194 protein-coding genes, 3 tRNA genes, 1 pseudogene and 2 riboswitches are annotated in these 205,645 nt (G+C 76.3%); of the genes and pseudogenes, 106 read left to right on the top strand and 92 right to left on the bottom strand.

Going from position 1 to position 205,645, the window contains the following annotated elements; genetic code table 11:
• Positions 1–58: 58 nt before the first annotated feature.
• Genes ACI796_RS06970 through ACI796_RS06955 form a run of 4 tightly spaced genes read right to left on the bottom strand, consistent with a single transcriptional unit; the run spans position 59 to position 3,857 of the window.
• Positions 59–817 carry an iron ABC transporter ATP-binding protein gene (locus ACI796_RS06970; RefSeq protein ID WP_456940502.1) on the bottom strand — a complete coding sequence of 253 codons (759 nt, stop codon included), beginning with the start codon at positions 815–817 and terminating at the stop codon, positions 59–61.
• Positions 814–1,821 carry an iron chelate uptake ABC transporter family permease subunit gene (locus ACI796_RS06965; RefSeq protein WP_456940501.1) on the bottom strand — a complete coding sequence of 336 codons (1,008 nt, stop codon included), beginning with the start codon at positions 1,819–1,821 and terminating at the stop codon, positions 814–816. Before ACI796_RS06965 ends, ACI796_RS06970 begins: the two co-directional genes overlap by 4 nt.
• The gene (locus tag ACI796_RS06960; protein WP_456940500.1) at positions 1,811–2,830 is read right to left on the bottom strand and encodes an ABC transporter permease; all 1,020 of its coding nucleotides are present in this window, start codon (positions 2,828–2,830) and stop codon (positions 1,811–1,813) included. The genes ACI796_RS06965 and ACI796_RS06960 overlap by 11 nt, the downstream gene beginning before the upstream one ends.
• Positions 2,831–2,846: 16 nt before the next feature.
• Positions 2,847–3,857 carry a siderophore ABC transporter substrate-binding protein gene (locus ACI796_RS06955; protein ID WP_456940499.1) on the bottom strand — a complete coding sequence of 337 codons (1,011 nt, stop codon included), beginning with the start codon at positions 3,855–3,857 and terminating at the stop codon, positions 2,847–2,849.
• Between the two features lie 134 nt (positions 3,858–3,991).
• Between ACI796_RS06955 and ACI796_RS06950 the strand changes: the two genes are divergently transcribed.
• Positions 3,992–4,984: an aldo/keto reductase gene (locus ACI796_RS06950; protein WP_456940498.1), complete on the top strand. Its 993-nt coding sequence runs from the start codon at positions 3,992–3,994 to the stop codon at positions 4,982–4,984.
• A 26-nt stretch (positions 4,985–5,010) separates the two neighbouring features.
• On the opposite strand, the gene ACI796_RS06945 is transcribed toward ACI796_RS06950, so the two are convergent.
• Entirely contained in the window at positions 5,011–5,820 is an 810-nt protein-coding gene (locus tag ACI796_RS06945; protein ID WP_456940497.1) for a PaaX family transcriptional regulator C-terminal domain-containing protein, read from the bottom strand.
• A gap of 62 nt (positions 5,821–5,882) precedes the next feature.
• Between ACI796_RS06945 and ACI796_RS06940 the strand changes: the two genes are divergently transcribed.
• On the top strand, positions 5,883–6,248 hold the full coding sequence (locus ACI796_RS06940; RefSeq protein WP_456940496.1) for a hypothetical protein: 366 nt from the start codon (positions 5,883–5,885) through the stop codon (positions 6,246–6,248).
• Positions 6,241–6,723: a hypothetical protein gene (locus tag ACI796_RS06935; protein ID WP_456940495.1), complete on the top strand. Its 483-nt coding sequence runs from the start codon at positions 6,241–6,243 to the stop codon at positions 6,721–6,723. Before ACI796_RS06940 ends, ACI796_RS06935 begins: the two co-directional genes overlap by 8 nt.
• Before the next feature lie 4 nt (positions 6,724–6,727).
• On the opposite strand, the gene ACI796_RS06930 is transcribed toward ACI796_RS06935, so the two are convergent.
• The gene (locus ACI796_RS06930; protein ID WP_456940494.1) at positions 6,728–7,549 is read right to left on the bottom strand and encodes a hypothetical protein; all 822 of its coding nucleotides are present in this window, start codon (positions 7,547–7,549) and stop codon (positions 6,728–6,730) included.
• Between the two features lie 121 nt (positions 7,550–7,670).
• Between ACI796_RS06930 and ACI796_RS06925 the strand changes: the two genes are divergently transcribed.
• Entirely contained in the window at positions 7,671–10,070 is a 2,400-nt protein-coding gene (locus tag ACI796_RS06925) for a SpoIIE family protein phosphatase (RefSeq protein WP_456940493.1), read from the top strand.
• A gap of 13 nt (positions 10,071–10,083) precedes the next feature.
• Here the strand turns inward: ACI796_RS06925 and ACI796_RS06920 are convergent, their stop codons facing one another.
• Both ACI796_RS06920 and ACI796_RS06915 read right to left on the bottom strand, forming a co-directional pair.
• The gene (locus tag ACI796_RS06920) at positions 10,084–10,584 is read right to left on the bottom strand and encodes a flavin reductase family protein (protein WP_456940492.1); all 501 of its coding nucleotides are present in this window, start codon (positions 10,582–10,584) and stop codon (positions 10,084–10,086) included.
• Positions 10,581–11,525 (bottom strand): hydroxymethylglutaryl-CoA lyase, encoded by a 945-nt coding sequence (locus tag ACI796_RS06915; RefSeq protein WP_456940491.1) that lies wholly within the window; start codon positions 11,523–11,525, stop codon positions 10,581–10,583. Before ACI796_RS06915 ends, ACI796_RS06920 begins: the two co-directional genes overlap by 4 nt.
• A 129-nt stretch (positions 11,526–11,654) precedes the next feature.
• On the opposite strand from ACI796_RS06915, the gene ACI796_RS06910 reads away from it, so the two are divergent.
• A complete protein-coding gene (locus ACI796_RS06910) occupies positions 11,655–12,545 on the top strand; it encodes a diguanylate cyclase domain-containing protein (RefSeq protein WP_456940490.1) in 891 nt (296 codons plus the stop codon).
• 6 nt (positions 12,546–12,551) lie between these two features.
• Here ACI796_RS06910 and ACI796_RS06905 read toward each other — a convergent pair whose 3' ends face one another.
• Entirely contained in the window at positions 12,552–13,181 is a 630-nt protein-coding gene (locus ACI796_RS06905) for a hypothetical protein (RefSeq protein WP_456940489.1), read from the bottom strand.
• Between the two features lie 294 nt (positions 13,182–13,475).
• Here ACI796_RS06905 and ACI796_RS06900 point away from each other — a divergent pair, with 294 nt between their 5' ends.
• Positions 13,476–14,315: an endonuclease domain-containing protein gene (locus tag ACI796_RS06900; RefSeq protein WP_456940505.1), complete on the top strand. Its 840-nt coding sequence runs from the start codon at positions 13,476–13,478 to the stop codon at positions 14,313–14,315.
• Here the strand turns inward: ACI796_RS06900 and pgm are convergent.
• The 4 genes from pgm to ACI796_RS06880 all read right to left on the bottom strand — a co-directional run bounded on the left by pgm (position 14,228) and on the right by ACI796_RS06880 (position 19,032).
• Positions 14,228–15,862 carry a phosphoglucomutase (alpha-D-glucose-1,6-bisphosphate-dependent) gene (gene pgm, locus ACI796_RS06895; protein WP_456940488.1) on the bottom strand — a complete coding sequence of 545 codons (1,635 nt, stop codon included), beginning with the start codon at positions 15,860–15,862 and terminating at the stop codon, positions 14,228–14,230. The two genes, ACI796_RS06900 and pgm, sit on opposite strands and share 88 nt — an antisense overlap.
• A 44-nt stretch (positions 15,863–15,906) precedes the next feature.
• The gene (bluB, locus tag ACI796_RS06890) at positions 15,907–17,619 is read right to left on the bottom strand and encodes a 5,6-dimethylbenzimidazole synthase (RefSeq protein ID WP_456940487.1); all 1,713 of its coding nucleotides are present in this window, start codon (positions 17,617–17,619) and stop codon (positions 15,907–15,909) included.
• Positions 17,616–17,933 (bottom strand): hypothetical protein, encoded by a 318-nt coding sequence (locus ACI796_RS06885; protein ID WP_456940486.1) that lies wholly within the window; start codon positions 17,931–17,933, stop codon positions 17,616–17,618. The genes bluB and ACI796_RS06885 overlap by 4 nt, the downstream gene beginning before the upstream one ends.
• A gap of 256 nt (positions 17,934–18,189) precedes the next feature.
• The gene (locus ACI796_RS06880; protein WP_456940485.1) at positions 18,190–19,032 is read right to left on the bottom strand and encodes an alpha/beta fold hydrolase; all 843 of its coding nucleotides are present in this window, start codon (positions 19,030–19,032) and stop codon (positions 18,190–18,192) included.
• A 69-nt stretch (positions 19,033–19,101) separates the two neighbouring features.
• Here ACI796_RS06880 and ACI796_RS06875 point away from each other — a divergent pair, with 69 nt between their 5' ends.
• On the top strand, positions 19,102–20,805 hold the full coding sequence (locus ACI796_RS06875) for a helicase (protein WP_456940484.1): 1,704 nt from the start codon (positions 19,102–19,104) through the stop codon (positions 20,803–20,805).
• Positions 20,806–20,843: 38 nt separating this feature from the next.
• Positions 20,844–21,212: a hypothetical protein gene (locus tag ACI796_RS06870; protein ID WP_456940504.1), complete on the top strand. Its 369-nt coding sequence runs from the start codon at positions 20,844–20,846 to the stop codon at positions 21,210–21,212.
• 469 nt (positions 21,213–21,681) lie between these two features.
• On the opposite strand, the gene ACI796_RS06865 is transcribed toward ACI796_RS06870, so the two are convergent.
• Positions 21,682–22,113: a DUF6220 domain-containing protein gene (locus tag ACI796_RS06865; RefSeq protein WP_456940483.1), complete on the bottom strand. Its 432-nt coding sequence runs from the start codon at positions 22,111–22,113 to the stop codon at positions 21,682–21,684.
• 91 nt (positions 22,114–22,204) lie between these two features.
• Between ACI796_RS06865 and ACI796_RS06860 the strand changes: the two genes are divergently transcribed.
• Both ACI796_RS06860 and ACI796_RS06855 read left to right on the top strand, forming a co-directional pair.
• Positions 22,205–23,557, top strand: a complete 1,353-nt coding sequence (locus ACI796_RS06860; protein WP_456940482.1) for a DNA polymerase IV — start codon at positions 22,205–22,207, stop codon at positions 23,555–23,557.
• On the top strand, positions 23,554–24,141 hold the full coding sequence (locus ACI796_RS06855) for a class I SAM-dependent methyltransferase (protein ID WP_456940481.1): 588 nt from the start codon (positions 23,554–23,556) through the stop codon (positions 24,139–24,141). Before ACI796_RS06860 ends, ACI796_RS06855 begins: the two co-directional genes overlap by 4 nt.
• On the opposite strand, the gene ACI796_RS06850 is transcribed toward ACI796_RS06855, so the two are convergent.
• The gene (locus ACI796_RS06850) at positions 24,134–24,397 is read right to left on the bottom strand and encodes a hypothetical protein (protein ID WP_456940480.1); all 264 of its coding nucleotides are present in this window, start codon (positions 24,395–24,397) and stop codon (positions 24,134–24,136) included. The two genes, ACI796_RS06855 and ACI796_RS06850, sit on opposite strands and share 8 nt — an antisense overlap.
• 105 nt (positions 24,398–24,502) lie before the next feature.
• Complete coding sequence (locus ACI796_RS06845; protein WP_456940479.1) at positions 24,503–25,675, bottom strand: PucR family transcriptional regulator; 1,173 nt, start codon at positions 25,673–25,675, stop codon at positions 24,503–24,505.
• A 103-nt stretch (positions 25,676–25,778) separates the two neighbouring features.
• On the opposite strand from ACI796_RS06845, the gene ACI796_RS06840 reads away from it, so the two are divergent.
• Positions 25,779–26,879 carry a ferredoxin reductase gene (locus ACI796_RS06840; RefSeq protein WP_456940478.1) on the top strand — a complete coding sequence of 367 codons (1,101 nt, stop codon included), beginning with the start codon at positions 25,779–25,781 and terminating at the stop codon, positions 26,877–26,879.
• A 28-nt stretch (positions 26,880–26,907) separates the two neighbouring features.
• Entirely contained in the window at positions 26,908–28,122 is a 1,215-nt protein-coding gene (locus ACI796_RS06835) for a fatty acid desaturase family protein (RefSeq protein WP_456940477.1), read from the top strand.
• A gap of 67 nt (positions 28,123–28,189) precedes the next feature.
• Here the strand turns inward: ACI796_RS06835 and ACI796_RS06830 are convergent, their stop codons facing one another.
• The 9 genes from ACI796_RS06830 to ACI796_RS06790 form a co-directional block, all read right to left on the bottom strand.
• Positions 28,190–30,070 (bottom strand): Ig-like domain-containing protein, encoded by a 1,881-nt coding sequence (locus tag ACI796_RS06830; protein WP_456940476.1) that lies wholly within the window; start codon positions 30,068–30,070, stop codon positions 28,190–28,192.
• Between the two features lie 145 nt (positions 30,071–30,215).
• A complete protein-coding gene (locus ACI796_RS06825) occupies positions 30,216–30,671 on the bottom strand; it encodes a (2Fe-2S)-binding protein (RefSeq protein WP_456940475.1) in 456 nt (151 codons plus the stop codon).
• 10 nt (positions 30,672–30,681) lie between these two features.
• Positions 30,682–32,925: a molybdopterin cofactor-binding domain-containing protein gene (locus tag ACI796_RS06820; protein ID WP_456940474.1), complete on the bottom strand. Its 2,244-nt coding sequence runs from the start codon at positions 32,923–32,925 to the stop codon at positions 30,682–30,684.
• A gap of 251 nt (positions 32,926–33,176) precedes the next feature.
• The gene (gene dnaB, locus ACI796_RS06815; protein WP_456940473.1) at positions 33,177–34,541 is read right to left on the bottom strand and encodes a replicative DNA helicase; all 1,365 of its coding nucleotides are present in this window, start codon (positions 34,539–34,541) and stop codon (positions 33,177–33,179) included.
• Positions 34,542–35,131: 590 nt separating this feature from the next.
• Positions 35,132–35,578, bottom strand: a complete 447-nt coding sequence (gene rplI, locus ACI796_RS06810; protein WP_456940472.1) for a 50S ribosomal protein L9 — start codon at positions 35,576–35,578, stop codon at positions 35,132–35,134.
• An 11-nt stretch (positions 35,579–35,589) separates the two neighbouring features.
• Positions 35,590–35,826: a 30S ribosomal protein S18 gene (rpsR, locus tag ACI796_RS06805; RefSeq protein WP_073422051.1), complete on the bottom strand. Its 237-nt coding sequence runs from the start codon at positions 35,824–35,826 to the stop codon at positions 35,590–35,592.
• Between the two features lie 102 nt (positions 35,827–35,928).
• Positions 35,929–36,411 (bottom strand): single-stranded DNA-binding protein, encoded by a 483-nt coding sequence (locus ACI796_RS06800; RefSeq protein WP_456940471.1) that lies wholly within the window; start codon positions 36,409–36,411, stop codon positions 35,929–35,931.
• Between the two features lie 2 nt (positions 36,412–36,413).
• Positions 36,414–36,701: a 30S ribosomal protein S6 gene (gene rpsF, locus ACI796_RS06795; protein WP_456940470.1), complete on the bottom strand. Its 288-nt coding sequence runs from the start codon at positions 36,699–36,701 to the stop codon at positions 36,414–36,416.
• 147 nt (positions 36,702–36,848) lie between these two features.
• Positions 36,849–37,937, bottom strand: a complete 1,089-nt coding sequence (locus ACI796_RS06790; protein WP_456940469.1) for a hypothetical protein — start codon at positions 37,935–37,937, stop codon at positions 36,849–36,851.
• 141 nt (positions 37,938–38,078) lie between these two features.
• Between ACI796_RS06790 and ACI796_RS06785 the strand changes: the two genes are divergently transcribed.
• Positions 38,079–38,897, top strand: coding sequence for a deoxyribonuclease IV (locus ACI796_RS06785; protein ID WP_456940468.1), 819 nt, complete (start codon positions 38,079–38,081; stop codon positions 38,895–38,897).
• 45 nt (positions 38,898–38,942) lie between these two features.
• Here the strand turns inward: ACI796_RS06785 and ACI796_RS06780 are convergent, their stop codons facing one another.
• The 3 genes from ACI796_RS06780 to ACI796_RS06770 all read right to left on the bottom strand — a co-directional run bounded on the left by ACI796_RS06780 (position 38,943) and on the right by ACI796_RS06770 (position 43,484).
• Positions 38,943–40,346, bottom strand: coding sequence for a glycosyltransferase family 87 protein (locus tag ACI796_RS06780; RefSeq protein WP_456940467.1), 1,404 nt, complete (start codon positions 40,344–40,346; stop codon positions 38,943–38,945).
• Positions 40,347–40,484: 138 nt separating this feature from the next.
• Positions 40,485–42,917, bottom strand: a complete 2,433-nt coding sequence (locus tag ACI796_RS06775; RefSeq protein ID WP_456940466.1) for a transglycosylase domain-containing protein — start codon at positions 42,915–42,917, stop codon at positions 40,485–40,487.
• Between the two features lie 156 nt (positions 42,918–43,073).
• A complete protein-coding gene (locus ACI796_RS06770; RefSeq protein WP_456940465.1) occupies positions 43,074–43,484 on the bottom strand; it encodes a DUF5318 family protein in 411 nt (136 codons plus the stop codon).
• Between the two features lie 155 nt (positions 43,485–43,639).
• Here ACI796_RS06770 and ACI796_RS06765 point away from each other — a divergent pair, with 155 nt between their 5' ends.
• From ACI796_RS06765 to ACI796_RS06755, 3 genes are all read left to right on the top strand, one after another.
• Complete coding sequence (locus ACI796_RS06765; protein WP_456940464.1) at positions 43,640–44,236, top strand: PadR family transcriptional regulator; 597 nt, start codon at positions 43,640–43,642, stop codon at positions 44,234–44,236.
• A gap of 137 nt (positions 44,237–44,373) precedes the next feature.
• Complete coding sequence (locus ACI796_RS06760) at positions 44,374–45,453, top strand: inositol-3-phosphate synthase (protein ID WP_456940463.1); 1,080 nt, start codon at positions 44,374–44,376, stop codon at positions 45,451–45,453.
• A 106-nt stretch (positions 45,454–45,559) separates the two neighbouring features.
• Positions 45,560–46,318, top strand: coding sequence for a hypothetical protein (locus tag ACI796_RS06755; RefSeq protein ID WP_456940462.1), 759 nt, complete (start codon positions 45,560–45,562; stop codon positions 46,316–46,318).
• Positions 46,319–46,525: 207 nt separating this feature from the next.
• Here the strand turns inward: ACI796_RS06755 and ACI796_RS06750 are convergent, their stop codons facing one another.
• Positions 46,526–47,188: a YqgE/AlgH family protein gene (locus tag ACI796_RS06750; RefSeq protein ID WP_456940461.1), complete on the bottom strand. Its 663-nt coding sequence runs from the start codon at positions 47,186–47,188 to the stop codon at positions 46,526–46,528.
• 63 nt (positions 47,189–47,251) lie between these two features.
• Here ACI796_RS06750 and ACI796_RS06745 point away from each other — a divergent pair, with 63 nt between their 5' ends.
• Positions 47,252–48,538, top strand: a complete 1,287-nt coding sequence (locus tag ACI796_RS06745) for an MFS transporter (RefSeq protein ID WP_456940460.1) — start codon at positions 47,252–47,254, stop codon at positions 48,536–48,538.
• Here ACI796_RS06745 and ACI796_RS06740 read toward each other — a convergent pair.
• Both ACI796_RS06740 and ACI796_RS06735 read right to left on the bottom strand, forming a co-directional pair.
• Positions 48,535–49,521, bottom strand: coding sequence for a matrixin family metalloprotease (locus ACI796_RS06740; protein ID WP_456940459.1), 987 nt, complete (start codon positions 49,519–49,521; stop codon positions 48,535–48,537). The two genes, ACI796_RS06745 and ACI796_RS06740, sit on opposite strands and share 4 nt — an antisense overlap.
• A 106-nt stretch (positions 49,522–49,627) precedes the next feature.
• Entirely contained in the window at positions 49,628–51,130 is a 1,503-nt protein-coding gene (locus ACI796_RS06735) for a CCA tRNA nucleotidyltransferase (RefSeq protein ID WP_456940458.1), read from the bottom strand.
• 42 nt (positions 51,131–51,172) lie between these two features.
• Here ACI796_RS06735 and ACI796_RS06730 point away from each other — a divergent pair, with 42 nt between their 5' ends.
• The 9 genes from ACI796_RS06730 to ACI796_RS06690 all read left to right on the top strand — a co-directional run bounded on the left by ACI796_RS06730 (position 51,173) and on the right by ACI796_RS06690 (position 63,172).
• Positions 51,173–51,649, top strand: a complete 477-nt coding sequence (locus tag ACI796_RS06730) for an NUDIX hydrolase (protein ID WP_387988621.1) — start codon at positions 51,173–51,175, stop codon at positions 51,647–51,649.
• A gap of 67 nt (positions 51,650–51,716) precedes the next feature.
• Positions 51,717–53,963 carry a DUF6049 family protein gene (locus ACI796_RS06725; RefSeq protein ID WP_456940457.1) on the top strand — a complete coding sequence of 749 codons (2,247 nt, stop codon included), beginning with the start codon at positions 51,717–51,719 and terminating at the stop codon, positions 53,961–53,963.
• The gene (gene murJ / locus ACI796_RS06720; RefSeq protein ID WP_456940456.1) at positions 53,960–56,089 is read left to right on the top strand and encodes a murein biosynthesis integral membrane protein MurJ; all 2,130 of its coding nucleotides are present in this window, start codon (positions 53,960–53,962) and stop codon (positions 56,087–56,089) included. Before ACI796_RS06725 ends, murJ begins: the two co-directional genes overlap by 4 nt.
• A 79-nt stretch (positions 56,090–56,168) precedes the next feature.
• Complete coding sequence (locus tag ACI796_RS06715) at positions 56,169–57,785, top strand: hypothetical protein (RefSeq protein WP_456940455.1); 1,617 nt, start codon at positions 56,169–56,171, stop codon at positions 57,783–57,785.
• 117 nt (positions 57,786–57,902) lie between these two features.
• Positions 57,903–58,856 (top strand): thioredoxin-disulfide reductase, encoded by a 954-nt coding sequence (gene trxB / locus ACI796_RS06710; protein ID WP_456940454.1) that lies wholly within the window; start codon positions 57,903–57,905, stop codon positions 58,854–58,856.
• A 156-nt stretch (positions 58,857–59,012) separates the two neighbouring features.
• Entirely contained in the window at positions 59,013–59,339 is a 327-nt protein-coding gene (gene trxA, locus ACI796_RS06705) for a thioredoxin (protein ID WP_387988625.1), read from the top strand.
• Between the two features lie 179 nt (positions 59,340–59,518).
• Positions 59,519–60,661 carry an N-acetylmuramoyl-L-alanine amidase gene (locus ACI796_RS06700; RefSeq protein WP_456940453.1) on the top strand — a complete coding sequence of 381 codons (1,143 nt, stop codon included), beginning with the start codon at positions 59,519–59,521 and terminating at the stop codon, positions 60,659–60,661.
• 104 nt (positions 60,662–60,765) lie between these two features.
• Positions 60,766–62,169 carry an aminotransferase-like domain-containing protein gene (locus ACI796_RS06695; RefSeq protein WP_456940452.1) on the top strand — a complete coding sequence of 468 codons (1,404 nt, stop codon included), beginning with the start codon at positions 60,766–60,768 and terminating at the stop codon, positions 62,167–62,169.
• A 1-nt stretch (position 62,170) separates the two neighbouring features.
• A complete protein-coding gene (locus ACI796_RS06690; protein ID WP_456940451.1) occupies positions 62,171–63,172 on the top strand; it encodes a D-alanine--D-alanine ligase family protein in 1,002 nt (333 codons plus the stop codon).
• 62 nt (positions 63,173–63,234) lie between these two features.
• On the opposite strand, the gene ACI796_RS06685 is transcribed toward ACI796_RS06690, so the two are convergent.
• The 8 genes from ACI796_RS06685 to rpmH all read right to left on the bottom strand — a co-directional run bounded on the left by ACI796_RS06685 (position 63,235) and on the right by rpmH (position 69,045).
• Positions 63,235–64,296, bottom strand: coding sequence for a ParB/RepB/Spo0J family partition protein (locus ACI796_RS06685; protein ID WP_456940450.1), 1,062 nt, complete (start codon positions 64,294–64,296; stop codon positions 63,235–63,237).
• Positions 64,293–65,405 carry a ParA family protein gene (locus ACI796_RS06680; protein WP_456940449.1) on the bottom strand — a complete coding sequence of 371 codons (1,113 nt, stop codon included), beginning with the start codon at positions 65,403–65,405 and terminating at the stop codon, positions 64,293–64,295. The genes ACI796_RS06685 and ACI796_RS06680 overlap by 4 nt, the downstream gene beginning before the upstream one ends.
• A 91-nt stretch (positions 65,406–65,496) precedes the next feature.
• Positions 65,497–66,099 (bottom strand): 16S rRNA (guanine(527)-N(7))-methyltransferase RsmG, encoded by a 603-nt coding sequence (gene rsmG / locus ACI796_RS06675; protein ID WP_456940448.1) that lies wholly within the window; start codon positions 66,097–66,099, stop codon positions 65,497–65,499.
• 50 nt (positions 66,100–66,149) lie between these two features.
• Entirely contained in the window at positions 66,150–66,752 is a 603-nt protein-coding gene (locus ACI796_RS06670; protein WP_456940447.1) for a Jag family protein, read from the bottom strand.
• A gap of 132 nt (positions 66,753–66,884) precedes the next feature.
• Positions 66,885–68,081, bottom strand: coding sequence for a membrane protein insertase YidC (gene yidC, locus ACI796_RS06665; RefSeq protein WP_456940446.1), 1,197 nt, complete (start codon positions 68,079–68,081; stop codon positions 66,885–66,887).
• Complete coding sequence (gene yidD / locus ACI796_RS06660; protein WP_456940445.1) at positions 68,074–68,490, bottom strand: membrane protein insertion efficiency factor YidD; 417 nt, start codon at positions 68,488–68,490, stop codon at positions 68,074–68,076. Before yidD ends, yidC begins: the two co-directional genes overlap by 8 nt.
• A complete protein-coding gene (gene rnpA, locus ACI796_RS06655) occupies positions 68,487–68,906 on the bottom strand; it encodes a ribonuclease P protein component (RefSeq protein ID WP_456940444.1) in 420 nt (139 codons plus the stop codon). Before rnpA ends, yidD begins: the two co-directional genes overlap by 4 nt.
• A gap of 1 nt (position 68,907) precedes the next feature.
• Positions 68,908–69,045 carry a 50S ribosomal protein L34 gene (rpmH, locus tag ACI796_RS06650; protein ID WP_040338882.1) on the bottom strand — a complete coding sequence of 46 codons (138 nt, stop codon included), beginning with the start codon at positions 69,043–69,045 and terminating at the stop codon, positions 68,908–68,910.
• A 726-nt stretch (positions 69,046–69,771) separates the two neighbouring features.
• On the opposite strand from rpmH, the gene dnaA reads away from it, so the two are divergent.
• From dnaA to ACI796_RS06615, 7 genes are all read left to right on the top strand, one after another.
• A complete protein-coding gene (gene dnaA / locus ACI796_RS06645; RefSeq protein WP_456940443.1) occupies positions 69,772–71,634 on the top strand; it encodes a chromosomal replication initiator protein DnaA in 1,863 nt (620 codons plus the stop codon).
• Positions 71,635–72,451: 817 nt separating this feature from the next.
• Positions 72,452–73,639, top strand: coding sequence for a DNA polymerase III subunit beta (gene dnaN, locus ACI796_RS06640; RefSeq protein WP_456940442.1), 1,188 nt, complete (start codon positions 72,452–72,454; stop codon positions 73,637–73,639).
• Between the two features lie 109 nt (positions 73,640–73,748).
• Complete coding sequence (gene gnd, locus ACI796_RS06635; RefSeq protein ID WP_456940441.1) at positions 73,749–74,681, top strand: phosphogluconate dehydrogenase (NAD(+)-dependent, decarboxylating); 933 nt, start codon at positions 73,749–73,751, stop codon at positions 74,679–74,681.
• 93 nt (positions 74,682–74,774) lie between these two features.
• Positions 74,775–75,953, top strand: coding sequence for a DNA replication/repair protein RecF (gene recF, locus ACI796_RS06630; RefSeq protein WP_456940440.1), 1,179 nt, complete (start codon positions 74,775–74,777; stop codon positions 75,951–75,953).
• Positions 75,946–76,446, top strand: coding sequence for a DUF721 domain-containing protein (locus tag ACI796_RS06625; protein WP_456940439.1), 501 nt, complete (start codon positions 75,946–75,948; stop codon positions 76,444–76,446). The genes recF and ACI796_RS06625 overlap by 8 nt, the downstream gene beginning before the upstream one ends.
• A gap of 13 nt (positions 76,447–76,459) precedes the next feature.
• Positions 76,460–77,236, top strand: coding sequence for a hypothetical protein (locus ACI796_RS06620; RefSeq protein WP_456940438.1), 777 nt, complete (start codon positions 76,460–76,462; stop codon positions 77,234–77,236).
• Between the two features lie 17 nt (positions 77,237–77,253).
• Positions 77,254–79,008, top strand: coding sequence for an ABC transporter ATP-binding protein (locus tag ACI796_RS06615; RefSeq protein ID WP_456940437.1), 1,755 nt, complete (start codon positions 77,254–77,256; stop codon positions 79,006–79,008).
• A gap of 193 nt (positions 79,009–79,201) precedes the next feature.
• On the opposite strand, the gene ACI796_RS06610 is transcribed toward ACI796_RS06615, so the two are convergent.
• Positions 79,202–80,716 carry an SDR family oxidoreductase gene (locus tag ACI796_RS06610; protein ID WP_456940436.1) on the bottom strand — a complete coding sequence of 505 codons (1,515 nt, stop codon included), beginning with the start codon at positions 80,714–80,716 and terminating at the stop codon, positions 79,202–79,204.
• A 283-nt stretch (positions 80,717–80,999) separates the two neighbouring features.
• Between ACI796_RS06610 and gyrB the strand changes: the two genes are divergently transcribed.
• From gyrB to ACI796_RS06580, 6 genes are all read left to right on the top strand, one after another.
• Complete coding sequence (gene gyrB, locus ACI796_RS06605; protein ID WP_456940435.1) at positions 81,000–83,033, top strand: DNA topoisomerase (ATP-hydrolyzing) subunit B; 2,034 nt, start codon at positions 81,000–81,002, stop codon at positions 83,031–83,033.
• Between the two features lie 117 nt (positions 83,034–83,150).
• Positions 83,151–85,619: a DNA gyrase subunit A gene (gyrA, locus tag ACI796_RS06600; RefSeq protein WP_456940434.1), complete on the top strand. Its 2,469-nt coding sequence runs from the start codon at positions 83,151–83,153 to the stop codon at positions 85,617–85,619.
• Between the two features lie 155 nt (positions 85,620–85,774).
• Positions 85,775–86,524 (top strand): DUF3566 domain-containing protein, encoded by a 750-nt coding sequence (locus ACI796_RS06595; RefSeq protein WP_456940433.1) that lies wholly within the window; start codon positions 85,775–85,777, stop codon positions 86,522–86,524.
• Between the two features lie 57 nt (positions 86,525–86,581).
• Positions 86,582–86,655, top strand: a tRNA-Ile gene (locus ACI796_RS06590).
• 74 nt (positions 86,656–86,729) lie between these two features.
• Complete coding sequence (locus ACI796_RS06585; RefSeq protein ID WP_456940432.1) at positions 86,730–86,879, top strand: DLW-39 family protein; 150 nt, start codon at positions 86,730–86,732, stop codon at positions 86,877–86,879.
• 40 nt (positions 86,880–86,919) lie between these two features.
• Positions 86,920–86,992: transfer RNA gene (locus ACI796_RS06580), tRNA-Ala, on the top strand.
• Positions 86,993–87,018: 26 nt separating this feature from the next.
• Here the strand turns inward: ACI796_RS06580 and ACI796_RS06575 are convergent.
• Complete coding sequence (locus tag ACI796_RS06575; protein WP_456940431.1) at positions 87,019–88,935, bottom strand: winged helix-turn-helix domain-containing protein; 1,917 nt, start codon at positions 88,933–88,935, stop codon at positions 87,019–87,021.
• 69 nt (positions 88,936–89,004) lie between these two features.
• Complete coding sequence (locus ACI796_RS06570) at positions 89,005–89,727, bottom strand: hypothetical protein (protein ID WP_456940430.1); 723 nt, start codon at positions 89,725–89,727, stop codon at positions 89,005–89,007.
• A gap of 132 nt (positions 89,728–89,859) precedes the next feature.
• Between ACI796_RS06570 and ACI796_RS06565 the strand changes: the two genes are divergently transcribed.
• Together ACI796_RS06565 and ACI796_RS06560 are read left to right on the top strand one after the other, a co-directional pair.
• Positions 89,860–90,393 (top strand): peptidylprolyl isomerase, encoded by a 534-nt coding sequence (locus ACI796_RS06565; protein ID WP_456940429.1) that lies wholly within the window; start codon positions 89,860–89,862, stop codon positions 90,391–90,393.
• Between the two features lie 128 nt (positions 90,394–90,521).
• Entirely contained in the window at positions 90,522–91,289 is a 768-nt protein-coding gene (locus ACI796_RS06560) for a rhomboid family intramembrane serine protease (protein WP_456940428.1), read from the top strand.
• Between the two features lie 16 nt (positions 91,290–91,305).
• On the opposite strand, the gene ACI796_RS06555 is transcribed toward ACI796_RS06560, so the two are convergent.
• Together ACI796_RS06555 and crgA are read right to left on the bottom strand one after the other, a co-directional pair.
• On the bottom strand, positions 91,306–91,713 hold the full coding sequence (locus tag ACI796_RS06555) for a PH domain-containing protein (protein ID WP_456940427.1): 408 nt from the start codon (positions 91,711–91,713) through the stop codon (positions 91,306–91,308).
• A gap of 520 nt (positions 91,714–92,233) precedes the next feature.
• The gene (crgA, locus tag ACI796_RS06550) at positions 92,234–92,506 is read right to left on the bottom strand and encodes a cell division protein CrgA (protein WP_456940426.1); all 273 of its coding nucleotides are present in this window, start codon (positions 92,504–92,506) and stop codon (positions 92,234–92,236) included.
• A gap of 139 nt (positions 92,507–92,645) precedes the next feature.
• On the opposite strand from crgA, the gene ACI796_RS06545 reads away from it, so the two are divergent.
• Positions 92,646–93,410: a DUF881 domain-containing protein gene (locus tag ACI796_RS06545; protein ID WP_456940425.1), complete on the top strand. Its 765-nt coding sequence runs from the start codon at positions 92,646–92,648 to the stop codon at positions 93,408–93,410.
• Positions 93,411–93,435: 25 nt separating this feature from the next.
• The gene (locus ACI796_RS06540; RefSeq protein WP_456940424.1) at positions 93,436–94,086 is read left to right on the top strand and encodes an aminodeoxychorismate/anthranilate synthase component II; all 651 of its coding nucleotides are present in this window, start codon (positions 93,436–93,438) and stop codon (positions 94,084–94,086) included.
• A gap of 63 nt (positions 94,087–94,149) precedes the next feature.
• Here the strand turns inward: ACI796_RS06540 and pknB are convergent, their stop codons facing one another.
• From pknB to ACI796_RS06505, 7 genes are all read right to left on the bottom strand, one after another.
• Entirely contained in the window at positions 94,150–96,111 is a 1,962-nt protein-coding gene (gene pknB / locus ACI796_RS06535) for a Stk1 family PASTA domain-containing Ser/Thr kinase (RefSeq protein ID WP_456940423.1), read from the bottom strand.
• Between the two features lie 136 nt (positions 96,112–96,247).
• On the bottom strand, positions 96,248–98,074 hold the full coding sequence (locus ACI796_RS06530; protein ID WP_456940422.1) for a protein kinase domain-containing protein: 1,827 nt from the start codon (positions 98,072–98,074) through the stop codon (positions 96,248–96,250).
• A complete protein-coding gene (locus tag ACI796_RS06525; protein ID WP_456940421.1) occupies positions 98,074–99,516 on the bottom strand; it encodes a peptidoglycan D,D-transpeptidase FtsI family protein in 1,443 nt (480 codons plus the stop codon). The genes ACI796_RS06530 and ACI796_RS06525 overlap by 1 nt, the downstream gene beginning before the upstream one ends.
• A complete protein-coding gene (locus tag ACI796_RS06520; RefSeq protein ID WP_456940420.1) occupies positions 99,513–100,925 on the bottom strand; it encodes an FtsW/RodA/SpoVE family cell cycle protein in 1,413 nt (470 codons plus the stop codon). The genes ACI796_RS06525 and ACI796_RS06520 overlap by 4 nt, the downstream gene beginning before the upstream one ends.
• Positions 100,925–102,346, bottom strand: a complete 1,422-nt coding sequence (locus ACI796_RS06515) for a protein phosphatase 2C domain-containing protein (protein ID WP_456940419.1) — start codon at positions 102,344–102,346, stop codon at positions 100,925–100,927. Before ACI796_RS06515 ends, ACI796_RS06520 begins: the two co-directional genes overlap by 1 nt.
• Before the next feature lie 64 nt (positions 102,347–102,410).
• Positions 102,411–102,872 (bottom strand): FHA domain-containing protein FhaB/FipA, encoded by a 462-nt coding sequence (locus tag ACI796_RS06510; RefSeq protein WP_387988658.1) that lies wholly within the window; start codon positions 102,870–102,872, stop codon positions 102,411–102,413.
• Between the two features lie 13 nt (positions 102,873–102,885).
• Positions 102,886–103,704, bottom strand: coding sequence for an FhaA domain-containing protein (locus tag ACI796_RS06505; protein WP_456940418.1), 819 nt, complete (start codon positions 103,702–103,704; stop codon positions 102,886–102,888).
• A 175-nt stretch (positions 103,705–103,879) separates the two neighbouring features.
• Here ACI796_RS06505 and ACI796_RS06500 point away from each other — a divergent pair.
• Both ACI796_RS06500 and ACI796_RS06495 read left to right on the top strand, forming a co-directional pair.
• A tRNA-Leu gene (locus tag ACI796_RS06500) sits at positions 103,880–103,962 on the top strand.
• 250 nt (positions 103,963–104,212) lie between these two features.
• Positions 104,213–105,508 (top strand): NAD(P)/FAD-dependent oxidoreductase, encoded by a 1,296-nt coding sequence (locus tag ACI796_RS06495; RefSeq protein ID WP_456940417.1) that lies wholly within the window; start codon positions 104,213–104,215, stop codon positions 105,506–105,508.
• Position 105,509: 1 nt separating this feature from the next.
• Here ACI796_RS06495 and ACI796_RS06490 read toward each other — a convergent pair whose 3' ends face one another.
• From ACI796_RS06490 to ACI796_RS06480, 3 genes are all read right to left on the bottom strand, one after another.
• On the bottom strand, positions 105,510–105,905 hold the full coding sequence (locus ACI796_RS06490; RefSeq protein WP_456940416.1) for a nuclear transport factor 2 family protein: 396 nt from the start codon (positions 105,903–105,905) through the stop codon (positions 105,510–105,512).
• 72 nt (positions 105,906–105,977) lie between these two features.
• Entirely contained in the window at positions 105,978–106,415 is a 438-nt protein-coding gene (locus ACI796_RS06485; RefSeq protein ID WP_456940415.1) for a DUF1707 SHOCT-like domain-containing protein, read from the bottom strand.
• 96 nt (positions 106,416–106,511) lie between these two features.
• Positions 106,512–107,675, bottom strand: coding sequence for an acyl-CoA dehydrogenase family protein (locus ACI796_RS06480; protein ID WP_456940414.1), 1,164 nt, complete (start codon positions 107,673–107,675; stop codon positions 106,512–106,514).
• Positions 107,676–107,772: 97 nt separating this feature from the next.
• Here ACI796_RS06480 and ACI796_RS06475 point away from each other — a divergent pair, with 97 nt between their 5' ends.
• From ACI796_RS06475 to ACI796_RS06460, 4 genes are read left to right on the top strand one after another with little or no spacing between them, the layout of a single operon-like run.
• The gene (locus ACI796_RS06475; protein WP_456940413.1) at positions 107,773–108,360 is read left to right on the top strand and encodes a TetR/AcrR family transcriptional regulator; all 588 of its coding nucleotides are present in this window, start codon (positions 107,773–107,775) and stop codon (positions 108,358–108,360) included.
• Entirely contained in the window at positions 108,357–108,830 is a 474-nt protein-coding gene (locus ACI796_RS06470) for a GNAT family N-acetyltransferase (protein WP_456940412.1), read from the top strand. The genes ACI796_RS06475 and ACI796_RS06470 overlap by 4 nt, the downstream gene beginning before the upstream one ends.
• 31 nt (positions 108,831–108,861) lie before the next feature.
• Positions 108,862–109,554: an RNA polymerase sigma factor gene (locus ACI796_RS06465; RefSeq protein WP_456940411.1), complete on the top strand. Its 693-nt coding sequence runs from the start codon at positions 108,862–108,864 to the stop codon at positions 109,552–109,554.
• Positions 109,551–110,642, top strand: coding sequence for a hypothetical protein (locus ACI796_RS06460; RefSeq protein ID WP_456940410.1), 1,092 nt, complete (start codon positions 109,551–109,553; stop codon positions 110,640–110,642). Before ACI796_RS06465 ends, ACI796_RS06460 begins: the two co-directional genes overlap by 4 nt.
• Positions 110,643–110,702: 60 nt before the next feature.
• Here the strand turns inward: ACI796_RS06460 and ACI796_RS06455 are convergent, their stop codons facing one another.
• Positions 110,703–111,881 carry a DUF222 domain-containing protein gene (locus ACI796_RS06455; protein ID WP_456940409.1) on the bottom strand — a complete coding sequence of 393 codons (1,179 nt, stop codon included), beginning with the start codon at positions 111,879–111,881 and terminating at the stop codon, positions 110,703–110,705.
• A gap of 237 nt (positions 111,882–112,118) precedes the next feature.
• Between ACI796_RS06455 and ACI796_RS06450 the strand changes: the two genes are divergently transcribed.
• From ACI796_RS06450 to ACI796_RS06425, 6 genes are read left to right on the top strand one after another with little or no spacing between them, the layout of a single operon-like run.
• Entirely contained in the window at positions 112,119–113,042 is a 924-nt protein-coding gene (locus ACI796_RS06450) for an aldose 1-epimerase family protein (protein ID WP_456940408.1), read from the top strand.
• A gap of 1 nt (position 113,043) precedes the next feature.
• Positions 113,044–113,754, top strand: a complete 711-nt coding sequence (locus ACI796_RS06445; RefSeq protein ID WP_456940407.1) for an MOSC domain-containing protein — start codon at positions 113,044–113,046, stop codon at positions 113,752–113,754.
• A gap of 16 nt (positions 113,755–113,770) precedes the next feature.
• Positions 113,771–113,986: an RNA-binding S4 domain-containing protein gene (locus tag ACI796_RS06440; RefSeq protein WP_456940406.1), complete on the top strand. Its 216-nt coding sequence runs from the start codon at positions 113,771–113,773 to the stop codon at positions 113,984–113,986.
• Complete coding sequence (locus tag ACI796_RS06435; protein ID WP_456940405.1) at positions 113,983–115,437, top strand: RNB domain-containing ribonuclease; 1,455 nt, start codon at positions 113,983–113,985, stop codon at positions 115,435–115,437. The genes ACI796_RS06440 and ACI796_RS06435 overlap by 4 nt, the downstream gene beginning before the upstream one ends.
• Positions 115,434–116,630: a pyridoxal phosphate-dependent aminotransferase gene (locus ACI796_RS06430; RefSeq protein ID WP_456940404.1), complete on the top strand. Its 1,197-nt coding sequence runs from the start codon at positions 115,434–115,436 to the stop codon at positions 116,628–116,630. Before ACI796_RS06435 ends, ACI796_RS06430 begins: the two co-directional genes overlap by 4 nt.
• Before the next feature lie 22 nt (positions 116,631–116,652).
• On the top strand, positions 116,653–117,438 hold the full coding sequence (locus ACI796_RS06425; RefSeq protein WP_456940403.1) for a nitrilase-related carbon-nitrogen hydrolase: 786 nt from the start codon (positions 116,653–116,655) through the stop codon (positions 117,436–117,438).
• Here the strand turns inward: ACI796_RS06425 and ACI796_RS06420 are convergent.
• Entirely contained in the window at positions 117,435–118,433 is a 999-nt protein-coding gene (locus tag ACI796_RS06420; RefSeq protein WP_456940402.1) for a PRC and DUF2382 domain-containing protein, read from the bottom strand. The two genes, ACI796_RS06425 and ACI796_RS06420, sit on opposite strands and share 4 nt — an antisense overlap.
• Positions 118,434–118,556: 123 nt before the next feature.
• On the opposite strand from ACI796_RS06420, the gene ACI796_RS06415 reads away from it, so the two are divergent.
• The 6 genes and pseudogenes from ACI796_RS06415 (at position 118,557) to ACI796_RS06390 (ending at position 123,950) form a co-directional block, all read left to right on the top strand.
• Entirely contained in the window at positions 118,557–120,176 is a 1,620-nt protein-coding gene (locus tag ACI796_RS06415; RefSeq protein WP_456940401.1) for a CYTH and CHAD domain-containing protein, read from the top strand.
• A 175-nt stretch (positions 120,177–120,351) separates the two neighbouring features.
• Complete coding sequence (locus ACI796_RS06410; RefSeq protein WP_456940400.1) at positions 120,352–121,545, top strand: metallophosphoesterase; 1,194 nt, start codon at positions 120,352–120,354, stop codon at positions 121,543–121,545.
• Between the two features lie 79 nt (positions 121,546–121,624).
• Entirely contained in the window at positions 121,625–122,365 is a 741-nt protein-coding gene (locus ACI796_RS06405; RefSeq protein WP_387988678.1) for a GntR family transcriptional regulator, read from the top strand.
• A 43-nt stretch (positions 122,366–122,408) separates the two neighbouring features.
• Positions 122,409–122,558 carry a sigma factor gene (locus ACI796_RS06400; protein WP_456940399.1) on the top strand — a complete coding sequence of 50 codons (150 nt, stop codon included), beginning with the start codon at positions 122,409–122,411 and terminating at the stop codon, positions 122,556–122,558.
• Positions 122,555–122,881: pseudogene (locus tag ACI796_RS06395) on the top strand (sigma factor-like helix-turn-helix DNA-binding protein); the annotation flags it as partial. The gene ACI796_RS06400 and the pseudogene ACI796_RS06395, both read left to right, overlap by 4 nt.
• 457 nt (positions 122,882–123,338) lie before the next feature.
• Positions 123,339–123,950 (top strand): SDR family oxidoreductase, encoded by a 612-nt coding sequence (locus ACI796_RS06390; RefSeq protein ID WP_456940503.1) that lies wholly within the window; start codon positions 123,339–123,341, stop codon positions 123,948–123,950.
• A 160-nt stretch (positions 123,951–124,110) separates the two neighbouring features.
• Here ACI796_RS06390 and ACI796_RS06385 read toward each other — a convergent pair whose 3' ends face one another.
• Positions 124,111–125,244 carry a hypothetical protein gene (locus ACI796_RS06385; protein WP_456940398.1) on the bottom strand — a complete coding sequence of 378 codons (1,134 nt, stop codon included), beginning with the start codon at positions 125,242–125,244 and terminating at the stop codon, positions 124,111–124,113.
• A gap of 143 nt (positions 125,245–125,387) precedes the next feature.
• Between ACI796_RS06385 and ACI796_RS06380 the strand changes: the two genes are divergently transcribed.
• The 3 genes from ACI796_RS06380 to ACI796_RS06370 all read left to right on the top strand — a co-directional run bounded on the left by ACI796_RS06380 (position 125,388) and on the right by ACI796_RS06370 (position 126,725).
• On the top strand, positions 125,388–125,828 hold the full coding sequence (locus ACI796_RS06380; protein ID WP_456940397.1) for a MarR family winged helix-turn-helix transcriptional regulator: 441 nt from the start codon (positions 125,388–125,390) through the stop codon (positions 125,826–125,828).
• 19 nt (positions 125,829–125,847) lie between these two features.
• The gene (locus tag ACI796_RS06375) at positions 125,848–126,315 is read left to right on the top strand and encodes an SRPBCC family protein (RefSeq protein ID WP_456940396.1); all 468 of its coding nucleotides are present in this window, start codon (positions 125,848–125,850) and stop codon (positions 126,313–126,315) included.
• A 134-nt stretch (positions 126,316–126,449) separates the two neighbouring features.
• Complete coding sequence (locus tag ACI796_RS06370; protein WP_456940395.1) at positions 126,450–126,725, top strand: GlsB/YeaQ/YmgE family stress response membrane protein; 276 nt, start codon at positions 126,450–126,452, stop codon at positions 126,723–126,725.
• A gap of 39 nt (positions 126,726–126,764) precedes the next feature.
• Here ACI796_RS06370 and ACI796_RS06365 read toward each other — a convergent pair whose 3' ends face one another.
• Positions 126,765–127,403: an MBL fold metallo-hydrolase gene (locus ACI796_RS06365; protein ID WP_456940394.1), complete on the bottom strand. Its 639-nt coding sequence runs from the start codon at positions 127,401–127,403 to the stop codon at positions 126,765–126,767.
• A 105-nt stretch (positions 127,404–127,508) separates the two neighbouring features.
• Here ACI796_RS06365 and ACI796_RS06360 point away from each other — a divergent pair, with 105 nt between their 5' ends.
• Positions 127,509–127,766 (top strand): hypothetical protein, encoded by a 258-nt coding sequence (locus ACI796_RS06360; RefSeq protein ID WP_456940393.1) that lies wholly within the window; start codon positions 127,509–127,511, stop codon positions 127,764–127,766.
• Here the strand turns inward: ACI796_RS06360 and ACI796_RS06355 are convergent.
• Together ACI796_RS06355 and ACI796_RS06350 are read right to left on the bottom strand one after the other, a co-directional pair.
• Entirely contained in the window at positions 127,763–130,360 is a 2,598-nt protein-coding gene (locus ACI796_RS06355) for a LuxR C-terminal-related transcriptional regulator (RefSeq protein WP_456940392.1), read from the bottom strand. The two genes, ACI796_RS06360 and ACI796_RS06355, sit on opposite strands and share 4 nt — an antisense overlap.
• Complete coding sequence (locus tag ACI796_RS06350; protein ID WP_456940391.1) at positions 130,357–132,492, bottom strand: Hsp70 family protein; 2,136 nt, start codon at positions 132,490–132,492, stop codon at positions 130,357–130,359. Before ACI796_RS06350 ends, ACI796_RS06355 begins: the two co-directional genes overlap by 4 nt.
• A gap of 239 nt (positions 132,493–132,731) precedes the next feature.
• Between ACI796_RS06350 and ACI796_RS06345 the strand changes: the two genes are divergently transcribed.
• From ACI796_RS06345 to ACI796_RS06335, 3 genes are all read left to right on the top strand, one after another.
• On the top strand, positions 132,732–134,126 hold the full coding sequence (locus ACI796_RS06345; RefSeq protein WP_456940390.1) for an IniB N-terminal domain-containing protein: 1,395 nt from the start codon (positions 132,732–132,734) through the stop codon (positions 134,124–134,126).
• Between the two features lie 107 nt (positions 134,127–134,233).
• Positions 134,234–136,051, top strand: a complete 1,818-nt coding sequence (locus tag ACI796_RS06340) for a dynamin family protein (protein WP_456940389.1) — start codon at positions 134,234–134,236, stop codon at positions 136,049–136,051.
• Positions 136,048–137,682, top strand: a complete 1,635-nt coding sequence (locus tag ACI796_RS06335; RefSeq protein WP_456940388.1) for a dynamin family protein — start codon at positions 136,048–136,050, stop codon at positions 137,680–137,682. The genes ACI796_RS06340 and ACI796_RS06335 overlap by 4 nt, the downstream gene beginning before the upstream one ends.
• Positions 137,683–138,255: 573 nt before the next feature.
• Here the strand turns inward: ACI796_RS06335 and ACI796_RS06330 are convergent.
• On the bottom strand, positions 138,256–139,047 hold the full coding sequence (locus tag ACI796_RS06330; RefSeq protein WP_456940387.1) for an enoyl-CoA hydratase-related protein: 792 nt from the start codon (positions 139,045–139,047) through the stop codon (positions 138,256–138,258).
• Between the two features lie 157 nt (positions 139,048–139,204).
• On the opposite strand from ACI796_RS06330, the gene efeB reads away from it, so the two are divergent.
• From efeB to ACI796_RS06315, 3 genes are all read left to right on the top strand, one after another.
• Positions 139,205–140,518 carry an iron uptake transporter deferrochelatase/peroxidase subunit gene (efeB, locus tag ACI796_RS06325; RefSeq protein ID WP_456940386.1) on the top strand — a complete coding sequence of 438 codons (1,314 nt, stop codon included), beginning with the start codon at positions 139,205–139,207 and terminating at the stop codon, positions 140,516–140,518.
• Between the two features lie 197 nt (positions 140,519–140,715).
• Positions 140,716–142,461 (top strand): serine/threonine protein kinase, encoded by a 1,746-nt coding sequence (locus ACI796_RS06320; RefSeq protein WP_456940385.1) that lies wholly within the window; start codon positions 140,716–140,718, stop codon positions 142,459–142,461.
• Positions 142,462–142,481: 20 nt separating this feature from the next.
• Entirely contained in the window at positions 142,482–144,077 is a 1,596-nt protein-coding gene (locus ACI796_RS06315) for a protein kinase domain-containing protein (RefSeq protein WP_456940384.1), read from the top strand.
• 15 nt (positions 144,078–144,092) lie between these two features.
• On the opposite strand, the gene ACI796_RS06310 is transcribed toward ACI796_RS06315, so the two are convergent.
• Positions 144,093–144,902, bottom strand: coding sequence for a hypothetical protein (locus ACI796_RS06310; protein WP_456940383.1), 810 nt, complete (start codon positions 144,900–144,902; stop codon positions 144,093–144,095).
• A 167-nt stretch (positions 144,903–145,069) separates the two neighbouring features.
• On the opposite strand from ACI796_RS06310, the gene ACI796_RS06305 reads away from it, so the two are divergent.
• From ACI796_RS06305 to ACI796_RS06280, 6 genes are all read left to right on the top strand, one after another.
• On the top strand, positions 145,070–146,353 hold the full coding sequence (locus ACI796_RS06305; protein WP_456940382.1) for a competence/damage-inducible protein A: 1,284 nt from the start codon (positions 145,070–145,072) through the stop codon (positions 146,351–146,353).
• Between the two features lie 55 nt (positions 146,354–146,408).
• Positions 146,409–146,828: an SRPBCC family protein gene (locus ACI796_RS06300; protein ID WP_456940381.1), complete on the top strand. Its 420-nt coding sequence runs from the start codon at positions 146,409–146,411 to the stop codon at positions 146,826–146,828.
• Between the two features lie 447 nt (positions 146,829–147,275).
• Entirely contained in the window at positions 147,276–148,904 is a 1,629-nt protein-coding gene (locus tag ACI796_RS06295) for an acyl-CoA dehydrogenase family protein (protein WP_456940380.1), read from the top strand.
• Positions 148,905–149,027: 123 nt separating this feature from the next.
• Positions 149,028–151,127, top strand: coding sequence for a putative bifunctional diguanylate cyclase/phosphodiesterase (locus ACI796_RS06290; protein WP_456940379.1), 2,100 nt, complete (start codon positions 149,028–149,030; stop codon positions 151,125–151,127).
• Positions 151,128–151,361: 234 nt separating this feature from the next.
• The gene (locus ACI796_RS06285) at positions 151,362–152,051 is read left to right on the top strand and encodes an NYN domain-containing protein (RefSeq protein ID WP_456940378.1); all 690 of its coding nucleotides are present in this window, start codon (positions 151,362–151,364) and stop codon (positions 152,049–152,051) included.
• 43 nt (positions 152,052–152,094) lie between these two features.
• Positions 152,095–152,331, top strand: coding sequence for a hypothetical protein (locus tag ACI796_RS06280; protein WP_456940377.1), 237 nt, complete (start codon positions 152,095–152,097; stop codon positions 152,329–152,331).
• Positions 152,332–152,337: 6 nt separating this feature from the next.
• Here ACI796_RS06280 and ACI796_RS06275 read toward each other — a convergent pair whose 3' ends face one another.
• Entirely contained in the window at positions 152,338–152,796 is a 459-nt protein-coding gene (locus tag ACI796_RS06275) for an ATP-binding protein (protein ID WP_456940376.1), read from the bottom strand.
• Between the two features lie 186 nt (positions 152,797–152,982).
• On the opposite strand from ACI796_RS06275, the gene ACI796_RS06270 reads away from it, so the two are divergent.
• Entirely contained in the window at positions 152,983–153,672 is a 690-nt protein-coding gene (locus tag ACI796_RS06270; protein ID WP_456940375.1) for an ANTAR domain-containing protein, read from the top strand.
• A gap of 24 nt (positions 153,673–153,696) precedes the next feature.
• Here the strand turns inward: ACI796_RS06270 and ACI796_RS06265 are convergent, their stop codons facing one another.
• Positions 153,697–154,656: a nucleoside hydrolase gene (locus ACI796_RS06265; RefSeq protein WP_456940374.1), complete on the bottom strand. Its 960-nt coding sequence runs from the start codon at positions 154,654–154,656 to the stop codon at positions 153,697–153,699.
• Between the two features lie 43 nt (positions 154,657–154,699).
• Entirely contained in the window at positions 154,700–156,052 is a 1,353-nt protein-coding gene (locus ACI796_RS06260) for an APC family permease (RefSeq protein ID WP_456940373.1), read from the bottom strand.
• Positions 156,053–156,413: 361 nt separating this feature from the next.
• Here ACI796_RS06260 and ACI796_RS06255 point away from each other — a divergent pair, with 361 nt between their 5' ends.
• The 3 genes from ACI796_RS06255 (at position 156,414) to ACI796_RS06245 (ending at position 161,194) form a co-directional block, all read left to right on the top strand.
• Positions 156,414–157,262, top strand: coding sequence for a hypothetical protein (locus tag ACI796_RS06255; protein WP_456940372.1), 849 nt, complete (start codon positions 156,414–156,416; stop codon positions 157,260–157,262).
• A gap of 817 nt (positions 157,263–158,079) precedes the next feature.
• Positions 158,080–158,955 carry a trypsin-like serine protease gene (locus ACI796_RS06250; RefSeq protein WP_456940371.1) on the top strand — a complete coding sequence of 292 codons (876 nt, stop codon included), beginning with the start codon at positions 158,080–158,082 and terminating at the stop codon, positions 158,953–158,955.
• 157 nt (positions 158,956–159,112) lie between these two features.
• Complete coding sequence (locus ACI796_RS06245; protein ID WP_456940370.1) at positions 159,113–161,194, top strand: SpoIIE family protein phosphatase; 2,082 nt, start codon at positions 159,113–159,115, stop codon at positions 161,192–161,194.
• Positions 161,195–161,229: 35 nt separating this feature from the next.
• Here the strand turns inward: ACI796_RS06245 and ACI796_RS06240 are convergent, their stop codons facing one another.
• Positions 161,230–161,655 (bottom strand): ATP-binding protein, encoded by a 426-nt coding sequence (locus ACI796_RS06240; RefSeq protein WP_456940369.1) that lies wholly within the window; start codon positions 161,653–161,655, stop codon positions 161,230–161,232.
• A 205-nt stretch (positions 161,656–161,860) separates the two neighbouring features.
• Between ACI796_RS06240 and ACI796_RS06235 the strand changes: the two genes are divergently transcribed.
• Positions 161,861–163,219 carry a uracil-xanthine permease family protein gene (locus ACI796_RS06235; RefSeq protein ID WP_456940368.1) on the top strand — a complete coding sequence of 453 codons (1,359 nt, stop codon included), beginning with the start codon at positions 161,861–161,863 and terminating at the stop codon, positions 163,217–163,219.
• Here ACI796_RS06235 and ACI796_RS06230 read toward each other — a convergent pair.
• The 5 genes from ACI796_RS06230 to ACI796_RS06210 are packed head-to-tail and all read right to left on the bottom strand — an operon-like array spanning position 163,192 to position 167,262.
• The gene (locus ACI796_RS06230) at positions 163,192–163,785 is read right to left on the bottom strand and encodes a thiamine phosphate synthase (RefSeq protein WP_456940367.1); all 594 of its coding nucleotides are present in this window, start codon (positions 163,783–163,785) and stop codon (positions 163,192–163,194) included. The genes ACI796_RS06235 and ACI796_RS06230 overlap by 28 nt on opposite strands.
• Positions 163,782–164,621: a thiazole synthase gene (locus tag ACI796_RS06225; protein ID WP_456940366.1), complete on the bottom strand. Its 840-nt coding sequence runs from the start codon at positions 164,619–164,621 to the stop codon at positions 163,782–163,784. The genes ACI796_RS06230 and ACI796_RS06225 overlap by 4 nt, the downstream gene beginning before the upstream one ends.
• Positions 164,622–164,822 (bottom strand): sulfur carrier protein ThiS, encoded by a 201-nt coding sequence (gene thiS / locus ACI796_RS06220; protein WP_456940365.1) that lies wholly within the window; start codon positions 164,820–164,822, stop codon positions 164,622–164,624.
• Positions 164,813–165,949: a glycine oxidase ThiO gene (thiO, locus tag ACI796_RS06215; protein WP_456940364.1), complete on the bottom strand. Its 1,137-nt coding sequence runs from the start codon at positions 165,947–165,949 to the stop codon at positions 164,813–164,815. Before thiO ends, thiS begins: the two co-directional genes overlap by 10 nt.
• Entirely contained in the window at positions 165,946–167,262 is a 1,317-nt protein-coding gene (locus tag ACI796_RS06210; protein ID WP_456940363.1) for a purine-cytosine permease family protein, read from the bottom strand. The genes thiO and ACI796_RS06210 overlap by 4 nt, the downstream gene beginning before the upstream one ends.
• A gap of 3 nt (positions 167,263–167,265) precedes the next feature.
• A riboswitch (TPP riboswitch) is annotated at positions 167,266–167,357 on the bottom strand.
• A gap of 39 nt (positions 167,358–167,396) precedes the next feature.
• Here ACI796_RS06210 and ACI796_RS06205 point away from each other — a divergent pair.
• The 5 genes from ACI796_RS06205 (at position 167,397) to thiD (ending at position 170,936) form a co-directional block, all read left to right on the top strand.
• Entirely contained in the window at positions 167,397–167,978 is a 582-nt protein-coding gene (locus ACI796_RS06205; protein WP_456940362.1) for a thiaminase II/PqqC family protein, read from the top strand.
• Entirely contained in the window at positions 167,975–168,610 is a 636-nt protein-coding gene (locus ACI796_RS06200; protein ID WP_456940361.1) for a TenA family protein, read from the top strand. Before ACI796_RS06205 ends, ACI796_RS06200 begins: the two co-directional genes overlap by 4 nt.
• Positions 168,603–168,699: riboswitch (TPP riboswitch) on the top strand. It overlaps the preceding gene by 8 nt.
• Positions 168,692–169,477 (top strand): hydroxyethylthiazole kinase, encoded by a 786-nt coding sequence (gene thiM / locus ACI796_RS06195; RefSeq protein ID WP_456940360.1) that lies wholly within the window; start codon positions 168,692–168,694, stop codon positions 169,475–169,477. It overlaps the preceding riboswitch by 8 nt.
• Positions 169,474–170,109, top strand: coding sequence for a thiamine phosphate synthase (thiE, locus tag ACI796_RS06190; protein ID WP_456940359.1), 636 nt, complete (start codon positions 169,474–169,476; stop codon positions 170,107–170,109). The genes thiM and thiE overlap by 4 nt, the downstream gene beginning before the upstream one ends.
• A 20-nt stretch (positions 170,110–170,129) precedes the next feature.
• Entirely contained in the window at positions 170,130–170,936 is an 807-nt protein-coding gene (thiD, locus tag ACI796_RS06185; RefSeq protein WP_456940358.1) for a bifunctional hydroxymethylpyrimidine kinase/phosphomethylpyrimidine kinase, read from the top strand.
• 21 nt (positions 170,937–170,957) lie between these two features.
• Here the strand turns inward: thiD and ACI796_RS06180 are convergent, their stop codons facing one another.
• On the bottom strand, positions 170,958–171,857 hold the full coding sequence (locus tag ACI796_RS06180) for a DUF1028 domain-containing protein (protein WP_456940357.1): 900 nt from the start codon (positions 171,855–171,857) through the stop codon (positions 170,958–170,960).
• 93 nt (positions 171,858–171,950) lie between these two features.
• Here ACI796_RS06180 and ACI796_RS06175 point away from each other — a divergent pair, with 93 nt between their 5' ends.
• Both ACI796_RS06175 and ACI796_RS06170 read left to right on the top strand, forming a co-directional pair.
• Positions 171,951–172,952, top strand: a complete 1,002-nt coding sequence (locus tag ACI796_RS06175) for a GNAT family N-acetyltransferase (RefSeq protein ID WP_456940356.1) — start codon at positions 171,951–171,953, stop codon at positions 172,950–172,952.
• 45 nt (positions 172,953–172,997) lie between these two features.
• The gene (locus tag ACI796_RS06170) at positions 172,998–173,633 is read left to right on the top strand and encodes a class I SAM-dependent methyltransferase (RefSeq protein WP_456940355.1); all 636 of its coding nucleotides are present in this window, start codon (positions 172,998–173,000) and stop codon (positions 173,631–173,633) included.
• Here ACI796_RS06170 and ACI796_RS06165 read toward each other — a convergent pair whose 3' ends face one another.
• Entirely contained in the window at positions 173,634–174,167 is a 534-nt protein-coding gene (locus ACI796_RS06165) for a TetR family transcriptional regulator C-terminal domain-containing protein (protein WP_456940354.1), read from the bottom strand. It abuts the gene before it with no gap.
• Positions 174,168–174,389: 222 nt separating this feature from the next.
• Here ACI796_RS06165 and ACI796_RS06160 point away from each other — a divergent pair, with 222 nt between their 5' ends.
• Positions 174,390–174,560 (top strand): hypothetical protein, encoded by a 171-nt coding sequence (locus tag ACI796_RS06160; RefSeq protein ID WP_456936205.1) that lies wholly within the window; start codon positions 174,390–174,392, stop codon positions 174,558–174,560.
• Positions 174,561–174,574: 14 nt separating this feature from the next.
• Here the strand turns inward: ACI796_RS06160 and ACI796_RS06155 are convergent, their stop codons facing one another.
• The 3 genes from ACI796_RS06155 to ACI796_RS06145 all read right to left on the bottom strand — a co-directional run bounded on the left by ACI796_RS06155 (position 174,575) and on the right by ACI796_RS06145 (position 178,170).
• Entirely contained in the window at positions 174,575–175,867 is a 1,293-nt protein-coding gene (locus tag ACI796_RS06155; protein ID WP_456940353.1) for an Nramp family divalent metal transporter, read from the bottom strand.
• Positions 175,868–175,978: 111 nt separating this feature from the next.
• Complete coding sequence (locus tag ACI796_RS06150) at positions 175,979–176,713, bottom strand: Mut7-C RNAse domain-containing protein (protein ID WP_456940352.1); 735 nt, start codon at positions 176,711–176,713, stop codon at positions 175,979–175,981.
• Positions 176,710–178,170 (bottom strand): aminotransferase class I/II-fold pyridoxal phosphate-dependent enzyme, encoded by a 1,461-nt coding sequence (locus tag ACI796_RS06145; RefSeq protein WP_456940351.1) that lies wholly within the window; start codon positions 178,168–178,170, stop codon positions 176,710–176,712. Before ACI796_RS06145 ends, ACI796_RS06150 begins: the two co-directional genes overlap by 4 nt.
• Positions 178,171–178,289: 119 nt before the next feature.
• Here ACI796_RS06145 and ACI796_RS06140 point away from each other — a divergent pair, with 119 nt between their 5' ends.
• The 3 genes from ACI796_RS06140 (at position 178,290) to ACI796_RS06130 (ending at position 180,278) form a co-directional block, all read left to right on the top strand.
• Positions 178,290–178,802: a VOC family protein gene (locus ACI796_RS06140; RefSeq protein WP_456940350.1), complete on the top strand. Its 513-nt coding sequence runs from the start codon at positions 178,290–178,292 to the stop codon at positions 178,800–178,802.
• 74 nt (positions 178,803–178,876) lie between these two features.
• On the top strand, positions 178,877–179,680 hold the full coding sequence (locus tag ACI796_RS06135; RefSeq protein WP_456940349.1) for an SDR family NAD(P)-dependent oxidoreductase: 804 nt from the start codon (positions 178,877–178,879) through the stop codon (positions 179,678–179,680).
• Positions 179,681–179,702: 22 nt separating this feature from the next.
• Positions 179,703–180,278, top strand: coding sequence for a GNAT family N-acetyltransferase (locus tag ACI796_RS06130; protein WP_456940348.1), 576 nt, complete (start codon positions 179,703–179,705; stop codon positions 180,276–180,278).
• On the opposite strand, the gene ACI796_RS06125 is transcribed toward ACI796_RS06130, so the two are convergent.
• Positions 180,262–180,696 (bottom strand): rhodanese-like domain-containing protein, encoded by a 435-nt coding sequence (locus ACI796_RS06125; RefSeq protein WP_456940347.1) that lies wholly within the window; start codon positions 180,694–180,696, stop codon positions 180,262–180,264. The two genes, ACI796_RS06130 and ACI796_RS06125, sit on opposite strands and share 17 nt — an antisense overlap.
• 127 nt (positions 180,697–180,823) lie before the next feature.
• Here ACI796_RS06125 and ACI796_RS06120 point away from each other — a divergent pair, with 127 nt between their 5' ends.
• Together ACI796_RS06120 and ACI796_RS06115 are read left to right on the top strand one after the other, a co-directional pair.
• Complete coding sequence (locus tag ACI796_RS06120; RefSeq protein WP_456940346.1) at positions 180,824–181,489, top strand: GntR family transcriptional regulator; 666 nt, start codon at positions 180,824–180,826, stop codon at positions 181,487–181,489.
• Positions 181,473–182,495 carry a 1-aminocyclopropane-1-carboxylate deaminase gene (locus ACI796_RS06115; RefSeq protein WP_456940345.1) on the top strand — a complete coding sequence of 341 codons (1,023 nt, stop codon included), beginning with the start codon at positions 181,473–181,475 and terminating at the stop codon, positions 182,493–182,495. The genes ACI796_RS06120 and ACI796_RS06115 overlap by 17 nt, the downstream gene beginning before the upstream one ends.
• Before the next feature lie 553 nt (positions 182,496–183,048).
• Here the strand turns inward: ACI796_RS06115 and ACI796_RS06110 are convergent.
• The 5 genes from ACI796_RS06110 to ACI796_RS06090 are packed head-to-tail and all read right to left on the bottom strand — an operon-like array spanning position 183,049 to position 185,733.
• Positions 183,049–183,357, bottom strand: a complete 309-nt coding sequence (locus tag ACI796_RS06110) for a DUF1622 domain-containing protein (protein WP_456940344.1) — start codon at positions 183,355–183,357, stop codon at positions 183,049–183,051.
• Complete coding sequence (locus ACI796_RS06105) at positions 183,354–183,752, bottom strand: DUF1622 domain-containing protein (protein WP_456930389.1); 399 nt, start codon at positions 183,750–183,752, stop codon at positions 183,354–183,356. Before ACI796_RS06105 ends, ACI796_RS06110 begins: the two co-directional genes overlap by 4 nt.
• A 27-nt stretch (positions 183,753–183,779) precedes the next feature.
• On the bottom strand, positions 183,780–184,478 hold the full coding sequence (locus tag ACI796_RS06100) for an alpha/beta fold hydrolase (protein WP_456940343.1): 699 nt from the start codon (positions 184,476–184,478) through the stop codon (positions 183,780–183,782).
• Entirely contained in the window at positions 184,475–184,681 is a 207-nt protein-coding gene (locus ACI796_RS06095) for a hypothetical protein (RefSeq protein ID WP_456940342.1), read from the bottom strand. The genes ACI796_RS06100 and ACI796_RS06095 overlap by 4 nt, the downstream gene beginning before the upstream one ends.
• A gap of 29 nt (positions 184,682–184,710) precedes the next feature.
• The gene (locus ACI796_RS06090; RefSeq protein WP_456940341.1) at positions 184,711–185,733 is read right to left on the bottom strand and encodes an NADP-dependent oxidoreductase; all 1,023 of its coding nucleotides are present in this window, start codon (positions 185,731–185,733) and stop codon (positions 184,711–184,713) included.
• Between the two features lie 167 nt (positions 185,734–185,900).
• On the opposite strand from ACI796_RS06090, the gene ACI796_RS06085 reads away from it, so the two are divergent.
• A complete protein-coding gene (locus ACI796_RS06085; RefSeq protein ID WP_456940340.1) occupies positions 185,901–186,818 on the top strand; it encodes a haloalkane dehalogenase in 918 nt (305 codons plus the stop codon).
• 11 nt (positions 186,819–186,829) lie between these two features.
• Positions 186,830–187,945, top strand: a complete 1,116-nt coding sequence (locus tag ACI796_RS06080; RefSeq protein ID WP_456940339.1) for a class I SAM-dependent methyltransferase — start codon at positions 186,830–186,832, stop codon at positions 187,943–187,945.
• A 12-nt stretch (positions 187,946–187,957) separates the two neighbouring features.
• On the opposite strand, the gene ACI796_RS06075 is transcribed toward ACI796_RS06080, so the two are convergent.
• The 5 genes from ACI796_RS06075 to uraD are packed head-to-tail and all read right to left on the bottom strand — an operon-like array spanning position 187,958 to position 190,670.
• Positions 187,958–188,389 (bottom strand): GNAT family N-acetyltransferase, encoded by a 432-nt coding sequence (locus ACI796_RS06075; RefSeq protein ID WP_456940338.1) that lies wholly within the window; start codon positions 188,387–188,389, stop codon positions 187,958–187,960.
• Positions 188,389–188,883, bottom strand: a complete 495-nt coding sequence (locus ACI796_RS06070; RefSeq protein ID WP_456940337.1) for a phosphoribosyltransferase — start codon at positions 188,881–188,883, stop codon at positions 188,389–188,391. The genes ACI796_RS06075 and ACI796_RS06070 overlap by 1 nt, the downstream gene beginning before the upstream one ends.
• A 10-nt stretch (positions 188,884–188,893) precedes the next feature.
• Positions 188,894–189,799, bottom strand: a complete 906-nt coding sequence (gene pucL, locus ACI796_RS06065; RefSeq protein ID WP_456940336.1) for a factor-independent urate hydroxylase — start codon at positions 189,797–189,799, stop codon at positions 188,894–188,896.
• Between the two features lie 56 nt (positions 189,800–189,855).
• Positions 189,856–190,173 (bottom strand): hydroxyisourate hydrolase, encoded by a 318-nt coding sequence (gene uraH, locus ACI796_RS06060; RefSeq protein ID WP_456940335.1) that lies wholly within the window; start codon positions 190,171–190,173, stop codon positions 189,856–189,858.
• Positions 190,170–190,670: a 2-oxo-4-hydroxy-4-carboxy-5-ureidoimidazoline decarboxylase gene (gene uraD / locus ACI796_RS06055; protein ID WP_456940334.1), complete on the bottom strand. Its 501-nt coding sequence runs from the start codon at positions 190,668–190,670 to the stop codon at positions 190,170–190,172. The genes uraH and uraD overlap by 4 nt, the downstream gene beginning before the upstream one ends.
• A gap of 9 nt (positions 190,671–190,679) precedes the next feature.
• Between uraD and aceB the strand changes: the two genes are divergently transcribed.
• The 5 genes from aceB (at position 190,680) to ACI796_RS06030 (ending at position 200,297) form a co-directional block, all read left to right on the top strand.
• Positions 190,680–192,287: a malate synthase A gene (gene aceB / locus ACI796_RS06050; RefSeq protein ID WP_456940333.1), complete on the top strand. Its 1,608-nt coding sequence runs from the start codon at positions 190,680–190,682 to the stop codon at positions 192,285–192,287.
• On the top strand, positions 192,287–193,519 hold the full coding sequence (locus ACI796_RS06045) for a DUF6986 family protein (protein ID WP_456940332.1): 1,233 nt from the start codon (positions 192,287–192,289) through the stop codon (positions 193,517–193,519). Before aceB ends, ACI796_RS06045 begins: the two co-directional genes overlap by 1 nt.
• Positions 193,520–193,540: 21 nt before the next feature.
• Complete coding sequence (locus ACI796_RS06040) at positions 193,541–198,589, top strand: SpoIIE family protein phosphatase (protein ID WP_456940331.1); 5,049 nt, start codon at positions 193,541–193,543, stop codon at positions 198,587–198,589.
• 80 nt (positions 198,590–198,669) lie between these two features.
• The gene (locus ACI796_RS06035) at positions 198,670–199,761 is read left to right on the top strand and encodes an anti-sigma factor RsbA family regulatory protein (protein WP_456940330.1); all 1,092 of its coding nucleotides are present in this window, start codon (positions 198,670–198,672) and stop codon (positions 199,759–199,761) included.
• A gap of 32 nt (positions 199,762–199,793) precedes the next feature.
• Entirely contained in the window at positions 199,794–200,297 is a 504-nt protein-coding gene (locus tag ACI796_RS06030) for a MarR family winged helix-turn-helix transcriptional regulator (protein WP_456940329.1), read from the top strand.
• Here the strand turns inward: ACI796_RS06030 and ACI796_RS06025 are convergent.
• On the bottom strand, positions 200,294–201,307 hold the full coding sequence (locus ACI796_RS06025; RefSeq protein ID WP_456940328.1) for an ATP-dependent DNA ligase: 1,014 nt from the start codon (positions 201,305–201,307) through the stop codon (positions 200,294–200,296). The genes ACI796_RS06030 and ACI796_RS06025 overlap by 4 nt on opposite strands.
• Positions 201,308–201,546: 239 nt before the next feature.
• Here ACI796_RS06025 and ACI796_RS06020 point away from each other — a divergent pair, with 239 nt between their 5' ends.
• On the top strand, positions 201,547–202,119 hold the full coding sequence (locus ACI796_RS06020; protein WP_456940327.1) for an NADPH-dependent FMN reductase: 573 nt from the start codon (positions 201,547–201,549) through the stop codon (positions 202,117–202,119).
• Between the two features lie 65 nt (positions 202,120–202,184).
• Here the strand turns inward: ACI796_RS06020 and ACI796_RS06015 are convergent, their stop codons facing one another.
• Positions 202,185–202,727 carry an NUDIX domain-containing protein gene (locus tag ACI796_RS06015; RefSeq protein WP_456940326.1) on the bottom strand — a complete coding sequence of 181 codons (543 nt, stop codon included), beginning with the start codon at positions 202,725–202,727 and terminating at the stop codon, positions 202,185–202,187.
• Between the two features lie 46 nt (positions 202,728–202,773).
• Between ACI796_RS06015 and ACI796_RS06010 the strand changes: the two genes are divergently transcribed.
• Positions 202,774–203,259, top strand: coding sequence for a DnaJ family domain-containing protein (locus ACI796_RS06010; protein ID WP_456940325.1), 486 nt, complete (start codon positions 202,774–202,776; stop codon positions 203,257–203,259).
• Positions 203,260–203,336: 77 nt separating this feature from the next.
• On the opposite strand, the gene ACI796_RS06005 is transcribed toward ACI796_RS06010, so the two are convergent.
• Positions 203,337–203,699 (bottom strand): nuclear transport factor 2 family protein, encoded by a 363-nt coding sequence (locus tag ACI796_RS06005; RefSeq protein WP_456940324.1) that lies wholly within the window; start codon positions 203,697–203,699, stop codon positions 203,337–203,339.
• A 21-nt stretch (positions 203,700–203,720) separates the two neighbouring features.
• Entirely contained in the window at positions 203,721–204,125 is a 405-nt protein-coding gene (locus tag ACI796_RS06000) for a hypothetical protein (protein ID WP_456940323.1), read from the bottom strand.
• Between the two features lie 87 nt (positions 204,126–204,212).
• Here ACI796_RS06000 and ACI796_RS05995 point away from each other — a divergent pair, with 87 nt between their 5' ends.
• Together ACI796_RS05995 and ACI796_RS05990 are read left to right on the top strand one after the other, a co-directional pair.
• The gene (locus ACI796_RS05995; RefSeq protein WP_456940322.1) at positions 204,213–205,028 is read left to right on the top strand and encodes a helix-turn-helix domain-containing protein; all 816 of its coding nucleotides are present in this window, start codon (positions 204,213–204,215) and stop codon (positions 205,026–205,028) included.
• A gap of 44 nt (positions 205,029–205,072) precedes the next feature.
• Positions 205,073–205,240 (top strand): hypothetical protein, encoded by a 168-nt coding sequence (locus tag ACI796_RS05990; protein WP_387991213.1) that lies wholly within the window; start codon positions 205,073–205,075, stop codon positions 205,238–205,240.
• A 47-nt stretch (positions 205,241–205,287) separates the two neighbouring features.
• On the opposite strand, the gene ACI796_RS05985 is transcribed toward ACI796_RS05990, so the two are convergent.
• Positions 205,288–205,518 carry a hypothetical protein gene (locus tag ACI796_RS05985; RefSeq protein WP_456940321.1) on the bottom strand — a complete coding sequence of 77 codons (231 nt, stop codon included), beginning with the start codon at positions 205,516–205,518 and terminating at the stop codon, positions 205,288–205,290.
• Positions 205,519–205,645: the final 127 nt, after the last annotated feature.

Raw genomic sequence — 205,645 nt, 5'->3', positions numbered from 1 at the left:
GTCGACCTGCTGTCCCCTCCCGCGCGGGGAGACGACAGCAGGTCGACACCGCGCGCGCTCAGCCGTAGTACAGGGCGACCGGGCGGCCGTCGATCTCGCGGACGTCGACGGCCGTGTCGTAGATCGCCGCCAGCACCTCGGGACGCATGACGTCGCGTGCGGGGGCGTCCGCGACGACGGCGCCGTCCCGCATCGCCACGATGCGGTCGGCGTGGGCCGCCGCCGAGTTGACGTCGTGCAGCACGGTGACGACCCGCTTCCCGAGCTCGTCGGCCATCGTCCGGACCAGCCGCATGATCTCGCCCATGTGCCGCAGGTCGAGGTTGTTGAGCGGCTCGTCGAGCAGCACGTACTCGGTGTCCTGGGCGAGGACCATCGCGATGAACGCGCGCTGGCGCTGACCGCCCGACAGCTCGTCGAGGAAGCGGTCCCGGTGGGGGTCCAGCTCCAGGTAGGCGATCGCCCGGTCGACGTGCTCGCGGTCGGCGACGGTGAGCCGGCCCCGCGAGTGCGGGAAGCGCCCGAACCCCACGAGGTCGGAGACGGTCAGCCGCGCGGCGACGTGGTTGTCCTGGCGCAGCACGGCCAGGCGCCGGGCCAGCTCCTGCGACGGCGTCGTCGCGACGTCCCGGCCGTCCACCGTGACCCGCCCGGCGTCGGGCCGGACCAGGCGGCCGATCAGGCCGAACAGCGTCGACTTGCCCGCGCCGTTCGGGCCGATGAGCGCCGTCACCCCCTCGCCGCCGAGGCGGATCGTGACGTCGTCGACCACCGTCTGGCCGCCGTAGCGCTTGGTGACGCCCTCGAGCGCGATCACCGCGCCCCCTTCCGCAGGACGAGGTACAGGAAGAACAGCCCGCCGGCGAAGTCGATGACCGTGGAGAGGGTGCCGCCGAAGCCGAGCACCCGCTCCAGGACCAGCTGGCCGCCGAGCAGGCAGACGACGCCGAGCAGCACCGCCGTGGGCACCGTCCACACGTGGCGGAACGAGCCCGCCCACGAGTAGGCGAGGTTGGCGACGACCAGGCCGAAGAACAGGATCGGCCCGACCAGCGCCGTCGACGCCGCGACCATCACCGAGACGACCAGGAACAGCGTCATCACCACGCGCCGGTGGTCGACGCCCAGGCCCACCGCGGCCGGCTCGCCGAGGGTCAGCACGTCCAGGGTGCGCAGCAGCGGCACGACCACCCCGCAGCCGAGGACGACGAGGCCCGCGGTGAGCGCGAGCAGCGTCTCGTCGGGCCGGGTCAGGGAGGCGAAGAACGCGTCGGAGAGCACCTGGAAGTCCAGCGGGTCGAGCATCCGCTGCATCCACTCGGTGAAGGCGCGGAAGAACGTGCCCAGCACGATGCCGACCAGCAGCATCAGGTGGATCGACCGCCGCTTCCCGCCGAACAGCCAGGTGAACAGCACGACGCTGAACGCGACCATGACCGCCACCTGCACCGCCCACAGGACGAGCGGGTCGGCCGCCAGGAACGCCGCGGACCCGGCGGCGAAGACGACGACGGTCGAGACCAGGACGTAGAACGCGTCGAACCCCATGATCGACGGGGTGAGGACGCGGTTCTGGGTGATCGTGTGGAAGACGACCGTCGAGACCCCGACCGCCGCCGCGACGACGACCATCGCGGCCACCGTCAGGCCGCGCTTCTCCAGCGCGTAGGCCAGCGAGCCGGGGACGTCGGTGAACAGGTAGACGGCGGTCAGGGCGAGGACGACGGCGCCGAGCGCGGCCAGGCGGGCCGCGGGCCCGGTCCGGCGCACCCGCACCGCCACGCGGGGGCGGACCGCCGTCGGCGCGGGGTCAGTGAGCACGGCTCCCCCTCCGCAGCAGCAGCCAGAGGAACAGCACCGCCCCGACGACGCCGACGACGACCGACAGCGGGATCTCGTAGGGGAAGCGCACGACCCGCGCGAGGACGTCGCAGGCGACGACGAACAGGGCCCCGAGCGCGGCGACCCACGGGATCGCCCGGCGCACGTTGTCGCCGATCAGCAGGCTGACGACGTTCGGGACGACGAGGCCGAGGAACGGGACCAGCCCCGCCGTGACGAGCACGGCCGCGGTGATGACCGCGACGACGACCATGCCCACGGCGACCACGCGGCGGTAGTCGAGGCCCAGGTTGGTCGCGAACTCCTCGCCGAGGCCGATGACGCTGAACCGGTCGGCGGCCAGCCAGGCGACGACGACCATCGCGCCGGCGATCCACACGAGCTCGTACCGGCCCTGCACGACGCCGGCGAAGCTGCCCTGCGCCCACTGCCCGAGGGACTGCAGCAGGTCCAGGCGGTAGGCGACGAACGTCGTCACCGCGCCGACGACGCCGCCGAGCATGATGCCGACCAGCGGGACGAGGACGAGCTGGCGGACCGGCACCGCCCGCACCACCCGCAGGAACACCCAGGTCCCGACGAGGCCGAACACCGCGGCGACGACCGTCTTGCCGACGACGGCCAGCCCCGGCAGGAACACCGTCGTCACGAGCATGCCGAGCGTCGCGAACTCGGTGACGCCGGTGGTGCTCGGCTCCACGAACCTGTTCCGCACGAGCATCTGCATGATCAGCCCGGCGATGCCCAGCGAGGCCCCGGCGAGGACCAGGGCCACGGTGCGCGGGATCCGGCTGGCCCCGAGCAGGAAGGCCGCGGTGCCGTCGGACCCGCCGGTGAGCACCGACACCGGGGAGACGTCGGAGACGCCGGTGAACAGGCTCGCGACCGCGAGGACCGCGAGCAGCACGCCGACGAGCACCCCCACGCCGGTGCGCCGGGTGCGCGCCGGGGCGGGGGTGCTCGCGGGACCCGTGTCGAGTGCCGTCACGGAGGAGGTGCGGGACTCAGCCGGCGATCTGCAGGACGTCGTCGATCATGATCCGGGTGGTGTCGATGCCACCGAAGACGACGTACCAGGCGACCGGGTCGAGGTAGTGGATCTGGTCCTGCTGCGCGGCGGTCGTCTGCGCCACGATGTCGTTGTCGAGCACCGCCGCGGCCGCCTGCGCGCCCTCCTCGCCGGTGGCGGCGTCGCGGTCGACGACCCACAGGTGGTCGGGGTCGGTCTCGAGCAGGAACTCGAAGGACACCGGCTCGCCGTGCGTGGCGGCCTGGACGTCGTCGACGACGGGCTGCACGCCGAACGCGTCGTAGATGAGCCCGCCGCGCGCACCGCGGGCGTCCGCGCCGTCGCCGGCCGGGGCCATCGCGCTGAGCTCGCCGCCGGAGACCATGAGACCGAGGCCGGTGCCCGCGTCGGCGGTGGCGGCCCGCGCCTCCTCGATGCCCGCCTCGAGGTCGGCGACGGCCGCGGCCGCCTCGTCCTCCGCGCCGAGCACCTCGCCGAGGAAGGTGGCGTTGCGCTCGAGGGTCTCGGTGTAGGTGCCGCGCAGGCTCAGGTCGACCGTCGGCGCGATCTCGCTGAGGTCCTCGTACAGCGCCGCGGAGCGGCCGCCGATGACGATGAGGTCGGGCTGCTGCGACTCGATCTCGACCAGGTCCGCCTCGAACAGCGTGCCCGCGTCGAACGCGTCGTCGGCCAGGTACTGCTGGAGGTAGTCGGGCACCGACTCCAGCGGGGCGCCGGCGACCTCGCCGCCCAGCGCGCCGATGGTGTCGAGGCTGGCCATGTCGAGGACGACGATCCGCTCCGGGTCCACCGGGACCTCGACCGTCGTCTCCTCGTACTCCGGCTCCTGGTCCTCGGCGGCGGTGTTCCGGTCCCACGTCCACGTGACGGTCCCGGCGTCGGTCGCGGCCTCGGCCACCGGCTCGTCGGACGAGCACGCGCCGAGCGCGAGGACCGTGGCCAGGGACAGGGAGGTGGCCGCCATCGGCCGGATCGCGGTGCGCATCGTTCTCCTGCTCGGAAGTAGGTCAGGCTGCCCTAACTGAGGACGGCCTAACCTGCCACAGCCCGTGGAGCAGCGGAACGGCGGGGTCCGCTCACGGCCGGTTGTCCCCGTTCCCGGGCGGGCAGGAGCGGCCCATGCAGACACGCACCCTCGGCTCCCTGTCCGTCCCCGCCATGGGGCTGGGCTGCATGGGGATGAGCGAGTTCTACGGCACCGGCGACCAGGCCGAGGCCGAGCGCACGATCCAGCGGGCCCTCGACCTCGGCGTCACCTTCCTCGACACCGCGGACATGTACGGCCCGTTCACCAACGAGCGGCTGGTCGGGAAGGCCATCGCCGGGCGCCGCGACGAGGTGGTGCTCGCGACCAAGTTCGGCAACGAGCGCGGCGAGGACGGCTCGTTCCGCGGGATCAACGGCCGGCCGGACTACGTGCGGCGGGCCTGCGACGCCTCGCTCGAGCGGCTCGGCGTCGACGTCGTCGACCTCTACTACCAGCACCGGGTGGACACCACCGTCCCGGTCGAGGACACCTGGGGCGCGCTGGCGGAGCTGGTCGAGGCGGGCAAGGTGCGCCACGTCGGCATCTCCGAGGCCGCGCCGGAGACCATCCGCCGGGCGCACGCCGTCCAGCCGGTCACCGCCGTGCAGACCGAGTACTCGCTGTGGAGCCGCGACCCCGAGGAGAACGGCGTCCTGGCCACCTGCGCCGAGCTCGGCATCGGGTTCGTCGCCTACTCGCCGATCGGCCGCGGCTTCCTCTCCGGGCAGATCCGCAGCGTCGACGACCTCGCGCCCGACGACTTCCGCCGGCACAACCCGCGGTTCCAGGGCGAGGCGTTCCAGCGGAACCTGCGCCTGGTCGACCGGGTGCGGGAGATCGCCGACGAGAAGGGCGTGACGGCGTCGCAGCTCGCGCTGGCCTGGGTGATGGCGCAGAGCGACCGCGGGGGCAACCCGGGCGTGGTGCCGATCCCCGGGACCAAGCGGGTGCGCTACCTCGAGGAGAACGCCGCGGCCGCCGACGTCGGGCTCACCGACGACGACCTGCGCCGGCTCGACGAGGCCGCCCCGGTCGGCGCCGCGGTCGGCGACCGCTACCCGGACATGTCCGGCGTCCACCGCTGAGGAGCCATCTCCGCGACGAGGGCTCCTCAGGCTGCCCGGGGGGCGACGGCCCCCAGCACCTCGGCGACGTGGGCGCGGGCGGCGGCGGCCAGCCGGGCACCGACGTCGGTCCACGTGTCGCGGATCTCGCGCGCCGGCCACGCCTCCGGCTGCAGCGCCGGGGGCAGCAGCGGGTCGCCGGTGAGCACCGCCCGCATGTCTGCCCGCAGCCGCAGGTGCCGGCCGAGCGCGGCCGCGCCCTGGGGCACCTCACCGGCGACCGCGCGCAGCCGGTCGAGCACCCGGGTCCAGGCGGTACCGAGCCGGGTGAGGTCCCAGCACCGGGCGGCCAGGTCGGCGTCGGACAGCCGCGGGTCGGCCACGTGCGCGGTGAGCAGGTCCAGCCGGGAGGTGCGCTCGCCGGCCAGCTCGGCGCGCACCTCCTCCAGCGCGACGGCGTGCGGGGACACCCAGGTGGCCGGCGCCAGCGGGCCGAAGCCGGCGCGGGCGAGGGCGCGCCGCACCCGCTCGCGGGCCGCGCGGTCGGTCTCCGGGACGCCGTAGACGACCATCCGCCACTCGCCGTCCCACGGGCCCAGCCGCCGCTGGACCCGGTCGTCGCGGGCGGCCACCGCCGCGCGCAGCACCGCGGTCGGGGCCAGCAGCGTCTCCCGCCCGCGCCGGGACGCGGCCAGCCAGCCGGCGCGGCGCAGCGCCGCCGCGGCGACCCGCGCGCTCGGTTCGGCCACCCCGCACGCGGCGAGGAGGCCGACCAGCGCCTGCAGCGGCACCGGGTCGCCGGTGACGGCGTCCAGGTGCTCGGTGCACAGGTCCACCACCAGGTCGCGGACGGTCATGGTCCATGCCTACCCCGCGCCCGCTCCCGGCTCCCCCGCGAGGCGCGCGATCATGGGAGGCGATGAACGCCCTCCTCGTCTGGTCGGCCACGGCGGTGGCCGTGCTGGTCGCGCTCGCCGGCCTGGCCTCCACCCTCGCGCGCCGGCGGATCGGCCTGCTGCACCTGGCCGGCGCCGCGGTGCTCGAGGTGCTGCTCGTCGTCCAGGCGGTGGTGGCGGCGGCGGCGCTGGCGGGCGGGCAGCGGCCCCCGGAGACGGCGACGTTCGTCGGCTACCTGGCCGGCGTCGTCCTGCTGCCGGTGGCCGGGGTGCTGTGGTCGCGCACCGAGCCCAGCCGCTGGGCGGGGACGGTGCTGGCCGTGGCGTCGCTGGTCACCGCCGTCATGGTGTGGCGGCTGGTGCAGCTCTGGGAGGCCCCCGGTGCCTGAGCGGGACGCGCGCGGCACCGCGCCGGGCGGGACCGCCGCCGGGCCGGGCCGGGTGCTGGTGGCCGTCTACGCCGTCTTCGCGCTGGCCGCGGGGGCGCGCGCCGGCGTGCAGCTGGCCACCCGCTTCGACGAGGCGCCGGTGGCCTACCTGCTGTCGGCCCTGGCCGCGGTGGTCTACGCGATCGCCACGGTCGGGCTGGCCCGCGGCGGGCGGGCGGGCCGGCGGACCGCCGTCGTCGCCTGCTCGGTGGAGCTGGCCGGCGTGCTGGTGGTGGGCGTGCTGTCGCTGGTGGACCGGGCGGCCTTCCCGGACGAGACCGTGTGGTCGGCGTTCGGCCGCGGCTACGGGTTCGTGCCGCTGGTGCTGCCGGTGCTCGGCCTGCTGTGGCTGCGCCACCAGGCCGAGGTGGCGGCGGGGTCGTCGGGGGAGGAGGCGGCCGAGACCGTCCCCGAGGACGGCCCCGGCCGGGCCTGAGCGGTCAGAAGTCGCCGCCCCCGAAGTCGCCGCCGAAGTCCCCGCCGCCGAAGTCCCCGCCGCCGAAGTCCCCGCCCCCGCCGTAGTCACCGCCGCCGAAGCCGTTGTCGGCCCCGCCCGCGAAGTCGGCGCCCGGGTCCCCGCCGTAGTCACCGTCGGAGGCCGCGTGGTCGCCCCCGCCGCCGTCGCCGGCCCCGGCGCCGTCCTGGTAGCCCTCGGCGTAGGCCTCCTCGTCGCCGCCGCCGAACAGCCCGGAGTCGTCCAGTCCGGTGTCGAACAGTGCGTCGGCGACCGCCGTCCCGATGACCAGGCCGCCGATGGTGCCGAGCATGCTGCCGCCGATGGAGCCGGCGAAGCCGCCCATCCGGGGCCCGTAGCCGCCCCCGTAGCCGTACCCGCCCCCGTAACCGGCGCCGTAGCCGGGCCCGTAGCCGGGACCGCCGCCGTAGCCGCCGAAGGTCCGCTCGAGGAACCCGGGCTGGCGCAGCTCGGCGCGGGTGGCGACCCGGGCCAGCGTCTGGGCGTCGTCGCTGCGCGGACGTTCGGACGCCGGCACCCCGGCCGCGAGCTGGGTCAGCACCTCCTGCCGCTGCTCCGGGGTGAGCTGGGCGAAGGCCTCCGCGTGCGCCTGCTCGATCTGGTCCGGCGGCGCGGTCTTCAGCAGGTAGCGGTAGCGCTGGATGGCCTGCTGGTCGGTCAGCTGCCGGTCCCCGGAGGCCGGGGGAGCGGGCGGCGGTGCGGGCGGCGGGGCGTAGCCGTCGTAGCCGCCGTAGGCCGAGGGTTCCGGCGCACGGCGCCGGCCGAGGAGCCGGTCGAGCAGTCCCATGACGTCTCCCTCCCGAGTGGTCTCCCGGGAAGGTGCCCGGCGGGGCGCCGCGCACACCTGTCCGGGCAGGTCACCTGGCGGTCGGAGGCGGTCGGCCCGGGACAGCCGGTAGATTCGTTGCGTGCGACCGGACGGCAACCGACCGCGGGAGGAGCTGGGGCCGCCGCCCGGGCTGCTCCCCGGTGTCGGCGGGCCCACCGACTCCCCGCCCGGCGACGGCATCCCCCCGCGCACCCGCGCCGCCATGGCCGAGGCCACGGCACCCGCCGCGGACGGCGCCTCGGACCGGCAGGCCGGCATCGTCAGCGCCGCCACCGCCGTCGTCTCCGAGCACCGCGGGGACCGCTCCGCCTCCACGGCCCTGCCCGCGGTCCTGGCCGACGTCCCGGTCGCGGTCCTGCTCATCGACCAGGAGTCGGGCGCGGTCACCTACGCGAACACCGCCGCGGTCGAGATGGCCGGCAACGTCCGCCTGCCGGTCGACGTCGACACCTGGGGCGCGTCGGCCGGCCTCACCGACCTCGGCGGCGCCCCGCTGGCCCGGACGAGCGGCCCGCTGTCGCTGGTGGCCCAGGGCGCGCCCGTCACCGGCGAGGCGGTGCGGCTCTCGCCGGGCCGCAGCACCGACGCCGGCCGCGCCCGGGAGGACGACGGGGACGCCGACCGGCTGCTCTGGGTGACCGGCTTCCCGCTGTCGCAGCCGGACAGCACGCAGCAGCTGTCGCTGGTGGTGCTGCTGGAGGTCGAGAACGCGGGCGGCGAGGACGCCGACGCCGAGCTGCAGGCGCTGCGCGAGCGGGCCGTGGTGGCCACCGACATCGCGTTCACGATCACCGACCCCCGCCAGCCGGACAACCCGCTGGTCTGGGTCAACCCGTCGTTCTCCCGGATCACCGGGTACTCCTACGAGGAGTCGGTGGGGCGCAACTGCCGCTTCCTGCAGGGCCCCAGCACGGACCGGGGCACCATCGAGCAGATCCGCGCGGCCCTGCAGGCGCGGGAGGCGACCACCGTCACGCTGCTCAACCACCGCCGCGACGGCACCGCCTTCTGGAACCAGCTCGCGATCAGCCCGGTGTTCGACGGCGACGGCGAGCTGGTCAGCTTCGTCGGCGTCCAGACCGACGTCACCGAGCGGGTGCGGGTCGAGGCCGAGCGGGAGGCCGCCTTCGCCGCCGAGCAGGCCGCCCGGCAGGAGGCCGAGCTCGCCCGCGCGGTGGCCGAGCAGGCACGGGCGGACGCCGAGCGGGCACAGGAGGACGCCGAGAGCGCCCAGGCGCGGCTCGCGCTCATGGCCGAGGCGACCAGCACGCTGATCGCCACCCTCGACGTCGCCGACGTGCTCGACCGGCTGGCCACCCTGTGCGTGCCGCAGCTGGCCGACTGGGCGGTCATCACGCTCGTCGACGAGTCCGGGGAGGTCCGGGAGCTGGTCTCCCGCGACCGCGAGCACCAGCGCACCGACCTTCGCCGGTTCGACGCCGGGCACGCCCTGCGGCTGCCCCCGGACTCGCCGAGCCAGCGCAGCATCGCCACCTCGCGCGCGGTGCTGGTCGAGCGGCTGCCCGAGCGGCTGGACGGGGAGACCGCCTCCCCGGTGGCCCAGGAGATCGCCCAGCGGCTCGGCGCGGCGTCGGCGTTGAGCGCGCCCATGGTGGCCCGCCGCCGCACCCGTGGGGCGATCACGCTGGTGCGCACCTCGCCGGAGCGCCCGTTCACCCCCCACGACGTCGGGCTGGTCGAGGACCTCGCCCGCCGGGCGGCCCTGGTCATGGACAACGTGCGGCTCTACCAGCAGGAGCACGCCGTCGCCGACACCCTCCAGCGGTCCCTGCTGCCGGACCTGCCGGAGATCGCCGGCCTCGAGGCCGCCGCGCACTACGTCAGCGCCTCGACCGCGGCCGACGTCGGCGGGGACTTCTACGACCTGCTGCAGCTGCCCGACGGGTCGGTCGGGATGGTCGTCGGCGACGTCGTCGGCCACGACGTCGCCGCGGCGGCCGCGATGGGCCACCTGCGCGGGCTGATCCGCGCCTGCCTCTGGGACGCCCCCGACCCGTACCCGAGCACGGTGCTCACCCGCGTCGACCGGCTGGTGCAGGGCCTGCGGGTCGCCTCGCTGGCGACGATGGCCTACCTGCGCGCCCTCCCGCCGGACGGGCCCGGCGGCGCCTGGACCGCGCAGCTGGCCAACGCCGGCCACCCGCCGCTGCTGCTGCGCTCACCCGACGGCTCCGTGCAGCCGGTCGACGGCGTCACCGGCCTGCTGGTCGGCGTCGACGCCACCGCCACGCGGCGGACGCGGACGCTGCGGCTGCCGCCGGGCTCCACGGTGCTCGCCTACACCGACGGGCTGGTGGAGACCCCCGGCTCGGACCTCGACCAGGGCATCGCCGCGCTGGTGGAGCGGCTGTCGGCCACCCCGGTCGACGCCTCGCCCCGCGACCTGTGCGACGCCGCGGTCAGCGGCACCCTCGACGGCCGCGACGACGTCGCGCTGATCGCCGTCCGCTTCGGCTGACCGTCCCGGCCCGTCAGGCGCCGTCGACCTCCACGAACCCGTAGCGGCCGCGGTGGAACAGCAGCGGACGGCGGCCGGGGTCGGCGCCGAGGTCCAGCACGCGGGCCGCGACGATCGTGTGGTCGCCGCCGTCGTACTCCGCCCACAGCGTGCAGTCGATCCACGCGACGACGCCGTCGAGCACCGGGGAGCCGCGCCGGCTCGGCCGCCACGGGACGCCGGCGAACTTGTCGACGCCCGAGCGCGCGAACGCCGCCGACAGCCCGGACTGGTCCTCGGCGAGGACGTTGACGCAGAACCGGCCGATGGCCCGCAGCCGCGGCCAGGTGCTCGACGTGCGCGCCGGCGCGAGTGCCACCAGCGGCGGGTCCAGCGACAGCGAGCTGAACGATTGGCAGGTGAAGCCGATCGGGCCGTCGTCGGTGTCCGCGGTGACCACGGTGACGCCGGAGGCGAAGTGGCCGAGCACGTCCCGCATGACCCGCGGGTCGACGACCTCCGCCGGACCGCTCACGCCGTCGTCCCGGCCGCCGCCCGGGGGACCGAGCGACCGCCGGCGCGGTACAGGGAGCTGGGCAGCTCGTGGCCGACAGCGGACTCGGTGACCCGCGCGGCGGCCAGCAGCGCGTCCAGGTCGATGCCGGTGCGCACGTCGGACTCCTCCAGCCAGTGGACGAGCTCCTCGGTGGCGATGTTGCCGCTCGCGCCGGGCGCGAACGGGCAGCCGCCGAGCCCGCCGACGGAGGCGTCGAGCTGGGTCACCCCGGCCTGGACGGCGGCCAGCGCGTTGGCCTGGCCGGTGCCGCGGGTGTCGTGGAAGTGGACCGCGACCGGGGTGCCGGGGCAGGCGCGCCGGACGGCGTGCAGCAGGCGGACCACCCGCGCCGGCGTCGTCGTCCCGATCGTGTCGCCCAGGCACAGGGCGTCGGCGCCGGCGGTGACCGCGGCGCGGCAGACGTCGACGGTGCGGGCGATCGGGGTGCGCCCGTCGAACGGGCAGTCCCAGGCGGTGGCGACGACGACCTCCAGCGAGCCGCCGGCGCCGTGCGCCAGCGCGGCCACCTCGCCGACGCCGGTCAGGGCCTCGGCGGTGGAGCGGCCGGCGTTGGCCCGGCTGTGCCCGTCGGAGGCGGACACGACCAGCTCGAGGTCGGCGATGCCGGCGTCGACCGCGCGCACCGCGCCGCGGGGGTTGGCGACCAGCGCCGACCAGTGCACGCCCGGCCACCGGGACAGCTCGGCGGCCACCCGGTCGGCGTCGGCCAGCGCCGGGACGGCCTTCGGCGAGACGAACGACGTCACCTCGATGCGGCGCACGCCGGTGGCCACCAGCGCCTCGAGCATCGCGAGCTTGCCCTCGAGCGGGACGGGGGCCTCCAGCTGCAGCCCGTCCCGCATGCCGACCTCGCGGACGTCCACCGCCGTCGGCAGCACCAGGTCGAAGTCCGACGGCACCGCTGCCCTCCTGTCTGCTCGCCCGGACGGGGGAACCCGACCATCCTGCCTCGTGAGGGGGTTCCACGTGGAACGGAGGAGGTAATGACTGGGGTCGGTACACCGAGCCGAGGTGCGGGAGGAGGCGCCGTGGACGGAGGGCGTGCCACGGGCACCCTGCCGCCCCCCGATCTGGGCAGCGCGTTCACCAACTCGCCGATGGGCGTGGCGCTGAGCACCCCGGAGGGCGTGCTGATCGAGGCGAACGCCGCGCTCGGCGAGCTGCTCGGCCGCGACCCCGGGTCGTTGCGCGGCACGACGCTGTCCGCCGTCACCCACCCCGAGGACGTGGCCGGCGCGGAGGCCGTCCTCACCGGCCTGCGGGAGAGCCGCGGCCGGGCCCGGCACGAGTGCCGGATGGTGCGGTCCGACGGGGAGGTCGTGCCGGTCCAGGTGACGTCGTCCTGGGTCGACGGCACCCCGGACGTCACCCCGCCCCACCTGGTCCTGGTGGTCGAGGACGTCACCGAGCGCAAGGCGATGGAGGCCCGGCTGCTGCACCTGTCGGCGCACGACCCGCTCACCGGGCTGCCCAACCGGCTGCTGTTCCACGACCGGCTGCGGCACGCGCTCGAACGCGGCCACCGCGAGCACACGCCGACCTGCGTGCTGGTGCTCGACCTCGACGGGTTCAAGGCGGTCAACGACCAGTTCGGTCACCCCGTCGGTGACGCCGTCCTCGTGGCCGTGGCCGGCCACCTGGCGTCGGTGCTGCGGGCCAGCGACACCGCCGCCCGGCTGGGCGGCGACGAGTTCGCCGTCGTCTGCGAGAACACCGAGCGGGCGGACGCCGAGGTGCTGGCCACACGGCTGCGGGAGGCGTTCCCCGGCTCGCTGAGCATCGGCTCGACCACCGTGCGGGTGGGCCTGAGCATCGGCATCGGCTCGGTCGACGGCGGGGTGGACCCCGAGGACGCGCAGGAGGCCGTGGTCCGGGAGGCCGACGCGGCGATGTACGCCGACAAGGCCCGCCGCCGCTGAGCTCCCTCAGGCGCGCGGGCCGGCCCAGCCCACCGTGCGCGGCAGCCGGGCGAACACCGCGGTGAGCACCGGCAGCGGCAGCGCGAGCACGAGGAACGCGGTGAAGCCGGCCACGTCGTCGGCGTCCTGCGTCGCGGCGCCGACGACGAGGGCGAGGAAGAGGACGACGACCGAGGCGAGCGCTGAGGCGAACAGGACCGTCGGGGAGTGCCGGCCCAGCAGCCGCGCCGCCCCGGTGACCAGCCCGGCCGCGCAGGGGAGGCCGAGCAGCAGCGTGACGGTGATCGGGTCGTCCTCGGCGCCGGTGAGCACCGCGACGAGGAAGGCCAGCGACACCAGCGCGGTCAGGCCGCCGGTGACGAAACCGAGCACGGCCGCGGTGGTCGCCGTCCCCGGCCGCCCGGGACCGTGCGGCCACGCCGGAGGCGCGAGCGGCACCGCCACCCAGCCGGGACCGTACGGACCCGGCTGGGGGTGGGGCGGGACCTGCGCGTAGGGCGGCACGGGGCCGTACCGGACGCCGTGGACGTGCTGGGCGCCGTACGTGGGCTGGTTGCCGTACGCGGGCGGCGGGGGAGGGGGGACGGACCCGGGCGGGACGACGTCCCACTCCTGCTCGTACGGCTGACCGCTCATGCGCCCAGTCTGCGGTCGCCGCCCTCCCGGGACGGGGGTCCGACCCCGTGTCCACACCCGACCGTGGCAGAAATGGCCATTCCTGCCGCGCCTGTGGACGACGACGGCGGGATGTGGGCCGCGCAGGCCACCCTCTCCCGGTGCCCGGTCCTGCTCGGTTCGTCACCGGCGTCTTCGTCGGGAGTCACGCCGTGTCCACCGGTGACCTGACGTCGCGGCACCTGCGGTCGTTCCGCCGCGTCGTCCAGGGCGTCCACGCCGATCCCGCGCTGCTGTTCGACCACCGGCTGCGCTGTGAGGCGGTGGCTCTGCTGCTGCCTCCCGGCGCGGTCCTGGGCGGCAGCTCGGCAGCGGGGTGGCACGGCCTCCGTGGCCCGGGCAGGACGACCCCGTCACCGTGCTGCGGCCCGCCGGCCTCGAGTGGATGGGTCCCCGAGGGGTGCGGGTGCACCGGAGCGCGGTCGATCCGGGAGGGGTCGAGGCGCGCGACGGTGTCCCGCTCAGCACTGCCCTGCCCACGTGCTGGGACGTCGCCGCGTCGGAACCGCTGGGGACCGCGGTCGCCGGCCCGGACGCGATGGTCAGGGCGGACTCCGTCTCCCGCGAGGACCTGTCGGCCACCGTGCGCGCCGGCTCGGGACGGTGGGGTGTGACCCGGGTGCGCCGGGCGGTGTCCCCGGTCGACCCGCGGGCCGAGTCGGGTCCGGAGTCCCGCGTGCGGGTGGCGCTCGTGACGGGCCGGCCTCGTGCCCCGAACCGCAGGTCGAGGTCCGGCACGCCGGCCGCTTCGTCGCCCGGGTCGACCTCGCCTTCCCCGAGGCGCGGCTCGCGGTCGAGTACGAGGGGGAGCACCACGTCGGCGGCGTCCAGATCGTCCGCGACGACGAGCGACGTGCACGGCTGAGGGCGGCCGGCTGGCGGGTCATCCGCCTCAGCGCGGCCGACCTCCGTGCCCTGGACGCCGCCGTCCGGCGCGTCCTGGCGGCCCTGACCGCGACCCGGGCGGCAGGAACGGCCATTCCCGCCGCCCGGGGTCAGGGCTCGGGTCAGGCGCCGAGGGCGGCACCGACGACGGCGCGGGCCTCCTCCTGCACCTGCGCGAGGTGGTCGGGGCCCTTGAACGACTCGGCGTAGACCTTGTAGACGTCCTCGGTCCCCGACGGGCGGGCGGCGAACCAGGCGTTCTCGGTGACGACCTTCAGCCCGCCGATCGCGGCGTCGTTGCCGGGCGCGCGCGTGAGCTTGGCCGTGATCGGCTCGCCGGCGAGCTCGGTGGCGGTGACGTCCTCCGGCGACAGCTTCCCCAGGGCGGCCTTCTGCTCGCGGGTGGCCGGGGCGTCCACCCGCGCGTAAGCCGATTCGCCGTACCGCCCGGTCAGCTCCGCGTGCAGCTGCGACGGCGAGCTGCCCGTCACCGCCTGGATCTCGCCGGCCAGCAGCGCGAGCAGGATGCCGTCCTTGTCCGTGGTCCACACCCCGCCGTCGCGGCGCAGGAACGACGCCCCCGCGGACTCCTCGCCGCCGAACCCGACCGACCCGTCGAGCAGGCCGGGCACGAACCACTTGAACCCGACCGGCACCTCGACCAGCCGCCGCCCCAGCCCGCCGACGACGCGGTCGATCAGCGACGACGACACCAGCGTCTTGCCGACGGCGACGTCCCCGCCCCACTCCGGGCGGTGCGCGAACAGGTAGGAGATCGCGACGGCGAGGAAGTGGTTGGGGTTCATCAGCCCGGCGTCGGGGGTGACGATCCCGTGCCGGTCGGCGTCGGCGTCGTTGCCGGTGGCGATCGCGTAGTCGGCGCGCTTGCCGATGAGCGAGGCCATCGCCGACGGCGACGAGCAGTCCATCCGGATCTTGCCGTCCCAGTCGAGCGTCATGAACCGCCACGTGGGGTCGACCAGCGGGTTGACCACGGTGAGGTCGAGCCGGTGCCGCTCGGCGATCGCCGCCCAGTAGTCGACGCTCGCCCCGCCGAGCGGGTCGGCGCCGATCCGGACACCGGCCGAGCGGACGGCGTCGAGGTCGAGCACCGCGGGCAGGTCGTCGACGTAGGTGGCGACGTAGTCGTACCGCTGCGCCGCCGCGTGCGCCCGGGCGAACGGCACCCGCCGCACGCCGTCGAGCCCGGCGGCCAGCAGCTCGTTGGCGCGGTCGGCGATGACCTTCGTGGCGTCGGTGTCGGCCGGGCCGCCCGAGGGCGGGTTGTACTTGAAGCCGCCGTCGCGGGGCGGGTTGTGCGACGGGGTGACGACGATGCCGTCGGCCAGGCCGCTGCTCTTCCCCCGGTTGGCGCCGAGGATCGCGTGGCTCACCGCCGGGGTGGGCGTGTACCGCCCGGCGGCGTCGACGAGCACGGTGACGTCGTTGGCGACGAGCACCTCCAGCGCGCTGGCCCACGCCGGCTCGGACAGCGCGTGGGTGTCGCGGCCGAGGAACAGCGGCCCGTCGAAGCCCTGCGCCGCCCGGTACTCGCAGATCGCCTGGGTGGTGGCCAGGATGTGCGCCTCGTTGAACGCGGTGTCGAACGCCGACCCGCGGTGCCCCGAGGTCCCGAACGAGACCCGCTGCGCCGGATCGGCCGGGTCGGGCACCAGCGTGTAGTAGGCGGTCACCAGCGAGGCGACGTCGACCAGGTCGGACGGAGCGGCCGGCTGGCCGGCGCGGGGATCGGTCACGCCGCCGATCCTGGCCCGACCGGGGCCCGGCTGGCGACCCGGCGTCACCCCACCCGGGCGGTCGTCCGCCGCACCCGGAGGCCGTCGAGCAGCAGGCCGGCGGCCAGCGAGGCGCCGGCGCCCTCCCCGGCGCGCAGCCGCAGGTCCAGCAGCGGCTCCAGGCCGAGGGCGTGCAGCACCAGCTCGTGCCCGCGCTCGCGGCTGCGCTGCCCGGCGAGCAGGCAGGCCTGCGCGCCGGGTTCGAGCAGCACGGCGGCCAGTGCGGCCACCGAGACCGCGAACCCGTCCAGGACGACGGGGGTGCGCGCCGCCGCGGCGCCGAGGACCGCCCCGGCCAGCACGGTGAGCTCCGGCCCGCCCAGCTCGGCCAGCGCCCGCACGGGATCCAGACCGCTCCCGGCCCGGGCCACCGCCGCGGCCACCACGGCGCGCTTGCGCTCGAGGACCTCGCTGTCGGCGCCGGACCCCAGCCCGGTGACGTCGGCGGGGTCGGCGCCGAGCAGCCCGGCGGCCAGGGCGGCGGCGACGGTCGTGTTGCCCACGCCCACCTCGCCGAGCGCGAGCAGGCCGTCGCGGGCGCCCAGGTCCCGCCCGGCGGCCAGCAGCCGCTCGACGTCGGCGGCGGTCAGGGCGGGGGCCGCGGCCAGGTCGCCGCGCGGGCCGGCCGGGCGGGCGTCCACCGCGCCCGGCAGCGGGTCGCCGTCCACCCCGGCGTCGACGACGACCGTCGTCAGCCCGGCCGCGGCCGCGGCGGTGGCGCCGACCGAGGTGCCGGCCAGCGCGGCGCGGACGACGTCGCGGGTGACGTGCCCGCCGTAGGCCGAGACGCCGAGCGCGGCGACCGGGTGGTCGGCGGCGGCCAGCACGAGCGCGCCGCCGGTGACGTCGCCGCGGCCGAGCGCCACCACGCGGTCCACCGCACGGTCGAGCACGCCGAGCGAGCCCGGGGGAGTGAGCAGGCGGTCGGCCTCGTCGCGGGCGCCGACCACGTCCTCGCGCCCGGGCGCGCGCAGGTGCGACGGCGGAGCGGTGGGGCCGCCGTCGTCGGCGGGCCAGCGGTCCTCCAGGACGACGGCGTCCAGCGGCAGCCGCCGCGACCAGCCGGCCCGCTCCAGCCCGGGGGCAGGCGGGCGCTCGTCGGGCCAGCCCAGGCACAGCCAGCCGAGGGTGGCCACGCCGTCGGGCAGGCCGACCAGCCCGGCCAGCTCCTCGGGACGGAACAGCGTCACCCAGCCCATGCCCAGGCCCTCGGCGCGGGCGGCCAGCCACAGGTTCTGGATCGCAGCGGCGCAGCTCCACAGGTCGGCGTCGGGGAAGGTCGCGCGGCCCAGCACGCCGGCCGCGGGCGTGCGCCGGTCGCAGCAGACGACGATCCCCAGCGGCGCCTCGCGTACGCCCTCGAGCTGCAGGTCGAGCAGCCGGCGGGCGGCGTCGGGCTCCATCTGCGCGGCCTGGCGCAGCCGTTCGCGGTCGGTGAGGACGGCGGCGCGGTCCCGGACGCCTGCGTCCCGGACGACGACGAACCGCCACGGCTGGCTGTGCCCGACCGATGGCGCCGCGTGCCCCGCGGCCAGCACCCGGCGCAGGACGTCGTCGGGCACCGGGTCGGGGCGGTAGCGGCGGACGTCGCGGCGGGCGGCGACGACGGCGTAGAGACCCCCGGCGTCGTCGGGCATGGCCCAGCCGGCGGGGTCGCCGGCCCGCTGGGCCGCCGAGGTGGCGTCGCCGATGACCGGGACCGGCCGCGGGTAGGTCACGGGTGCCGCCTCCGCAGCCGGGCGGGGGCCCGGCGGGTCCAGGCCTCGTCGAGCAGGTCGGCGACGACGTCCGGGTCGGCCGCGGCGAGGTCGACCCGCACGCCCGAGAGCCGCTTCCCCCACCACAGCAGCGAGACCGCGCCGCCCTCGGCCGCGCGCGCCTCCGACTCCCCGAGCATGACGTTGAGGATGCCCGGTGCCCACAGCGTGGCGAGCACGGCGGTCCCCAGCCGGAACGACGGCCGGCCGTGGTGGTCGGCCTCGGTGACCTCCGGCAGCGCCAGGGCCAGCGCGCGGACCTGCTCCTCCGTCACGCCCGCCCCCCGGTCATCCCTCCAGCCTCGCAGCGGCCGGTGACGGCCTCCAGTCGCCGGCGGGCACGACGGGACGGCTCAGGCGCTCGCCGCGATCCCCGCGAGGAGCGCGATCCCGATGATCCCCACCCCCTCGACGGCGGCGACGGGCTCACGCGCGACTGCGGGGGAGTCGTCGCCCCGGACGGGCCGCTGACGACGTCTTCCCCGCAGGTGCCGGCGACCACCCCGCAGGGGCGCTCCCGAGGGACGCCCCTCAGCCCTCGACGGCGTCCAGGAAGCGGCGGAGCGTCTCGAGGAAGACCTCGGGCTGCTCGGAGTGCACCCAGTGGCCGGCGTTCTTCACCTTGACCAGCCGCGTGCGGGGGAACAGCTCCTCCATGCGCGGCCGGTCCTCCGGCAGCACGTAGTGGCTGTTCGCGCCGGCGATCCAGAGCACCGGGCCGTCGAAGGTGGCACCGGGCAGCGGATCGGGGAAGCCGCGCAGCTCGCCGAGGTCGCGCTCGAGGGTCTCCAGGTTCAGCCGCCACCGCCACCGGCCCGAGCCCACACCCTCGCGGACCAGGCTCTGCAGCAGGAACGACCGCACCATCGTGCTGGGCACCGCCTCGCGCAGCGCCCGGTCGGCGTCCTCCCGGGTGCGCAGCGCGCCGAGGTCCACCGCCCGCATCGCGGCGATGAACGCGCCGAACGGGGAGGCCTCCTCGTCGGGGTCGTCGGTGCGGCCGCCGGACACCGGGTACTCGACCGGCGCGATGTCGACGACGACCAGCGCACGCAGCAGCTCCGGCCGGCGCAGCGCCAGCTGCATCGCCACCTTGCCGCCCATCGAGTGCCCGACCAGCGTCACCGGCTCGCCGAACGACTCCAGCTCCGCGGCCACCAGCCCGGCCATGTCCACGTAGTCGACGCGGTCGGTCCACGGCGAGTGCCCGTGGTTGGGCAGGTCGAGCAGCGTCACCCGGTGGCGGTCGGCCAGCCCCTTGGCCGCCGTCGTCCAGTTCTTGCCCTGGCCGAACAGCCCGTGGACGAACACCACCCGCGGGCCGGCCTCGCCGACGGTGCGCGCCGCCAACCCCTCGTCAGACTGCGGCCCCATCCGGCGATTCCACCAGATCCGCGGGCGACGGCGACCTACCGTGCCGGGGACGACGGGGGAGGTCCCAGCATGCCCGGACGGCGCCGCGCCGCCACGACCACCGAGCGCCGGACGAGGAAGCGGCGGTCGACGGCCCGCCGGCCGGCGGTGCCCGACCTGCCCACCGCCGGCGCCGGCGAGCGGGTGTGGGTGCTCGCCGTCCCGTTCCGCGCCCCGGCCCCCGGCGCCGCCTGGCACGCCGGGCTGCAGGCGCACGTGTGGGTCGGCGCGCAACTGCCGCCGGCGCTGGCGCCCTACGACCCGCCGCCGTACACCCTCGAGCGCTTCCTCGAGGACGAGCTCAACGAGACGCCGCGGCCGCTGCCCGAGGGCCGGCCGATGATCCCCCGCGACGAGCAGTGCACCGGTGCCGAGGCCGTCGTCACCTCCGCCGCGGCCGGGCACCGGGTGTTCCTGCTCGGCGACGACCCCGGCGTCGGCAAGACCGGCACGGCGGTCATGGCCGCCCGGGAGATCTGCGAGCTGCGCGGCGGGGAGCGGGTGCTCGTCGTCGCCGACCGCCCGGCGGCCATCACCATCCCGCACTGGACCCGCTCGATCGCCGGCTTCGGCGACGGCGGCCTGCGCTGGTGCGTCACCACCTGGGACCGGCTGGCCAAGGTGTCGAAGACGTCGTTCGACGTCGTGATCGCCGACGAGGCGCACATGGTCCGGCACACGACGACGCAGCGGTGGAAGCACTGGAAGGCGGTCTCCGGCGGCGCCCGCGCGAAGGACGCCCCGTTCGTCGTCGCCGCCACCGCCACCCCGGCGCACACCCCGCTGGAGCTGCCCTACCTGGCGCCGCAGTTCGCCCAGGTGCACGGTGAGCCGCTGCGCGCCTGGGCGGACCTGCCGGCGAAGCTCGCCGAGCACGGGTTCCACGTGGAACGCGGCCGCTACGGCTGGGCGTGGACCGAGGACGCCGACGCCCGCCGCGCCGACCTCGCCCGGCTCCAGGGCTGGCTGGCCGACGCCGACCCGCCGGCCACGCTGCACCGCCCGGCACCGTGGGGACCGGTGTCGGTGACCGGGACACCGGTGGCGCTCACCCCCGCCGAGCAGGCCGCCTACGAGTCGGAGTGGCAGGAGTTCCGCGCCGAGATGCAGCTGGCGCGCCGGGCCCGGCAGAGCGCCCGCGGCCGCGCCGCGCTGCTGCGGTTCCGGCAGAAGGCGGGGCTGATCCGCGCGCAGGCGACCGTCGACTGGGTGCGCGCCCAGGTCGAGGCCGAGCGGCAGGTCGCGGTGTCGGTGGAGTTCGTGGAGACCGCGGCCGACCCGATCCGCGAGGCGCTGCTGGACTCCGGCATCGCGGTGGCGTCGATCTACGGGCGCGACCGGTTCGACGTCGAGGCCGAGCGGCTGCGCTTCCAGACCGGCGAGGCCCCGGTCTGCGTGTTCACCGTGACCGCCTCGATCAGCCTCCACGCCGGCGAGCTGCTGCCCGGCGGGACGACCGCCTCGACGACGCCGCGGGTGGGGCTGTTCCACCAGCCGCGCTTCTCCGGCATCCAGGCCCGCCAGGTCACCGGCCGCACCCACCGCGACGGGCAGGTCTCCCCGTGGCGGGTGGCCTTCGCGGAGGGCACGGTCGAGGAGCAGGTGGCCCGGGTGATGGTGGAGCGGCTGGCGGTCAGCGGGTCGACGGCGGGCGCGGACACCTCATCGCTGCAGGAGATCGCCGAGCTGCTCGACGCGGACTGGCTGCCGCCGGCCGCGCTCACGGAGGGCTGAGGCACGCCGTCCGGCCGCTAGCCTGCGACCCCGTGATCATGGTCGCGGCCGTCGGTACCGCCCTGCTCGCCGCCCTCGCCGTCTTCCAGCTCGCGCTGGCCGGCGGCGCGCCGCTGGGGCGGTTCGCGTGGGGCGGGCAGCACGTCGTCCTGCCGCCGCGGCTGCGGGTGGGCAGCGTGGTGTCGATCGGGGTCTACGCCGCCGTGGCGCTGCTGGTGCTGCAGGCGGCCGGGGCCGTCGACCTGCTGCCCCGCGGGCTCGTCGAGGTCGGCATGTGGGTCCTGACCGGGTACTTCGGGCTGGGCGTGGTCCTCAACGCGATCTCCCGGAGCCGGCCCGAGCGGCTGGTGATGACGCCCGTGGCGCTCGCGCTGGCCGCCGTCTGCCTGGTGCTGGCGCTGGGCTGAGCGGCGCATCCGCCCGTCCCCCACCGCGGAAGGAGAGGGGGAGGGAGGACCGATGGCACAGGTGCGGGACGTCCCCGGCGGCTTCGCCGCGGACACCACGACGAGCGACCCGGACGCCGTCTGGCGCCGCTGGACCGATCCCGGGACGTGGGGGGAGTGGGACCGCGGGCTGCGCGGCGCCGCGCTCGACGGGCCGTTCGGGCCGGGCACCCGCGGGGTGCTCACCGGCCTCGACGGCCGGCGCTCGCGGTTCGTCGTCCGGGAGGTGGAGCCGCGGCGGCGGATCGTCGTCGACGTGCCGCTGCCCGGTGGGGCGATGATGCTGACCCGCAGCCTGGCCGGTGCGCGCCCGGAGCACGCGGTCACCTTCCGGGGTCCGCTCGGCGCCCTGTGGCGGACCGTGTTCGGGCGGCGGTTCCGGCCGCTGCTCGGCCCGACCGTCGAGGCGGTGGCCGGCGCCCGAGCCGCGCTACGCACCCGGGCCGGAGGAGAGCCGGCGGGCCGCCGAGGTGTGGAGGAAGCCGGCGATCCCGAGGACCGCCAGCCCGCTCACGGCGTGCAGGCCACCCCAGACGGCCCCCTCGTCGGCCAGTGCCCTCAGCAGGCTCTGGCCGACGAAGGTGAGCAGGGCCAGCACCAGGGCGAGGACGACGTCGCGGGTGCCCGCGCGGGCGACCAGCGCCAGGACGAGCACGACGGCGGACAGCGCGGGGATCACGGTGAAGCCGTTGGTCACGTGGGCGTCGAAGCTCCCGCCGAAGGTGCCGAGCCCGGCGAGGAAGAACTGCACGACGACGGCGAGCAGCAGCAGGGCCAGCGCCAGCCGGTAGGCGACCAGCGCGCCGTGCCGCGGTCCGCCGGCTCGTGCCCGCGTCGTCGTCGGGGTCTCGGGAGCGGTCATGGCGGCCTCCTGACGGGTGCCTGCCGGCCAGGGTCCGGCGGCTCCGGACCGGCGTCCAGGGTCTGTCGTCCCGGCGTAGGACGATGGGGGCGTGCGGCAGGAGGCGAGCGTCCTGCACCTGGACCTGGACGCGTTCTTCGCCGCCGTCGAGCAGCGCGACAAGCCCTCGCTGCGAGGCCGGCCGGTGGTCGTCGGCGGCACCGGCGGGCGCGGCGTCGTCGCGACGGCGTCCTACGAGGCCCGCGCGTACGGCGCCCGCTCGGCGATGTCGACGGCGGAGGCGCGGCGCCGCTGCCCGCCCGGGACGGCGTTCCTCGGCGGCCGGTTCGCCGCCTACCGGCGGACCTCCGACGTCGTCATGGAGCTGCTGCGCGAGCTGTCGCCGCTGGTCGAGCCGGTGTCGATCGACGAGGCCTACGTCGACCTCGCCGCCGGCCCCGGGCACGACCTGTCCGTCGAGGGCGTCACCGCGCTCGCCCGCGGGCTCAAGGCCCGCATCGCCGAGGCCACCGGCGGGGTGACCGGCTCGGTGGGCGTCGGCAGCTCCAAGCTCGTGGCCAAGATCGGCTCCGACCTGGACAAGCCCGACGGCCTCGTCGTCGTCGCGCCCGGCACGGAGCTGGACGTGCTGCACCCGCTGCCGGTCACCCGGCTCGGCGGCGTGGGCCCGGCGACGGCGGAGCGGCTGCGGCAGGTCGGCGTCGCGACGGTGGCGCAGCTGGCCGCCAAGTCCCTGCCCGACCTCGTCGCGCTTGCCGGGAAGGCGCACGGCAGCGGGCTGTACCGGCTGGCGCGGGCCGAGGACGACCGGCCGGTGGTCGCCGAGCGCGAGGCCAAGTCGGTGTCGCACGAGGAGACCTTCGAGCGGGACCTCACCGACCTCGCCGAGCTGAACCGGCTGATCGACTCGATGGCCACCCGGGTGGGCGCGCGGCTGCGGTCCTCGGCGCTGTCCGGGCGCACCGTGACGCTCAAGCTGCGCCGCTACGACTTCACCACGCTCACCCGCTCGCAGACGCTGCCGCAACCCACCGACGACGCCCGCCAGGTGGCCTCGATCGCCCGGCGGCTGCTCGTCGAGGCCGGCACCGGCGGGGGCCTGCGGCTGATCGGCGTCGGCGTCTCGGGCCTGTCCCAGTACGCCCAGGGCGACCTGTTCGCCGACGACGACCCCGGCGCGCCCGACGAGTCGGAGGCCGACGCCGTCCTCCAGGAGGCCGCCCGGACCGCCGGCCCGGCCGACCGGCGGTGGTGGCCCGGGCAGGACGTCGTGCACGACGACCACGGCCCGGGCTGGGTGTGGGGCCGCGGGCTGGGCCGGGTGACGGTGCGCTTCGAGGGGCCGCTGACCCCGCCCGGCCCGGTGCGGACCCTGACCGCCGACGACCCCGCACTGCACCCGGGCGACCCGCCGGACTGGCGGCCCACGACGATGGAGCCGTGAGCGAGAACCTCTGGCTGCGGATGACCGAGGCCGACCCGGGGCACTCGGCGGCCTACGTCAAGCGGTTCAAGGACCTGGCCGCCGGCGGGATGGACATCGTCGGCGAGGCGCGGCTGGTCGACGCGATGCTGCCGCGGCGGTCGCGGGTCCTGGACGCCGGCTGCGGCCCGGGCCGGGTCGGCGGCCACCTCGCCGCGGCCGGGCACGACGTCGTCGGGGTCGACGTCGACCCGGTGCTGATCGCCGCGGCGGAGGAGGACCACCCGGGCGCGCGCTGGCTGGTCGGCGACCTGGCCACGCTCGACCTGCCCGACCGGTTCGACGCGATCGTGTGCGCGGGCAACGTGGTCACGTTCCTCGCGCCGTCCACCCGGACCGAGGTGCTGCGGCGGTTCCGGGCGCACCTGGCCGACGGCGGGCGCGCCGTCGTCGGCTTCGGCGCCGGGCGGGACTACGCCTTCGACGCGTTCCTCGCCGACGCCCGCGCCGGCGGGCTGGAGCCGGACCTGCTCCTGTCGAGCTGGCACCTGCACCCGTTCACCGCGCAGTCGGACTTCCTGGTCGCCGTCCTCCGGGTCAGCTGACCCCGGCGAGCCGGCCGACCACCCGCAGGCCGGCGTCGAGGTGGACGACGAGGGTCGCGCCGTCGGCGCCGCGCAGGTGCGCCGCGAACAGGCCCGCGGCGTCGACCTCCAGCCACTCGATGGTCGCGCCGGGCGCCTCGGCGAGCGCGGCGGCGGCCACCTCGACGGCGACGTCGGCGGTCAGCTCCGGCGGCAGCGGGCGGCGCGGGGTGCGCACCCAGGCGTGCCGGCCGACGGTCTCGGTGCTGCGGTACACGGTGGCCTCCTCGGGGTCCGGCAGCGGGGGTGCCGCCGTGCCCCCGAGACTCGGCCGCCCGCCTGGGAGCCCCCTGGGGACGACGTACGAGTTCCCCCGGGCGACTCAGCGGCAGCCGAGGGCGAGGGTGAGCTCGAGGACCGTCTGCGGGTCGTCGAGGTGCCTGCCGAACAGCTCCCGCAGCTGCCCCATCCGGTAGCGCACCGTCTGCGGGTGGACGAACAGCTCCGCGGCCACCTGCTCGCGCCGGCCGTGGTGCAGCAGCCACGAGCGCAGCGTCTCCACCAGCTTCTCCCGCGGGCCGGGGCCGAGGCCGTCGAGCGGGGCGAGCACCTGCGCGCGCAGGTCGGCCAGCGCCTCGCCGTCGGCGCGCAGGACCAGGTCGGCCAGCCGCTGCTCGGTGTCCACGGGCGCGTCGCCGTCCGGGGACAGGCCCACCTGCAGCGCCCGCAGCGCCCGCGAGTACGACGAGCGCGCCTCCTGCCACGGCCGCGCCGGCCCGACGACGGCGTCGCGGCCGGAGAGCACCTTCAGCAGCGCCGCGCGGGCGAACCCCTCGGCGTCGGGCACCAGCAGCACCGCCCGCTCGGTCGAGGGCTCCGCCCCGGGCAGGTCCTCGCCGGCCTGCAGCGTGCGCGCGTCGAGCACCGCCGTCGCCTCGCGGACGCCGGCCTCGGACAGCAGGACGGCGGTCAGCGTGCGCGGCGGCGTCCAGTCCGCCCGCTCGGCTGCGGTGATCAGCTCGTACGGGGGCGCGCCGGTGACCAGCAGCTCGGCCAGCCGCTCCAGGTGCCGCCGCCGCACCCGGCCGCTGGCCGCGAGCTGGTCGGCGTGCCCGGAGGCGCTCGCCGCCGAGAGCTGGTCGATGTAGGCGAACACCAGCTCGGCGAAGCGGGCCAGCGCCGCGGCGGGCATGCCGGCCGCCACCGCCGTCTCGCTCAGGTGCCGCCAGGCCACCCGGGCGCCGACCCGGTAGGCCGACAGCAGGGCGTCCATCGACCGGCCGGTGCGCGCCTCCCCGCGCCCGAGTGCGTAGGCGCTCTCGATCGCGGGGTCCACCGGCCGGCTGGCGTCCGCCCCGCCGGTCGCGAGCTCCAGGAAGCCGCCGAGGGCGAGCTGGACGGCGTTCTCGATCTTGCGGCCCATGGGCCCGCGGAAGGCCTCGGCGTAGCTGGGCACCTCGACGACGATCGCCGCGACCGTCCGCTCGGCGACCGACGGCAGCTCCGTGCGCATCGCCGCCGCGACGTCGGCCGCGAAGGTCTCCTGCACCGTCACGTGACCTCCTCGTGACCTCACTTGTTCGCCGAGGACAGTATCCGCGCCCACGTTCACGTCGAGGGCACAGGTGATTACGCGCTCCGCAGGGAACTGTAGGGACATGACCGCGACCGTTCCGCGCCCTTCCCCGGCCCGGCCGGCCCTGAAGGCGCTGCGCGACCGCGCCCTGCGCCTCGCCGAGCTCGTCACCACCCCGCTGCTGCCCGCCGACTACCTCGACCTGGTCGACCCGCTGCGCGCCGGCGCCGACCTGCGCGGACGGATCGAGGCGGTCGTGCCCGAGACCCGCGACGCGGCCACCGTGGTCATCCGGCCCGGCGCCGACTGGCAGGCGCACCGGCCCGGCCAGTACGTGCGCATCGGCATCGACGTCGACGGCGTCCGGATGTGGCGGGCCTACTCGATCACCTCCGACCTCGGCCGCACCGACGGCTGCTTCACCGTCACGGTGAAGGCCATCCCCGGCGGCAGGGTCAGCAACCACCTGGTCCGCAGCACCCGGCCGGGCACGATCGTGCAGCTCGACCAGGCCACCGGGGACTTCTGCCTGCCCGAGCAGCGGCCGGCCAAGGCGCTGTTCGTCACCGCCGGCTCCGGCATCACCCCGGTGATGGGGATCCTGCGCAACCACCCCGAGCTCACCGACGTCGTCCTGGTGCACTCCGCGCCCACGCGCGACGACGTCGTCTTCGGCGCCGAGCTGCGGCAGCTGGCCGCCGACGGCCGCCTCCGGCTGGTCGAGCAGCACACCGACACCGCCGGGATGCTCGACGCCGCCGCGCTCGCCGCCCTGGTCCCCGACCTCGCCGAGCGCGCCACCTGGGCCTGCGGCCCGGTCGGCATGCTCGAGGCGCTCGAGGAGCACTGGGCCGCCGCCGGCATCGCCGACCGGCTCTACACCGAGCGGTTCCGCCCGAAGGTGCTCGTCACCGGCGAGGGCGGCACGGTCACCTTCACGAGGAACGGGTCGTCGCTCGAGGCCGACGGCGCCACCCCGATCCTCGACGCCGCCGAGGAGGCCGGCGTCCTCATGCCCAGCGGCTGCCGCATGGGCATCTGCTACGGCTGCGTCCTCCCGCTGCGCGAGGGCGCCGTCCGCGACCTGCGCACCGGCGAGGTCACCACCGCCGCCCCCGGCGACGGCGTCCTCGTCCAGACCTGCATCAGCGCCGCCGCCGGCGCCTGCGACATCGACCACTGACCGCCTCCCGACCGAGGAGCCGCACCACATGACCGTCCTGCAGAAGAAGTCCGACAACCCCATCGAGCACCTCACCCCCGAGGACGTCGAGCTCATCGGCAAGGAGCTCGACGAGATCCGCCAGGGCGTGATGGACAGCCGCGGCGAGTCCGACGCGCGCTACATCCGCAAGGTCATCGACGTGCACCGCAAGATCGAGCTGGGCAGCCGCGCCGTCCTGCTGGCCTCGGGCTTCCCGCCGGCCTGGATCGCCGGGACCATCGGCCTGTCGATCGCCAAGATCCTCGAGAACATGGAGATCGGGCACAACATCCTCCACGGGCAGTGGGACTGGATGCGCGACCCGAAGATCCACTCCACGACGTGGGAGTGGGACATGGCCAGCCCGGCCGAGCAGTGGAAGCACTCGCACAACGAGCTGCACCACACGTACACGAACGTGATCGGCAAGGACAACGACCTCGGCTACGGCATCATGCGCGTCGACGAGGACCAGCCGTGGGTGCCGATGTACCTCGGCCAGCCGCTGTGGAGCTTCGTCAACGCCTGCTTCTTCGAGTACGGGATCGCCGCCTACGACCTCGAGCTCGGCGCGGTCATCGCCAAGAAGCAGACCGGCGACCCGGACTTCCGCCGGCGCGCCAAGCAGGTGCTGGTCAAGATCGGCCGGCAGGTCCGCAAGGACTACCTGATCCACCCGCTGCTGTCGGGCCCGAACTTCGTCGCCACGCTGGCGGCCAACTTCACCGCCAACATCGTGCGGAACCTGTGGTCGAACTCGGTCATCCTCTGCGGTCACTTCCCCGAGGGCGTCGAGACCTTCGAGAAGAAGTCGATCGACGGCGAGACCCGCGGCGAGTGGTACCTGCGCCAGATGCTCGGCTCGGCCAACATCTCCGGCTCCAAGGCGATGCACATCCTGACCGGGAACCTGTCCCACCAGATCGAGCACCACCTGTTCCCGGACCTGCCGAGCAACCGGTACGCCGAGATCGCCCCGAAGATCCGCGACCTGTTCGACCGCTACGGCCTCAACTACCACACCGCGCCGCTGCCGCAGCAGGTCGGCTCGGCCTGGCACAAGATCATCCGGCTGTCGCTGCCGAACGGCTGGCTGCAGAACACCACCGCCCGCAACCTGCCCTCGCAGCTCGGCAAGCTGTGGAAGATGACGACCGGCAAGCCGCGGGTCCGGCGGGCGCTGCTCCGCGAGCAGGCCGCGATGGCCGCCGCGGCCGCCTGATCCACCGCGCACGCAGAGGGGCCCGGGACGCGACGGCGTCCCGGGCCCCTCGTGTGTCAGCCGGCCGTCAGGAGTTGAGCGGGAGCAGGACCCTCGGGTCGGCGACCGGGACCTCCCACACGTCGCCCGCAGCGTCGGGATCGACGACCTCACCCCGGCCCAGGAAGGCCGCTACCTGCGTCTGCCCCTGCAGTGCCGCCGGGATGCTCGGCTGCAACAGGAACGAGTGCGGGTTGTTCGCCGCGTTGGTCGTCCGGTCGTTGCGGTAGAGGCTGGTCCGCGACCACAGGTGCCCGGCGTCGACGAGCGTGTACGACGTCGGGTTGGGCACCGTCCGGTCACCGAAGGCGACCTGGACCAGCACCCGCTGCGGGTCGATGAGCGGCGCGAAGGTCTCCGGGCTGCCCGGACGGGCGAGCCACGTGGACCGGGCCAGGTACTCCTGGATGGCCGCCGCACCCTGCACGGTCAGGGTCACGGGGCCCTCGCCGCGCAGCGGCATCTGCTCGGTGAAGCCGCCGACGCCGCCGTTGAGCAGTCCGACCGCACCCAGCGCCTGCGCGGTCAGGCCCCGGAACGACGGGGAGAGCCGCGAGATCTCGGTGATCGGGCCGCCGGGCACGTTGAGCACCGAGCGGGTCACCGCCGGGTCGGCCCCGGTGAGCATGGTGCCGTAGATGCCGCCGAAGCTCTGGCCGAAGTACGTCACGTCCCGGCCGGAGAGGTCCGCCGTCCCGTCACCGTCGACGTCCGTGCCGCCCACCGAGCGGACCAACGTCATGATGTCGGCCGCCGTCTGGCGCAGGGCGTCACGGGAGGAGACCGCGGCGGACGCGCCGGTCGCCGACGATCCCTCGGTCGAACCGATCAGGACGTCCTCGTCCTGCTGGTCGACACCACGGCCGTAGCTGGGCAGGCGCCGCTCGCCGGCGGCGGTGGTGATGACCCACTCACCGTCGGGCCCGAGACCGTGGCCGACCACGTTGGTACCGATGGTGGCGATGCCGCGCTGGGCGTTGGTGACCGCCGCGGCGAGGACGTTGGCGTCCGAGCCGGTGAAGCCGTGCCCGAAGACCGCCACCGGCCAGCCGCCGGCCGGCGCGGTGCCAGGGGGCAGCACGGCGACGAAGGGCAGCGTCGCAGCGCTGACCGGCGCCGGCCCCGCGTCGCGCGTGGGCGTCTGCTCGATCGTCACGTCCGGGCGCAGCCAATTGGGCGCCTGGTACGAGCCGAACGCCAGCGTGGCACCGCCGGGCAGCAGTGCGGTCACCGGCTGCGTCACCGCCGCCGAGTTGGTGGGACCGGTGTCCTGGGCGAGGGCAACCCGGGTGCCGGCGACGGGGAAGGCGCCGTCGGTGTGCAGACCCGGGGTGATGTCCAGCGCGGTGAAGGCGCTGCCGCTGTCGATCTGCCGCTGCAGGTCCTGCAGGCCGTCGGTGGCCGACAGGGTGGTGAAGGTGTCCCGGGTGGCCTTGATGGTCGGGCCGCCCTGCACCTCGACCCGGTAGGTCGTGCCGGGCGCGAGCTGCTGTGCCGGGTGGGCGTACAGCGTGTTGGTGGCCGGGTCCCAGACGACGCGGTCGACGCCGGTCCGCCAGCCGCCGCGGTCCTCCTGGATCGTGATCCGCGCGGCGGCCGTCGCGGCGTCGACCGGCTTGCTGAAGCGGATCGCCAGCCGCGGGTCGAGGTCGAAGCCGTCGAGCCGGTTGAGCTGCTGGACCAGGCCGCAGCTGATCGGGGCGCCGCAGTCCGCGGTCGGCAGGTCCACCCGCCGGCCGGTCAACTGGGCGGGGTCGCGGACGGTGAGGGTGTCGGAGGGGAAGACCGAGACCGGCTCGGCCTTCTGCGGGTCGGCCAGCGCGGGGGTCGCGGTGACCGAGAGGGCGGCCGTGAAGGCCAGCGCGCCGACGATCGACGTCGTCGCGCGGTGCCAGCGTCGTTGCTGCAAGGCGTCTCCAGGTGGGGGGAAGGGGGCGCCTCTTCCTAGTCTGCGGTGACTCGGATCACAAGATGATCATCCACAACCGCAGGTCAGGCCGGTCCTGCCCCGTCCGGGGCCGGGAGGACGCCCTCCCGGCCCCCGGACGGAGCGATCACAGGCGGGCGGCCGCGGCCTTGATCGCCTCGCGGATGCGGACGTACGTGCCGCACCGGCAGACGTTCTGGATCTCGTCGATCTCCTCGTCGGTGGGGTCCGAGGTCCGGCGCAGCAGCGCGACCGCCGCCATGATCTGCCCGGGCTGGCAGTAGCCGCACTGCGCGACGTCCTGCTCGAGCCACGCCTCCTGGACCGGGTGCAGCCGGTCGCCGTCGGCCAGGCCCTCGATGGTGGTGACCTCGCGGCCGGCGGCCTCCGCCGTCGGGGTGACGCACGGGCGGATCGCCTCGCCGTCGAGGTGGCTGGTGCAGGCCTTGCAGACGTCGATGCCGCAGCCGTACTTGGGCCCGGTGACGCCGAGTCTGTCGCGCAGCGCCCAGAGCAGGGGCAGGTCGGCGGGGGCGTCGACGGTGACGGTCTCGCCGTTGAGCCGGAAGGTGTAGGTGGGCACGGGGCGCTCCTCAGCGGGGGAAGGGCTCGAAGTCGACGGGGAAGACGAGGGGGAACGACCGCGGCTTCGTCCCGGTCGCGCGGGCGTAGGCGTTGGCGACGGCGCCGACCGCGGCCGGGACGCCGAGCTCGCCGGCGCCGCCGGGCTCGTCGCTGCTGTCGACGACGAACACGCGGACGTCGGGCGGTGAGTCGGCCTGCCGGGTGTAGTGGAACTGGCTGTAGCTGCCCTCGAGCGGCAGCCCGTCGACGACGTGCAGGCCGGCGCGCAGCGTGGTGCCGATGGCGTCGGTGAGGCCGCCGAGCATCTGCGCCTCGAGCCCGCGCGGGTTGACCGCCTTCCCGACGTCGACGGCGATGGTCGCCCGGGTGACCCGCGGGCGCTGCGGGTCCCGCGCGTCGATCTCGACCAGGCAGGCGGTGCAGCCCTTGTACTCGGCGTGGAAGCCGAGGCCCTGCGCCCGGCCGCGCGGCATCCGGCGCCCCCACTGGCCCTCCCGGACGACCGTGTCGAGCACCGTGCGGTGGCGGTCCTCCTTGAGGAAGCGGCGGCGGAACTCGGCCGGGTCCCGGCCGGTGGCCGCGGCGAGCTCGTCGACGACGACCTCCTCGGCCCCGCGGGTGTTCGCCGAGTAGACCGAGCGCCAGCTGCCGGTGTGCATCCGCAGCGGCACCTCGGCCAGCGTCTGCGTGGTGACGCCGAAGTGGTACGGCGAGTGCACGGTGGTGGCGAAGACCGTCTGCGCGAACGAGAGGTTCCCCCCCACCGGCAGCTCCGCGGCCACCGACGTGAGGATCTCGCCGAGGCCGTGCCCGAAGTCGGTCTCCACGCTGGCCACGCGGTGCTCGAAGGTGAGCACGTCCCCGGCGGCGTGCGTGGCCCGGATGCGGTGGTGGCTGGCGGCGCGGGCGCGGCCGTGGCGCATGTCGTCGATCCGCGACCACAGCAGCTTGACCGGCCGCCCGGTGGCCTTCGAGACCCGCGCGGCCTCCAGGGCGGCGTCGGAGAACAGGCGCCGGCCGAACGAGCCGCCGCCCTGGACGACGTGCACGGTCACCCGGGACACCGGCAGGCCGAGCTCGGCGGCGATGGCCTCCTGCGCGACGATCGGCGACTTCAGCGGCGACCAGATCTCCGCCCGGTCCGCGGTCACGTGGGCGATGGCGCAGTTGGGCTCCAGCGGCGCGTGGCTGACGAAGGCGAAGTCGAACTCCGCGTCCACCGTCCGCACCAGCAGGCCGGGCGCCAGTGGCGGCGGGGTGACCGCGCGCAGCTTCCGCCGGATCGACTCGTCGTCCTCGTCGTCGACCGTGCCCGGCCCCCAGGTGGCGCGCACGGCCGCGACGGCGTCGCGGGCCTGGCCGAAGGTCTCGGCGAGGACGGCGACCCCGGTCTGCACCACGGCGACGTCGACGACGCCCGGCATGGCCCGGACCTCGGCCTCGTTGTCCAGCGACCGGACGGTGCCGTTGATCGAGGGCGGGCGGCGCAGCATGGTCGGCAGCGCGCCGGGGACGACGTCGAGGTCGAGGGTGTAGCGCTGCCGGCCGGTCACCATCGCGCGGGCGTCGGTGCGGCTGGTGGGCGTGCCGACCACCCGCTGGGCCGCGGCCGGCTTGGGCGCGGCGAGCGCGACGGCGAGCGTCCGGTCGGCCGCGGCGGCGGACAGCTCGCCGTACGTGGCGGTCCGCCCGCCGGGGCCGCTGACCACGCCGTCGGTGACGGTGAGCGAGGCCGGGGTGGTGCCCCAGCGGAGGGCCGCGGCGGCCAGCAGCCGGGCGCGGGCGACCGCGGCCGCCCGCCGGACCGGGCCGTAGACGCTGCGGATGGTGTTGGAGCCGCCGGTGAGCTGGTTGAACACGAGCTCGGGGCGGGCGTCGGCGAGGGTGACGTCGACGCGGTCCAGCGGCACGTCGAGCTCGTCGGCCAGCAGCATGGCGACGGCGGTGGTGATGCCCTGGCCGACCTCGGCGCGGGGGAGGGCCAGGCCGACCCGGCCCCGCTCGTCGACGGTGACGACGATGAGGTCCTCGGTGGGCTTCCCGGCGAGGATCAGCACGTCACCGAGGTCGAGGAGCTCGGCCGGCGCGGGCAGGGACGGCAGCGCCTGCGCGGTGGCCGGGCCGGCCACCTCGGCGACGACCTGCGCCGCGACGGCGAGCGTCGGCGCGGCGACGAGGTAGGTGAGGAAACGGCGGCGGCTGTGCGTGGGCGCGGGCGCGTCGGTGCGGGGGTGCTCGGGCAGGGTCGTCACGCGATGGCCTCTCGACGGGAAGCGGTCGATCGAGGACACGGCCGGGCTCGGCGGTGCTCGGCCCGGACCAACGAGCGGGCGCGACCGGGGTCACGACGTTGCAGTGCGACGGTGCGTCGTTGCAACGTCGCGCTCGGTGATCCACGTGGAACACCGCGGACGCACGGAGGGCCCGGGACCGTGACGGTCCCGGGCCCTCGTGCGCGTCGGTGCGGCCGGTCGGTCGGCTGTGCCGACTCAGTTGGCCATGCTCAGTTGGCCATGTCGACGAAGCGGCTGTAGTGGCCCTGGAAGGCGACGGTGACGTTCGCCGTCGGGCCGTTGCGGTGCTTGACCAGCATGATGTCGGCCTCGCCGGCCCGCGGGCTCTCCTTCTCGTACATGTCCTCGCGGTGGATCATCATGACCATGTCGGCGTCCTGCTCGATCGAGCCGGACTCGCGGAGGTCCGACAGCATCGGCTTCTTGTCCTGACGCTGCTCGGACCCACGGTTGAGCTGCGACATCGCGATGACCGGGACCTCGAGCTCCTTGGCCAGCAGCTTCAGCGCCCGGGAGAACTCCGAGACCTCCTGCTGGCGGCTCTCGACGCGCTTGCCCGACGTCATGAGCTGGAGGTAGTCGATGACCACGAGCTTGAGGTCGTTGCGCTGCTTGAGCCGCCGCGCCTTGGCCCGGATCTCCATCATGGTCATGTTCGGCGAGTCGTCGATGTAGAGCGGGGCGTCGGCCACCTCGCCCATCCGGCGGGCCAGCTTCGACCAGTCCTCGTCGGACAGCGTGCCGGCGCGCATGTGGTGCAGCGGCACCTTCGCCTCGGCCGACAGCAGACGCATGGTGATCTCGTGCTTGCTCATCTCGAGCGAGAAGATGACGGCCGGCATGTGGTGCTTGACCGTGGCCGACCGCGCGATGTCCAGCCCGAGGGTCGACTTGCCCACACCGGGACGGGCGGCGATGACGACCATCTGCCCGGCCTGCAGGCCGTTGGTCAGCTCGTCGAGGTCGCGGATGCCGGTGGGCACGCCGCGGGCGGTGCCGCCACGGGAGGCGATGGCGTCGAGCTCGTCCATCGTGGGCTGCAGGACGTCCTCGAGGCGCGAGTAGTCCTCGCTCATCCGCTTCTCGGTGACCTCGTAGATCTCCTGCTGCGCCCGGTCGACGATGTCGTCGACGTCGCCCCGCCCGCCGGCCGCGCCGTAGCCCAGCTGCACGACGCGGGTGCCGGCCTCCACCAGGCGGCGCAGGGTGGCCTGCTCGGCGACGATCTGGGCGTAGTAGCCGGCGTTGGCCGCCGTCGGCGTCGAGGCGATGAGCGTGTGCAGGTACACCGCGCCGCCCATCTTGGACAGCTGGTCGGTGCGGTTGAGCTCCGCGGCGACGGTGATCGCGTCGGCCGGCTCACCCCGGCCGTAGAGATCGAGGATGCAGTCGTAGATCACCTGGTGCGCCGGCCGGTAGAAGTCGTTGCCGGTCAGCTGCTCCACGACGTCGGCGATGGCGTCCTTGCTCATCAGCATGCCGCCCAGCACCGACTGCTCGGCCGCGACGTCCTGCGGCGGCTGCCGGTCGTACTCCGGCGCCGTCGCCTGCGGCCGGCTGAAGTCGTCGGCCACCGCCACCTGGGTACCTCCCTCTCCTCGTGGGCACGCGCGCGCGTACAGACCCCGGCCGCCCGGCCGGGGCCCGGTGGGGGAAGCACCAGGACGCCTCGCGTGCCACTCGAACACGCGTTCGAGGACATCACTACCCGGAGCCACCGACAGTTCGTGGTGGTCCGGCGCAGGAGACGACGTTAGGAAGCGGGGACGGACCCGTCCAACACCCGTGTGGGCCGCGTTCTGCACAACTTGTGGACAAGTCGGTGGACAGCCGGAGTCGACATGTGGAGACGGGGAGGACACCGGCCGGTCGTGCCGCGGTCTCGCGGGCGTCACCTGCGTCCCGGCCACCCACCGGCTGTGGACACGAGAAAGTCGGCGCGCCGGGGGCTCCGGGCGTGTCGTGTCGTCCCGCCCGGCGCAGCCGTCACAGGCGCCCGCCGGCACCCGGGGCCCGGCCACGACGGCCGCCGTCCGCGGTGTCCGCCGCCTCCCTGCCGCCGTCCGGGACCCCGGGGTCCCGGGAGGGCGGGCACGGCCCGGAGACGCCGCGAGGGGCGCCGGACGGTTGTCCGACGCCCCTCGCGGGCGGTGCTGCGGCGTCCTCAGCCGGCGACGACCTCGATGGGGAGGGTCGTCGTGACCTCCGGGTGCACCCGCACGGTGACGGTGTGCTTGCCGGTGGTCTTGATGCTGCTCGGCAGCTCGATGCGGCGGCGGTCCAGCTCCGGGCCGCCGGCGGCCGTGACGGCCGCGGCGACGTCGGCGGTGGTGACGCGGCCGAACAGGCGGCCGCCGTCGCCGGCGCGGGCGGGCACCCGGACGGTCAGGCCGGACAGGCGCCCGGCCACGGCCTGGGCCTCCTCGAGCGACCGCACGTCGCGGGCGGCACGCGCCCGGCGCAGCGACTCGACCTGCTTCTCGGCACCGCGGGTGGCGACGATGGCCAGGCCGCGGGGCAGGAGGTAGTTGCGGCCGTAGCCGCCCTTGACCTCGACGGTGTCACCGGAGGACCCGAGACCGGTGACCTCCTGCGTCAGGATCAGCTTCATCGTGCTCATGGTCAGCGCGCCGTCGAGGTGTAGGGCAGCAGGGCCATCTCACGGCTGTTCTTGACGGCCGTGGCGACGTCCCGCTGGTGCTGGCTGCAGTTGCCGCTCACGCGGCGGGCACGGATCTTGCCGCGGTCGGAGATGAACTTCCGCAGCAGCGTCGTGTCCTTGTAGTCGATGTAGGTCGCCTTGTCCTTGCAGAACTGGCAGACCTTCTTCTTGGGCTTGCGCACAGGGGGCTTGGGCACTGGGTTCTCCAGGTACGGCTAGAGCGTGGTGAGGTGGTGGACCGGCCCCCTCGCAGGGGCCCGCGCCGAGCGGAGCGAGGCGTGGGGGCGAGGGGGTCCTTCTCAGAAGGGCGGCTCGTCGGACGGGCCGGCGGGCGTCGACCACGGGTCGCTCGCGCCGCCGCCGAAACCGCCGCCACCGCCGCCGCCGAAACCGCCACCGCCGCCGCCACCCTCACCGCGCGAGGCCCGGGTGACCTTCGCGGTGGCGTAGCGCAGCGAGGGACCGATCTCGTCGACCTCGAGCTCGACGACGGTGCGCTTCTCGCCCTCCTTGGTCTCGAACGAGCGCTGCTTGAGGCGCCCCGAGACGATGACCCGCGAGCCGCGGGTGAGGGACTCGGCCACGTTCTCGGCCGCCTGCCGCCAGACGTTGCAGCGGAGGAACAGCGCCTCGCCGTCCTTCCACTCCTGCGACTGCCGGTCGAAGGTGCGCGGCGTCGAGGCGACCGTGAAGTTGGCGACCGCGGCCCCCGACGGCGTGAACCGCAGCTCCGGGTCGGAGGTCAGGTTGCCGATGACGGTGATGACGGTCTCGCCGGCCATGGTCAGTGGACCTCGGGCCGGATCAGCTTGGTCCGCAGGACCGACTCGTTCAGGTTGAGCTGACGGTCGAGCTCGGCGACCGCGGCGGGCTCGGCCTGGATGTCGACGACGGCGTAGATGCCCTCGACGTGCTTCTCGATCTCGTAGGCCAGGCGGCGCCGGCCCCAGATCTCGGTCTTGACGGTGCCACCGCTGCTGGTGACGACGGTCAGGAACCGGTCGAGGGAGGGAGCGATCGTGCGCTCCTCCAGGTCGGGGTCGAGGATGACCATCAGTTCGTAGTGACGCACGGAGAACCCCACCTCCTCTGGTCTGTGGCGGCTGCAGGACGTCTGCAGCAGGAGGGTCGTACACGCGTCGCGCGCCCTGCCTGCCTCGGACGGCACGCGGGACGCGCCCCCCGAGGGTACCAGCGCGCCCGCCGGCTCCCGCCGGGGTCAGCGGGAGCGGGCCGCCCGGGAGGTGCGGACCAGCGCGGCGGTGCTGCCGGCCAGCGCGACGACGGCGACCAGCGCGGCGAACGGCAGGGCCGGGCCGGGGGAGGCGCCGTCGGCGCTCACCGTGCTGCTCTCCTCCTCCAGCGCGCCGCCGTCGAGCCCGCCGAGCTCGCCGAAGACCGGCACCGCGGCGCCGTCGTAGCTGCCCGCGACCCCGCCGGAGCCGTCCGTGCCGCCCCCGCCGGGGCCGGACGCGGCACCGGAGGGGGAGCCGGCCCCGGGCAGCCGCGACGGGTCGAAGGCCGCGGACCCGCCGCCGGAGGGCGCCATCCGCGCCGCGCCGCCGCCGAGGTCGTAGGAGTAGGCGTCGCCGTCGATCCCCTGCGCGGCCGCGGGGACGTCCGGGGCGGTGGCCGGGGCCTGCGGCGCCTCCGGGGTGGTGGGCACCGGTGCGGGCAGCGACGGCAGGGAGGGCAGCGGGACGTCGACGGTCGGCAGCTGCGGCAGGTTCGCCGAGGGCAGGTCCGGCAGCGGCAGCAGCGTGTTGACGAGGAACGGCGTCGGGACGCCGATCTGCACCGTCGTCTGCCGGCCGTCGTAGGTGACCGGCTGGGTCTGCGGCAGCGTGCTCAGCGCCCGGGTGGTGACGGTGGTCAGCACGCTCCCGACGATCGAGGTGTTCGGGACGACGACCCGGTACGTGTAGGTGATCGTGCAGGTCAGGCACGTGCTGGCGAAGCGCTCGGTGACGCTCGCGTCCTTCGGCAGCGGCTTGGGACCCGAGGGCAGGCCGAGCGTGACGTCGGTGAACACCTGCGCGGTGACCAGCGAGGGCAGCAGCCCGGCGCCGCCGACCCGCACCGTCTTGGGCTCGATCCGGTTGGTGAAGGTGACCGTGCCGCCGGGGTCGACCGAGACCAGCGGCGGGGTGAGGTCGCGGATGTCGACGGTGGCCGACGGGGCGGCGCTCGCGGCGGGCGGCAGCAGGACCGCACCGCCCAGGACGGCGGCCACCACGAGCGCGAGCGCGGCGAGGAACCGCCGCGCGGCCCGCCGCACCGTGCCGGTGGTCGCCGTCCCCGTCGTCATCCCCTGCGTCCCCTCCGTCTGCGTGCCCGTGTCGTGGCGCACGCCACCGCCGGCGCGTGTCCGCCGTCACGGTCCCCAACGAGCACGTGACCTGCGCGATACGGGTGGGTCCCCGTCCGGGGCGGAACTACTGTCGCCGGGGTGGCAGAGCACCCGATCGGCGTACACGTCGGCCCCGGCCTGACCGAGGACAACGAGCTGGACGCGGGCGGGCCGCTGGCCCGGGCCGCGGAGATGGACGCCGACGGCGTGCAGGTCTTCCTCGGCGACCCGCAGGGCTGGAAGGCGCCGCCGCCGCGCCCGGACGCCGAGGACCTGCTGGCCTCCGACGTCGCCGTCTTCGTGCACGCGCCGTACGTGCTCAACGTGGCCTCGACCAACAACCGCATCCGCATCCCGAGCCGCAAGAACCTGACGGTGCAGGCGCGGGCGGCGGCGGCGATCGGCGCCCGCGGGATGGTGGTGCACGGCGGGCACGTGCTGGCCAAGGAGGACCCGGCCGCCGGCTTCGACAACTGGCGCAAGACCTTCGTCCGCCAGGCCGAGGACGGCGGGTTCCCGCTGCCGCTGCTCATCGAGAACACCGCCGGCGGGGACAACGCGATGGCCCGCGAGCTCGGTGCGGTGGCCCGGCTGTGGGACGCCGTCGGGGAGTTCGGCGCGGGCTTCGTCCTCGACACCTGCCACGCCTGGGCCGCCGGCTGGGACCTCGCCACCGCGGTCGACGACGTCCGCGCGGTCACCGGCCGGCTCGACCTCGTGCACCTCAACAACAGCCGCGACCCGCACGGCTCCGGCCGCGACCGGCACGCGCCGCTGACCGCCGGGGGGATCCCCCTGGAGCTCCTGCTCGAGGTGGCGCGCGCCGCCGACTGCCCCGTCGTCCTGGAGACGCCCGGGGACGCCGCCGCGCACGCCGAGGAGGTCGCGCTCGTCCGCGCGGCGCTGCGGGGGGCGTAGGAGGCGATCCGCACGCCCGGACGCCCGGGACGTGCGGATCACCTCCTATGCCGCGACCCGCCGGCGCAGGGTGAGCCGGTCGGGGGCGCCGTCCAGCGGGCCGCCGGCCGGGTCGTCGACACCGGGCCAGCTGGTGCGGACGACGTCGGCGTCGGGGTGCAGCACGTCGCGCACGACCAGGCCCATGAGCACGACGACGGCGAGGTCGCGCGCGGTCACCGCGAGGAAGAACCACTCGACGCCGACGCCGCGGTCCTCGGTGCCGAGGTACCAGAGCATCCGCACCACCCAGAGCACCGCCTCGCTCGCCTGCCAGAGCAGCAGCGAGCGCCAGCGCGGCCGGGCCAGGACCGCCAGCGGCAGCAGCCACAGCGAGTACTGCGGGCTCCACACCTTGGTGACCAGCAGGAACGCCGCGACCAGCAGGAACGCGACCTGGGCCACGCGCGGCCGCACCGGGGCGCGCAGCACCAGCCAGCCCAGGCCGGCGCAGACCAGCAGCACGCAGCCCGCGACGACGGTGTTGAGCACCACCGGCGCCGTCCCCTCGGGCAGCGGGCCGTCGAGGAACCGCCCGTCGGAGGCGGTGATCAGGACGTTCCACACGCTGTCGGGGTCGGCCGGGCGGGCGGTGTTGAGCCGGAAGAACAGCGACCAGTTCTCCGGCGCGAGCAGCGCCACCGGCACGTCGACGGCCAGCCAGGCGGCCACCGCGGCGACGGCGGCGCGCAGCCACTCGCGCAGCCGCCCGGCCCGCAGGCACAGCAGGAACAGCGCCCCGAGCAGCAGCAGGGGGTAGAACTTCGCGGCGACGCCGAGGCCGAGCAGCACGCCGGCGAGCGCCGGCCGGTTCCGTGCCCACGCCCACAGCCCGCCGGTGGCCAGCGCGACGGCGAACAGGTCCCAGTTGGTGAAGGCGTGCACGAACAGCAGGGGGGACAGGCCGACCATCGCCGCGTCCCACGGCCGGTGCCCGGCCAGCGCCAGCACCTCCCGGACGAGGAGGAACGCGCACAGCGTGAGCAGCAGGCAGGTCGCCACGTAGTAGGCCTGCACGGGCGGGACCTGCGGCAGCAGGCCGGCCGCCGTCGCGAGGTCGCCGTAGGTCCGGCCGAGCAGCGCGGCCAGTGCCATGAACGCGCCGGTGAGCACCGGGTACTCGACGGCCGAGTCGAGGTAGGGGAGTGCGCCGGTGTCCAGGCCGTGCAGCGTGAACAGCGGGACGGTGTCGGAGTAGCAGAAGTGGGTGTACTGCACCGACCCGGCCCAGTTGCCGTCCGCGCACGGCGCCTGCTTCAGCCACGCGGCCGCCAGGACCGCGGTGGCGTAGAGGAGGCAGATCCGCAGCGGCGTCCAGAACAGCGCCCGGCCGGTGACCGCGTGCCGCCCCCACGGCCCGCCGGCGGCCTCGCTCGCCTGCGCGGCGACCGGGTCCGACCACGTGGGCACCACCCGGTCGGGACGCCCCGGGGGGACCGCCGTCGGGGGCGCAGACGCCGGAGACGCCGCGGGCCCGTCCGCCGGCTGGTCGGCCGGGGCGGACGGGCCCGTGGGGGAGGAGCTCACCCGGTCAGTCTGCCGGGCGGGTCAGCCGGTCAGCTGCGGCTGGGTGGTGGTGGGTGCCGGCTGCCCGGGCTGGGTCGTCGGCGCCCCGGGGTTGCTGCCCCCGGCGGGAGGCGGGAGGACCGGCCCCGGCGTGTTCGGGTCGTTCGGCTCCTCCTCGGTCGTGCCGTCGTCCGGCGGCTGCACGGTCTCGGTCGGCGCGGTCTCCGTGGGGGTGGCCGGGGTGGTCGGCGTCGGCTGCGTCGTCGGCGCGGACTGCGTCGTCGGCGCGGACTGCGTCGTCGGCGCCGCCTGGGTCTCCGGTGCCGGGACGCCCTCGCCCGTGTCCCCGCGGATGACCGGCCGGTTCGGCAGGTCCTCCTCCGGGGTGCCGGCCAGCACGGTGTCCATGAACTCCTGCCAGATGGCGCCCGGCAGGCCGGAGCCGTAGATGATCGCGCCGTCGGCGTTGCGGATCGGCTGGTAGCCGTCGGTGCCCATCCACACCGCCGTCGACAGCGACGGGGTGTAGCCGACCATCCAGGCGTCGGAGTTGTCGTCGGCGTCGATGCCCTGGGTGCCGGTCTTGGCGGCCACCTCGCGGCCGTCGTCGAGTGCCCGGCGCGAGTGCTGGGCGACGCCCTCGAGCGCGAAGGTGGTGTCGTTGGCGACGTCCTCGCCCATGACCCGCTCACCGGCCGGGGCGCCGTTGTCCAGCAGCACGCCGCCCGCGCTGTCGGTGACCCGGCTGACGAAGTGCGCGTCGTGCCGCACGCCCCCGCTGGCGAGGGTGGCGAAGCCGACGGCCTGGTCGATCGGGCGCATCTCGTACTCGCCGATGCCGATCGAGGAGCCGGTGACGCCCGACTCGGGGGAGGCGAGCGTCGTCTTGTCGTCGAGCTGGCTGACGCCGGTGGCCGGCCACGTCTCCGGCATGCCGGTCGCGGCCAGCGCCGTCTCGCGGACGTTCTCCGGGCCCACCTCGTAGGCCAGCCCGTAGAAGGTCGTGTTCAGCGAGCGGGTCATCGCCTCGACCAGGGTGCAGGCCGGGCACGAGGCGCCGCCGGAGTTGCGCACCGGGGCCTCGCGGTCGGGGAAGGTCTGCGGGGAGCTGCCGTCCCGGCGCGAGGTGACGCTGATGCCCTGGTCGAGCGCGGTGGCCAGCACGTACGGCTTCATGGACGAGCCGGGCTGGCGGCGGGCCTGCGCGTAGTCCACCGCGTCCACGCCGGCGCCGACCTCACCGCCGTAGTAGGCGCGCACCCCGCCGGTGTCCGGGTCGACGGCGACCAGGGCCTGCCGCAGGTTGTCCGGCTGGCCGTCCATGACGTCGCGGACCGCGGCCAGCGCGGCGTCCTGGGTGGCCTTGTCGACGGTCGTGGTGATCCGCAGGCCGCCGGCCTGGATCTGCTCCTCGGTGTAGCCGCGCGCCTCCAGCTCGGCGACCGCCTGCGACACGACCAGGCCCTCGGGCCCGGTCGGGGTGCCCAGGGACGAGGACTGCTGCTTGGGCAGGACCGGCGGGTAGACCGACGCGTCGCGGTCGGCCTGGGTCATCCAGCCCTCGTCGACCATCGCGTCGAGGACCAGGTTCCAGCGGTCCTGCGCGCCCTCCGGGTTGGACTCCGGGTCGTAGGAGCTGGGGCTGCGGATCTGGACGGCGAGCACCGCGCCCTGCTGCGGGGTCAGCTGGGCCGCCGGCACGCCGAAGAAGGTGTTGGCCGCCGCCTCGATCCCCCAGGCACCGCGCCCGAAGTAGATGGTGTTGAGGTAGTTCTCGAGGATGTCGTCCTTCGAGTAGTTGTTGTCCAGCTTGATCGCCAGGAACAGCTCCTGGAACTTGCGGCTGAACGTCTGGTCGGAGTTCTGCAGGATGGCGTTCTTCACGTACTGCTGCGTGATCGTCGAGCCACCCTGCGTCGAGCCGCCGGTCAGGTTGTTCCACGCCGCCCGGACGATGCCGGTGAAGGAGATCCCCGGGTCGGAGTAGAAGTTCCGGTTCTCCGCGGCGAGCACCGCGTTGCGCGCGGGCTCCGAGACCTGCTCGAGCGTGACGTCCCGCCGGTTGGTGTCGCCGAGGCGGGCCATCTCGGTGGTGCCGTCGGCGTAGTAGACGACCGTGGTCTGCGACCGCTGCACCGAGCTCGGGTCGGGCACCTCGGTGGTGGCGTAGACGACGCCGACGAAGACGCCGAGCAGCACCAGCAGGCCGAGCAGGGTGCCGAGCGCCACCTTCAGCCGGCGGCGCCGCCGCTGCTTCCTGGTGCGCGCCTTCTTGCCGCCGGGCTTGCCGCCCGCGGGACGCGAGCCGGTGGGCCGGGAGCCGCCGGGACGCGAGCCGCCGGAGCCCCCTGACCGCGCGGCCGTCGTGCGACCGCGGCCGGCGGATCCGGAGCCACCGGCCGCGCGGGCGGACGGCGGGCGCCGCGGCGGGCCGCCGGACGGCCCGACCGGCGTGGTCTCGTCGTGGGGAGGCACCAGGCAGCCCCTCCTCGGGTGTCGGTGGGCGGATCGGGTCCGGCCCAGCGTGGCGTCGTTACCTGTGGGGACCAGGGAGGACGCGCAGGCGCGCCGCCCTCCCGGGGCGGGTGTGACGGACGGGTCCGCCGGTGTGCAACCGTCCGCCCGGCGGTCCTAGTCCGTGGCAGCGCGGCGGCGCCGGCGCGGCTGCCGCCCCGGCTCGGGCTCGGTCCCGAGCACGTAGGAGCAGTCCAGGTGGTTCCACCCGCACCCCCGGCACACCTCGACGGTGTACACGGAGAACTCCTCCTGCGCGGCGTCCATCCGGGCGAGTTCCGCCTCGGTCTTCGCCTGCCCGGACACGTGGCCCAGTCCCTCACCGTAGACGTAGTTGACCAGCGTCAGGCGCTCGCGGCGGCAGACCGGGCACGGGTCGTCGGTCTGCTCGCCGTGGTACCTCGCCGCGCGGGAGAGGTAGGGGCTCGCGTCACAGACCTCGAACAGCCCGGTGCGGCCGGCCTGCACGTCCGCCAGGACGGCCCGCCTCTGCAGCGAGTAGTCGACGACGGAGCGACGTCCGGGCACGGCCGTCAATGTACGCAGGTCCGTCCCCGGGCGGGCCCGTCGTCACCGTGTGTGCGCGGCCTCCCCGGTCGGGGGAGGGTCTCGGGTTGCCCACCGGTTCACCCCTCGATGTATCGTCTCGATACATCGAACGGCAGGGGCCGACGGGGGGCGAGATGCTCGAGTTCGCCATCCTCGGACTGCTGCAGCAGTCCCCCATGCACGGCTACGAGCTGCGCAAACGGCTCGCGGAGGTGCTCGGGGGGCTGCGCAGCATCTCCTACGGCTCGCTGTATCCCGCACTGAAGCGGTTGCACGCCGCCGGGTTCGTCTCCACCGACGAGCCCGACCGGCGCTCCCCGCTCCCGGCCGACGCACCGCCGCTCACCGGCCGGCGCGGGAAGGTGGTCTACACGATCACCGCGGAGGGCAAGGAGCGCTTCGCGGAGCTGGTCAGCCAGGCCGGCCCCGAGGCGTACGACGACGGCAGGCTCTTCGGCGTCCACCTCGCCTTCTTCCGGCACACCGCCGCCGACGTGCGGCTGCGCATCCTCGAGGGGCGCCGCCGGACGGTCGAACGGCAGCGGGACGGCCTGCGGTCCTCACTGGCGCGGACCCGCGAACGGCTCGACCGCTACACGCTGGAACTGCAGCGCCACGGCCTGGACTCGGTCGACCGGGAGGTGCGCTGGCTGTCGGAGCTCATCGACAGCGAGCGGCGCCAGCCCGGTCCGGGGCCCGGCGGTGAGCGCCCGCCGCCCAGCGAGGGGTGAGGCCGCCCCCGGGCGGGACCCCACCCCAGCGACACCGCACAACAGGCACCACGGCTGTCCAGCTCGACCGGCAGCCACCGCCAGGACCGGAACGGTCCCGCGACACGGACCACCCGGTCCAGGGAGAAGGGAAACCCATGGGAGCTGTCAAGGTCGCCATCGTGGGCGTCGGCAACTGCGCCGCCTCGCTGGTTCAGGGGGTGCACTACTACCGCGACGCCGACGAGACCACCTCGGTCCCGGGCCTGATGCACGTCCGCTTCGGCGACTACCACGTCTCCGACGTGCAGTTCGTCGCGGCGTTCGACGTCGACGCCAAGAAGGTCGGCCGTGACCTCTCCGAGGCCATCGTCGCCAGCGAGAACAACACCATCAAGATCACCGACGTGCCGCCGCTGGGCGTCACCGTGCAGCGCGGCACCACCCTCGACGGCCTGGGCAAGTACTACCGGGCCACGATCGAGGAGTCCGACGAGGAGCCGGTCGACGTCGTCGCGGCGCTGCGGGAGTCCGGCGCCGACGTCCTCGTCTGCTACCTGCCGGTGGGCTCGCAGCAGGCCGCCGAGTTCTACGCGCAGGCCGCCCTCGACGCCGGCGTCGCGTTCGTCAACGCCCTGCCGGTCTTCATCGCCGGGACGAAGGAGTGGGCGGACAAGTTCACCGCCGCCGGCGTCCCGATCGTCGGCGACGACATCAAGAGCCAGGTCGGCGCGACCATCACCCACCGGGTGCTGGCCAAGCTGTTCGAGGACCGCGGCGTGCAGCTCGACCGCACGATGCAGCTCAACGTCGGCGGCAACATGGACTTCAAGAACATGCTCGAGCGCGAGCGCCTGGAGTCCAAGAAGATCTCCAAGACCCAGGCCGTCACCAGCCAGGTCGACCGCGACATGGGCACCGACAACGTGCACATCGGCCCGTCGGACCACGTGCCGTGGCTGTCGGACCGCAAGTGGGCCTACGTCCGCCTGGAGGGCCGCGCGTTCGGCGACGTCCCGCTGAACCTGGAGTACAAGCTCGAGGTCTGGGACTCCCCGAACTCGGCCGGCATCATCATCGACGCCGTCCGCGCGGCGAAGATCGCCAAGGACCGCGGGATCGGCGGCCCGATCCTGTCGGCGTCGTCGTACTTCATGAAGTCCCCGCCGGTGCAGTACAGCGACAGCGAGGCCCGCGACGCCGTGGAGGCCTTCATCCGCGGCGACGTCGAGCGCTGATCCGCGGCGGCACCCAGCACACCCACCGCAGGCCCGTCCCCGACCCGGGGGCGGGCCTGCGGCCCGTCGGGGGCCCGGTGCCGGCCGGCTGCCTACGCTGACCGCCATGCCGCGCCGCCTGCTCGCGTCCGCGCTGGTCCTGCTGGCGGTCCTGCTGTCCGGCTGCTCGGACGACCCCGCCGACCGGCAGCCCGGTGACCCGGTGACCGCCGAGGAGGCCGAGGTGCTCGCCGGCCTGCTGGCGCAGGACTCGGAGGAGGGCGGCGCCGACGTCGAGGTCGCCGCGCCCTTCGGCGACGGCGGCCTGCTGCGCCTCAGCGGCGAGGTCGACTTCGCCGGCTCCGCCGGCCGGGCGCAGGCGGTGACCACCTACGGCGACGGGCGCCCCGACGACACGCGCACGCTGTTCTTCACCCGGGACCGGATCTGGTTCGGCGACGTCCCCGGGCTGCCGGACGCCCTCGCCGCCGCCGGCCGGCCCGACGTCCCGTTCGTCAGCCGCGCGCTGGCGACCGGGCCCGACGCGGTACCGCTGACCGACGTCCTCGTGGCCGTGGTGCTCAACCTGGGCGCCCCCGAGGCCGACGACGCCGCCGCCTTCCGCGGCGGGGAGCACACCTGGGAGGGCCAGCGCTCGGTCGACCGCCGGCTGGCCACCGTCTACGCGGGGGAGGCCGGCTGGACGGTCACCGTGGAGGACTCCACCGGCCTGCTGCTGCAGTACGTGACCCCGCTGCCCGGGCAGGACACCGAGGTCACAGTGACGCTGTCGGACCACGGGCCGCGGACGATCGCCCTGCCGGAGGACGGGCGGACGGTGGACGCGGCGGCGCACCCGGAGGTCGCGGCGGCGGTCGGCATCTGAGGGAGGACCTCCCTGCCCCCTCCCCACGCCTCGCGAGCTCGGCGCGGGCCCCTGCAGGGAGGCCGGTCCAGCACCGCACCCGGGGCGAGGTCACCCGGGCCCGGGCACAGGAAGAGGGGGCGGCCTCTTCCCCAGACCGCCCCCTCCGGGGTCATTCCTACCAGACCTCGCCGGAGCGCGCGCCCCCGACCGCTCCCCCGCGGCGTGTCAGTTCGCGGAGGGGTCGGCCGGTGCCGTCGACAGGACCGCCAGGCGGCCGGTCTGCCGGGCGAGGACCGCGCGCCACAGCTGCGGCCCGGACAGCTCGCTGAGCACGTCGCCCGGGGTGCCGGGGACGCACGCCCAGGCGCCCTCGGCGATCTCGGCGGCCAGCTGGCCCGGCGACCAGCCCGCGTAGCCGGCGAACACCCGCAGGCCGGACAGGCCGCCCGCGAGGGTGCCGGGGTCGGCGTCGAGGTCGACGAGGTGGACGTCCCCGGCCACCCGCCGCAGCCCCTCGCCCCCGCCGGCCGCGCCGGGGGCGTTGGCCAGGCACAGCGCGGTGTCGGTCTCGCAGGGGCCGCCGACGTGGAAGACGCCCGGCTCGACGGCGAGGTCGCACCAGCCGGGCAGCACGTCGCGGATCTCGACCTGGCTGGGCCGGCCGAGGACGACGCCGAGGGTGCCGCTGTCGTTGTGGTCGAGCACGTAGACGACGGTGCCGGCGAAGTTCGGGTCGGTGAGCCCGGGCATGGCCACGAGCAGCGAACCGGGGACGACGTCGTCGAGGGTGCCGGTGGACAGCCGCGGTACGGCCGCGCGGCGTCGGCCCGTGGCCGGCCGGGTGGGCGGGCCGGACTCGGGTTCGGGTGACGAGGGCGCCGGAGACATCCCGTCCAGTGTGCAACAGTCCCGCGCCCGGGGGAGGGCGAGAGCGCGCCGTAGGGTGAGCCGGTGACGCGGGCCGCTCCCACCGTGCGGCTCCTGCTCGGCCGGGACGACTTCCGGCGGCTGCTGGCCACCCGGCTCCTCGCGCAGTTCGGTGACGGCGTCTTCCAGGCCTCGCTCGCCGGGACCGTGCTGTTCAACCCCCAGCGGGCCACCGACCCGCTCGCCGTGGCGGCCGGGTTCGCGGTCCTGCTGCTGCCGTACTCGGTGCTCGGTCCCTTCGCCGGCGTCTGGCTGGACCGGTGGAGCCGCCGGCAGGTGCTGGTGCACGCCGGCGTGCTGCGCGCGGTCCTGGTCGCCGTCGTCGCGGCCCTCGTGGTCACCGGGGCGGCCGGCCTGCCCCTCGCCGTCGCCGGGCTCGCCGTCTTCTCCCTCACCCGGTTCGTGCTGGCCGCGCTGTCGGCCGGGCTGCCGCACACCGCCGACGCGCGGGTGCTGGTGACGGCCAACGCGCTGTCGACGACCTCGGGGGCGGTGGCGACCGTCGTCGGCGGGGCGGCCGCGGTGGGCCTGCTGCAGCTGGCCCCGGCCGGGGACGCCGGCTACGCGGCCGTGACGCTGTCCGCGGCGCTGCCCTACCTCGCGGCCGCGGCGACCGTCGCGGGCTTCGGCCGGGCGTACCTCGGCCCCGACACCGCCACCCGCTCGGCCCGGCTCTCGGCCAGGCAGGTGCTGTGCGGCCTGGCCGACGGCGTCCGGGACGTGCTCGCGCACCCGCCGGCGACGGCGGCGCTGCTGGCGGTGTCCGGGCACCGGGTCTGCTACGGCGTGCTGACGCTGGTGTCGCTGCTGCTCTACCGCGGCCCGCTGGCGGAGGGGTCGGGACCGCTGTTCCCCGGCGGGCTGGCCGGCCTGGGGCAGGTGGTCGGCGCCGGGGCGGTGGGCACGCTGCTCGCGGCGCTGGTCACCCCGGCCGCGGTGCGCCGCCTGGGCCGCCGCCGGTGGACGGCGCTGCTCCTGGTCGGCGGCGGGGTGCTGCAGCCGCTGCTCGGGCTGACCTTCGCGCCGCCGGGGGTGGTGGCAGGCGCGTTCGTGCTCGGCTTCGTCGCCCAGGGCGTGAAGGTGTGCGTCGACACGACGCTGCAGGAGGTGCTCGACGACGACGTCCGCGGCCGGGTGTTCTCCGTCTACGACACCCTGGTCAACGTCACCTACGTCGCCGCGCTCGTCGCCGCGGCGCTGGTGCTGCCACCCTCGGGCGTCTCGGTGCCGGTGCTGCTCGCCGTCGCGGCCGTCTACGGGCTGACCGCCGTCGCGTTCCTGCGGCGCAGCGGGGCGCCGGAGCGGGTCTAGAGGCCCGGCTCGCAGGGGCCGCGGCCCAGCTGCGCCAGGCCGGCGAGGTCGCCGGGGCCGAGCTCCACCTGCCCGTCGTTGCGCGGGGCCATCAGCTCGCCCGGGTCGTCGACGTGGTCCAGGCCCAGCACGTGACCGAACTCGTGCACGAGGACGGCGCGCACCGCGGCCCGGCCCCCGGGGGACCCCGCGGCGCCGCCGGCCCAGCCGGCGTCGATGGTCACCGCGCCGGTGACGAACACCCACGGCCCGCCGGGCGCGGCGACCGCCTGGCTCCCGCCCAGGCCCGCCACGGTGCCCTCGAGGCCGGGCACCTCCTCCGGGGTGGCCCAGCTGACCAGGACCGGCGCCCAGCGGTCGCCGTAGCGGCCGGGCTGGAAGCCCGGCCGGTCGTCGGTGTACCCCTCGTCGGTGGTGCCGTCAGCGACGAACCGGAGGCCGGTGGCGGCCGACAGCCGGGTCAGCGCCTCCTCGACCAGGCCGGCGGCGCCCGGCGGTGCGCCGTCGGGCCGCATGACCCAGTGGACCGGGCGGCACGGGTCCCAGGCGACCGGCGTGACGCCGTCGGCCTGGTGCTCGACGAAGTCGTACGTGCCGGCGGCCGGGGCCGGCGGCGGCGTGCCGAGCGGGGAGCCCGCCGCCTCGTGGCCGGGGGTGGGCCGGTCCGCGGCCCCGGGGCTCCCGGCCGTGCCGGCGTCGGAGGAGGACTCCCAGGGCCACGGGCGCGGCCCGGCGAGCACCGCGGCGCCCAGGCCGAGCGCCAGCACCAGCACGACGGCGAGCACCCCGCGGACCGCGGGGGAGCGGCGGCGCCGGGGCGGGGGCCCGGCCTCCCGGGCGCGCCACGGCGCCGGGTCGACGGGGCGGCCGGCCGCCTCGTCCAGCACCCACCGCGGCACGCGGCCGGTGGGCGACGCCGGGACGCCCGGCGGCGGCTCCGGGGGCCACTCCGACGGCCACTCCGGGGGCCACGGCGCCCGCACGGCGCGCCCGTCCTGCGTCCCCCCGTGCACCCGTCCCCCCGTCCGCGGTCCGGCCGTCCGTCCTACCGGCGGACGCGGGGCGGGGGGAGGGGCGCGGGCGGAGCGGTCACCCGGGCGGGGGAGTCCAGGAGCGGGCGGCCCACCAGGCGCGCAGCTCGGCCTCGGCCTCCTCGGGCCCGAGCGGGCCGCGCTCCAGGCGGAGGTCCTTGAGGTGCTTCCACGCCTCGCCGACCTCGCGGCCCGGCGGGATGCCCAGGATCGCCATGATCGCGTTGCCGTCCAGGTCGGGCCGCACCCGCGCGAGGTCCTCGGCCGCCGACAGCTCGGCGATCCGCCGCTCGAGGGAGTCGTAGGTGGCCGAGAGCGCGGCGGCCCGCCGCCGGTTGCGGGTGGTGCAGTCCGAGCGCACCAGCTTGTGCAGCCGGGACAGCAGGTCGCCGGCGTCGGTGACGTAGCGGCGCACCGCGGAGTCGGTCCACTCGCCGCGGCCGTAGCCGTGGAACCGCAGGTGCAGGAAGGTCAGCCGGGCGACCGCCTCGACGACGTCCTTGGGGTAGCGCAGCGCGGTCAGCCGCTTGCGGACCAGCTTCGCGCCGACCACCTCGTGGTGGTGGAAGGAGACCCGGCCGCGGGGCTCGTGCCGGCGGGTGGCGGGCTTGCCGACGTCGTGCAGCAGCGCCGCCAGCCGCAGCACCAGGTCCGGCGACCCCGCGTCCGGGTCGGCCTTCTCCAGCGCGATCGCCCGGTCGAGCACGGTCAGCGAGTGGGAGTAGACGTCCTTGTGCTGGTGGTGCTCGTCGATCTCCATCCGCAGCGCGGGCAGCTCGGGCAGGACGACGTCGGCCAGGCCGGTGGAGACGAACAGTTCCAGCGCCGCGCGGGGGGCGTCCTGCAGCAGCGTCTTGGTCAGCTCCGCCTGCACCCGCTCCGGGGTGATCCGCGCCAGCTCGCCGGCCATGTCGGTCATCGCCCGGACCACGTCGTCGTCCGGGGTGAGCCCGAGCTGGGCGACGAAGCGCACCGCGCGCAGCATCCGCAGCGGGTCGTCGGCGAAGGAGTCCGCCGCCGCGCCCGGGGTACGCAGCCGACGGGCGAGCAGGTCGCCGAGGCCGCCGAACGGGTCGGTCACCGTGCGGTCGGGGCCGAGGGACACCGCCATCGCGTTGACCGTGAAGTCGCGGCGGGCCAGGTCGTCGGCCAGCGAGTCGCCCCAGGCCACCTCGGGGTTGCGGGACTCCCGGTCGTAGCGGTCGGCGCGGAAGGTGGTGATCTCCAGCCGGGTGCCGCGGACCTCCGCGCCCACCGTGCCGAAGGCGATGCCCTGGTTCCACGTGGAACCCGCCCAGCCGCGCAGCAGCCGCAGCACCTGCTCGGGCCGGGCGTCGGTGGTGACGTCGAGGTCGCCGGGCGGCGTCGGCGCGCCGCTGCCGGCGGCCAGCAGGGCGTCGCGCACCGAACCGCCCACGAGGTGCGCCTCGAACCCGGCCGCGGCGAAGCGTTCCCCCAGCTCCACCAGCACGGGCGAGACGTCGACCAGCTCGCGCACGGCCTGCTGCACCGCCGGCGGGACCCCCACCGCGGCCGGACGACTCTGACGCTCCCCGGACACGACGAGCCAGGGTAGTGCGGCGGCTCGCGCTACCCTCCTGGCATGGCAGGCACCGGCGGACGCGGGCGTCCCGGCCGCCGCCTGCGGCGGGTCGACGAGACCTCCGCCGGGGGCCTCGTGGTCGCCGACGACGGCATCTCCGGCCCCCGCGCCGCGCTCATCGGCCGCACCGACCGCCGCGGCCGGCTGCTGTGGTCGCTGCCCAAGGGCCACATCGAGGAGGGCGAGACCCCCGAGGACACCGCCGTCCGGGAGGTCGCCGAGGAGACCGGGATCATCGGCGAGGTGCTCGCCCCGCTCGGGATCATCGACTTCTGGTTCGTCGCCGAGGGCCGCCGCGTGCACAAGACGGTGCACCACTTCCTGCTGCGCGCCATCGGAGGCGCCCTGTCCGACGCCGACGTCGAGGTGACCGAGGTCGCCTGGGTCCCCCTCGACGAGCTGTCCGACCGGCTGGCCTACGCCGACGAGCGGGCGCTGGTCGAGCGGGCGCCCGCGCTGCTCGCCGACAGTGCGTGACCCGGACCGCGACGTCCACCCCAGGCACAGCACCCCCCGGTCCGGGGCCGGCCGGCGCGGGAGGACGGTGACCCGCGTCCTGACGGCGGCCCTGCTGGCCCTGCCGCTCGCCGCCGCCCCCGTCCTGGTCCCGGACGCGGCCCCGGCCGCCGCGGCGCCGCCGGCCGCGCCCGCGACCGACCCCGAGCGGCCGGTGGCCGTCGACCTCACCCGGCTCGACCCGCGCACCGTCGCCCCCGGCGGGACGGTCACCCTGGCCGGCACGCTGACCAACGAGGGCACCGAGACGGTGACCGACCTCGGCGTCCGGCTGCAGCGCGGCCAGGCCGTCACCACCCGCGCCGACCTGCTGGCCGCCGACGCCGACCCGGACCCGGCCACCACGTCCAGCACGCCCTTCCAGCCGCTGCCCGGCCCGCTCGCCCCCGGCGACTCCGTGCCGTTCACCGTCACCGCGACCACCGCCGACCTGGCCCTGGACCGCGACGGCGTCTTCCCCCTGCTGGTCAACGTCAACGGCACCACCCCCGACGGCGAGCAGAGCCGCGTGGGCGAGGTCCGCACCCACGTGGTGCAGCAGAGCGCGCCGCCGGCCGCCACCACCGCCGTCGCCTGGCTGTGGCCGCTGGCCGAGCGCAGCCACCGGGACGCGTCCGGCGGGTTCGTCGACGACGGGCTGGCCGACGCGGTCTCCGACGGCGGCCGGCTCGACCACGCGCTGGCCGTCGTCGAGCGGCTGCCCGCCGTCGTCGCGCCCGGTGCGCCCGAGGCCACGCCGCTGGCCCCGGTGACCCTCGCGGTGGACCCCGCCCTGGTGGAGGAGCTCTCCGTCATGGCCGAGGGCCCCTACGCCGTCGACGGCGAGGAGGACGCCGGCACCGGCACCGAGGCCGCCGCCGCGTGGCTGGAGCGGCTGCGCGCCGTGGCCGCCGACCACCCGGTGGTCGCGCTGCCCTACGGCGACGTCGACGCCGACGCGCTGCAGGCCGCCGGCCTGGAGCCCACGCTCACCCGCGCGCTGCCCGGCGCCGCACCGGGGGCCGACGGCGACACCCCGGAGGCCGGCGGCGTGGTCGCCGACGCCTCGCCCGGGCCGGCCGGGGCGGCGCTGCTGGCCGACGTCCTCGGGGTGACGCCGCGCACCGACCTGGCCTGGGCGGCCGGTGGCGCGCTGCGCCCGGACACGCTCGCCACCCTCCGGGAGGGCGGCATCGAGCAGGTGGTGGTCGCCTCGAGCGCGCTGAGCGACGGCGACGCGGCGCTCGGCATCCCCGGAGGCGGTGCGGCCGCGCGGACCACGCTGCCCGGCACCGACGGCCCGGTCGAGGCGCTGGTGGCCGACGCCGGGCTGTCGTCCGTCGTCGGGTCGGCCGACACCGCCGAGGGCGGGCCGCGGGTGGCCGAGCAGCGCTACGTCGCCGAGCTGGTGCTGGTCTCGCAGCAGGCGCCGGCCACCCCGGCGGGCCAGAGCGTCCTGGTCGCCCCGCCGCGCGACGTCGACCCCGACCCGGAAGCGGTCGCCGCGATGATCACCGGCACCGCGCTGCCCGGGCTGCGCCCGGCGTCGCTGACCGACCTGTCCGCGGGCCCGGTCGCCGACGCCGGCACGCCGCTGGACCAGGCCGGCGCGGCGGTCCTCGACCCCGCCGGCGTGGCCGGGCTGGTCGCCGCGGCCGGGCTGCGCGACGACCTGGCCGGCGCCGTCGTCGGGGAGCCCGCCACGGTCCTCGCCGGCTACGACGCGGCGCTGGCCCGCGCCGCCTCGGTGGCCTGGCGGGACGACCCGGCCGGCTTCACCGCCGCCGCCGGGGACGTCCGCGACACGCTCGCCGGGCTGCGCGAGCGGGTGACGCTGGTCGCCCCCGCCGACGGCACCTACAGCCTGGCCTCCAGCGACGCGCCGCTGGTGCTCACCGTGCAGAACGACCTGCCCTTCGCCGTGCGGGTGCTGGTCGAGGCGCGCACCCGCGACAACGTCGGCCTGACCATCGGCGACGTCGGCCCGCAGGAACTGGCCCCCGAGCAGCGCACGACGCTGGAGATCCCGACCGAGGTGCGCCAGTCCGGCCGCTTCGCCGTCACCGCGAGCCTCACCACCCCCGACGGCGGCCCGCTCGGCGACGCCGTCGCGATCCAGGTCCGCAGCACCGCCTACGGGACGATCTCGCTGTCGATCACCATCGGCGCCGCCGTCCTGCTCGGGCTGCTGTTCCTGCGCCGCGGGATCCTCTTCCTCCGCCGCCGCGGGCGGGCCGAGGAGGAGCTGCCCGACGGCGCCGGCGCCGCGTGGCCGCCCAGCCGGAGCCCGGTGTGACCGGTCACCCCCGCAGCGACGAGGACACCCCCGTGCAGGAGCCGGGAGCGCGCCCGCTGCCGCCGGTGCCCCCGGCCGTGTCCTCCCCGCCTCCCGAGGCGGGGTCCCCCTCGGCGGAGTCCCGGCCGGCGCGCGACCGGTCCCGGCCGCTGCCCCCGCCGCCCTACCCGGTCGCCCCGCCGCCGGGCTCGGGCCTGCCGGGCACCCCGGCCGCCCGCCGCGCCATGCCCCCGGTGCCGCCGCCGTCCCGGCCCCGCGGGCCCGGCGCGCCCCGCACCGGGGACCGGCCCGGCGTGCAGGCGGACGGACGGCGCCCGGTGGTCCCGGCGGCCGCGGCGCCCCCGCCCGCGGTCGTCCGGCCCGCGCCCCGGCCGCTGCCGCCGGTGCCCCCGCCGGTGCGGCGCCGCTTCATCCCGGCCGACGAGACGCAGGTCATCCCGATCCTGCAGCTGCCGCCGGTCCCCTCGGCCCCCGAGGGGGAGACTGAGGAGGAGGCCCGGCAGCGCGAGGGCGCCCCCGGCGGCAGCCGCGGCATCCTGCGCGCCGCGGGGACGATGGCGGTGGCCACGCTGGTGTCCCGGGTGACCGGGCTGCTGCGCACGGTGGTGCTGGCCGCGGCGCTGGGCGTCGGGCTGGTCAACGACGCCTACAACACCGCCAACACGCTGCCCAACATCGTCTACGAGCTGCTGCTCGGCGGCGTCCTGACCTCGGTGATCGTGCCCCTGCTGGTGCACGCGCAGGAGCGCGACCGCGACGGCGGCGTGGCCTACGCGCAGCGGCTGTCGACCCTCGCCGTCGCCGGGCTGGTGGTGGTGACCGCGGTCGCCGTCGTGATCGCGCCGCTGCTCACCTCGCTCTACGGCATCCACGGCGACGAGGAACAGGTGCGGCTGGCCAACTGGCTGGCCCGGATCCTGCTGATCGAGATCGTCTTCTACGGGATCGGCGCCCTGGCGCAGGCGATCCTCAACAGCCGCGGGGTCTTCGGCCCGCCCGCGTGGGCGCCGGTGCTCAACAACGTCGTCGTCATCGCCACCGGCGTGCTGTTCGTCCTGGCCAGCGGGCCGGGCGACCTCACCCCGGCCACCATCACCGCCGGCCAGGTGTGGCTGCTCGGCGGCGGCACGCTGCTGGGCATCGCCGTGCAGGCGCTGGTGCTCGTGCCGCTGCTGCGCCGGGCCGGCGTCCCGATCCGGCCGCGGTGGAACCTCCGCCAGACCGGCCTGCGCGAGGCCGGGGGCCTGGGCCTGTGGGTGGTCCTCTACGTCGCGGTCAGCCAGGTCGGCGTCGTCGTCGCCACCCGGGTGGCCAACGCCGCCGCCCGCGAGGGCGGGCTGGGGTCGAGCGCCTTCGCCATCGCCAGCCTGCTGTTCCAGATGCCCTACGGGATCATCGGCGTCGCGCTGCTGACCGCCCTGGTGCCGCGGATGAGCCGTGCCGCCGCCCGGCACGACGTCCCCGGCGTCGTCCAGGACCTCGCGCTGGGCACCCGGCTGTCGGCGCTCGGCCTGCTGCCGGTGGCCGCCGCGCTGACCGTCGTCGGCCCGGCGCTCGCCACGGTCGCCTTCGCCCGCGGCAACACCTCGGTCGACGAGGCGCAGGGCATCGGCGCGGCGCTGGCCGTCGGGGCCTTCGGGCTGCTGCCGATGGCCGTCACGCTCCTGCAGCTGCGGGTCTTCTACGCCATGAAGGACGCCCGGACGCCGACGCTGATCCAGGTCGGCATGGTCCTCGTCCGGGTGCCGCTGCTGCTGCTCGTGCCGGCGCTGGTCGAGCCCGAGCACGTCGTCGCCGGGCTCATGCTGGCCACCAGCGTCACCTACCTCGCCGGCTGGGTGCTCGGGCACGTCGCGCTGCAGCGGCAGCTCGGCGCCGAGCGGGGCGGGGCGCTGGGTCCGGTGCTGCGCATGGTGCTGGCCGCGGTCGTGGCGGCCGGCCTCGGCTGGGTGGTCGTCCGCGTGACCGACGACGCGTTCGGCCCGTCGGTGACAGGCTCGCTCGGCACCCTGTCGATCGGTACCGTGGTCGTCGGCGTCACGGCCCTCGCCGGGTTCGTGCTCGCCCGCGTCCCGGAGCTCCGGGAACCCCTCGCCGCCGTCCGCGCGCGGCTGGGCCGCGGGTGAGCGGCGGACCCGCAGGCCTGGGCGGCGTCCCCGGGGCACCGCGCAGCCGGGGAGAGCGGACAGGGGGTCGGACACGTCCATGACGGCGACGATCACCGGCCTCCCCGACCGGTACCGACCGCTGGACGAGGTCGGCCCCGAGGAACGCACCGGGACCGGCGTCATCCACTGCTGGCGCGCCAAGGACCGCATCCTCAACCGCGACGTCGCCATCCGCGTGCACGTCCCCGGCGGCCCGCCGGCGCGTGCCTGGATCGCCCGCGCGCTCACCGCCGGCGGCCTGGCCACCCCGGCGCTGGCGATGGTCTACGACGCCTCGGAGGGCAGCGGCGGCGAGACGGGCGTGGCCTACGTCGTCAACGAGTGGATCGAGGGGCAGACCCTCGCCGAGCGGCTGCGGTCCGGGCCGATGGGCGAGCGGGAGGCCCGCACGGTCCTGCGGCGGCTGGCCGAGGGCGTCGCCGAGGCGCACCGGGTCGGCCTCGCGGTGGGCGGCCTGAGCCCGGAGACCGTCGTCCTGCGGCCCAACGGGCTGGTCGGCCTGCGCGCCGTCCCCGCGGCCACGGGCACCGTCCAGGAGGACATCGCCGCCCTGGGCGCGCTGCTCGAGTACTGCCTCACCGGCCGGCAGTCCGGCGTCCCCGGACCCGACGGCGCCCCCGCCGCCGCCCCGGTCGTCACCCAGCCGGACCTGGCCGCCCTGGTCCGTCGCGCCCGCTCCACCGAGCCCGGCGCCCGGCTGGCCAGCGCCGCGGCGATGGCCGCGCTGCTCGCCGAGCGCCCGCGGTCCTCGGCCGTGCCTGTCCGCGGCCGCGACGAGAGCGACAGCGGCTGGCTGCGGCGCCTTCGCGAGCACCGCGACGCCGAGCAGGCCCCCGCCGCGCCGGCGCAGGACACCGACCGGCCGCAGCGGGTCGAACCGGACACCCTGCCGCCGGTGCCGCTCGGTCCCGCCCGCCCCCTCCCGCCGGTGCCGGCCGAGGACCCCCACGACGCCGGCGCCGCCGGGGAGCCGGTCGACGAGGAGGACGAGGAGGACGGCGAGGGCTCTCCCGGCCGCCGCCGGCTCCTGGTCGCCGGCCTGCTGCTGGCCGCGCTGGTCGTCGTCGTGCTGCTCGCCTGGTGGGTGGGCACGAACCTGCTCTCGGTCGCCACGAACGTCGACCCGCGGCCCGCCGCACCGTCGGTGCCGGCCAGCAGCGCGCCCGCCGAGGACAGCAGCGCCCCCGCGCCGGAGGCCGGCACGCCCCTGGCGATCCGCGGCGCCACCGTCCTCGACCCGTTCGGCGACGGCGAGCCGGAGAACGTCGACGAGGTGCCGGCCAGCCACGACGGCGACCCGGCCACCACCTGGTCGACGCTCACCTACCGGGGCTCGGCCGACTTCGGCAACCTCAAGCCCGGCGTCGGCGTCGTCTACGACCTCGGCTCGGCCCAGGCGATCGGCGGCGTCACGCTGACGACGACCACCCCGGGCATCAACGTCGAGGTCCGCACCGGCTCCGCCCCCGACGGCGACCTGGACTCCTTCGCCGTCGCCACCGCCGGCAACGTCGACGGGACCACCGACCTCGCCTTCGACGAGCCGGTGACCGCGCAGTACGTCCTGGTGTGGGTGACCGGCCTGGTGCCGGCCGGGGACGGCTTCGCCGGGGACCTGGCCGAGGTCGCCGTCATCCCCGCCGCGGGGGAGTGACCTGCACGTCAGCGGCCTGGACGCGGGAATCCCGCCCTACGATGCCGCGTTGTGCCCCCCGTGATCGACCCCCAGCCCACTCCTGGCCCCGCGACGACCACCGAGGTCGCCTCGCCCGTGATCCCGCCCGCGGAGCACGACGGCGTCCGTGACCTGGTCATCATCGGCTCGGGTCCCGCCGGTTACACGGCGGCCGTCTACGCCGCCCGGGCCAACCTGCACCCGCTGGTCTTCGAGGGCTCCCAGTTCGGCGGCGCGCTGATGACCACCACCGAGGTGGAGAACTTCCCCGGCTTCGCCGAGGGCATCCAGGGCCCGCAGCTGATGATGGACATGCGCCAGCAGGCCGAGCGCTTCGGCGCCGAGCTGGTCGCCCGGGACGTCACCGAGGTCGACCTCACCGCCACGCCCAAGGTGGTCAAGGTCGGTGACGAGGTGACCCTCGCGCACGCGGTCATCGTCGCCACCGGCTCCAAGTACCGGTACCTGGGCCTCGACAACGAGCAGCGCCTGCTCGGCCACGGCGTCTCCGCCTGTGCCACCTGTGACGGCTTCTTCTTCCGCGACCAGGACATCGTCGTGGTCGGCGGTGGCGACTCCGCGATGGAGGAGGCGACCTTCCTCACCCGCTTCGCCAAGACGGTGACCGTCGTCCACCGCCGCGAGGAGCTGCGCGCCTCGAAGATCATGCAGAAGCGCGCGCAGGACAACGAGAAGATCCGCTGGGCGCTGGGCAAGCAGGTCACCGACGTGCTCGGTGACCAGACCGTCTCCGGCGTGCAGCTGACCGACGTCGCCACCGGCAGCACCGAGGAGCTCCCGGTCAGCGGCGTGTTCGTGGCCATCGGCCACGACCCGCGCAGCGAGATGTTCGCCGGGCAGCTCAAGCTCGACGACGAGGGTTACGTGCAGGTGGAGCACCCCAGCACCCGCACCAACATCGACGGCGTCTTCGCCTGCGGCGACGTCGTGGACCACATCTACCGGCAGGCGATCACCTCGGCCGGCACCGGCGCCGCCGCGGCCATCGACGCCGAGCGCTGGCTGGCCGAGACCTTCGACGAGCGCTGACGAAGGACCCCCCCGCCCCCCGCCCCTCGCAGGCTCGCGGCGGGATCCTGCGAGGGGCCGTTCCAGCACGTCACCACCCTGGGCATACCGCACCCCCTCCGCGGGTTACTCCCCGCGGAGGCCGACAGACCTCGACCGCGACAGAGGAGAACGACCATGGCAGGCAACACCGTGACGGTGACCGACGCGACCTTCGCCAACGAGGTGCTGGGCAGCGACAAGCCCGTCCTCGTCGACTTCTGGGCCGAGTGGTGCGGGCCGTGCAAGATGGTCGCCCCGGTGCTCGAGGAGATCGCCAAGGAGCACGGCGAGAAGCTGACGATCGCCAAGCTCAACATCGACGAGAACCCGCAGATCGCCCGCGACTACCAGGTCATGTCGATCCCGACGATGACCGTGTTCCAGGGCGGCAAGCCGGTCAAGAGCATCATCGGCGCCAAGCCGAAGGGCGCGATCCTCTCGGACCTCGCCGACTACATCTGACGGAGGACCCTCCTGCCCCCACCGCGCGCAGGCTCGCGGCGGGCCCCTGCAGGAGGGCCGTTCCAGCGCGTCACCAGGGCCCGCCCGTCCACCAGGACGGGCGGGCCCTCGCCGTCCCAGGGGGGAACCGGCCCCCGGGTGGGCCGGGAGGGGTCGCGGAGGCGACAATCGTGGGCACGATGGGTAGCGAGAGCGACATGCAGCCGCTGGGTCCGGGCAGCCACGGAGCCGCCGTCGCAGACGTACAGGCCGCACTGCGCAGCCTGGGTCTGCTCCAGCCCACCGGGGGCGCCGGGTCCTCCGACGGCGTCTACGACGAGGCGACCGCGCTCGCCGTCCGCCACTTCCAGCAGGTCCGCGGGCTGTCGGTGGACGGCCGGGTCGGCGAGGAGACCTACCGGGCGCTGTCGGAGGCGCGCTGGTCGCTGGGCGACCGGCTGCTGCACCACGACCCCGTCCGGCCGGTGCGCGGCGACGACGTCACCAACCTGCAGGAGCGGCTGCTCGAGCTGGGCTACGACGCCGGCCGCGCCGACGGCATCTTCGGTCGCGAGACCGAGTCCGGCCTGCAGGCCTTCCAGCGCGACTACGGGCTGACCGCCGACGGCACCTGCGGGCCCGCGACGCTGCGGGCGCTGCGCCAGCTGGGCCGCAAGGTGACCGGCGGCCGCCCCCAGCTGCTGCGGCAGAGCGCCGAGTTCGTCGAGAGCGGGCCGCACCTGATCGGTCGGCGCATCGTCGTCGACCCCGGCCACGGCGGCGAGGACACCGGCTTCGCCGCCGGTGAGACCACCGAGGCCGACCTCGTGCTGGACCTCGCCAGCCGGATCGAGGGCCGGCTGGCCGCGGCCGGCGCCACCGTCTACCTCACGCGCGGCCGCGACCAGAACCCGACGCCGGCCGAGCGCACCGCGTTCGCCAACGACGCCCGCGCCGACCTGTTCGTCTCCCTGCACCTGGACGCCTACGACTCCCCGCACGCGCGCGGGGTGGCCAGCTTCTACTACGGCACCGGCTCGGGGACGTCGTCGACGGTGGGGGAGCGCTTCGCCGACCTGGCCCGCCGCGAGGTGGTGGCCCGCACCGGCATGCTCGACCTCGGCGGGCACCCCAAGACCTGGGACCTGCTGCGGATGACCCGGATGCCCGCCGTCCGGCTCGACGTCGGGTACCTGTCGCACCCGGTCGACCGGCTGCTGCTGCTCGACGCCCGGCTCCGCGGCACCGTGGCCTCGGCCGTGCTGGCCGCCGTCCAGCGGCTGTTCCTGCCCGCGGAGGCCGACCCGCCCACCGGCACGTTCGTCCTGCCCCAGAGGGTCTGATCGAGAGGTGTGACGGCTGGGGCGCCTGGCGCCCCAGGTGTGACGGGTCCGTCTCACCCGCCGTGTCGGCCGGGTGCTCCCGGCCGCCTCCCTACACTCGGTCCGTGGCCTCTCTCCCGCCGTCGCACGGCCAGCCGCACCGCACGCCGCCGCAGCAGCACGGGCACGTGGTGCCCCGCCACCCGCGGCTGGACCCGCTGGCCGACCGGTACGCAGCCCGCACGCACGGCATGAAGAGCTCGGAGATCCGGGCACTCTTCTCCGTCGTCAGCCGGCCCGAGGTGGTCTCGCTGGCCGGCGGCATGCCCGCCGTCACCGCGCTGCCGCTGGACGCCGTCGGCTCGATGATCGGCGAGCTGGTCAGCGGGATGGGCGCGCAGACCCTGCAGTACGGCTCCGGCCAGGGGGACCCGCGGCTGCGCGAGCGCATCTGCGACGTCATGGCGCTCGAGGGCATCACCGACGCCTCGCCCAGCGAGGTCGTGGTGACCGTCGGCTCGCAGCAGGCCCTGGACCTCGTGACCCGCGTCTTCTGCGACCCGGGCGACGTCATCCTCGCCGAGGGCCCGTCCTACGTCGGCGCGCTCGGGGTCTTCCAGGCCGCCGAGGCGCGGGTGAAGCACGTCGCCATGGACGACGACGGGCTGGTCCCGGAGGCGCTGGAGCAGGCGCTGCTCGAGTGCCGGGCCAACGGCGACCGGGTCAAGTTCCTCTACACGGTGCCCAACTTCCACAACCCGGCCGGCGTGACGCTGTCGGAGCCGCGCCGCCAGGCGATCGTCGACATCGCCGACCGCTACGACCTGCTGGTCATCGAGGACAACCCCTACGGCCTGCTCGGCTTCGACCACGAGCCGATGCGCGCGCTGCGGGCCCGCAACGCGCAGCGGGTCATCTACCTCGGCTCGTTCTCCAAGACCTTCTCCCCGGGCCTGCGGGTGGGCTGGGTGCTCGCGCCGCTCGCCGTCCGCGAGAAGCTGGTGCTGGCCACCGAGGCGCAGGTGCTGTGCCCGCCCTCGCTCACCCAGTACGCCGTCGCCCGGTACCTGGACACCCAGCCCTGGCGGGAGCAGATCAAGCTGTTCACCGAGCTCTACCGTGAGCGGCGGGACGCCACCCTGGAGTCGCTCGACGCGCTGATGCCCCCGGGCACCACCTGGACCCGTCCCGACGGCGGCTTCTACGTGTGGCTGAAGCTCCCCCACGGCCTGGACGCCAAGCTCATGCAGCCGCGGGCGGTGGGCGCGCACGTCGCCTACGTCCCGGGCATCGGCTTCTACGCCGACGGGTCGGGCCGGGAGTACATGCGGCTGTCCTACTGCTACCCCGAGCCGGACCAGATCCGGGAGGGCGTGCGCCGGCTGGCCCGGGTCATCGAGGCCGAACTGGACCTGCACTCCACCTTCGACGCCGTCGACACCGGCACCTTCCGCGCCGTCGGCCGGCCCGGGACCGGCACCGCCGAGACCATCGTCGGCCCCGCCAGCAGCGACCGGATCGAGGACTGACGTGACCGAACCCGTGACCGACCCGGCCGCACCGGCCGCCCCCGACGTGGAGGAGACCCCGCTGCGCGCCGTCGTCCTGGCCGGTGGCCTGACCTTCGAGCGCGAGGTCAGCCTGTCCTCGGGCACCCAGGTGGTGGAGGAGCTGGCCCGCGTCGGTGTCGACGCCGAGCTGCGCGACGCCGACGCCGAGTTGCTGCCCGGCCTGGCCGCCTCCCCCGCCGACGCGGTGTTCATCGCCCTGCACGGCGCCACCGGCGAGGACGGCGCCCTGCGCGCGGTCCTCGACCTGGCCGGCGTCCCCTACGTCGGCTCCCCGGCCGCGGCCTGCCGGCTCGCCTGGGACAAGCCCGCGGCCAAGTCGGTCGTGCGCACGGCGGGGGTGACGACGCCGGACTGGGTGGCGCTGCCGCACAGCACGTTCCGCGAGCTCGGCGCCGGCGCCGTCCTCGACCTCATCGTCGCCCGGCTCGGGCTGCCGCTGATGGTCAAGCCGGCCTCGGGCGGCTCGGCGCTGGGCGCGCAGAAGGTCACCCGCGTCGAGGACCTGCCCGCGGCGATGGTCAGCTGCTTCGCCTACGGCGACACCGTGCTCGTCGAGCGGTTCGTCGACGGCGTGGAGCTGGCCCTGTCGGTGGTCGACCTGGGGGAGGGGCCGCAGGCGCTGCCAGCGGTGGAGATCGCCCCGGAGTCCGGCGTCTTCGACTACACCGCCCGCTACACGCCCGGGCTCACCGAGTACCACGCGCCGGCCCGCGTCTCCGACGACGTCGCGGCCCACGCGGCCGACGTCGCGGTGCGGGTGCACCGGGCACTGGGCCTCGCGGACCTGTCCCGCACCGACGCGATCGTCTCGCCCGACGGCGAGGTGCACTTCCTCGAGGTGAACGTCTCCCCGGGGCTGACCGAGACGTCGATGTTCCCCATGGCGGTCGAGGCCGCCGGGCACGACCTGGGCGAGGTCCTCTCGCAGCTGCTCACCCGCCGGGCCCAGAGCCCCCGCTGAGCGAGGACCGCCCTGCAGGAAGGCCGGGTTCCGTCCGTGACGGAACCCGGCCTTCTCGCTATTCAGGCGCCTTCCGGCTCCTCGCGGCGGCCGGTCAGGTCCGGCGCCATCTGGCCGATGATGCGCTGCAGGTCGTCGACGGAGCCGAACTCGACGACGATGCGGCCCTTGGCCCGGCCGATCTGGATCTTCACCTTGGTCTCGAAGACGTCGGACAGCCGGCCGGCGAGGTCCTCCACGCCCGGCGCGCTGATCCGGCGGGCGCGGCGGCGGGAGGCCGGCTGCTCGGCCACGGCGAGCGCGACCGCCTCCTCGGTGGCCCGCACCGACAGCCCCTCGGCGACGATCCGGGCGGCCAGGGCCTCCTGCGCCTCGGCGTCGTCGAGCCCGAGCAGCGCCCGCGCGTGCCCGGCGGAGATGACGCCGGCGGCGACCCGGGTCTGCACCTTCACCGGCAGCTTGAGCAGCCGGATGGTGTTGGTGACCTGCGAGCGGCTGCGGCCGATCCGCTGCGCCAGTTCCTCGTGGGTGGCGCCGAACTCCTCCAGCAGCTGCTGGTAGGCCGCCGCCTCCTCCAGCGGGTTGAGCTGGACGCGGTGGATGTTCTCCAGCAGGGCGTCGCGGAGGAGGGCGTCGTCCTCGGTGTCCCGGACGATGGCCGGCACCGTCTCGAGCTCGGCCGCGCGCGCGGCCCGCAGCCGGCGCTCGCCCATGATGAGCTCGTAGGGCGCGCCGCCGTCGCCGTCGGTGCGCTCACGCACGACGATCGGCTGCAGCAGGCCGAACTCGCGCACCGAGTGGGTGAGCTCCTCGAGCGCCTCGTCGTCGAAGACCTGCCGCGGCTGGCGGGGGTTGGGGAGGACGTCGCTGACGGCGACCTCGCGCAGCTGCGCGCCGGGGACGCCGACCGCCGCCTCGGCCTGCGCGGCCACCGTGGCCGCCGCCTGCGCCGCCGGCGGCAGCAGGGTGACCGGTGCCGGCGCCCCACCCGTCCCGGGCGTCCCGGCCGTCTCGGGGGCGGCGGGGGCCGGGCCGTCGGTCTCGGGCAGCGTCGGCTGCTCGACCGGCGGGGCGGTGGGGATCAGCGCCGCGAGACCCCGGCCGAGGCCGCCACGCTTGCTCATCGGGTCTCCTCGTCGACGGAGGCGGGAACGGGCAGGACGGCGGCGTCGGTGCCGGCGAACGCGGGGTCGGCGTGCCGGGCGGCGCCCGGGCGGACGGCGGGCATCGGCGCGGTCGCCGGCGCGGGAGGCGGCGGCGGGGGACCCATCGGCCGGACGTCGATCGGCGCCAGGCCCACGCCGCGCTCGGCGAGCTCGCGGGCGGCCTCGACGTAGCTGGTCGAGCCGCGCGAGCCCGGGTCGTAGGTGAGCACGGACTGGCCGTACCCCGGCGCCTCGGACACCCGGACGTTGCGCGGGATGACCGTCGCCAGCACCAGGTCCCCGAAGTGGCTGCGGACCTCCTCGGCCACCTGGTCGGCGAGCTTGGTCCGGCCGTCGTACATCGTCAGCAGGATGGTGCGGACGGCGATCCCCGGGTTGAGGTGCGCGCGCACCAGCTCGATGTTGTTGAGCAGCTGCCCCAGGCCCTCCAGCGCGTAGTACTCGCACTGGATCGGGATGAGCACCTCGTCGCCGGCCACGAGCGCGTTGAGCGTCAGCAGGCCCAGCGACGGCGGGCAGTCGATGAGCACGTAGTGCGGGCGCTGGTCCTCGGGCAGGCCGTGGATGTAGCCCTCGATCGCGCGGCGCAGCCGGTACTCGCGGGCGACGACGGAGACCAGCTCGATCTCCGCGCCGGCCAGGTCGATCGTCGCCGGGACGCAGCGCAGGTTCGGGCTCGCCGTCGTCGGGTGGACGACGTCGGCCAGCGAGCTGTCCCCGACGAGCGCGTCGTAGATCGACGGCGTCCCCACCGTGTGGTCCACGCCGAGGGCGGTGCTGGTGTTGCCCTGCGGGTCGAGGTCGATGACCAGCGCCCGCAGGCCGTAGAGCGCCAGTGCCACGCCCAGGTTGACCGTCGAGGTGGTCTTTCCGACGCCGCCCTTCTGGTTGGCGACGGTGATGACCCGGATGCGCCCGGGTGCCGGGAACGGTTCCTGGTCGGCGGCGTGCAGCACCCGGGTGGCCCGCAGCGCCTCCATCGCGATGGGACTGTCGAAGTCCCCGCCGGAGTGGGCCGCCGAGTCGGCCGCGAGGCTGCTGCGCAGTCGCTGGCCCGGGTCGGTCATCGCGGGTCCTTCCTGCCGACCCGTTTCACGTGGAACGGGACGGGTACCTGGGCGCGTTCCACGTGGAACGCCGTCGTCGTCCCGCGGGGCCTCACCGTCGGCCCCGCGTCATCACCACCACGGTAGTGGCAGCGTCCCCCAGCCCGGCGCCGACAGCCCGGACGTGGACGTCACGCATGCCCGCGGCCTCCAGCTCGGGGAGGAGGGTGGGCAGTTCCTCCACCGCGCGGGCGCCGACGAGGGCCACCAGCTGGGCGCCGGGCCGCAGCAGACCGCGGCTCCAGCCCACCAGCCGGGGCAGCGCGGCGACCGCCCGGGCGGTGACGACGTCGACCGGGCCGACCGCGGACACCACCGAGCGCTCCTCGGCGCGGCCGCGGACCACCCGCCACGGGGCGCCGAGCTCGGCGACGACCTCCTCGAGGAACTCCACCCGGCGGGCCATCGGCTCCACCAGGGTCATCCGCAGGTCCGGCCGGGCCAGCGCCAGCGGGATCCCCGGGAGGCCGGCGCCGCTGCCGACGTCGACCACCCGGGCCCCCTCGGGCACCGCCTCGGCGACGGCGGCACTGTTGAGCACGTGCCGCTCCCACAGCCGCGGGACCTCCCGCGGGCCGATCAGCCCGCGGGTGACGCCGTCGGAGGCGAGCCGCGCGACGTAGCGCTCGGCCCCGGGCAGCCCCGCCCCGAACACGGAGGCGGCGACTCCCGGGGCGGGTGGGACGGACGGGACGGGAGTGTCGCTCACCGCTCCGGCAGGACCACGACGCGGCGGTGGGGCTCCTCGCCCTCCGACTCGCTGCGCACTCCGCTGACGCCGGCGATGACGTCGTGGACGACCTTGCGCTCGAACGGGTTCATCGGCGCCAGCCGCTCGGGCTGCCCGCTGCCGGCGACCCGGCGGGCGGCCTCGGCGGCCATGGAGGTGAGGTCCGCGCGCCGCCGGGCCCGGTAGCCGCCGATGTCGAGCATCAGCCGGCTGCGGACGCCGGTCGCCTGGGCGACGGCCAGCCGGGTGAGCTCCTGCAGCGCCTCCAGCACGGAGCCGTCGGAGCCGACGAGGTCGTCGAGGTCGCCGCCGACGATGGCGACCGAGGCCCGGTCGCCCTCGACGTCGAGGTCGATGTCCCCGTCGACGTCGAGGATGTCGAGCAGCCGTTCGAGGTAGTCCCCGGCGACGTCGCCCTCGCGGACGAGCAGGTCGGTGCCGGTGGCGGCGGCGCGGCCGTTCCCCGAGGGGGCGGGCGCGACCTCGTCGGCGGGCTCGAGGACGGCGTCGGTGCTGTCGTCGTCGGCGTCGGGGAGGTCGGGGGTCTCGGCCGGTGCGGTGTGGTTCGGGACGCTCACGGAGGTACCTCCAGTCGGTGCGGGCAGCCGGGGCGGGCCCGGAGGTCGGAGGCCGGAGGGCGCGGGGTCGCTGCTCCTCCCGGCGGGTCCGCGGCGAACCGCGTCGGGGACGCCGTCGCCGCGGACCGGGGTCTAGCGGCGCTTGCGCTTGCCGCCGGTGCCGGCGGGCCGGCCGTGCGGGCCGCGGTTGGCGGGCCGGGAGGAGCGGTTCCCGCCGCCGGAGGCGCTGCCGCCCGCGGCGGTCGCCCCGCTGCCCGTGCCGGGCGTACCGGAGCCGTTGCTCCCGGCGGCATTGCTCCCGGCGGCATTACTCCCGGCGGCATTGCTCCCGGCGGTGTTCGCGCCGGTGCCCGGAGCGCCCGCACCGTTCCCGCCGGCGGGGGTGCCGTCCGCCGCGGTGCCGTCGGCACCGCCCTTGGTCAGCTCGACGCCGGCGCCCGCGGGCCGGCCGCCCTTGCCGCGCACCGGCTTGGCGCCGGGCTTGGGAGCGAGCGTCTTCGGGTCGATCGCGGGCTTCTCGGCCGCGGCCTTCGCCTTGGCGGCGGGGCTGCCGGGCGGGGGCATCTTGCGCAGGATGAAGAACTGCTGGCCCAGGGTCCACAGGTTGTTCGTCATCCAGTACAGGAGGACGCCGATGGGGAAGAAGAAGCCGGTGACGAAGAGGCTGATCGGCATGCCGTAGAGCAGCAGCTTCTGCACCATCGCGGCCTGGCCCTCGACCGGGCCGGAGCGCTTCATGATCTGCTTCTGCGTGACGTAGGTGGTCACGCACATGACCACCATGAGGATCAGCGCGACCGTGCGGATGCCGCCCTGGGTGACGCCGGGCAGCGCCAGGACGGCCTCGGCCTTGGGCCCCGACATGGTGAACGACGCGGAGATGGGCGCGATCCCGAACAGCTTCGCCGTGGCCGCCTGCTGGGTGAGGTCGTAGCTCCAGCTGTAGAGGCCCTGGGCGCCGGGCTGCAGGCGGCGCAGCACGTGGAACAGCGCGAGGAAGACCGGGATCTGCGGGAGGATCGGCAGACAGCCGGCCAGCGGGTTGACCCCGCGCTCCTTCTGCAGCGCCATCATCGCCTGGCTGAAGCCCTGGCGGTCCGCGCCGTACTGCTTGCGCAGCTTCTGGATCTCCGGCTGGATCTCCTGCATCGCCCGCTGGCTCTTGATCTGCTTGACGAACAGCGGGAAGAGGATGAGCCGGACGGTGACGACCAGGAACACGATCGACAGCGCCCAGGTGAGGCCGGCGGCCGGGTCGAGGAACGTGGAGAACACCGAGTGCCACGTCTTCATGACGAAGGCGATGGCGGTGTAGAGCCAGTCAAGCAACGGAGGACTCCTCCTGCGGGGCCCGGCGGGACGCCGGCGGGGTCTCGGGGGCGGGGCGACGGGCACCGTCGGCGGCGGGCACGCCGGCGGCGGGCGCCGCGGGTGCCGCTGTCATCGACGTGCGGCCGTCGCCGCCGGTTCCGGGGCTCACCCGGCCCGCGCGCGGAGCGGGGACCGGGTCGTAGCCGCCGGGGTGCCACGGTGCGCACTTGAGCAGCCGCCGCAGCGCCAGCCACGACCCGCGGGCGGCGCCGTGGACGGCGACCGCCTCGGCGGCGTAGGCGCTGCAGGTGGGCGCGAAGCGGCAGCGCGGGGGCAGCGCGGGGCTGATGGCGCGGGAGTAGAAGCCGACGGCGGCCAGCAGCGCGCGCGCCACGGGCCCGGGACGCCGGGACACGGGGGCGCTCACGAGGACCGCGTCCGCTCGCCCGCCGGCCGGGGCCGCTCGGCGAGCACCCGGTCCAGGCCGGCGGCCAGGTCGCGGCGCAGCTGCGCGGAGGTCGCCGTCGCGGCGTCGGGACGGGCCCGGACGACCAGGTCGGCGCCGGCGGGCAGCCGGCCGAGCTCCTCGCGCACGGCGGCGCGCAGCTGCCGGGTCACGCGGTGCCGGACCACGGAGTTGCCGACCGCCTTGCCGACCACGAACCCGGCGCGGGGCCCGGCGGGCGTCCCGTCCCGGGGCACACCGAGACCCCCGGCCGTGCGGGCCGGGGGTCGGACGGGGAGGTAGTGGAGCACCATGGTCGGCCGACCGGCACGCCGGCCCGACCGGACGACCGCGGTGAACTCCGGACGCCGGCGCAGGCGGGCCTGCGCGGGCAGCACCTCAGGCGGAGAGCTTCTCGCGACCCTTGCGGCGGCGGCCGGCGAGGATCGCGCGGCCTGCGCGGGTGCGCATCCGCAGCCGGAAGCCGTGGGTCTTGGACCGGCGGCGGTTGTTCGGCTGGAAGGTGCGCTTGCTCACGGGTACTCCTACGGCAGGACATCGGTGGTGCGGCCGGCCGGTGGGCAGGCGCGCGGCGGGGCTCCGGGAGAGGCGGCGGGGCCACTCCGCGGGACCCCGCGAGGCTGGCGCTGTGGGCCCCGGTCCCGGCGGCCCGGGACACGGCCGGCGCCGGGGACCGGCGGACGACCGCGTCCGCGCACCGGTGCCGGTCCACAGACTCCGACCAGCATAACCGAGGACGGCGGCGCCCGAGGACGCCGTTCCCGCGGTCCCGGTCACGCGACCCCCGCCGGACGGCGACCCGCCAGGCTGCACCCTCCGGGCGGACGGTCGGTGTCGGCACGCCGACCGCCCGGGGACGACACGCCGAACGACACGCGCACCGGCCGTCCCAGGCGTTCCCGGACGTCGTTGCCGGGCTGTGGACGGGGCTGTTAGCGTCGCCGTCGCTCCGGTCCGGGCAGACCGCCCGGCACGGGGGCCGACCACCCGGTCGACCTGACCGCAGTCCGTCTCGAGCCGTATCACGACCTCCCTCCCGACCAGCGACGACGCCGCTGCGACCTGACGTCCACAGGTCGACACGGCGCCTTGTCGCCGGTCGTGCACAGCCTGTGGACACTCGTGTGGAACCCGGGTGTCCCGGATGTCCACTTCCCGGGCAGCCGCGGCACCGGGGACGCCGGCTCCCGGGGACGCCGGAGGTCGGACAGCGGGGACGAACTGCAAGGGGAGGACACGGTCATGGCCGATGCCGCGGTGGACCTGGCGGAGGTCTGGGACTCGGTCCGCGAGCGGCTGGCCACCAGCCTGACCCGGCAGCAGAACGCGATGCTCAACCTGACCCGGCCGGTCGGCCTGGTCGGCGGCACCGCCGTGCTCGCCGCGCCCAACGAGTTCACCCAGACCGTGCTCGAGTCGCGGATGCGCCGGGTGCTGGCCGAGGCGCTGTCCGAGCAGCTCGGCCGGGACATCGGCGTCGCCATCCAGCTCGAGGACGCCCCCGCCTCGGCACCGGCGCCCGAGGAGCAGCCGACCCGCCGGCCGTGGACCCCGGTCGACACCGGCCCCACCGACGAGGACCGCGAGCGGGCCGACGACGGCCGCAGCGCCTTCGGGGTGCGCAGCGACGCGCGTCCGCTCGACCGCGGCGGCTTCGAGCCCTCGCCGTTCGAGCCGGGCCCCTACGAGCCCTCGCCGTTCGACCCGGCGTCCTACGACCCGGCCCCGTACGAGGCCGGCCCCTTCGAGCCCTACGACGCCGGCCGTCCCGACGCGGCCCGCCGGGACACCGCGCGCCGCGAGGCGTCGTCCCCCGCCGACGCGCCGGCGCCGCCCGGTGACGGCGTGGGGGAGTGGGGCGGCTCGGACTGGAGCCCCGCGAGCCGCGGGCGCACCGGCCGCCGCCGCGGCCCGCGCGTCGGGGAGGGCGCCGAGGTGCTGCCCTTCGACCTCGGCGACGCCGCGCCCGACGGCGCCGACGAGCCCGCGCCCCAGCGCGGCGGGTCCCCCGGCCGCACCTCCGGCACCGCGGTGCCGCTGTTCGGTGACCGCCGTCCGCCGGCCGGCCTGGACCCGGGGCTGAACCCCAAGTACGTCTTCGACAGCTTCGTCATCGGCAACAGCAACCGGTTCGCCCACGCCGCGGCGGTCGCCGTCGCCGAGGCGCCGGCCCGGGCCTACAACCCGCTGTTCGTCTACGGCGACTCCGGGCTGGGCAAGACGCACCTGCTGCACGCCATCGGGCACTACGCGGCGCGGATGTTCCCCAACGTGCGGGTGCGCTACGTCAGCACCGAGGAGTTCACCAACGAGTTCATCAACCTGGTGCACTCCGGCCGGGCCGAGGACTTCCGCCGCCGCTACCGGGACATCGACTTCCTGCTCATCGACGACATCCAGTTCCTGGAGCGCGCCGAGCGGACGCAGGAGGAGTTCTTCCACACCTTCAACACGCTCCACAACGCGAGCAAGCAGATCGTCATCACCTCCGACCGGGCGCCGAAGAAGCTGACGACGCTCGAGGACCGGCTGCGGACCCGCTTCGAGTGGGGCCTCATCACCGACGTCCAGGCGCCGGACCTGGAGACCCGCATCGCGATCCTGCGGAAGAAGGCCTACGGCGAGCGGCTGCAGGTGCCCGACCCGGTGCTGGAGTTCATCGCCAGCAAGGTGCAGACCAACATCCGCGAGCTCGAGGGCGCGCTCATCCGCGTCACCGCGTTCGCCAGCCTCAACAAGCAGCAGGTGGACCTGCCGCTGGCCGAGCTGGTGCTCAAGGACCTCATCAGCGACGAGCAGGGCCCGCAGATCACCGCGGCGATCATCATGGCCGCGACCGCGGAGTACTTCTCCGTGACGATGGAGGAACTGCAGGGCTCCAACCGCAGCCGCACGCTGGTCAACGCCCGCCAGATCGCCATGTACCTGTGCCGGGAGCTCACCGAGCTGTCCCTGCCGCGGATCGGGGCGTCCTTCGGCGGCAAGGACCACACCACGGTCATGCACGCGGTCAAGAAGATCACCAACCTGATGAGCGAGCGCCGGGCGACCTACACCCAGGTCACCGAGCTGACCGCCCGCATCAAGAGCCGCGCCCGCCAGTAGCCCCGGCGGCCCGCCGGGCGGCCCCTCGGCGGCCGTCCTCCGCCCGGACGGTGGAGACGCCGGGCCGGCTGTCCACAACCGGGGGACACCGGCGGGGACCGGTCGTCGCCCGTCGTCCCGCGGCTGCCGGGCGGTCACCGGCTCCCGTGGTGTCGACATCCCGACGAGTTGTCCCCAGGGATGTGCACACCCTGGGGAGATCGTGATCCCGGCGTGACCGGACCGCCCGGGGAGCCGTGGCACCGGGTGTCGTCCCCAGGTGGTTCCCCAGTGTGTGCATCCAGCGACGTTCCGCCGTGGTGAGCTGCGCGTTCACGCCGCCGGCGGCCCGTCGTCCCCACCTCTGACCGTCGCCGGCCGGCGCGGCCGCCGGGGGCCTGGGCACGGACTGGGGACAGGACGTGGGTGCAGCGGGGACGGGGCGTGGAGAGACGGCGGTGCCTGTGCACCGCCGTCGAGATGTCCACGTGTCGACAACAACGACACGTGAGTTCCCCACAGCGAGCCAACATGTCGACAATGGCGCTGACCTGCGAGAAGGGCCTCGATCCCCAGCTTCCACACCGGTGATGACGGAGATGAGGGAGATAGATCGAGGTTTTCTCGAACCCCAGTAGGGGTGGGGACGCTGCGGCCCGGAGGGGCTCCGGGGCCGCAGCGGAACAGCAGCAGGGAGCAGGGCCGGCCACCTGATCGGGTCCCGGGTTCCCCCATCCACACCCCGACGGGCACGATGAACGACGCAACAGACACCGAGCCCCGTTCCCGGTCCGCACGGACGCCGGGGACCGGGGTGCGCAGACGACAGCAGTGGGCCGTGCAGAGCTGGGGTGGGTCGGTCATGGAGTTCCGGGTGACACGCGAGGTGCTCGCGGATGCCGTCGCGTGGACGGCACGCAGCCTCCCGCCGCGGCCGTCGGTGCCGGTCCTCGCCGGCATCCTGCTCGAGGTCGACGGCAGCCAGCTGTCGGTCTCCGGCTTCGACTACGAGGTCTCCGCGCGCGCGGAGGTCGACGTGCAGGCGGGGGAGAGCGGCCGCGTGCTGGTGCCCGGCCGGCTGCTCGCCGAGATCACCCGCGCGCTGCCGCCGCAGCCGGTCGACGTCCGCGCCGAGGGCCCGCGGCTGGCGATCACCTGCGGCAACGCGCGGTTCAGCCTGCCCACGCTGCCGGTCGAGGACTACCCGTCGCTGCCGGCGATGCCGTCGTCGGCCGGCGTGGTCGACAGCGACGTGTTCGCCGAGGCGGTCGGCCAGGTCGCCGTCGCCGCCGGCCGCGACGACACGCTGCCCATGCTCACCGGCGTCCGGCTGGAGATCGACGACGACCGGGTGACCCTCGCCGCCACCGACCGCTACCGGCTGGCCGTGCGCGAGTTCGCCTGGCGCCCGGAGACCCCGGGCACCTCGGCCGCGGTGCTGGTCCCGGCGCGCACGCTCGCCGACGCCGCCCGGACGCTGACCAGCGGCCCCGAGATCGTGATCTCGCTGTCCTCCAGCGGGTCGGGCGAGGGCATCCTGGGCCTGTCGGGCAAGGACCGGCAGACCACGACCCGGCTGCTGGACGCCGAGTTCGTCAAGTACCGCGCGATCATGCCGAGCGAGTCCGCCGCGCACGCCACGCTGCCGGTCGTGCAGTTCACCGACGCCGCCAAGCGCGTCGCGCTGGTCGCCGAGCGCGGCACCCCGCTGCGCTGCGAGTTCACCCCGGGCCAGGTCACGCTGCGCGCCGGCGGCAGCGACGACGAGGGCCAGGCCGAGGAGCGCTGCGACGTCGAGTTCGAGGGCGACCCGCTGACCATCGGCTTCAACCCGACGTTCCTGCTCGACGGGCTGGCCGCGGTGCACACCGGCCGGGCGCGGATGGACTTCACCAGCCCGCTCAAGCCCGCGGTGCTCTCCGGCGTCGAGGACCCGGCGACCGACGACGAGGACGGCGGCGAGCGCCCGGTGGAGCGTCCCGGCAGCTACCGCTACCTGATCATGCCGGTGCGTCTGCCGGGCTGACGTCGGCGGACGAGGTGTCCCGGGCAGCCGGGGAGGGCACCGCACACCGCGGGCACCCGCACCGTCGCGTGCGCCCGTGCCATGACGACCGCGAGGGAAGGACTGAGCCGTGCAGCTGGGGCTGATCGGGTTGGGCAAGATGGGCGGCAACATGGCCGAGCGGCTGCGCCGCGCCGGTCACGAGGTGGTCGGCTTCGACCACCACCCGGACAAGCGCGACGTCGACAGCCTCGAGGCGCTCGTCGGCGCGCTGTCGGCGCCGCGCGTGGTGTGGGTGATGGTCCCGGCCGGCGAGCCGACCCGGGAGACGGTGCGCCAGCTCGGTGAGCTGCTCGAGCCGGGCGACGTCGTCGTCGACGGCGGGAACTCCCGGTTCACCGACGACAAGGTGCACGCCGAGATGCTCGGCGAGAAGGGCGTCGGCTACGTCGACGTCGGCGTCTCCGGCGGCGTCTGGGGCCTGGAGAACGGCTACGCGCTGATGGTCGGCGGGTCGAAGGACGACGTCGCCAAGGTGCAGCCGGTGTTCGACGCGCTGAAGCCGCCGTCGCCGACCGACGCGTCGGGGGAGGAGATCCCGGGCGCGGGCTTCGTGCACGCCGGCCCGGTGGGGGCGGGCCACTACGCGAAGATGGTCCACAACGGCATCGAGTACGCGCTGATGCAGGCCTACGGCGAGGGCTACGAGCTGCTGGCCGCCGTCGACCTGATCGAGGACGTGCCGGGCGTCGTCGCCAGCTGGACCCAGGGCACCGTCATCCGCTCGTGGCTGCTGGACCTGCTGGTCCGCGCGCTGCAGGAGGACCCGCAGCTGGAGAAGATCAGCGGCTACGCCGAGGACTCCGGGGAGGGCCGGTGGACGGTGCAGGAGGCCATCGACCACGCCGTCCCCATGCCCACGATCGCGGCGTCGCTGTTCGCCCGGTTCGTCTCGCGGCAGGACGACTCGCCCACGATGAAGGCGGTCGCCGCGCTGCGCCAGCAGTTCGGTGGGCACGCGGTGCACGCCGTCAAGGCGCAGGAGGTCGAGCGCCCCGCATGAGGAAGGACCCCCCTGCCCCCCACCACTCGCAGGCTCGCGGCGGGGCCCTGCAGGGGGGCCGTTCCAGCACCTCACCAGCGGGCGTGCGCTGAGGTGTACGTCCGGCACCTCCAGCTGGTCGACTTCCGCAGCTGGGAGAAGGTCGACCTGGCGCTGCGGCCCGGCCCGACGGTGTTCGTCGGCCGCAACGGCGAGGGCAAGACCAACCTCGTCGAGGCGGTCGGCTACCTCGCGACCATGAGCAGCCACCGGGTGTCCGCCGACGCGCCGCTGGTGCGCCACGGCGCGGGGCAGGCCGTGGTCCGGGCGGCGCTGCGCCGGGAGGACCGCGAGCTGCTCGTCGAGGTGGAGGTCAACCCGGGCCGGGCCAACCGGGTCCGGGTGAACCGGGCCGCGCTGCCGCGCCCGCGCGAGCTCCTCGGGCTGGTGAAGAGCGTGCTGTTCGCCCCCGAGGACCTCGCGCTGGTGCGCGGCGACCCGGCCGAGCGACGCCGGTTCCTCGACGACCTGCTGGTCAGCCGCACGCCGCGGCTGGCCGGGGTGCGCAGCGACTACGAGCGGGTGCTCAAGCAGCGCAACGCCCTGCTCAAGACCGCCCGGATGGCCCGCGGCGACGCCCTGGCCACCCTCGACGTCTGGGACACCCACCTCGTCGAGCTCGGCGGGCAGCTGCTGGCCGCCCGCTTGGCCCTGGTCGCCGACCTCGCGCCCCACGTGGCCCGCGCCTACGCCACCGTGGCCGGCGCGGGCGCCGCGGCCGCGGGCCTGGGCTACGCGAGCACCGTCCCGCTGGCCGGCGACGGCGCCCCGCTGCCCCCCGGGACCGCGACGCCGTCGGCGGCCGAGCTGTCGGGGGCGCTGCGCGAGCGGGTCGCCGAGCGGCGCCGCGACGAGGTGGACCGGGGGATGACGCTGGTCGGCCCGCACCGCGACGACCTCGTCCTGCACCTGGGCCCCGCCCCGGCCAAGGGCTTCGCCAGCCACGGCGAGTCCTGGTCGTTGGCGCTCGCGCTCAAGCTGGGCTGCTTCGGCCTGCTGCGCGCCGACGGGGAGGAGCCGATCCTGGTGCTCGACGACGTCTTCGCCACGCTGGACGCCGGCCGCCGGGCGGCGCTGGCCGAGGTCGCCCGCGGGGCCGAGCAGACGCTCATCACGGCCGCCGTCCTCGACGACGTGCCCGACGAGCTCCGCGGCGCCCGGGTCGAGGTGGGCGAGGGGACGGCGACGCTGGTCGAGGCGGCCGCCGGCGGCGAGGAGGTCCACGGTGGCTGACGAGCGGCCGGCCCGGCCCAGCGACATCGCCCGCGCCGCGCTGGAGGCGGCCCGCGCGGCGTCGGCGGCCCGCCCGGCGCCCACCCGCCGCCGGGTGGCCGGCCCGCGGCGGCGGTGGACCGGCCCGCGCCCCGGCGACGACGACCCGCAGCCGCTCGCCCGGCTGGTCGACTCGCTCGTCAGCACCCAGGACTGGTCGGAGCAGACCCGGGTCGGCGCGGTGTTCGGCCGCTGGTCGGCGCTGGTCGGCCCCGACATCGCCTCCCACTGCCGCCCGGAGACGCTGACCGAGGGCGAGCTGCTCGTCGTCGCGGAGTCCACCGCCTGGGCCACCCAGCTGCGGCTGCTCGCGCCGACGATCCTCGCCAGGCTGCGCGCCCAGGTCGGCGGGGACGTGGTGACCCGGCTGCGCGTTGTCGGTCCGACGGCCCCCAGCTGGAAGAAGGGCCCGCGGTCGGTCCGCGGGCGGGGGCCCCGCGACACGTACGGATGAGGACGGTGCCCCGATGAGCAGCCCGCACGACGACAGGCCCCGCGACGACGACCCGCGCGACCGGGACGGCTGGCAGGAGCCGGCCCACCTCGGCGAGGGCGGGACGGGCGACGGTGACCGGGAGCCGGAGCCGGCCCGCCCCGGGCCGGTCGTCTCCTGGGCCCCGCCCGCCTCGCGGCAGCGCACGCCCGGCGTCGTCGAGCAGGTGTTCCGCTACCAGGGCGACACCGTCGGGGCGCAGGGGTGGGCGCTGCAGCACGGCTGGGAGATCTCCGACGGGACCGCGCCCCAGGACGCCGTCCTCGCCGAACTGGTGGCCACCGCCCCGGTCCGTGCCACCAAGGACCACCGGCCGGCGGGGGTGATGCGCGGGCGCGCCGGGACCCTCGAGCTGGTCGCCTTCGACGTCGTCTTCACCGACAAGCGGTACACCGTACCCGAGTGGGCGGTCACCGCGGCGCCGGTGCTGCTCCCGCTGCCCGGCCTGCGGCTGTCCCCGGCCCGGTTCTGGCGGCACCGCACCGGCGGCCTGCTGCACGTGCCCAGCGGCGACGAGGCCTTCGACGCCCGCTGGGTGCTGCTCACCGCCGAGGACGGCGAGGCGGTCCGCCGCCTGGTCGGCGACCACACCGTGCGCGGGCTGCTGATGGGCTCCGACGACGGCGACGAGTTCTGGTCGGCCGCCGGCCACCTCGCCGCCGTCCGCCCGGACGGGCAGCGGCCCGAGCTGATCGAGCACCACGCCCGCCTGCTGGGCGCGATGGTCTCCGCCCTGGCCGGCGTCTCCTGAGCGACGCCGAGGCTGCCGTGGACCCCGCGGCCGCACCGACGGCGGGGCTGCGGGACCTGCTGCCCCTGCTCCGCCCGCACCGGCGGCCGCTGCTGCTGGCCGCCGGGCTGTCGCTGGTCGGCGCGGCCGCGGCACTGGCCCAGCCCGCGCTGACCGGCCGCGTGATCACCGCCGTCGGCGCCGGCCGGCCGCTGCTGCCCGCCGTCGCCGCGCTGGTCCTGGTCCTGGTCGCGGGGGCGGTGCTCGACGCGGGGCAGTCGTACCTGCTGCAGCGCACCGGTGAGGGCGTCGTCCTCACCACCCGCCGCACCGTGGCCGACCGGCTGCTGCGGCTGCCCGTCGCCGAGTACGACCGGCGCCGCACCGGCGACCTCATGTCCCGGGTGGGCGCCGACACCACCCTGCTGCGCGCCACCGTCACCTCCGGCGTCGTGGAGGTGGCGGGGTCCGCGGTGGTCGGGGTCGGCGCGCTGGTGGCCATGGCGCTGGTCGACGTCTGCCTGCTGCTGGTCACCCTCGCCGCGGTCGCGATCGGCATGGCGGTGGTCGTGAGCTCCAGCCGGCGGGTGCGCCGGCTCTCGCGCCGGGCGCAGGAGGAGGTCGGCGCGATGACGGCGGCCGTCGAGCGGGCGTTGTCGGCGGTGCGCACCATCCGGGCCAGCGGCGCCACCGCGCGGGAGGTCGACGCGGTGGGGGAGAGCGCGGCGCGGGCCTACCGGGCGGGGGTCTCGGTGGCGCGGGTGCAGGCGCTGGTCGCGCCGGCCGGGTCGATCGCCGTGCAGGGCGCGTTCCTCGCCGTCCTGGGGCTCGGCGGGTACCGGGTGGCCACCGGCTCGATCGCCGTCGCCGACCTGGTCGCGTTCATCCTCTACCTGTTCCTGCTGGTCATGCCGCTGGGCCAGGCGGTCTCGGCGTGGACCCAGCTGCAGACCGGGCTCGGCGCGCTGGCCCGCATCCAGGAGGTGCTGGTCCTCGAGCCCGAGCGGGACGCCGTCGCCGAGGTGGGCGGCGCGACGGCCGCCCCGCGCGCGCCGGCTCCCGGCGTCCCGCTGCTCGAGCTCGACGACGTCTCGTTCGCCTATCCCGACGGCACGGAGGTGCTGCGCGGGGTGTCGCTCACCGTGCCGGCCGGGAGCCGGGTGGCGCTGGTCGGGCCGTCGGGCGCGGGCAAGTCCACGGTGCTCGCGCTGGTCGAGGGCTTCTACCCGCTGACCGGCGGGGCGATCCGGTGGGCCGGCACCGACGCCCGCGAGCTGCCGCGGGCGGCGCTGCGCGCGCAGCTGGGCTACGTGGAGCAGGAGGCGCCGGTCCTGGCCGGGACGGTGCGGGAGAACCTGCTGCTGGCCGCACCGCACGCCGGGGACGACGAGCTGTGGGCGGTGCTCGCCGACGTCGGCCTGACCGGCGTGGTGCAGCGCTCGGCCCGCGGGCTGGACGTGCCGGTCGGCGACGAGGGCGTGCTGCTGTCCGGCGGCGAGCGCCAGCGGCTGGCGATCGCGCGCTCGCTGCTGGCCCGCCCGGCGCTGCTGCTGCTCGACGAGCCGACCGCCAGCCTCGACGCCCGCAACGAGAACCTGCTGCGCGAGACGCTGGCCGCCGCGGCCGCCGACCGGGCGCTGCTCGTCGTCGCCCACCGGCTGTCCACCGTGCTCGACAGCGACCAGATCGTCGTCCTCGACGGCGGCCGGGTCGTCGCCCGCGGCACGCACGCCGAGCTGGTGGAGACCAGCCCCCTCTACCGCGAGCTCGCCTCCGCCCAGCTCCTGGTCTGACCACCCGCCGGGTCCCCGGGCTCCGTCTCGGCCCTCACCCGGTGGTGCCCGACGTCACCCGGCAGCGCGAGGCGGGGCGGCGGGAGGAGTGGGGCCCGGAGGGTCCCGCGATCGAGCGCCGGGGTGGGCTCGACGCAGCTGGGGGACGGCACCTGGCCGCGGTGTCGGCCGGTAGGCCGACCGATGGCACAGCTCAGGCCGCGCGCGAGGCCGCCGTCGCGCCCCTGCCGTCCTGCGCCTCCGCGGCCTTGCAGAGGTTGCGGATCATGCTGCCGAAGACGACGCCGTGGAACGGCGAGATGCCCCACCAGTAGAGCTGCCCGAGCAGGCCGAACGGGTGGAAGGTCGCCTTCTGCCGCAGCCGGGTGCGCCCGTCGTCGGCACGTTCCACGTGGAACTCGAGCCAGGCGAGGCCGGGCACCCGCATCTCCGCGCGCAGCCGCAGCAGCGACCCCTCGTCGAGCTCCTCGACCCGCCACCAGTCCAGCGCGTCCCCGACGTAGAGGTCCGACGGGTCGCGCCGGCCGCGCCGCAGGCCCACCCCACCGACCGCCCGGTCCAGCCAGCCGCGGACCTCCCAGGCCAGCGGGAAGCTGTACCAGCCGGTCTCCCCGCCGATGCCCTCGACCACCCGCCACAGCGCCTCCGGCGAGGCGTCGGTCTCCCGCGTCCGCTCGTCGAGGAACAGGCTGCCGCCGGCCCAGTCCGGGTCGGTGGGCAACGGGTCCGACGGCGCACCGGGCACCGAGGCCCCGGTCCACCGGGTGTCGACCGCGCGGTTGCGCACCTTCTGGATCGCCAGCCGCACCGCCTCGTCGAAGGGCAGCAGCCCCTCCGGCGGGTCGGGCACGTAGCGGGCGACGTCGTGCTCGGTGACGACGACGGTGTTGCGCAGCGACTCCACCAGCGGCCGTGCGATGGACGCCGGCACCGGGGTGATGACCCCGACCCAGTGGCTCGACAGCGACGGCGTGAAGAACGGGACCGGCAGGATCCGCCGCCGCGGCAGCCCGGCCACCTCGGCGTACCGCTGCATCATGTGCGCGTAGTCCATGACGTCGGGGCCGCCGATGTCGAAGCAGCGGTGCACGTCCGGCGGCAGCGTGGCGCAGCCGACCAGGTAGCGCAGCACGTCGCGGATGGCGATCGGCTGGATGCGGCTGTGCACCCAGCGGGGCGTGACCATGACCGGCAGCCGCTCGGTGAGGTAGCGCAGCATCTCGAACGACGCCGAGCCCGAGCCGAGGATGACCGCGGCCCGCAGCACGACGGTGGGCACGCCGGAGTCGAGCAGGATGCGGGCCACCTCCGCGCGCGAGCGCAGGTGCGGGGACAGCTCCTCGTCCTGCGGCTCGAGCCCGCCCAGGTACACCAGCCGCCCGACGCCGGCCTCCCGCACCGCGTCGGCCATGACCTGCGCGGTGTGCCGGTCGCGCTCCTCGAACTCGCGGCCGATCGCCAGCGAGTGGATCAGGTAGTAGGCGACGTCGGCGCCCTCGCAGGCGCGGCGGACGGCACCGGGGTCGGCGGCGTCCCCCTCGGCGACCTCGACGCGGTCGCGCCAGGGGAGGTCGCGCAGCTTGCGCGGTGAGCGGCTGAGCACCCGGACCCGGTGGCCGGCGGCCAGCAGTTCCGGGACGAGCCGGCCGCCGACGTAACCGGTCGCACCGGTGACCAGGCAGGTGAGTGGGCGCGCTGCTGGCTGCATGTCGACCAGTCTGGGAGTCGCCGGCGGACGGTGCCGTCCGATCGACCCGCCCAGCGGCCCCTGGGCGGGCGTGTCGACCCCCGGGGCAACACCGGTGGTACGCCGCGAGCCGCGAGTGGCGCAGGGACGGCCTCAGGGGCCGCGCGGCGCGGTTTCTGTCGGTGGACCCGGTAACATGGAGGACAGGAATCCCCAGCATCCGGCTGAGCGGCGCTGTGCGCCCCCGGGGCCCCTCTCGGAGGAGAGGTGCCCGCATGCCGGGAGCGCGACAGAAGGGCCCCACGTGGTCGCTCGACCGAAGACCGAGAACTCCTACTCCGGCAGCTCCATCACCGTCCTCGAGGGGCTCGAGGCGGTCCGCAAGCGGCCCGGCATGTACATCGGCTCCACCGGTGAGCGCGGCCTCCACCACATGGTGTGGGAGGTCGTCGACAACGCCGTGGACGAGGCGCTGGCCGGCTTCTGCGACACCGTCCGCGTCACCCTGCTGGCCGACGGCGGCGTCCGCGTCGAGGACAACGGCCGCGGCATCCCGGTGGACGTGCACCCCGTGGAGAAGCGGCCGACCGTCGAGGTCGTCATGACCGTCCTGCACGCGGGCGGCAAGTTCGACGGCAAGAGCTACGGCGTCTCCGGCGGTCTGCACGGCGTCGGCGTCACCGTCGTCAACGCGCTGTCCACCGCGCTCGACGTCCGCATCTGGCGGGACGGCCGCGAGTGGCACCAGGCCTACGAGTTCGCCAAGCCCGGCAAGCTGGAGGAGGTCGGCCCGACCTCCAAGCAGGGCACCCAGATCACCTTCTGGGCCGACGGCGGCATCTTCGAGACGACGACCTACTCGTTCGACACCATCAGCCGCCGGCTGCAGGAGATGGCCTTCCTCAACAAGGGCCTGAAGATCGTCCTGCGCGACGAGCGGCCCGGCCAGGGCAAGGCCGAGACCGGCGTGGCCGACGAGGTGTCGGTGGCCGAGGCGGCCCTGCAGCCCGGTGCCGAGGAGGAGGCCTTCGAGGCCACCGAGGTCACCTACCACTACGAGGGCGGCCTCATCGACTACGTCGGCCACATCAACGCCAAGCGGACGCCGATCCACCGCTCGGTCATCAGCTTCGGCGCCGAGGGCACCGGCAAGAACGACATGCGCATGTCGGTCGACGTCGCGATGCAGTGGTCCGACGCGTACTCCGAGTCGGTCTACACCTTCGCCAACGTCATCAACACGCACGAGGGCGGCACCCACGAGGAGGGCTTCCGCGCGGCGCTGACCTCGATCGTCAACCGCTACGCCGTCGACAAGAAGCTGCTCAAGGAGAAGGACGAGAAGCTCACCGGCGAGGACATCCGCGAGGGTCTGGCCGCGATCGTCTCGGTCAAGATCGGCGACCCGCAGTTCGAGGGCCAGACGAAGACCAAGCTCGGCAACACCGAGGTCAAGGGCTTCGTGCAGAAGGTCTGCAACGACCAGATCACGCACTGGTTCGAGGCCAACCCGACCGAGGCCAAGACCATCATCACCAAGGCCGCCTCGGCCGCCCGCGCCCGCCGCGCCGCGCAGGACGCCCGCAAGCTCGCCCGCAAGAACCTGCTGAGCAACAACTCGCTCCCGGGCAAGCTCGCCGACTGCCGCTCGACCGACCCGCGCAACTCCGAGATCTACATCGTCGAGGGCGACTCGGCCGGCGGCTCGGCCAAGTCCGGCCGCGACTCGATGTTCCAGGCGATCCTGCCGATCCGCGGCAAGATCATCAACGTCGAGAAGGCGCGCATCGACCGGGTCCTCAAGAACACCGAGGTCCAGTCGATGATCACCGCCTTCGGCACCGGCATCCACGACGAGTTCGACCTGTCGAAGCTCCGGTACCACAAGATCGTGCTGATGGCCGACGCCGACGTCGACGGCCAGCACATCTGCACCCTGCTGCTGACCCTGCTGTTCCGCTTCATGCGGCCGCTGGTCGAGGCCGGGCACGTCTACCTGGCCCGGCCGCCGCTGTACAAGATCAAGTGGGGCGGCAAGTGGGGTGACGAGTACGCCTACTCCGACCGGGAGCGCGACGCCCTGCTCGCCGCCGGCAAGGAGGAGGGCCGCAAGGTCCGCGAGGAGATGATCCAGCGGTACAAGGGCCTCGGCGAGATGAACGCCAGCGAGCTGTGGGAGACCACGATGAACCCGGAGACCCGCCTGCTGGGCCAGGTCACCCTCGAGGACGCCGCGACGGCCGACGAGCTGTTCAGCGTGCTCATGGGCGAGGACGTCGAGGCCCGCCGCAGCTTCATCACCCGCAACGCCAAGGACGTCCGCTTCCTGGACGTCTGAGGAAGGACCCCCTCGCCCCCCACTGCTCGCGAGCTCGCAGTGGGCCCCTGCGAGGGGGCCACCCGTCGACACCAGTGGCGTCCACTCACCGTGCACCGATCCGTGGAGAACTGACCAGTGACCGAGACCCCTGCCCGCGACCGCGTCGAGCCGGTCGACCTGCAGCAGGAGATGCAGCGCAGCTACATCGACTATGCGATGAGCGTCATCGTGGGCCGCGCGCTGCCGGAGGTGCGCGACGGCCTCAAGCCGGTGCACCGCCGCGTCCTCTTCGCCATGTACGACCAGGGCTTCCGCCCCGACCGCGGCTACGTCAAGTGCGCCCGGCCGGTCGCCGAGGTCATGGGCAACTACCACCCGCACGGTGACTCGGCGATCTACGACGCCCTCGTGCGGCTCGCCCAGCCGTGGTCGATGCGCTACCCGCTCATCGACGGCCAGGGCAACTTCGGCTCGCCGGGCAACGACCCGCCGGCCGCCATGCGGTACACCGAGTGCCGCCTCACGCCGCTGGCCATGGAGATGCTGGCCGGCATCGACGAGGAGACCGTCGACTTCCAGGCGAACTACGACGGCCGCACGCAGGAGCCGCTGGTCCTGCCCTCGCGGATCCCCAACCTGCTGATCAACGGCTCGGCGGGGATCGCCGTCGGCATGGCCACCAACATGCCGCCGCACAACCTGCGCGAGGTCGCCGAGGCCGCCTACTGGATGCTCGACAACCCGGACGCGGAGCCGGAGGAGGCCCTGAACGCCTGCATGAAGGCGATCCCGGGCCCCGACTTCCCGACCCACGGCCTGATCGTCGGGCGTGAGGGCATCGAGGACGCCTACCGCACCGGCCGCGGCTCGGTGAAGATGCGCGCCGTCGTCACGGTCGAGGAGGACAGCCGCGGCCGCGTGCAGCTCGTCGTCACCGAGCTGCCGTACCAGGTCAACCCGGACAACCTGGCCGAGGCGATCGCCGAGGCGGTCAAGGACGGCCGGCTGCAGGGCATCAGCGAGATCGCCGACGAGTCCAGCGACCGCGTCGGCCGCCGGCTGGTCATCACCCTGCGCCGCGACGCGGTGGCCAAGGTCGTGCTGAACAACCTGTACAAGCACACGCAGCTGCAGACCTCGTTCGGCTGCAACATGCTCTCGATCGTCGACGGCGTCCCGCGGACGCTGCGTCTGGACGAGCTGGTCCGCAACTGGGTCCACCACCAGATCGAGGTCATCGTCCGGCGCACCCGCTACCGGCTGCGCAAGGCCGAGGAGCGCGCGCACATCCTGCGCGGCTACGCCAAGGCCCTCGACCAGCTCGACGCGGTCATCGCGCTCATCCGCAACAGCGAGTCCGCCGAGGCCGCCCGCACCGGCCTCATGCAGCTGCTCGACGTCGACGAGGTCCAGGCGACCGCCATCCTCGACCTGCAGCTGCGCCGGCTGGCGGCGCTGGAGCGGCAGCGGATCCTCGACGAGCTGGCCGAGATCGAGGCCCGCATCGCCGACCTGCAGGCGATCCTCGACTCCCCGGAGCGGCAGCGGCAGCTGGTCCGCTCCGAGCTGGAGGAGATCGTCGAGAAGTACGGCGACGACCGCCGCAGCAAGTTCGTGGCCAACGACGGCGACGTGACGATGGAGGACCTCATCGCGGAGGAGGAGGTCGTCGTCACCATCACCCGCACCGGCTACGCCAAGCGGACCAAGAGCGACCTCTACCGCTCGCAGCGGCGGGGCGGCAAGGGCGTGATGGGCGCCCAGCTCAAGCAGGACGACATCGTCGACCACTTCTTCGTGGGCTCCACCCACGACTGGATCCTGTTCTTCACCACCAAGGGCCGGGTCTACCGGGCCAAGGCCTACGAGCTGCCCGAGGCCAACCGGACCGCCCGCGGCCAGCACGTGGCCAACCTCCTGGCGTTCCAGCCCGACGAGCGGATCGCCCAGGTCATGCAGATCAAGGACTACGGCGTCGCGCCGTACCTGGTCCTGGCCACCGCCAACGGGCAGGTGAAGAAGACCCGGCTGTCGGACTTCGACTCCCCGCGCAGCGGCGGCGTCATCGCGATCAACCTGCGCGAGGGCGACGAGCTGGTCGGTGCGGCGCTCATCGACCCCGAGCAGGACCTGCTCCTGGTCACCCGCTCCGCGATGTCGATCCGGTTCAAGGCCGACGACGCCACGCTGCGGCCGATGGGGCGGGCCACCGAGGGCGTGCGCGGCATCTCGCTGTCGCCCGGTGACCGGCTGCTGTCGATGATGGTCGTGGAGGAGGGCGTCGACGTCCTGGTCGCCACCGAGCGCGGCTTCGCCAAGCGGACCGGCATCGAGAACTACCCGCCGCAGGGCCGCGGTGGGAAGGGCGTGCTCACCGCCGACCCGAAGGCGCGCAAGGGGGCCCTGGTCGGGGCGCTGGCGGTCCGGCTCGGCGACGAGCTGTACGCCATCACCTCCGGCGGCGGCGTGATCCGGACGCCGGTCAACGGCGTGCGCCACAACAAGGACCGGGCCACCATGGGTGTCAAGCTCATGAACTTGCCCGAGGACGTGTCGATCGTGGCGATCGCGCGCACGACGGACAACGACGAGCCCGCCGCCTAGGGTGGAACCGGGAGCAGGCGTGTGGTGACCTCCGGTCACCACACGCCCCCGGCTCCCGCTGACGGACACGACCGGCGCCCGGGCGCCTCCGGCACCACGCCGGACCGCCCGGGTGCGAGAACGCGGCGAGGGCCGCAGGCGAACGGGAGAACGGCATGAGCGACCGGCCGCAGGCGGTGCGCACCGGGGTCCGCCCGGAGAGCGCAGCCGGAGCGGACGGAGCCCCGGCGACGGGCTCGGCGCCCGCCACCGGCCAGACACCCGCTCCGTCCGGGGCGTCCCCGGCCGGGGCCGTGCCGGCGGGCGCGGGTCCGTCGCTGGCCAAGCCGGCGACCGGCCAGGCGCCCGCCCAGCAGGTGGCGCCCCAGGCCCCGCCGCAGGCCCCCCGGCCGGCCGACGCCACCATGCCGGGGCCGGTGAGCGCCACCCAGGCGGTCCCGCCGGTCGCGGTGGCCGCCCCGCCGGCGGCGGCCCGGCCTCCCCAGCAGCCGCCCGCTGCGCAGCAGGCCGGCAAGCAGGCGAAGAACCGCGGCAACCGCGGTCCGCGCCGCGCCCGGCTCCAGCTGCGGCACGTCGACACCTGGTCGGCGCTGAAGATCTCGCTGATCCTGTCGATCGCGATGTTCTTCATCTGGATGGTCGCGGTCGGGATCCTCTACGGGGTCCTGTCCGGGCTCGGCGTCTTCGACACCCTCAACGACCTGTTCGGCCAGCTCGGCACGTCGGCGAGCGGCGAGGGCGGCGGTGACGTCATCACCCCGGGCATCGTCTTCGGCGGGGCGGCCGTCATCGGCGCGATCAACATCGTGCTGATGACCGCGCTGTGCACCGTCGCGGCGTTCATCTACAACCTCTGCGCCGACCTGGTCGGCGGCCTCGAGGTCACGCTCGCCGAGCGCGACTAGGCGAGGGACCCGCGTGCAGGGGCCGTCCGCGGTCCCTGTACGCTGGTCGAGGTCCACGGGCCTGTAGCTCAGGCGGTTAGAGCGCATCCCTGATAAGGATGAGGCCGGAGGTTCAAGTCCTCCCAGGCCCACCCGTGAACCGGTGCCCCGGCACCGCGACAGCGAGGCCCCGTCCGTGGCCGCCGTCGTACCCAGGAGGTACCGCGTGCTCAAGAAGCTGGCCCTGGCCGCCGTCGCGGCCGGTGCCGTCGCCGCCGTCCGCCGGCGCTCGTCCGGCAGCGGCAAGGCCGAGGCCGACCTCTGGCACGAGGCCACCAGCGGCCCCCAGTCGGTCAGCCGCCCCACCACCCGCTGACCCCGGGCTCCCGCGCGGAGCTCCCGGGGACAGCGCTCCCGGGGACGTAGCTCAATTGGCAGAGCACCGCCTTTGCAAGGCGGGGGTTAGGGGTTCGATTCCCCTCGTCTCCACCGCACCACCGCGGCCCGGCCGCCGCTCAGCCCAGCTGTGAGCGCCAGTCCTCCCGCAGCCGGTACCCGCGGCCCCGCACGGCCTCCACGGCCGGGGCACCCGGCCCCAGCTTGGTCCGCAGGGTCCGGACGACGGCGTCCACGACGTTGCTGCCGCCGGCGTACTCGGTGTCCCAGACCTCCCGCAGCAGCTCCGGCCGGGTGACCGTGCGGCCCTCGCGGTCGCGCAGGCACCGGAAGAGGCCGAACTCGAGCGGCGTCAGCCCGACCCGCCGGTTCCCGACCAGGAGCTCGTGGGCGTCGGGGTCGAGGGCCGGCTCGTCGGCCACCCCGAGCTCCCGGGCCAGCAGCTCGACGAGCCAGCCGTCGACCGAGCGCCTCCCGAAGTCGAGCACGACGCTCGTGAACGGCCGGCCGTCGAGCACGACCGGGGGACCGGGCAGCGGCCGGAAGCCCAACTCCCGGACGACGGGCCAGTAGGCCGGGACGTCCTGGACGACGACGAACATCTCCCGCAGCGCCGGGCGCAGCGCCATGTAGGTCCGCTTCACGTCCAGCCAGCACGCCGCCTGCGTCGTCCCCGGGGCCTCGCCGCGCTCCCGGTCCAGCCACCGGCGCAGGCCCAGCGCGACCTCGCGGCGCCCCAGCGGGTGGCTGTCCAGGTGCCGGGCCCAGGACCGGACGACGGGGTCGTCGGCGACGGGGGAGTGCCGGATGCGGGCGTCGTCGAGCAGCACGAAGAAGGCCGCCACGCCGCCGTCCCGGTCCCGGGAGACGGAGAACGCCGACGGCGTCGTGACCCACCACCGGTCCAGCAGCCGGGCGCCCTCGGGCCCCTCGTGCCGGCGGGTGATCCCCCGGACGGCGTCCTCGTCGAGGGTGCTCGCCGGCTCGACGGTCACCTGCTGCACGTCCCCGGGGAAGAAGGCGGTCCGCACGACCGGGTTGTCGAGCAGGTAGAGGACGTCCGCGGTGTAGCGCCACAGCTCGGCGGGCGGCGCCGACCGCATCTCGTCGCGCAGCCGCCGCCACGCCGCCCGGCGGTACTCGCGGTGGCGCACCGGGTCGGCGGTGCGCAGGTGCCCGGCCACGGCGTCGCGGACCGCCTCGTGCACGACGGCGCCGTCCCGGCCGGCCACGACGAAGGGGAGCGCGAGCAGGCGCTCCATCGCGACGGCGCCGTCGCCGCCCAGGACGGCGTCGAGCAGGGACTCCGTGGCCCGCCGCAGGACGGAGGCCGCCTCGAGCGCCCGCCGGGTCAGCGGGTCGGCGATGTCCTCGAAGTACAGCCGGGTCAGCTCCTCGACGACGCGGGACATCGCCGCGTCCTCCAGCCCGAGCTGCGGGTTCTCCGCGACGCCGGCCGTCGCCAGGACCAGCGCCAGCGGGTGCCCGCGGGCGACGTGGTTGAGCCGGTCCGCCTCCGTCGGGGCCACGCCGTGCTCGGCGAGCAGCAGGCGCGCGTCGGCGTCGGACAGCGGCGCCAGCGGGACGGTGCGGAAGCCGGGCACGCCGTACCAGGCGGGCACCGGGCGCTCGCGTCCGCCGAGGACCAGGAGGGTGCCGGCCGGGAGCGCGGGCACCAGGGTCCGGCGCAGCCAGGTGTCCAGGAGCAGGAAGTGCTCGTACTGGTCCAGGACCAGCACGACCGGCGGCCCGAGCCCCTCGAGGGAGGCGACGAGCGCCTCCACCGTGCGGTGCCCCCCGAGGGCGCCCAACAGCCCACGCTCGGTCGGCTCCACGGAGCGGCAGTCCAGCGCCGCGACCGTCGCGCCGGCGGCGGCCGCGAGCTCCGCGAAGGCGTCCAGCAGGGCCGACTTGCCGATGCCCGGCAGGCCGTGCACGTGCGTGACCCCGCCGCGGCGCACGTGGTCGAGCAGGAGCGTGACCTCCGGTCCTCGCCCCAGCAGCGGAGCGGCGCCGGGCCGCGTGGCCGTGCGCACGCCCCGAGACTGGCCGCCGGGGGAGGGTGCGACAAGGGGCGGACGTCCCCCCGCGGCCGGGGCCCCGGGTCACCCGGGGACGACCTCCACGGCGACCGAGACGGACCCCTCGTTGTTGTCGTACCACCCGGGCGGGCCCTGGTAGTAGTAGCCGTCGGCGAAGCCGAGGAACAGCCGGGTGGCCTCGTCCGGAGCGGTGACCCGGAGGTCGCGCCCGTCCCCGACGAGGAAGGTCTGGCCGATCTCCGGCGCGACCGGATCGGCGGTGTCGACGCCGGTGACGTCCAGCCGCGGCGGTGCCTCCCCCTGCGGCGGGTCGTCGGTGAGGAACACCCCGGTGACGAACATGCCGTTGTCGCCGGCGACGATCCCGGAGATCCCGCCGTACGACTCGACGTCGGTCGTCCCGTACCGGCCGCCGTCGCCCCCGGGACCCACCCGGTCCGCCGTGCCCACGATGGGTGTGACGCTGCCGTCGACCTCCGGGAAGGTCACGACGCGCCCCTCGCCCTCCGGCAGCCGGAACAGGGTCGGCAGCACGCCGTCGCCGCCGCCACCCGGGGCGGGCGGGTCGTCGAGCCCGGCGCCGAAGACGTTGGCCTGGGCCGGCACCTCGAGCGCGCCGTCCCCGCTCCCGGAGACGACCGCCACGACGCCCCAGGCGAGGAGCCCGCCGGCCGCCGCGCCGGCGACCACCGTCGCCGCCCGGCGCCCGGGGGGACGCCGCTCGCCGGGCGCCCGGGCCGTCGCCGCTCGTCCCGTCGTGCCCCGGTGCGGCGTGGACGTGGCCATGGCCGTCCCCTCTCGTGCGCCTGGGGAGGATGGTGGCCCGCCGGCGGGGGCGTCCGATGAGGGTTCGATGAGGGTCCGGTGACGTCTGCTCCCCGTGCTCGGGGGGAGCAGACGAGTGGGAGAGTGGGCGGCGTGACCGAATCGACCCCCGCACGCCGTGCCGTGCTGCACACCAACCACGGCGACATCACCGTCGACCTGTTCCCCGACCACGCGCCGAAGACGGTCGCGAACTTCGCGGACCTGGCCGAGGGCCGCCGCGAGTGGACGCACCCGGCCACCCGCGCGAAGACCACCGACCCGCTGTACGACGGGACGGTCTTCCACCGGGTCATCGACGGCTTCATGATCCAGGGCGGCGACCCGCTCGGTCAGGGCTTCGGCGGCCCGGGCTACCAGTTCGGCGACGAGTTCCACCCCGAGCTGGCCTTCGACCGCCCGTACCTGCTCGCCATGGCCAACGCCGGGCCGGGCACCAACGGCTCGCAGTTCTTCATCACCGTCGGCCCGACGCCGCACCTCAACCGCAAGCACACGATCTTCGGCGAGGTCGCCGACCAGAGCAGCCGCGAGGTCGTGGACCGCATCGCCAAGGTCCGCACCGGCCGCAACGACCGTCCCGTCGAGGACGTCGTCATCCAGTCGGTCGAGGTGCAGCGCAGCTGACCGCCGGTCCCGACGACGGGGGCGCCGGCCGGCCGCCGGCGCCCCCGTCGGCCACCTGCTACCGCCACCCGGACCGGCCGACGGGCGTCCGGTGCGCGCGCTGTGACCGGCCGATCTGCCCGGAGTGCATGACGCCGGCCGCGGTCGGCTTCCAGTGCCCCGACGACGTCCGGGCCGGTGCCGCCGGTGTCCGCCGTCCCCGGGCGGCCTCCCGCTGGTCCGGCGCCCGTCGCCGGTTCGGCCCGGTGACCGTCTCGCTGATCGCCGTCAACGTCGTCGTCTTCGTCGTCACGGCCGTCTCGGCGGTGTCGGTGGGCCAGAGCCCGCTGGACAACTGGCGCTCGCCGGTGTTCGAGGAGTTCTCGCAGGTCCCCGTCCTCGTCGACGTCTTCGGCCAGGACTGGCGGCTGCTCACCGGGGCGTTCCTGCACATCGGGATCACCCACCTGCTGCTCAACATGCTCAGCCTGCTGGTCTTCGGCCCGGAGCTGGAGGGGCGCCTGGGCTGGTGGCGTTACCTCGCCGTCTACCTGCTCTCCGCCCTGGGCGGCGCCGTGGCCATCCAGCTGTTCGGCGAGCCCGCCCGGCCCGTGGCCGGCGCGTCGGCGGCCCTCTACGGCCTCCTGGGCTCCCTGGGCGTGCTCCTGCTGGTCGCCCGGCAGGACCTGCGCGGCCTGCTCACCCTGCTGGCCCTCAACGTGGTCATCAGCTTCCTGCCCGGCGTCTCGCTGCTGGGCCACCTCGGCGGCCTGGTCGCCGGCGCCCTCGCCACCGGGCTGCTCGTCCTCACCCGCCGCCGGACGGCGGCGCAGGTCTCGTCGCTCCTGGCGCTGGCCGCGGTCCTGGTGACCCTCGCCCTCGCCGTACCCGTGCCCCTGGTCGTCCTCGGGCTCTGAGAGCCGGTCCGGCACCTCAGCCGGGCCGCAGCGCCTCCAGGGCCCGGGCGACGGCGGCCGGGTCCGTGCCGAGGTCCCGGCGGCCCAGCAGCACGAGGGTGCCCTCGTCGTCGGGGTGCGCGGCGGTGTCGAGCTCCAGCAGCCGCGAGCGCACCCCCAGCCGCCGGGTCGTCCGCAGCCGCACGTGCAGGCCCGCCCACGGCAGGCGGGTCCGCCCGGCCAGCGTCCGCACGACCACGCCGGCGTCGTCCGCCGCCAGCCGGGGCCGCAGGACGACGTCGCGCAGCGCCGTGCCCACCAGCAGCACGCCGGCGGCGCCGACCAGCACCCGCCCCGCCGCGTCGAGCCCCAGGGCGGCCAGCGTCAGCAGCACCCCGCCGAGCCCGAGCGTGACCGTCTCCGCCGTCCGCGCCGACCACTGCACGTCCCCAGCCTCCCAGGGCGCCCCCGGCGGCTCCGTCCACAGGCCGGGAGAGGTGGGGACGCCCGCCCGCGGGCGGGATCTGCCCTGTTCGGCCCGCGTGTCGACTCCTCGACAGCGGCCCTGTGCTCGCGCTCGGTGACCGTCCCGGCGCTGCGGCATGTCGACACATCCACAGCTGGGTACACAGCTGGGGACAAAGCACAGAGCTGTAGTTACTCGGGTGCCCTTCTCGTCACACGCGCCTCACGAGTTGCGAAACCGCAGGTCAGCGCGGTGGAGTCGAACAGGCGTTCTCCACATGCGGTGGACAACCCTGGGGGTAGGGCGTCATGTCGACCTGTGGATCCACCGGTGGTGTGTGCACAGCGGTCCACACCCCCGGTGTCCACCCCCGGACCGGCCCCGTGTACACGAGAGGCCCCCGTCCCGGGAGCGGGACGGGGGCCTCTCGAGAGGTGCTGGAACGGCCCTGCTGCAGGGTCCCGCCCCGAGCGTGCGAGGGGGGCAGCGGGGTCCTTCGTCACCGCCAGCGCATCGACATGACCAGGCCGACCACCATGGCGCCGAAGCCGATGGCGAAGTTCCACGCCCCCAGCGACACCATGAACGGGATCTGGTCGCCGGCCACGTAGTAGACGACGATCCACAGCAGGCCGAGCACCATGAGCGTGACCATGAGCGGCGCGTACCAGCGCGGGCTCGGCTGGACGGCCCGTGCGTTGGCCGCGCGCGACTGCAGCACGCCCTCGGGCGGCGTGTAGACCGACTTCTTGCGGACCTTGGACTTGGGCACTCCGACCGACTCCTGCTGACTCGCTGGGGGTGCCGGTCCGTCGCGACCGGCACGATCGCCTCCCAGCCTAAGCTCCGGGGGGACCCGCACGGCTGCGCCGGACGGCGTGCCTCCCCCTCCCGTCCCCCCAGGAGCCCCCGTGACCGCCTCCGAGCCGCCGGTGAGCCCCTCCCGGGGCCGGTCGGCCTGGGGCGCCCTGGTGCCCGTGGTGGCGCTCGCGGCGGGCCTGCTGTTCGCCACCTCCAGCCAGACCGCGGAGGGCTCGGACCTGCGCGCCGGCGACGTCACCGAGCTGTCCGAGCTCATCGCCCAGCGCGACGAGGTCATCGCCGACCAGCAGCGGCAGCTGGCCGCGCTGCAGCGCCAGACCGAGGCGCTCACCGACCAGGCGGCCTCCCGCGACGGCGCCGACGCGGGCGCCCAGGCGGCCGGCGACGCCGGCGCCCTGTCGGCGGGCCTGATCGCCCTCCGCGGCCGCGGCGTGGAGATCACCCTCGACGACGCCCCGCGCCGGCCCGACGGCAGCCTGCCGACGGGCGCCCGCCCCGACGACGTCGTCATCCACCAGTCCGACGTGCAGGCGGTCGTCAACGCCGTGTGGGCGGCCGGCGCGGACGGCGTGGCGATCATGGACCAGCGGCTGATCGCGACCAGCGCCGTCCGCTGCGTCGGCAACGTGCTGCTGCTGCAGGGGCGCACGTACTCGCCGCCGTTCGTCGTCACGGCGGTCGGCGACCCCGCCGCGATCCGCGCCCAGCTGGACGCCTCGCCGCAGGTGGCGGTCTTCGAGCAGGCGGTCGAGGACTTCGGGCTGACCTTCGCCGTGCGCGACCGGCCGGAGGCCGCGGTGCCGGCCTACACCGGCTCGCTGGACATGGCACACGCCACAGCCGCTGACGGCTGACCGGGCGCTGCTGTACACAAGGAACGTGAGCCGGCCCGTCCTCGTCGTCGACAACTTCGACAGCTTCGTCTACAACCTGGTCCAGTACCTGGGCCAGCTCGGTGTGCAGTGCGTCGTCCGGCGCAACGACGCCGTCACCGTCGACGAGCTGCCCGACCTCGACGTCGCCGGCGTGCTGCTGTCCCCCGGCCCCGGCACGCCCGCCGACGCCGGCGTGACCGTCCCCATGGTGCGGGCCGCCGCCGAGGCCGGGACGCCGGTGCTGGGCGTGTGCCTGGGCCACCAGGCGATCGCCGAGGCCTTCGGCGCCGAGGTCGTCCGCGCGCCCGAGCTGCTGCACGGCAAGACCAGCGAGGTCGTGCACGACGGGGTCGGCGTGCTGGCCGGCCTGCCCTCGCCGTTCACCGCCACGCGCTACCACTCGCTGGCCGTGGACCGGGCCACCGTGCCCGACGAGCTCGAGGTGACCGGCACGACGGCGTCGGGCATCGTCATGGCACTGCGGCACCGGGAGCTGCCGATCGAGGGCGTGCAGTTCCACCCCGAGTCGGTGCTCACCGAGGGCGGCCACCGGATGCTGGCCACGTGGCTCGCCGCGTGCGGTCAGGAGCCGGACCCGGCCGTCGTCGAGGCCGCCGCCGCGGGCGCCCGGCGCCTGTCCGCCGCCGCCGTCTAGCCCCGTCACGACGGAAGGGCCCCTCCCGACCGGGAGGGGCCCTTCCGTCGTGACGGGGCTGGCTCAACCGCCGATGATGATGCCCGGCCCCAGGCTGGGTGGGCTGGGTGTCGGGGAGGACCCGGTCGTGGGGGTCGCCGTCACGCGGGCGATCAGCAGGGTGATGCTGCCGTCCGGGGCCACGGTCTGCCCCGGCTGCGGGTTGCTGCCGGCCACGGTGCCGTCGGCCTGGCCGGGGTCGGCCTCGGTGTCCTGGGTGTCGATCGTCCCGGTGAAGCCGGCGGCGGCCAGCGTCTGCCGGGCCTGCGCCTCGGTCTGCCCGACGATCGCGGTCGGCACGGTGACCTCCGCCACGCCGCCGGACACCTGCAGGGTGATCGGCTGGTCGGCGGATGCCTGCTGGCCCGCGGCCGGGTTCGTGCCGACCACGGTGCCGGCGGGCTGGTCGGAGTCGACCTCGGTCGTGGTCAGGTTGCCGAAGCCGGCCGTCCGCAGCGCCTGCTCGGCGGCGGCCTGGTCCTGGCCGGCCACGTCCGGGACCTCGTCGGTGCCGTCGGAGACCGACAGCGTCACGGTGGTCTCCGGCGCGACCGCGGCGCCCTCCTCCGGGTCCACCGCGACGACGGTGCCCTCCTCGGCGAGGGAGTCGACCTGGTCGGAGTTGACGCTGCCGGTGAAGCCGGCGTTGTCCAGCGCGGTCCGGGCCCGGTCCTCGTCGAGGTCGACCACCTGCGGCACGGTCACGGTGTCCGGCGCGCTGGCGACGGTGAGGTCGACCTCGGTGCCCTCGTCCACGCGGGCGCCGCCGGACGGGGTCGTCGACAGCACGGTGCCGACCGCGTCCTCGTCGTCGGTCACCTGCGGGGTGACGTCGCCGACCGCGAGGCCCGCGGCCTCGATGGCGGCCTCGGCGTCCTCCTGCTGCTGACCGACCAGGCCCGCCGGCACGGTGACCTGTGCGGTGGCCTGCGGCTGGGGGTCCTCGTCGCCGGAGTCGACCAGCAGGGCCACGCCGACGACGGCGCCGATGAGGACCAGCGCGCCGACGACGAGTGCCACGACCCGGTTGCGCCTGCGCCGGCGCGCGGCCGCGTCGTCGTCCCACCCGGCGTCGCCGTAGGCGGGCGCGGCGCCGAGGATGGTGGTCTTCTCCTCGTCGCCCATGACCGGCGTGGCCTCGACCCGCTGCCCGGCCAGCGCCCGGAGCAGGTCGTTGCGCATCTCGGCGGCCGACTGGTACCGGTTCGCCGGGTTCTTGCTCATCGCCTTCATGAGGATGGCGTCGAGCTCCGGCGGCACGGCCGGGTTGATCGAGGACGGCAGCCGCGGGTCCTCGCGCACGTGCTGGTAGGCGACCGAGACCGGCGAGTCCCCGGTGAACGGCGGTGCGCCGCAGACCAGCTCGTAGAGCAGGCAGCCCAGGGAGTAGACGTCGGAGCGGGCGTCGACGGCCTCGCCGCGGGCCTGCTCGGGGGAGAGGTACTGCGCGGTGCCGATGACCGCGGCGGTCGAGGTCATCGTGGCGGCGGAGTCCGACACCGCGCGGGCGATGCCGAAGTCCATCACCTTGACGCTGCCCTGGGGCGTGATCATCACGTTCCCGGGCTTCACGTCGCGGTGCACGATGCCGTTGCGGTGGCTGAAGTCCAGGGCGGCGCAGATGTCGGCGGCCAGGCTCATCGCCCGCTCCGGCTGCAGCACGCCCTCGCGGCGCAGCACGTCGCGCAGGGTCTCGCCCTCGACGTACTCCATGACGATGTACGGCGTCGCGCCGCTGGTCGTCCGGTCCTCGCCGGTGTCGTACACGGCGACGATCGACGGGTGGTTCAGCGAGGCGGCCGCCTGGGCCTCCCGCCGGAAGCGCACCTGGAACGAGGGGTCGCGGGCCAGGTCGCTGCGCAGGACCTTGACCGCGACCTCGCGGCCCAGCCGCAGGTCGCGCCCGCGGTGCACCTCCGCCATGCCGCCGCGGCCGAGCACCCCGCCGATCTCGTAGCGCTCGCCGAGCACCTGGGGGGTGGTCATGCGTGGTCCTCTCGGGCGGTGCTCTGGTGGGTCGCGGGCCTCCCCGGGCAGCAGGGAGCGCCGGGCGCGCGCCCGGTTCCGGCGGTCACCCTAACGGGCGACGCCGCCCGGTCCCGGACGGCGCGAGGGAGCGCCGTCACTCCGACGGGCCCTGCCCGGCCACGTTCGCGGCACCGGGCGGCTGCAGGCCCTGTCCGTTCGGCGAGCCCCCCGCTTCCTCGCTGACCGTCGGCTCGGTGGTCGGCGGCGGCGGCGCGGTGGTGCCCTGCTGGTTCGTGGTCGTCGGCACGGACGGCTGGGTGGCGGTCTCGGTCGTGGTCGGGGCGGGCGCCGGCGTGGTGGTGGTCGGCGCGGGCGGCTGGGTGGTGGTCGGCGCCGGGGTGTCCTGGCCGCCGCTGTCCTCGTCGCCCGAGCCGCTGTCCTCCTGGCCGCCGGAGTCGTCGCCGGTGTCCTCGGGCTCCTGCTCCGGGGCGTAGTCCTCCCGGGCCACGTACAGGGTGACGGTGGAGCCGCGGGGGACCGGGATGCCGTTGGGGTCGACGGCGGCGACCTCACCGGCACGGAGCTCGACGCCCGCGGCCGCCAGCTGGTCGGCGTCGGCGTCGGCCTGGGCCACCTCGAGGCCGGCCTCCTCGAGCTCGGCCTGCACGTCGTCGGCGTCCTCGCCGATGTACTGCGACGCCGCGGGGATGTTGACCAGCTGCTGCGTCGCGCTGGCCGAGCCGGACGCGGAGGTGCTGGCCGAGGGACCGGCGGTGGTGCCGTCGCGGTCGTCCCCGCCGCCGAGGAGCAGCCAGGCGCCGGTGACGAGCCCGGCGACCACCAGCAGGGAGACCAGCGCCCACACCCACCGGCGGTTGTCCCGGCGCGGCGCGGCCCCGTCGTCCCACCGCTGCTCGTCGCCGTCGACGGGCGGGCCCTGCAGCGGCGGCATGGTGCGCGCACCGGCAGCGTGCCGCCCCCCGGTGCGCGGGCCGGTCGCCGCGGCGGCGCCGAGCGCGGCCCCCGCGGCCGCACCGGTGACCGGGCCGCCGAGGACGCGGGTGCCCTCGCCGTCGACCTCGGGGATCACCTCGGTGCGCGCGGCGGCCATCGTCCCGGTGGCCGACGTCGCGGGCGCCAGGCCGCCGCCGGCGGCCACCGAGCGGATCGCCCCGCCGAAGGCGGCACCGTCGGTGAACCGGTCGGCCGGGTCCTTGGCCAGCGCGCGCTCGACGAGCAGCCGCACCGCCGGCGGGATGTCGCCGGGCAGCGGCGGCGGCGGGCGGTTGATGTGCGCCAGCGCGATGGCCACCTGCGAGGTGCCGTCGAAGGGCCGCACGCCGGTGAGGCACTCGTAGCCGACGACGCCGAGCGAGTAGACGTCGGAGGCGGCGGTGACCTCCATGCCCTGCGCCTGCTCCGGCGACAGGTACTGCGCGGTGCCGACGACCATGCCGGTGCGGGTCAGCGGCGTGGTGTCGCGGGCGCGGGCGATGCCGAAGTCCGTCAGCTTCACCACGCCGTCGGGCCGGACGATGAGGTTGCCCGGCTTGATGTCGCGGTGCACCACCCCGGCGGCGTGCGCGGCCGACAGGCCGTCGGCGGCCTGGCCGAGGACGTGCAGCGTCCAGTCGACCGGCAGCCGCCCCTCCTCGTGGAGGATCGTCACCAGCGGCTTGCCCTCGACCAGCTCCATGACGAGGAAGGCCAACTGGCCGTTGCCGCCGTCGGCGCTGGTCTCGCCGTAGTCGTAGACCGAGGCGATGTTGGGGTGCGACAGGGCCGCGGTGTGCCGCGCCTCGTTGCGGAACCGGGCGACGAAGCTCGGGTCGCCCATGTACTCGCTGCGCAGCACCTTGGCGGCGACGACGCGGTCGAGGACGCGGTCGCGCGCCCGCCAGACCTCGCCCATGCCGCCCGTGGCGATCGGCTCGGTGATCTCGTAGCGGCCGGCCAGGATGGTGCCGGTGGACAGGGCCATCAGCCCCCCTGACCCTCGAGGTAGGCCTCGATCACGTCGCGCGCGATCGGGGCGGAGACGTCGCCGCCGGTACCCCCGCCGTTCGCCACGAACACCGCGACGGCGATCTGCGGGTCGTCGGCCGGGGCGAAGCCGATGAACCAGTTGTGGTCGGGGCCGGCGTTCTGCGCCGTCCCGGTCTTGCCGGCGACCTCGATGCCGGGCACCTGCGCGCGCCGGCCGCTGCCGTTCTCCACGACGCTGACCATCATCTCGGTCAGCTGGTCGGCGACCTCGGGCGTCACCGGCTGGGAGAACTCCTCCGGGTCGGACCGGTCGATGACGGTGAGGTCGGGGGCGCGCACCTGGTCGACGAGGTAGGGGGTCATCAGGGTCCCGTCGTTGGCCACGGCCGCGGCGATCATCGCCGCCTGCAGCGGGGTCGTCCGGACGTCGCGCTGGCCGATCGAGCTCTGGCCCAGCGCCGCTTCGCTCTCGATGTCGCCGACGCTGCTGCCGGCGACCTCCAGCGGGATCTCCATGCCGTCCCCGGTCATGCCGAACGCCTCGGCCATCTCCCGCACCCGGTCCTCGCCGAGGTCGATGCCCAGCTGCGCGAAGGCGGTGTTGCAGGAGATGGTCAGCGCGTCGATCAGCGACTGCTCCTGGCTGCTGCTGCAGGAGGAGCCGTTGAAGTTCTCCAGCGTCGTCGACGTGTCCGGCAGCGTGAGCAGGTCGGGGGCGGGGACGACGGTGTCCGGGGTGTACTCGCCGGTCGCGAGCGCGGCCGCCGAGACGATCACCTTGAAGATCGAGCCGGGCGGGTAGTTGTCCTGGGTCGCGCGGTTCAGCCGCGGGTCGGCCTCCATCGCGTCCAGCTGGTCGGCGTAGGCGCGGATGGCGGCGGGGTCGTGGCTGGACAGCTGCCCGGGGTCGTAGGTGGGCGTGCTGGCCATGCCGAGCACCGCGCCGGTGGACGGGTCGAGCGCGACGACCGCGCCGGTGACGCCGTCGAGCCCGGCCATCGCGGCCTCCTGGACGGCGGCGTCCACGGTGAGGACGACGTCGCCGCCGGCCGGGTCGCGGCCGGTGAACAGGTCGGCCAGCCGCCGGGTGAACAGCCGGGCGTCGGAGCCGGTGAGCACGTCGTTGGCCGCGCGCTCCATCTGGGCGCTGTTGTAGAGCAGCGAGTAGTAGCCGGTGACCGCGGCGTACGTGGCCCCCTGCGGGTACTGCCGCAGGTACTCCAGCGTGTCCTGGGTGGGGACCGAGAGGGCCACCTCGGTGCCGTCGACGACGATCGAGCCGCGCTCGCGCGAGTACTCCTCGGTGAGCACGCGGGTGTTGCCCGGGTCCTCGCGCAGCTCGTCGGAGCGCACGACCTGGATGTAGTTGACGTTGACGATGAGCAGCGTGAACAGCACCAGCACGCTGATCGCCACCCGGCGCAGCGGCGCGTTCACGTGGACACCACCTCGGTCGGGGCATCGCCGAAGGCGGCCTTCGGCGGAGCGGGCGGGCCGGCCGGCCGGCGGGCGGCGTCGCTGATCCGCACCAGGATCGCGACCAGCCCGAAGTTGGCCACCAGCGAGGACCCGCCGTAGGCGACGAACGGCGTGGTGAGGCCGGTCAGCGGGAGCAGGCCGGTGACCCCGCCGAGGACGACGAACAGCTGCCAGGCGACGGCGAAGGCCAGGCCGCCGGCCAGGAGCTTGCCGAAGGCGTCGCGCACGATCAGCGAGGTGCGCAGGCCGCGCTCGACGAGCACCAGGTAGATGACGATGACGGCGACCAGGCCGAACAGGCCCAGCTCCTCGCCGATCGCCGAGGCGATGAAGTCGCTCTTGGCCACCGGCACCTGGTCGGGGCGGCCGCCGCCGAGCCCGGCGCCGAACAGCCCACCGGTGCCCAGGCCGAACAGCGACTGGACCAGCTGGTAGCCGCCCTCGTCGCGGTAGGCGAAGGGGTCCAGCCAGGTGTCCACGCGCACGCGCACGTGGCCGAAGAGCTGGTAGGCGAGGAACGCGCCGCCGGCGAACAGGCCCAGGCCGATGAGCAGCCAGCTGGCCCGCTCGGTGGCGACGTAGAGCATCACCACGAAGATGCCGAACAGCAGCAGCGAGCTGCCCAGGTCGCGCTCGAAGACCAGCACGAGGATCGACACGACCCAGACCACCAGCACCGGGCCGAGGTCGCGGCCGCGCGGCAGCTCCAGGCCCATGACCCGGCGGCTGGCCAGCGCCAGCACGTCGCGCTTGTCGACCAGGTAGGCGGCGAAGAAGACGATCAGGCAGATCTTGGCGAACTCGCCGGGCTGGATGCTGAAGCCCGCGACCCGGATCCAGATCTTGGCGCCGTAGACCTCGGAGACCGACGCGGGCAGCACCGCGGGCAGCGCGAGCAGCACCAGGCCGACCAGGCCCAGGGTGTAGGCGAAGCGGGACAGCAGCCGGTGGTCGCGCAGCACGACCACGACGGCGACGAACAGCGCCACGCCCAGGGTCGCCCACAGCAGCTGGACCGGGGCGTCCTCGCGGGTGGCCTCGCCGTCCTGCAGCCCGGCGAGGTCGAGCCGGTGGATCATCGTCAGCCCGAGGCCGGTGAGCACCGCCACGGCGGGCAGCAGCAGCGGGTCGGCGTAGGGCGCGAACCGGCGGACGACGAGGTGCACGACCAGCCAGAGGGCGGTGAACCAGCCGCCGAAGGTCAGCAGGTCCGCGCGCAGCGAGCCGGTGACCGTGACGTCGACGATGCACTGCGCCGCGAGGGTGATGAGGACGGCGAACCCGAGCAGCGCGAGCTCGGTGTTGCGCCGCCGGGGCGGGACCGTGCCCGGCGCGGGCGCGCGCGGGTCGGTCGAGGGGCCGCCCATCACTCCGCCTCCCGGCAGTCCACCCCTGGCTCGGGCGACGACGACGGGGTGACCGACGTCGGCGCGGCCTCGGTGCTGCCGCCCGCTCCCGGCCCGGAGGGCACGGCCCCGGCGTCCGGGGAGGGCAGCGCGCCGTCAGGGAGCGGCGACAGCGAGGCCTCGGCCGACGGGGGAGCGTCGTCCGAGGGGGTGGACGGTTCGGGGTCGCACGGCGGCAGGGTCGCGTCGTGCAGGTCGCGCACGATGCGCTGCGCGTCGTCGGCGTCGCTGGCCTCGATGCCCTGCCGCACGCTGTTCCGGTCGTAGGAGGACAGGTCGTCGAGCGCGATGTCGGTGACGTCGTCGACCCGGTAGAGGTCCAGGCCGAGCAGGGCGGTGTCGAAGCCGCGGTAGACCGCGACCCGGTCGCCGCCGTCGGCGGCCGCGACGCCCACGAACCAGTGGGTGAGCACCCACAGCCAGGTGGCGATCGCACCGGCCACCAGGAGCAGCACCGCCCCCACAGCGACGAACAGCCGCCGCCGAGGGCGGCGGCGGTCGGTGGGAGCGGCGGCCGTGGAGCTGTTCGTCGGTGGTGGAGGCGGCGTGGGCGGGGGGTCGGCGAGCGCCGCCCGGCCGGCCGCCGAGCGGGGGTCGACCTCGCGCTGGCCGCGGTTGTCCCCCGCCGCGCCGTCGACCACCGGCTCCATCGAGGTGCCCGTGCCGGAGTCCTCGACGACGTCGGCGACGATCACGGTGATGTTGTCCGGGCCGCCGCTGCGCAACGCCAGCTCGACGAGCCGGTCGGCGGTCGACTGCGGGTCGGGGTCCTTGAGCGCCTCGGCCAGCGTCTCCTCGCTGACCACCCCGGACAGGCCGTCGGAGCAGAGCAGGTAGCGGTCGCCGGCGCGCGCCTCGCGCATCGACAGGTCCGGGTCGACGTCCTGCCCGTTGAGCGCCCGCAGCAGCAGCGAGCGCTGCGGGTGGTGGTTGGCCTCCTCGGGCGTGATCCGCCCGTCGTCGATGAGCGTCTGCACGAACGTGTCGTCGTGGGTGATCTGGGTGAGGACGCCGTCGCGCAGCAGGTAGGCGCGGGAGTCGCCGACGTGGCACAGCGCCAGCCGGCCGCCGGCGAACAGGACGGCGGTGAGCGTGGTGCCCATGCCCTCCAGCTGCGGCGACTCGCGGATGACCTCGCGCAGGTGCTCGCTGCCGTCGAACACCGCCTCGCGCAGCGCCTGCAGCATGTCGCCACTGGGCGCGTCGTCGTCGAGGTGCTCCAGCGCGGCGATCACGACCTTGCTGGCGACGTCGCCCGCCGCGTGCCCGCCCATGCCGTCGGCCACGGCCAGCAGCCGGGGCCCGGCGTAGACCGAGTCCTGGTTGTTGCCGCGGACCAGACCGCGGTCGGAGCGGGCGGCGTAGCGCAGCGCGAGACTCATCGGGACCTGCTCACGTCTGCTCTGCCGCTCCCCGAGGTCGTCGCGTCCGTCGTCAGCAGGGTCATCAACGCAGCTCCAGGGCGGTCTGGCCGATGCGGATCGGCTGGCCGGGAGCCACCAGCAGCGGACCCTGCACCCGCTGCTGGTCGAGGTAGGTGCCGTTGGTCGAGCCCAGGTCCTCGACGTACCACTGCCCGCTGCGGTTGGTCAGCCGGGCGTGCCTCGAGCTGGCGAAGTCGTCGGTGAGGACGAGCGTCGAGTCGTCGGCGCGGCCGATGAGGATGGGCTGCTCCCCGAGGGTGATCTTCGTCCCGGTCAGCGGACCGGCGGTCACCACGAGTGTGCGGGGGCCGCGTCCGCGCTTGCGGGCGGGGGTCGCCGCGGCCCGGGGCGGGACCGAGGCGACCCGCCCCGTCCGGCCGCCGAACAGGTCGGCGCGGACCACGCGGAACGCGGCGAAGATGAACAGCCACAGCAGCAGCAGGAACCCGAAGCGGAAGACCTGCAGCACGATCTCGGCGGTCACGGCCGGCCTCCGTTCACGCGCCGTCCTGCCGGTAGACCAGCACCGAGTGGCCGATGCGGATGACGTCGCCGTCGGACAGCGCCTGGCGGCTGACCCGGCGGCCGTTGACCAGCGTGCCGTTGGTCGATCCCAGGTCCTCGACGACGGCGGTCCCGTTCTCCAGGACGCAGTCGGCGTGCTTGCGGCTGACGCCGGTGTCGGGCAGCCGGATGTCGGCGTCGGTGCCGCGGCCGATGACGTTCCGCCCGGTGCTGAGCTCGTGCCGGGTGCCGGGCCCGTCGACGACGAGCACGTGGGTGACGCCGGGGCGGGAGCCCGCGCGGCCCACCACCGAGGGGTGCTGCCGCCCGGTGTCGGTGGCCACCCGGCCGTGCAGGGGCGGCAGCGGGGGGACCGCACCGGAGCCGTGCAGCGGCGGCGCCGGCGGGACGGCGGAGTCGGCGCGCGAGCCCGGGCGGGCGGGGTCGGCTACGTGCGAGCTGACCTCGAACACGCCGGTCGGCAGGGCGTCGTCGCGCTCGAGGCGCACCTGGACCTGGCCGAAGACCTGCCAGCCCTCGTCGTCGATGTGCTCGGAGACCATGTCGGCGAGCTCGGAGGCCAGCTGACCGGACCACTCGGCGAGGTTGTCGTAGTCGGTGGGGCCCAGGCGGACGTCGTAGACGTTGGGCGCGAGCACCCGGCCCTCGCCCATGACCGACTTCTGCTCGTCGGCCTCCCGCTGCAGGGCCTTGGCGATCTCGGCCGGGTGGACCTTGCCCTTGAAGATCCGGGCGAAGGCGAAGCCGACCATCCCCTCGAGCCGTCGCTCGAAGCGCTGCAGCACGCCCACAGTCGCTCCTCCACGCTCGCCCGTACAGGTGATCCCCGACTGATCGTAGCCGGGTGGTTGCGTCGCGACCGGCCAGGAACGCGTGACACCCCCGGGGCCGATCGACGCCCCGGGCCCGGGAGCAGGACCCCTCCGCCGGGTCCCGCCGGCGGGCTGCTACTGTCGTTCCTCGCCAGGGCAAGTGGCGGAATGGCAGACGCGCACGGTTCAGGTCCGTGTGTCCGGAAGGACGTGGGGGTTCAACTCCCCCCTTGCCCACCCAGACGAACGGCCCCCGGGATCCCCGGGGGCCGTTCGCGTTCCCGGGGCCCCCGATGCACCTCCTCGACCAGGACGGGCGCGGGCCGGCACCAAGACGCCCGCGGCTCGCTGCGGACGGCGGTGGGGCCCGTACCGAACGCCGTGCCACGCCTGGGACCGTCGGCGGCGTCGGGCGGGGGCTTGTCCGCCGCAGCGGTCCCGAGGACGGTGACCCGGGCACGGGGACCGGCCCGCGGAGGCCTGCGACATGAGTCCGAGACCGACCCGCTCCACCGCGTCCGACGACGTCGACGCCGACGTCGTCGTCGTGGGCGGCAGCATCGCCGGCTGCACGGTCGCCACCCTGCTGGGCCGTGCCGGGCTGCGCGTCGTCGTCCTGGAGGCCCACCGGGACCCCGCCGCCCACAAGCGGCTGTGCACGCACTTCATCCAGTCCTCGGCGCTGCCGACCATGCGCAGGCTGGGCTTGGACGAGCCGCTGGAAGCGGCCGGCGCGGTGCACAACGACACCGACCTCTGGACCGAGGCCGGCTGGATCCGGCATCCGAGCCCGCGCCCGGACCTGCCGCCGCACGGCTACAACGTGCGGCGGCAGGCGCTCGACCCGCTGCTGCGTTCCCGCACCGCCGGCACACCCGGCGTCGAGGTGCGCCACGGCGTACGGCTGCGCGACCTGCTGCGCGAGGACGGCCGGGTCGTCGGCGTCCGCGCCGACGCCGGCGGTGAGCCGCTGGAGATCCGCGCGCGGCTGGTCGTGGGAGCGGACGGCCGGGGGTCACGGACGGCGTCGCTGGCCGGCCTGCCCGGTCGGGAGGCACCCAACGCCCGGTTCGCGTACTTCGCCCCCTATCGCGACGTCGGCCTCCCCGAGCCAGGCGTCTCGAGGATCTGGTTCCTCCCGTCGGGGGAGGCCTCGTACGTGTTCCCCAACGACGACGGCGTGACGGTGATCGCGACCTTCATGCCGAAGGAGCGCCTGCCGGAGTTCCGGTCCCGCCCGCTGGAGGACTCCCTGCGGGCGTCGTTCACCGGGTTGCCCGAGGCGCCCGACCTGGCCGGCGCGGAGCGGGTGGGCGACGTCGTGGGGATGGTCGACTACCCCAACGTCACGCGGCGGCGGGTCACCGGGCCGGGCGTCGCGCTGGTGGGGGACGCGGCGCTGGTCGGGGACCCGGTGTGGGGCGTCGGCTGTGGCTGGGCGTTCCAGACCGGGGAGTGGCTGGCCGATGCCGTGGCACCGGAGCTCCTCGACGGCCGGGTGCCCGTCCGGGGCCTGGCCGCCTACGGCCGGCGGCACCGCCGCCGGCTGCTGCCGCACCAGCGCATCCTGGTCGACCTGTCGTCGGGGCGGCCGTTCAACCGGTTCGAGCGGCTCGTCTTCGGCGGCGCGGTGCACGACGAGCGGGTGGCCCGCACCGTCGCGGCCTTCGCGACCCGCAACGCACCACCGACGGTCCTGTTCTCCCCGGTCCTGCTGGCGCGGGCGGCCCGCGCGCGGCGGAGCGCGGGCCGCACCGCGGTCGCCGCCGGGGCGCGGGAGTGACCTACGCGGTGCCGGCGGTCTCCTGCAGGAAGGCGGCGGAGTCGTAGTAGGTGCGGACACCGGTGAGCAGGCCGTCGTCGGACCCGTCGCCCTCGATCACGGTGACGCCGCGGTAGGTGAACGGCTTCCCGCTGCGCAGCGTGCCGCGGGACTCCCACTCCAGCGCGGCCGTGTTCTCCCCGACCGACCGCGAGGTGAACGTCGTCTCCAGCTCGCCGAAGACGTTGCGGTAGTCCTCCCAGAAGCGCCGGGCGCCGTCGCGCCCGCGGGCCTCGTGGTCCTGGTTGAGCTTCATCAGCTCGGCGTCGTCACCGGTGAGGTCGACCAGCGGCTGGGGGTCGCGCTCGGCGTCGAGGTGGTGCAGGGCGTCGGCGAAGCGTTCGGTGAGCGTGTGCACGGGAGTCCTCCGGGGTCTCGGCTGCGGTGCCCGGAGGGCTACCCGGCCGGGACCGGACGGACCCGCACCGGTTCAGGCGGCCGGCCGCCGCGCACCGCGCCGCTCACCGAGGGTGCGGGCGAGCAGGACGACACCCCACGGGCCGACGACCCACACCGGCCACGGGTGGACGAGGTCCCCGCTGCCCAGCACCGACACCAGCCAGATGCCGACGACGATCACGCCGGTCACCAGCCAGCTCGTCCAGGCCGCGCGCAGGTCGTGCCCCCACGCGCCGTGCCAGGGACCGCCGCACGCGGCCGCGGTCACCGGGCGGGGCGCCGGGCGGGCCGGGCCGGGCAGGTCCGTGGTGAGCTCGGCCAGCTCGCCGTAGGTCCGGGCGGCGTGCGCGCGGGCCGACCGGTCCTCGTACTCGGCCAGGGTCAGCCGGCCGTCGGTCAGCGACTCGTCGAGGCGGGTGACGACGGCGGCGCGGTCGGCGTCGGCGGCGCGCAGGTGCGGCTCGGGCATCTCGGGGCTCCTCGTCGGGGGGTGACCCGAGTCTTTCCCCGCGCGACACCCGTCACCATTGACAGACGTCACGACTCGGCCGTGCGTCCTGCACGGTCAGCCGTTCGCGGGCACGGCCTCCGCCGCGAGGTGCTTGCCGATGACCATCCGCTGGATCTGGTTGGTGCCCTCGAAGATCTGCATGACCTTCGCCTCGCGCATGTACCGCTCGGCGGGGTGGTCGCGGGTGTAGCCGGCCCCCCCGAGCACCTGGACGGCGTCGGTGGTGACCTTCATCGCGGCGTCGGTGGCGACGAGCTTGGCGATGCTGGCCTGCCGCGAGTAGGGCTGCCCGGCGTCCTTGCGGCGGGCGGCGACCAGGTAGGTGGCGCGGGCGGACTCGACGGCGGCGGCCATGTCGGCCAGCAGGAACGCCACGCCCTGGTGGTCGACGATGCGCCGGCCGAACGCCTCCCGCTCCAGCGCGTAGGCGACGGCGACGTCGAGCGCGGACTGCGCCAGCCCGACGGCGACGGCGCTGACGCCCAGACGCCCGGAGTCCAGCGCGCCCAGGGCGATGGCCAGGCCGCGGCCGGGCTCGCCGACCATCCGGTCGCCGGGCACCGCGACGTCGTCGAGCCGGATCGCCGCGGTCGTGGAGCCGGTGAGGCCCATCTTCTGCTCGGGCGGCGCCGCAGACAGGCCGGGCAGGTCGGGGGTGAGGTGGAAGCAGGAGATGGCGCGGTCCCCGTCGTCGGGGGTGCGCAGGAAGGTCGTGTAGAAGTCCGCCTGCCCGCCGTGGGTGACCCAGGCCTTCTCCCCGGTGGCGACCCAGCCGTCGTCGGTGGCCTTGGCGGCGGCGCGCATGGCCGCGGGGTCGGAGCCGGCGTGCGCCTCGGACAGGCAGTAGGCGCCGAGCAGCCGGCCGCCGACCATCTCCGGCAGCCACTCCCCGTGCTGCTGCGGGGTGCCGAACCGGTCGACCGGGCCGCAGGCGAGGGTGTGCACGCTCACGCCCAGCGCCACGCTGGCCCACCGCATGGCCAGCTCCTCGACCACCTGCAGGTAGACGGCGTAGGGCTGCCCGCCGCCACCGACGTCCTCGCCGAAGGGCAGGCCGAGGAGGCCCGCCTCGCCGAGCAGGGCGAACACCTCCCGCGGGAAGCGCTCCTCGCGCTCGTACGCGGCCGCCTTCGGCGCCAGCTCGGCGTCGGCGATCTCGCGGGTGAGCGCGATCAGGTCGGCTGCCTCCTGGGTGGGCAGCTCACGGTCGACGGCCACGGGGTCCCCCTCGTCGCGGATCAGCGGCAGTACCAGCAACGGTACGGCAGTATCGTCCGTCGTCCAGGGGCATGCTGTCGGGCCGGTGGGAGGTGCCGTGACGACGACCGAGACCGGCGAGCGGCGGCTGACCGCGCGCCAGGCACAGCTGCTCGACCAGCTGACCGAGGTGTTCCTCGCCGAGGGCTTCGCCGGGTTCACCCTCGAGGACCTCGCCGTCCGCCTGCACTGCTCCAAGACGACGCTGTACGCCCTCGCCGACAGCAAGGAGCAGCTCGCCGTCCGGGTGGTGCGGCACTTCTTCCGCCGGGCGACGGCCGCCGTCGAGGCGCGGACCGCCGGGGAGACCGACCCGGCGCGGCGGGTCACCGCGTACCTGGAGGCCGTGGCGGGGGAGCTGACCCCGGCGTCGCGGGCGTTCTACCGCGACCTGGAGGCCTTCCCGCCGGGGCGCGCGGTGTACGAGCACAACACCGCCGCCGCCGCCGAGCGGGTGACCGCGATGATCGCCGACGGCGTCGCGGCCGGCCGGTTCCGCGAGGTGCACCCGGCGCTGGTGGCCGACACCGTCACCACGCTGATGTCGCGCATCGGCCGGGGCGACACCGCCCGCGCCACCGGCCTCGACGACGCCGCCGCCTACCGCGAGCTCGCCGCGCTGCTGCTGCACGGGATCAGCCGGTGACGGTCGTGCTGGAGCCCGCCGCGTGGGACGACGACGAGGTGCGGCGGCTGACCACCGCGCAGCAGGCGGAGCTGCGGGCCCGCTACGACGGTGACGGCGAGCCGGGGACGCCGCCGTCGGCCGCGGACGTCAGCGTCGTCCTGGTCGCCCGGGACGCTTCCGGCGCGGCGGTGGGCTGCGGGGCGCTGCGGGCCCTGGGTGACGACGTGGCCGAGGTCAAGCGCATGTACGTGGCGCCGGAGGCCCGCGGGCAGGGCGTGTCGAAGCTGGTGCTCGCCGGCCTGGAGGCCGCGGCCCGCGAGCGCGGCTGGACGACGCTGCGGCTGGAGACCGGCCCGCGCCAGCCGGAGGCGATCGCTCTGTACGAGGGGGCGGGTTACCGTCCGATCCCCGCGTTCGGCGCCTACGTGGACGCCCCGGACGCCGGGTGCTCGCTGTACTACGAACGGGGCCTCGCCGGCCGCGCGTGAACCCGATCCGGCGCACCGGACATGGAGGGACGTGACCCCCTCGCCGCCCGCGTCCGGCCCACCACCGGTCGCCACCGCCCTCGCCGAGCACCGGTCGGCCGGCCCGTCCCCGGACGCCGTCCCGCTGCGCGCGCTGCCGTCGTCCCTGCCGACCGACGCCGAGGTGCTCGCCGGGTCGCTCGCCGAGCCGGAGCTGTTCGCGACGCTGTTCGACCGGCACGCCACAGCGGTGCACCGCTACCTGGGCCGGCGGGTCGGTGAGCTGGCCGACGACCTGCTCAGCGAGACCTTCCTCGTCGCGTTCCGCCGCCGCGCCGACTACCGGCCGGAGCGCCTGGACGTGCGGCCCTGGCTGATCGGCATCGCCACCAACCTGGTGCACGGCGCCGCGCGGGCCGAGCGGCGCCGCTACCGGGTGCTGGCCCGGGCGGCGGCCGAGCCGGACGCCCGCCCGGACGACGACCCGCACGACCGGCTCGACGCCGAGGCGCTGCGTGGCCCGCTGGCCGCCGCGCTCGCCGGGCTCAAGGCCCCCGACCGCGACGTCCTGCTGCTCGTCGCCTGGGGCGACCTGTCCTACGAGGAGGTCGCCACGGTGCTCGACGTCCCGGTGGGCACCGTCCGCTCCCGCCTGCACCGCGCCCGCCGCCGGACCCGCGCGGCGCTGGAGGCGCCCACGCTGTCCGACCTGCTGCCCGACTCGGCCCCCGAGGAGACCCGGTGAACGACCTCACCCTGCTCCGCGAGGCCGGGCCCGAGGCGCCGGCCCTGACGCCCGCCGCACGCGCGGCCGCCCGTGCCGCCCTGCTGGCGGAGGTCGACGCCTCGCGCACCCTGCGCGGCCGGCTGCGCACCTCCCTGCCCGGCCGGCGGCTGTCGCTGCGCATCGGGGCCGCGGTGGTCGCCGTCGCGGCGGCGTGGACGACGGCGGTCGTGGTCGCGCCCGACGACGCCGTTCGGCAGTCCTCCGCCCCGCCGTCGGCCGCCGCGCCGGCGCCGGGCGGGATCACGCTCGTCGCCGCCGAGGCGGTCACCTTCCCGGTGACCCTCGATCCCGTACCCGAGGGGCTGACGCCGCTCTACAGCCGCCGGGGCGGCATCCCGGAGTACGGGAGCACGCCGCCGTACTTCGTCGCCGACTACGAGCCGATCTCCCTGGTGAGTGGGGGTGCCGGGTCCGGCGACCCCGGACGGGTGCTGCTCAGCGTCTTCCCCGAGGACCCGAGGACGTCGGAGGACTACGGGTTCTGGCCGGAGGGGGAGCCGACGGGGGCGGCGACCGTCGACGGCATCGAGGCCGACGTCTGGAGCGAGGACGGCGCGGTCAGCCTGCTGTGGGAACGGCCGGACGGGCGGTGGGTCTGGCTCGCGGGCGAGGGTGCCCGGGCGGAGGTCGCGGGCCTGGTCGCGATGGGGGAGTCGATCGTCGACCGGCCGCAGGCGGTGGGGCTGCAGTTCGGGCTGGCGCCGGCCGGCTGGTCGGTGGGCGGCTACGAGGAGAGCCGCAGCCTCGACCTGGTGAGCGACGCCGACCCCGTGCTGGCGCTGCGGCTCAGTGCGGTCGGCACGCAGTACACCGGGACGATGGACGAGCTCCTGGAAGGGATGCCGACGGCCGCCCCGACGGAGCCGGTGACCGTGCAGGGCCGCGACGGCCGGCTGGCGCTGCTGACCGGCGACGTGGGGCAACCGCCGTTCTGGACGCTGATCGGGCAGCTCCCGGACGGACGGTTCTTCCGCCTGCTCGCCCCCCAGGCGCTGACTCGCGAGCAGGTGCTGCAGATCGGCGAGCAGGTGACCGCCGCGCCCTGACGGCGCGCAGCCCGGCACGGCCGTCCGCTCGCAGCGGACGGCCGTGCCCGGGCGAGGAGCTCAGGCGGCGGGCACCAGCGGTGGTCGCCGCAGCGGTGCCGGCACGGTGATCTCGGTGCCGTCCGGGCGCCAGGTGCGCCATCCACCACCCGGTTGTCGCTCGATGCGGAATCCGTGGTGGACCTTCGTGTGGTGCCGTTCGCAGAGGAGAGCCGAGTTCTCCAGCGAGGTCTCGCCGCCGTCGAGCCAGTGCACCTGGTGGTGCACGTCGCACCACCACGTCGGGGCGTCACAGCCGGTGAAGACGCAGCCGCCGTCCCGGACCCCCGCGGCGCGGCGGATGCCCCGGGTGGCCAGCCGGTGGTCCCGGCCCACGTCGAGCGGCACGGGGCCGGGCCCCATGACCACCCGGGCGATCGCGCCGTCGCAGGCCAGCCAGCGGGCCCGGGCGGCCGAGACGAGCGTGCCGGAGCCGAGCTCCGCGCTGCCCTCCCCAGCGGCGAGGTCCCCGGCGTCGACCTCCACGACGACCTGCGGCTTCACCCCGCGCAGCACCGGCACCCCGCCGGAGGCGAGCGCGTTGTCGGCCAGCTGCACCACGGCGTCCCCGAGCCGCTGGGCGCGGCAGCGCTCGTCGCCGGCAGGCCGGTCGGCCTGCACGTGGGCCTCCAGTGCGGTCTGCACCTTCTCCCCGCCCACGGCGTCGAGGTGGAACCGGCCCGACACCGATCCGTCGGCGTGCTTGGACAACGTCAGCGACCGGCCCTCGGTCGGATCCGGTTCCGGGCCGTCGGGATCGAGCGCGTCGCAGTAGCGCTGGACGACGACGACCAGGGCGTCGTGCTCCTGCTCCATCGCGACGGCGGTGAGGATCGCGTCGATCTCGCCCAGGTCGACGCCCTGCGTCGCGGCGGCGGCCCGCCGGGCGGGGGTGGTCACGTCGGCGGTGACGGCCACCTGCTCCGCGGACACCAGCCCGGCATCGTGCGCCTCGGCCAGCACGGGCAGGTGCTCCAACGCCCGACCGTTGCGCACCAGTCGCGACGCCTCGCCCCGGGACAGGCGGCAGTGCCCGCGCAGCCAGGAGGCCATCGACCTCAGCCCGTCGCGTTCGGCAGCCTGGGACAGCTCCGCGGCCCGCACCGCCCGGGCCAGCCGGGCGTCGATCCGGTTGCGCTCGGCGACCAGCGCGGCGACGTCGTCGAGGACGTCCCCGCTGCCCTGCTCACCCGAACGCATGATCGAAGTCTAGTGGATCCGGTGACCTTCCACAGCTCGAATTCCCAGGTCAGGCGCCTGTCCACAGATGCCGGCAGGGCCTCGACGCAGCGGGTGGGGCAGGGCCGTGAGCAGGCGCGGTCGACGACATGGCCGGGCTCCGCGGGACCGTCGTGCCGGCCCACGACACGGACGGCGCCGTCCTCACGCTCGACCACGAGCTGGGCCGGCACGGTGCGGGTGTGGTGGGGTGAGCCGGTGAGCGTGCCGCCGATGACCGCCTGGCCGCAGACCGAGCCGGCGGAGGTGGAGCTCGTCCGCGGGGACGCCCGCCTCGCCGTCGACCTGCGCGGCGGCGGCCTGCGTGCCCTGACCGCCGGCGGCTGGGACGTCCTCGACGGCTATCCCGCCGGCACGGTGCCCGCCGGGCGGCGCGGCGGCGTCCTGCTGCCCTGGCCCAACCGGCTGCGCGACGGGCAGTGGACCTGGCAGGGGCAGCGGCTCCAGCTCGACGTCGCTGCGCCCGGCAAGCCCGCCGCGCACGGCCTGGTCACCTGGCAGCGGTGGGAGGTGCTGTCCCGCCACTCCGACGCGGTCACCGTCGGCACGGTCGTCGAGGCCCGCCCCGGCTACCCGTTCCGCCTGGCGGTCGCCGTCGACCACCTCCTCGGCGACGACCGGCTCACCGTCACCGTCCGGGTCCGCAACGCCGGGGACCGGCCCGCGCCGTTCGGCGCCGGCATGCACCCCTACCTCTCCGTGGGAGCGGACCGCGACGGCGGCATCGGCGACGCCGAGCTCACCGTCCCGGCGCGCACGGCCCTCGACCTCGACGGCGGCCTGCCCACCGGCACCCGCCGGCCCTTCGACGGCGCGGTCGGCCGGATCGGCGGGCGCGCCCTCGACGACGCCGTCACCGACCTCGACCGCGACGACGACGGCTGGGCGCGGGTCCGGCTACGGGGCGCCGCGGGCGCGCTCGAACTCGCCGTCGACCGGTCCTGGCCGTGGCTGCAGGTCTACAGCGGCGACACGCTGCCCGAGGGTCAGCGCCGGCGCAGCCTCGCCGTCGAGCCGATGACCTGCCCGCCGAACGCACTGGCCGACGACGTCGACCTCGTCGTCCTCGACCCGGGGGAGACCTGGTCGGGCACGTGGACCCTGACCTGGACGGCGGCCTGACGTGCGCGTGCAGGAGCTCTGGCGGTACCCGGTCAAGTCGCTGCAGGGCGAGCGGCTCGACGCCGTGGACGTCGGGCCCGAGGGGCTGGCCGGGGACCGCCGGTGGGCGCTGTTCGACCGGGCCACCGGCTTCGGCCTCACCGCCCGCCGCGTCCCCGACCTGCTGTTCGCCTCCGGCCGGCTGCGGGCCGACGGCGGCGTCGAGGTGGTCCTGCCCGACGGCACGGTCACCGACGACGACGCCGTCCTGTCCGACTGGCTCGGCACGCCGGTGGCCCTGCGCGCGGCGGAGGCCGTCCGGGGCCCGCGGCAGTACGAGGACCCGGTCGACGACGAGGACGGCGGCCCGTGGGACGCCTGGGAGGGCGCGTCCGGCGCCTTCCACGACAGCTCGCGGATCCGCGTCTCCCTGGTCTCCACCGGCACGCTGGGCACCTGGGACCGGCGGCGGTTCCGCGCCAACGTGCTGCTCGACGGCGCGGGCGAGGACGACCTGGTCGGATCGACGGTGCGGCTGGGCACCGCGGTGCTGGACGTGCTCAAGCCGGTCAGCCGCTGCGTCATGGTGACCCGGCCGCAGCCGGGCGGCATCGGCCGCGACACCGGCGTCCTCAAGACCGTGCACCGCGAGCGCGGCGGGACGCTGGCGGTCGGCGCGCTGGTCCCGGTGCCCGGGCGGGTGGCCGTCGGTGACGCGCTCGTCCCCGCCTGAGGGCACGATCGACGTCGTGCGCACCGTCGAACTGCGTCCCGGTGAGGACTCCATCCGCCTCGGTCAGCTGCTCAAGCTCGTCGACGCCGTGCCGACCGGCGCGCAGGTCAAGGACGTGCTGGTCACCGGCGTGGTGCGGGTGAACGGGGAGCCCGAGGACCGCCGCGGCCGGCAGGTGCGCCGGGGTGACGTCGTCTCCATCGAGGGTGCCGAGGACGTGCGCGTCGCGTGAGCCCCGACGCGGGTTCCACGTGGAACCGGTTCCCCCTCGCCCTGCCGCGGTGGCCGGACGCCGCCCCCGACGGGCCGGACTTCGCCGCGATCCGCGCCGAGCACGACGTCCCCGAGTCCTTCCCGGCCGATGTGCTGGCCGAGGCCGAGCGGGTCGCGGCGGGCGTCCCGCTGCCGGACGAGGACGCCACCGGTCTGCCGCTGGTCACCGTGGACCCGCCCGGCAGCCGCGACCTGGACCAGGCGGTGCACCTGGCGCGGGAGGACGGCGGCTACGTCGTCTCCTACGCCATCGCCGACGTCGGCGCGGTGGTGGCCCCCGGCGGCCCGCTCGACGCCGAGGCGCGGCGCCGCGGCCAGACCCTCTACAGCCCCGACCGGCGCACCCCGCTGCACCCGCCGGTGCTGAGCGAGGGCGCGGCCAGCCTGCTGCCGGGGGAGGACCGCGCCGCCGCGCTGTGGACGATCCGGCTCGACGCCGACGGCGAGGTCCGCGGCGTCGACCTGCGGCGGGCCCGCGTCCGCAGCCGCGCGCAGCTCGCCTACCCCGACGTCCAGGCGCAGGCCGACGCCGGCACGCTGCCCGACCCGGTCGCCCTGCTGCCCGAGGTCGGCCGGCTGCTCGAGCGGCGGGCGGCCGACCGCGGGGCCCTCGAGCTCGGCACCCCGGAGCAGCAGGTGGTGCGCGGTCCCGACGGCGGCTGGACGCTGGTCGCCCGCGCGGACCTGCCGGTCGAGGGCTGGAACGCGCAGGTCTCGCTGCTCACCGGCCGGGTCGCGGCCCGGCTCATGCTCGACGGCGGCGTCGGCGTGCTGCGCACCCTGCCGCCGGCCCGGCCGGGGGACGTCGATCGGCTGCGCCGGCTGGCCCCCGCGCTCGGCGTGCGGTGGCCGGACGGCGCCGGGCCGGGGCAGGTCCTCGCCGGGCTCGACGTCACCGACCCCCGGCACGCGGCCTTCCTCGAGGAGGCGGCCGCCCTGCTGCGCGGCGCGGCCTACACGCCCTTCGACGGCGCCCCGCCGGAGCAGACCGGCCACGCGGGGGTCGGCGCCGCGTACGCGCACGTCACCGCCCCGCTGCGCCGGCTGGTCGACCGGTTCGCCACCGAGGTCTGCCTCGCGCTGGCCGCCGGCCGCGAGCCCGACGCCGCGGTGCGCGCCGTGCTGCCGGAGCTGCCCGGCCTCATGGCCGCCTCCGACCGGCGCACGCGGGCGGTGGAGCGGGCCGCCGTCGACGCCACCGAGGCCTGGCTGCTCGCCGGCCGCGAGGGCGCGGTGTTCGACGCCGTCGTGGTCGACGCCGACGGCGACCGCGGCACCGTCGTCCTCGCCGAGCCCGCGATCCGCGCCCGCTGCACCGGCACCGGCCCGGCCGCCGGCTCCCGGGTGCGGGTGCGGCTCACCGAGGCCGACGTCGCCCGCCGCTCGGTGCGCTTCGAGGTGGTCGCGTGAGCCGCGAGCCGTACCTCGCCGACCGGCTGCAGGGCTTCGGGACGACGGTGTTCGCCGAGATGAGCGCGCTCGCCGTCGCCACCGGGTCGATCAACCTCGGCCAGGGCTTCCCCGACACCCCCGGCCCCGCCGAGGTCCTCGACGTCGCCCGCGCCGCCATCGGCACGATGGCCGACCAGTACCCGCCCGGCCCCGGCACCCCGGAGCTCCGGGCGGCGGTCGCCGCGCACGTGCAGCGCTTCCGCGACCTCGCCTACGACCCCGACACCGAGGTGCTGGTCACCGCCGGCGCCACCGAGGCCCTCACCGCCGCGATGCTGGCGCTGGTCGAACCCGGCGACGAGGTGGTCCTCTTCGAGCCGGTCTACGACAGCTACGCCGCGGCGGTGGCCATGGCCGGCGGCGTCCTCCGGCCGGTCCCGCTCACCCCGCCGCCGGCCGACACCGAGGGCGGCGTCTGGACGTTCGACCCCGCTGACCTGCGCGCCGCCGTCACCCCGCGGGCGAGGCTGCTGCTGCTCAACACCCCGCACAACCCCACCGGCAAGGTGTTCAGCCGGGCCGAGCTGGACCTGGTCGCCGAGGTCGTCCTCGGGGCCGGGCTGCTGCTGGTCACCGACGAGGTCTACGAGCACCTGGTGTTCGACGGCGCCGAGCACGTCTCCGCGGCCACCCTCCCGGGGTTGCGCGAGCGGACGCTGGTCGTCGGCAGCGGCGGCAAGACGTTCAGCACGACCGGCTGGAAGGTGGGCTGGGCCTGCGGGCCGGCGCCGCTGGTGGCCGCCGTCCGCACCGCCAAGCAGTTCCTCACCTACGTCAACGCCGGGCCCTTCCAGCCCGCGATCGCCGCCGGTCTCGCGCTGCCCGACGCCTACTTCACCGGCATCGCCCGCGACCTCCAGCGCCGCCGCGACGTCCTGGTCGCCGGGCTGCGCGCGGCGGGACTGCCGACGATCAGCCCGCAGGCCACCTACTTCGCCATGGTCGACGTCCGCGGGGTGCAGCCAGACGGCGACGGCCTGGCCTTCTGCCGCGCGCTGCCCGAGCGGGCGGGGGTGGTGGCGGTGCCCGCCGGCGTCTTCTGGACGGCGGGCCACGCCGATCTCGGCCGCCACCTCGTGCGGTTCGCCTTCTGCAAGCGCGACGAGGTGCTCACCGAGGCCGTGGCCCGGCTGGGCAGGATGTCCGCATGAGGTCCGGCCGGGGAGGCGCAGCGTGAGGTTCGGCATCGTCCAGCACGACATCGTCTGGGAGGACCGGGAGGCCAACTACGCCCGGCTGGCGCCGCAGGTCGCCCGGGCGGCGGCCGCCGGGGCGGAGTTCGTGCTGCTCAGCGAGACGTTCTCCACGGGCTTCTCGATGACGCCGGGCATCGGCGAGCCCGAGGACGGTCCCTCGGCGTCCTTCCTGCGCGCGCAGGCCGCCGAGCACGGCGTCTGGGTGGCCGGCACCTGCCCGGAGGTCGCCCCGGGCGCGGACCTCCCGTACAACTCGTTCGTCCTGGCCGGCCCCGACGGCACGGTGCACCGCTACCGCAAGCTGCACCCCTTCACCCACGGCGGCGAGGCCGAGCGCTACCGCGCCGGCGACGGCCCGGTGACGGTGACCGTCGGCGACCTGCGCATCACCCCGTTCGTCTGCTACGACCTGCGCTTCGCGAACGTGTTCTGGGACGCCGCCGAGACCACCGACGTCTACCTCGTGACGGCGAACTGGCCCTCGGCCCGCCGGCACCACTGGACGACGCTGCTGCGGGCGCGCGCCATCGAGAACCAGGCCTACGTGGTCGCCTGCAACCGGGTGGGCACCGGCGGCGACGGCCTGCACCACGCCGGCGACAGCCGGGTCGTGGACCCGATGGGCGAGGTGCTGGCCGCCGCCGCGGGTGGCGAGACGCTCGTGCTGGCCGACGTCGACCCCGCCGAGGTCACCGCCACCCGCAAGCGGTTCGCCTTCCTCGCCGACCGGAGGAGGACCCCGCTGCCCCCCACCGCTCGCTAGCTCACGGCGGGCCCCTGCAGCGGGGCCGTTCCCGCACGTCCCGGCTGCGGCGAGCGCGTCTGGTCGACGACGATCTGCTCCCGCTGCACCTGCTCGCTGATCCGCTCCTGGCCCTGCACCACCTCGGTGGCCAGCCGGACCCGCTCGACCGGCACGACCTCGACCGACACGACCGGCCGCTCGGCGTGCAGCACGATCTCCCCGGGCAGGCCCGCGGTGCCGGTGCCGGCTGCCGGGGCGCCGGTGACCGGTGCCGTCCCGCCCGCGGGGGCCAGCGACTCGCCGGGCAGGTCGGGGGCGTCGAGGGGCACGTGCTCGACGCGGATCTCCTCGCGCCGGATCGGCACGGTCACCTGCACCTCCTCGGTCACCACGTACTTGACCAGCCGCACCCGCGTGGTGGCCACCTGCTCGATGGCCACGCGGAGCTGCTCCTCGCTGCGGGTCATCGCGCCGTCGGTGGTCGGCGCGGCGTGCCGCGGCGTGTGCTCCGGCGGCAGGGGCGCGGCGGCCTGCTCGGTGGTGGTCCGCGTCGTGGTGGCCGGCGGGGGGACCGGCCGGGTGGGCGTGTCCGTCACCGCCGCGCCGGGAGCCGGCACGTCGGTCGCAGGCGCCGCCCCCGCAGGGGCCGGTCCGGTCCCCGTCGGTGCCCAGGGCTGCCCGGCCGGGACGCCGGGCGCCGCACCGGCCGTCAGCCCGTAGTGCTGCCGCAGCGCGGCCTCCTCCTCCGGGCCGAGGTGGTCCCCGCCCAGGTGGGGTGCGGACCGGACGGCGTCCTTGTGCACGGGCACGCTCAGCACGCCGTCGACGAAGGCCGCCTGCGTGGCCGGGACGATGGAGTGCCGGGTGCCGAACAGGCCGGTGCTCACGGCCACCCAGGTGGGCGCGCCGGTGCGGTCGTCGACGAAGAAGCTCTCGACGGTGCCGATCTTCTCCCCGTCGGGGCCCTGCACCGTGCTCCCGATCGCCGCGGACAGGTCTCGCTCGCTCAACACGGTGCTCGCCTCCTCCGTCGACACCCCGGCTGGCGTCGTTTCCGCGGGGGAGTGCCCGCGCGGATGTGTTCCGACACCCGGACGCCTACGGTCGGACGCGACGGCGATCCAGAGGAGGGCGACGTGGGCAGCGGACAGCTCGAGGTCGAGCGCAAGTTCGAGACGGGGCCGGACGTCGTCCTCCCCGACCTGACGACCGTGGACGGCGTCGCCGCGACGGGGGACCCGGTCACCCACGACCTGGACGCCACCTACTACGACACCCCGGACCTGCGGCTGGCCCGCGCGCGGATCACCCTGCGCCGGCGGACCGGCGGCACCGACGCCGGCTGGCACCTCAAGCTGCCCACCGCCGTCGCGGGCTCCCGCCGGGAGGTGCACGCCCCGCTGGGCACCCGCCGCACGGTCGTGCCGCGGGCGGTGACCGAGCCGGTGACCGCCGTGTTGCGCGGCGCGCGGCCGGAGCCGGTCGCCACCCTGCAGACGACGCGGCAGGTCACGCACCTGCTCGACGACGAGGGCCGCGTGCTCGCCGAGGTCGCCGCCGACACCGTCACCGGCACCGCGCTGGCCCCCGACCCCGAGAGCCCGGCGACCGTCACCACCTGGCGCGAGCTGGAGGTGGAGCTGGTCGAGGGCGACCAGGCGCTGCTCGACGGCGTCACCGAGGCGCTCGGCGCGGCGGGCATCGTGCCCTCCGACCTGCCGTCCAAGCTCTCCCGCGTGCTGGCCGACCGGCTCCCCGCGCCCACCCCGGTGCGCCCGCCGGCCGCGGTCGAGGACCGGGGCGACGGGAAGGGCGACGCGAAGAAGGCGAAGAAGAAGGCGAGGAAGCAGGACGGGCCGACGGCGGCCGAGGTGGTGCTCGGCGCGGTGCGCACCCAGGTCCAGGCGCTGCAGACCGCCGACATCGGCGTCCGCACCGGCGACCCCGAGGGCGTGCACGACCTGCGCGTGGCCTGCCGCCGGCTGCGCAGCATCCTGGCCGCCTTCCGGCCGGTGCTCGACCGCACCGCCACCGACCCGCTCCGCGACGAGCTGCAGTGGATCGGCGCCGCGCTCTCCGGCGCCCGCGACGGCGAGGTCGCGCTCGAGCACCTCAAGGCCGTCGTCGCGGCGCAGCCGGTCGAGCTGGTCCGCGGCCCGGTGGCCGCCCGGCTGCAGGCCACCGAGGTCGCCGACGTCGAGCGGGGCCGCAAGGCGGCGGTCCGGGCGCTGTCGGACCGGCGGCACCTGGCGCTGCTCGACGCCTTCGACGCGCTGCTCGCCGACCCGCCGCTGGCCGAGGCGGCCGGCGAGCCCGCGCACGCCGTCCTCGCCGACGCGGTCAAGCGCACCGGCAAGCGGATGCAGGCCCGCATCGACGAGGCCCGCGAGCGCGAGGCCGAGGACCCGGGCGCCCACGAGGACGAGACCGAGCACGCCCTCCACGAGGTGCGCAAGGCGGCCAAGCGGGTCCGCTACACCGCGGAGGTCGCCGCACCGGTGCTCGGGGCGCCCGCCGAGGCCCTGGTCGCCTGCATGAAGGAGGTCCAGGACGTGCTCGGCGAGGCCCAGGACACCGTCGTCGCCCGGCAGTGGTGCCTGCGGCTGGCCGCGGCCGCCGTCAAGGCGGGGGAGGACACCTTCGCCTACGGCCGGCTGCACGCGCTGGAGGAACTGCGGGCCGAGCACGCCGACCAGCGGTTCTGGGGGCTCGAGCCCACCCTGCGCGCCGCGGTGAAGGCGGCCGCGAAGGCCTGAGCGGGCCGGGGCGCCGGCCCGGGACGGGAACGTCCCGGGCCGCTCGCGCGTCTCCTGCCGTGGTGTCTCCCGCACAGCCGAAGCGAGGTCCGTCCTGTCCCTGATCGGTCTGCTCGGCTTCGGGACGGTCGTCCTCGTCGCCCTGCTCCTGCTGCACGGCTACCTCTGGTGGCGCATGGTCCGGAGCACCACCCGGCCCGGCCGCGTGCGGCGGCGGCTCACCGTCCTCACCGTGGTGCTCGCCCTGCTGCCCGCCGCCGCGGTGCTGCTGCGCCGCACGCTGCCCCGGGACGCCGCCGCCCCCCTGGACTGGGTCGCCTACACCTGGCTCGGCGTCGCCTTCTACGCCTTCCTCGCGCTGCTCGTCCTCGAGCCGGTCCGCCTGGTGCTGCGCCGCTGGACCCGCCGGCCCGCCCCGGCCACCGTCCCGGCCACGACGGCACCGGTCCCCGCCGTCGGCCCGGACCCGGAGCCGGACCCGGACCCGGACCCGGAGCCGCGGCCGGAGGCCGGGACGGGACCTCCCGACCCCTCCCGCCGGCTGTTCCTCGCCCGCACGCTCGCCGTCACCGCCGGCGCGGTGGCGCTCGGGACGGCGGGCACCGGGGTGTACCTGGCCAACTCCGCGCCCGTCGTCCGCCGGGTGCCGGTCACGCTGCCGCGGCTGGACCCGGCGCTCGACGGCCTGCGGATCGTCACCTTCTCCGACGGGCACCTGTCGGCCACCTACGGCGGACGGCGCTTCGAGCGGCTGGTCGAGATCGTCAACTCCCAGCGGCCCGACGTCGTGGCGATCGTCGGCGACCTGGTCGACGGCGAGGTCGACGAGCTGCGCGAGGACGTCGCGCCGCTGGCCGACCTGGTCAGCGAGCAGGGCGTCTTCTTCGTCACCGGCAACCACGAGTACTTCGTCGACACCACCGCCTGGCTGCGGCACCTGCCCACCCTCGGCGTCGAGGTGCTGCGCAACGAGCGGGTGCCGATCACGCGCGGCGGCGCGTCATTCGACCTGGCCGGCATCGACGACCGCACCGCGGCCCGCTCCGGCGTCCCCGGGCACGGCGCGGACCTCGACGCCGCCCTCGACGGCCGCGACGACGCGACGCCGGTGGTGCTGCTCGCCCACCAGCCGTTCATGGTCGACCAGGCGCGGGCCGCCGGCGTGGACCTCCAGCTGTCGGGACACACCCACGGCGGGCAGCTGTGGCCCTTCGACTTCGCCATCCGGCTCGACCAGCCCGCGGTCGAGGGCTGGTCGCGGCACGGCGACACGCAGCTGTACGTCACCGCGGGCGCCGGCTACTGGGGACCGCCCATGCGGGTCGGCGCGCGGCCCGAGGTGACCGTGGTCGAACTCCGGGCACCGTAGAGGTGGACGTCACCCGAGCGAGAGACGTCTCATACGACATGACGTCCTCAGACGTCTTCTCCCGCATAGTCTGGCGATCGTGACAGCGGCGACGGCGGGACCGAAGTACCTCTCGGTCCGTGAGCACCTGCGGCGCCGGGTCGCCGCGATGCCCGAGGGGGCCCTGCTGCCCCCGGAGCCCACGCTGTGCGCGGAGTACGGGGTCAGCCGGATCACCCTGCGCCGCGCCGTCGACGGGCTGGTCGCCGACGGGCACCTCGTGCGCGAGCAGGGCCGCGGCACCTACGTGACCCGGCCGGCGATCCGGCACGAGTACCGCGAGAGCTTCGTCCACCGCATCGCGGGGTGGAGCTCGGTGATGGCCGAGCAGGGCGCCCAGGTGGGGACGACGGTGCTCACCCAGCGGGTCGTGCCCGCGCCGTCGCCGGTGGCCGCCGAGCTCGCCCTCGACGTCGCCGAGGACGTCGTCGAGCTGGAGCGGCTGCGCAGCGTCGACGGTGCGCCCAACCACGTGGCGCACAGCTTCCTGCCCGCCGCGCTCTACCCGCGGGCCGCGGAGGAGGACTTCAGCGAGGGCTCGCTGTACGACTTCCTGCGCCGCGAGTACGGCGCCGACCTCGCGCACGCCCGCATCGTCGTCGACGTCGGCACCGCCGCCCCGGACGAGGCGGACCTGCTGCGGATCGCCGCCGGCTCCCCGCTGCTCGTCGTCCGCACCACGGTGCGCGACAGCGCCGGGCACCCGCTGGTGCACAGCTTCTCCCGGCTGCGGCCGGACGTGAGCCAGGTCGAGTTCGAGGTCTCGGTCACCGGCCGCTGAGCGCGGCGGAGGACGCGGCCGGCCCGGCTGACAGGATCCGCCCGTGACGGGGACGGCGGTGCTGGACGACTTCCAGGCCCATCGGGAGCGGTTGTCCGGCCTCGCCTACCGGATGCTGGGCTCGGCCACCGACGCCGAGGACGTGCTGCAGGACGCCTGGCTGCGCTGCAGGGCGTCGACCGGGCGCGGGTGACCGACCCCGCGGCCTTCCTGGCCCGGACGGTCACCAACCTGCGCCTCACCGCGCTCACCTCCGCCCGCGCCCGGCGCGAGGTCCACACCGGGCCGTGGCTGCCCGAGCCCGTGCTGACCGGCCCGGGCGGGGACCTCGGCCCGCTGGAGGGGGCGGTGCAGCGGGAGAGCGTGTCCTTCGCGCTGCTGACCCTGCTGGAGCGGCTGTCCCCGGCCGAGCGGGCCGCGTACGTGCTGCGCGAGGCGTTCGCCTACAGCCCCCGCGAGGTGGCCGAGCTGATCGGTACCTCCGAGGCCAACGTGCGGCAGCTGCACTCGCGGGCCCGGCGGCACCTCGCCGGCGCCGGGACCCGTGAGGTCGACCCGGCCCGCTGGCAGGAGCTGACCGTCCGCTTCCTCGCCGCGGCCGCCGACGGGGACCTCGCCGCGCTGGAGGCCCTGCTGACCGCCGACGTCGTGGCGCGCGCCGACGGCGGCGGCGTCGTCAACGCGGCCCGCCGGCCGGTGCGGGGGCGGGAGGCCGTGGCCCGGTACGTCGCCGGGGTCGTCGCCCGATTCGGCGCGGGGCTGCTGCCGGCGTTCGTCGAGGTCAACGGAGCCCCCGCGGTGGCCCTCACCGACGGCACGGCCCTGCACGGCGTCCTGGTGCTGCACACCGACGGCGAGCGGCTGAGCGCCCTCGACCTGGTCGTCAACCCGGAGAAGCTGGCCCACGCCAACGGCCGGCTGTCACGGATCGGGGGCTGCCCGGTCCGACCGGGTGAGGAAGGGAGACCCACCCATGACGACCACGCTGGTCACCGGTGCCACCGGCACCCTCGGCACCCCCACCACCGCCCGCCTGCGGGCGGCCGGACACGACGTCCGGGCGTTCAGCCGGCGCCGCGGCCCGGGCCTGACGACCGGGGACCTGCTCACCGGCGCCGGCCTGCGCGAGGCGCTGACCGGGGTCGACACCGTGCTGCACCTGGCCACCGGACCGCGCGGGGAGGGGGACGTCGCGGCGGCCCGCACGCTGCTGTCGGCCGCCGCCGACGCCGGCGTGCGGCACCTGGTGGTCGTCTCGATCGTCGGGAGGGCGGCTGTCCGCCGCCTACGGCGCGGGCTCGGCGCTCGTGCCGGGACCGGCCCACGGCCGGCGGACCTTCGACGAGCACCTGGCCGCCCGATATCCGCTCGACCCGGAGACGGCTCCGCTGTGACGCTCCCGGCGTGCCGCCCGACATCGCAGGTGCCCTGCGCGACCGGTTCCTGGCGACCGCGGAGGAGGTCGCGCGGGCGCGGCCCGGGGTGGACGCCGAGCAGGCCCGGGAGGTGCTCCTGGAGGCGGCGACCCGGCTCCACGACGGCCTCGTCCTCGACGACCTGGACGAGCACGACGCGCACGCCGTGATCGCCGGGCTGTCCGTCGACCTCGTCGCCGGCGATCCCGGCGCCGCGGTGCGCGCACGGTCCCGGGCAGCGGCGGAGGACCCGGGGGATCTGCACGACCCGGAGGCCGTGTCCGCGGCCTACCTGCTCGCCGCGGCGACCCTGCAGCTCTGAGGGCGACGTCACCGGCCGCTGAGCACGGCCAGCCGGGGCTCCAGGTCGAGCACCATCCGGACGAACGCCGCCCGCCGCGCCGCGTGGGCGAGCACCTCGTCGGTGACCGGCTCGAACAGCAGGTGCAGCGGCATGCCGGTGCACGGGTAGCGCAGCAGCGCGGCCAGCAGCACGCCGGTCTCCAGCTCGGCGGGGGACACGTCGACGCCCTCGGCGGCCAGGGCGCGGGCGTGGGCGGCGACCGCCGGGCCGAGGAGGGCGGGCACCTCGTCCGGCGGGCCGGCCCCGCACTCCGCCCGGCCGAACAGCAGCGGCACGAGGTCGAAACCGGCCGGCGCCGGGCCGGCCATGGCCCAGTCGATCAGCACGAACGTGTCCGGCGCCGCGGCGGGCCGCAGCAGGTTCATCGGCGTCGCGTCCCCGTGGGCGGGCAGCACCGGCAGCGGGGCTAGGCGGGCGTGGACGCCGTCGACGCGGGAGGCCAGGGCGCACACCTCCTCCCGCAGCGCCGCGACCCCGGGCACCCGCATGACCGGCGCGGCCCAGGTGGCGTCGTCGTGCAGCCAGGGGACCGCCCAGGTGGCCAGCTGCTCGTCCCGGTAGACGGTGAGGAAGTCCCCGCCCGGCATCGGCGGCCAGGGCCGGCCGCGACGGCGGGCGGCCAGCCGGCCGAGGGCCTCCGCGGCGCGGAGGGTGTCGTCCACCGTCCACGGGGTGTCGACGGGGTCGGCGTCCTCGAGCCAGAGCGTCAGCCGGTCGCCGGGCTGCTCGTGCACGGCCACCACGTCCGGCGGACGGAGGCCCGGCGGGGCGCACGCGGCGACGCCGGCCGCGAGGACGTCGGCCTCCAGCCGCCACGGGATGATCTCGTCCAGGTGCGCGCGGGCGTCGTCGGGCATCTGCGGCGGCAGGCCGTACCGGGCGGCCTGGAGCTCCTTCGCGACCAGGCGCAGCACCACCCGCCCGCCGGACCCGTGGCCCTCGACGGTGACCCGGGTGAGCGCCCGCGTCGACGGCGCGGTGGCGTCGTGCACGAGCGGGCGGCAGGTCACCGCCTCGACCTCGAGCGCCGGGTCGCCGGACCGGCGGCGCAGGGCGGGCAGCAGCTCGGCGAGGACCGTCCCGCCGGGCAGGCCGGTCACCGCGGGCGCCGCGGGAGGTGCAGGGGCGGGAGGTGGAGGTGCACGGGGCGGAAGAGCGCCAGCCAGGGCGAGGTCGTCATCGCGGGCTCCCGTGGGAGGATGGTCAAGCCGCTTGTCTGACGGTGAGTGGATGGTGAAGCCGCTTGTCCGATCCCGTCAACCGAGACCGCCCCGTCCTGGTCACCGTGCTGCTCGAGCAGGCGATGACCCTGATCCGGGACGACCTCTACGCCCTCAGCGACGCGCGCTACCCGGGCCTGCGCATGCGCCACTACCGGCTGCTGGCGATGCTGCCGCCCGAGGGCGAGCGGCTGAGCCGGCTGGCCGCCGACAGCGGGCACACCAAGCAGGCGCTGGCCCAGGCGCTGGCGCCGCTGGAGGCCGGCGGGTACGTCGAGGTGCTCCCCGACCCCTCCGACGGGCGGGCGCGGCTGGTCCGGCTCACCGGTCGCGGCCGGGAGGTCGACGAGGCGGTGCGCCGGCGCCTGGCCGACGTCGAGCGGCAGTGGGCGCGCCGGGTGGGGGAGGAGCGCTGGGCCGTCGCCCGTGCCGTGCTCGCCGACCTGGCGCCGGGACCCGGCTGATCCCGGTTACGGTCGAGGGGTGACCACGGCGAGCGGGACCCGCGAGGTAGCCGCCCCGCGCAGCCGGGTGTGGCGGGCGCTGGCCGTGCTGGAGCCCTACTGCGCCGTCTGCGACGTCTCCTACGTCGTCGAGGGCGGGCGGTCCGGGCGCGGCGCCCGGTTCGTCTGCGTCCCCGGCCGGCTCGACGCCGACCAGACCCCGCGCGAGGGCGCCCCGCGCGGCGAGATCGTCGAGTGGGAGCCCGGGCGGGCGGTCACCACCCGGCTCGAGCTCACCCCCGAGACGTGGACCACGCGCATCGAGCTCGACGACGCCGCCGACGGCGCCACCCGGGTGACCATCACGCTCACCCACGCGCCGCGCCGTCCCCGGCTGGCCGACCGGCTGGCCCGCCGGGCCGTGCAGCAGTTCGTGCAGCGCACCGTCGACGACGAGCTGGCCAAGCTCCCGGCGCACGTCGAGCAGGTGGCGGACTCTTCTCAATAGGGTGATCCGCCTCTCGACGAGGCGAAGCACGCTTCACTACAGGGCGACCGGGTACACCAGTCAGCCGTGCATCGGCGTGGTGTCCCGGCGTCCGCCGGCTCGGCAGCGCCGGTCGAGTGTCTGAGGAGTTGGCTATGGAGATCATCGGTCTGATCGTGGCGGGGCTCATCATCGGCCTGCTGGGTAAGTTCGTCGCCCCTGGGGCGCGAGACAACACGCCCCTGTGGCTCACCGTGCTGTGCGGGATCGGCGGCGTGCTGATCGGCTACTACGTGGCCGGCGCCTTGGGTGTCGCGTCCACCAACGGTGTCGACTGGATCCGGTGGATCATCTCCATCATCGTCGCCGCCGTGCTCGTGGTCGCGGCCTCCACGCTCACCGGTCGCAACCGCGGCGCCGTCCGGCGCTGACGTACGCGGGGGAGCCGGCCGGGCCCTGGTCCCGACGGATCAGAGCTCGACCGCCTCCCCCGGGGCCAGCCGGCCGTAGGGGGTGGGCGTGCCCGGGCCGCGCTCGCCCAGCAGGCCGGCCACCAGGCCCAGCCCGGTGTCGTTGAGCAGGCCGTCGTGCACGGCGAAGGCCTGGTCGGCGTCCACCGCCCGCACGTAGTCGATCACCTCGGCCACCTTGGACCACGGCGCGTGCAGCGGCAGCAGCAGCGTGGCCACCGGGGCCCCCGGCACGGTGAACGCGTCGCCGGGGTGGAACACCTGCCCGTCGACCAGGAAGCCGACGTTGCGCACCCGGGGCAGCTCCGGGTGGACCACCGCGTGCCACTCGCCGTGGACCTGCACGTCGAAGCCCGCGACGGTCAGCGCGTCGCCGTCTCCCACCGCGTGCACCCGGCTCCCCAGGCCCTCGAGCTGCCCCGCGACGGACGGGTTCGTCCACACCTCCAGCGCCGGGTCGGCGTCCAGCGCCGCGCGGAGCCGGTCGCCGACGAAGTGGTCGGGGTGCTCGTGCGTGACCAGGACCGCGGTCGCGCCGTCGAGCGCCGTCGGCTCGGTCCAGGCACCGGGGTCGATGACCAGCCGCCGCTCGCCGTCACTGATCGCGACGCAGGCGTGCCCGTGCTTCGTCAGCTCCACGGGGTCATCCTGCCGTCGCCCCCACCGGCCCGCCGCCTCACCCGGACGGGGGAGGGGCGCGTGCCCCGGCTGGCACGACGGCGTCCGGGTGCCGACGGAACCGGCATGGCCCCCAGCACCGTCCCGACCGCCCCGACCGCGTTCGCCGCGACCGCCTACGTCGCCGCCCGCAGCCGCGCCCACGGCCCGACCGCCGCCCTGTGGCACGCCGTCGAGCTGCACCGCGCGGCTCCCGAGGTCGACGGTGCCTGCGAGCTCACCCTCTGCGGCACGCTCGCCCGCGTCACCCTCGACGAGGAGTGGCCGACGTCGGCCCGTGACGTCTGCGTCCCCTGCGTCGTCCTGGCCGGCGCCGGCCGCTAGGCGCCCTCCGCCAGCTCCGCGCGCAGCCGGGCCAGCAGGTCCGACCGCGTGCCGGCGCCCAGCCGCTGGCGCATGCGCGAGACGTGGTGCTCCACCGTCTTCGCCGAGATGTACAGCCGCCCGCCGATCTCCCGGTAGGTCCGTCCCTCGACCACCAGCCGGGCCACCTGGCGCTCCCGGTCGCTGAGCACGCCCGTGGCCGTGGCCGCCGGTGCCGCCGGTGCCGCCGGTGCGGCGTGCTCCCCGCCCTCGCCCGGCGCCTCGCCGTCGGCCGGGTCGACCAGCGTGCGCGCACAGGCGAGCAGTACCGAGCGGACCCGCGGGTCGGCGACCCGGGCCGCGGCCTGGCCCGCCAGGCGGGAGCCGTCCCAGCCCAGACCGGCCGCGCCGAGCGCCTCGGCCGTGGCCACCACCGCGGCCGGGTCGATCTCGTCGGTCAGGACGTGCAGCCAGGTCCGGCCGGCCTCGGCCAGCACCGCGGCGTGCGGGCTGGTCCGGGCGGCGGCGACCAGAGCCGCCGCGTGCGGCCGCAGCGCCGCGGGGTCGTCGGTGATGATCGCCGCCTGCGCGCCGCTCCAGTGCAGCGGCGTCGCCCACAGCTGCGGCTCCCCCAGCCGGCGCAGCAGGTCCTGCGCCTCCGCCAGGTGGCAGCGCAGCCGGTCGCCGTCGCGCAGCCGCGCCGCGGCCACCACCAGCTCGCCCAGCGGCAGCAGCGTGAACAGGTCGACGGGGTACCGGACGACGGCCTCGCGCGCCCGCACCCACGCGCGCACCAGCGCGGGGACGTCGCTGCTGCGCCGGGCCAGCCCCACCTCCAGCGCCTGCAGGAACAGCTCGTCGCGCGGCTCGAGCGCCCCGCCCTCGACGGCCTGCGCCTCCGCCGCGAGCTCCCGGACCCGGGCCATCCGCCCGGCCAGCATGGCGATCCACGCCAGCAGCAGCAGGTGCCGGGGGCGGGCCGGCCGCCCGCCGAGGTCGGTGTCGACCGCCCGCTGCAGCACCGACTCGGCGACGGCCAGCTCGCCGCACTGCAGGGCCACGAGGGCGGCCAGCGCCGCGGGGGTGTCGACGAGCAGCGCGGTGCGCCCCACCGGCTCCAGCAGCGCGGCGGCGCGGGTGAGCGTGGACAGCGCCGCCGGGACCGGGTCGCCGGCATCGGTGCCCGAGCGCAGGGAACGGGTGATGCCCTCGGCCATCAGCTCCTCGCTGACCGCGAGCATCGTCGGCCCCCCGGCCGTCGCGGACCGTGCCTCCGCGACCACCCGGGCGGCCTCGTCGGGCCGGCCGGTGGCCAGCAGGGCCAGGGCCGCCGAGCCCGCGTGCTCCGGCCCGGCCAGCCGGTAGAGCTCCGCGGCCCGCCCGAGCAGCCCGCGCCGGGCCAGCACCGCCGCGGCCACCCCGGCGGCCCGCGGGCGGTCGGCGGCGTGCGGGTCGGCGAGCGCGGCGTCGGCCCACCGCACCGCGCTGTCGAGGTCGCCGGTGAGGGCCGCGGCCTGCGCCCGCCGGGCGGCCAGCCCCGCCACCGGGGCCCCGCTGTCGGCGGCCTCGCCCAGCAGCTCCCCGGCCAGCGCCGGGTCGGCACCGAGGGCGGCATCGGCCTGCCGCTCCAGCAGCGCGGCCGCCCGGGGGTCGCGCACCCGGTCGGCGGCCAGCCCGCGGGCCAGCCCCACCGGCTCCTCGCCGCGCTCGACCAGCAGGCCGAGCAGCTGCCGCCGGGTGCGCCGGGTGACCTCGGCGGGGACCGTGGCGAGCAGCACCTCCTGCGCCAGCGGGACCACCCGCCCGTCGGCCAGGAGCCAGCCGGTCGCCCGCGCGGCGGCGACGAGGTCGGCGACCTGCGCGAGGGGGACGTCGAGCAGCGCGCCGAGGACGTCGTCGTCCAGCGGCGCGCCGGCCGCGACGGCGTGCAGCAGCCCCCGGGCCCGCTCGTCGAGGGCGTCGAGGTCGGCGGCCAGCTGCGCGCGCATCTTCTCGGGGGCGCCGCGGAGGTCGACCCGGCCCGGCCGCCGGGCGAGCGCGGCCAGCAGGCCGTGCACCAGCGCGGGCAGCCCGCCGGTCCGGGCGTGGACGGCGTCGGCGAGGGCGGGCGTGGCACCCGGGCCGAGACAGGTACGCACCCACGCCTCGACCCGGGAGCGGTCGAGGTGACCCGACACCACGGAGTGCCGGTCGTCGGGGACCGCGGCGGCGACGTCGGCGAGCAGCGCGACGAGCTCCGGCGGGCGCGGCCAGGGCCGCGAGGCGAGCACGACCCGGCCGTGCGGGGACCGCAGCGCGCGGCGCACCCGGTCGGCCACCTCGGCGGTGACCCGGTGGGCGTCGTCGACGACGAGGACGAAGTCCCCGGACACCCCGTCCGGGTCGTCGGTGCGCCCGTCGAGCACGGTCAGCCCGGCCCGCCGGTGGACCGCGGCGACCTCGTCGAGCAGGTGCGTCTTGCCGCTCCCGGCCGGCCCGGAGACGACGAGCGCGCGAGCGCCGGCCGCCCGCACCACCGCGCCGTCCACCGGTGCCCCGCCACCCCGGGCCGGGCGGGGGACGGAGGGGGTGCGGGAGGCGGCCGTGTGCACCGGGAGGTGGCCGACGGCGGTCACGGGACCTCCGGGGACGAGCCGGCCGGGTCGCCGGTGTCGCCGGCGGGCGTGCCGGTGTCGCCGGCCGTCGCCGTCTCCCCGGCGGGAGGCGTCGTCGTGTCCGGCGCCGGGGTCCCGGTCCCGGGGCCCTCGGTCACCGGGGTCCCGGGACCGGGCGCCTCGGTCACCGGGGTCCCGGTGGGGGTCTCCTCCGGCGTCCCCGACGGAGGTGGCCCGGACGTGGGGTCGGTGGTCCCCGATGAGGGGCCGGTGGGCTGCGGCGCGGTGGTCCCCGGTGGGGTGGTCCCCGGGGCCGGGTCCCCGGCCGACGCCGCGCCCGCGGCGGGGGCCCCGCCCGCCGTCGCCCCGCCCGCCGTCGCCCCGCCCGCCGTCGCCCCGCCCGCCGTCGTCCCGGTGGCCGTGGTGCCGGGGGTCGTGCTGCCGGGGGCCGTGGTGCCGGGGGTCGTGCTGCCGGGGGTCGTCGTGCCGGGGGTCGTCGTGCCCGTCGCCGAGGCGCCCGCTGCCGGCGTCCCGGCCGGGGAGCCCGCGGCCGCCGCTGTCCCCGCCGGTCCGGCCGCCCCGGGAGCGCCGGCGGCCGGGACCGCGCCGGCCGCCGCGACCGGGGAGTCGGTGGCCCGCAGGCCTCCGGCGGACCGGGCCGTGCCCCCGGGAGCGGCGGCACCGGCGGGACGGACGGCGTCCGGCGCGGGGACGCCGGGCGACCCGCCGCCGCCGGGTGCGGCACCGTCCTCGGCCTGCGCCACCGGGACCTCGCCCGGCGGCACGCTGGTGACGCCGGTGCCGAGGACCCCGGCGACGGCGGGCGGCAGGACGAGCAGGGCCAGCAGCAGGACGCCGACGAGCACGCCGCGCTCGGTGCGCCGGGCCCGCGCGCGGGCCGGTGCCGGCCCGGCCGCGGGGCGGCGGACCCCCTCCGGACCCCGCGGCGGGGCGCCGGCCGCGGGACGCCGGGTGGTCGCGGGGACGGCCGCGGGCGGCGCCGTGTCGACGGTGGCGAGGGTGGCGACGGGGACCTCGGGGAGGAGGTGGTTCCCGGTGGTGCCGGGGACGCCGTCGGCGGCCAGGGCCTCCGCGGCCAGGCCGGCCGCGCCCAGGGCCACGGTGAGCTCCGGTGCGGGGCCCAGCGTCAGCGGCCGGCCGAGCTCGCCGGAGAGCACCTCCGCGACCAGCGGCATCCGGGCGCCACCGCCGGTGAGCACGACGGCGTCCAGCGCGGCCGGGTCGACGCCGGCGGCCTCGACGGCGGCCAGGAGCCGGCCGGCGGACTCGCGGACCGGGTCGGCGACCAGCTCGTCGAGCTCCTCGCGGGTGAGCCGGACCGCCTCGGCGCCCACCTGCACCCGGGTCGCGGTCTCCGCCGACAGCGCCTCCTTGGCCGCGACGCACGCGCGTCGCAGCGCCTCGGCCGCCGCCGCGTCCGGGGTGCCGGTCGTGGACCGGCGGACGTGCCCCACCAGCCGGTCGTCGACGTCCCGGCCGCCCCACCCGAGCGGCGCGGGCGGGGGTGCCAGGTGCCCCGGCAGGCCCGCGTCGGGGTCACCGGGGTCGGGGCCCACGACGGCGACGTCGACGGTGGCGGCGCCCAGGTCGTAGACGGCGACGGTCGGCCGCTCGGGCAGCTCGCCGGTGCCGGTGTGCCGGGCGACGGCGGCGACCGCGGCCGAGACCAGCGTGAAGCGGGGGACGCCGGCCTCCTCCAGGGCCGCGGCGAGCGCTCCCCGGCGGTGCCCGGCCCACGACGGCGGCACGGTGACCACCGTCCACGCGTCCGGCCGGCCCATCCGCAGCGCGGCCGCCGCCCGCACCAGCTGCACCGCCCCGGCGACCACCGCGGCGGCCGGCACCGGCCCGGTGGCCAGGCGCAGCGGCGTCGTGGTGCCGACCCGTGCCAGGAGGTGCGCCGTCCGCCCCCGGGCAGGGGACCCGAGCCGGACGCCGTGGTCGTCGACCTCGATGCCGGCCGGCCGGCCCGCCGGGTCCTCCAGGGGGAGGGGCTCGGCCTCCGTCCCGTCGTCGGCGCAGACCGCCGCGGCGACCGTGCCGTCGCCGATGTCGATGCCCAGGCCGTACTCGCCGTCGCGCACAGGTCCCCCCGTCGCCCCGCCCACCCGGCCCGGTTCCTGAGCCGACACGTGGCCGGACCGTATGTCGCGCGTGTAACGGCTGTCGCTCCTTCCCCCCGTGTCACCCGTGCTCCGGCGGCAAGAGGGGGGCGACACCCCGAGTCCCCTAACGGGCAGTCAGCGCGCACCCCCCAACGCGGAGTCGGAAGAGGGGGGACGCCGCCCGCTGCCCGGTCGCGGAGGGGGCGGCTGGACTGCCGTCGCCAGCCGGCCGACGACGGGCGGCTCACGGACCCGGAGGACCCGCCATGACGAACCTCGCCAGCTCGTTGCTCGACTTCATCCTCGACCTGTTCCGCGACCCCGAGGCCGCCGAGGCCTACGCGGCCGACCCGGCGGGCGCGCTCGCCGCCGCGGGCGTCGATGCCACCCCGGCCGAGGTCGACGACCTCATGCCGATGGTCGCCGGCTACGCGCCGGTCTCCTGGGGCGGTCACGACGGCGGCGGCCACGAGGGCGGCCACGAGGGCGGTCACGAGGGCGGTCACGAGGGCGGTCACGAGGGCGGTCACGGCGGTGGTCACGGCGGCGGCAAGCACGACGACGACGGCTACAGCCACTCCGACGGCGCGCACCACGGCCGGCACGGCGGCTGCGACGACGATGACGACGACAAGCCGGCGCACGGCGGCTACGGCGGCCACGACGACCACGGCGGCGCCCCGAGCTGCGGCTCCGGCCACGACGACGACGAGGACGACCACGACCACGGCGGCCACGACGACGACCACGGTGGCAGCTCCGGCGGCGGCCACGGCGGTGGCGGCGGCCACGCCCCGGCCCCCGGCGGCGGCAGCGAGACGGTGGTGATCACCCACCTGCAGAACATCCAGGTCACCTACACCGACGTGGACGTCGAGATCGACGCCTCCCACAGCATCTGGGTCAGCGGCGACGCGCAGGCGATCTTCGGCGACGACAACGTGGTCGTCGGTGGCGACGGCGTGGCGGCCGGCGACGACGTGAAGGGCGTGGAGGTCGACAACAGCGACACCACGGTCACCGTCTCCGACTCGGGCAACAGCTACGACGTCTCCGGCGACGGCAACTCCGTCGGCCACGACAACACGACCGACAACTCGGACAACTCGGTCGACAACTCCGACAACTCGGTCGACGACTCCGACAACTCCGTCGACAACTCGGTCGACATCGACCACTCGTTCAACGGCAACGACCTGTCCGACAACTCCGGCCAGGACAACTCGGACCACTCGGTCACCGGCTCGTTCAACGGCAACGACCTGTCCCAGGACAACGACGGGATCGACGACTCCGGCAACGGCTCGTTCAACGGCAACGACCTGTCGGACAACTCGGACAACTCCGTCGACAACTCGGACAACTCGATCGACGACTCGTTCGACGACAACGACCTGTCCCAGGACAACGACGGGATCGACGACTCCCTCAACGGCAACGACCTGTCCCAGGACAACGACGGCAACGGCTCGTTCAACGGCAACGACCTGTCCGACGACGACGGGGTCGACGTCGACGACTCGCTGAACGGCAACGACCTCTCGGACGACGACGGGGTCGACGTCGACGACTCGCTGAACGGCAACGACCTGTCCGACGACGACCTGGTCGACGACACCCAGGTGGTCGTCGTCGAGCCGGCCGACCACGGCGCCCACTGATCCCTCCCGACAGCGCCCGGCCCCGGTGCTCAGCGCACCGGGGCCGGGCTGCTCCCTGTCCGCAACCGGCCCCGGGTGGTATCACCGGGGCTCCGGAGGAGGTGGCCGTGGTCACACCAGAGCAGCTCGTCGACCGGGCGCTGGCGCTCACCGAGGAGTGCGAGCGCCCCGACCTGCAGCGACGACTGGCGCAGGCACGGGGGCGGCACGCCTCCCCGGGGGTGCGCGTCCTGGTCCTGGGGGAACCGAAGCAGGGCAAGAGCTCGCTGGTCAACGCGCTGACCGGGGTGCCGGTCTGCCCCGTCGCCGACGACGTCGCCACCGTCGTCCCCACGGTCGTGCGCAACGGCGACGCCCCGCGGGCCACGCTGGTGCGGGCGGTGGGGCCTGACCCCGCGCCCGGCACCGACGTCGCCACCGAGCGGGTGCCCGTCCCGGTCGAGACGGTCGCCGCCCAGGTCACCGGGCCCGGCGCCGAGCGGATCCTGCAGGCCGAGGTCGAGCTGCCCCGGCGGCTGCTCGCGGGCGGGCTCGAGCTGGTCGACACCGCCGGCGTCGGCGGCCTCGGGGTGGTGGCGCACGCGCTGACCACCCTCGACCTGCTGCCCACCGCCGACGCCGTCGTGTTCGTCTCCGACGCCAGCCAGGAGTTCACCGCGCCGGAGATGGCCCTGCTCGAGCAGGCGACCGCGCTGTGCCCGACCGTCGTCTGCGTCCTGACCAAGACCGACGCCTGCCCCGACTGGCGCCGGATCGCCGACATCGACCGCGGCCACCTCGCCGCCCGCGGGCTGGACGCGCCGCTGTTGGCCGTCTCCTCGACCCTGGCCCTGCTCGCGGTGCAGCACCGGGACCGCGAGTTGCACGAGGAGTCGGGCATCGCCGCGCTGGTGACCCACCTGCAGGACGAGGTGGCCGGCCGCGCCGCCGCCCTGGCCCGCCGCTCCCTCGTGCACGACCTCTCCGCGGTGACCGGGCACCTGTCCCTCGCCGTCCGGACCGAGCTGCGCGGCCTGGAGGACCCGGCCTCGCGCGAGGCGCTGGTGGCCGAGCTCGAGGAGGCCCGCACCGCCGTCGACGAGCAGCGGCGGCGCTCCTCGCGGTGGCAGCAGGTCCTGAACGACGGCGTCACCGACCTCCTGGCCGACATCGACCACGACCTGCGGGACCGCTCGCGGGTCGTCGTCCGGGAGGCCGAGGAGGTCATCGCCGCCCGCGACCCCGGCCCGGCCTGGCCGGAGATCACCGCCTGGCTGGACCAGCGGATCGCCGCCGCGGTGGCCGACAGCTACGTGTGGGCCGAGCAGCGGTCCCGGTGGCTGGCCGAGCAGGTGGTCGAGCAGGTCACCCGCGACGGCGGCGGCACCGTGCCGGCGCTGGAGGTCGGCGCCGCCGGCGACGCGCTGGACGCCCTCGTCGACGTCCCGGTCGTCGACGACGGCTCCATGACCCTGCGCGAGCGGACGCTGATCGGCCTGCGCGGCTCCTACACCGGCGTGCTCATGACCGGCCTGGTCACCAGCCTCGCCGGGCTGGCCATCATCAACCCGATCTCCCTGGCCGCCGGCGTGGTGCTGGGCCGCAAGGCCTACAACGACGACGCCAGGCAGCGGCGGCAGCGGCGCGAGTCCGAGGCGCGGACCGTGGTGCGCCGGCACCTGGACGAGGTGGTGTTCCAGGTCGGCAAGCACCTCAAGGACCGGCTGCGCACCGTGCAGCGGACGCTGCGCGACCTGGTCACCGACACCACCGACGAGACCGCCCGGACCCTCGCCGACGCGGTCAGGGCGGCGCAGCGGTCGACCAAGGAGGCGACCGCGGAGCACGACACCCGCATCCGGGTGCTGCGCGCCCGCCTCGACCGGCTCGAGCGGCTGACCGCCGAGGTCGCCCGCCTCGACCGCACCCCGGTGCCCACACCGTGACGGCGCCGGCCGGCCTCGACGACGTCCGGGCGCTCCTGGACGACGCCCAGGACCGCTGGCGGGACGTGCCCGACGCCGCCGCCCGGCTGGCCGCCGCCCGCCGCCGCCTCGACGAGCCGCTGCGCGTGGCGCTGGTCGGGCGGGTCAAGGCGGGCAAGTCCACGCTGCTCAACGCGCTCGTCGGCGCCCGGGTCGCGCCGACCGACGCCGGCGAGTGCACGCGGGTGGTGACGGAGTACCGGCACGGCGCGGTGCCCCGGGTGGTGCTGCGCGGCACCGACGGCGCGGTGCGCGACCTGCCGGTGCGGCGGGCCGGCGGTAGGCTCCGGCTGGACCTGGCCGGCACCGCGCCGGAGGACGTCGCCACGCTCGTCGTCGACTGGCCCTCCCCCGACCTGTCGGCCGCCACGCTCGTCGACACCCCGGGCACCGGGTCGCTGTCGGCGGGCACCAGCGACCGCACGCACGCCTTCCTCGGGACCGAGGCGGGCCTGGCCGGCGCCGACGCGGTCGTCCACCTCACCCGCCAGCCCCAGCCCGACGACGTCGCCGTGCTCGCCGCCTTCCAGGCCGCCACCGGCGCCGGCGGCAGCCTGACGACGACGATCACCGTGCTGTCCCGGGCCGACGAGGTCGGCGCCGGACGGATCGACGCGCTGCAGGCGGCGGCGGCGGTGGCCCGCCGGATGTCCGCGGACCCGGCGCTGCGGGCGGTCAGCTCGGCGGTGGTGCCGGTGGCCGGCCAGCTCGCGCTCGCCGGCCGCACGCTCCGGCACGGGGACCTGGTGGCGCTGCGCTCGCTGGCCGCCGCAGACCCGGCCGCGGTCAGCGGGATGCTCCTGACCGCCGACCGCTTCTCCCGGCCCGAGACGCCGGTGCCGCTGTCGGCGGAGGTCCGCGCGGGGCTGCTCGACCGGCTGGGGCTGTTCGGCATCCGGCTGTCGGTCGCGCTCGTGCGGGCCGGCATCGGCGACGCCGAGGCGCTGGCCGGCGAGCTCCTGCGCCGCAGCGGCCTCGCCGAGCTGCAGCGGCTGCTGGACGTGCACTTCACCTCGCGCGGCGGGCCGGTGCGGGCCGCCGCCGCCCTGCGGCTGGTGGAGTCCCTGCTCGACGAGCACCCGGTGGCCGGCGCCGACGCCGTGCGCGCGGAGGTCGAGCGGATCCGGCTGGCCGGCGACGACCTCGCGGAGCTGGCGCTGCTCGCCCGGCTCCGGGGGCCCGACGGGCTCCTGCCGGCGGAGCTGCTGGCGGAGGGGGAGCGGCTGCTCGGCGCCGCGGGCACCACCCCCGCCGCGCGGCTCGGGCTGCCCGCGGACACCCCGCCCGCCGCGCTGCGCACCGTGGCCCTGGCGGCGATGCGCCGCTGGCGGGAGGCCGCGGACGACCCTCTCGCCGACCGCGCGGTCGCCGACGCCGCGGACGTCGTCGTCCGGTCCTGCGAGGCGGTGCTGGCCGCCCTCGACGCGGCGGCCGGCTCAGGAGGCGCGGAACCAGGCGCGGGCCGGGCGGGTGAGCAGCGGGACCGGGACCAGGAGGAACAGCCCGGCCGCGACGAGCAGCGCGACGCGGTCGAGGTCGGCGTCCCCGGCGGCGGTGCCCTGCGCCGTGTCGAGGACCAGCAGGGTCGGTAGCAGCGCCGCCAGCAGCAGCCAGCGGGCCCAGGACCGGCGGCGCAGCACGAGCGCCGTCCCGACGCCCACGACGGCGGTCACCAGCCCGACGGCGCCCACCACCGTCGCGATCGTGGCCGCGACGGCGCCGGACAGCTCCTCGGCCGTGGCGGCTGGGTCGCCGGCGGCCGCCGTCGCGGTCAGCCGGGCGTCGAGGGCCGCGCGGTCGAGGAGCATCGCCACCACGCCGGCGAGCGCGGCCAGCGCCGCGCCCCAGCACAGCAGGCCGGAGACGCGCACGGCCCGCGGTCGCGGGGGCACGGCCGGGGTGAGGGGCAGCGCGACGGAGCTGGTGACCGGGGGGCGCGGGGGGAGCGGGCGGTCCTGGTGTGCCCCGCTGCGCCGCCGGGGGAGCGGCCGTTCCCCCGGGACCGCCTCCGCCGCCGTCCGTGCTCCGTCCACGGTGTGCCCCTCCCCGTCGCGTGGGGGGAGGGTGTCACCGCGCGGCAGCGCCGCCGGGTCCCGCGCCGGCCGGCCGGGGCGGACCCCACCGTGTCGGTACGCGCGGCGACCCCTGGGCAGCGCTGCGTGAGGTCACTCGCCGCGGAACCGGGGCGGGCGCTTGGCGAGGAAGGCCTCGACGGCCTCGGCGTGGTCGGCGGTGCCGCCGAGCTCGGTCTGCAGCCGCGCCTCCAGCGCCAGCGTGGCCTCCAGCGAGTCGGTGGCCGCGCCCGCCAGCACCGTCTTCACCGCCCGGTAGGCCGCCGTCGGCCCCGAGGCCAGCCGCTCGGCCAGCGCCCGGGCCTCGTCCAGCACCCGGTCGGCCTCGACGACCCGGTGCACCAGGCCCCACTGCAGCGCCGTCTCGGCCGGGAAGGCGTCGGGGAGCAGCAGCAGCTCGGTGGCGCGGGCGAGGCCCACGCTGTGCACCAGCCGCGCGGCTAGGGCCGAGTCGCTGGACAGCCCGATGCCGGTGAACGCCGTCGTGAACTTCGCGCCCGCCGCGGCCACCCGCAGGTCGCCGGCCATCGCGATCCCGAGGCCCGCGCCGGCGCAGGCGCCGTTGATCCCGACGACGACCGGCACCCGCAGCGCGGCCAGCGCCAGGACCAGCGGGTTGTACTCGTCCTCGACGACCGACAGCGACGTCCCGGCGTCCCCGCGCAGCGACTCGACGTGCTCGGCGAGGTCCTGCCCCACGCAGAACGCCCGGCCGGTGCCCGTCAGCAGCACCGCCCGCACCGACCCGTCGTCGGCGATCCCCCGCACCACCTCGAGCAGCTCTCGCCGCATCACCCGGGAGAGCCCCGGTCGCTGCAGGGTGACGGTCGCGACGCCGCCGGCGTCCTCGCGGGTCACGGTCGCGGTGGCGGTCGTCTCTGACATGCCGGTCACCCTGCCACGCCCCCCGGCCCCGGTCAGCCGGATGGCGGCGGTCGCGCACCGGGGACGCCACCGGTGACCCGCGCGACACCGGTGCCGGGGACGCGCCGGTGTGCGTGGGACGTTGGGAGACGAGCAGACGTCGTTCCCCGAGGGAGAGATGAGCGAGCCAACCGCCGCCCGGCCGGCCCCCCTGCAGCGACCGACCGGACTCTCCCGCCGCCAGCTGCTGGGCGCGTTCGGCGCCGGCACGGCCGGCGTGCTGGCCGCCGGCACCGCAGGCGGGGTCGTCGGCCGGGCCACCGCCGGCGACGCGCCGACCCCGACCGGCCCGTCGCCGGCGGACGCGGTGCCCTTCCACGGCGAGCACCAGGCCGGGATCGTCACGCCCGCCCAGGACCGGCTGCACTTCGTCGCCCTCGACGTCACCACCGACAGCCGCGACGACCTCGTCGCGCTGCTGCAGGACTGGACCGAGGCCGCGCGGCGGATGACCGCGGGCCGGGACGCCGGGCCGGTGGGCGCCGTCGACGGCGAGCGGTACGCGCCGCCGGACGACACCGGCGAGGCGATCGGCCTCCCGCCGTCCGGGCTGACGATCACGGTCGGCTTCGGGCCCACCCTGTTCACCACCGCCGACGGCCGCGACCGCTTCGGCCTGGCCGCCCGCCGCCCCGCACCGCTGGTCGAGCTGCCGTCGTTCCCCGGCGACCAGATCGACCCGGCGATCAGCGGCGGCGACCTGTGCATCCAGGCCTGCGCCAACGACCCGCAGGTCGCCGTGCACGCGGTCCGCAACCTGGTCCGCACCGGCGCCGGCGTGGTCAGCGTGCGCTGGTCGCAGCTGGGCTTCGGCCGGACGTCGTCGACCAGCACCGGCCAGGCCACCCCGCGCAACCTGTTCGGGTTCAAGGACGGCACCGCCAACCTCAAGGCCGAGAACGGCAGCACGCTCGACCGGTTCGTCTGGGTCGGCGACGACGACGCGGACTGGCTGCGCGGCGGCTCCTACCTGGTCACCCGGCGGATCCGGATGCTCGTCGAGCCGTGGGACAGCTCCTCGCTCGACGAGCAGCAGCGCACCATCGGCCGGACCAAGGGCAGCGGGGCGCCGCTCGGCCAGCGCGCGGAGTTCGACCCGGTCGACTTCTCGAAGCAGGTCGACGGCGAGTTCGCGATCCCGGAGACCAGCCACGTCTTCCTCGCCCACCCGACCAACTCGGGGACGGCGATCCTGCGGCGCGGCTACAGCTTCGTCGACGGCTCCGACGGCCTGGGCCGGTTCGACGCCGGGCTGTTCTTCATCGCCTTCCAGCGGAACCCGGAGACCGGGTTCGTGCAGGTGCAGCGCAACCTGCGCCTGGACGCGATGAACGAGTACGTCCGGCACACCTCCTCGGCGGTGTTCGCCTGCCCGCCCGGCGTCCGCGACGACGCCGACTGGTGGGGACGGGCCCTCTTCCGGACTCCCTGACCCGGCCGTTCCCCGGCGTGTCGCCGGGGTGTCGCCGTGTCGATGCCGAGCCGTGACGCACGGGACTCCCCGGACGGGTGGGACTGCTGGGAGGATGTGTGGTCTCGGAAGGACCGGGCACCTCCTCCGACGAGGACCGGTGCGCCGGGGTGGACGGCGTCGGCAGCAGGGCCGGCAGGGATGGGAGAGGTCCCGTGGTGGAACCGGGTCGCCGGATGCTCGGCGACCGCTACGAACTCTCGCAGCTCATCGCCGCCGGGGGCATGGGCCAGGTGTGGCGCGGCACCGACGTGCTGCTGCACCGCCCGGTCGCGGTCAAGGTCCTGCGCAGCGAGTACACCGGCGACCCGACCTTCCTCGCCCGCTTCCGCGCCGAGGCCCAGCACGCCGCCGCGCTGAACCACCCGAACATCGCCGCGGTCTACGACTACGGCGAGACCACGGCCCGGGACGTGGCCGGGGACACCGGCGAGACGCTCGCCTACCTGGTCATGGAGCTGGTCGAGGGCCAGCCGCTGTCGGCGCTGCTGCGCCGCGAGGGCCGGCTGGACACCTCCACCACCCTGTCGGTGCTCGGGCAGACCGCCGCCGCGCTGTCCGAGGCCCACCGCGCCGGGCTGGTGCACCGCGACGTCAAGCCCGGCAACATCCTCGTCCGCGCCGACGGCAGCGTGAAGATCACCGACTTCGGCATCGCCTGGTCGGCCGGCAGCGTCCCGCTCACCCAGACCGGCCAGGTCATCGGCACGCCGCAGTACCTGTCGCCGGAGCAGGCCGAGGGGCACCTGGCGACCCCGGCCAGCGACGTCTACGCCCTCGGTCTGGTCGGCTACGAGTGCCTCACCGGGCACCCCGCCTTCGACGGCGACAACGCGGTCACCATCGCGCTCAAGCAGCTGCGCTCGGACCCCGAACCGCTGCCCGACACCCTGCCCCGCGACGTCCGCACCCTCATCCGCCGCGCCCTGGCCAAGGACCCGGCCGCCCGCATGCCCGACGGCGCGGCGTTCGTCGCGGCGGTCGAGGACGCCCGCGCCGGACGGCTGCCGGCCCTCGACCCGGTCCCGGCCGCAGCGCCGGCCGCAGGGGCGGTCGCCGCCGCCCCGGCCCCCGCCGCGGTCGCCGCCGACGCCGGCCCGCCCACCCAGGCCGCGCCCGGCCCGGCCGGGGCGCTCCCCGGCCCGCACGGGGCCCGGCGCAACAGCCCCCCGCCGCCGCCCCGCCGCCGGGCCGCGGCGGTCCTGGTGCCGCTGCTGGCGCTGCTGCTCGGTGCCGGGCTCGCCGGCGTCCTCTTCACCGCCCTCGTCGACCCCGGCTCCCCGACCGTCGTGGCCGCACAGACCCGTGAGAACGAGGACGGCGTCGTGCTCGAGGCCGGCGACTACGTGGGCCGGCCGATCGACGACGTCGCCACCCAGCTGTCCGCGCTGGGCCTGAGCGTGGAGCGGCGCGAGCAGGTCACCGGGTCCGCGGTCCCCGGCCGGGTGCTCGCCGTCTCGCCCGAGGGCGTGCGGCTCGAGCCCGGCGACGACGTCGTCGTCACCTTCGCCGTGGCGCCGACCGGCGGCCGCAGCCGCGGCTCCGGGTCGCCGGCGACGGGGCAGGCGGCGACGGGGCAGGCGGGCGACGGCGGTGTGTCGGCCGTGACCGGCGACAGCACGCCCGCCCCGGTGGTCGATCCGGTCCCGCCGGCGACGGACCCGGCCCCGGGGACGACGGTGCCGGAGCCGACCGACGCCGCGACGCCGACCCCCACCACCGCGCCGGGCTCGTCGACGACCGGCTCGTCGACGAGCGACGGGACCAGCACGACCAGCTCGTCGTCCACGGCCCCCACCGGCACGAGCACGAGCACCTCGACGTCACCCTCGCCGGTGACCAGCACCGCTGCCACGTCGAGCGCCACCGGCTCTGCTGCGGGACCATCTGCCGGTCCCACCTGATACGGAACCGAGGAGGTGCGATGGACGGGAGCCCCGTGCGTCGCGTCGTCGCCGGCCGCTACGAGCTGCTCGGCCTCCTCGCCACCGGCGGCATGGGACAGGTCTGGCGCGGCCGCGACGCCCTGCTGGACCGGCCGGTCGCGGTCAAGCTGCTGCGCAGCGAGTACGTCGAGGACGAGGACGTCCGCACCCGGTTCCGCACCGAGGCGCGCCTGGCCGGCCGGCTGCTGCACCGCAACATCGCCGCGCTGTACGACTACGGCGAGGTGGTGACCGGGGACGGCGAGGTCTGCGCCCACCTGGTCATGGAGCTCGTCGACGGCGAGCCGCTGTCGACGCTGCTCGCCCGCGAGAGGCGGCTGCCCGCGGAGCGGGTGCTGGACCTGGTCGGGCAGACCGCCGCCGCCCTGGCCGCCGCGCACGCCGCCGGTGTGGTGCACCGCGACGTCAAGCCGGGCAACGTGCTGGTCGGCGCCGACGGCGTCGTCCGGATCACCGACTTCGGCATCGCCTGGTCGGCGGGCAGCGCCCCGCTGACGCGCACCGGCCAGGTGGTCGGCACCGCCCACTACCTCTCGCCCGAGCAGGCGGCCGGCGGCAAGGCCGGGCCCGCCAGCGACGTCTACGCGCTCGGGATGGTCGCCTACGAGTGCCTGGCCGGGCGGCGCGCCTTCGACGGCGAGCACCCGGTGCAGATCGCCCTGCGGCAGATCCGCGACGAGCCCGACCCGCTGCCCTCGGACGTGCCGGCTCCGCTGCGGGAGCTGGTGGCGCGGATGCTCGCCAAGGACCCCGCCGGCCGGCTCGCCGACGGCGCGGCGGTGTGCCGGGCGGTGGAGACCCTGCGCGCCGGCCGCCCGCTCCCGCCGGCGCCACCCCCGGTGACCGCGCCGCTGCCTCCCGCCGTCCCCGCCCCGCCCGCGCCCGCCTCCACCCCCGCGCCGCGCCGCCGGGCCGGCCGGGTCCTGACCGGGCTGGCGACCCTCGCGGTCGGTGCCGCCCTCGGGGTCGGCGTGCTGGAGATGGCCGCGCCGGGGACCTCACCCGTGCCGGCGGCCGAGGCGGGGTCCCCGGCGGACGCGGGCACCGACGTGCGGCGGGCGGACCTGGTCGGCCGGTCCGCCGACGAGGTGGAGGAGCAGCTGGTCGCGGCCGGGCTGCGGGTGCGCCGGGTGGTGGTGGAGACCGCGGACGCGGCGCCGGGCGTCGTCACCGGGGTGACCCCGGTCGGGCGGCTGGAGCCGGGGGAGACGGTCGCGCTGACGGTGGCCGCGGCGGTGACGGCACCCTCGCCCCCGCCGTCGTCCCCACCCCCGTCCCCGTGGCCCTCCGTGCCGTCCTGGGCGGTGGACCGGGCCCCGGTCACGGAGGTGGCCGGGTCGCAGGCGCCCGCCGCGCCCGAGCCGGACCCCGTCCCGGTGCCGCTGCCGACGGTCGAGGACCCGGGGGACGACGGGGACGACGGTGGCCCCGGCAACGGCGCGGCGGACGACGACGCCGAGGCGGACGGGGACGCCGAGGCGGACGACGCCGCGGCCGACGGGAACGGGAACGGCGAGGAGAACGGGAACGCCGGCGGCAACGGGCGCGGCAACGGCCGGGGCCGCGTCCGCTGAACCGCCGGCGTCCGGTCAGCGACGGCGGCCGGGCACCAGCCAGGCGGCGAGGGCCACGGCCCCCAGCGCGGCGGTGAGCAGGAAGCCGCGGTCGGTGTCGGCGTGGGGGAGGACGACGAGCACCCAGAAGACCGCCAGCCCGGCGGCCCCGCCGAGGGCCAGCCGCTCGGCCGTGAGGGGGCGCAGCCGCAGCGCCGGCACCAGCCGCGACAGCGCGGCCACGCCGCCGAGCAGCGCGCAGACGGTGGCGAACGCCGCCCACGCCGGGACCTGGCCCCACAGCGGCGGCCCGTCCAGGCGCAGCGCGAGCCCGAGCTCGAGCAGCACGAGGCCGAGGCCGGCCAGGCCGGCGCCGACCAGCGCGGCCCGGTCGCGGGGCCGGCGCGGCGCTCGGGGGCGCGCCGGCTTCTCCGGCCGGGGGGCCGGGGCGTCCTGCGGGAGGGCGGCCGTCGGCGGCGGCACGGGCGGGGCGCCGAGCAGGGAGTCCAGCGGGCCGGTGGGCTGCGGCCCGGTCGACTGGTGGCCGGCCGGCTGGTGGTGGAGCGGCGCGTGGTGGGCGGGCTCGTGGTGCACCGGTGCGTGGTGCACCGGTGCGTGGTGCACCGGCTGGTGGTGGAGCGGCGCGTGGTGCGCCGGCTGGTGGTGCACGGGTTCCGGCGTCGCCGCGGGGTGGGGCGTGGTCACGGGGTACGCGGGCGCCGGCAGGACCGGCGGCGGCGCGGCGGGCGCGCCCGGGTGTCCGGCGAGACCCGCGGCCGTCGCGCCCTCCCCGGTGGTGGGGATCTGCTGGGTGCGCGGGCCGGCCGGCGGGGGCGAGGTGGTCACGGTGCTCTCTCCTCCTGGAACGCGGGCGACCGGTCCCGCACGGGGTGGGACCGGTCCTCCCCGCACGCTAGCGGCGGTCCGCCCCCGGCCCGGGGAGGTGCCCCGGCGGGTCCGGCGCTCCACCGGGAACCCGGCGGGGAGGACGACGTCCTCCTAGGGTCGGGCGGGTGGGTACGCGCGCGGGCATCGTCGTCACCGGGACCGAGGTCCTGACCGGCCGGGTCGCCGACCGCAACGGGCCGTGGCTCGCCGAGCAGCTGCGGCAGGCCGGCGTCGACGTGGGCTCGGTCCTCGTCGTGGGCGACCGGCCCGACGACGTGCGCGGCGCGCTGGCCTGGTTCGCCTCCTCCGGCGTCGGGCTCGTGGTCACCACCGGGGGCCTCGGGCCCACCGCCGACGACCTCACCGCCGCCGTCGTGGGGGAGGTGCAGGGCCGGCCGCTGGACGTCGACCCGGAGCTGGAGCAACGCGTCGGCGCCGTCGTGGAGCGGCTGATGGCGCGCCGCGGCTGGCGGTCGGACCCGGAGGCGACCGCGGCCGGCGTCCGCAAGCAGGCGATGGTGCCCGCCGGCGCCACGGTCCTGGAGCCGGTGGGGACGGCGCCGGGCCTCGTCGTCCCGCCCGCCGACGGCCGCGTCGGGCCGGTCGTCGTCGTCCTGCCCGGGCCGCCGTCGGAGCTGCAGGGGATGTGGCCGGCGGCGCTGGCGGCCGCGCCGGTGCGGGAGGTGATGGCCGGGGCGGGGGAACTGCGCCAGGAGACGATCCGGCTCTGGGGGACGCTGGAGGCGCAGCTGGCCGCCACCCTGCGGGAGCACGAGCACGAGCTCGGCGGGCTGGAGGTCACCACCTGCCTGCGCGAGGGCGAGCTGGAGATCGTCACGCGCTTCGCGCCCGAGGCGCAGCCGGCCTACGACCGGCTGGCCGCCGTGCTGACCGAGACGTTCGCCGCGACGGTGTTCTCGACCGGGCCCACCCTCGACGAGCTGGTGGCCGGCGCGCTCGCCGACCGGGGACTGACGATCGCCACCGCCGAGTCCTGCACCGGTGGCCTGCTGGTGGCCCGGCTCATCGAGCGGGCCGGGTCCTCGGCGTACGTGCTCGGCGGGATCACCTCGTACGCGAACTCGGCCAAGGAACGGCTGGTCGGGGTGCCGGGGGAGGTGCTGGCCGAGTACGGCGCGGTGAGCCCGCAGGTGGCGCTGGCGCTGGCCGAGGGGGCGCGGGCGCGGTTCGGCGCCGACGTCGGCGTCGGGGTCACCGGCGTCGCCGGGCCCGGCGGCGGGACGCCGGACAAGCCCGTGGGCACCGTGCACCTGTGCGCCGTCGGGCCGATGGGTCAGCAGGCGCGGTCGGTGCGGCTGCCCGGCTCGCGGACGGCGGTGCGCGAGCGCTCCGTCGTCCTGGCGATGCACATGCTGCGGCAGCTGCTGCTCGGCGGCCCGCCGGCGTGAGGGCGCCGCCGTCCGCGGTGCGTGGCGCGGGCCCGCCGCGGGCAGGGAGGGCGGCATGACGACCGTGACCCTGCACGCCACCGGCCCGGTGCCGCCCGCGGAGGCGTGGGAGCGCTACGCCCGGCCCGCGCGGTGGCCGCAGTGGGCACCGCAGATCACCGGCGTCGAGGTGCCGGGGCCCCGGCTGGCCGCCGGGCTGAGCGGGCGCGTGCGCGGGCCGGTGGGGGTGACGCTGCCGTTCGTCGTCGAGTCGGTGGACGAGGCGGCGCGGCAGTGGGCGTGGACGGTGAGCGCCGGCCCGGTGCGGCTGCACCTGCTGCACTGGGTCGCCGACGGTCCCGACGGCGGCAGCACCACCGGCCTGCGGATCACCGGCCCGGCGCCGGTCGTGGTCGGCTACGCGCCGCTGGCGCAGCTCGCGATCGGCCGGCTGGTCCGCCCGCTCGACCGGGAGGTCGTCGAACAGTCCCTCTGACCTGCGGGAACTGTCGTACCCCGGCCGTGGCGTGCGGGGTGTGCAGGAGGTCGCGGAGCACCGGTCGCCGGTCGAGCAGGCGTTGCTCGACGCGGTGATCGAGCTGCCCGCGCCGTTCACGGCCACGGCGGGGTGACCGACTGCGCCAGCCTGTGCTGCCTGTGCCGCAGCCACCGCGTGAAGACCTTCGCCCGCGGCTGGCGGTTCCCCATGAACCCCGACGGGACCCTGACCGTCACCGCGCCGTCGGGGATCACCAGGACCACCCGACCCCTGGGCCTGCAACCACCCCCGGCCGAGTCGGACCCACCACCGGCCGGCACCGGACCGCCGCCACCGGCCGGCCCGGCTGACGACCCGCCGCCCTCCTGACCGCCGCCGTTCCACGTGGAACGGCGGGCGGGAGGGGTGTGACCGCGGTGACAGTTCCGTCGTACGGTGCGCGGCGTGGGTGCGACGCACGAGGTCCTGAACCAGGCCCCGCCGCTGGTCGGGTACGACCCGGTCGCCGGGGACGCGGCGCTGCGGGAGGCCTGTCTCCGGCACGCCGACGAGGCGACGCTCGCCTCGCTGGCGGAGCTCGGTGCGCTGGCCGGCAGCGAGCAGGCCCGCGAGTGGGGCCGGCTGGCCGACGAGAACCGCCCGGTGCTGCGCACCCACGACCGGTACGGCCACCGGGTCGACGAGGTGGAGTTCCACCCGGCCTGGCACGAGCTCATGCGGACGGCGGTCGAGCACGGGCTGGCCGGCGCGCCGTGGGCCGCGGCCGACGCCGGCTACCGGCACGCCCACGTGCGCCGCGCCGTCGGCTACCTCGGCTGGACGCAGGTCGAGGCCGGTCACGGCTGCCCGGTGACCATGACCTACGCCGCCGTGCCGGCGCTGCGGGCGGCACCCGACCTCGCCGCGCGCTACGAGCCCGGCCTCACCGCGACCGGCTACCGCTCCGGCCTGACCGACCCCCTCGCCAAGCCGGGCCTGGTCGCGGGCATGGGCATGACCGAGAAGCAGGGCGGCTCCGACGTCCGGGCCAACACGACGCGCGCGGTCGAGAACGCCGACGGGAGCCACGCGCTCACCGGGCACAAGTGGTTCACCAGCGCGCCGATGAGCGACCTGTTCCTGGTGCTGGCCCAGCTCGACGAGGGCGTCTCCTGCTTCCTCGTCCCGCGGGTGCTCCCGGACGGCAGCCGCAACGTCTTCCGCCTGCAGCGCCTCAAGGACAAGCTCGGCGACCGCGCCAACGCCTCCAGCGAGGTCGAGTTCGACGGCACCACCGGCTGGCTCGTCGGCGCCCCCGGCCGCGGCGTCCCGACGATCATCGAGATGGTCAACACCACCCGGCTGGACTGCGTGATCGGCTCGGCCGCGACGGTGCGGGCGGCGCTCACCCAGGCGATCCACCACGCCCGGCACCGCTCCGCCTTCGGCGCGCTGCTGGCCGACCAGCCGCTCATGCAGAACGTGCTGGCCGATCTCGCCGTCGAGAGCGAGGCCGCCACCGCGCTCGCGATCCGGCTGGCCGCCGCGGTCGACGCCGGCGAGACGGCGTTCCTGCGGCTGGCCGGTGCCGCCGCCAAGTTCCTCGTCTGCAAGCGGGCGCCGGCCGTCGTCGGCGAGGCGCTCGAGGTGCTCGGCGGCAACGGCTACGTCGAGGAGTCGGGCATGCCGCGGCTCTACCGGCAGGCGCCGCTCAACAGCATCTGGGAGGGCTCCGGCAACGTCATCGCGCTCGACGTGCTGCGCGCTCTCGGCCGCAGCAGCGAGTCGCTGGCCGCCGTCACCGACGAGATCGAGCTCGCCCGCGGCGCCGACGCCCGCTTCGACGACGCCGTCAAGCGCCTGGCCGCCGAGCTCGGCGACCCGGACGCGCTGCCCCTGCGGGCCCGCCGCGTGGCCGGCCTGCTCGCGCAGTGCCTGCAGGGCTCGTTGCTGCTGCGGTACGCCCCGCCCGAGGTCGCCGACGCGTTCTGCGCCACCCGCCTCGGCGGGGACTGGGGGTCGGTGCTGGGCACGCTGCCGTCCGCGGTGCCCGCCGCGCGCCTCGTGGAACGGTCGGCCGTTGGCCCTGCCTGACGGTGCGCCGCTCCACTACCCTCGGACAGGCGTCGCACACGGACCGACTTCCCATCCCGTCCCGGTCCGGTACCGGTGACCCGCGCGACGGGTCCCGGCGTGCGGCAGGGGGAGAGAGAACGCGTGCACCCATCCGACCGTGCGGGCGCGGCGGCACCGCCGAACCTGCTGGCCAGCGTCCCCGACGCGGTCTGCCACCTCGACCGGGAGTGGCGCTTCACCTGGCTCAACGCCGCCCTGGAGGACCTGCTCGGGCGGTCGGCGGACACCCTGCTCGGGCAGACGGTCCTCGACTGCATCCCCGACCTCCGCGACACCGAGTTCGTGGCCGAGCTCGCCGGTGCCCTCGACGACGGCCACCCCCGCGTCTTCGAGTACCTGCACAAGCCGCGCGACCGCTGGTTCGAGGTCCGCGCCTCCGGCGACAGCACCGGCCTGGTCGTGTTCATCCGCGACGTCGACTCGCGGCACCGCGCGCACGCCGCCCAGGCGCACGCCCTCCGGCAGACCACCGCCGTCCTCGACGCCTACCCCAACCCGACCGTGCTGGTCGACCGCGCCGGCCGGGTCCGCTCCGTCAACCGCAGCTGGGCGGATGCCGCCGGCCTGGTGCGCGCGGGGGGCTGGGAGCCCGCCGGGGTGGGCGACGACTACCTCGCGCGGATCGGTCAGGGCCTGAGCCCGGACGACCTGGCCCGCATCGCCGGCGGGCTCGCCGAGCTGCGGGCCGCGCCGTCCGGGGGACCGACGCGCACCTTCTCCTGCGAGTACTCCATCGAGTCCGCCAGCGGCCCCACCTGGTGGCGCATGCAGGCGGCGCGGGTGGAGGAGGACGGCCAGCTCGTCGCCACCCACATCGACATCACCGAGCGGGTCCGCGACCAGGAGCGGCTGGCCTGGCAGGCCACCCACGACGACCTCACCGGGCTGGCCAACCGCGCGCGGCTGCTCGAGCTCGTCGGCGAGGCGCTCGCGGACGACCGCAGCCGCACCGCGGTGCTCTTCCTCGACATCGACGGCTTCAAGACCATCAACGACTCGCTCGGCTCCGAGGTCGGCGACGAGCTGCTGCGCCAGGTCGGCGCCCGGCTGGTCGCCCAGATCCGTCCCGGCGACGCCGTCGGCCGGCTGGGCGGCGACCAGTTCGTCGTCCTGGCCCGCTCCTGCGACACCCCGGAGGCGGCGTCGCTGGCGTTCCGGCTGCAGCGCTCCTTCGCCCGCCCGTTCGTCGCCCTGGGGGTGTCGGTACCGGTCTCGGCGAGCATCGGGGTCGCCGTCGCCCAGCCCGGGCTGCGGCACGCCCACCAGCTGCTCAGCGACGCCGACGCCGCGAGCTACGCGGCGAAGGCCGCCGGCCGCGACCGCGTCCACCTGTTCTCCCCGGGCCTGCGCGACGCCGCCCGCTGGCGGATGGACGTCGCCACCCGGCTGCGCGACGGCGCGCTGGACCAGTTCGTCGTCCACTACCAGCCCGTGGTGCGGCTGGACACCGGCGAGGTCGAGGGCGTCGAGGCGCTGCTGCGCTGGCAGCACCCCGAGCGCGGCCTGCTCTCGCCCGACGCCTTCCTCTCCGTGGCCGAGGAGACCGGCCAGCTCATCCCGATCACGCGGTGGCTGCTGCACGAGACCACCCGCCAGGCCGCCGAGTGGGCCGAGCAGGGCCTGTCGCTGCGGATGGCGGTCAACATCAGCGCCCGGCACTTCTCCGCCGAGACGCTGGTCCGCGACGTCCGGACGGCGCTGCACGAGTCGGGCCTGGCGCCCGAGCAGCTGATGCTCGAGCTGACCGAGACCTCCGTCGCCGAGGACCCCACCCGCGCCGAGGACCAGCTCGCCGTCCTGCGCGGCTTCGGCGTGCGGGTGGCGATCGACGACTTCGGCACCGGCTGGTCCTCGCTGGCCCAGCTCATGGCGCTGCCCATCGGGACGCTGAAGATCGACCGCTCGCTGATCAACGCCGCCGAGCGGCTGGCCTCCGGCGGCACCGGCGCGGTGCTCGGGGCGATCGTCGAGCTCGCGCACACCCTGGGCATCCGGTCGGTGGCCGAGGGCGTGGAGACCGCCGAGCACCTGCGGATGGTCCGCGAGGCCGGCTGCGACTCCGCGCAGGGCTACCTGCTGGCCCACCCCATGAGCGCCGAGGACGTCGCGCGCTGGGCGGACCGGGTGCGGGCCGGCGGCGGCGACTCCTGCGCGCTGGCCCTCGCCGGCCGGCTGCGCTGAGGGGGCTGCCCTGAGCGGACGGCGGGGAGTGGACCGGCGGTGACGGGTCCCGTCCGCCGGCGCGCCGTCCGCCGGGCGACCGCACCGGCCGGCCCGCCACCCGTCGTCGCACCGCCCGCCGTCGCACCGCCCGTCGTCGCACCGCCCGCCGTCCCGCCCGTCGTCGTCCCCCCGCTGCCGGACACCCCGGACGGCCCCGGCACGGGTGCGGGGGCGACCGGGCAGACTGCCCCCGTGACCGCGACCAGCGAAGAGACGCCCCTCGCCGAGCCCCGCGCCGACGGCGGCCGGGGGCGGCCCGCGCTGGACCTGCTCATCTGGGACGCGCCGAACATCGACATGACCCTGTCGACGGTCATCGGCGCCCGCCCCACCGCCGCGTCCCGGCCGCGCTTCGACGCGATCGCCGCCTGGTTCGTCGAGGGCGCCGGCGACGCCGCCGCCCCGGACGCGCCCGAGGTCGAGGCCTGCGTCTTCGCCAACATCCCGCCGGTCGTCGGCTCGCTGCAGCGCTGGGTGGAGGCGCTGCGCGGCTTCGGCTACGCCGTCTTCGCCCGGCCCAAGAGCCAGCCCGACGACGACATCGACCAGGCGATGCTCGACCACATCGAGGTCCGCGCGCACAGCCACCGGCTGCGGCGGCTGGTCGTGTTCTCCGGCGACGGGCGCAACTTCGCCGAGCCGCTCGAGGAGCTCGCGCGCACCGGCACCCAGGTCGTCGTCGTGGCCTTCAGCGAGGTCGCGGGCTACGCCATCGGCTCGAACCTGCTGGAGTTCATCGACATCGAGGACGTCCCGGGCGCCTTCGCCGCGCCGCTGGACCGCGTCCGGCTCGACGCGCTGCCGCCGGACGGCGCGTGGCTGCGGCCCACCCGCAGCCTGCGGGACTTCGTCTCGAACTGGACCGCCCGCCGCGGCAGCTGACGCGCGCCGTGTCCCCCGGCCCCGTCCAGGGAAGGGAGGGGCCATGGCGGTCTGCGAGGTCTGCGGCAACGACTACGACATGAGCTTCGAGGTGGTGGCCCAGGGGGCCCGGCACACCTTCGACAGCTTCGAGTGCGCCATCCACCGCATGGCGCCGATCTGCGAGCACTGCGGCGTCAAGGTGGTGGGCCACGGCGTCGTCGTGGAGGGGCACTTCTACTGCTGCGCGCACTGCGCCCGCGCCGAGCACGACGGCGCGGCGGTGGCCGACTCGGCCTGAGCCGGGTCAGTCCCGGGGGACCTCCGGCGCGCGCGGCTCGGGGACCTGGCTGCCGAACCCCTCGAGCGGCTCCAGGCCCGAGGGCAGCCGCGCCCACACGTGCTTGCGGCCGGGGCGCTTCTCCCAGCCGTAGTCGACCGACAGCTGGGCGACCAGGTGCAGGCCCATCCCGCCGAGGGACGGGTCGCGGTCGACGGCGGGCACCGGCGGCCGGTCGGGCGCCTCGTCGCTGAGGTCGAGCAGCCAGCCGGCGGGGCTGGCCACCACCAGCGCGCGGACGTCGCCGCCGCCGTGCCGCAGGGCGTTGGACGCGAGCTCCTCGAACACCAGCAGCAGCCCGTCGCGGGCGTCCTCGGTCGACGACGTGCTCACCGACGGGTGGGCGATGCGGGCCCGCAGGTCCGCGCGGACGCGGGAGACGACGTGCATGGCCTCCAGCTGCCAGTGCCAGACGTCGCCGGCCACGGAGGGCACCGGAGTGCACGGCCACGCCTCCTGGCCCATGTCCCACCCCTCGCGTCTGCTCCGCCCGACCGGCGTCCATCCTGACCGAAAGCGCCCTGGCCCGCAGCGGCGGCCCCGCGCGCCCCCCGCACGGGGGGGTGATCACCCGGCTCCCCGGCAGCCGCCGGTGCGGGCAGGATGGGCGTCGTGGAGGAGCTCTGGCGCGCGCTGAGCCGGCTGCCGCTGGCCGACCGGGCGCTGGAGGACGTGCTCGACGAGATCACCCGGATCGCCGCCGACCACGTCCCCGGCGCCGAGTCGACGTCGATCACCCTCGTCCGCGGGGACACGGCCACCACCGCCGCCCACCACGGCGACATGGCGCTGGCCGCGGACGAGCTGCAGTACGAGCGGGGCTACGGCCCCTGCCTGGACGCCGGCCGCGGCGGGGTCGTGCTGCGCATCGACGACACGCACACCGAGACCCGGTGGCCGGACTACGTCCCGCGGGTGGTGGAGGTGGGCGTCCGCAGCTCGCTGTCGATGCCGCTGCCCTACCAGGGCACCACGATCGGCGCGCTCAACACCTACTCCTCGCGGCCCGCCGCGTTCACCTCCGACGGGTCGGCCGACGCGGCCCGGGAGGTCGCGGAGGCGGTCGCGGTCGCCGTCGCCAACGCCGACGCGCACGCCCAGCTCGGCGAGCACGCCCGCAACATGGAGCTGGCGATGCAGTCCCGCGCGGTCATCGAGCAGGCCAAGGGCGTACTGATGGCGCAGCGGCACGTCGACGCCGACGCCGCCTTCGAGCTGCTGCGCGAGGCGTCCCAGCGCTACAACCGCAAGCTGCGCGACATCGCCACCGGCATCGTGTCGTCCACGCAGGACCCGCGCTGAGCCGGCTCGGCGCACCCGCCCGGCTCAGCCCACCCGCGTCGCGAGGTCGGCCAGCCGGCTGACCAGGAACTCCACGGCGGCCGGGCTGTCCACGGTCTCGGCGACGTCGACCGCGGTGGGGGAGGACGACACCGCCCGGCGGTCGACCAGCGTCTGGCCGCGGGCGGGCCCCGTCGTCGTGTCGACGACGACGTCGCGGCGGACGGTGCCCAGCGTGCCCGGCACGATCGCCTCGGTGAGCGCCAGCGCGTCGTGCACCACCACGCCGGTCACGCCGTAGGAGGTGCGGGCGTGGTCCAGGTACTGCTGCAGGATCGCCGCCGCCGTCTTCCCGACCGGCCCCGCCGCGGCGAACCGGGCGACGCCGTCCTCGTCGAGGACCGTGGGCAGCGTGACGTCGAGGCCGACGAGCACGGTGGGCACCGTCGAGCCGAGCACCCGCGCCGCGGCCTCCGGGTCGGACCACACGTTGAACTCCGCGGCGGCGGTGACGTTGCCGCCGCGGCCGGCCGAGCCGCCCATGAGCACCAGCCGGTCGATCCGCTCCGCCGCCTCGGGGTAGGTGGCCAGCAGCAGCGCGACGTTGGTCCACGGCCCGATCGCGGCCACCGTCACCGGCTCCTCCGACGCCAGGAGCAGCTCGGCGAGCGCGACGACGGCCGGGCGCGGGTCGACGGCGGCCGGGGACGGCGGCAGCTCGACGCCGCCGAGGCCCGTGGCGCCGTGGACGTGCCCGGCGCGCTCGGGCTGGGGGAACACCAGCGAGTCCGCGGCGCCGGCGGCCACGGGGACGTCGGAGCGGCCGGCCAGGTGCAGCACCCGCAGCGCGTTCTCGGTGGTCTGCGCGAGGTCCACGTTGCCGTGCGTGGTGGTGACCAGGCGGAGGTCGACCTCGGGGCTGGCCAGCGCGAGCAGGATGGCCAGCGCGTCGTCGATGCCGGGGTCGGTGTCGATCACCAGGGGCCGCGGTGGGGGAGGAGCCACCCGGCCATCCTCGCAACCGGGCCCGCGTGCGCTCGCGCCGCGGTCAGCTCCCCACCCGGCGCCGCGGCAGCGCGGTCACCAGGTACAGCACCACCGCGACGGCGAGCAGGACGCCGGCGAACGCCCAGGTGCGCGCCTCCTGGCGCCACAGCAGCACCAGGCACGAGGCGATGCCGAGCACCGGCACCACCACCGGCACCCGGAAGTGCGGGGCGTCGACCCGGTCGCGGCGCAGCACCAGCACCGCGGTGTTGGTGCTGGTGAAGACGAACAGCAGCAGGAGCACGACCGTGTTGGCCAGCGTGGCCAGGTCCCCGGCCAGGCTCAGCCCCATGGCCACCAGCGTGGTGACGGCGATGGCCACCCACGGTGTCCGGCGGCGCGGCAGCACCCGGCCGAGGACCGCCGGCAGCAGGCGCTGCTCGGCCAGCCCGTAGGCCATCCGGCTGGCCATGATCATCGTGAGCAGCGCGCCGTTGGCGACGGCGACCAGCGCGATGACGCTGAACAGCTCGTCGGGGATGCCGGCGTCGGCGGCGCGGACCACCTCCAGCAGCGGCCCGGTGGAGCCGGCCAGCTCCTCGGGCGGGAGGACGACCGCGGCGGCCAGCCCGACCAGCACGTAGACGACGCCCGCGGTGAGCAGCGCGCCGAACAGCGCCCGCGGGTAGACCCGCCGCACGTCGCGGACCTCCTCGGCGACGTTGGCCGACGTCTCGAACCCGACGAACGAGTAGTAGGCCAGCAGCGCCGCCGAGAGCACCGCCGTCCCCGCGGACACCCCGGGCGGGAACTCCACGACCCGGCCCGGGTCGCCGTCGCCCCGCCCGAGGACCACCGCGCCCAGGACGACGACGAGCACCAGGCCGGAGGTCTCCACCAGCGTCATGACCAGGTTGGCGCGCAGCGACTCGCGGATGCCGCGGGCGTTGAGCAGTGCCACGGCCAGCAGGAACACCAGGGCGGCCGGCGCGGCGGGCACGTCGAGGAAGACGGTCAGGTAGTCGCCGGCGAAGGCCAGCGCCAGGCCCGCGGCGCTGGTGACGCCGGCGGCGAGCATGCAGGAGCCGACGAGGAAGGCGACCACCGGCGAGCGGAACGCCCGCTCCGCGAACACCGCCGAGCCGCCGGCGCGCGGGTACTTCGTGACCAGCTCGGCGTAGGACCCCGCGGTGAGCAGCGCCAGCAGCAGCGCGACCAGCAGCGGCACCCAGATCGCCCCGCCGACCTCCGCGGACACCTCGCCGACCAGCGCGTAGACGCCGGCGCCCAGGACGTCGCCGAGGACGAACAGGTAGAGCAGCGGTCCGGTGACGGCGCGGCGCAGCCTGGTGTCCGGCCCGTCCGTGCTGCCCGGGGTCCGGTCCGGTGCCGCCGTCGCGGGCTGCTCGCTCACCGGTCGAGTCTCGGCAGGCTCGTATGCCCCGGCAACCGGACCGCACCGTTCCGGGACACGGGGACGGGACGCGGGGGACGGGACGCCGGGACACGCCCCGACACGCCGGGCGCGCCGGGGCGTGTCCCGGCGTGACCGGAGGCCCCGCGGGGGCCTCCCACGCTCGCGGGCCGTCGACGGGTCGACAAGTGATCGTCGGCAGCGCCGGGTGACCGACGCGCTGGTCAGGGCGCCACAACGGTTGCGTCACGGGGTCTCCAGGACGTGCCCCGATCGGCCGTTCGCGAGGCCCGCCGTCCCTACCGTTCTCCCTGTCCGCAGCACCTTCCCCGGCTGTGGACCAGACCCCCAGGAGGACGGCATGGCGATCGACCGGGCACCCGCCCCGTCGTCGGCGACCCTGCCGGACGACCTGTCGCTGGCCGGCCTGTTCGGCCTGCTCGACCGGGCGCACGAGCTGCCGCGGCGGCCTCGCCCGCGCCGCGCGGTGGCGACCCGCTCGCCGGGTGCCCCCCGCGCGCTGCGCCCGCTGCCGGTGGCCCGCCCGGTGCCCGTGCCGCGGCCGCGCCCCGTCCCGCCGGCGGCGGCCCCGGCCGCTGCGGCCGCTGCGGCCCCTGCGGCCCCGGCCGCCGCGGCCCCGGCCGCCGCGGCCCCGGCTCCCGCCCCTGCGGCCGGCCCGCGCTGGCGCGCGCGGCTGCGGGCCTCGGTCCGGCGGCTGGCGCTGTGGGGTGCGGGCCCCGACGGCGCCCACGCCGCCTGGCCGACCGCGCCCGTCGTCGTGCCGCCGGCCGGTCCCGGCCTGGTCCGGCGGCTGGCGCTGTGGGGTGCCGGCCCCGACGGCGCACACCTGGCCTGGGGCCGGCCCCGCCCGGCCGTCCCGGCCGTCCCGCCGCCCCCTCCGGCCCCTGACGGGCCCGTGGTGCTCACCGAGCTGCCGAGCACCCCCACGATCCGGCCCGCGGCGTCTTCCCCCGCCGCGGCGTCGCTCCCGGCCGGCTCCGGCCGGCCGGTCCCGTCCCGTCCCGCCGTCCCCCGCTCCGCGGGCCCGGCGCTGGCCCCGGCCGGCTGGCCGGCGCGGCCCGCCACCCGGCGGCCGACGGCGCGGGCGCCCGACCCGCCGTGCACCGCCGGTGCGGTGCGCACCCGGGGCGACCCGGGCGGGCACCCGGCGCGGGGTTCGCCCCGGCCACCTCCACCGGCTCCCGGCTGATCCGCAGCGCGCCCCTCCCCGGGGACGCGCGTCCGCCCCTCGTCGACGTGCTCGACGGGCCCGGCCGCCCCCTTCCCCCCGCGGGTGGCCGGACCGCCGGCCCGCTCCCCGAGCAGATCCACCCTCCGGCCGACCACGGCCGCCCCTGGCCCTCCTCCGCGGCACCCGCCGCCGGGCAGACCCCTCCGCACGACGATCCGGCCTCGACCCCCGCCGACTCACCCCCCGGGTGCAGCGCGCGGACCCTCCAGGGAGGCCCGGACCGCACCGCGGAGCGGCGCCCGGCAGCGGGAGTCCCCCGCCGCCCGACAGACGCTCCCGCACGACGATCCGGCCTCGACCCCCCGCCGACTCACCCCCCGGGTGCAGCGCGCGGACCCTCCAGGGAGGCCCGGACGAGCGCGGCGCGGCCTGTCCGGCGACGGCCGCCGCGGCCGGAGGACCGGGTCCCGCCGGTGCCCGGCGGGGGACGACCCGTCCCGTCGTCCCCCCGGGTCTCTGACCGAGCGCGACCCGGCCAGGCAGGCGCCCGGCCCGCCGGAGGAGGTGGACGCCCCCGGGATCCGGCCACGGTCACCGGCCCGGCGCCGCGAGGAGGACGGCGGACGCGGCCCCCGCTCGGGGCGCGCCGCGACGAGACGACACGACGGGCGCTCCCGGGCGGCCGGACCGGCACCGCCGCCGGCCCGCGCCGCCGGGAGCGCCCGTCCCGCGTCCGGCTCCGGTCCTGACGAGTTGCGTATCCCCTCCGTGCACGGTTCGTTCCCCTCGGTGGAGCCGCCGCCCGGCGGTCCACGGACACCCGAGGGGACGAGGGATGCACGCACGCACCAAGGCGGTGCTCGCCGGGGCCGCCGCCCTGCTCACCGTCGGCCTGGTCGCACCGGCACCGGCCGGCGCCGTCACCGGCGGCATCGAGGACCGCACCAACGTCTACGGGAACGTGGGCCTGCTGGTCTTCTACGACGCGACCGGCCGCTACCGCTGCTCCGGGACGCTGGTCAGCCCGACCGTGGTCCTCACCGCGGCGCACTGCACGGCGGGCACCGTGGGCGACACGATCGTCACCTTCGAGCCGGTGGTCGACGAGGAGGCACCCTCCGACCTGCCGACCGCCGGTGTCCCGGCCGAGGGCTTCGGCTCCGGGGAGACCCTCCCCGACGGCTGGTACCCGGGTACGGCGCACACCCACCCGGGCTACTCGGACTTCACCGACACGGACAACTGGAACGACGTCGGCGTCGTCGTCCTCGACGCGCCGGTCACCGGCATCGCGCCGGCCCGGCTCGCCGCGCCGAACGAGCTGGACCAGTACGCCCAGCCGCGGCTGAACCGCACGACGTTCACCGCCGTCGGCTACGGCACCGAGGTCCGGCAGGCCGACGGCGGCCCGCAGAAGCCGACCCCGCAGAGCTTCCCGATCCTGCGCCGCTACACCGACGTCGTCGGCCAGAAGTTGACCCCGCAGATCCTGCAGGTCAACGGCAACGAGCACGACAACCGCGGCGGCGGAGGCACCTGCTTCGGCGACTCCGGCGGCCCGAGCTTCAACCCGGAGACCGGGCACGTCGTCACGGTGACCAGCTACGGCTACACGTCCAACTGCCGGTACATCGACGGCCTGCAGCGGGTGGACGTCCCCGTCGTCCAGGACTGGCTGGAGACGTTCGAGGTCTACCCCGCCGGCGCCTGACGCACTGCTACCGGAGCCCCGGTCCGCGACGCGGACCGGGGCTCCCGCGCGTCGGGACGCGGTGTCGACTCGCGCACACCGGTTGTCGTTCCGGGCCCGGGCATGGGAGAAAGGACGGCGGACCACCGCTCCCGCACCGAATGGACCCCCGCCTCCCGTGACCGTCCCCGAGCAGCGTCCGGGGTCGACGGGAGCGGTCGCCCGCCCGCTGTCGGTGCTGCCCGACGACCTCGAGGTCGCCCGGCTGCGCTTCGAGCTGGCGATCGACGCCGCCGGCATCGGCAGCTTCGACTGGGACCTCGAGTCCGGCCGGCTCGCCTGGGACGACCAGCTCCTGGCCATCTTCGGGCTGGAGGCCGACGGGTTCGGCGAGACGATCGGGGCCTTCGCCGACCGCCTGCACCCCGACGACCGGGACCGCACCCTCGCCGCCCTGCAGGAGGCGATCGACACCGTCGGCGCCTACGACGCCGAGTTCCGCATCGTGCTGCCCTCCGGTGAGACCCGGTGGGTGCAGGGCCGCGGCCGCGCGCTGGCCGACGACCGCGGCCGGGCGGTGCGGCTGCTCGGCGCCGGCATCGACACCACGGGCCTGCACGAGGGCGACGCCCGGGTGGCCCGGATCCTCGAGACGATGCGGTCGGCGTTCTTCGCCCTCGACCGCGAGTGGCGCTTCACCTACGTCAACGCCGAGGCCGAGCGGGTGCTGCGCCGCGGCCGCGACGAGCTGGTCGGCGGGGACCTGTGGGAGCTGTTCCCCGCCGCCGTCGGCAGCGACTTCGAGGTCAACTACCGGGCGGCCATGGAGCGCGGCGAGGAGCGGGTCTTCGAGGCGTACTACCCGCCCCCGCTGGACGCCTGGTACGAGGTCCGCGCGTGGCCCGGTCCCGACGGGCTGTCGGTCTACTTCCTCGAGGTCACCGAGCGCCGCGCCGCCGAGCAGCGGGCCCGGGACAGCGCCGCCCGGCTGTCGCTGGTCGCCGAGGTCAGCGCGCTCATGTCCGCGTCGCTGGGCTCCGGCGGCGCCGAGGAGCCGGCGCTGCAGCGGGTCGCCGAGGCCGTCGTCCCCGTGCTCGGCGACTGGGTGATCCTCACGCTGTCCGCCGGTGAGGACGGCCGGATGCGCGACGTCGCGAGCTGGCACCGCGACCCGGCGATGCGGGCGGCCGCGGCGGCCTACGCCGACCTGCGGCTGGCGTCGGTCCCCGCCGACGCGCCCGTGCTGCGGGCGCTGCAGTCCGGCCGGCTGCTCACCGTCGACGACGTCCCGGCGGCCATCCGCCCGACGCTCCCGGACCAGGTCCGCGAGGTCTTCGACGCCCTCGCCCCGCGGACGGCGGTGACCCTGCCGCTGCTGGCCCGCGGGCGCACGCTCGGCGCCCTGAGCGTCTACCGCGGCGCCGACCGGCCGGCCGCCAACGCCGAGGAGGTCGCCGCCGCCCGCGAGGTCGCCGACCGCGTCGCCCTGGCGCTGGACAACGCCCGGCTGTTCGACCAGCAGCGGCGGCTGGCCGAGGCGCTGCAGCGCAGCATGCTCACCGCGCCGCCCCAGCCCGACCACGCCGAGATCGTCGTCCGCTACCAGCCGGCGGTGGAGGTCGCCCAGGTCGGCGGCGACTGGTACGACGCGTTCCTCCAGCCCGACGGCGCCACCGTGCTGGTCATCGGCGACGTCGTCGGCCACGACACCGAGGCCGCGGCGAGCATGGGCCAGCTGCGCGGCATGCTGCGCGGCATCGCCTACCGCGGCGACGTCCCGCCCGACGCCGTCCTGGCCGAGCTCGACGCCGCCGTCGACGCGCTCGGCATGCGCACGATGGCCACCGCGGTGGTCGCCCGCGTCGAGCAGACGCCGGAGCAGCGCGCCGCCGGGACGACGACCCTGCGCTGGTCCAACGCCGGGCACCCACCGCCGCTGCTGCTCACCCCCGACGGCGAGGTGCACACGCTGGGCACCGAGCGCGGCCAGCTCATGCTCGGCGTCGACCCCGGCGCCCGGCGCAGCTCGGCCGCGGTGGAGGTCCCCCGCGGCTCGACGCTGCTGCTCTACACCGACGGGCTGGTCGAGGGCCGCGACCTGCTGCTCGACGACGGGATCGGCCTGCTGGGGACCGCCCTGGCCCGCCTCGCCGACCTCCCGCTGGAGCGGCTCGGCGACGCGCTCCTCGCCCGGCTGCGCCCCGAGGGCCTCCAGGACGACGTCGCCCTGGTCGCCATGCGCCTCCACCCCCAGGACTGACGGAGGACCTCCCGGCAGGAGGCCGTTCCGTCACCTCACCCGGGAGGGAGCACCGCCCAGACGGTCTTGGAGCCGTCGTCCGCGTACCAGCCGTGCGCCGTGGACAGCTCGGCGATGAGGTACAGCCCCAGGCCGCCCTCGGAGGGGTCGCGGTCGACCGCCGGGGTGGGCGGGGTGCCGGCGGCGCCGTCGGACACCGCGACCAGGAAGGCGTCCCCGGTGTGGCGCACCACCGCCTCGACCGCGCCGCCGCCGTGGCGCAGCGCGTTGGAGGCCATCTCGTCGAGCACGAGGACCAGCCGGTCGCGCACGTCGGGCGAGTCGGGCGCGACGTGCGACCGCCGCAGCTCCTCGCGCACCCGGGGCAGCTCGGCGACGTCGGACAGCTCCCAGGACAGGCCGTCCCAGGCGGGCGGAGGTGACGCCGACGGCCAGCCAGGATCGGCCGTTCCGCGTCTCACCCGGGGCGCTCCTCGTGTCGGCGTCCCGTCGTGGACGCGAAGTCGAACACCTGCGTATGGCTCGCGGACCGGTTCCGTAAACCCGGCTGCGACCAGCGTCACAGGTGCGGAGTGCGGAACGGGACCGCGACGTCGTCGACACGGCTGCGGAACACGGGGCCGGGAGTCTCCCCAGGGTCCCGACGACCCGGCCGAGGAGCACCCGATGGCCCTCCCCTCCCTGCGGGCGCGCACCGCCGCGCCCGCCGCGCAGGACCCCACCGATCCCGATGGCCTGCCACCGTGGAACGTCGCCGTCCCGCTGGGACTGCAGCACGTGCTGGCCATGTTCACCTCGAACCTGACCCCGGCGATCCTGCTGGCCGGCGTCATCGGCGCCACCACCGGCGAGGCCACCCTCCTGGTGCAGGCGGCGCTGCTGTGCGCCGGCCTCGCCACCCTGCTGCAGACCGTCGGCATCGGCCCGGTCGGCAGCCGGCTGCCGCTGATGATGGGCTCGGGCTTCGCGTTCATCGCCGTCGCGGTCCCGCTGGCCGAGGAGCACGGGCTGTCTGCCGTCCTCGGCGGCGTGCTGGTGACCGCGGCCGTCCAGGTGGCCATCGCGCTCGGCATCCACCGGGTGGCCGCGCTGTTCCCGCCGGTGGTGACCGGCACGATCATCCTGGTGATCGGCCTGGGACTGCTCCCCAGCGGCATCACCCTCGCCGCCGGCGGCGCGAACTCGCCGGACTTCGGCGCGCCGGTCAACCTGGGCATCGCGGCGCTGGTCCTCGTGCTCACGGTGGTGCTCAACCAGTTCTGCCGCGGGCTGCTGTGCACCGCGTCGGTGCTGATCGCCGTCGTCGTCGGCTACCTGGTGGCGATCCCGTTCGGCCTGCTCGACCTCTCTGGCGTGGGTGACCGGCCGCTGGTCGCGGTGCCGGTGCCGTTCGAGTTCGGCCTGTCGTTCCCGCTGGTGGCCGTGCTGTCGATGGCGGTCGTCGGCGTGGTCAACACGGTCGACTCCGTGGGAACGGTGCACGCGGTCACCGAGGGCGGCGCCGGGCGCCCGGCGACCCGGCGCGAGCTGCGGGGCGGCATCCTCGCCGAGGGCGGCAGCGCCGTGCTCGGCGGCGTCTTCGGCGCCCTGCCGACGACGATGTTCAGCCAGAACATCGGCCTGGTGGCACTGACGAAGCAGATGAGCCGGCACGTGGTGACCATCGGCGCCCTCGTGCTGGTCGGCCTCTCGCTGCTGCCGCAGGTCGCCGCGGTCCTCGCCGCCATCCCGCCCGCGGTGCTCGGCGGTGGCGTGCTCGTCCTCTTCGGCATGGTCTGCGCGATCGGCGTCCAGATGCTGGCCAAGGACGGCCTGGACACCCGCTCGCTGCTCATCGTCGCCCTGTCGCTCGCGCTCGGCCGTGGCATCGCCTCGGTGCCCGGCGCCCTGGACCGGGTCACCGGGCAGTGGGGCGCGCTGTTCGACTCGGGCATCGTCGTCGCGGCCGTCGTCGCCGTCGTGCTCGACCTCGTGCTCCCGGGCCGCCCGGGGGTGCGTCAGGCGGCGGCGAGCGCGGCGCAGTAGTCGGCGACGACGGCGGGGTCGCGCATCGCCGGCCCCATCACCGACACGCCGGACGCCCCGGCGGCGAGGCAGCCCGCCACGTCGCCGGGGCGCACCCCGCCCAGCGCCAGCACCGGCGGGTACCCGGGGACCAGCGCGGCGACGGAGGCGGCGATGCCGGCCGTGCCCAGCGCCGGGCCGTACCCGGGCTTGGAGTCGGTGGCCGCGAACGGGGAGAGCGTCACCCAGTCGCAGCCCTCGGCCGCCGCCCGCGCCAGCTCCGCCGCCGAGTGGCAGGAGCGGCCCAGCAGCGGCGGGCGGGCGGCGGGGACCGGGTCGGCGGCGGACAGGTGCACCGCCGTCCCCGCCGGCGCCCCGGCCGCGCCGCCCCACACGAGCAGCCCGCCCACCGGGTCGAGCACCGCCCGCAGCTCGCGGGCCAGCGCCGCCCGCTCGGCGAGCGGCAGGTCCTTGTCCCGCAGCAGCACCGCCCGGGCGCCGGCCGCGACCGCGTCCGCGACCACGTCGGCGAGCGGGCCGCGCGCCTGCGTCCGGTCGGTGACGACGAGCAGGCGGGGGACGGTCACAGGGCGGGCAGCCCCTCGAACGGCGTCGACGCCTCGGCGTGGAAGCGGCGCGGGATGCGGCCGGCGAGCCGCGCCAGCCGGCCGGCCTCCACCGCCCGCCGCATCGCCGACGCCATCCGCTCGGGGTCGCGGGCGCGGGTGACCGCGGTGGCCAGCAGCACCGCGTCGCAGCCCAGCTCCATGGCCAGCGCGGCGTCCGAGGCGGTGCCGATGCCGGCGTCGAGGACCAGCGGCACGTCGACGGCCTCCCGCAGCAGCGCGATCGCGTGCGGGTTGCGGATGCCCAGGCCGCTGCCGATCGGCGAGCCCAGCGGCATCACCGCGGCGCAGCCGGCGTCGGCCAGGCGGCGGCCGAGCACCGGGTCGTCGGTGGTGTAGGCGAGCACGGTGAAGCCCTCGGCGACCAGCTGCTCGGCGGCGTCGAGCAGCTCGACGGCGTCGGGGAGCAGGGTGACGTCGTCGCCGATGACCTCGAGCTTCACCCAGTCGGTGCCGAACGCCTCGCGGCCCAGCCGGGCGGTGCGCACCGCCTCCCGCGCGGTCATGCAGCCGGCGGTGTTGGGCAGCAGCCGGACGCCGGCGCGGTCGAGCACCTGCATCATCGAGCCGGCCGCCGACGCCTCGACCCGCCGCAGCGCCACGGTGACGAGCTCGGTGCCCGAGGCGCGGACCGCCGCCCCGAGCGCCTCGAGGCTGGGCACGCCGCCGGTGCCGAGCAGCAGCCGGGAGCCGAACGTCTCGCCGCCCAGCACGAGTGGGTCGGCAGCGCCGTCCCGGCCCCCGTGCAGGGGCCCGCCGCGAGCCTGCGAGTGGTGGGGGGCGAGGGGGTCCTTCACTCATCCTCCTGCGGTCGGGGCGAGCACCTCGACGGCGTCGCCGGGGGCCAGCCGGGTCGCCGCCCAGCTGCTGCGCGGGACGACGTCGCCGTTGCGGGCGACGGCCACCCGGTCGTGGCCCGGGGCGCGCTCGGCCACGAGGTCGGCCACGGTGGCGTCGTCGGCCAGGTCGGCCGGGGCGCCGTTGACGGTCAGCTGCACGGCGTTCTCCTCGGAGGTCCGATCCCGAAGCGGTCGGCGGTGAAGGGGGCGGCCACCGCGGGCAGGGCGCCGGTGGCCAGCAGCTCGGCGGTGGCCTCGGCGGTCACGGGGGTGAGCAGGACGCCGTTGCGGTGGTGGCCGGTGGCCAGCACCAGCCCGGGCAGCGACGACGGCCCGAGCAGCGGCGCGTTGTCCGGCGTCCCCGGCCGCCAGCGGGCCAGCGTCTCGGTGAGCTCCAGCTCCGAGACCTCCGGGACGACGTCGATCGCGTCGTGCAGCAGGTCGTGCACGCCGCCGGCGGTGACCCGGGCGTCGAAGCCGCGGTCCTCGCTGGTGGCGCCCACGACCAGCCGGTCGCCGGCGTAGGGGACGAGGTAGACGTGCCGGCCGCGGACCAGCGCCCGCACGGTGCCCTCGAGCAGCCCGGCCGCACCGGCCAGCCGCAGCACCTGGCCCTTGACCGGGCGCACCGGCAGCCCCGGGACGCCGGGCAGCCGCCCGCTGCGCGCCCCGAGCGCGAGCACCGTGGCGCCGGCTGCCAGCACCTCCCCGGACGCCAGCCGCAGGCCGGCCGCACGGCCGCCGTCGACGGCGACCTCCGCCACCCGGTCGCGCACCAGGGTCACTCCGGCCGACGCGGCGGCGGCCAGCAGCGCGGCGTGCACCGCCCGCCCGTCTACCGAGTGGTCGCCCTCGACCAGCAGGCCGCCGCGCACGCGGGTCGCCAGCGCCGGCTCGCGGCGGCGGGCCTCGCGCGGGGTGAGGCGCCGCGCGGCCAGGCCGAGCTCGCCCTGGAAGGCGTGCAGCGCGTCGAGCTCGCGGACGTCGTCCTCGTCGAACCCGACCACCAGCGTGCCGGCGGTGCGCAGCCCGACCGGCGCCCCGGCGGCCGCCTCGAGCTCCGCGGCGAACCCCGGCCAGCGGGCGAGGGAGTCCAGGCCCAGCCGCAGCAGCGGCTCCTCGCGGTAGCCGGCCTCGGTCACCGGCGCGAGCATCCCGGCCGCCGCCGCGGAGGCGCCGGTGCCCGGGGCCTCGTCGACGACGGTCACCGACAGCCCGCGGCGGGCGGCCCGCCAGGCCACCGCGAGCCCGACCAGGCCGCCTCCCGCGACGGCGACGTCGGTCACCGCCGGCGGCCGGCCAGGACGAGGGGCGCGGTGAGCACGACGGCCACGGCCAGCCCCACCAGCGACGCCGACCAGCCGTTGGCCGGGTCGATGCCGAGGTCGGCCTGGCGCGCGCCCCACCACGCCGTCCAGCCCGCCCCCGGGCCGGGGAAGTAGGTCGGCAGGGTCAGCTGGTAGGCCACGAACCCGGCGGCCCACGGCAGCAGGAACAGCGGCCGGGCGGGCGCGGTGTCGGAGGTGTCCCAGCGCCCGCGCGGGGTCAGCCAGTAGGCCACGATCAGCACCCCGGCCAGCGGCACGAACACCGCGCCGATGAGGAAGAGGAACGGCTCGTAGGCGGCGACGTCGAAGGTCAGCGCGAGCAGCGTCGCGACGGCGCCCACCGCCACGGCCAGCACCCGCCGGTCCAGCCGCGCGACGACGTTCTGCGCCGACACCGCCGTCGAGTAGAGGTTGGCGAAGGCCTCGTCCAGCTCGACGGCGACCAGCACGAGCACCGCGACGGCGCCCAGCGGGACGGCCAGCAGCGCGCCGATGACGTCGATGCCCGCGCTGCCGTAGGCGGCCAGCGCCAGCACGCCGAGGGTGAACATGACGACGGTGGCGGCGCCGTAGCCCACCGCCGACCCGACTCCGGCGGCGCGGGCACTGCGCGCGTGGCGGGTGTAGTCGGCGGCCAGCGGCAGCCAGGAGACCGGCAGCGCGATGACGATGTCGGCGGCGGTCCAGAACGACGTCGCCCCGCCGCCCTCCAGCGGCGGCAGCGGCTCGGCCAGGACCTGCACGAACAGGTAGGCGACAGCGGCCAGCGCGGCCCAGACGGCGTACCGGGAGAGCACCCGCACGACGCCGAGGGGGCGCAGCGCCATCGCGGTGGCCAGCACCCCGGCGGCGACGACGAACGGCCAGCGCGGCGCGTCCAGCACCCGGGCGGCGGCCTCGGCGATGACCACGATCTCGAACGTCGCCCACCCGACGCACTGCACGAGGTTGAACGCCGTGGGCAGCCAGGAGGTGCGCCGCCCGAGCAGCCCGCGCAGCAGCACCATCCCGGGCACGGCCTCCCGCGCCCCGGCCGCGGCCACCAGCCCGAGCAGCGCCGACCCGAGCACGGCGCCGACGACGACCGCGGTGAGCGTGACCGCCAGCGACCGCCCCGGCAGGACGACGAACACCGCCGCCACCGGCAGCAGCAGGCTCACGCCGAGGTTGGCCCACAGGCCGAGGTTGGCGCCCGGGCCCAGCGTCCGCGGCGGCGCCTGGTCGAGGGTCAGGGGTGCGTCGGGGGTGCGGACGTCATCCGCCGTGCTCATGGCTGCTCCCTACGCCGGCATTACCCGGTCAGGTTCCAGCGGTCGGCGGCACGCTCAGCCGCCCTCTCAGCCCGGTTGCCCCGAGCTCCCGCACATGGCGGCGCCACCATACGCACCCCGTAGGGTCGGGCGCCGTGCCGGTCGCCGACCTGCTCGCCCGCCACGCCGACGCCTGGGGCCGAGCCACCCGCCACCCGTTCCTCGACGCCGTCCGCGACGGCACGCTGCCGCCGGCCGCCTTCGACACCTGGCTGGTGCAGGACGCCTACTTCGTCGCCGACCTGCTGCGCTTCCAGGCGCGGCTGCTCGCCCGGGCGCCCCGCGCGGCGCAGGGGGTGCTCGCCGCCGGGTGCGTCGCGCTGGTCGCGGAGCTGGACTGGTTCGCGGAGCAGGCCGCCGCCCGCGGGCTGGACCTCGACGCGCCGCAGCTGCCGGCCACCATCGCCTACGGCGACCTGCTGTACCGGCTCGACGCCGCGGACCTGCCCAGCGCGCTGACCGCGCTGTGGACCATCGAGCGGACCTACCTCGACGCGTGGTCGGCCGCCCGGCCCGGCGCCGGCCCCTACCGGGAGTTCGTCGAGCACTGGACGGCGCCGGGCTTCGCCGGGTACGTGGCCGGGCTGGAGGCGGTGGCCGGCGGGGCGCCCGACTCCGTCTTCCTCGAGGTCGTCGCCGCGGAGACCGCGTTCTGGCAGATGGCGCTGGACGCGTGACCCTCGCGGCGGACCTCTGGGCGGGCAGCGCCGACCTCGCCGCCGTCGCGCGGGAGCACCCGTTCGTCACCGGGATCGCCGACGGCACGCTGCCGCGCGAGCGGTTCGCCGGCTACGTCGCCCAGGACGCCTTCTTCCTCGAGGCGTTCGCCCGTGCCTACGCGCTCGGGGTGGCGCACAGCCGCGACCGGGCGACGCTGGGGTCCTTCGCCGACCTGCTGGCCGGCGTCCGCGAGGAGCTGCGGCTGCACGACGGCTACGCCGCCCGGTGGGGCATCGACCTGGCCGCCGTCGAGCCCGCCCCGGCGACGCTCGCCTACACCGAGTTCCTGCTGGCCACGGCCGCGCTCGGCGACGTCGGGGAGGTCTGCGCGGCCATGACGCCGTGCATGCGGCTCTACGCGCACCTGGGCCGGACGCTGGTCCCAGGTGCAACAGGGCCGTACCGGGAGTGGGTCGACACCTACGCCGACCCGGGCTTCGAGGAGCTCGCCGCCACGCTCGAGGCGCTGCTGGACCGGCTGGCCGCCGACACCCCGGCCGTGCGCCGGGCCTACCGGCGGGCGATGGAGCTGGAGCTCGGCTTCTTCGACGCCGCCTGGCGGACCGGGGGTAGCGTCGGCGGGCAGTGACTCGGGGTGTCCGCCGTCCGGCGGGCTGAGAACACACCCGTCGAACCTGTCCAGGTCATGCTGGCGAAGGGATGTCACGGCGTGGATGCCGCTGCTCTGACCGCTGCCCGTCAGGCCCTGACGGGCGCCGCACCGCTGGTGCACTGCCTGACCAACACCGTCGTGCAGACGCTGACGGCGAACGCGCTGCTCGCCGTCGGCGCGGCCCCGGCGATGGTCGACGAGCCGCTGGAGGCCGAGGGCTTCGCGGCCGTGGCCTCGGCGGTGCTGGTGAACGTCGGCACCGTCCACCAGCGCACCGCCGAGGCGATGCGGCTGGCCGCCCGCTCGGCCGCGGCCGCCGGCACGCCGTGGGTGCTCGACCCGGTCGCCGTCGGCGCGCTGCCCTACCGCACCGAGCTCGCCACCCGGCTGCTGGAGTCGCGGCCGGCCGTCGTCCGCGGCAACGCCTCCGAGGTCATGGCGCTGGCCGGTGCCGGGTCCGGCGGCCGCGGCGTCGACTCCACGAACAAGGCCGACGACGCCCTCGACGCCGCCGTCGCGCTGGCCGGGCGCACCGGGGGAGTGGTGGCGGTCAGCGGCGAGGTCGACGTCGTCACCGACGGGACCCGCACCGTGCGGGTGGGCGGCGGCTCGGTCCTGCTCACCCGCACCACCGGTGCCGGCTGCGCGCTCGGCGCGGTGGTCGCTGCCTACGTCGCCGCCACCGGCGACCCGCTGACCGGCGCGGTCGCCGCGCACGCGCACGTGGCGCTCGCCGCCGAGGCCGCGGCCGCCGTCGCCGCCGGGCCGGGCACCTTCGCGCCGCTGTGGCTCGACGCGCTCGACGCGGTCGCCGACCTGTCCGCCGCCGAGGTGACGACGTGAGACCGGCGTTCGACCCGACGCTCTACCTGGTCACCGACACCGCGCTGGCCGGGCCGCGGGGCGTGCCCGACGTCGTGCGGGCGGCGGTGGCCGGCGGGGTGACCGCGGTGCAGGTCCGGGACAAGACGGCGTCCTGCCGGCAGCTGTACGCGCTGACGCTGTCGGTCAAGGAGGTCCTGGCCGGCACGGGCGTGGCGCTGTTCGTCAACGACGACGTCGACGTCGCGCTCATGGCCGGCGCCGACGGCGTGCACGTCGGGCAGGACGACACACCCGCCGCCGAGGTCCGCGCGCGGATCGGCCCCGACCGGCTGCTCGGGCTGTCGGCCGGGTCCGACGACGAGCTCGACGCCGCGCTGGCACTGCCGGCGGGCACCGTCGACGTCGTCGGCATCGGGCCGGTCTGGTCCACCCCCACCAAGCCCGACGCCGGCACCGGCCTCGGGCCCGAGGGCGTGGCGGCGCTCGCGGCCGAGGCCGCGGCCGGCGGGCTGCGGTCGGTGGCGATCGGCGGCATCGACGTCGAGCGGGCGCCGCTGGTCACCGGCGTGGACGGGATCTGCGTCGTCTCGGCGATCTGCGCCGCGCCCGACCCCACCGCCGCGGCCCGGGCCCTGCGGGCGGCCCGGTGACCGGGCGGGCGGGGGTGCCCGTGGCGCTCACCGTCGCCGGCAGCGACCCCAGCGGCGGCGCCGGCGTCCAGGCCGACCTCAAGACGTTCAGCGCGCTCGGCGTCTACGGCACCGCCGTCCTCACCGCGCTGACCGCGCAGAACACCCGCGGCGTCACCGGCGTGCACCCCGTGCCCGCGGCGTTCGTGGGCGAGCAGATCGCCACCCTGCTCGACGACGTGACCGTGCACGCGGCCAAGACCGGCATGCTCGGCACCGCCGACGTCGTCCGCGAGGTCGCCGCGGCGCTCGCCGGCCGCGCCGCCGGGCCGCTCGTCGTCGACCCGGTCATGGTCGCCACCAGCGGCGACCGGCTGGTCGACGACGACGCGATCGCCGCCGTCCGCAGCGAGCTGCTGCCGGTGGCCGAGCTGGTCACCCCGAACGTGCCCGAGGCGGCCGCGCTGCTGGACACCGCGCCCGCGACCTCGGTCGACGGGCTCGCCGCGCAGGCGGAGGCGCTGCTGGAGCTCGGCCCCGGCGCGGTGCTGGCCAAGGGCGGGCACCTCGGCGGGGCGGAGAGCGTGGACGTCCTGGCCACCGCCGACGGCGTCGTCGTCACCCGGCGGCCGCGGGTCGACACCACCGCCACCCACGGCACCGGCTGCACGCTGTCCTCGGCGATCGCTGCCCTGGTGGCCCGCGGCGTCGGCGGGCCGGGGCGGTGGGAGCCGGTGGTCGAGCAGGCCCGCGACCACCTGCAGCGGATGCTGGAGGCCGGGGCGTCGCTGGGCATCGGCTCCGGCCACGGCCCGGTGCACCACTTCGCCGGCGTCTGGCCCGCCTGACCCCTCCCGGGACCGCGGGGGTCACGGGGCGGCGGGCAGGAGCCGGTCGAGCAGGTCCCGGGGCAGCAGGCCGGCCGGGCCGAGGCGGCGGGCCGCCTCGACGAACTCCGGCGCGGTGGCCGCGAGACCGGCGAGCAGCCCGCGGGCCGCCTCCTCCCGCCCGGCCAGGGCGGCGACGACCGCCCGCCAGAGCACCTGGTCCGGCTCGGTCCCCGGGTCCTGCGGGCGCAGCTCCTCCAGCTGCCGGTCGGCGGTCAGCGGGTCCCCGTCGAGGGCGAGCTGGAAGGCCGCGACCACCCGCTGGTAGCGCAGCAGCCGGGCCACGAGCCGGTCCAGCTCGGTCACCGGGTCGGGGTGGTCGTCGACCCGCAGGTCGACGACCCGGTCGTGCCACGGGCGGCCGGTCGTCCGCACCCGCACCACCGTGACCGAGGCCGACCGCCGTCCCCGCAGGTCGCCGCCGGCGTCCTCGGCCGCGTGGAGGCTGTGCAGCAGCCGCTGCGCCAGCGACCCCGGGGTGCGCTCGAAGTCCTCGACCATCGCCTCCCACACCCGCGGCCCGGTGACCAGGTTGGCCAGCGCCGCGCAGTCGGACCCCACCAGGTGCCCCGCGGCGGCCACGCACGCGTCCCCGGTGTAGACGGCGACGTCCCCGGACACGTCCAGCAGGGCCACCTGCCGCCGCTCGGGGTGCGGGTCGACGCTCTGCAGCGCGGTGAGCGACTCCCGGGCGCTGAGGCCGCCGCGGAGCAGGTCCAGCCCGACCTCGCCGTACATGGGCTCGCCCATCGACTGCGTCGCGATCACGCCCTGGCCGGGGCGGGCGAAGGGCACGCTGCTGCCGACGGCGAGGGCCTGGGACTGGGTGGCCACGCCCATCTCGCCGGTGTCCCGGTCGCGGGCGACGATCGAGTAGGTCACCCCGCGTCGGCTACCCGCTGACGGGCCGGTGCAGCACCCCATCCCGGGATCGCGGCCCCGGAATCGCGTTGCGGCGGCGGCTAGAACGGACGGGTGGAGATCGTCGAGACCGGCCCGGACGACGCCCGGTTCGCCGCCTGGTGCGGGGTGTGGGCGGCGGCCCAGCGCGCCGACCGTCCCGGCGAGGCGCCGCGGCCGGCGAGCGACCACGTCGCGCTGGGGCGCCGGCTGACCACCCCGGGCGGTGCGCTGCGGGGCACCCACCGGGCGGCGGTCGCCGACGGCGCCGTCGTCGGTGCCCTGCGCCTGCTGCTGCCGGTGCGCGACAACACCGCGGTGGCGTACGTCGACGTCGCCGTGCACCCCGCCGCCCGCCGCCGCGGCGTCGGCACCGCGCTGCTCGGGGAGGGGGCGCGGCTGGCCGCGGCGGCCGGGCGCTCGTCGCTGGTGGCCGAGGTCGACGAGCCCGGGCCGGGCACGGCCGGCCGCGCCTTCGCGCAGGCGCACGGCTGGACCTGCGGCCTGCAGGAGACCCGCCGCGACCTGCTGCTGCCCGTGGACGAGGACCGGCTGGCGGCCCTGGAGGCCGAGGCGGCCGCCGCGAGCGCGGGCTACGAGGTGCTCACCTGGCGGGACCGGACGCCGGACGCGCTGCTCGGGGACCGGGCGCTGCTCGGCCGCCGGATGTCGACGGACGCGCCGAGCGGGGACGTGCCGGTCGGCGAGGAGGACTGGGACGCCGCCCGGGTCCGCGAGCAGGAGACCATCGTCCTGGACCGCGGCCGCACGGTGCTGTCGGCCGGCGCGCTGCGCGATGGCCGGCTGGTCGCCTTCACCGACCTGCACGTCCCCCTCGCGCAGCCGGAGCGGGCCAACCAGAGCGGCACCCTGGTGCTGCGGGAGCACCGCGGGCGCCGCCTCGGTGCCCGCGTCAAGATCGCCGTCCTGCGCGAGCTCGCCGCGACGCTGCCCGAGGTCCGGCGGATCAGCACGTACAACTCCGACGCCAACCGGCCGATGGTCGCGGTCAACGAGGCGCTCGGCTTCGTGCGCGCGGGCGGCCTGTCCACCTGGTCGACCCGCCTCCGCCCGTGACCGGGCCCGCTTGACGCGGTCCCGGCCTCCTCGGGACCGTGCCGCATGGCGACCGACCGCCCCCGCCCCGTCTTCAGCCGCTGCTACGACCGGGTCAGCCGGCGCCTCGAGGAGGCCGGCATGGCCGACCTCCGCCGCGAGCTGCTCGCCGGACTCGCCGGCGTGGTGGTCGAGGTCGGCTGCGGCAACGGGCTGAACTTCCGCCACTACCCGCCGGCGGTCACCCGCGTCGTCGCCGTCGAGCCCGAGCCGCGGCTGCGGGCCGCGGCCGGGCGGGAGGCGGAGTCCGCCCGCGTCCCCGTCGAGGTGCACGCCGGCACGGCCGACGCGCTGCCGCTGCCCGACGGCGCGGCCGACGCCGCCGTGCTGTGCCTGGTCCTGTGCAGCATCCGGGACCGGGCGCGGGCGCTGGGCGAGCTGCGCCGGGTGCTGGGCTCCGGCGGGGAACTGCGGTTCCTCGAGCACACCGTCGCCGGGGACCGGCGGCTGCGGCGGGTGCAGCGCCTGGTCGACGCCACCGTCTGGCCGCTGTTCGCGGGGGGCTGCCACACGGCCACCGACCAGGTCGCCGACATCGAGCGCGCGGGCTTCACCGTGCGGCGGGTGCGGCGCTTCGACTTCCCGCCCGCGCGCGTCCGCGTGCCGGCCAGCCCGCACGTGCTGGGCGTGGCGCTCGCCTGATCAGTCCCGGGGGCGCGGGCCGAACAGCCGGTCCAGCCGGTAGCCGACGACGGCGAGGGCGTCCGCCACGTCGCGCTGCTGCCCCAGCACGCTGCTGGCCAGGCCGTCGGTGAGCGCCAGCAGGCTGACGGCCTCGATGCGCGGGTCGACGTCGGCGGGGACCTCCCCGGCCTCGACGGCGCGGCCGAGGACGCCGGTGAGCCAGCGCTCCAGCGCGTCGGCGGCGTACCGGCCGTCGACCGCCTCGGCGGGGTCGGTGAGCCCGGCGGCGTGGTAGGCGGTCCAGGCGAGCTGGTCGGCGCGGGCGTCGTCGTCGGTGGGGAGGATCGCGCCGAGGACCACCTCGAACACCGTCCGCGGCGGCAGCCCGGTGCCGATCGCGTCCCGTTCGGTGCGCACGGCTCGCTCGCGCACGCGCCGGTCGAGCCGGGCGGCGAGCTCGGCGATGCCCGAGGACATGAGCGTCTTCTCGTCCGTGGAGTGGTACTGCACGACCCGCAGCGAGACGCCGGCCTCCGCGGCGACCTCGCGCATCGACACCGCCTGCAGCCCGCAGGTGCTGGCGATGCGCAGCAGGGCACGACTGTGTCCCTCACCGTCCGCCCGGGAGGCACCTGTGCCCGCCCGTGGTCCACCCCGGGACGGGCCACGAGCTCCCCCGCGCCCTGTGGCCGGTCCTCGCCGACGACGCCCGGGCCACCGCCGACCTCGCCGCCGCGCGTCGCGGGTGACCGGACCCGCTGGTTGACTCGGTGGATGGTCGCGCCCATCCCCGAGCCGGACCCGCCCCTCGACCCGACCGAGCCGGTCCCCGACGACCCGGGCGAGCTGCTCCCCGATGCGCCGGAACCCCTGCCGCCGGCGCCGGTCGAGCCGACGCCGGACGACCCCGGCGGCGACCCCGGCGGTGTCCCCGAACCCGCCTGACGGCCGCGGCCGGTTCAGAGGACCAGGCCCGCGAGCAGGTGGGCGTTGAGGCCGATGATCAGCAGCGCGACCACCGAGCCCGCCACCGTGGTGACCCGGCGGTTCACCCAGCCGCCCATGAGGTCGCGGCGGCTGGTCAGCCACAGCAGCGGCACGAGCGCGAACGGGATGCCGAAGCTGAGCACGACCTGCGACCAGACCAGCGCCGTCGTCGGGTCGCCGCCCAGCACGAGCACGGCGAGCGCCGGGGCCAGGGTGACCAGCCGGCGGACCAGCACCGGGACGTGCCGCTTGAGGAACCCGGCCATCACGACCTGGCCGGCGTGCGTGCCCACCGAGGAGGAGGCGAACCCGCTGGCCAGCAGCGCGACGGCGAAGGCGAGCGCCGCGCCGGCGCCCAGCTGGTCGCCGAGGCCGGCGTGCACGCTCTCCAGCGACGCGATGCCGTCGTCGGCGGTGAACAGCTGCGCGGCGATCACGAGCATCGCCGCGTTGACCAGCCCGGCCAGCCCCATGGCGACCAGGACGTCGATCCGCTGGGCCCGCAGCAGCCGGCGCCGTCCCTGCTCGGTCCGCCCCGCGGTGACGACGTCGCCGTAGCGGCCCGGGGTCAGCGCCGAGTGCACGTAGATGACGTGCGGCATGACCGTGGCGCCGAGGATGCCGGCGGCCAGCACCAGGCTCTCCGGGCCGTCGAAGGAAGGCACCATGCCGCCGGCCAGCCCGCCGGCGTCGACCCCCGACCCGACGAGCGTGTAGCCGAAGCCCAGCCCGATGACCAGCAGCAGCCCGGTGATGACCCGCTCGAACGGCCGGTGCCCCCGCGACTGGGCGCCGAGCAGGACGAAGGCGACGACGGCGGTGATGACCCCGCCGACCGGCAGCGGCACCCCGAACAGCAGGTTCAGCGCCACCGCGCCGCCGACGATCTCGGCGAGGTCGGTGGCGATGGCGACCGCCTCGGCCTGCAGCCACAGCCCCCGGGTGACCGGCCGCGGCAGCCGCTCCCGGCAGTTGGTGGCGAGGTCGCGGCCGGTGGCCAGGCCCAGCTTGGCGGTGAGGCTCTGGATGAGCATCGCCATGAGGTTGGCGGCGACGATCACCCACAGCAGCGTGTAGCCGAACGAGGCGCCGCCGGAGAAGTTGGTGGCGAAGTTGCCGGGGTCGACGTAGGCGACGGCGGCGACGAAGGCCGGGCCGAGCAGCGGCCAGACCCGCCGGCGCCCGGTGGCGGCCGGCGGGGGCGTCTTGGGGGTGCCGACGAGCGTCGTCGGCAGGACGGCGGCCTCGGTCTTCGACAGGTACACGGGGGCCTCGCAGGGGACGGGACGGGGTTCCTGCCCCCGGGTCTGCCCGCCCCGGGTGTCACGGTGGGGCCAGGACGTGGCCCCCGCGGGCCGAGGTGAGGCTGTCCTGGGTCAGCCGGCGGTGAGGCGCCGCGCGCGCTCGACGAGGGCGTCGATCCGGCGGGCGTGCGCCCCGCGCCAGTAGACGCGTCCGCAGCGCGGGCAGCGGGAGAAGTCGGTCGCCGTCCGCCGGGTGCCCGGCTCCAGCTCGCCGGCCACCGCGGCGGCGTCGACGGCGACCGGCACGCCGTTGCAGGCCGGGCAGCGGGTGAGCGGGGCCAGGGGCGGCCGGAAGCGGTCGAGGACGTCGGCGAGCTGCTCGTCGGGCGTCGCGCCGCGCACCCACGCGCCCGCGGGCAGCGCGCGGCGCATGAGCAGCCCGCGGTCCTGGGTGAGCAGCACCCGGTCCTCGGCGACGGCGGCGGCGACCAGCTCGGCGTCGTCGGCGTCGGGCGCGCGGACCTCCGGCGACCACGCGGTGTCCAGGCCCAGCAGCCGCATCCGGCGGGCCAGGGCGCCGAGCCCGACGTCGAGCAGGAATCCCCCGGCCGGCACCGGCTGGGGCCGGGCGGCGGGGCGGACGACGACGGTCGCGCCGGGCGGCGGCCGCGCGTCCCGGGGCAGGGGGACGCCGTCGACCAGCAGCTCGCCCACCTCGGTCAGCGGGACGCCGGCGGCCTGGACCAGGTGGCCGGCGGTCGCGTCGGGGTCGGCGGCGAGCACCCGCCGCCCGGCGGCCCGGTCGCGGGCGGGCAGCAGCGGGCGCAGGAGGTCGTCGACCGCGACCGTGACCGTCGGACCACTCACTCGATGACGACCCGCAGGCTCTTCATCGTCGGGTCGGCCGCGTCCGGGACGAGCATCCCGGCCGCCACCCCGCTGGTCAGGTAGTCCAGCGCCTCCTGGCTGACCCGCTCGCCGGGTGCCAGCACCGGCACGCCCGGCGGGTAGGGGCTGACCATCTCCGCGACGACGCGGCCGGCGGCCTCGGCGATCGGCACCTGCTCGACGCGGCCGAAGAAGGCGTCCCGCGGGGTCATCGCGTTCTCCAGCTCCAGCGCGCGCGGCTCGGGCAGGTCCACCCGCGGCGGGCGCTCCATCGCGCCCGCGCCGTCGACCAGCGCGCGCAGCGCCTCGACCAGCGTCGCCTCCGTCCCGTCGTCGTCGGCGTGGGTGATCCGGGCGCTGATCCGGCAGGCGTCGGCCGAGCCGACGTCGACGTGCCGCTCGGTGCGCAGCCAGTCGCCGGCCTGGTAACCGGTGATGCCCAGCCCCCGGACGTCGACCGTGAGGACCAGCGGGTCGAGGTCGAAGGCCATCCCGGGCCCGACCACCTCGCGGCCCATCAGCCGGACTCCCGGCAGCTCCCGGACCCGCCCGGCGATCCGGCCGGCCCGCTCGACCGCCGCGCCCAGCAGCTCGCGGCCGTGCTCGACCATCTGCCGCCGCCAGCCGTCGAGGGTCAGGTAGACCAGCGACGAGGAGCTCGTCGTCCCGAGCAGGTCCTCGCGCGCCTTGAGCACCTGCGGGTCCACCCGGTCGCCGCGGAGGTGGAAGACCGACGACTGCTCGACCGCCCCGCCCATCTTGTGCACGCTGGTCACCACGACGTCGGCGCCGGCGTCCACGCCCCAGGCCGGGAGGTCGGGGGAGAAGGGGAGGTGGGCGCCCCAGGCCTCGTCGACGACCAGCGGCAGGTCGCGCTCGTGCAGCACGTCCGCGACGCCGGCGACGTCGGCGCAGGTGCCCCAGTCGGTCGGGGTGATGAGCAGCATGCCCTTGGCCTCGGGGTGGGCGTCGAGCGCGCGGCGGACGTCCTCGGGCTCCGGCGGGTGGGCCAGCTGCCGCCCGGCGTCGAAGTGCGGGTGCACCCAGACCGGCCGGATGCCGCTGATGACGAGCCCCGCGACCACCGACTTGTGCGCGTTGCGGCTGACCAGCATGGTCTCGCCCGGCCCGGCCACGGAGATCATGGCGCTCTTGACCGACAGCGAGCTGCCACAGGTGGAGAAGAACGCCCGGTCCGCGTGGACGGCGTCGGCCATGAGGTCCTCGGCCTGGGTGACCACGCCCTGCGACTCCCGCCGGTCGTCGAGCCCGTTGAGCGACAGGACGTCGCTGCGGAAGACGTCGGCGCCGACGACCTCGAGCACCCGCGGGTCCACCCCGCGACCCTGCCGGTGCCCGGGCGGGCCGAAGACGACGTCGCCGCGGCGGCGGAACTCCTGCAGGGCCTCGAGGACGGGCGCGCGCGAGTGGTCCATGGGCTCCCCCTACCCGGAGCCCGCCGGAGGCAACTGCTTGAACGTTCATCGACCCGGGGTGACACTGGGGGTGCACCTCCGCGGAGGTGCACCCGTCCTCCCCGCACCAGGAGCCCGCGATGCCGGTCCAGCGCCTCAACCACGCCGTCCTCTACGTCCGCGACGTCGAGCGCAGCACCGCCTTCTACCGCGACGTCCTCGGCTTCCGGATCAAGGCGGAGATCCCCGGCCGGGCGGTGTTCCTGCAGGCCGAGGGGTCGACCAACGACCACGACCTCGGCCTGTTCGCCGCCGGCGCCGACGCCGGCCCGTCGCAGGCCGGCCGCGCGACCGTCGGCCTCTACCACCTGGCCTGGGAGGTGGACACCCTCGCCGAGCTGGCCCGGGTCCGCGACACGCTGGCCGCCGCCGGGGCGCTGGTCGGCGCCTCCGACCACGCCACCACCAAGGCCCTCTACGCCCAGGACCCCGACGGCCTGGAGTTCGAGGTCTCCTGGCTGCTCCCGGCCGACCGCATCACCGACGACGTCCGCGCGCAGGGCATGACGACCCGCCCGCTGGACCTCGACGCCGAGATCGCCCGCCACGGCGCCGACACCCGCGGCGGGATCGGGGTCTCCGCCGTGGTCTGAGCGGACGGGTCGGACCCCGCCGGATCGGGCATGACCGAGGGCGACCGCAGCCGCGACCGACCCCGGGAGTCCCCGTGACCCTGCCCACCGAACGCCCCCTCGCCCTCGTCACCGGCGCCTCCAGCGGCATCGGCCTGGAGCTGGCCCGGCAGTTCGCCGAGAACGGCTTCGACCTGGTGATCGCGGCCGAGGACGACGAGCTGGACGCCGCCGCCGAGACGCTGCGAGGGGCGGGCGCGCACGTCTCGCCGGTCCGCGCCGACCTGTCGCGGTACGAGGGCTGCGAGCTGCTGGTGGCGGCCGTCCGCGGCGCCGGACGCCCACTGGCCGCCGCCGCGCTGAACGCGGGCGTCGGCGTCGGCGGGGCGTTCACCGACACCGACCTGGCGCGCGAGCTGGAGATCGTGGCGCTCAACTGCGGCTCGACCGTGCACGTCGGCAAGGCCGTCGCCCAGGACATGGCCGCCCGCGGCGAGGGCCGGATCCTCATCACCTCGTCGGTGGCCTCGCAGGCGCCGCAGCCCTTCCAGACCGTCTACGGCGCGAGCAAGGCGTTCACCCAGCACCTGGCGCTGTCGCTGCGCGAGGAGCTCTCCGACCGCGGCGTCAGCGTGACCGCCCTGCTGCCCGGGCCCACCGACACCGAGTTCTTCGACCGCGGCGACCTCACCGACACCCGGCTCGGCGCCACCGACGCCAAGGACGACCCGGCGCAGGTCGCCCGGCAGGGCTTCGAGGGCCTGATGAAGGGCGAGGCGTCGGTGTTCGCCGGGTCGCTGGCCAGCAAGGCGATGGGCCGGCTGTCGGCGATCACGCCGGGCAACGTGGCGGCCAAGCTCAACCGCAAGATGGCCGAGCCGGGCTCCGGGGAGGACTGAGCCCTCCGGCACGATCGGGGGCGTGACCGACGTCGTCCCCGCCCCCGTCGAGGTGCCCGCCGGCCCGCTGCGGCTGCGCCCGTGGCGGGTCGGCGACGCCGGGGCCGTCCACGCCGCCCTCACCGACCCGGCCACGTCCGTCTGGAGCAATCCGGGCCGGGTGGCCACGCTCGAGGACGCCCGGATCTGGGTCGCCCGCCGCGCCGACTGGAGCAGCGGGCGGATCGCCGCCTGGGCCGTCGTCGACGCCGCTGACGGCCGGCTGCTCGGCTCGGTGAACCTGCACTCGATCGATCTCGACCAGGGCGACGCCGAGGTCGGCTACTGGACGGTGCCCGCCGCCCGCGGCCGCGGCGTGGCGCCGCGCGCCGTCGACGCCGCGCTGCGCTGGGGCTTCGCCACGCTGCCGGTCGACCGGGTGGAGCTGGTGCACGCGGTGGAGAACCCGGCGTCGGGCCGGGTGGCGGAGAAGGCCGGCTTCACCTTCGAGGGCCGGCTGCGCCGCTCGTTCCGCTACGGCGACGGCGTCAAGCGCGACGAGCTGCTGTGGGCCCGCCTGGCCGACGACGACGTCCCCGACCTCAGCACCCGCAGCTGACCGGCGCGGTCAGCGGGTCGGCGTCCGGGCGGGTGAGGCCGTCCGCGGTCTGCACCGGCAGCCCCTCCCGCGCCCAGTACTCGAAGCCGCCGATCATCTCCCGCACCCGGTAGCCGAGCAGCGCCAGCGCGAGCGCCGCGCGGGTGGCGCCGTTGCAGCCCGGGCCCCAGCAGTAGGTGACCACCGGGACGGACCGGTCCAGCTCGGCCTCCGCGCGCGCCGCCACCTCCCGGCCGGGCAGGTGCAGCGCGCCGGGCACGTGCCCCTGGTCCCACGCTTCCCCACTGCGGCTGTCGAGCAGCACGAACCCCGGGTCCCCGGTCTCCAGGGCGGCGTGCACGTCGGACACGTCGGTCTCCACGGCCAGTCGGCGGGCGAAGTGCGCGGCGGCCTCGGCGGGCTCGGTGCTCCAGTCCACGCCCGTGATCCTGCGGCCCGACACCCCTTCCCGACGAGGCCCGCGCCTGCCACCGACCGCACGGAAGGCGCCTTTGTCGCGCTGTGGGCACTTGACGACGGTCGCTCTGACATCTGAGATGTCAGTTGTGCCCGCACCGCTGGCTCCCATCGGCCGGGTGCTCCTGCGCGACCAGGCGCTGGCCCGCATCCGGGCCGCCATCGTCAGCGGCGAGCTCTCCCCCGGCGCCGTGGTCAAGGACGCCGAGCTGGCCGCCCGCCTCGGGTTGTCGGTGGCGCCCGTGCGCGCCGCGCTCAGCCGGCTCGTCGACGAGGGGCTGGTCGAGGCCAAGCCGCAGAGCCACACCCGGGTCACCCCGCTGCGCCCGGCGCAGGTGCGCGACGCCGCCGTCGTGGTCCGGGCGATGCACGAGCTCGCCGCCCGGGAGGCGGCCGGCCGGGTGACCGGCGCGGACCTCGCGGCGATGCGGGCGGCCAACGAGAGGTTCGCCGAGGCGGTCCGGTCCGGGGACGTCGACGCCGCGCTGGCCGCTGACGACGACCTGCACGCCGTGCTGCTCGCCCGCGCCGGCAACGCCGCCCTGACGGCGACCGTCGAGCGCTTCACCCCGGCGATCCGCCGGCTGGAGCGCGCCCGCTTCGCGGCGGCGCACGGGAGGGAGTCGGTCGGCCTGCACGAGCACCTCATCGCCGCCTGCGGTGCGGCCGACGTCGACACCGCCGTCGCCACGACCACCGCGATCTGGACGGCGCTGCTGTCCGAACTGGAGGAGACCGATGACCACGCTGGCTGACTTCCCGCGGCACCCGCTGCTGTTCGGGCCCTCGCCGGTGCACCGGCTGGACCGCCTCACCGCGCACCTCGGCGGGGCCGCGGTGTGGGCCAAGCGGGAGGACTGCAACTCCGGGATCGCCTACGGCGGCAACAAGACCCGCAAGCTCGAGTACCTCGTGGCCGACGCGCTCGCCCGGGGCTGCGACACCCTCGTCTCGATCGGCGGCGTGCAGAGCAACCACACCCGCCAGGTGGCCGCCGTCGCCGCCCACGTCGGGCTGTCCTGCGTGCTGGTGCAGGAGAGCTGGGTGGACTGGCCCGACGCCGTCTACGACAAGGTCGGCAACATCCTGGTCAGCCGCCTGGCCGGCGCCGACGTGCGGCTGGTGAGGGCCGGGTTCGGCATCGGGTTCAAGGAGAGCTGGGAGTCCGCGCTCGCCGAGATCGAGGCCCGCGGCGGCAAGCCCTACGCCATCCCGGCCGGCGCCAGCGACCACCCGCTCGGCGGGCACGGCTTCGCGAACTGGGCGCTGGAGGTGGCGCAGCAGGAGGCCGAGCTGGGCGTCTTCTTCGACACCGTCGTCGTCTGCTCGGTCACCGGGTCCACGCAGGCGGGGATGGTCGCCGGGTTCGCGCTGCTCGAGGAGCAGGGCGGCCGGCCGCGCCGGGTGCTCGGCGTCGACGCCTCTGCCGAGCCCGCCGAGACCCGCGACCAGGTGCTGCGCATCGCCCAGCGGACCGCGCGGGCGATCGGCGTGCGGCGCGAGCTGACCCTCGACGACGTCGAGCTCGACGAGCGCTACCACGCCGGCGTCTACGGCATCCCCGACGCGACGACGATCCGCGCGATGGAGACCGCCGCCCGCACCGAGGGCATGGTCACCGACCCGGTGTACGAGGGGAAGTCGATGGCCGCGACGATCGACCTGGTCGGCCGCCGCGAGATCGACCCGTCGTCGACGGTGCTCTACGCCCACCTCGGCGGCCAGCCCGCGCTCAACGGCTACAGCGCGCTGTTCTCCTGAACCAGCGCGTCCAGCAGGCCCAGCACCCGGTCGCCGACGTCGCCGTCGGGGGCGCCGGCCCACAGGTCCCCGAGGACCGCGCGGGCCGGTCCTGACCTCGCCAGGCGTCGAGCGATCCGGGCCGGCCGGTCGCCCAGACCTCGACCGGCCGGCCCCCGGCGCGTACCAGGACCGCCCGCACCGCCGGTTCGAGCCGCGTGACCCGCAGCCGCAGCTGACGGCGCCGTCCAGCGCGGCGCGCAGCCGCACGGCGTCGGCGGCGGGAACCGGGCCGCTGGTGACCAGCCGCAGGTCCGGGTCGGAGAAGCCGGGGACCAGATCCGAGTGCGGGGAAGGCGCCGGCCGCGGCTGCCTGCAGGGCGCGGAGGTCGGCGCGGAGGGTGTCGTGGACGCGGCGCCGCTCGGCGCCGAGGGGATGGGTCATGCGTGTCCTCTCCGGGGTGGTGCGGGAAGGGGCGGGGGACAGGACGAGGGAGGCGGTCTCCGGGCCCGCCGCGGGCTCACCCGGCGGCCGGGGACCCGCTCCGTGCGCGGCGCGGGGCCGACCCGGCAGTCACGGGCGGGGAGGCTGGCGACCCGGACCGGGCCGTGTCACGGCCGCCGGGGACAGGGCCCGGCCCCCGGCCCGCAGGCCCGCGCCGATCACCCGGCGCAGCGCGACAACAGCGGCCGCCGTGCCCACCGACGACCACGTCGGCTCGACCGCCAGGCGCAGCAACCCGGCCGCGAGCAGGAGGTCCAGGAACACCGCGAGGGCCAGGCGCGGGCTCCGGGTGCCCACGAGGGTCACCACCCCGGCGACCAGGGCGAGCCCGCTCACGCCGAGGGCGAGCAGCCCGGGGACAGGACCGAGCGAGGTCACACCCCGCGCCCGCGGTGCTCCGCCGACGCCGGGTCGGGCGCCGGCGCACCGGTCTCCTCGGCCACCTGCCGCCGCTCCTCGGCGATCTCCTTCGAGAGGAAGTAGTTCAGCGCCGTGCGGATCGCCGCGACCGCGGCCAGCTGGCCGAGCTCGCGGAAGCTCGGCGCGACCGCCGTCCGCAGCACGTCGCTGGCCAGCTGGAACTCCAGGCCCAGGGCGAGGAACCGGCCCAGGGTGAGCCGGACCGGCACGAAGGCCGACGTCCCGCCGCGGCGCAGCCCCACCCACAGGAAGCGGGCGAAGGCCCACAGCGCGCCGGCGAAGATGACCACGGCCCCGCACGCCTCGACGACGGTGACCATGACGCCGACGACGTCGGCGAGCACTTCCTCCACGCGCGCTCCCTGTCCTCGGGCGCCGCCTCACAGCGGGACGGCGAGCCCCTCCCCGTCCGGGGCGCCCAGAGCGTCCCCCAGGTCGGCGCGCCACGGGGCCAGCCCGGCCCCGGCCAGGACGACGTCGCGGACCAGGCCGTGCCACCGGCCGACCCGGCGCAGCATGCCGTGCCCGCCGGGCAGGGTGAACCGCGCGACCCGCGCGCCGGCCCGGTGCGCCCGCGTGGCGAAGTCCGCCGACAGCCGCGCCGGCACCCAGCGGTCGCCGCGGCCGTGGGCGAGGACGACGGTGCGGCCGCGCAGGTGGCCGACCGGCTCGCCCGGCGGCGTCCACGGCGCCAGCCCGCAGACCGCGGTCACCGACGGGTCGTCGCCCGCGCGCAGCACCGCCCGGCCGCCCATCGAGTGCCCGACCAGCACCACCGGGACGTCGCCGTGCCGCTCGCGCACCCGGTCCAGCGCCCAGCGGACGTCGGCGTGCGCGTCGGCGGCGGCGCCGTTCCAGCCCGCCACGCGGTAGCGGACCAGGTAGGTCTCCACGCCCCGGCCGGCCGCGGCGCGGGACACCGCCTCCTGGATCGCCCGCATCCGCACCAGCGACAGCGCCCGCTCCCGCGGCGGCTCGACACTGCTCACCGTGCCGCCGTGCGCGAAGACGGCGACCGCGCGGGTGGGCGCGGTCGCCGGGGTGTGGTCGAGGGCCGGGACCCGTTCCGCGGTGGTCACCGGCGCCGTCGGCCACCGCCGCGCATCCGGGCCCGCGCCCGGTCGCCGAGGTCGCCGGCCCGCAGCAGGCCGCGGCTGAGCTGGGTCGGCCCGGTCCGCCGCTCGAGGGCGAGCCCGGCGCGCCGGAGCAGCCCGGTGCCCAGCGGGACGAGGACGGTCACGATGAACCAGACCCGCAACCGGCGGGTGAGGAGCAACCACATGTCCGGCCCCTTCCCGGTGCCGTCCCGCCTCAATCGGGGTCGGGCGCCAGCCGGACGACCATCTTCCCGGTGTTGGCTCCCTTGAGCAGGTCGAGGAAGGCCGGGACGGCGTTCTCCAGGCCCTCGTAGACCGTCTCGCGGACGGCGAGCTGCCCCGACCGGATCCAGCCGGACACCGTCTCGGCGAACTCGCGGTACAGGTCGGTGTGGTCGCTGACGAGCAGACCGCTGACCGCCAGCCGCTTGGCGATCATCAGCGAGCTGAAGTTCTTCGGCCCGGGCACCGTCTCGGTGGCGTTGTAGTTCGAGATCGAGCCGCAGATGACCGCCCGCCCGTGCACGTGCAGCGCGCCCAGTGCGGCGTCGAGGTGCTCGCCGCCGACGTTGTCGAAGTAGACGTCGATGCCGTCGGGCGCGGCCTCCGCGAGCAGGTCCTTCACGCGGCCGTCGTGGTAGTCGAAGGCGGCGGTGAAGCCGATCTCGCGCAGCCAGGCCACCTTGTCCGGGCTGCCCGCGCTGCCGACGACCGCCGAGGCGCCGCGCAGCTTCGCGAACTGGCCGACCGCGCTGCCCACCGCGCCCGCCGCACCGGAGACGAACACGGCGTCGCCCTCGCGGAAGGCGCCGACCCGGAACAGCCCGGCCCAGGCGGTGTGTCCCGGCATGCCGAGGACGCCGAGGGAGTAGGTGAGCGGCAGGTCCTCGGTGGCCGGCAGCTGCCGGACGTGGCGGGCGTCGAGGACGGCGACGTCGCGCCAGGCGGCGTCGGTGAGCACCAGCGCGCCCTCGGGGACGTCAGGGGAGCGGGACTCCACGACGCGGCCGACGGCGCCGCCCTTCATCACCTCGCCGACCTCCCACGGCGCCGCGTAGGAGGGGCCCAGCCGCATCCGCCCGCGCATGTAGGGGTCCACCGACATGGCGACCATCCGCACCACCACCTGGCCCTCGGCCGGGTCCGGGTGCTCGACCTCGACCAGCCGGAAGTCGTCGGGGGTGGGCTCGCCGTGGGGACGGGCGGCCAGGTGCCACTCGCGGGCGGTGACGGTCACGGTCGCTCCCTGCGTCGTCGATCCGGGTCCGCGGCTGATCCTGCCGCCGCCCGGACGCGGTCGCGCCGCCGGGTCGTCGGCGTCCGACTTCCACGGCATAGGAAGCTCTACGCACGTCACGCGCCGCTGGACGTACGCAGAGCTTCCACTGCCTCGGGAGGTCGGGAATGGACGTCATCCGCACGCCGGAGGAGCGGTTCGCCGCGCTGCCGGACTTCCCGTACCCGCCCACGTACGTCACCTTCGACGGCGGGGACGGCACGCCGCTGCGGGTCGCGGTGGTCGACGTCGGCCCGGCCGGCGGCGAGGTCGTCGTCCTGCTGCACGGCGAGCCGTCCTGGTCCTTCCTCTGGCGGCACGTCATCCCGGAGCTCACCGCCGCCGGGCTGCGCGTCGTCGCCCCGGACCTGGTCGGCTTCGGCCGCTCCGACAAGCCCACCGACCCGGCCGCCTACAGCTACGCGGCGCACGTCGAGTGGATGCGCCAGGCGCTGTTCGAGGGCCTGGGCCTGGTCGGGGTCACGCTGGTCGGCCAGGACTGGGGCGGGCTGGTCGGCCTGCGCCTGGCGGCCGAGAACCCCGACCGGTTCGCGCGGCTCGTCGTCGCCAACACCGGCCTGCCCACCGGCGACGTCCCCATGAGCGAGGCGTTCCTCGCCTGGCAGCGGTTCGCCGCGACCGCGCGGGCCTTCGACGTCGGCCGGGTCGTGGCCAACGGCACGGTCACCGACCTGCCGCCCGAGGTGGTCGCCGCCTACGACGCGCCGTTCCCCGACGAGGCGTCCAAGGCCGGCGCCCGCGTCTTCCCGACCCTGGTGCCGACGGCGCCCGACGACCCCGCCGCGGCCGCCAACCGCGCCGCGTGGGAGGTCCTCACCCGCTGGGAGAAGCCGCTGCTCACCGCGTTCTCCGACTCCGACCCGATCACCGGCGGCGGCGACCGCGTCTTCCAGCGGCTGGTGCCCGGCGCGCAGGGGATGCCGCACACGACCCTGCGCGGCGGCGGGCACTTCCTCCAGGAGGACGTCGGCCCGGAGCTGGGCCGGGTGGTCGCCTCGTTCGTCGCCGCCACCCCGGCCCGGTGAACCGGGCGGAGATGGCCATCTCTGCCGCCGAGGTCCTCGCGCAGCTGCGGCGGGAGCCCGACGTCGAGGCGCCGGACCTGGTCGCCGTCGACGCCACCGACCGGCTGCTGCTCGACACCGCGGAGGACCTGCCCCGGCAGCGGGTGGTCGTCGTCGACGACGCGTACGGCGCGCTCACCCTCGGCGCGGTCGCGGCCGGGGCACGCGACGTCCGGGTGGCCCAGGACCTGCTGGTCGGCGAGCGGGCGCTGGCCCTCAACGCCGGGCGCACCGGCCTGACCGGCACCTACCGGACCGGGGAACTGGACGCGGACCTGTTCGACGGCGCGACGCTCGTCCTCGCCCGCGCGCCCAAGGCCCTCGACGCGCTGCGCGAGCTGGCCGAGCTGGCCGCCGCCGCGGCCGCACCGGACGTCACCGTGCTCGTCGGCGGGCGGGTCAAGCACATGACGCTCGGCATGAACGACGTGCTCCGTGCCGGGTTCGGCGAGGTCTCGGCCACCCTCGCCCGGCAGAAGTCGCGGGTGCTCGTCGCCCGCGGGCCGCGGCCCGGCGTCACGCCGTCCTTCCCCCGCTGCCGGCACGACGACGCCCTCGGCCTCGACGTCTGCGCGCACGGCGCCGCGTTCGCCGGCGCCCGGGTCGACGAGGGCACCCGGCTGCTCGTCGCCGCGCTCGGGGACGCCGCCCCGGACGCGCGCACCGCCCTCGACCTCGGCTGCGGCACCGGCGTGCTCGCCGCCGTCCTCGCCCGCTCCCGGCCGGAGTTGGCGGTCACCGCCACCGACCAGTCGGCCGCCGCGGTCGCCTCCGCCCGGGCCACGCTCGCCCGCGCCGGGCTGGAGCGGGTGGCGGTCCTGCGCGACGACGCCGCCGCGACCGTGCCCGACGCCGGCGTGGACCTCGTCGTCTGCAACCCGCCGTTCCACCTCGGCGCCGCCGTCGTCACCGCCGCCGCCGACCGGCTGTTCGCCGCCGCGGCGCGGGTGCTGCGGCCGGGCGGGGAGCTGTGGGCGGTCTACAACAACCGGCTGCCGCACCGGGCGGCGCTGCGGCGGCTGGTCGGCCCGACCCGCGCGGCCGCGCACGACCGCCGGTTCACCGTCACGGTCTCCACCCGCCGCTGACGGCCGCGCCCGTCAGAGGGTGAGGACCAGGACCGGCTCGTCGTCGGCCATCTCGCCGGTGCGGACGAAGCCGAGCGAGCGGTAGAACGGCTCCGGGCCGCCCTCGCCGTCGACGACGCTCACCCGCAGCTCCGGCACGCCCTGCGCGCGCACGTACGCGGCCACCTGCTCGACCACCCGCCGGCCGACGCCACGGCCCTGCGCCGACGCGTCGACCATCAGCCGCCACAGCACGTGCCCGAGCTCCTCGGGGGAGTCCCAGAGCATCACGAAGCCGACCAGCCGCCCGTCGAGGCGCACCGCCCGGCACCACGCCTGTGGGTGGACGTACGCCTCGGCGATCGAGACGGCGTTGGGCGCCACCAGGTGCTCCTGGCCGGGGGCGACCCGCAGGTCGCAGACGACCCGCACGTTCTCCGGGGTGAGCGGCTCCAGGACGACCATCAGTGCGCGGGGCGGGTGCTGCGCGTGCGCACCGGCGGCAGGGACGACCACGGGAAGTCGATCCAGCGGTCGGTGCGCCGCCACACGTAGTCGCAGCTGACCACCGAGCGCGGCTTCTCGTAGACGACCGCCGTCCGCACGTCGGAGACGTAGCCCGCGCAGAAGTCGCGGACCAGCTCCAGCGTCTTGCCGGTGTCGGCGACGTCGTCGGCGACCAGCACCCGCGCGCCGGTCAGGTCGACGGCGTCCAGCGTCGGCGGCAGCACCACCGGCAGCTCCAGCCGCTCGTCCACGCCGGTGTAGAACTCCACGTTCATCACGAACAGGTTCTTGACGTCGAGCGCGTAGCCCAGCGCCCCGCCGAGGAACAGCCCGCCGCGGGCGATCGACAGGATCAGGTCGGGCTCGAAGCCGTCGTCGGCGACCTGCTGGGCCAGCTCGCGGGCCGCGGTGCCGAACAGCTCGTAGGTCAGGACCTCGCGCTCGTCGCTCACGGCCCCCACCTCAGCAGAAGCCCGGCGTGCCCAGCCACGCGACCTCGGCGGGCGGGACGTCGTCGCGGAGGACGGCGCCCTCGATGAGCCCGTAGGGGCGGTCGTCGGCGTGGTAGACGACGGGGCGGTCCGGACCGGGGGTGTTGTCCAGGCCGTACGCCGAGAGGTCCTGCAGGAAGTGGTGCCGGTTCGGCATCGACATCCGCACCTCGGCGACGTCGGGGAAGGCCTCGAGCACCGCCTCGCCCATCCGGTACAGCGTCTGCTGCAGCGCGAGGGAGTGCGTGGCGGCGAACGCCTCGAGCAGCGTCGTCCGGACGCCGGCGAACACCGCGGACCAGTCGAGGTCGGCCGACGTGTACCGCCAGCGGGCGGTGACCGCGGTGGCGAGGATCCGGTCGCGGGTCTCGGCCAGGGTCGTGTACCGGTCGCGCGGGAAGCCTCGGAACTCCGAGCCGGTGGTCTTGAGGACGACGAGGTCGGCCAGGCCGGCCAGCACGTGCGCGTCGTCCCCGTCCACGGTGACCACCGCCGTCCGCACCTCCCCGCCGGGCCGGCGGAACGCGTGGTCGTGCGCCTGCCCGCCGACGGCGATCCGCTCCCAGCCGTAGGACTCCAGGGCCACCCGGGCGCCGGTGATCCACCCGTAGGACCCGGCGAGGTGGCGGGCCAGCCGCAGGCCGAACGCCTCCGGGGAGCCGACGCCGTCGCGGGCGAAGGCGAACACGGTGTTCTTCTGCGCGTCGGTGGTCAGGACGTGCGCGTTGTCGCCCCGCGTGTGCGCGGCGGTGAAGTCCCCGCGCAGGCTGGTGCTGACGTTGAGGTCGACGAGCTCGTGCCGGGGGGAGCTGCGGTCGACCGCGACCACGCGGACCTCCGCCTTCCCGTACTGGTTGGGTCCGAGCACGATCGCCATGCGCGCAGCCTGCCGCACACCCGTTGCGCCGGTGTTGCACGTGGAACGTGGCGCGCCTAGCTCCCGCGGTAGGTGGAGTAGGCGAACGGGGAGAGCAGCAGCGGCACGTGGTGGTGCTCCGCGGGTGCGGTGACGGCGAAGGTCAGCGTCACCTCCGGCCAGAAGGCGTCCGCCCCGCGCCCGGCGAACCAGGGACCGGTGGCGAACACCAGCCGGTGCGGGCCGGCGACGGTGGCCTCCTCGGTCAGCCGGCAGCGGCCGTCGGCGTCGGTCGTGCCCTCGGCGAGCAGGTCGCCGCCCGCGAACAGCCGGACGGCGATGCCCGCGGCCGGCCGCCCCGCGACGGCGTCGAGCACGTGCGTGGAGATGCTCACGCGTCGACCAGTCCGCGCACCCGCAGCTCGCTGATCTGGGCCAGCTGCTCGACCACCTCGGCCCGCTCGGCGTCGTCGTCGTTGCCCAGCCGGCGGCGCAGCTCGGCGAGCACCTCCTCCGGCGACCGCCCGGCCGCGCGGATCAGGTAGACGTGCCCGAACCGCTCCTCGTAGGCGCGGTTGCCCTCGACGATCGCGGCGCGCGTGCCGTCGTCGGCGCCGCCCATCGAGCCCTGCTCCCGGCGGGACGCCGCAGCCTCGGCCGAAGAGCCCTCCACCCGGTCACCGATCCGCGGGTGCGCGACCAGCGCCAGCTGCACCTCGTCCCACGGCAGGGAGCGCGCCACCTCCCCGGCCCGGCGGACGAGGGTGTCGGCGTCGGGGAACGGGCGGCCGGCGACCAGCTCGGCGGCGAAGCGCGGTGCGGCGTTGCAGCCGCGCAGCGCCTCGACGGCGGCGTCGGCGGGCTCGCTGTTGAACTCGTCGAGGCGGGACACGGTGACAGGATGGCAGCCCGGCCGGCCGAGAAGAGGGTGCAGCTGATGAGCGACGTGCGCGTGGAGGGCCCCGACGTCGAGCGGTCCGGGGAGGTGCTGACCCCCGAGGCGCTGGAGTTCGTCGCCGACCTGCAGCGCCGGTTCGGCCCGCAGCGCGACGCCCTGCTCGCCGCCCGCGCCACCCGCCGCGCCGAGATCGCCGCCGCCCGCTGGCTGGACTTCCGCCCCGAGACGGCGGAGATCCGCGACGGCGACTGGCAGGTGCCCCCGCCGCCGCCCGGCCTGGTCGACCGCCGCGTCGAGATCACCGGCCCGACCGAGCCCAAGATGGCGGTCAACGCGCTCAACTGCGGCGCCGACGTCTGGCTCGCCGACCTCGAGGACGCCAACACCCCGCACTGGCACAACGTCGTCACGGGGCAGCTCGTGCTGCGCGACGCCGTCCGCCGGCAGCTCGCCTTCACCACGCCCGAGGGCCGGGAGTACCGGCTCCGCGAGGACGGCGACCTGCCGACGATCGTCCCGCGCCCGCGCGGCTGGCACCTGCCCGAGCGGCACCTGCTCGTCGACGGGCAGCCCGCCGTCGGCGCGCTGGTCGACGCCGGGCTGTACCTGTTCCACAACGCCGCCGAGCAGCTGTCCCGCGGCAGCGGCCCGTACCTCTACCTGCCGAAGATGGAGGGGCACCTCGAGGCCGCGCTCTGGAAGCTCGTCTTCGACCACGCCGAGCAGGTGCTGGGCCTCCCCGGGGGCTCCGTCCGCGCCACCATGCTCATCGAGACCATCCCGGCGGCGTTCGAGATGGAGGAGATGCTGCACGCGCTGGGCAGCCACGCCGCCGGCCTCAACGCCGGGCGCTGGGACTACCTGTTCAGCGTCATCAAGGTCTTCCGCGAGGCCGGGCCGGACTTCGTGCTGCCCGACCGGGCGGCGGTGACCATGACCGCGCCGATGATGCGGGCCTACACCGACCAGCTCGTCGCCGTCTGCCACCGCCGCGGCGCCATGGCGATCGGCGGCATGGCCGCGGCCATCCCCTCGCGGCGCGACGCCGAGGCCAACGAGCGGGCGCTGGCCAAGGTCCGCGAGGACAAGACCCGCGAGGCCGGCGACGGCTTCGACGGCTCCTGGGTGGCCCACCCCGACCTGGTGCCGGTCTGCCGGGAGGCCTTCGACGCCGTCCTGGGCGAGCGGCCCAACCAGCTCGACCGGCAGCGGCCCGAGGTGTCGGTGACCGCGGCGCAGCTGCTCGACGTCGCCGGGGTCCCGGGCGGGCGGACCATGGCCGGGCTGCGGGCCAACGTCGAGATCGCCGTCCGCTACCTGGCGGCGTGGCTGGGCGGCAGCGGCGCGGTCGGCATCCACGGCCTCATGGAGGACGCCGCCACCGCCGAGATCAGCCGCTCGCAGGTCTGGCAGTGGGTGCACGCCGGGGTGGAGCTCGACACCGGCGAGACGGTGACCGGGGAGCTGGTGCGCCGCGTCGTCGCCGAGGAGGTCGAGGGCATCGGCGACCTGCCGCGCCTGGACGACGCCCGCCGGCTGTTCGAGCAGGTCGCGCTGGCCGACGACTTCCCCGACTTCCTCACGCTGCCCGCCTACGAGCTCGTCGACTGATGCTGGACGAAGGGATCTACGCCGAGCTGGACCGCCGCCTGGCCCCCGTCGACGCCGCCCGCACGGCCGCGTACCCCGGCGAGCGGCCAGGCCGGCAGCCGGTGCACACCTGCTACGTGCCCGCCGACGCCGTCGTCCCGGGCCTGGCCGCCGCGTGGGGCGCCGCGGCGCTGGCCGCGCTCGACGAGCACGGCCTGCCCGACCTCGGGTACGACGCCGCGCTGCTCGAGCAGGTGCTGCCCCGGGTGCGCGCCAAGCTCGCCGCCGAGCCGGTCGAGGACCTGCGGGTCGACGCCGAGGACGGCTACCGCGGCCGGCCCGACGCCGAGGACGGCGACGTCGTGCGGGCGGCGGAGGCGGTGGCCGGGGACGTCGCCACGGGGACCGCGCCGCCGTCGGTCGGGATCCGGGCCAAGTCGCTGGAGGGCCCGACCCGCCGCCGCGGCGTCCGCTCCCTCGACCTGTTCCTCGGTTGCCTGGGAGCCAACAGCACGACGAAGGCGGTCGTCACCCTGCCCAAGGTGACCGACGTCGAGCAGGTGCGGGCGTTGCTGCCCGTGCTCGACGCGCTGGAGGCGGCGCACGGTGTCACGCTCGACCTCGAGCTGCAGGTGGAGACGCCACAGGCGGTGCTCGGCGCCGACGGCGCGGTGACGCTGGCCCGGATGGTGCACGCGGCCGGCCCGCGGCTGACCGGCCTGCACCACGGCACCTACGACTACAGCGCGGCGCTGGGCATCGCGGCGGCGCACCAGTCCTCGGACCACCCGGCGCTCGACCTCGCCAAGCAGCTCATGCAGGTCGCCGTCGCCGGGACCGGCGCCCGGGCGGTCGACGGCTCCACCAACGTGCTGCCCGTCGGCTCCCGCGAGCAGGTGCACGCCGGCTGGCGGGTGCACGCCGGGCTGGTCCGGCGGGCGCTGGAGCGCGGCCTCCACCAGGGCTGGGACCTGCACCCGGCGCAGCTGGTCACGCGGTACGCGGCGACCTACGCCTTCTTCCGCGGCGCCCTGCCGGCCGCGGCGGCACGGCTGGCCGCCTACGTCGAGCGGGTCGACGGCGGCGTGCTCGACGAGCCGGCCACCGCCCGCGCGCTGGCCGGGGTGGTGGTGCGCGGCCTGGACTGCGGCGCCGTCGACCCGGCCGAGGTGACCGCCGCCACCGGGCTGGACCGGGCGGCCCTCGACGCCCTGTCCGGGCGGGGCGCGGCGGGTGACAGGAGCAGCGCCTAGGCTGCCCTGCGTGGTGGCGCGGTGACCGAGGACGCGCTCCCCTCGCTGTTCTCCGGCGGTGGCGAGGTGGGCCGGGAGATGGCCGCCCGGGACTGGTCGGGCACGCCGTTCGGCCCGCCCGAGCGGTGGCCGTCGGCGCTGCGCAACCTCGTCCGGATCGTCCTGACGTCGCGGTTCTCGATGTGGGCCGCCTACGGCCCCGAGCTGACCGCGTTCTACAACGACGCCTACCAGCGCGACACCCTGCAGGGGAAGCACCCGTGGGCGCTGGGCCGGCCGGCCCGCGAGATGTGGGCGGAGATCTGGGACGACATCGGTCCCCGGATCGAGTCGGTCCTCGCGACCGGCGTCGCCACCTGGGACGAGGACCTGCTGCTGTTCCTGGAGCGCAGCGGCTACCCGGAGGAGACCTACCACACCTTCTCCTACAGCCCCGTCGCCGACGACGACGGCCGCACGGCCGGGATGCTCTGCGTCGTCACCGAGAACACCGACCGGGTGCTGGCCGAGCGGCGGATGGCCAGCCTGCGCGACCTCGCGACGGCGGTGGCCGCGACGCGCACCGAGGCCGACGTGCTGGCCGCCGTCGGTGAGCAGCTCGCCCGCAACGACGCCGACCTGCCCTTCTCCGCCACCTACCTGGTCGACGAGGACGGCACCGCCCGGCTGGGCACCGCCACCGGGCTGACGCCGGGCTCGGCCGCGGCGCCGGGGACGCTCGCCGACGACGCGGTGTGGCCGCTGTCCCGGCTGCGCGCGGGCGAGCAGGTCGTCGTCGACGGCCTCGACCGCCTCCCCGGCCTGCCGACCGGCGCCTGGGGCCGCCCGCCGGAGCGGGCGCTGGCCGTGCCGATCTCCTCCCCGCTGCCCGACGCCGCCGGCATCGCCGGCTTCCTGGTCGTCGGCCTCAACCCGCACCGCGCCCTCGACGAGGCCTACACCGGCTTCCTCGAGCTGGTCGCCGGCCAGATCGCCTCGGGCCTGGCCAACGCGGGCAGCCACGCGGCCGAGCGGCGCCGCGCGGAGGCCCTCGCCGAGCTGGACCGCGCCAAGACCGACTTCTTCAGCAACGTCAGCCACGAGTTCCGCACGCCGTTGACGCTGATCATGGGGCCGGTCGCCGAGCTGCGGTCCTCCCCGGTGGCCTCGGCCGACCCGCGGGTGGCCGAGGAGCTCGAGGTCGTGGAGCGCAACGCACTGCGGCTGCAGAAGCTGGTCAACACCCTGCTCGACTTCTCCCGCATCCAGGCCGGCCGGATCGACGCCCGGTTCGAGCCGGTCGACCTCGCCGCGACCACCGCGGAGCTGGCCAGCGTCTTCCGCTCCGCCGTCGACCGGGCCGGCCTGCGGCTCACCGTCGACACCCTGCCGCTGTCGCAGCCGGTGCACGTGGACCGGGACATGTGGGAGAAGGTCGTCCTCAACCTGCTCTCCAACGCCCTGAAGTTCACCTTCGCGGGCGGCATCACCGTGCGGCTGCGCGAGGTGGACGGCGCCGCCGTCCTCACCGTCGCCGACACCGGCACCGGCATCGCCGCCGCGGAGCTGCCGCGGCTGTTCGAGCGGTTCTCCCGCGTCTCCGGCGCCCGCAGCCGGTCGGGGGAGGGCAGCGGCATCGGGCTGGCGATGGTGCGCGAGCTGGTCGGCCTGCACGGCGGGTCGATCGAGGTGGAGAGCGCGCCCGACGTCGGTACCGCCTTCACCGTCCGCGTGCCGCTGGGCACCGCGCACCTGCCCGCCGACCGCCTCGCCCCCGCTACGGCCGAGGCGCCGGCGATCTCGCCCGGCGCCACCCCGTTCGTCGCCGAGGCGCTGCGCTGGCTCCCGGGGGAGTCCGACGACGTCCCCGCGGCGGCCCCGGGCGCGCAGGGCGGCCGCGCCGGCCGGGTCCTGGTCGCCGACGACAACGCCGACATGCGCGACTACGTCGTGCGGCTGCTCGCGCCGCTGCACGAGGTCCGCGCGGTCGGCGACGGGCAGGCGGCGCTGGAGGCGGCCCTGGCCGACCCGCCGGACCTCGTCGTCAGCGACGTGATGATGCCGCGGCTGGACGGCATGCAGCTGCTGTCCGCGCTGCGCGCCGACGCCCGCACCTCCCGCGTGCCGGTGGTCCTGCTCTCCGCCCGCGCCGGCCAGGAGGCCGCCGTCGAGGGCCTGGCCGCGGGCGCCGACGACTACCTGGTCAAGCCGTTCTCCGCGCAGGAGCTGCTCGCCCGCGTCGACGCCCACCTGCAGCTCGGCCGCGCCCGCCGGGAGGCGGAGGAGCGGTTCACCACCATGGCCGACCTCGCGCCGGCGCTGATCTGGGTGGCCGGCGACGACGGCCGCCGGCAGTTCCTCAACGCCGGGTGGGCGGCGTTCACCGGCCGCGCCGTCGAGGAGGAGCTCGGCGAGGGCTGGCGGTCGGGGCTGCACCCGCAGGACGCGCCGCGCTACGCCGCCGTCGTGGACGCCGCGGTCGCGGCCGGGGAGGGCTGGGAGGTCGAGTTCCGGCTCCGCCGCGCCGACGGGGCCTTCCACTGGCTGCTCGAGCGCGCCGTGCCGATCGGGGGCACCGCCGGCGGCTGGGTGGGCAGCTGCACCGACATCAACGCGCGGTACCGGGAGACCGAGCGGCAGACCCTGCTCGCCGAGGTCGGCACCGCGCTGGACCGCGAGACCGAGGCCGAGCGGCAGCTGGCGGGCCTCGCGCGGCTGCTGGTCGACCGGCGGCTGGCCGACGTCTGCACCGTCCGGGTGGTCGGTGACGACGGGCGGCTGCGCTACGCCGGGCGCGCCGGCGCCGACGGCGACGTCCGCGCGGCGCTCGCCGGGTTGGAGCCGCACGGCGGGCTGGGCCGCGAGGTGCTCGAGACCGGGCGACCGGTGCTGAGGCCGCTCCTGTCCGGCGCCGGGGACGGCGGCGTCCGGCTGGACCTCCGCTCGGCGCTGGTCGTGCCGCTCACCGTCCGCGGCCGCGTGCGGGCGGTGCTGGCGATGGGCCGCCGCGACGACGCCCCGCCGTTCCACGAGGACGACCGCGCGCTGGCCGAGGAGATCGCCGCCCGGTCCGCGCTGGCCCTGGACAACGCCCTGCTGCTGGCCGACGAGCGGGCCACCGCCCGCCGGCTGGGGCTGCTGCAGCGCGTCACCGCCGAGCTGTCGGCCGCCACCACGCCGGTGGAGGTCGCCGAGGCGGCGGCCCGGCACGTCGAGGCCCTGACCGGCCGGGGCAGCTCCGTGGGCGTCTACGAGATCGACGACGCCCGGCGGGCGCTGCACCTGCTGTGGAGCGACGCCGCGGTCCGGGACGCGCAGCAGTGGTCGGAGATCCCGCTCAGCTCGTCGCTGGCGGTCACCCGGGCGGCCGCGGAGCGGCGGGCGGTGTGGATCGAGGACACCGCCGCCTCGCCGGACACCGCGCCCGCCCCGGGCGGGCCGGGCGCGGTGGTCGCGCTGCCGCTGCTGGTCGCCGGCCGCGTCGTCGGCGTCGTCGGTGTGGGCGTGCCGGTGGCCCAGCGGTTCCGGGCCGTGGAGCGGGGCATGCTGCTGGCCGTCGCCGAGCAGTGCGCCTCGGCGCTGGAGCGGGCTCGGCTCTACCGCGCCCAGCAGGACATCGCCTCCACGATCCAGCTCAGCCTGCTGCCCGCCGCGGTGCCCCGGCTGGAGCGGCTGGCCCTGTCCGCCGAGTACCTCCCCGGCGCTGCGGGCACCTCGGCCGGCGGCGACTGGTACGACGTCGTCGAGCTCGGCCGGGGCCGGGTGGCCATCGCCGTCGGTGACGTCGTCGGCCAGGGCCCGGCGGCCGCCGCCGTCATGGGGCAGCTGCGCAGCGCGCTGTCCACGGCGCTGCTGCAGGGCAGCTCCCCGGCGCAGGCGCTGGAGTTGCTGGACCGGTTCGCCGCGCGGCTGCCCGGCGCCCTCGCCTCGACGGCGGCCTGCCTGGTGCTCGACTGGGCCGCCGGCACCGTGCGGTGGGCCCGCGCCGGGCACCCGCCGCCGCTGCTGGTGACCGACGGCGCGGCGCGCTTCCTCGAGGAGGGCGCGGGCGCGGTCCTCGGCGCCCCGGGCCGGCGGCCCTACGCCGAGGGCAGCACCCTGATCACCCCGGGGACGACGCTGCTGCTGTACACCGACGGCCTGGTCGAGCGCCGCCGCGAGCCGCTGGACACCGGCCTGCGCCGTGTCGCCGACGCCGCCGCCCGGCTCTCCGACGTCGAGCCGTGCCGGCTGACCCGCGCGCTGCTGGCCGAGGTGCTCGACGACCACGCGCTCCCCGACGACGTCGCGGTCATCGCCGCCCGGCTGGTCCCGCCGCCGCTGCACGAGGTGCTGCCGGCCGACCCGTCCCGGCTGCGCGGGGTCCGGCGCAGCGTGACCGCCTGGGCGCGGGCGGCCGGGCTGAGCGGGGACTCCCTCGACGACCTGCAGCTGGCCCTCGGCGAGGCGCTGGCCAACGCCGTCGAGCACGCCTACGCCACCACCGCCGGCGAGGGCCGCTGCGAGTACCGGCTCGAGCGGACCGCCGACGGCAGCGTCGACGTCTGCGTGCGGGACGAGGGCGTGTGGCGCCCGGCGTCGGCCGACCGGGGGTACCGCGGCCGCGGGCTGGAGCTGATCACCGCGCTGGCCGACGACGTCGAGGTGGACCGCACCGTCGACGCGGGCGGAGGCGAGGGTGCGGGCACCACGGTGCGCTTCCGCTTCGTCCCGGCCGGACCCGGGCGGGGCGAGCCGGTGACCCGGCGCGCCGGCGCCCGCACCGACGCGGGCCCCGCCCGGCTGACCGTGGACCGGGGTCCCGGCGGCGTGCGGCTGGAGGTCGCCGGCGACGTCGACCTGGCCGCCACCCCGGTCCTGCGCGCCGAGGCGCTGCGGGCGCTCGACGACATCGCGGACGGGGCGCGGGTCGTGCTGGACCTGCGGCACGTGCCCTACCTGGCCAGCGCCGGCGTCGGCCTGGTGCTCGAGCTGCTCCGGCTGGCCGGGGAGCGCGGTGCGGTCTCCGAGGTGCGCACCGCGGAGGGCTCCGCGCCGACCCGCGTGCTCGTCCTCGCGGGGGTGCCGACCGTCCCGGTGCCCGCGCCGTAGTGGCGCCGGCCCACCCGTACGGGGGCGTACCGGGCACCCCGCGAGCGGGCTCCCCCCACCGTGCCCCACAATCGGGAGGGATGGGCCGGAGCAGTTCCGGACCGGAGGCGGTCGAGGGGCCAGTGGAACCTGGGACGGGGGCTCACGCCACGCGGGCGGAGTCGACGGGCGGCGCGGTGGCGCGGGCCTCGTCGACGCCCCCCTCCCGGTCGGCCTTCGCTCACAGCGCCGCGCTGGTCCGCGGGCCCGGCGAGGTGGTGGCCGTGGCCACCGCCTACCTGGACGAGGGCCTGAGCGCCGGGGACCTGTCGGTCCTCGCCTGCCCCCCGGAGACCGTCGCGGCCGTCCGCCGGGCGCTGGGCATGCGGTCCGGCGAGATCGAGGACGACCCGCGGATCTGCCTGGTCGGCGCCCGTGTGCCCGACGCCTTCGCCGTCATCCGCCGGCGCGTCGAGCACGCCGCCACCCGGGGTTCGGGCCGGCTGCGCATCCTCGCCGAGCCCCTGTACGGGACGCTCCCGCGGCGCTGGCGGGAGATCCTCCGGTACGAGGCGGCCTCCAACGCGCTGGTCGGTGACGCGCCGTTGACCTGCATGTGCGTCTACGACCGGGAGCGGGCCCCGGCCGAGGTCCTCGCGAACGCGCGGCACACCCATCCGGAGCTGTGGATGGGCGGGATGCGGGTCAGCAACTCCGAGTACCACGACCCGGTCGCCTCCCTGCACGAACTCGCCGCCGTCCGCGAGCCGGTGGAGGCCGGGGAGCCGGTGTACGCCGTCGACGGCGCACCGACGCTGGCCGGCCTGCGCGGGGAGCTGCGGCGGGTGTTCGCCGAGGTCGTCCCCGACGAGGACCAGCGCGCCGACCTCCACCTGGGCGTGAGCGAGGTGGCGGCCAACGCCTTCCGGCACGGGCGGCGGCCGATCTCCGCCCGCGTCTGGGCGGACCGCGACTCGCTGGTGGTGACGATCAGCGACTCCGGCACCGGCTTCGCGAGCCCGCTCGCGGGCTTCGTGCCGGCCCACGGCGACGACCTGGCCGCCGGGGGCATGGGCCTGTGGCTGGCCCGCAAGCTGTGGGACGCGGTGGACCTGGTGCCCGGCCCGGCGGGGCTCACCGTCCGGCTGGCCACCGGCCTGGACGAGCCCCCGGCGCGCCGCGGCGCGGCTTGACGCTGCCGTTGTCTCACTGCTGAGGTACCGGCGTGGAGGACGCGGTCGACCTCATCCTCGAGCAGTGGGCCCGGGAGCGTCCCGACCTCGACTGCTCACCGATGGGCGTCGTCGGCCGGATCACCCAGCTGCAGCGCGAGGTCCACCTCGCCCAGCGCGCCACCTTCGCCCGGCACGGGCTCGACGCGCCGTCCTTCGACGTCCTGGCCGCGCTCCGGCGCGCCGGGGAGCCCTACCAGCTGACGCCCACGGCGCTCATGCGCACCGCGCTGGTCACCTCGGGGGCGATCACCCAGCGGCTGGACCGGCTGGAGGAGCGGGGGCTGATCACCCGCACCCGGAGCGAGGCCGACGGGCGGGCCGTCGTCGTGACGCTGACGGACGCGGGGCGGGCCGCGCTCGACGCGGCGCTGCCGGACCACCTGGAGACCGAGCGCGGCCTGCTGGCCGGGCTGTCCGAGGAGGAGCTCGCGCAGCTGGCCTGCCTGCTGCGCCGGTTCCTCGTGACCCTGGGCCGGGTGCCGCAGCGGCCCTAGTCCGCGGGCGGCACGTCCGCGGGGCGCAGGTCGGGGCGGACCCGGACGAAGCGCAGCGGGTGCCGGAACACCCCGGCGGTGAGGGCGGCGTCCGCGCTGACCTCGACGACCGCGGTCGGCTGCACGCGGGTGAGCGCCACCGACAGCCGCCCGCCGCCGAAGCGGCCGGTGCCGATCCGCTCGGGCCAGGGGTGGTCGTCGCCGGCGGGGGTGAGGACGGCGGCGAGCTCGGCCGACTGCGCGGGGGAGAGGGGGCCGGTGCGGCCGACGACGACCAGCTCACCCTCCCGGTACCGGCCGGCCACCAGCTGGCTGGGGCGGTCGACCGGCCCGATGACGCCGCCGGCGAGCACCTCCGTCGTCTCCCAGCTCTTGACCTTCAGCCACTCCCGGCGCCCGCCCGCGTACCGGGTGGCCGCGCCCTTGGCGACCAGGCCCTCGACGCCGAGCGGGCGCAGGTCCGCGGCCCAGCCGCGGGCCTCCTCCGGGTCGGCGGTGACCGGCGAGAGCTGCAGGGGCGGCGCCCACCGCCGCGCGAGCTCCTCGAGGGCGGCACGGCGGCTGCGGAACGGCCGGCGGCGCTGGTCGGCGCCGCCGGCGGCGAGCAGGTCGAAGGCGACGTAGGAGGCGGGGTGTGCAGCGGCCAGCGCGGCCATCCGAGAGGGGGCGGTCACCATCCGGCGCTGCAGCAGCCCGAAGTCCAGCCGCTCGCCGTTCCAGACGACGGCCTCGCCGTCGAGGACCGTGCCGGCCGGGACCTGGGCGAGCGCGGCCGCGGCGAGGTCGGGGAAGCGGTCGGTGAGGTCGCGGCCCTGCTTGGACCACAGCCGGGTGCCGGCGCGGCCGCGGACGACCACCAGCCGGTAGCCGTCCCACTTGGGCTCGTAGCGGCAGCCGCCGGGCAGCGCGGCCGCGACCGGGAGGTCCCGCACCGGCCGGGCCAGCTCGACCGCGACCGGCCCGGCGAGGTCCGGGGGCAGGTCCGGCAGGCCGGGAGCGGTGAGCGGCACCGGGACAGCGTCGGGGCTGTACGCCCCCGGCGCAGGCTCCTGAGCTGCGCACTCACCCGTTCAGGGTGGGTCGCCACCCTCCGCGACGGCCTCGGCCGCAGGCACGGCCGGGGCCCGGCTGTCCAGGCACGATCGGGTCACGGCGTGCGGCGGGGGTCACCCGCGGTGGGGGAAGCGGGTGGCCGCTCCAACGGTTGAGTCCTCAACGAGTCGGTCCCGTCGTCGTCCCGGAGGTCCCGGTGTCCCGTCCCGTCCTGCAGGTCATCGCCGCCAGCACCCGTCCTGGCCGCCGGGGCATCGCCGTCGCCCGCTGGGTGCAGCGCCTGGCGCAGGAGCACGGCGGCTTCGACGTCGAGCTCGTCGACCTCGCCGAGGTGGGCCTGCCGGTGTTCGACGAGCCCGACCACCCGCGCCTGCAGCAGTACACCCACCAGCACACCAAGGACTGGAGCGCGACGGTCTCCCGCGCCGACGCGTTCGTCTTCGTGACCCCGGAGTACAACCACTCCTTCCCGGCGTCGCTCAAGAACGCGCTGGACTACCTGTCGGTCGAGTGGGCCGACAAGGCGGCCGGGCTGGTCACCTACGGCGGCGTCTCGGCGGGCCTGCGGGCGTCGTCGGCGGTCAAGCCGGTGCTCGCCGCGCTGCGGGTGCACACCGTCCCCGAGGCGATCTCGGTGCCGTTCTTCGCGCAGTTCCTCGACGACGAGGACGAGTTCGCGCCCAACGCCGAGCTCGAGGCCGGCGGCAAGGCGATGCTCGACGAGCTCGCCCGCGTCACCCCCGCACTGCGCTCCCTCCGCGCCGCCTGAGGAAGGACCCCGCTGCCCCCCACCACTCGCGAGCTCGCGGCGGGCCCCTGCAGCAGGGCCGGGGGTCAGCTGCGGCCGAGCAGGAGCAGGGCCCAGGCGGCGAGTGAGGGGCCGTCGGTGAACCGGCCGTCGCACACCATCGCCCGCAGCTCGGCCTCGGGCACGAACGCCGCCACCATGTCGGCCTCGGTCACCTCGCGGGCGGTCGGGCCGGGCGTGAGGTCGGTGGCCAGCCAGACGTCGAACTCCTGGGTGGACAGCCCGGGCGCCAGGGCCGCGTGGCCGAGGTGCTCGAGCCGGCCGGCCCGCAGCCCCGTCTCCTCGGCGAGCTCGGCGCGGGCGAGTTCCTCCGCCGTCCCGCCGGTGCCCGCCGCCAGTGCCTCGGAGGACCAGGTCCCCTGGGGGAACTCCCAGGCGCGGCGGCCCAGCGGGTGGCGGAACTGCTCGACCAGCCAGAAGCCGTCCCGCTCGGCCGCGATCACGATGGCGAAGTCCGGCTTCTCGACGACGGAGTAGACGCCGGTGGAGCCGTCCACCCGCTCCACGGTGTCCTCGCGCACCCGGATCCACGGGTTGCGGTAGACCTCCCGGCTGCCCGTCGTCCGCATGCACGGCAGCCTCGCAGAGGCGGAGCATGGAGGTGGAGGTGGTGGGGTGACCCAGCGGAAGCCGCCCGGGGTGTCGTTCGAGACCTGGGTCGAGCGGCAGATCGGCCAGGCCCAGGACCGCGGCGACTTCACCGGGCTGCGCGGCGCCGGGAAGCCGCTCCCGGCCTTCGACCCGAACGAGACCGCCTACGACTGGGCGGTGGCCAAGGCCCGCCGCGAGGGCGTGGCGCCCGCGGACATGCTGCCGCCGGGCCTGGCGCTGCGCCGCGAGCGCGACGGGCTGCCCGCGCGGGTGGCCGCGCTGCCGTCGGAGGACGCCGTGCGCGCCGTCGCCGAGGACTACAACGCCCGGGTCGAGGCCTTCTGGCGGCGGCCGGCGGAGAGCCGCTGGTCGCCGGTGCCGGGCCTGGCCGACGTCGAGGCGCTCGTCGAGGGCTGGCGCCGCGACCGGCCGCCGTCCGCGCCCGAGCCGCCGGCCGCCGCGGCACCGGCCACGCCGCAGCGCCGCCGCTGGTGGCAGCGGCGGCGCTGAGCCCACCCGCGATCACGGCGCCGGGACCGTCCCGGACCCTCCGGCCGTGGTCACGGTGCCGTGATCGCGGTGTCGGTTCAGGCGGGGACCCGGTCGAGGAAGCCGAGCACGGTGCGGATGCGGCCGTCCCCGTCGGTGACGGCGACGTCGAACCCGGTGACCGGCGGCTCGGCGCCGTCCGGCCCGAGGTGCCACGTGAAACGCACCTGGCCGTGGTGGGCGTCGGCCGGGCCGGCGAGCCGGAAGACGAAGCCCGGGAACTGCGCGTGGACGGCGGCGATGGTCGCGTCCAGCCCGTCGCGGCCGGCGACGTCGGCCAGCGGGTCGGTGTAGGTGACGTCCTCGGTGAACAGCGCCTCGACCAGCGCCCGCCGCGCGGCGGGGTCGGTCTCGTTCCAGGCGGCGAGGTAGCGGTCGGCGAGGGCGGGGGTGGCGGTCACGGCGGTCTCTCCTTCGTGGGGTCAGCGGGTGCGGAGGGCGGTGAGCTGCAGGGCGGCGAACCCGGCGACGACGGCGGCCTGGAGCAGCACCCAGACCGTCCCGGCGGCGGTGAGGTCGAAGCGGCCGGCGACGACGGCGGCGACGCTGCCGACGGCCCACAGCGCGTTGGCGCCGACGACGACCTCCGTGGCGCCCCGCGGGACGTGCGGGCGGGCGGCGACGAGCGCGACCCCGGCGGCGAAGACGGCGAGGAAGGCGCCCAGCCCGCGCAGCACCCCGGCGGGGACGCCCAGCAGGTCGGACAGCAGGGGTGCGGCGGCCAGGTAGGCCAGGCCGTTGGCACCGGTGACGACGGCGTCCAGGCGCAGCGCCACGCGGAGCAGGTCGGGGGGACGGCGGGTGGGGGCGGTGGCGGTGTTCGTCATGGCGCAGACGCTCCCGCCGCCGGGGAAGGGCGTCGATTACCTCGCGGGTAGGCGACGGGCGGCGCGGTCGTCGCTAGCGTCCGCGCCGTGACCACCGCGGTGCGCCCGGACGTCGGGGAACTGCTGCGCGGCTGGCGGCAGCGCCGCCGGCTGTCCCAGCTGGACCTGGCCAACGACGCCGGGGTCTCCGCCCGGCACCTGAGCTTCCTGGAGACCGGCCGGTCGCGGCCGAGCCGGGAGATGGTGCTGCGGCTGGCCGAGCGGCTGGAGGTGCCGCTGCGCGAGCGCAACGACCTGCTGCTGGCCGCCGGCTTCGCCCCCGCCTACGGCCGCCGGGGCCTGGACTCCCCGGACATGGCCGCGGTCACCCGGGCGCTGGACCTGGTGCTCGCCGCGTACGAGCCCTTCCCGGCGCTGGTGGTCGACCGGTCGTGGGAGCTGGTGACGGCGAACACGAGCGTGGCGCCGCTGCTCGACGGCGCCGCCGCGCACCTGCTGGAGCCGCCGGTCAACGTGCTGCGGCTGAGCCTGCACCCCGAGGGGCTGGCGCCGCGGATCGTCAACCTGCCGCAGTGGCGGGCGCACGTCCTGCACCGGCTGGGCCGCGAGGCGCACCTGACCGGCGATCCGCAGCTCGCCGCCCTGCACCGCGAGCTGGCCGCGCTGCCCGGCGGCACCGACCGCTCGACGCCCGACGGCATCGCCGTGCCGCTGCGGCTCCGCGCCGGCGACGTGGTGCTGTCGTTCCTCAGCACGGTGACCACCTTCGGCACCGCCGTCGACCTCACCGCGGCCGAGCTGTCGGTCGAGGCGTTCCTGCCCGCCGACGAGGCCACCGCCGCGGCCCTGCGCGCCCCGTTCACCGGCGGCGAACCCGCGCCTGCCCGGGCGGCGGCGGGGTAGGGGCCCCTCGTCCGAGAGCAGCCACGACGACGAGGGAGGACGCCATGACCGAGGTGCCGGGCACCGACCGCGAGCAGGCCGAGGAGCAGGTGCTGGAGGAGACGCCGATCCGGCCGGAGGGCGTCGAGGAGGACACCTCCACCCAGGGCGACGAGGGTCAGACCGGCGACAGCGCCAAGCCGGGAGCCGGCAGCACCGACCCCGTCACCTGACCGGTCCGGGTGGCAGGAGTGGCCGTTCCTGCCACCCGGAGCACGGCCTAGAGGACGTCGAACTCGTTGGACGTCGCGCCGCCGGAGAGCAGCGCGTAGCCGGGGCCGCGGTCGAAGAACGGCTCGTCGCCCGTGCGGGCCGCGCGCATCTCGTCCCGCAGCACGGCGGTGGCGGCCTCGTCGGCCGACCCGTCCTCGAGGACGACCACGCCGTAGTCCGCGCAGGCGCCGGAGACGCTCACCTTGCGCCAGGCGACGTCGCGGAGGACCTCCTCCACCGGGCGGTCCAGCGGATCGCCCCATCCCCCGCCGCCGGGGGGGGGGGGGGGGGGGGGGGGGGGGGGGGGGGGGGGGGGGGGGGGGGGGGGGGGGGGGGGGGGGGGGGCGGGCGGGGGGGGCGGGGCG

This window comes from Geodermatophilus sp. SYSU D00525 (genome assembly GCF_054050475.1).
Note: the sequence above shows the minus strand (reverse complement) of the source record. Positions and strands in the feature narration are given on the sequence as shown.

What these genes read in the sequence shown, in the direction of transcription:
- ACI796_RS06955 (WP_456940499.1), bottom strand. Translation starts at nt 3,857, where the DNA reads ATGCGCACCGCGATCCGGCCGATGGCGGCCACCTCCCTGTCCCTGGCC.
- ACI796_RS06950 (WP_456940498.1), top strand. Translation starts at nt 3,992, where the DNA reads ATGCAGACACGCACCCTCGGCTCCCTGTCCGTCCCCGCCATGGGGCTG.
- ACI796_RS06945 (WP_456940497.1), bottom strand. Translation starts at nt 5,820, where the DNA reads ATGACCGTCCGCGACCTGGTGGTGGACCTGTGCACCGAGCACCTGGAC.
- ACI796_RS06940 (WP_456940496.1), top strand. Translation starts at nt 5,883, where the DNA reads ATGAACGCCCTCCTCGTCTGGTCGGCCACGGCGGTGGCCGTGCTGGTC.
- ACI796_RS06930 (WP_456940494.1), bottom strand. Translation starts at nt 7,549, where the DNA reads ATGGGACTGCTCGACCGGCTCCTCGGCCGGCGCCGTGCGCCGGAACCC.
- ACI796_RS06905 (WP_456940489.1), bottom strand. Translation starts at nt 13,181, where the DNA reads ATGAGCGGTCAGCCGTACGAGCAGGAGTGGGACGTCGTCCCGCCCGGG.
- ACI796_RS06880 (WP_456940485.1), bottom strand. Translation starts at nt 19,032, where the DNA reads ATGGGGCCGCAGTCTGACGAGGGGTTGGCGGCGCGCACCGTCGGCGAG.
- ACI796_RS06875 (WP_456940484.1), top strand. Translation starts at nt 19,102, where the DNA reads ATGCCCGGACGGCGCCGCGCCGCCACGACCACCGAGCGCCGGACGAGG.
- ACI796_RS06870 (WP_456940504.1), top strand. Translation starts at nt 20,844, where the DNA reads ATGGTCGCGGCCGTCGGTACCGCCCTGCTCGCCGCCCTCGCCGTCTTC.
- ACI796_RS06865 (WP_456940483.1), bottom strand. Translation starts at nt 22,113, where the DNA reads ATGACCGCTCCCGAGACCCCGACGACGACGCGGGCACGAGCCGGCGGA.
- ACI796_RS06840 (WP_456940478.1), top strand. Translation starts at nt 25,779, where the DNA reads ATGACCGCGACCGTTCCGCGCCCTTCCCCGGCCCGGCCGGCCCTGAAG.
- ACI796_RS06835 (WP_456940477.1), top strand. Translation starts at nt 26,908, where the DNA reads ATGACCGTCCTGCAGAAGAAGTCCGACAACCCCATCGAGCACCTCACC.
- rplI (WP_456940472.1), bottom strand. Translation starts at nt 35,578, where the DNA reads ATGAAGCTGATCCTGACGCAGGAGGTCACCGGTCTCGGGTCCTCCGGT.
- ACI796_RS06800 (WP_456940471.1), bottom strand. Translation starts at nt 36,411, where the DNA reads ATGGCCGGCGAGACCGTCATCACCGTCATCGGCAACCTGACCTCCGAC.
- ACI796_RS06790 (WP_456940469.1), bottom strand. Translation starts at nt 37,937, where the DNA reads ATGACGACGGGGACGGCGACCACCGGCACGGTGCGGCGGGCCGCGCGG.
- ACI796_RS06765 (WP_456940464.1), top strand. Translation starts at nt 43,640, where the DNA reads ATGCTCGAGTTCGCCATCCTCGGACTGCTGCAGCAGTCCCCCATGCAC.
- ACI796_RS06760 (WP_456940463.1), top strand. Translation starts at nt 44,374, where the DNA reads ATGGGAGCTGTCAAGGTCGCCATCGTGGGCGTCGGCAACTGCGCCGCC.
- ACI796_RS06755 (WP_456940462.1), top strand. Translation starts at nt 45,560, where the DNA reads ATGCCGCGCCGCCTGCTCGCGTCCGCGCTGGTCCTGCTGGCGGTCCTG.
- ACI796_RS06750 (WP_456940461.1), bottom strand. Translation starts at nt 47,188, where the DNA reads ATGTCTCCGGCGCCCTCGTCACCCGAACCCGAGTCCGGCCCGCCCACC.
- ACI796_RS06730 (WP_387988621.1), top strand. Translation starts at nt 51,173, where the DNA reads ATGGCAGGCACCGGCGGACGCGGGCGTCCCGGCCGCCGCCTGCGGCGG.
- ACI796_RS06715 (WP_456940455.1), top strand. Translation starts at nt 56,169, where the DNA reads ATGACGGCGACGATCACCGGCCTCCCCGACCGGTACCGACCGCTGGAC.
- trxA (WP_387988625.1), top strand. Translation starts at nt 59,013, where the DNA reads ATGGCAGGCAACACCGTGACGGTGACCGACGCGACCTTCGCCAACGAG.
- ACI796_RS06700 (WP_456940453.1), top strand. Translation starts at nt 59,519, where the DNA reads ATGGGTAGCGAGAGCGACATGCAGCCGCTGGGTCCGGGCAGCCACGGA.
- ACI796_RS06685 (WP_456940450.1), bottom strand. Translation starts at nt 64,296, where the DNA reads ATGAGCAAGCGTGGCGGCCTCGGCCGGGGTCTCGCGGCGCTGATCCCC.
- ACI796_RS06680 (WP_456940449.1), bottom strand. Translation starts at nt 65,405, where the DNA reads ATGACCGACCCGGGCCAGCGACTGCGCAGCAGCCTCGCGGCCGACTCG.
- dnaA (WP_456940443.1), top strand. Translation starts at nt 69,772, where the DNA reads ATGGCCGATGCCGCGGTGGACCTGGCGGAGGTCTGGGACTCGGTCCGC.
- ACI796_RS06620 (WP_456940438.1), top strand. Translation starts at nt 76,460, where the DNA reads ATGAGCAGCCCGCACGACGACAGGCCCCGCGACGACGACCCGCGCGAC.
- ACI796_RS06610 (WP_456940436.1), bottom strand. Translation starts at nt 80,716, where the DNA reads ATGCAGCCAGCAGCGCGCCCACTCACCTGCCTGGTCACCGGTGCGACC.
- ACI796_RS06595 (WP_456940433.1), top strand. Translation starts at nt 85,775, where the DNA reads ATGAGCGACCGGCCGCAGGCGGTGCGCACCGGGGTCCGCCCGGAGAGC.
- ACI796_RS06570 (WP_456940430.1), bottom strand. Translation starts at nt 89,727, where the DNA reads ATGGCCACGTCCACGCCGCACCGGGGCACGACGGGACGAGCGGCGACG.
- ACI796_RS06560 (WP_456940428.1), top strand. Translation starts at nt 90,522, where the DNA reads ATGACGCCGGCCGCGGTCGGCTTCCAGTGCCCCGACGACGTCCGGGCC.
- pknB (WP_456940423.1), bottom strand. Translation starts at nt 96,111, where the DNA reads ATGACCACCCCCCAGGTGCTCGGCGAGCGCTACGAGATCGGCGGGGTG.
- ACI796_RS06530 (WP_456940422.1), bottom strand. Translation starts at nt 98,074, where the DNA reads ATGGCCCTGTCCACCGGCACCATCCTGGCCGGCCGCTACGAGATCACC.
- ACI796_RS06520 (WP_456940420.1), bottom strand. Translation starts at nt 100,925, where the DNA reads ATGGGCGGCCCCTCGACCGACCCGCGCGCGCCCGCGCCGGGCACGGTC.
- ACI796_RS06515 (WP_456940419.1), bottom strand. Translation starts at nt 102,346, where the DNA reads ATGAGTCTCGCGCTGCGCTACGCCGCCCGCTCCGACCGCGGTCTGGTC.
- ACI796_RS06495 (WP_456940417.1), top strand. Translation starts at nt 104,213, where the DNA reads ATGAGTCCGAGACCGACCCGCTCCACCGCGTCCGACGACGTCGACGCC.
- ACI796_RS06485 (WP_456940415.1), bottom strand. Translation starts at nt 106,415, where the DNA reads ATGCCCGAGCCGCACCTGCGCGCCGCCGACGCCGACCGCGCCGCCGTC.
- ACI796_RS06455 (WP_456940409.1), bottom strand. Translation starts at nt 111,881, where the DNA reads ATGCGTTCGGGTGAGCAGGGCAGCGGGGACGTCCTCGACGACGTCGCC.
- ACI796_RS06410 (WP_456940400.1), top strand. Translation starts at nt 120,352, where the DNA reads ATGGTCCGGAGCACCACCCGGCCCGGCCGCGTGCGGCGGCGGCTCACC.
- ACI796_RS06390 (WP_456940503.1), top strand. Translation starts at nt 123,339, where the DNA reads ATGACGACCACGCTGGTCACCGGTGCCACCGGCACCCTCGGCACCCCC.
- ACI796_RS06370 (WP_456940395.1), top strand. Translation starts at nt 126,450, where the DNA reads ATGGAGATCATCGGTCTGATCGTGGCGGGGCTCATCATCGGCCTGCTG.
- ACI796_RS06360 (WP_456940393.1), top strand. Translation starts at nt 127,509, where the DNA reads ATGGCCCCCAGCACCGTCCCGACCGCCCCGACCGCGTTCGCCGCGACC.
- ACI796_RS06345 (WP_456940390.1), top strand. Translation starts at nt 132,732, where the DNA reads ATGACGAACCTCGCCAGCTCGTTGCTCGACTTCATCCTCGACCTGTTC.
- ACI796_RS06330 (WP_456940387.1), bottom strand. Translation starts at nt 139,047, where the DNA reads ATGTCAGAGACGACCGCCACCGCGACCGTGACCCGCGAGGACGCCGGC.
- efeB (WP_456940386.1), top strand. Translation starts at nt 139,205, where the DNA reads ATGAGCGAGCCAACCGCCGCCCGGCCGGCCCCCCTGCAGCGACCGACC.
- ACI796_RS06315 (WP_456940384.1), top strand. Translation starts at nt 142,482, where the DNA reads ATGGACGGGAGCCCCGTGCGTCGCGTCGTCGCCGGCCGCTACGAGCTG.
- ACI796_RS06300 (WP_456940381.1), top strand. Translation starts at nt 146,409, where the DNA reads ATGACGACCGTGACCCTGCACGCCACCGGCCCGGTGCCGCCCGCGGAG.
- ACI796_RS06280 (WP_456940377.1), top strand. Translation starts at nt 152,095, where the DNA reads ATGGCGGTCTGCGAGGTCTGCGGCAACGACTACGACATGAGCTTCGAG.
- ACI796_RS06255 (WP_456940372.1), top strand. Translation starts at nt 156,414, where the DNA reads ATGGCGATCGACCGGGCACCCGCCCCGTCGTCGGCGACCCTGCCGGAC.
- ACI796_RS06250 (WP_456940371.1), top strand. Translation starts at nt 158,080, where the DNA reads ATGCACGCACGCACCAAGGCGGTGCTCGCCGGGGCCGCCGCCCTGCTC.
- ACI796_RS06235 (WP_456940368.1), top strand. Translation starts at nt 161,861, where the DNA reads ATGGCCCTCCCCTCCCTGCGGGCGCGCACCGCCGCGCCCGCCGCGCAG.
- ACI796_RS06210 (WP_456940363.1), bottom strand. Translation starts at nt 167,262, where the DNA reads ATGAGCACGGCGGATGACGTCCGCACCCCCGACGCACCCCTGACCCTC.
- ACI796_RS06170 (WP_456940355.1), top strand. Translation starts at nt 172,998, where the DNA reads ATGGCGACCGACCGCCCCCGCCCCGTCTTCAGCCGCTGCTACGACCGG.
- ACI796_RS06165 (WP_456940354.1), bottom strand. Translation starts at nt 174,167, where the DNA reads ATGCGCGAGGTCGCCGCGGAGGCCGGCGTCTCGCTGCGGGTCGTGCAG.
- ACI796_RS06160 (WP_456936205.1), top strand. Translation starts at nt 174,390, where the DNA reads ATGGTCGCGCCCATCCCCGAGCCGGACCCGCCCCTCGACCCGACCGAG.
- ACI796_RS06145 (WP_456940351.1), bottom strand. Translation starts at nt 178,170, where the DNA reads ATGGACCACTCGCGCGCGCCCGTCCTCGAGGCCCTGCAGGAGTTCCGC.
- ACI796_RS06140 (WP_456940350.1), top strand. Translation starts at nt 178,290, where the DNA reads ATGCCGGTCCAGCGCCTCAACCACGCCGTCCTCTACGTCCGCGACGTC.
- ACI796_RS06115 (WP_456940345.1), top strand. Translation starts at nt 181,473, where the DNA reads ATGACCACGCTGGCTGACTTCCCGCGGCACCCGCTGCTGTTCGGGCCC.
- ACI796_RS06095 (WP_456940342.1), bottom strand. Translation starts at nt 184,681, where the DNA reads ATGTGGTTGCTCCTCACCCGCCGGTTGCGGGTCTGGTTCATCGTGACC.
- ACI796_RS06085 (WP_456940340.1), top strand. Translation starts at nt 185,901, where the DNA reads ATGGACGTCATCCGCACGCCGGAGGAGCGGTTCGCCGCGCTGCCGGAC.
- ACI796_RS06080 (WP_456940339.1), top strand. Translation starts at nt 186,830, where the DNA reads ATGGCCATCTCTGCCGCCGAGGTCCTCGCGCAGCTGCGGCGGGAGCCC.
- ACI796_RS06075 (WP_456940338.1), bottom strand. Translation starts at nt 188,389, where the DNA reads ATGGTCGTCCTGGAGCCGCTCACCCCGGAGAACGTGCGGGTCGTCTGC.
- pucL (WP_456940336.1), bottom strand. Translation starts at nt 189,799, where the DNA reads ATGGCGATCGTGCTCGGACCCAACCAGTACGGGAAGGCGGAGGTCCGC.
- aceB (WP_456940333.1), top strand. Translation starts at nt 190,680, where the DNA reads ATGGCAGCCCGGCCGGCCGAGAAGAGGGTGCAGCTGATGAGCGACGTG.
- ACI796_RS06045 (WP_456940332.1), top strand. Translation starts at nt 192,287, where the DNA reads ATGCTGGACGAAGGGATCTACGCCGAGCTGGACCGCCGCCTGGCCCCC.
- ACI796_RS06035 (WP_456940330.1), top strand. Translation starts at nt 198,670, where the DNA reads ATGGGCCGGAGCAGTTCCGGACCGGAGGCGGTCGAGGGGCCAGTGGAA.
- ACI796_RS06015 (WP_456940326.1), bottom strand. Translation starts at nt 202,727, where the DNA reads ATGCGGACGACGGGCAGCCGGGAGGTCTACCGCAACCCGTGGATCCGG.
- ACI796_RS06000 (WP_456940323.1), bottom strand. Translation starts at nt 204,125, where the DNA reads ATGACGAACACCGCCACCGCCCCCACCCGCCGTCCCCCCGACCTGCTC.
- ACI796_RS05990 (WP_387991213.1), top strand. Translation starts at nt 205,073, where the DNA reads ATGACCGAGGTGCCGGGCACCGACCGCGAGCAGGCCGAGGAGCAGGTG.